Source organism: Paenibacillus sp. USHLN196 (assembly GCF_037144955.1).
GTDB lineage: Bacteria > Bacillota > Bacilli > Paenibacillales > Paenibacillaceae > Paenibacillus > Paenibacillus xylanexedens_C.
Genome location: NZ_JBBCYH010000008.1, coordinates 1 through 230,686, shown reverse-complemented (window position 1 = coordinate 230,686; position 230,686 = coordinate 1). Strand labels below are relative to the sequence as shown.

180 protein-coding genes and 3 pseudogenes (1 of these 183 cut by a window edge) are annotated in these 230,686 nt (G+C 45.4%); 31 read left to right on the top strand and 152 right to left on the bottom strand.

What is annotated here, in order from left to right:
- From WFI24_RS20350 to adhE, 6 genes are all read right to left on the bottom strand, one after another.
- Positions 1-462: the 5' portion of a carbohydrate ABC transporter permease gene (locus tag WFI24_RS20350; RefSeq protein ID WP_336763720.1), read on the bottom strand. It extends 369 nt beyond the left edge of the window; only the first 462 of its 831 coding nucleotides appear in the window; its start codon is at positions 460-462; its stop codon lies beyond the left edge, outside the window.
- A complete protein-coding gene (locus WFI24_RS20345; protein WP_336763718.1) occupies positions 462-1,346 on the bottom strand; it encodes a carbohydrate ABC transporter permease in 885 nt (294 codons plus the stop codon). The genes WFI24_RS20350 and WFI24_RS20345 overlap by 1 nt, the downstream gene beginning before the upstream one ends.
- A gap of 51 nt (positions 1,347-1,397) precedes the next feature.
- Complete coding sequence (locus WFI24_RS20340) at positions 1,398-2,765, bottom strand: extracellular solute-binding protein (protein WP_336763716.1); 1,368 nt, start codon at positions 2,763-2,765, stop codon at positions 1,398-1,400.
- A gap of 223 nt (positions 2,766-2,988) precedes the next feature.
- Complete coding sequence (gene pflA / locus WFI24_RS20335; protein WP_336763714.1) at positions 2,989-3,741, bottom strand: pyruvate formate-lyase-activating protein; 753 nt, start codon at positions 3,739-3,741, stop codon at positions 2,989-2,991.
- An 88-nt stretch (positions 3,742-3,829) separates the two neighbouring features.
- The gene (gene pflB / locus WFI24_RS20330; RefSeq protein WP_047843639.1) at positions 3,830-6,088 is read right to left on the bottom strand and encodes a formate C-acetyltransferase; all 2,259 of its coding nucleotides are present in this window, start codon (positions 6,086-6,088) and stop codon (positions 3,830-3,832) included.
- Positions 6,089-7,196: 1,108 nt separating this feature from the next.
- On the bottom strand, positions 7,197-9,809 hold the full coding sequence (gene adhE, locus WFI24_RS20325) for a bifunctional acetaldehyde-CoA/alcohol dehydrogenase (RefSeq protein ID WP_336763711.1): 2,613 nt from the start codon (positions 9,807-9,809) through the stop codon (positions 7,197-7,199).
- A gap of 430 nt (positions 9,810-10,239) precedes the next feature.
- Between adhE and WFI24_RS20320 the strand changes: the two genes are divergently transcribed.
- Positions 10,240-10,956, top strand: coding sequence for a Crp/Fnr family transcriptional regulator (locus WFI24_RS20320; protein ID WP_076333276.1), 717 nt, complete (start codon positions 10,240-10,242; stop codon positions 10,954-10,956).
- 92 nt (positions 10,957-11,048) lie between these two features.
- On the opposite strand, the gene WFI24_RS20315 is transcribed toward WFI24_RS20320, so the two are convergent.
- The 6 genes from WFI24_RS20315 to WFI24_RS20290 all read right to left on the bottom strand — a co-directional run bounded on the left by WFI24_RS20315 (position 11,049) and on the right by WFI24_RS20290 (position 16,740).
- Positions 11,049-11,762 (bottom strand): hypothetical protein, encoded by a 714-nt coding sequence (locus WFI24_RS20315; protein ID WP_145322691.1) that lies wholly within the window; start codon positions 11,760-11,762, stop codon positions 11,049-11,051.
- A 196-nt stretch (positions 11,763-11,958) separates the two neighbouring features.
- Positions 11,959-12,690 carry a hypothetical protein gene (locus WFI24_RS20310; protein ID WP_336763708.1) on the bottom strand — a complete coding sequence of 244 codons (732 nt, stop codon included), beginning with the start codon at positions 12,688-12,690 and terminating at the stop codon, positions 11,959-11,961.
- A gap of 193 nt (positions 12,691-12,883) precedes the next feature.
- Positions 12,884-13,180: a winged helix-turn-helix transcriptional regulator gene (locus WFI24_RS20305; RefSeq protein WP_074096966.1), complete on the bottom strand. Its 297-nt coding sequence runs from the start codon at positions 13,178-13,180 to the stop codon at positions 12,884-12,886.
- Positions 13,181-13,703: 523 nt separating this feature from the next.
- Entirely contained in the window at positions 13,704-14,432 is a 729-nt protein-coding gene (locus WFI24_RS20300) for a ThuA domain-containing protein (RefSeq protein ID WP_336763706.1), read from the bottom strand.
- A gap of 24 nt (positions 14,433-14,456) precedes the next feature.
- Complete coding sequence (locus tag WFI24_RS20295) at positions 14,457-15,425, bottom strand: sugar phosphate isomerase/epimerase family protein (protein WP_036674961.1); 969 nt, start codon at positions 15,423-15,425, stop codon at positions 14,457-14,459.
- Between the two features lie 202 nt (positions 15,426-15,627).
- The gene (locus WFI24_RS20290) at positions 15,628-16,740 is read right to left on the bottom strand and encodes a Gfo/Idh/MocA family protein (protein ID WP_336763702.1); all 1,113 of its coding nucleotides are present in this window, start codon (positions 16,738-16,740) and stop codon (positions 15,628-15,630) included.
- Positions 16,741-16,930: 190 nt separating this feature from the next.
- On the opposite strand from WFI24_RS20290, the gene WFI24_RS20285 reads away from it, so the two are divergent.
- Positions 16,931-17,749, top strand: coding sequence for an AraC family transcriptional regulator (locus WFI24_RS20285; protein ID WP_336763700.1), 819 nt, complete (start codon positions 16,931-16,933; stop codon positions 17,747-17,749).
- Positions 17,750-17,775: 26 nt separating this feature from the next.
- Here the strand turns inward: WFI24_RS20285 and WFI24_RS20280 are convergent, their stop codons facing one another.
- Positions 17,776-18,090, bottom strand: a complete 315-nt coding sequence (locus WFI24_RS20280; RefSeq protein ID WP_336763699.1) for a hypothetical protein — start codon at positions 18,088-18,090, stop codon at positions 17,776-17,778.
- 34 nt (positions 18,091-18,124) lie between these two features.
- Positions 18,125-19,063 (bottom strand): Gfo/Idh/MocA family protein, encoded by a 939-nt coding sequence (locus WFI24_RS20275; RefSeq protein ID WP_336763697.1) that lies wholly within the window; start codon positions 19,061-19,063, stop codon positions 18,125-18,127.
- Positions 19,064-19,263: 200 nt separating this feature from the next.
- On the opposite strand from WFI24_RS20275, the gene WFI24_RS20270 reads away from it, so the two are divergent.
- Both WFI24_RS20270 and msrA read left to right on the top strand, forming a co-directional pair.
- Positions 19,264-19,875, top strand: a complete 612-nt coding sequence (locus tag WFI24_RS20270; RefSeq protein WP_336763696.1) for a TVP38/TMEM64 family protein — start codon at positions 19,264-19,266, stop codon at positions 19,873-19,875.
- 180 nt (positions 19,876-20,055) lie between these two features.
- Positions 20,056-21,018, top strand: coding sequence for a peptide-methionine (S)-S-oxide reductase MsrA (msrA, locus tag WFI24_RS20265; protein ID WP_336763694.1), 963 nt, complete (start codon positions 20,056-20,058; stop codon positions 21,016-21,018).
- A gap of 212 nt (positions 21,019-21,230) precedes the next feature.
- Here the strand turns inward: msrA and WFI24_RS20260 are convergent, their stop codons facing one another.
- From WFI24_RS20260 to WFI24_RS20210, 11 genes are all read right to left on the bottom strand, one after another.
- The gene (locus WFI24_RS20260) at positions 21,231-21,941 is read right to left on the bottom strand and encodes a thioesterase II family protein (protein ID WP_336763692.1); all 711 of its coding nucleotides are present in this window, start codon (positions 21,939-21,941) and stop codon (positions 21,231-21,233) included.
- 17 nt (positions 21,942-21,958) lie between these two features.
- Entirely contained in the window at positions 21,959-23,197 is a 1,239-nt protein-coding gene (locus tag WFI24_RS20255; RefSeq protein WP_336763690.1) for an MFS transporter, read from the bottom strand.
- 72 nt (positions 23,198-23,269) lie between these two features.
- Positions 23,270-23,884 (bottom strand): TetR/AcrR family transcriptional regulator, encoded by a 615-nt coding sequence (locus WFI24_RS20250; RefSeq protein WP_100527643.1) that lies wholly within the window; start codon positions 23,882-23,884, stop codon positions 23,270-23,272.
- Between the two features lie 141 nt (positions 23,885-24,025).
- Positions 24,026-24,178 carry a hypothetical protein gene (locus WFI24_RS20245; RefSeq protein WP_186327814.1) on the bottom strand — a complete coding sequence of 51 codons (153 nt, stop codon included), beginning with the start codon at positions 24,176-24,178 and terminating at the stop codon, positions 24,026-24,028.
- Between the two features lie 28 nt (positions 24,179-24,206).
- On the bottom strand, positions 24,207-38,189 hold the full coding sequence (locus WFI24_RS20240) for a non-ribosomal peptide synthetase (protein ID WP_336763686.1): 13,983 nt from the start codon (positions 38,187-38,189) through the stop codon (positions 24,207-24,209).
- 83 nt (positions 38,190-38,272) lie between these two features.
- On the bottom strand, positions 38,273-51,787 hold the full coding sequence (locus WFI24_RS20235; RefSeq protein ID WP_336763685.1) for an amino acid adenylation domain-containing protein: 13,515 nt from the start codon (positions 51,785-51,787) through the stop codon (positions 38,273-38,275).
- Complete coding sequence (locus WFI24_RS20230) at positions 51,780-54,248, bottom strand: non-ribosomal peptide synthetase (protein ID WP_336763683.1); 2,469 nt, start codon at positions 54,246-54,248, stop codon at positions 51,780-51,782. The genes WFI24_RS20235 and WFI24_RS20230 overlap by 8 nt, the downstream gene beginning before the upstream one ends.
- The gene (locus WFI24_RS20225) at positions 54,238-58,008 is read right to left on the bottom strand and encodes a condensation domain-containing protein (RefSeq protein ID WP_336763681.1); all 3,771 of its coding nucleotides are present in this window, start codon (positions 58,006-58,008) and stop codon (positions 54,238-54,240) included. The genes WFI24_RS20230 and WFI24_RS20225 overlap by 11 nt, the downstream gene beginning before the upstream one ends.
- A 17-nt stretch (positions 58,009-58,025) precedes the next feature.
- Entirely contained in the window at positions 58,026-59,822 is a 1,797-nt protein-coding gene (gene pabB / locus WFI24_RS20220; RefSeq protein ID WP_336763680.1) for an aminodeoxychorismate synthase component I, read from the bottom strand.
- A gap of 27 nt (positions 59,823-59,849) precedes the next feature.
- Positions 59,850-60,455, bottom strand: coding sequence for an anthranilate synthase component II (locus WFI24_RS20215; RefSeq protein WP_336763679.1), 606 nt, complete (start codon positions 60,453-60,455; stop codon positions 59,850-59,852).
- Between the two features lie 581 nt (positions 60,456-61,036).
- Positions 61,037-61,837 (bottom strand): lipid II flippase Amj family protein, encoded by an 801-nt coding sequence (locus tag WFI24_RS20210; protein WP_145322725.1) that lies wholly within the window; start codon positions 61,835-61,837, stop codon positions 61,037-61,039.
- Positions 61,838-62,006: 169 nt separating this feature from the next.
- Here WFI24_RS20210 and WFI24_RS20205 point away from each other — a divergent pair, with 169 nt between their 5' ends.
- Positions 62,007-62,477 carry a DUF2188 domain-containing protein gene (locus tag WFI24_RS20205; RefSeq protein ID WP_336763678.1) on the top strand — a complete coding sequence of 157 codons (471 nt, stop codon included), beginning with the start codon at positions 62,007-62,009 and terminating at the stop codon, positions 62,475-62,477.
- A gap of 126 nt (positions 62,478-62,603) precedes the next feature.
- Here the strand turns inward: WFI24_RS20205 and WFI24_RS20200 are convergent, their stop codons facing one another.
- The gene (locus WFI24_RS20200; RefSeq protein ID WP_336763677.1) at positions 62,604-63,338 is read right to left on the bottom strand and encodes a YitT family protein; all 735 of its coding nucleotides are present in this window, start codon (positions 63,336-63,338) and stop codon (positions 62,604-62,606) included.
- Positions 63,339-64,256: 918 nt separating this feature from the next.
- Between WFI24_RS20200 and WFI24_RS20195 the strand changes: the two genes are divergently transcribed.
- The 4 genes from WFI24_RS20195 to cysK all read left to right on the top strand — a co-directional run bounded on the left by WFI24_RS20195 (position 64,257) and on the right by cysK (position 67,639).
- Positions 64,257-65,294 carry a nucleotide-binding protein gene (locus tag WFI24_RS20195; protein WP_145322731.1) on the top strand — a complete coding sequence of 346 codons (1,038 nt, stop codon included), beginning with the start codon at positions 64,257-64,259 and terminating at the stop codon, positions 65,292-65,294.
- A complete protein-coding gene (locus WFI24_RS20190) occupies positions 65,291-65,524 on the top strand; it encodes a hypothetical protein (protein WP_017687536.1) in 234 nt (77 codons plus the stop codon). Before WFI24_RS20195 ends, WFI24_RS20190 begins: the two co-directional genes overlap by 4 nt.
- Before the next feature lie 468 nt (positions 65,525-65,992).
- Entirely contained in the window at positions 65,993-66,376 is a 384-nt protein-coding gene (locus WFI24_RS20185; protein WP_336763676.1) for a hypothetical protein, read from the top strand.
- 306 nt (positions 66,377-66,682) lie between these two features.
- Positions 66,683-67,639, top strand: a complete 957-nt coding sequence (cysK, locus tag WFI24_RS20180; protein WP_336763675.1) for a cysteine synthase A — start codon at positions 66,683-66,685, stop codon at positions 67,637-67,639.
- Between the two features lie 190 nt (positions 67,640-67,829).
- On the opposite strand, the gene WFI24_RS20175 is transcribed toward cysK, so the two are convergent.
- The gene (locus tag WFI24_RS20175) at positions 67,830-69,812 is read right to left on the bottom strand and encodes an ATP-dependent DNA helicase (protein WP_336763674.1); all 1,983 of its coding nucleotides are present in this window, start codon (positions 69,810-69,812) and stop codon (positions 67,830-67,832) included.
- Between the two features lie 188 nt (positions 69,813-70,000).
- Between WFI24_RS20175 and WFI24_RS20170 the strand changes: the two genes are divergently transcribed.
- Complete coding sequence (locus tag WFI24_RS20170) at positions 70,001-71,593, top strand: catalase (RefSeq protein WP_442956243.1); 1,593 nt, start codon at positions 70,001-70,003, stop codon at positions 71,591-71,593.
- A gap of 556 nt (positions 71,594-72,149) precedes the next feature.
- The gene (locus WFI24_RS20165; RefSeq protein WP_336763673.1) at positions 72,150-73,511 is read left to right on the top strand and encodes a right-handed parallel beta-helix repeat-containing protein; all 1,362 of its coding nucleotides are present in this window, start codon (positions 72,150-72,152) and stop codon (positions 73,509-73,511) included.
- A gap of 185 nt (positions 73,512-73,696) precedes the next feature.
- On the opposite strand, the gene WFI24_RS20160 is transcribed toward WFI24_RS20165, so the two are convergent.
- The 20 genes and pseudogenes from WFI24_RS20160 to WFI24_RS20070 all read right to left on the bottom strand — a co-directional run bounded on the left by WFI24_RS20160 (position 73,697) and on the right by WFI24_RS20070 (position 87,947).
- The gene (locus WFI24_RS20160) at positions 73,697-73,978 is read right to left on the bottom strand and encodes a DUF6809 family protein (RefSeq protein ID WP_336763671.1); all 282 of its coding nucleotides are present in this window, start codon (positions 73,976-73,978) and stop codon (positions 73,697-73,699) included.
- A gap of 193 nt (positions 73,979-74,171) precedes the next feature.
- Positions 74,172-74,387 (bottom strand): hypothetical protein, encoded by a 216-nt coding sequence (locus tag WFI24_RS20155; protein WP_336763669.1) that lies wholly within the window; start codon positions 74,385-74,387, stop codon positions 74,172-74,174.
- Between the two features lie 173 nt (positions 74,388-74,560).
- A complete protein-coding gene (locus WFI24_RS20150) occupies positions 74,561-74,947 on the bottom strand; it encodes a hypothetical protein (RefSeq protein ID WP_336763667.1) in 387 nt (128 codons plus the stop codon).
- Positions 74,948-75,019: 72 nt separating this feature from the next.
- Positions 75,020-75,634 (bottom strand): pentapeptide repeat-containing protein, encoded by a 615-nt coding sequence (locus WFI24_RS20145; RefSeq protein ID WP_336763665.1) that lies wholly within the window; start codon positions 75,632-75,634, stop codon positions 75,020-75,022.
- Positions 75,635-75,769: 135 nt separating this feature from the next.
- Positions 75,770-76,012 carry a hypothetical protein gene (locus WFI24_RS20140; protein WP_336763663.1) on the bottom strand — a complete coding sequence of 81 codons (243 nt, stop codon included), beginning with the start codon at positions 76,010-76,012 and terminating at the stop codon, positions 75,770-75,772.
- A gap of 47 nt (positions 76,013-76,059) precedes the next feature.
- The gene (locus WFI24_RS20135) at positions 76,060-76,224 is read right to left on the bottom strand and encodes a hypothetical protein (protein WP_336763661.1); all 165 of its coding nucleotides are present in this window, start codon (positions 76,222-76,224) and stop codon (positions 76,060-76,062) included.
- Between the two features lie 19 nt (positions 76,225-76,243).
- A pseudogene (locus WFI24_RS20130) lies at positions 76,244-76,420 on the bottom strand (EndoU domain-containing protein); the annotation flags it as partial.
- A gap of 180 nt (positions 76,421-76,600) precedes the next feature.
- The gene (locus WFI24_RS20125; protein ID WP_336763870.1) at positions 76,601-76,981 is read right to left on the bottom strand and encodes a hypothetical protein; all 381 of its coding nucleotides are present in this window, start codon (positions 76,979-76,981) and stop codon (positions 76,601-76,603) included.
- Positions 76,982-77,007: 26 nt separating this feature from the next.
- Positions 77,008-77,421: pseudogene (locus tag WFI24_RS20120) on the bottom strand (hypothetical protein); the annotation flags it as partial.
- A 534-nt stretch (positions 77,422-77,955) separates the two neighbouring features.
- Positions 77,956-78,216 (bottom strand): annotated as a pseudogene (locus WFI24_RS20115) (WXG100 family type VII secretion target); the annotation flags it as partial.
- A gap of 252 nt (positions 78,217-78,468) precedes the next feature.
- Complete coding sequence (gene yaaA, locus WFI24_RS20110) at positions 78,469-79,221, bottom strand: peroxide stress protein YaaA (RefSeq protein ID WP_336763659.1); 753 nt, start codon at positions 79,219-79,221, stop codon at positions 78,469-78,471.
- Between the two features lie 215 nt (positions 79,222-79,436).
- Positions 79,437-80,315 carry a prohibitin family protein gene (locus tag WFI24_RS20105; RefSeq protein WP_336763657.1) on the bottom strand — a complete coding sequence of 293 codons (879 nt, stop codon included), beginning with the start codon at positions 80,313-80,315 and terminating at the stop codon, positions 79,437-79,439.
- Complete coding sequence (locus tag WFI24_RS20100) at positions 80,293-80,451, bottom strand: hypothetical protein (protein ID WP_336763656.1); 159 nt, start codon at positions 80,449-80,451, stop codon at positions 80,293-80,295. The genes WFI24_RS20105 and WFI24_RS20100 overlap by 23 nt, the downstream gene beginning before the upstream one ends.
- A gap of 319 nt (positions 80,452-80,770) precedes the next feature.
- The gene (locus tag WFI24_RS20095; RefSeq protein ID WP_062835327.1) at positions 80,771-81,286 is read right to left on the bottom strand and encodes a hypothetical protein; all 516 of its coding nucleotides are present in this window, start codon (positions 81,284-81,286) and stop codon (positions 80,771-80,773) included.
- A gap of 20 nt (positions 81,287-81,306) precedes the next feature.
- Positions 81,307-85,305 carry a polymorphic toxin-type HINT domain-containing protein gene (locus WFI24_RS20090; RefSeq protein ID WP_336763652.1) on the bottom strand — a complete coding sequence of 1,333 codons (3,999 nt, stop codon included), beginning with the start codon at positions 85,303-85,305 and terminating at the stop codon, positions 81,307-81,309.
- A 42-nt stretch (positions 85,306-85,347) separates the two neighbouring features.
- Positions 85,348-85,749: a DUF4279 domain-containing protein gene (locus WFI24_RS20085; RefSeq protein ID WP_336763650.1), complete on the bottom strand. Its 402-nt coding sequence runs from the start codon at positions 85,747-85,749 to the stop codon at positions 85,348-85,350.
- Between the two features lie 275 nt (positions 85,750-86,024).
- Positions 86,025-86,786 carry a hypothetical protein gene (locus WFI24_RS20080; protein ID WP_336763648.1) on the bottom strand — a complete coding sequence of 254 codons (762 nt, stop codon included), beginning with the start codon at positions 86,784-86,786 and terminating at the stop codon, positions 86,025-86,027.
- A 36-nt stretch (positions 86,787-86,822) separates the two neighbouring features.
- The gene (locus WFI24_RS20075) at positions 86,823-87,371 is read right to left on the bottom strand and encodes a glycoside hydrolase family 19 protein (protein ID WP_336763646.1); all 549 of its coding nucleotides are present in this window, start codon (positions 87,369-87,371) and stop codon (positions 86,823-86,825) included.
- Positions 87,372-87,375: 4 nt separating this feature from the next.
- The gene (locus WFI24_RS34550) at positions 87,376-87,498 is read right to left on the bottom strand and encodes a hypothetical protein (protein WP_442956246.1); all 123 of its coding nucleotides are present in this window, start codon (positions 87,496-87,498) and stop codon (positions 87,376-87,378) included.
- Between the two features lie 167 nt (positions 87,499-87,665).
- Entirely contained in the window at positions 87,666-87,947 is a 282-nt protein-coding gene (locus tag WFI24_RS20070) for a DUF3139 domain-containing protein (protein WP_336763644.1), read from the bottom strand.
- A gap of 392 nt (positions 87,948-88,339) precedes the next feature.
- On the opposite strand from WFI24_RS20070, the gene WFI24_RS20065 reads away from it, so the two are divergent.
- Entirely contained in the window at positions 88,340-89,104 is a 765-nt protein-coding gene (locus WFI24_RS20065; RefSeq protein WP_336763642.1) for a hypothetical protein, read from the top strand.
- Positions 89,105-89,333: 229 nt separating this feature from the next.
- Here the strand turns inward: WFI24_RS20065 and WFI24_RS20060 are convergent, their stop codons facing one another.
- The 8 genes from WFI24_RS20060 to WFI24_RS20025 all read right to left on the bottom strand — a co-directional run bounded on the left by WFI24_RS20060 (position 89,334) and on the right by WFI24_RS20025 (position 97,867).
- Complete coding sequence (locus tag WFI24_RS20060) at positions 89,334-90,095, bottom strand: DUF2935 domain-containing protein (RefSeq protein ID WP_307534545.1); 762 nt, start codon at positions 90,093-90,095, stop codon at positions 89,334-89,336.
- A gap of 351 nt (positions 90,096-90,446) precedes the next feature.
- A complete protein-coding gene (locus WFI24_RS20055) occupies positions 90,447-90,836 on the bottom strand; it encodes a DUF1259 domain-containing protein (protein ID WP_336763866.1) in 390 nt (129 codons plus the stop codon).
- Positions 90,837-90,957: 121 nt separating this feature from the next.
- A complete protein-coding gene (locus tag WFI24_RS20050; RefSeq protein WP_336763640.1) occupies positions 90,958-91,845 on the bottom strand; it encodes a cell wall hydrolase in 888 nt (295 codons plus the stop codon).
- 277 nt (positions 91,846-92,122) lie between these two features.
- Positions 92,123-93,340, bottom strand: coding sequence for an MFS transporter (locus WFI24_RS20045; protein WP_036614537.1), 1,218 nt, complete (start codon positions 93,338-93,340; stop codon positions 92,123-92,125).
- 113 nt (positions 93,341-93,453) lie between these two features.
- The gene (locus tag WFI24_RS20040) at positions 93,454-94,269 is read right to left on the bottom strand and encodes a carbohydrate ABC transporter permease (RefSeq protein ID WP_336763637.1); all 816 of its coding nucleotides are present in this window, start codon (positions 94,267-94,269) and stop codon (positions 93,454-93,456) included.
- A 49-nt stretch (positions 94,270-94,318) separates the two neighbouring features.
- The gene (locus tag WFI24_RS20035) at positions 94,319-95,191 is read right to left on the bottom strand and encodes a carbohydrate ABC transporter permease (RefSeq protein WP_336763635.1); all 873 of its coding nucleotides are present in this window, start codon (positions 95,189-95,191) and stop codon (positions 94,319-94,321) included.
- A 3-nt stretch (positions 95,192-95,194) separates the two neighbouring features.
- Entirely contained in the window at positions 95,195-96,469 is a 1,275-nt protein-coding gene (locus WFI24_RS20030) for an ABC transporter substrate-binding protein (RefSeq protein WP_336763633.1), read from the bottom strand.
- Positions 96,470-96,682: 213 nt separating this feature from the next.
- Positions 96,683-97,867 carry an LLM class flavin-dependent oxidoreductase gene (locus WFI24_RS20025; RefSeq protein WP_336763864.1) on the bottom strand — a complete coding sequence of 395 codons (1,185 nt, stop codon included), beginning with the start codon at positions 97,865-97,867 and terminating at the stop codon, positions 96,683-96,685.
- A gap of 645 nt (positions 97,868-98,512) precedes the next feature.
- Between WFI24_RS20025 and WFI24_RS20020 the strand changes: the two genes are divergently transcribed.
- Complete coding sequence (locus WFI24_RS20020) at positions 98,513-99,385, top strand: AraC family transcriptional regulator (RefSeq protein ID WP_336763631.1); 873 nt, start codon at positions 98,513-98,515, stop codon at positions 99,383-99,385.
- Positions 99,386-99,621: 236 nt separating this feature from the next.
- On the opposite strand, the gene WFI24_RS20015 is transcribed toward WFI24_RS20020, so the two are convergent.
- The 6 genes from WFI24_RS20015 to WFI24_RS19990 all read right to left on the bottom strand — a co-directional run bounded on the left by WFI24_RS20015 (position 99,622) and on the right by WFI24_RS19990 (position 107,755).
- A complete protein-coding gene (locus tag WFI24_RS20015) occupies positions 99,622-100,545 on the bottom strand; it encodes a hypothetical protein (protein ID WP_336763630.1) in 924 nt (307 codons plus the stop codon).
- An 8-nt stretch (positions 100,546-100,553) separates the two neighbouring features.
- Entirely contained in the window at positions 100,554-101,921 is a 1,368-nt protein-coding gene (locus WFI24_RS20010) for a nucleotide sugar dehydrogenase (RefSeq protein WP_336763629.1), read from the bottom strand.
- 80 nt (positions 101,922-102,001) lie between these two features.
- Entirely contained in the window at positions 102,002-102,805 is an 804-nt protein-coding gene (locus WFI24_RS20005; protein ID WP_336763628.1) for a response regulator transcription factor, read from the bottom strand.
- Between the two features lie 66 nt (positions 102,806-102,871).
- Positions 102,872-104,272: a glycosyltransferase family 2 protein gene (locus WFI24_RS20000; RefSeq protein ID WP_186327819.1), complete on the bottom strand. Its 1,401-nt coding sequence runs from the start codon at positions 104,270-104,272 to the stop codon at positions 102,872-102,874.
- Between the two features lie 22 nt (positions 104,273-104,294).
- Complete coding sequence (locus WFI24_RS19995; protein WP_145322791.1) at positions 104,295-105,503, bottom strand: HEAT repeat domain-containing protein; 1,209 nt, start codon at positions 105,501-105,503, stop codon at positions 104,295-104,297.
- Positions 105,504-105,529: 26 nt separating this feature from the next.
- Positions 105,530-107,755: a hypothetical protein gene (locus WFI24_RS19990; protein WP_336763626.1), complete on the bottom strand. Its 2,226-nt coding sequence runs from the start codon at positions 107,753-107,755 to the stop codon at positions 105,530-105,532.
- 172 nt (positions 107,756-107,927) lie between these two features.
- Here WFI24_RS19990 and WFI24_RS19985 point away from each other — a divergent pair, with 172 nt between their 5' ends.
- The 3 genes from WFI24_RS19985 (at position 107,928) to WFI24_RS19975 (ending at position 110,191) form a co-directional block, all read left to right on the top strand.
- Positions 107,928-108,068, top strand: a complete 141-nt coding sequence (locus WFI24_RS19985) for a hypothetical protein (RefSeq protein ID WP_336763624.1) — start codon at positions 107,928-107,930, stop codon at positions 108,066-108,068.
- A 540-nt stretch (positions 108,069-108,608) separates the two neighbouring features.
- Positions 108,609-109,853 (top strand): DNA polymerase IV, encoded by a 1,245-nt coding sequence (locus WFI24_RS19980; protein ID WP_336763622.1) that lies wholly within the window; start codon positions 108,609-108,611, stop codon positions 109,851-109,853.
- Positions 109,850-110,191 (top strand): YolD-like family protein, encoded by a 342-nt coding sequence (locus tag WFI24_RS19975; protein ID WP_336763620.1) that lies wholly within the window; start codon positions 109,850-109,852, stop codon positions 110,189-110,191. Before WFI24_RS19980 ends, WFI24_RS19975 begins: the two co-directional genes overlap by 4 nt.
- Before the next feature lie 210 nt (positions 110,192-110,401).
- On the opposite strand, the gene glsA is transcribed toward WFI24_RS19975, so the two are convergent.
- From glsA to WFI24_RS19930, 9 genes are all read right to left on the bottom strand, one after another.
- A complete protein-coding gene (glsA, locus tag WFI24_RS19970) occupies positions 110,402-111,343 on the bottom strand; it encodes a glutaminase A (RefSeq protein ID WP_336763618.1) in 942 nt (313 codons plus the stop codon).
- Positions 111,344-111,581: 238 nt separating this feature from the next.
- Entirely contained in the window at positions 111,582-112,064 is a 483-nt protein-coding gene (locus WFI24_RS19965; protein WP_336763616.1) for a GNAT family N-acetyltransferase, read from the bottom strand.
- A 249-nt stretch (positions 112,065-112,313) separates the two neighbouring features.
- Positions 112,314-113,549, bottom strand: coding sequence for an L-lactate MFS transporter (locus WFI24_RS19960; protein WP_062836113.1), 1,236 nt, complete (start codon positions 113,547-113,549; stop codon positions 112,314-112,316).
- A 180-nt stretch (positions 113,550-113,729) separates the two neighbouring features.
- A complete protein-coding gene (locus WFI24_RS19955) occupies positions 113,730-114,527 on the bottom strand; it encodes a LytR/AlgR family response regulator transcription factor (protein ID WP_336763614.1) in 798 nt (265 codons plus the stop codon).
- Between the two features lie 10 nt (positions 114,528-114,537).
- Positions 114,538-116,190: a LytS/YhcK type 5TM receptor domain-containing protein gene (locus WFI24_RS19950; protein ID WP_442956245.1), complete on the bottom strand. Its 1,653-nt coding sequence runs from the start codon at positions 116,188-116,190 to the stop codon at positions 114,538-114,540.
- Positions 116,191-116,823: 633 nt separating this feature from the next.
- Positions 116,824-118,377 (bottom strand): alpha-L-rhamnosidase-related protein, encoded by a 1,554-nt coding sequence (locus WFI24_RS19945; protein ID WP_336763612.1) that lies wholly within the window; start codon positions 118,375-118,377, stop codon positions 116,824-116,826.
- Positions 118,378-118,390: 13 nt separating this feature from the next.
- The gene (locus tag WFI24_RS19940; RefSeq protein ID WP_336763610.1) at positions 118,391-119,227 is read right to left on the bottom strand and encodes a carbohydrate ABC transporter permease; all 837 of its coding nucleotides are present in this window, start codon (positions 119,225-119,227) and stop codon (positions 118,391-118,393) included.
- Positions 119,224-120,102, bottom strand: coding sequence for a carbohydrate ABC transporter permease (locus WFI24_RS19935; RefSeq protein WP_145322808.1), 879 nt, complete (start codon positions 120,100-120,102; stop codon positions 119,224-119,226). The genes WFI24_RS19940 and WFI24_RS19935 overlap by 4 nt, the downstream gene beginning before the upstream one ends.
- Before the next feature lie 85 nt (positions 120,103-120,187).
- A complete protein-coding gene (locus WFI24_RS19930; protein ID WP_336763607.1) occupies positions 120,188-121,519 on the bottom strand; it encodes an ABC transporter substrate-binding protein in 1,332 nt (443 codons plus the stop codon).
- 131 nt (positions 121,520-121,650) lie between these two features.
- Between WFI24_RS19930 and WFI24_RS19925 the strand changes: the two genes are divergently transcribed.
- Together WFI24_RS19925 and WFI24_RS19920 are read left to right on the top strand one after the other, a co-directional pair.
- The gene (locus WFI24_RS19925) at positions 121,651-123,459 is read left to right on the top strand and encodes a sensor histidine kinase (RefSeq protein ID WP_336763605.1); all 1,809 of its coding nucleotides are present in this window, start codon (positions 121,651-121,653) and stop codon (positions 123,457-123,459) included.
- Between the two features lie 8 nt (positions 123,460-123,467).
- Entirely contained in the window at positions 123,468-125,048 is a 1,581-nt protein-coding gene (locus WFI24_RS19920; protein WP_336763603.1) for a response regulator transcription factor, read from the top strand.
- A 33-nt stretch (positions 125,049-125,081) separates the two neighbouring features.
- On the opposite strand, the gene WFI24_RS19915 is transcribed toward WFI24_RS19920, so the two are convergent.
- From WFI24_RS19915 to WFI24_RS19890, 6 genes are all read right to left on the bottom strand, one after another.
- Entirely contained in the window at positions 125,082-125,933 is an 852-nt protein-coding gene (locus WFI24_RS19915; RefSeq protein WP_336763601.1) for an S-layer homology domain-containing protein, read from the bottom strand.
- A complete protein-coding gene (locus WFI24_RS19910; protein ID WP_336763599.1) occupies positions 125,905-129,540 on the bottom strand; it encodes a glycoside hydrolase family 3 C-terminal domain-containing protein in 3,636 nt (1,211 codons plus the stop codon). The genes WFI24_RS19915 and WFI24_RS19910 overlap by 29 nt, the downstream gene beginning before the upstream one ends.
- Before the next feature lie 543 nt (positions 129,541-130,083).
- Entirely contained in the window at positions 130,084-130,371 is a 288-nt protein-coding gene (locus tag WFI24_RS19905; protein WP_062835347.1) for a stage VI sporulation protein F, read from the bottom strand.
- 116 nt (positions 130,372-130,487) lie between these two features.
- A complete protein-coding gene (gene recG, locus WFI24_RS19900; protein ID WP_076250891.1) occupies positions 130,488-132,533 on the bottom strand; it encodes an ATP-dependent DNA helicase RecG in 2,046 nt (681 codons plus the stop codon).
- Positions 132,534-132,543: 10 nt separating this feature from the next.
- Complete coding sequence (locus WFI24_RS19895; protein ID WP_336763595.1) at positions 132,544-133,407, bottom strand: DegV family protein; 864 nt, start codon at positions 133,405-133,407, stop codon at positions 132,544-132,546.
- A gap of 76 nt (positions 133,408-133,483) precedes the next feature.
- The gene (locus WFI24_RS19890) at positions 133,484-135,292 is read right to left on the bottom strand and encodes a DAK2 domain-containing protein (RefSeq protein ID WP_336763594.1); all 1,809 of its coding nucleotides are present in this window, start codon (positions 135,290-135,292) and stop codon (positions 133,484-133,486) included.
- Between the two features lie 637 nt (positions 135,293-135,929).
- Between WFI24_RS19890 and rpmB the strand changes: the two genes are divergently transcribed.
- Positions 135,930-136,118 (top strand): 50S ribosomal protein L28, encoded by a 189-nt coding sequence (rpmB, locus tag WFI24_RS19885; protein WP_017687459.1) that lies wholly within the window; start codon positions 135,930-135,932, stop codon positions 136,116-136,118.
- A 193-nt stretch (positions 136,119-136,311) separates the two neighbouring features.
- On the opposite strand, the gene spoVM is transcribed toward rpmB, so the two are convergent.
- The 19 genes from spoVM to WFI24_RS19790 all read right to left on the bottom strand — a co-directional run bounded on the left by spoVM (position 136,312) and on the right by WFI24_RS19790 (position 157,771).
- Complete coding sequence (spoVM, locus tag WFI24_RS19880) at positions 136,312-136,392, bottom strand: stage V sporulation protein SpoVM (protein WP_019424875.1); 81 nt, start codon at positions 136,390-136,392, stop codon at positions 136,312-136,314.
- 167 nt (positions 136,393-136,559) lie between these two features.
- Entirely contained in the window at positions 136,560-136,811 is a 252-nt protein-coding gene (locus tag WFI24_RS19875) for a hypothetical protein (protein WP_062835351.1), read from the bottom strand.
- A gap of 3 nt (positions 136,812-136,814) precedes the next feature.
- Positions 136,815-137,474, bottom strand: coding sequence for a ribulose-phosphate 3-epimerase (rpe, locus tag WFI24_RS19870; protein ID WP_336763589.1), 660 nt, complete (start codon positions 137,472-137,474; stop codon positions 136,815-136,817).
- A 1-nt stretch (position 137,475) separates the two neighbouring features.
- Positions 137,476-138,384 (bottom strand): ribosome small subunit-dependent GTPase A, encoded by a 909-nt coding sequence (gene rsgA, locus WFI24_RS19865; protein WP_145322826.1) that lies wholly within the window; start codon positions 138,382-138,384, stop codon positions 137,476-137,478.
- Positions 138,385-138,464: 80 nt separating this feature from the next.
- The gene (gene pknB / locus WFI24_RS19860; protein WP_336763587.1) at positions 138,465-140,657 is read right to left on the bottom strand and encodes a Stk1 family PASTA domain-containing Ser/Thr kinase; all 2,193 of its coding nucleotides are present in this window, start codon (positions 140,655-140,657) and stop codon (positions 138,465-138,467) included.
- Positions 140,654-141,430, bottom strand: a complete 777-nt coding sequence (locus WFI24_RS19855; protein ID WP_336763585.1) for a Stp1/IreP family PP2C-type Ser/Thr phosphatase — start codon at positions 141,428-141,430, stop codon at positions 140,654-140,656. The genes pknB and WFI24_RS19855 overlap by 4 nt, the downstream gene beginning before the upstream one ends.
- 7 nt (positions 141,431-141,437) lie before the next feature.
- Positions 141,438-142,478, bottom strand: coding sequence for a 23S rRNA (adenine(2503)-C(2))-methyltransferase RlmN (gene rlmN, locus WFI24_RS19850; RefSeq protein ID WP_036614609.1), 1,041 nt, complete (start codon positions 142,476-142,478; stop codon positions 141,438-141,440).
- Positions 142,479-142,731: 253 nt separating this feature from the next.
- Positions 142,732-144,189: a 16S rRNA (cytosine(967)-C(5))-methyltransferase RsmB gene (gene rsmB, locus WFI24_RS19845; protein WP_336763582.1), complete on the bottom strand. Its 1,458-nt coding sequence runs from the start codon at positions 144,187-144,189 to the stop codon at positions 142,732-142,734.
- Positions 144,186-145,139 (bottom strand): methionyl-tRNA formyltransferase, encoded by a 954-nt coding sequence (fmt, locus tag WFI24_RS19840; RefSeq protein WP_336763580.1) that lies wholly within the window; start codon positions 145,137-145,139, stop codon positions 144,186-144,188. The genes rsmB and fmt overlap by 4 nt, the downstream gene beginning before the upstream one ends.
- 12 nt (positions 145,140-145,151) lie before the next feature.
- Positions 145,152-145,640 carry a peptide deformylase gene (def, locus tag WFI24_RS19835; protein ID WP_145322836.1) on the bottom strand — a complete coding sequence of 163 codons (489 nt, stop codon included), beginning with the start codon at positions 145,638-145,640 and terminating at the stop codon, positions 145,152-145,154.
- 115 nt (positions 145,641-145,755) lie between these two features.
- Positions 145,756-148,305, bottom strand: coding sequence for a primosomal protein N' (gene priA / locus WFI24_RS19830; protein WP_336763578.1), 2,550 nt, complete (start codon positions 148,303-148,305; stop codon positions 145,756-145,758).
- Positions 148,306-148,308: 3 nt separating this feature from the next.
- On the bottom strand, positions 148,309-149,544 hold the full coding sequence (coaBC, locus tag WFI24_RS19825) for a bifunctional phosphopantothenoylcysteine decarboxylase/phosphopantothenate--cysteine ligase CoaBC (RefSeq protein WP_336763576.1): 1,236 nt from the start codon (positions 149,542-149,544) through the stop codon (positions 148,309-148,311).
- A gap of 138 nt (positions 149,545-149,682) precedes the next feature.
- Complete coding sequence (gene rpoZ, locus WFI24_RS19820) at positions 149,683-149,895, bottom strand: DNA-directed RNA polymerase subunit omega (RefSeq protein WP_036614619.1); 213 nt, start codon at positions 149,893-149,895, stop codon at positions 149,683-149,685.
- Positions 149,896-150,052: 157 nt separating this feature from the next.
- On the bottom strand, positions 150,053-150,625 hold the full coding sequence (gene gmk / locus WFI24_RS19815) for a guanylate kinase (protein ID WP_017687445.1): 573 nt from the start codon (positions 150,623-150,625) through the stop codon (positions 150,053-150,055).
- 13 nt (positions 150,626-150,638) lie between these two features.
- Positions 150,639-150,899, bottom strand: coding sequence for an extracellular matrix/biofilm regulator RemA (gene remA / locus WFI24_RS19810; protein WP_006209218.1), 261 nt, complete (start codon positions 150,897-150,899; stop codon positions 150,639-150,641).
- A gap of 51 nt (positions 150,900-150,950) precedes the next feature.
- Positions 150,951-151,850, bottom strand: a complete 900-nt coding sequence (locus WFI24_RS19805) for a YicC/YloC family endoribonuclease (RefSeq protein ID WP_336763573.1) — start codon at positions 151,848-151,850, stop codon at positions 150,951-150,953.
- 19 nt (positions 151,851-151,869) lie between these two features.
- Positions 151,870-153,759, bottom strand: a complete 1,890-nt coding sequence (locus WFI24_RS19800; protein ID WP_336763571.1) for a bifunctional homocysteine S-methyltransferase/methylenetetrahydrofolate reductase — start codon at positions 153,757-153,759, stop codon at positions 151,870-151,872.
- A gap of 139 nt (positions 153,760-153,898) precedes the next feature.
- On the bottom strand, positions 153,899-154,732 hold the full coding sequence (dapF, locus tag WFI24_RS19795; RefSeq protein ID WP_145322844.1) for a diaminopimelate epimerase: 834 nt from the start codon (positions 154,730-154,732) through the stop codon (positions 153,899-153,901).
- Positions 154,733-154,915: 183 nt separating this feature from the next.
- Positions 154,916-157,771, bottom strand: a complete 2,856-nt coding sequence (locus tag WFI24_RS19790; RefSeq protein WP_336763568.1) for a cation-translocating P-type ATPase — start codon at positions 157,769-157,771, stop codon at positions 154,916-154,918.
- A 359-nt stretch (positions 157,772-158,130) separates the two neighbouring features.
- Here WFI24_RS19790 and WFI24_RS19785 point away from each other — a divergent pair, with 359 nt between their 5' ends.
- Positions 158,131-159,903, top strand: coding sequence for an Rqc2 family fibronectin-binding protein (locus WFI24_RS19785; RefSeq protein ID WP_336763566.1), 1,773 nt, complete (start codon positions 158,131-158,133; stop codon positions 159,901-159,903).
- 418 nt (positions 159,904-160,321) lie between these two features.
- Entirely contained in the window at positions 160,322-160,768 is a 447-nt protein-coding gene (locus WFI24_RS19780; protein WP_336763564.1) for a GNAT family N-acetyltransferase, read from the top strand.
- A gap of 147 nt (positions 160,769-160,915) precedes the next feature.
- On the opposite strand, the gene WFI24_RS19775 is transcribed toward WFI24_RS19780, so the two are convergent.
- The 8 genes from WFI24_RS19775 to WFI24_RS19740 form a co-directional block, all read right to left on the bottom strand.
- Positions 160,916-161,779, bottom strand: coding sequence for a PHP domain-containing protein (locus WFI24_RS19775; RefSeq protein WP_336763562.1), 864 nt, complete (start codon positions 161,777-161,779; stop codon positions 160,916-160,918).
- Positions 161,780-161,848: 69 nt separating this feature from the next.
- Entirely contained in the window at positions 161,849-162,772 is a 924-nt protein-coding gene (locus WFI24_RS19770; protein ID WP_145322854.1) for a selenium metabolism-associated LysR family transcriptional regulator, read from the bottom strand.
- 133 nt (positions 162,773-162,905) lie between these two features.
- Positions 162,906-163,343, bottom strand: coding sequence for a hypothetical protein (locus tag WFI24_RS19765; RefSeq protein ID WP_017687436.1), 438 nt, complete (start codon positions 163,341-163,343; stop codon positions 162,906-162,908).
- Positions 163,344-163,508: 165 nt separating this feature from the next.
- Positions 163,509-163,772, bottom strand: a complete 264-nt coding sequence (locus WFI24_RS19760; protein WP_095290540.1) for a YlbG family protein — start codon at positions 163,770-163,772, stop codon at positions 163,509-163,511.
- Between the two features lie 173 nt (positions 163,773-163,945).
- A complete protein-coding gene (locus WFI24_RS19755; RefSeq protein ID WP_145322858.1) occupies positions 163,946-164,383 on the bottom strand; it encodes a YlbF family regulator in 438 nt (145 codons plus the stop codon).
- A 151-nt stretch (positions 164,384-164,534) separates the two neighbouring features.
- Positions 164,535-166,250, bottom strand: coding sequence for a helicase-associated domain-containing protein (locus WFI24_RS19750; RefSeq protein ID WP_336763559.1), 1,716 nt, complete (start codon positions 166,248-166,250; stop codon positions 164,535-164,537).
- Between the two features lie 36 nt (positions 166,251-166,286).
- The gene (locus tag WFI24_RS19745) at positions 166,287-167,981 is read right to left on the bottom strand and encodes a DNA repair helicase XPB (protein WP_336763558.1); all 1,695 of its coding nucleotides are present in this window, start codon (positions 167,979-167,981) and stop codon (positions 166,287-166,289) included.
- 347 nt (positions 167,982-168,328) lie between these two features.
- Complete coding sequence (locus WFI24_RS19740; RefSeq protein WP_336763556.1) at positions 168,329-169,498, bottom strand: M20 family metallopeptidase; 1,170 nt, start codon at positions 169,496-169,498, stop codon at positions 168,329-168,331.
- A gap of 210 nt (positions 169,499-169,708) precedes the next feature.
- On the opposite strand from WFI24_RS19740, the gene WFI24_RS19735 reads away from it, so the two are divergent.
- The gene (locus WFI24_RS19735) at positions 169,709-170,056 is read left to right on the top strand and encodes a YugN family protein (RefSeq protein ID WP_062835371.1); all 348 of its coding nucleotides are present in this window, start codon (positions 169,709-169,711) and stop codon (positions 170,054-170,056) included.
- A gap of 13 nt (positions 170,057-170,069) precedes the next feature.
- On the top strand, positions 170,070-171,359 hold the full coding sequence (ftsW, locus tag WFI24_RS19730) for a putative lipid II flippase FtsW (protein WP_336763554.1): 1,290 nt from the start codon (positions 170,070-170,072) through the stop codon (positions 171,357-171,359).
- Positions 171,360-171,534: 175 nt separating this feature from the next.
- Here ftsW and WFI24_RS19725 read toward each other — a convergent pair whose 3' ends face one another.
- Positions 171,535-171,897: an Asp23/Gls24 family envelope stress response protein gene (locus tag WFI24_RS19725; protein ID WP_017687428.1), complete on the bottom strand. Its 363-nt coding sequence runs from the start codon at positions 171,895-171,897 to the stop codon at positions 171,535-171,537.
- Positions 171,898-172,080: 183 nt separating this feature from the next.
- Between WFI24_RS19725 and cax the strand changes: the two genes are divergently transcribed.
- Positions 172,081-173,151 (top strand): calcium/proton exchanger, encoded by a 1,071-nt coding sequence (gene cax, locus WFI24_RS19720; protein WP_074095776.1) that lies wholly within the window; start codon positions 172,081-172,083, stop codon positions 173,149-173,151.
- Positions 173,152-173,345: 194 nt separating this feature from the next.
- On the opposite strand, the gene WFI24_RS19715 is transcribed toward cax, so the two are convergent.
- The 5 genes from WFI24_RS19715 to WFI24_RS19695 form a co-directional block, all read right to left on the bottom strand.
- Positions 173,346-173,639 carry a YlaN family protein gene (locus tag WFI24_RS19715; RefSeq protein ID WP_017687426.1) on the bottom strand — a complete coding sequence of 98 codons (294 nt, stop codon included), beginning with the start codon at positions 173,637-173,639 and terminating at the stop codon, positions 173,346-173,348.
- 224 nt (positions 173,640-173,863) lie between these two features.
- The gene (locus WFI24_RS19710; protein ID WP_145322869.1) at positions 173,864-174,109 is read right to left on the bottom strand and encodes an HPr family phosphocarrier protein; all 246 of its coding nucleotides are present in this window, start codon (positions 174,107-174,109) and stop codon (positions 173,864-173,866) included.
- A gap of 95 nt (positions 174,110-174,204) precedes the next feature.
- Positions 174,205-175,320 carry an aminopeptidase gene (locus tag WFI24_RS19705; protein WP_336763549.1) on the bottom strand — a complete coding sequence of 372 codons (1,116 nt, stop codon included), beginning with the start codon at positions 175,318-175,320 and terminating at the stop codon, positions 174,205-174,207.
- 110 nt (positions 175,321-175,430) lie between these two features.
- On the bottom strand, positions 175,431-176,327 hold the full coding sequence (locus WFI24_RS19700) for a hypothetical protein (protein ID WP_336763547.1): 897 nt from the start codon (positions 176,325-176,327) through the stop codon (positions 175,431-175,433).
- A 102-nt stretch (positions 176,328-176,429) separates the two neighbouring features.
- Entirely contained in the window at positions 176,430-178,421 is a 1,992-nt protein-coding gene (locus WFI24_RS19695; protein WP_336763545.1) for a sensor domain-containing diguanylate cyclase, read from the bottom strand.
- Between the two features lie 465 nt (positions 178,422-178,886).
- Here WFI24_RS19695 and rpsD point away from each other — a divergent pair, with 465 nt between their 5' ends.
- From rpsD to WFI24_RS19680, 3 genes are all read left to right on the top strand, one after another.
- On the top strand, positions 178,887-179,486 hold the full coding sequence (gene rpsD, locus WFI24_RS19690; RefSeq protein ID WP_336763543.1) for a 30S ribosomal protein S4: 600 nt from the start codon (positions 178,887-178,889) through the stop codon (positions 179,484-179,486).
- 187 nt (positions 179,487-179,673) lie between these two features.
- Complete coding sequence (locus WFI24_RS19685) at positions 179,674-181,779, top strand: methyl-accepting chemotaxis protein (RefSeq protein WP_336763541.1); 2,106 nt, start codon at positions 179,674-179,676, stop codon at positions 181,777-181,779.
- A gap of 230 nt (positions 181,780-182,009) precedes the next feature.
- Complete coding sequence (locus tag WFI24_RS19680) at positions 182,010-185,108, top strand: transglycosylase domain-containing protein (protein ID WP_336763540.1); 3,099 nt, start codon at positions 182,010-182,012, stop codon at positions 185,106-185,108.
- 242 nt (positions 185,109-185,350) lie between these two features.
- Here WFI24_RS19680 and acsA read toward each other — a convergent pair whose 3' ends face one another.
- Complete coding sequence (gene acsA / locus WFI24_RS19675; protein WP_336763538.1) at positions 185,351-187,075, bottom strand: acetate--CoA ligase; 1,725 nt, start codon at positions 187,073-187,075, stop codon at positions 185,351-185,353.
- A 295-nt stretch (positions 187,076-187,370) separates the two neighbouring features.
- Between acsA and WFI24_RS19670 the strand changes: the two genes are divergently transcribed.
- On the top strand, positions 187,371-188,003 hold the full coding sequence (locus tag WFI24_RS19670) for a GNAT family N-acetyltransferase (protein ID WP_336763535.1): 633 nt from the start codon (positions 187,371-187,373) through the stop codon (positions 188,001-188,003).
- Between the two features lie 109 nt (positions 188,004-188,112).
- On the opposite strand, the gene WFI24_RS19665 is transcribed toward WFI24_RS19670, so the two are convergent.
- From WFI24_RS19665 to WFI24_RS19650, 4 genes are all read right to left on the bottom strand, one after another.
- Positions 188,113-188,808 carry a 5'-methylthioadenosine/adenosylhomocysteine nucleosidase gene (locus WFI24_RS19665; protein WP_336763533.1) on the bottom strand — a complete coding sequence of 232 codons (696 nt, stop codon included), beginning with the start codon at positions 188,806-188,808 and terminating at the stop codon, positions 188,113-188,115.
- A gap of 117 nt (positions 188,809-188,925) precedes the next feature.
- A complete protein-coding gene (gene ccpA / locus WFI24_RS19660) occupies positions 188,926-189,939 on the bottom strand; it encodes a catabolite control protein A (protein ID WP_062835383.1) in 1,014 nt (337 codons plus the stop codon).
- A 92-nt stretch (positions 189,940-190,031) separates the two neighbouring features.
- Positions 190,032-190,379, bottom strand: coding sequence for a bacillithiol system redox-active protein YtxJ (gene ytxJ, locus WFI24_RS19655; protein WP_145322885.1), 348 nt, complete (start codon positions 190,377-190,379; stop codon positions 190,032-190,034).
- Between the two features lie 122 nt (positions 190,380-190,501).
- Positions 190,502-190,915 carry a hypothetical protein gene (locus WFI24_RS19650; protein WP_336763530.1) on the bottom strand — a complete coding sequence of 138 codons (414 nt, stop codon included), beginning with the start codon at positions 190,913-190,915 and terminating at the stop codon, positions 190,502-190,504.
- 276 nt (positions 190,916-191,191) lie between these two features.
- On the opposite strand from WFI24_RS19650, the gene WFI24_RS19645 reads away from it, so the two are divergent.
- Positions 191,192-191,716 (top strand): type 1 glutamine amidotransferase domain-containing protein, encoded by a 525-nt coding sequence (locus WFI24_RS19645; protein ID WP_336763528.1) that lies wholly within the window; start codon positions 191,192-191,194, stop codon positions 191,714-191,716.
- 124 nt (positions 191,717-191,840) lie between these two features.
- Here WFI24_RS19645 and ptsP read toward each other — a convergent pair whose 3' ends face one another.
- The 4 genes from ptsP to aroA form a co-directional block, all read right to left on the bottom strand.
- Entirely contained in the window at positions 191,841-193,601 is a 1,761-nt protein-coding gene (gene ptsP / locus WFI24_RS19640) for a phosphoenolpyruvate--protein phosphotransferase (RefSeq protein ID WP_336763527.1), read from the bottom strand.
- Positions 193,598-195,478 carry a glucose PTS transporter subunit IIA gene (locus WFI24_RS19635; RefSeq protein WP_221825358.1) on the bottom strand — a complete coding sequence of 627 codons (1,881 nt, stop codon included), beginning with the start codon at positions 195,476-195,478 and terminating at the stop codon, positions 193,598-193,600. The genes ptsP and WFI24_RS19635 overlap by 4 nt, the downstream gene beginning before the upstream one ends.
- A 197-nt stretch (positions 195,479-195,675) precedes the next feature.
- A complete protein-coding gene (locus WFI24_RS19630) occupies positions 195,676-196,110 on the bottom strand; it encodes a CoA-binding protein (RefSeq protein WP_336763523.1) in 435 nt (144 codons plus the stop codon).
- 59 nt (positions 196,111-196,169) lie between these two features.
- Positions 196,170-197,465: a 3-phosphoshikimate 1-carboxyvinyltransferase gene (gene aroA, locus WFI24_RS19625; protein WP_017687408.1), complete on the bottom strand. Its 1,296-nt coding sequence runs from the start codon at positions 197,463-197,465 to the stop codon at positions 196,170-196,172.
- Positions 197,466-197,570: 105 nt separating this feature from the next.
- Here aroA and WFI24_RS19620 point away from each other — a divergent pair, with 105 nt between their 5' ends.
- On the top strand, positions 197,571-197,876 hold the full coding sequence (locus tag WFI24_RS19620; protein WP_017687407.1) for a rhodanese-like domain-containing protein: 306 nt from the start codon (positions 197,571-197,573) through the stop codon (positions 197,874-197,876).
- A 123-nt stretch (positions 197,877-197,999) separates the two neighbouring features.
- Here the strand turns inward: WFI24_RS19620 and WFI24_RS19615 are convergent, their stop codons facing one another.
- The 4 genes from WFI24_RS19615 to WFI24_RS19600 form a co-directional block, all read right to left on the bottom strand.
- Positions 198,000-198,509 carry a shikimate kinase gene (locus tag WFI24_RS19615; RefSeq protein ID WP_223868845.1) on the bottom strand — a complete coding sequence of 170 codons (510 nt, stop codon included), beginning with the start codon at positions 198,507-198,509 and terminating at the stop codon, positions 198,000-198,002.
- A gap of 593 nt (positions 198,510-199,102) precedes the next feature.
- Complete coding sequence (gene gndA, locus WFI24_RS19610) at positions 199,103-200,512, bottom strand: NADP-dependent phosphogluconate dehydrogenase (RefSeq protein ID WP_336763516.1); 1,410 nt, start codon at positions 200,510-200,512, stop codon at positions 199,103-199,105.
- Positions 200,513-200,685: 173 nt separating this feature from the next.
- Entirely contained in the window at positions 200,686-201,285 is a 600-nt protein-coding gene (locus WFI24_RS19605) for a hypothetical protein (RefSeq protein WP_336763514.1), read from the bottom strand.
- A 254-nt stretch (positions 201,286-201,539) separates the two neighbouring features.
- Positions 201,540-202,832 carry an MFS transporter gene (locus tag WFI24_RS19600; protein ID WP_336763513.1) on the bottom strand — a complete coding sequence of 431 codons (1,293 nt, stop codon included), beginning with the start codon at positions 202,830-202,832 and terminating at the stop codon, positions 201,540-201,542.
- Positions 202,833-203,008: 176 nt separating this feature from the next.
- On the opposite strand from WFI24_RS19600, the gene WFI24_RS19595 reads away from it, so the two are divergent.
- Positions 203,009-204,484 (top strand): aminotransferase class I/II-fold pyridoxal phosphate-dependent enzyme, encoded by a 1,476-nt coding sequence (locus WFI24_RS19595; RefSeq protein ID WP_047844430.1) that lies wholly within the window; start codon positions 203,009-203,011, stop codon positions 204,482-204,484.
- 208 nt (positions 204,485-204,692) lie between these two features.
- Here the strand turns inward: WFI24_RS19595 and WFI24_RS19590 are convergent, their stop codons facing one another.
- The 30 genes from WFI24_RS19590 to WFI24_RS19445 form a co-directional block, all read right to left on the bottom strand.
- Positions 204,693-205,010, bottom strand: a complete 318-nt coding sequence (locus WFI24_RS19590; RefSeq protein WP_036614722.1) for a DUF1292 domain-containing protein — start codon at positions 205,008-205,010, stop codon at positions 204,693-204,695.
- Between the two features lie 98 nt (positions 205,011-205,108).
- The gene (locus WFI24_RS19585; RefSeq protein ID WP_145322909.1) at positions 205,109-205,663 is read right to left on the bottom strand and encodes a copper amine oxidase; all 555 of its coding nucleotides are present in this window, start codon (positions 205,661-205,663) and stop codon (positions 205,109-205,111) included.
- Between the two features lie 199 nt (positions 205,664-205,862).
- Complete coding sequence (locus tag WFI24_RS19580) at positions 205,863-206,063, bottom strand: hypothetical protein (protein ID WP_145322911.1); 201 nt, start codon at positions 206,061-206,063, stop codon at positions 205,863-205,865.
- A gap of 74 nt (positions 206,064-206,137) precedes the next feature.
- Positions 206,138-206,317 (bottom strand): hypothetical protein, encoded by a 180-nt coding sequence (locus tag WFI24_RS19575; RefSeq protein ID WP_145322913.1) that lies wholly within the window; start codon positions 206,315-206,317, stop codon positions 206,138-206,140.
- Between the two features lie 145 nt (positions 206,318-206,462).
- The gene (locus WFI24_RS19570) at positions 206,463-206,882 is read right to left on the bottom strand and encodes an organic hydroperoxide resistance protein (protein ID WP_307416785.1); all 420 of its coding nucleotides are present in this window, start codon (positions 206,880-206,882) and stop codon (positions 206,463-206,465) included.
- A 203-nt stretch (positions 206,883-207,085) separates the two neighbouring features.
- On the bottom strand, positions 207,086-207,490 hold the full coding sequence (locus tag WFI24_RS19565; protein WP_336763507.1) for a GNAT family N-acetyltransferase: 405 nt from the start codon (positions 207,488-207,490) through the stop codon (positions 207,086-207,088).
- A gap of 31 nt (positions 207,491-207,521) precedes the next feature.
- Positions 207,522-208,208 carry a hypothetical protein gene (locus WFI24_RS19560; RefSeq protein ID WP_336763505.1) on the bottom strand — a complete coding sequence of 229 codons (687 nt, stop codon included), beginning with the start codon at positions 208,206-208,208 and terminating at the stop codon, positions 207,522-207,524.
- Between the two features lie 2 nt (positions 208,209-208,210).
- Positions 208,211-209,209: a hypothetical protein gene (locus WFI24_RS19555; RefSeq protein ID WP_336763503.1), complete on the bottom strand. Its 999-nt coding sequence runs from the start codon at positions 209,207-209,209 to the stop codon at positions 208,211-208,213.
- A 1-nt stretch (position 209,210) separates the two neighbouring features.
- Positions 209,211-209,468, bottom strand: a complete 258-nt coding sequence (locus tag WFI24_RS19550; RefSeq protein ID WP_336763501.1) for a hypothetical protein — start codon at positions 209,466-209,468, stop codon at positions 209,211-209,213.
- Positions 209,469-209,807: 339 nt separating this feature from the next.
- Positions 209,808-212,027: a M1 family metallopeptidase gene (locus tag WFI24_RS19545; RefSeq protein WP_336763499.1), complete on the bottom strand. Its 2,220-nt coding sequence runs from the start codon at positions 212,025-212,027 to the stop codon at positions 209,808-209,810.
- 226 nt (positions 212,028-212,253) lie between these two features.
- Positions 212,254-213,888 carry a recombinase family protein gene (locus tag WFI24_RS19540; protein WP_336763497.1) on the bottom strand — a complete coding sequence of 545 codons (1,635 nt, stop codon included), beginning with the start codon at positions 213,886-213,888 and terminating at the stop codon, positions 212,254-212,256.
- Positions 213,889-214,036: 148 nt separating this feature from the next.
- The gene (locus WFI24_RS19535) at positions 214,037-214,267 is read right to left on the bottom strand and encodes a hypothetical protein (protein ID WP_336763495.1); all 231 of its coding nucleotides are present in this window, start codon (positions 214,265-214,267) and stop codon (positions 214,037-214,039) included.
- On the bottom strand, positions 214,254-215,933 hold the full coding sequence (locus tag WFI24_RS19530; protein WP_336763493.1) for a hypothetical protein: 1,680 nt from the start codon (positions 215,931-215,933) through the stop codon (positions 214,254-214,256). Before WFI24_RS19530 ends, WFI24_RS19535 begins: the two co-directional genes overlap by 14 nt.
- A gap of 60 nt (positions 215,934-215,993) precedes the next feature.
- The gene (locus tag WFI24_RS19525) at positions 215,994-216,200 is read right to left on the bottom strand and encodes a hypothetical protein (protein ID WP_336763491.1); all 207 of its coding nucleotides are present in this window, start codon (positions 216,198-216,200) and stop codon (positions 215,994-215,996) included.
- Positions 216,193-216,327: a hypothetical protein gene (locus WFI24_RS19520; RefSeq protein ID WP_336763489.1), complete on the bottom strand. Its 135-nt coding sequence runs from the start codon at positions 216,325-216,327 to the stop codon at positions 216,193-216,195. Before WFI24_RS19520 ends, WFI24_RS19525 begins: the two co-directional genes overlap by 8 nt.
- On the bottom strand, positions 216,328-219,471 hold the full coding sequence (gene dnaE, locus WFI24_RS19515; RefSeq protein ID WP_336763487.1) for a DNA polymerase III subunit alpha: 3,144 nt from the start codon (positions 219,469-219,471) through the stop codon (positions 216,328-216,330).
- Positions 219,472-219,645: 174 nt separating this feature from the next.
- Complete coding sequence (locus WFI24_RS19510; protein WP_442956242.1) at positions 219,646-220,629, bottom strand: AAA family ATPase; 984 nt, start codon at positions 220,627-220,629, stop codon at positions 219,646-219,648.
- Between the two features lie 94 nt (positions 220,630-220,723).
- Positions 220,724-220,960: a hypothetical protein gene (locus WFI24_RS19505; RefSeq protein ID WP_336763483.1), complete on the bottom strand. Its 237-nt coding sequence runs from the start codon at positions 220,958-220,960 to the stop codon at positions 220,724-220,726.
- Positions 220,961-220,992: 32 nt separating this feature from the next.
- A complete protein-coding gene (locus tag WFI24_RS19500) occupies positions 220,993-221,973 on the bottom strand; it encodes a ParM/StbA family protein (protein WP_336763481.1) in 981 nt (326 codons plus the stop codon).
- A 193-nt stretch (positions 221,974-222,166) separates the two neighbouring features.
- Positions 222,167-222,433, bottom strand: coding sequence for a hypothetical protein (locus WFI24_RS19495; RefSeq protein WP_336763479.1), 267 nt, complete (start codon positions 222,431-222,433; stop codon positions 222,167-222,169).
- Between the two features lie 408 nt (positions 222,434-222,841).
- Positions 222,842-223,399 carry a phosphoesterase gene (locus WFI24_RS19490; protein ID WP_336763477.1) on the bottom strand — a complete coding sequence of 186 codons (558 nt, stop codon included), beginning with the start codon at positions 223,397-223,399 and terminating at the stop codon, positions 222,842-222,844.
- Positions 223,400-223,920: 521 nt separating this feature from the next.
- On the bottom strand, positions 223,921-224,253 hold the full coding sequence (locus tag WFI24_RS19485) for an aminoacyl-tRNA hydrolase (RefSeq protein ID WP_336763475.1): 333 nt from the start codon (positions 224,251-224,253) through the stop codon (positions 223,921-223,923).
- On the bottom strand, positions 224,254-224,733 hold the full coding sequence (locus WFI24_RS19480) for a hypothetical protein (protein WP_336763473.1): 480 nt from the start codon (positions 224,731-224,733) through the stop codon (positions 224,254-224,256). It abuts the gene before it with no gap.
- 1 nt (position 224,734) lies between these two features.
- On the bottom strand, positions 224,735-225,115 hold the full coding sequence (locus WFI24_RS19475) for a hypothetical protein (RefSeq protein WP_336763471.1): 381 nt from the start codon (positions 225,113-225,115) through the stop codon (positions 224,735-224,737).
- Between the two features lie 58 nt (positions 225,116-225,173).
- Positions 225,174-225,815 (bottom strand): sigma-70 family RNA polymerase sigma factor, encoded by a 642-nt coding sequence (locus WFI24_RS19470; RefSeq protein WP_336763469.1) that lies wholly within the window; start codon positions 225,813-225,815, stop codon positions 225,174-225,176.
- Positions 225,799-226,524 carry a metallophosphoesterase gene (locus WFI24_RS19465; RefSeq protein ID WP_336763467.1) on the bottom strand — a complete coding sequence of 242 codons (726 nt, stop codon included), beginning with the start codon at positions 226,522-226,524 and terminating at the stop codon, positions 225,799-225,801. The genes WFI24_RS19470 and WFI24_RS19465 overlap by 17 nt, the downstream gene beginning before the upstream one ends.
- A gap of 165 nt (positions 226,525-226,689) precedes the next feature.
- Positions 226,690-227,298, bottom strand: coding sequence for a hypothetical protein (locus WFI24_RS19460; protein ID WP_336763465.1), 609 nt, complete (start codon positions 227,296-227,298; stop codon positions 226,690-226,692).
- A gap of 28 nt (positions 227,299-227,326) precedes the next feature.
- Positions 227,327-229,156 carry a hypothetical protein gene (locus WFI24_RS19455; RefSeq protein ID WP_336763463.1) on the bottom strand — a complete coding sequence of 610 codons (1,830 nt, stop codon included), beginning with the start codon at positions 229,154-229,156 and terminating at the stop codon, positions 227,327-227,329.
- A 27-nt stretch (positions 229,157-229,183) separates the two neighbouring features.
- Positions 229,184-229,372, bottom strand: a complete 189-nt coding sequence (locus WFI24_RS19450) for a hypothetical protein (protein WP_336763461.1) — start codon at positions 229,370-229,372, stop codon at positions 229,184-229,186.
- A 231-nt stretch (positions 229,373-229,603) separates the two neighbouring features.
- Positions 229,604-230,338 (bottom strand): hypothetical protein, encoded by a 735-nt coding sequence (locus WFI24_RS19445; RefSeq protein WP_336763460.1) that lies wholly within the window; start codon positions 230,336-230,338, stop codon positions 229,604-229,606.
- Between the last annotated feature and the right edge of the window lie 348 nt (positions 230,339-230,686).

Sequence of the window (230,686 nt, the reverse complement as noted above, 5' to 3'; positions counted from 1 at the left end):
TATTGTGAAAGGAATCGCATTCGCCACATAGGGCACGATCAACGCCAGATGCGTATCCAATATGCCCATTTTGCGAACAAGCAGATAGATCGGCAGCATAAGTGCATTGTTGGGTATAAGCATGCCGGCCAGAATCAGGCTGTACAGAAACAAACTCCATCTCCGATGTCTCATCCGGGTTACGGCAAAAGCAAACATGGCACCAAGCACAATCGTGCATGCCGACGACAGAACCGAAATGTACAGGCTGTTCCAAAAATACGTGCCAATCTTGGCATTCACCCAGGCCTCCACGTAATTATTAAACTCCCATGATGTAGGCAGACCGAACGGATTCAGGGCGATTTCATTGTTATCCTGCTTGAAGGAAGAGAAAATCACAAACAAAAAGGGAAACAAAATCGCGATTAAATAAAACATTAACAACACATGGGGTATACTGCTTTTTATGCTTTTCGCCATCAATATTCCACCCTCTCGCCCCGCCTCGCCACCAGCAGTTGATACACCGCAGTGAGCACAAGCGTCAGAGCAAAGATCAGCACTGCAATGGTATTGCCATAACCATATTTGAAGTTGGTTATCGCATATTTGATCATGTATGTCGCCAGAACCTCGGTGGACCCAGCGGGCCCACCTTTGGTCATGACAATCACGATATCGGCTGCTTTCATTGCACCTGCAATGGATAACATGATCACCACTGAAATGATCGGCCGGATCAGCGGCAACGTAATTCGCATGGCACGTTGAACCGCCGTTGCACCATCGATGGCAGCCGCTTCATCCAGATCACGGGGAATCGCCAGTATGGCCGCGAGCACCATGACAATGTAAAATCCCGTCCACTGCCAGGCGTTGGTCACCAAAATGGACAACATGGCGAATCGGTTATCTGATAACCAGTAGACTGGATCGATGCCCAGCACATGAAGCATTTTATTTAATAGTCCGATATTGGGTTCATAGATGAATCCCCATAAGATACCAATAACAGCTGTCGACATGATGGATGGTAGAAAAACAGCAGTTTTATACAGACCTTTTAGCCTTTTCACATTGGCAATAAGAAGTGAAAACAGGACGATCAGGGGTACTTGAATCAGCACCGAAAAACCGATAAAAAAGCCGTTATTCCGTGTGGAGATCCAAAACCGTTCATCGGTCAGTGCTTTCACATAGTTGGATAAGCCCACAAAACGCGGCTCAGCCGATACCCCATTCCAACTCGTCAGACTGTAATACAGGGAACTGCCAATAGGGTATAGAAAGAACATCACAAACAGAATTAGGGCCGGCATGACAAACAACGTATAAATTAACGGGCTGCGGAGTGAAGTATTCATGGTCAGCCTCCTTCGGTCACTTCAACGATCGCAGTTTCAACTTGAATTGGTCTATTCCACTGAGGCGTTTGCTTCCTCCTGCACCTTTTGCAGTTCTTCTGCCATTTTCTCTGGCGTAGTCTGGCCACCAATCAGCTTCTGAATCTGCAGATTGCTAATCTCTGTCGTCACATCGGCCTGAACGAGTGCATCAAATGCCGGGAACGACGTCTTGGACGCATTAAGCACGGCCACAATTTCTTTCATCAGATCATCCGTAATGCTATCGGTTAGCACTTTCTCATCCAGCTTCATAGCGGGCAACACACCGTCTTCCACAAGGCCACGGATCTGCATATCTTCATTGTAGAAATTTTGGATAAAAGCTTTCACTGCTTCCAGCTTCTGCGGATCGTCTGCCACGGATGCGGAGAAACCGTATCCATTGTTCACATCACGCATCAAAGACGTCTGATCACCTACTCCGTTCTCTACCGGAGGCATATTGAAGAATCCAACCTTGCCAATAAGCGATTCACCGCTCTGACCTTCCTTGAATACAGATGATTTCCACGTTCCGTCATACATCAACACCACTTCTCCGCTCGTAAATTGCGTGGTATATTCGGCATACTCGAAGCCCAGCTCACCTTTTTTGAAATAACCCTTATCCACCCATTCCTTATGTTTGGCAAAACCTTGCACAACACCCGGATCGGTCCACTTCGCTTCACCTGTTGCAAACTTTGCGGTAATCTCCGGCCCGGCATAACGGGACCACAGGTGGTTGGTTAACATAAGTGGTACCCAGCCCGCCTTGGATGCGGAAGCAAGTGGCACTTTGCCATCAGCCTTGATCTCGGCCAATATATTGTCCAGTTCAGCCATGGTGGTTGGGGCTTTCCATCCTTTTTGTTCAAAGTACTCTTTATTATAGAAAAAACCTTCGCCCGAACCGCCAATCGGCAGTCCATATACTTTGCCTTCATACGTAAACGGTTCAAGGGATGTGAACTGGTCTTGAATACCCAGCTCTTGCAGGATCGGAGTCAGATCAAGCAGCATACCTTCCTTGGCATAAACTTTGGAATCCGGGCTACCGAACAGTTCAAATATATCCGGCGGGTTACCTGCCGCCATCTCTCCGCGAAGCTTCTCCTTACGATTCACATCGGATTCGACACCATCCAGCGTAAAAGTCAGGTTGGGTATCTCACCCTCAACTTTGTCCACAACATCCTGCAGGATGGCCAGTCGTTTCTGTTTGTCAGCCCCTACTTGAGTGTGGCGGAGAAGCATCTCAATCGGTTCCTTACTTGTCTCCCCCGCAGGTGTATTGCCTGCGCCCTGCTGTGGCTCGGTACTTGAGCTTGCACATCCCGCCAAAGTCCATGAAGTGATAAGCAATAATGAAAGCAGCAACGTCATTCTTTTTTTCATCTGGTTGACCCTCCTCAAGATATTGAGCATTTGGCTTTACACTCTGATTATAAAAAGCCGGAGCTTACATCGTAAGGATGACAATTCATCAATGGAGGGATAAAATCCTTCACTGGACAAATAATCCATCTTGCCACATGTGGAGAAACAAAAAAAACAGCCCCTGCGAAGTATGTTCGCAGAGACTGCTTGGTTGATTGTTTTACCATATATAAAGGTTAGATCACTTACCTGAACAAGCCATGCCAGCCGTTTCCTGGCGACCTTGTTCGATCAGGCGATACGCCCGCTCCACTTCTTCTTCACTTGGCGAAGGAACACCATCCAGTGGATATACTTTGCCGAGCGCCTCCCATTTATAGATCCCCATCTGATGGTATGGGAGAATTTCGAACTTTTCGACGCCATTCAATGTTCCAATAAACCGTCCGAGGTTAAGCAGATCCTCTTCCTCGTTGTGAATACCAGGCACATACACGTGGCGTATCCACATTTTCCGTCCTTGCTCCGATAGCCATTTGGCCGTTTTCAACGTTCTCTCGTTGGATTTGCCTGTCAGCTTGATATGTTTCTCGTCATCCATATGCTTGAGGTCCAGCAGAACCAGGTCTGTGTTATCCAACAGATCGTGAATCCGCTCTGGTTCGTTAAACCCGTTGCTGTCCAGCGTCGTATGCAATCCCCAGCGCCGCTTTACTTCCTTGAAGACTTCGGCTACAAAGTGAGCCTGTAACGTTGGTTCTCCGCCAGATATCGTGAGCCCGCCTCCAGAGCTGCGGTAGTAGGATAGATACGGCTCAATTTCAGCCAATACCTCCTCTAGCGTCATTTCTTTTCCGCCATCCAGCGCCCATGTATCAGGGTTGTGGCAATATTGACACTTGAGTAGACATCCTTGCATAAAAAGCACGAAGCGGATGCCTGGGCCGTCAACCGTCCCGAAAGTTTCGAGTGAATGAATATGTCCTTTAACCATGCTGCCTCTTCCTTTCTGTATCCGCATCCGCTGTGCGTTTAATATGTTTGGAATGCCTTGCACTAGCGGTCCTCTACTTGCAAATTATTTACATCGAGCCATGGAACGTACGGTTGATTACATCCAACTGTTGTTCACGAGTCAGTTTAATGAAGTTAACCGCATATCCGGATACCCGGACAGTCAGTTGTGGATAGTTTTCCGGGTGATCCATCGCATCAATCAATTGTTGACGATCAAATACGTTTACGTTCAGGTGATGAGCGTTTTGACCGAAGTAACCGTCCATCATCGCAGTCAGGTTGGATTTACGTGTAGTCTCCTCTTTACCCAATGCTTTTGGCACGATGGAGAAGGTATTGGAAATACCGTCAAGACTGTGTTCATAAGGCAATTTGGCTACAGAGCCAAGGGACGCCAGTGCACCTTTTTTGTCACGACCATGCATTGGGTTCGCACCTGGAGCAAATGGTTCACCTGCTTTACGACCATCCGGTGTAGTCCCTGTTTTCTTACCATATACCACGTTGGAAGTGATCGTCAGCACGGATTGTGTTGGTACTGCGTTACGGTAAGCTTTGTGCTTGCGAATCATACCCATGAAGTTCTCGACCAGTTCAACAGCAATGCTGTCTACGCTGTCTTCATTGTTACCGTAACAAGGGAAGTCTCCTTCGATTTCGAAATCAACAGCGATGCCTTGTTCGTTACGAATTGGTTTAACTTTGGCATATTTGATCGCACTCAGTGAATCTGCTGTAACTGACAGACCCGCGATACCGCACGCCATCGTACGTACAATGTCACGGTCATGCAATGCCATCTCGATCCGCTCATAACTGTACTTGTCGTGCATGTAGTGAATGACGTTGAGAGTGTTCATATACAGCTTCGCCAGCCACTCCATCATTGGTTTGAAGCGCTTCATGACTTCATTGTAATCCAGCACTTCGCTTGTAATGGCAGGATACTCAGGTCCGACCTGTGCTCCGGATTTCTCATCACGACCACCGTTGATCGCATACAGGAGAGCTTTTGCCAGGTTGGCACGAGCGCCGAAGAATTGCATTTGTTTCCCGATCTTCATCGCTGATACACAGCAAGCAATACCGTAATCGTCGCCATAGATCGGACGCATCAGATCATCATTCTCATACTGAATTGAACTGGTTTCAATGGATACTTTGCTGCAATAATCTTTGAAAGCTTCCGGAAGTTTCGTGGACCAAAGTACAGTCAGGTTCGGCTCTGGTGCAGGACCCAAGTTGTGCAGCGTATGCAGGAAACGGAAGCTGTTTTTGGTTACGCGTGTTTCACCATTCACAGACATCCCACCGATGGACTCGGTTACCCATGTTGGATCTCCACTGAACAGTTCGTTATAATCCGGTGTACGCAAGAATTTGACAATCCGCAGTTTCATGACGAAATGATCAACCAATTCCTGAGCCTGTTCTTCAGACAGAATGCCTTCTTGCAGGTCACGTTCAATGTAGATATCCAGGAAGGAAGATACACGTCCCAGTGACATTGCAGCACCGTTCTGTTCTTTGATGGCAGCGAGATAACCGAAGTACAACCATTGGAACGCTTCTTTCGCTGTAGTCGCTGGCAAAGAAATATCGAATCCGTGCATATCGCCCAATTGCTTCAATTCTTGCAATGCACGAATCTGCTCAGACAATTCTTCCCGCAGACGAATGACATCTTCATCAATGACATCAACTTCGAGTGCATTCAATTCACCTTTTTTGTTACGAATCAGGAAGTCTACCCCGTACAAAGCTACACGACGATAGTCACCGATGATCCGGCCACGGCCGTAAGCATCTGGCAGGCCTGTAATAATCCCTGCTTTACGCGCTGCACGCATATCGGAAGTATAAGCATCGAATACACCTTGGTTATGTGTTTTGCGAATGTTCGTAAATATATCAATGACGCCTTGTGGCATCTCAAAGCCATATGCCTCACATGCGTCAATCATCATGCGGATTCCGCCTGTTGGTTGAATGGAACGTTTGAACGGAGCATCGGTCTGAACGCCGACAATCTGCTCTTTGGATTGATCCAGATAACCGGGTTGGTGAGAAATAATAGTACCTGGTGTGTTCACGTCAACATCAAGGACACCGCCGTTATCACGTTCTTTTTTGGTCAGATCAGATACGATCTCCCACAATTCTTTGGTATTCTGGGTTGCACCTGCGAGGAACGCTTCATCACCGTAATACGGAGACAAGTTGTGTGCCAGAAAATCATTCACATCTACGGATTTGGTCCATGTTCCTTTGGTAAAGTTTCTCCAGCCTGTTTGTTGTTTGACATCTTTTTCAATCACCGACATCGTAATCCCTCCACTAATTTGGATTTCTGGACACATAACATGTTGCTTCATTCGTATCATTGTGTGCCCAGAGCCGCGATTAATGTGAATTGTTTCACATAAACCGGATCATGTTCTCTCTACTTGGGAACCGGAACCGCGGGATGAATGTTTTTCTTACATTTTCAGTATACGACTTGGGGGTTTCATCATCTGTGATTTTTGTCACAAAGTCAGTGAACTAACTCACTCCACCTGCGCTGTGTCCCATTGAACCGAAACTTTACACAGGATCACTGCGTGGCAGAACAACCTTCCAATCGCTGTTATCCCCAGATTTTTTTGATTCCCTTTCGAAAAGGGAAAATCCGGGGATAAAGGCGAACGCTTCGCTTTTTCAGGTTATTTCTGCCCCTCCGTTGTCGTGTAAAGGGATTGTTCAAACAGCCACATCACGGATTCCGTGTAACCTCTATAGAACCGAACCATTGCTCCTCTATACTTGGAGCAAACCAAATCTTAGAATAACCCCCCTGAAAAACAGATGCTTTGCTCTTCTGTTTTTCTGCCCTCTCCGTTATTGTGTGAACATCTGGCTCAAACAGCCACATCACGAATTCCGTGTAACCTCTTTAGAACCGAACCATTGCTCCTCTATACTTGGAGCAAACCAAATCTTAGAATAACCCCTGAAAAACAGATGCTTTGCTCTTCTGTTTTTCTGCCCTCTTCGTTATTGGGTGTGTATCTGGCTCAAACAGCCACATCACGGATTCCGTGTAACCTCTCTAGAACCGAACCATTGCTCCTCTATACTTGGAGCAAACCACATCTTAAAATAACCACTTAAAAACAGATGCTTTGCTCTTCTGTTTTTCTGCCCTCTTCGTTATTGGGTGTGTATCTGGCTCAAACAGCCACATCACGGATTCCGTGTAATCTCTCTAGAACCGAACCATTGCTCCTCTATACTCGGAGCAAATCAAATCTTAGAATAAATCCTGAAAAACAGATGCTTCGCTCTTCTGTTTTTCTGCCCTCTCGTTATTGTGTGAAAGACGGCAATCGGGGCTCCCCTCTCGGGGAACCCTGATCTTCTTGCCATAAGGCACGCTTCGTTCTAAATTTATTATTCAAACTTTCCGTAGAAAGCGTTGCGGTATACATCAGCCAGTTCAGTTACCAGCGGCAACTTCGGATTGGCGGTTGTACATTGGTCTTCGAAGGCACGGTCTGCCAGATAATCCACATGTGCTTCAAAGTCTTTGGCATCAAATCCGATTTCCTGGAACGATTCTTCAATGCCCAATGTTCTGTTCAGTTTGCGAATGGCATTGATGAGACTGGTTACGCCTTCTTCTGTCGTACGGGCAGGCAATCCCAAGATGCGGGCAATTTCGGCATAACGCTCATCCGCTACAAAGTGCGAATATTTCGGGAACGATGCGAATTTGGTCGGTTTTTTCGCGTTGTAACGAATGACGTGCGGCATCAGGATTGCATTGGTGCGTCCGTGTGCGGTGTGGTACTGACCGCCCCATTTGTGCGCCAAGCTGTGGTTAATGCCCAGGAATGCGTTGGCAAACGCCATACCGGCAATCGTGGAAGCATTATGCATTTTCTCACGTGCCAGTTTATCTCCTTGCAGCGCAGATTGCTCCAGGTATTGGAACACCAGTTGAATGGCTTTGATCGCAAGTCCATCCGTGTAATCATTCGCCATGACAGACACATAAGCTTCAATCGCATGAGTCAGTACGTCCATACCTGTATCCGCTACAGCCGTTTTAGGCAGGGAGTATACGAATTCCGGGTCGACAATCGCTACGTCTGGAGTCAGCTCATAGTCGGCCAATGGATATTTGGTATTTCCTTGATTTTTATCTGTAATAACCGCGAACGATGTCACTTCAGAACCTGTACCGGATGTAGTTGGAATCGCTACAAATTTCGCTTTTACACCGAGACGTGGATATTTGTAGATCCGTTTGCGGATATCCATGAATTTCTGTTTCAGGTCGTTGAAGTCCGTATCTGGATATTCATAGAACAACCACATGGCTTTGGCAGCATCCATCGGTGATCCACCGCCGAGTGCAATAATACAGTCCGGTTGGAAGCGGCGCATCATTTCGGTTCCGCGATCTACCGTTGTTGTGGATGGATCTGGCTCTACATCGGAGAATACTTCGATCGCTACTGGCATTTGGCGTTGGCGCAGATAGTGTTCTACTTTTTCCACATATCCAAGTTTGACCATCATGGCATCGGTAATAATGGCAACACGTGTGATGTCAGGCATTTTGGCAAGATACTGCGTTGCCCCTTTTTCGAAGTAGACTTTGTTCGGCACTTTGAACCATTGCATATTCACGGTACGGCGAGCCACCCTTTTCACATTGATTAAGTTCACAGCGGTTACGTTGGAAGAAGTCGAGTTACGTCCGTATGATCCGCATCCCAGTGTCAATGACGGCATGTTCGTGTTGTAGATATCCCCGATGGCACCGTGTGTGGATGGTGAATTCACAATAATCCGTCCAGTTTGCAGACGATCTGCGAATTTGCCGATCACTTCTTCATTTGTGGAGTGGATAACCGAGGAGTGACCCATGCCGCCAAAAGCAACCACTTCTGCCGCACGTTCAATGCCCTCTGCTGCCGTTTTGACTTTGTAACAAGCGAGTACCGGACTTAATTTCTCAGCCGACAATGGGAATTTCGTACCTACCCCTTCAATCTCGGCCACGAGAATTTTGGTGCCTGCCGGAACTTCAATACCGCATAACTTCGCAATGCTCACCGCAGATTGACCAACAATCGCCGGGTTCACCGCACATTTCTCGGCATTAATCGCACCTGCTGTCAATTTCGCTGCTTCATCTTTGTTAACAAAGTAACAGCCATTTGCAATCATTTTTTTCTTCACTTGATCGAAGATCGGTTCTTCAATGATTACCGCTTGCTCGGAAGCACAGATCATGCCGTTATCGAAGGACTTCGACAGAATCAAATCCGTAACTGCCTGATTGATATCCGCGCTTTTCTCGATAAAGCAAGGTACGTTACCTGGTCCTACGCCCAGTGCAGGTTTACCACAGCTGTACGCTGCACGTACCATGCCTGATCCACCTGTTGCCAGAATGAGAGCCACATCATTGTGATTCATCAGTTCGTTCGTGCGATCCATGGAAGGATCATCAATCCACTGAATACAATCTGCTGGTGCACCATGTTTCACAGCCGCTTCCAGTAGGATTTTAGCAGCTTCCCGGCTACAATTCTGTGCAGATGGATGGAAACCGAAGATAATTGGGTTACGGGTCTTGATGGAGATCAGTGCTTTAAACATCGTCGTTGATGTTGGGTTCGTGACGGGTGTAATCCCCATAATAATACCGACCGGCTCCGCAATTTTCTGGAAGCTCTCATATTCGTTATCTTCGATCACACCTACGGTTTTGTCATACTTGATGCTGTGGTACACATATTCTGTTGCAAATATATTTTTGGTGATTTTATCCTCATACACTCCGCGGCCTGTTTCTTCTACGGCCATCTTGGCGAGCATCATGTGTTTATCCAGACCCGCAAGCGCCATGGCTTGCACAATCCGGTCAATCTGCTTCTGGTCCATCTTCATGAATGCGGCGTGTGCTTTATTCGCTTTGTCGATTAACGTTTGAATATACTGACCTGCTGTCGGTTCTTTTGCTGGGGCGACTTCGTTCTTTACAGCCATCTCCCTCATCCTCCTAAAGGTTCGTATTAGTTTGTCTCTCTCGTTTACATTCACATCGTAACATGACAATAAACTTAATTATGTGATTTTTTTCACAAAGTATAACAAATTTAATTTAAGTTTTGTAGTGTCCTTCATACGACCATTTTCACTTCTTATTTAAAATATAGGGCTGTAAAACTCATCCTCCCCATTAAAAGTGAATTTAATCACAATGTTTGAAATTTCGTCATTTTTGCCCCCTTTCCTTCCCCCTCAAACGGTAAGATTAGGTATATACTGAACTTAAAAATTGAACCACCGCAATTTGTACCGTCCTTCCTCCCGGCCGAGATGACCCTGATCAGGACGGCAACGGTTTGCGGCGAACCTCGGAGGCTACTGCTTACTACAGAAGGTCGTCCGATGGACATAAAGGGGAGATAGACTTATGAGAGAACTAACGACTGTACTGGAAAAGCGAGGTAATACCAACTGTTTCTCGGAAGCAAATTTCAACCATCTGCTGGTTACCATGAAAGATAGAACTTATCCGGAAGGTACACATCTGTACTGGGAAGGCGACATCTCTGACAAACTTTATTATATGAAACGGGGTCGTGCCCAGATCACCAAATCCACGGATGAAGGCAAGGAACTGATCATGTACATGTATCAGTCCGGTGATATGATCGGCCAGGCTGATCCCTTCTTTGGCTCCAAGCATAGCTTTTCAGCGGAAGTACTGGAAGACAGTGAGATTGGTGTACTGGAACACAAAGACCTGGAAATGCTGATCTGCCAGCATTGTGACTTCGCGATCGACTTTATGAAATGGATGGGCATCCACCACCGGTTGACACAGACCAAGTTCCGGGACCTCATGTTATATGGCAAACCTGGTGCGCTCTGCTCTACCCTCATTCGGTTGTCGAATTCGTATGGCGAGCCTCATGGAGAGCATGTCATTATTCACAAAAAAATTACCCACACGGATCTGTCCAATATGATTGGAGCCACTCGTGAAAGTGTTAACCGTATGTTAAGCGATCTGCGCAAGAAAGATGCGATTGAATATGACAATGGCATGATTGTCATCAAAGATCTGAAGATGCTGCAAGGGATCTGTCACTGTGAACTTTGCCCGAACGAGATCTGTCGTATTTAATCTTCGAGTATGCTATGCAGATGTTGGTTATAGAATAGATTTCAATAATAAAAGCCCATTTCTCTGCAGAGAGACTGGGCTTATTTGTATGCTTAGGATGCACTGGTCAATTCAAGCTTAACCGCATCACGTGGATTCAATTTCATGTCCAAACCATTTTCCATTAATTCCTTGTCGTTCACCATAATGACCCACCGCTGATTCATGCGGGGCGTAACATTCTCGACCGAAACTACAAATTTGTTGTTCTCCGACATTCTCACAATCCCACTGGACTTCAAGACATCGCGAACTGTGCATTCCTGAACATAGACGCCAGCATATTGACGATTGAGTGTTGGCATAATGTTTCCACCGCTCACCTTGAGTAACGTTGTCTGATATGCAACGCCATCCCCCCCACTGTCAGCGGCTTTCACGTAAATGATCACTTCATCTTTGGCATGAAGCTCCATGTCCCAATCTTCCTGTTCAATATCCTTGCCGTTCAATTTGACAGCCCAACTGAGCGAAGAATCCAGAGAAACTTCACCAACAGATTGAATCCGTTTGCCATCCGCTGTAAAATCAACCAGTCCGCTATTCAGTAATGCTTTTTTGAGCGTCAAACCCTCACTAAAATCTCGCTTAATGGACTTCGTTGCATCCGGCAAAAACGTACTGCCATCTACTGCCACTGTAATCGTATTTGCTGTTTCTGTCTCTTTGACAATTGGCTGCTCTGAAGGCTGAGTCTCACTACAACCAGCCAAGATCGCCAGTAGCAGCAAACATACACCTATGTAACCGGGGATTTTCTTCTTCATGTAGGTAACACCACCCTGCGTAAAATCACTCACCCTGTTGTCCATAACCTCTATTATGGCACATTATTCAACAAAAAAAAGTGTCAAAGCCGTTACTTTTATGAGCCATACAGTCACACAAGGCTTGTACAACAAAGAGAGCCTGCACACAGGCTCTCCGATCTAAATCATTTTTACGTTCTTATTGGATACGTTATCATTGGACACTAGCCTGCATGTATGTCCGTCCTCCATCGCCATCTTTCAGATATGGATTGAGTCCGAAAAACTGTTCCTCCGAAACATATACCCCTGTCAGCAATCGGCCTTCAAGCAATCCACCGTCCACCTGCACGCAGCATGAAGGTGCATCTACATACTCCTGATATAGCGGAATCTGACCATATTGTTGGTGTATCTTGAATACCTTGCCTTGTTCATGCAAAGGACGTTCCGAAAAATAAGTAGGCACAATATAGCGGGCAATGACATCCAGTTCCTGCACGCTATAAAAGGGTTCATCCCCAAGCCACGGGGCAAACATTCGAATCTTCTCATATTGAGACCAAACAACCGCCTGAATCAGCATTTCTGCCTGAACCAACCGACCTTCGCCTACATCCAGCATTAGCCGTTTTCCATGGGTGGCTTCCTCCATCTGGGACATTGTCGATTCAGGTTGCCTTAGTTCACAGCCGATACATTTCCAGCCCCTGGACGTTTGAATCCATTTCTGCAGCACCGCCGGAGCTGATTTCGGACCATCGCTGTTCATAGGATACATATTCACTTCGGCTAGATCATCCTTAACCGAACGGGAATATAGGGTACGCTTGAACAACTCTGCAGCTTTTTTGTAGATTAGATGGACCTGAATGGATGCGCTCTCAAGTTCTGCAATATCTTGCTTGCCGTAGCGTACTTCGCGGGATAAGCTTTCTTCTCTCATGACAAGTGGCCTCCTTCGCTCCGGCCGTCTGTGGCCATTTTCTATAGATTATACTACAACTCATGACAACATGTGCACAGCCCAAGAGAAAATCGCCAATCCACGTTATACTTAAGACAAAAACCCCTGATTTCTACAGAAATCAGGAGTTTATGTTCAGTCATGCACGGAAGTAGGTGATGCTGCTTATACGTTAGTCAACCCACTGCTCAGCCCAATCTTGAATTTGATTCATGACAGGCTGGAGCGCTCTACCCTTATCCGTCAGTTCATATTCAATACGAACCGGCGTCTCGGGATAGACGTGACGAACCAAGATACCTTCACTTTCAAGATCTTTCATCCGTTCAGATAACATCTTGTCACTCATAGACGGAATCAGATTGGAGATATCCTTGAATCGCTTTGAACCACTCATCAACGTTTGAATAATTAAACCATTCCAGCGCTTGCCCAAAAAGGAAAACGCCGTCTCAAAACGCGGACACATCCGCAAGTCTTGACCTTCCACATTAATCACCTCTTTAGAGATCACTCAACTTACATTTTGTTAGTATATTTCATAATAACATATTTAAGCTTCAAAGAAAACGTCTGCTACTAAAAAGTTTAAATTTTAGAAGCATATTACCCGGATCGGATGTTACATTCCAGTATACAGCACACCCTGTCCCATAACCATGGGAAATATCGTATAACTTCCCCATAGTACTATATTACCCAAAAAGAACCCAACTGCCACAGTCATCATTGACTTGGAGAAGGGTTCCTGGGTATATGCTTGCGTTTACGTTATCTATATCAGTTCAACTAAAGAATATTTACACTAGCACTCCGATGTCAGAACAACTTTCCGATCACTGTTATCCCCAGATTTTTTTGATTTCTTTCTAAAGGGAAAAAATCCGGGGATAAAGGCGCACGCTCCGCTTCTTCAAGTTATTTCTGCCCTCTCCGTTGATGTGTAAATGTTAGTTGAACTGATATATATCTTTCACGAAGCAAATTATGAATTAAACTAGCACGCCACCAAATGGTCTTACAGGTTCGCTCTTGCCGAATTCCGGCTTGAAACTGCGGGCAGGATATGCCCATTTCACAGCGTTACTGATCACTCTTAATATTTCCGGTTTGTAATAGGTCGGATACGTCTCATGACCTGGACGGAAATAAAAGATTTTACCTTCACCACGCCGGAACGTGCATCCGCTCCGGAATACTTCCCCACCCTGGAAGTTACTTACAAACACCAGTTCATCCGGTACTGGAATATCGAAGAACTCCCCGTACATTTCTTCTTTTTCCAATACAATCTTGCCTTCGATGCCTTCTGCAATCGGATGGGATGGATTCACACACCATACAATTTCCTGCTCGTCTGATACACGCCACTTCAGATCGCAACTTGTTCCCATCAGCGCTTTGAATGGTTTAGAGAAATGCCCTGAATGAAGCACAATCATCCCCATGCCGTTCAGTACCCGCTGCGCCACCTTCTGCGAGATCTCATCGCTTACGCGATCATGTGCCATATGTCCCCACCATATGAGCACATCCGTGGAATTCAGCACCTCATCACTTAATCCGTGTTCAGGCTGATCCAGTGTAGCCGTTCGAATAGCAAAGCCTTCGCCGCCAAGTCCGTCAGCCAGCGCTCGATGCAGACCATCCGGGTAGACTTCCCTTACTTCATCGTGAATTTTCTCATGGACAAATTCATTCCAAATGGTGACGTTGATCATATTCAATTTCCCCCTAGTGTAGCTCTAAACCCACCACATATCGCCCAGCGGCTCTTCGATCAATACTTGCTGGAGATTTTGCACGGCTTTAGAGAATCCTTCTTCAACCGACATCAGACCGTCTTCGTGCTCAATACTTACTACATAATCATATCCGACCAGACGCAAGGCACTCATAATATCTGCCCAAGTCTTGTTATCATGTCCATAACCGACCGAGCGGAACTGCCAAGCCCGATCCAGCATATTTGTATAATCTTGCATATCCGTTACACCGTGTTTGTTCACGTTTACCGGATCAATCGTTGTATCTTTCGCATGGAAGTGATGAATTGCTCCTTCACGTCCCAGGATGTGAATCGCCTGCACTGGATCAATGCCTTGCCACCACATGTGACTTGGGTCCAAGTTCGCTCCGATGACTTCACCCGCTGCTTCACGCAGTCTCAGCAAGGTTGCAGGTGTATGAACCGAGAATCCACCGTGCAGCTCCAGTCCAACTTTTACATTACGGTCTGCTGCAAATTTACCCCACTCCGTCCAATAAGGGATAACTTTGTTCTCCCACTGCCACTTCAGGATCTCCTGGAAGTCATTCGGCCATGGTGCAACAGGCCAGTTCGGATATTTCGCATCCTCATGGTCTCCTGGACAACCGGAGAATGTATTCACTACAGGCACTTCCAGCTTCTCAGCCAGTTCTACCGTTTTGACAAAATCATCATGGAATCCTTTAGCAATATCCTTTTGCGGATGCAACGGGTTACCGTGACAGCTGAGTGCGCTGATCGTCAAACCACGTGATTCCACTGCATTTTTGAAATTTTTCAGTGCTGTAGGATTGCTTAACAATTCATCCGGCTTACAGTGTGCATTGCCTGGATGTCCACCTGTTCCGATCTCTACTGCTTTTAATCCCTTGGATGCTACATAATCAAGAGCATCCTCCAATTTACGTCCTCCGAATAGTACCAAAAATACGCCGAGTTTCAAGTGCGATTCCTCCCTGGATTAGATATCGTATGATTGCTGAATTCATGAATATTGAACTGTATACAATTACCGTTCAGATCACATGCCTGTTTGATTAGTGTGGAAAATCGAGAGTGTTTCTATCCTGAAATTGAACGTAAGAATACTGGTTATTCTCTTCCACTCGAAAGAGCATCAAGCTTCGAACACCTGGTACTCCATTCTAGTGTGATTCCACGGTTTCAATCTCAGTTTGAACTGTGCGAGTTACTGCAAAAGAGTCATAGCTGCTCTCCAAATGGATGTGCTTGCCCTCAAGTGAAGAACGCTGGAATGAATGCATAGCTTCAAGTACGTGATAAGCAAGCTTGCCACTGGCTTTGTGTTCGCGTCCGGCACGAATGGATTCGACCATTTCGGTTACGCCGATGCCTCGTTCGTTTTGTCCGCTTTCGAAGACTGGTTTGATCGTTTCCCAAGTGTCTTGACCGTATCTGCGAACCTTCACTTCCCCGTTAAAATAATTGGGGTCCGGTACACTAAGCGTACCTTCTGTACCATAGATTTCAATACGTGGCAGATCCGAAGCTCCGCGAATATCGAAACTGGTAATCATTGTTGCAATGGCCCCTTCTGCAAAATCGATGGTTCCTGCCAAGTGGGTCGGCGTCTGTACTTGCAGCGATGTACCTTCCTTCGGTCCAGAGCCAATCTTGCGATCCGCAATCTGTATTCCAGCCGAGGCACTGATTCTGCGTATTGGTCCAAGCAGTGTTATCAGCGCGGTCAAGTAGTAAGGTCCCATATCAAACATCGGTCCACCACCTGCGACATAAAAGAATTCCGGATTAGGATGCCAAGCTTCTGGTCCTCCGCCCATGAAGAATGAAGTCGCTGCAATCGGCTTGCCAATCAGTCCATCCTCAATGGCTTTACGAGCGGTTTGAATTCCTGAGCCAAGGAAAGTATCTGGTGCAGAACCAACATACAATCCTTTTTCCTCAGCAAGCTCAACAACCTTGCGACCATCCTCAAGCGAAATCGCCAGCGGCTTCTCGGCATACACATGTTTGCCTGCTTCGAGTGCAGCCAGATCGGTCATGGCATGACTGCCTGGAACCGTAAGGTTCAGCACAAGTTCAATTTCGTTATTTTGCAGCAACTCATCTACATTGTAAACGTTTGCGATATTAAATTCATCTGCCCGTTCCTGAGCGCGTTCACGAATCAAATCCGCAACAGCCACGACTTCAATGACCGGGTTGTTTTTGAGATTTTCCAGGTAGATGGCACTGATGTTACCGCACCCGATGATGCCTGCTTTCATTTTCTCCACTGTGACGTTCATCTCCTTACGCATGGTGAAAATCCGCGTTTGAATGGTTGAGATACATATGTTTTGTTGGATGTTTCCTGTTCCTTAAATCTAATACTATGGTATTCCGTTTCCGCTTCAATTAAAATGAATAATATGATTGAAACATGAACTATCTGGTCATAATTTTCAAATTGCAAGGAGTATGCCCATGTCGACAGATCAATCCTGCCAAGTTCTTACAGCAGGCTTCTCATTTCATCGTAAACCTTACACTATGGTGCAGCCTGAAGGGGTGAAGAACTACCTTTTAAGACTGCAAACAGACGGACGTTGCCGTGCACGTATTGACGGGGACATGTCCCTGGTAGATGCGGGTGATTTGCTTCTTTTTGACCCTGACGAGCCCTATGAGCTTAGAATAGACAATGAAATTAATCCGATGGGAGAACGGCTGGTGGAGAGTGGAGACTATCACATCTTCTTTAATGGTTCCTGGGTAGATGAGTGGTGGAAACGTCATAAACGACCGACCCGAATCAAAGTCGAACTGACGGAAAGTCTGTTAGTCCTGTTTAGACAACTTGTGCTGGAACAGCGCCGCATCTCCAATCCTTACCCTGAAATTTCAAGTTATTATATGCGAATCTTATGTCTCGAAGTGGATCGTCTGCTCTCGGAGCATCCGACGGTAACCAACACCAATTATGTCGCTTATGAGATCAAGAACTACATTGAAGAAAACGCTTCCTCTTTGTTCAAGTTGGATGATGTGGCAACACATATTGGCATCAGTGTCTCAAGGGGTGTTCATCTCTTTAAAGAAGCGTTTGGCAAAAGCATCATGCAATACACGCTCGACGTACGACTGAACATGGCGAGGGAACGGATTATTTTCAGTCCAATGACCCTGGAGCAAGTGTCTGAGTCTTCCGGCTTTAACAACTACACCTATTTCCATCGGGTATTCCGTTCCCGGTTCGGCATGTCCCCGAAGGAATTCCGCGTTATTCACCGGGAACAGATGTAATCATATTTAGTATACGTAAGGTGAACTTATTTGCGCGCGGCTATAGCCTCGGATACAACCATCGCCAGATCTTCATTGCCAAACATGGACAACACACCAAGTACTGTATCATCCGGGATTTCACCGGCTTCCTCCTTGGATACAATCAGCTTCTGCACCTGCTGCAAACGCTCGTTGCTTTGCTGATTCGGGTAGGCTTGCCGGTACATCTCTTCCGGGTCCAATCCATGATTGACACACCACTGGGCAAAGACCAGGATCATCATCTCTTCTTCCTGTTTATAGGTTTCAATGACAGCTTCCTCGATCTGTTTATTACGATCTTTTTCATATTCATCCATAATGTGTATTCCTCCGTATGTGTGTATTCTGCAACTATTTGCGAATCAATTGTTCAGCCAGTTCATGGCTGTCCATGACATGACTTGCACTGATCAGGCAATCATCCGGTGTATCCAGACACGCCAGGAAATGATCGACGGCGCCGCTAAAACCTCTGCGTGCTAACACGGTATCCCAGCTCCCGAAGGTTTCTTTCGTTTCGAGACTCCCCTGTTCCAAGTAGCTGATTGTGTCCATGTTCACGACTTCGACAGATCGTCCACCACCATGCAGTTCCACTTTCTCCAGATCTGCCCCAGCTTCACGAACCATATCGAATCGACCGTAGGCTGTTCTGCCCAGCTTGGCCGTTCCGGTCGCATGCAGCAGTCTGTCCAGGTCATTCTTCCGAATCCATTGATGAAGCAGCTCCACATTGTGATCCGAGTACCACATCATTAGATCCAGTATATGAATGAGATCATCATAGATGGTTTCTGCCGCAGGACGATCTTGAATGCCTGTGCGATGTTTAGTCACTGTAAGGGACTCGAAGCCTTTTCCACCTTGCATCCATTCTTTCGCTTTTTGGTACATCGGTGCGAATCTGCGATTGAAGCCCACTGCCAGTAAAAGACCTTGTGCCTCGGCAAAAGCCGTCATCTCTTCCGATTCCCGAAGCGTATAGGATAACGGCTTATCTACATAAACGGCCAATCCCTGTTCCAAACATTGCATGACAATGTCAAAGTGCGCTTCCGTTGCTGTATGTACAAACACCGCATCCAGTTCCCAGGACAACAGTTCTTTCAAATCCGTTGTTCCCCGTTCTAATCTATACGCCTCCTGAACGGCTTTGACCGGCTCTGGAGAGCGGTTCATAATCCCCACTATTTCCACGTTCGGATGAGCAGTCAACAGCGGCAAATACACTTTGCGTGCAATACCTCCGAGGCCGATAATTGCAATTCGTTTACGTTGGGTTGTTTCCATGATGATCATTCCACCTTCAGTTCGGTTCTATATTTCCACGTCCTATAGTGTAACCCTTCGGACACCAACTTGCCAGTGATTGCAGCAGACTTCAACACGAATTGTTCAGACAATGAGCGAACGTGGTAAACTTAAGAGGAACAGCAGTACAGATCGGGACACGACTAGACCTGCCTGATCTGAAAGGAGCGTTTGGAATTTTGCGAAAATGGTTATGGCTCCTGTTGTATGTTTTACTTGCAGGAGTCACGTTTATTTACAGATATGAACTGCTGGCCTGGACCGATCTCCATCAGTCCATCCCGCTTTTACTCGCCATGGCAACATTGTTTGCTCTTGTGCCTGTAATTCCTTATAAGTTTGTTATTATTGCCTTTGGTTACAGTTACGGTACCACCACAGCAGCCTGGATATGCTGGCTTGGCACATCACTTGCTGCCATGCTCGTCTATGGCGGAGCAAGAACCATCTTCAGGCATCAGGCGAGATCGTACCTCGAACGAATTCGGGGTTTGAACCGTTTTACAACATGGATGGAAGCACATCCGTTCATGGGAGTCATGTCATTGCGGTTGCTTCCGGTCGTGCCTCAAATGGCCGTTAATATCTACGCAGGTATAACGTATACGCCATTCTGGGTCTTCATGGTCGCTACGGCCATTGGCAAAATGCCAGCGATTTTTGTTTTTGCCTATGCAGGTGCACAGGCTGAAAGCTCCATCTGGATGAGCCTGGGAATTCTTGCAGGATATCTGGTGCTTATGGCCATTGTATTGCTCTTATTTCGCTTTCGCTCACGCAACAAAGTCTGAATACGGATTTCAAAAGCTATTCAGATCCAGCTTGTTTTCAATGCGGCTTGGTTGGCTAGCCAATTCAGGATATAATAGAAGAGCAAGCCAATTGCTTGGGTTAGGCTTCAATAAAAACGGTAGATTGCTGGAGCTCGAACACGAGCACTAAATCTTCATCAGAAATGGAGTGACTATAGCATGGAACAACATTCAAGTGAGTTAGCAACTTTTGCAGGCGGATGCTTCTGGTGTATGGTATCCCCCTTTGAAGAACTGCCCGGTATTCATAAGATCGTATCGGGTTATACAGGAGGACATACCGAGAATCCAACATATGAAGAGGTCTGCTCGGAGACAACGGGACATGTAGAGGCTGTACAAATTACGTTCGACCCTGCCATCTTCCCTTATAAGAAACTGGTTGAACTGTTCTGGCAGCAGATTGATCCTACGGATACAGGCGGGCAATTCCATGACCGCGGATCTTCCTATCAGACGGCCATCTTCTATCATAGCGAAGAGCAGCGCCAGATTGCGGAAACTTCCAAAGCGGAGCTGGGACAAAGTGGACGTTTTGATAAACCGATCTTCACACCCATTTTGCCAGCAAAACCGTTCTATGAAGCGGAAGAACATCACCAAAATTATCACCGGAAGAACCCTGCCCATTACAAACGCTACAGCAAAGGTTCTGGACGCGTAGATTTCATCGAACGCAACTGGTCTGGCAATGTGGACAGAGACGGGCTGAAAGAGCGTCTGACGCCGCTGCAATATGAAGTTACGCAAAACAGCGCAACAGAGCCTGCATTCCATAACGAATTCTGGGATCACCACGGTGAAGGCATCTATGTGGACATCGTATCGGGCGAGCCATTGTTCAGTTCTACTGACAAATACGATTCCGGCTGCGGCTGGCCTAGCTTCACACGTCCATTACGTGACTACAACGTGAAGGAAAAAACCGATCTTAGCCACTTCATGATTCGTACCGAAGTGAGAAGTCGTGAGGGCGATTCCCATCTGGGCCACCTGTTCAACGATGGTCCTGCCGAAGCAGGTGGAATGCGTTATTGCATCAACTCTGCGGCACTTCGTTTTGTACCCAAAGAAGACATGCAAAAAGAAGGATACGGCGAGTACACCGTCCTTTTTCAATAAAATAAGATCTAACACCAGAGTAGCGGTTAATCCTGCTGCTCTTTTTATATCAGCATTTTGCATATTTCTAAATAAAAATGTAGAGTCCCCATAGTCAAAGACTCACGTTACAGGGACCCTACTTGAGCATGCTTTTTGTTATTTATAGAGATTGAATTAAGGTGCAAAATGATAATGCTTTAACTTGCTCAACCGATAAGCTTACGCTCTCGTCATGCATGATACTCGCTCAGTACACGGGCGATCTGCTCCGTGATTCGATTATACTGCTGATGAATGAAGAAGTGGTCACCCGGATAGACACTTAGCGTACAACTCCCTTTCGTTACTTGGTTCCATGCATGCATGTGTTCCATGGGAATCAGGTCATCAGCCCCCGCAAGAACAGTTATATCTGTATTTAATGGCGCTCTGGACGCGGCCCACTCGTAGCTCTCAACGATCTGCAGATCTGATCTGAGCAGGGGAACGAAGATCTCCGCTAATTCTTTATTCTCGAATACTTCTGGTGACATGCCGCCAAGTTGAAGCATTTCCTGTATAAACTTATCGTGAGGCAATGCATGTATCGCTTTTTTATGATTGGTTATATGTGGAGCCTTTCTCGCAGCCACAAAAAGATGCGCTGGATCTCTGCCCTGTTTATCCTTGATGTAATGAGCCAGTTCATAAGCAATAAGACTTCCCATGCTATATCCAAATAGAACAATCTTCTCCTCGAACAAGTGGGACGGAATAGATAAATAGGCATCCTCCACAGCCTGTTCCATGGATGTGTACAGAGGTTCGTTCATTCTTCGACCTCTTCCGGACAATTCAACCAGATGTAACTGAATATGAGAAGGGAGGTAATTACGCCAGCGATAATACACCATGGATGAACCCCCAGCATAAGGAAAGCAGATGAGATGTATGCAATTCATGAACTTCCTCCAATTTCCTAGTCTACAGCCTGATGAGCAACTTCCGGATTCAATGTGTTCACGGGAGCAGTCTGCTCATTGCGAAATTGAATTCTCATACCTGGAAGGATACTCAAGATCATCACGGTAACCGAGATGATATAGACGATAAATAAGGATGTGTTATTCATGAGTACACCTGCCATGGAAGATCCGATAAGCATCGCCCCCATGAATAATGGTGTAATGGTACCATTGACTCTCCCAATCAAGTGCTCATCAATCCGGGTAACTAAGTACGTGGAGATAATGACGTTGATAAAAGCCAGACTGATGGAGCTCAGGAAACTTATCACAAGAGTCAGCCAGAACCAACTGGATAATACTTCACCCATCGTGGTTACTGCCAGACACAGCACCCCTACCATTAGAGTCAACGTTTGATTCAACTTGCCACTCAAAGCAGCAGCGATTCCCCCACCGATCAACAGACCTAATCCAGATACACCAGACAGGAACTGTAATGACGTCTGCTCAAGTCCCAAACGTTCGGTGATCAGAAATATTTCAAGTGGGCTGATAAGACCTGAAGAGAGTCCTACACAGACGAATACCAAACTAAGCATTTTTAATGAACGGGATTGCCCGACATATTGCCACCCCTCCTTGATATCCGCCAGTAATGAGGTGTCCGTTTCTCGCTGGACGGAATCCTTCGGCAAAAAAGTAAGAAGAATAGCGGAGGTCATGAACAGAATAAGTAATGCATACATCGAAGTTTGAATCCCCATAACGGTATATATGAAAGTTCCGACGATAGGCCCGAGAATTAAGAAAAGAGATTGACCACTCTGTGTAATGGCAATTGCAGACTGCACATGCTCTTCCTCTACATTTCGCTTCACAATTTTCACGGATGATGGCTGTGAAAACTGACTAACGATAGAGGATACAAAAGTGGCGACATATAAAATCTGCCAATAACCAGAAGACAAGACGGCAATAATCATTACGATGGATAATGCACTGAGCATGTCGCCCAGTATCATGGTACGTTTGGGATTCCAGCGATCAGCAAGTGCACCGCCAATGATGGAGAAAACAAAAATCGGAGCGTACTCAAGGACCGTTATAAGCGAGACCGCTATGGGGTTGCCTTGGGTTTGATCCATCACATAATAGAGGATCGCCATATTCCGTATCCATATAGCCAGATTTTGCAGTAGATCAGACCCCGTGACGATAAGAAAAGCTTTGTTCCTGAACAATGTGCTCATTCTCCATCTCCCTTTAAACCGACTGTCCGGTTTATTAATTTTCAAAAGAAAAACTGATTATACATCAGCTTTTCATTGTTGAAGTTGTTGGATGCCCACTAGCATGCTGGCAATACCTTTTTTGTAGAGTCGTCTGATATCGGTCAGATCCTTCTCATAATAAAGTGTGCTTAATCCGTTAAAAAGACCGTTAATAATGTGCATTAAGTCTTGTGGATCTTCCGGTTTCAATTCGCCATCCTCAATCCCTTTCGAGATGATCCGCTCATAAGTCATATAAGGAATTCGGATCAGGGAAAGCATCTCATCCAGCATCTCTTGACTGACCACCTGACCTGAGACAAACTCGTTAATCGAATGATTGAGCGGATTCGCCAAATCGTCAACATAATGATCTGCAAGACCATACAATTTATCTACGGAAGTCTCGTACTGATGTTCCTTTTCCAGCCATGAATCCATCCACTCTTCGTTATTGAGTTTGATGAGATACATGAAGAGTTCTTCCTTACTTTTGAAATGATAATATATACTGCCTTTACTTCGATTGTTAATTGTACATATGTCCTCCATAGAGGTTGCACTATATCCCTTTTGGGCAAATAACTCTTTGGTATTACGAGCGATATCTTTCTTGATCTGAGCAACATCTTTTCTCCGTTTGACTTCGATTGAAGACCCCTCCATCAAAAGACTGACCATTCAGTCTAATAGTATCACACCCAAATTTTTCCGTCAATGTACTTTATGTATGTACCCTCTTACATATCTCATATTTTCCTGAGATTTGCAAGAGGGTACATTATGAAAACTTAGATTATTATCAATTTATTTATTTTTATCTTCATCTTCTTCTTTGAAAGCGTCGCTTAATTCCTGTCTAATCGTCTCAGGCAGTTTCTCTGTTTCTTCCACCAATTCATTGATCTCTTCGGGTACTTCCTCGTCCCTTACAACTCCGAATTTGAAAAATTTGCTCATGTTTTTCTCCTCCTATGAATGGTTTATATTAGTGTATCACAGAATCTTTCCAATGGTTCATCTGATTCAGATGATCAATAAGAATATGAGGCTCCTCCACAATATGTTCGAATAACCTCAGATACTGATTGGTAAACTGCTCCATATCCTCCCGGGTGAAACTTGCCACCCGATAGTCAAAGTGGATACTGAAATGTTCTCCAACTTTCTGAGCTGTAACATAGATCTCATACTCACTGAACTTCCATTCATACTTGAATGGAGTAATCTGAATTTCAGAAGTGTCTACAGAGCGCTGAGCAAAATTGTTGAGGTTAAACATGGTATCAAACAGCAAATCCCCATCGGGTGCAGAAGAGAAACCTGCATCTTCAATCATTTTTTCAAATGGATAATCCTGATGATCAAATGCATCTATTTGGTTAGCCTGGAGCTTAAGAAGATATTGGTGATACGTATCACCTGTTGTTATTATATTTCGCAAGGGAATTGAATTAATAAACAAACCAACCGTGTCCTGCAATTCAGGTCTTCTTCTGCCAAATGCATACGTTCCTACAATCAGGTCCGTTCTCTCCGTCTTCTGATGCAACGTAAGCAGATATACCGAAAATAAAATAGCGTAGTCCGTTAAGCTTGAATCATGGAGCTTTTCTCTAAGTTGTACGAGATGGCTTGCAGGTAGCTTCACAACTATCTGATCTCCCACATAAGAAGTGAGGTCCTTGTCCCTTACACGTTCGCTATTTACCGTAAAAGGTTGGTAGCCGCGAAGTACTTCCTTCCAGAAGATTTGGGATTCTGCATATCCTCCCCGATCAAGCCTGTCTTTTTGCCAAACAGCATAATCTTTATATTGTAACTGGACAAGCGGAAGCGTTATCCCCTGATAGAGCTGAATCAACTCGTGCATCAGAATGCCTACGGATGTACCATCCGATATGGCGTGATGCATATCCATCAGAAGCACATGATCCTCTTCTCCCATATGGAGAAGTTTCGCACGAAGAAGTGGTGGCCGTGCTGCATTGAACGGTTGAATAAAAGATTCCATGATACGTATTCTGTCAGACTCTGCCTCAACGTTCTCTTGAATCAGGTCAAAAGGAGTCCTTTGGTGAATACGCTGAACCACTTGTCCTCCCTCGTTGTGCAATGAGGTACGCAGAGCTTCATGGCGTTCAATTAGAGCCCTAAAACTATTCTCCAGCCGCTTCGCCTGAAGTCTTCCCTTGATATGGAATGCCATTGGCATATTCCAATGATTATTGTCCTCGCTTGCTTCGTAACCGTAAGCTTGATAAGGCGTTGCAGGATAGGTGCTCTGTTCAAGTGCAGGCTGAATAGGCTCATATTCATCATGATAAAGGGCTGCTCCTTGCTGCTGGATATAAGCGGCCAACAACTTTATCGTCGGATACTTAAATACATCCTGCAGATCTATCCGGATATGAAGCTGCTCTTGGATAAGTGTATTTAACATCATGGCTTTCAGTGAATGTCCACCGTGTTCAAAGAAATGATCCTCTGTACCTGCACGTTCGATGCCAAGTACCTCTGCCCAGATCAATGCCAAATCCTGTTCAAGCGCATTTTGGGGGGCACAATAGCCACTCGTCAGTTGATTGACTGGCTCTGGCAGGGCTCTTCGATCTATTTTTCCATTGGAGTTGCGCGGCAGATTATTCAGAAACTCAAATCTAGACGGGATCATATACTGTGGAAGCATTGAACTTAACTCTTGCCTGATATGAGCCAGTTGTTCCTGTGCAGCCTGTTCTTCCCATTGCAGTACAACATAGGCCACAAGATAGGAATGGCCTTGTTCATCCCGTTTGGGAACAACTACAGCCTCCCTCACTTCAGGTAGGGATATCAAGTGATCCTCGATTTCGGGAAGTTCAATGCGATTGCCACGAATTTTGACTTGCTGATCCAGGCGATCCAAATATTCCAGATTTCCATCAGGCAACCATCTGACCAAATCGCCAGTGCGATAAATGATCTCTCCAGGTGTAATAACACTTTCAATGAATCGTTCTGATGTCTGCGCAGGCTGATTGAGATATCCCAAGGCCAGGCCATCTCCACCAACATAGAGTTCCCCTGGAACACCAATCGGCTGTCTTTGTCCCCAACGGTTAAGCACGAAGACTTTGGTATTGTGAACCGGACGCCCAATAGGTACATTCCGTCTATCTCTCAGCGTTTCATCCACAGTATAGGTTGCAGCAAACACGGTCGTCTCTGTAGGTCCGTATCCGTTAGCCAATCGGTGTGGACCCAGATAATCCAGAGCCTTTAGAACATGACTTCGGGAGGCTGCTTCGCCGCCAAAAAACAGTTTGCGAACATGTGTCAGACTGGTCACATCATAATCCACAAGGGTATTGAACAGTGCAGCCGTCATAAAAGCAGAGGAAATCCGCTCTTCTTTCAGCGTTCTGGCAAGTTCAGCTGTGTGTACAACGTCCTCCCTGGGAATCAGCACCAGAACAGCCCCATTAAGCAATGCGCCAAATATTTCATAGGTTGATCCATCGAATGCATAGTTGGACAACTGCAAAACCCGATCTTCCGGCCCCATATCCATGAACCCATTATTCACACTTGTTCTCATGATATTCCGATGCGTAGTGACGACTCCTTTGGGTGCACCAGTCGATCCAGATGTGTACATGACATAGGCAGGTGAATCAGCCGTCCACGTTTGAACCCGGTCAGATACAACCTCTTCCTTGGCCACTTCACCCCATAAGCGTTCGTCTAGCAATATCGTTTGACCCTGAAAATCAGGTACGCCCAGATTAACTTCAGATATCAATAGTTGGGCTTGGCTATCTCTCAGCATGTAGGCTAACCTGTCTTCCGGGAAAGTCGGATCAAGCGGTACATATACAGCTCCCACCTTCAAAATACCCATAATGGATACGATCATGCCTATGGAGCGATTAGCCAGTAATCCTACCACTCCACCCGAGGCGATTCCCTTCAGTCGGAGTATCTCCGCAAGCTGATTGGCCCTCATCTCCAACTCTCCATAGGTTATCTCCTCCGTACCCATCACAACGGATGGACGATCCCCATATTGCAGCACTTGCTTTTCAAACCTCTGTGATATCGTTTCTTCCCTCGGGTAATCTACGATCTCTCCTTCGAGACTTGCCAGGTGCAGCCTTTCCTCCGGAGTACACATCTCAATCTTCATGATTTGCTCATAAGGGCGGATCACCATTTGCTGCAAAATATGTTCATAATGATGCATCATGCGCTCAATCGTTTCCGAAGAGAACAGATTTTCATTATATTCAACGGTTAGGCTCAGGCCTCCAGCGTGCTCAACACTTCCCCATGTCATATCGAACTTGGGCTCACTCGATCCAGAAGGCATCTGACGTATGGAGATCGAACTCGCTTCAGGTGATGAGTGCTCCATGTTCTGCAACACAAACATCGTATCAAATAGCGGATGGCGGTTCAGTTCTCTAGGCAATGCCAGCTGTTCAATTAACTCCTCAAGAGCATACATCCCATGTTCGTAGCCCTGCAGCAACTGGGTGTGAACCTGTTGAATGTATCTCTCTACTTCGATCTCTCCCTCGGGCCTCAATCTCAATGCCAAAGTATTCACGAACATGCCAACGACGGATGCAGTATCTGCATGTTCCCGCCCGGCTGTAGGTACACCGATGATGATATCCTCCTGTCCGGCATATTTGGACAACAGGATGGAATAGCCCGCCATCATTACCGTATACAACGTTGTTTTATTCTCTTCTGCCTGCATCTGCAGCTGTTCAGTCAGCTCTGCTCCAAGCTGCATCTCTACTCGTGCCCCAGTAGCTCTATCCGTTCTGCCATAGGAATTGTCATAAGGAAGATTCAGCACCGAGAGTTCACCTTGGAATTGATTCAGCCAGTATTCCCCACTGCTTCGATAGCTTTCCGCGTTCTTCTGTTCCTGTTCCCAGACAGCATATTCCTTGTACTGAACAGGAAGCGGCTCAAACTTTTGTTGTTCATACAACCGAAATAGTTCACTGAAGATAATACCGGTCGATGTACCATCAGAAACAATATGGTGAGTATCCACAACCAGAATATGCTTATTTGCTGAAGTACTTAACAAGCCTGCACGAATAAGCGACTTGTGATCTCTGAGATTGAAGGGGCGAATGAACGAATGAACGTACGTCTTTGTATCAGCTGTAGCTGTTTCCTTCCGTTCAGCTAATGCACGCTCCATCCTCCACTCCAAGTCTGCTGCAGGCCATATACGCTGTCTGAGATCCCCTTGAACAAGTTCAAAAGACGTACGCAAAGATTCATGTCTATGGATCAGGGAGATAAAAGCTTCCTCGAATCGCTCAGCAGAAAGTTCACCTTCAATTTCAAATATCATTGGCATATTGTAGCTGATACTCTGCTGATCCATATGCTGAAGGAAAAATAGCCTCTTCTGAGCCGACGAAGCAGGATAGGTATCCTGAACCGTCACAGGTTGCAGCGATGCATAACGATGGGTCCCTCTAGCTTTTTGAATAAACTTGGACTGATCCAGCACGGAAGTGTAGGTAAACACATCCTGTACCGTCAACTTTACATCAAAAGCTTTATGGATCTGGGCAATAAGAGACATAGCCTTGAGAGAATGTCCTCCCAGTTCAAAGAAATGGTCGTGAATGCCCACTCTTGATAACCCCAGAACATTGGTCCAAATTTCGGCCAGTTCAGCTTCGAGCGGATTGGTTGGTGCAACATAACTCTCGGTTAACAGGGGCTGTGGATTCGGAAGCATTCTCTTATCCACTTTGCCATTACTGGTGAGCGGAAAAGAGTCAAGCAAGGTGTATGTTGAAGGCACCATATAATCTGGAAGATCGTGAAGCAACTGTTCCCGAATAATACCCGCCAGCCTAGGCTCAGATGTCGAATGAGGAACGATATATGCTGAGAGAAAGGAGTGCCCTTGCTCATCTCGTCCAGATGTTACCATCGCCTCTTTAACCTCCGGCAATACAAGAAGCCTGCTTTCGACCTCTGTCAGCTCCACTCGATTGCCACGAATTTTGACCTGCTGATCCAAACGATCCAGGAATTCCAAGTTTCCATCAGGTAACCACTTCACCAAATCTCCTGTACGATAGAGTCTTGTTCCTGACTTCAGCGGATTCTTACCAAATCGCTCTTCCGTCAATGCTGGTTGATTCAAATAACCCAGTGCCAGTCCTTCTCCTCCGATATAGAGTTCTCCGGGTACCCCAATTGGCTGTCTCTTTCCCCACGGATTAAGCACATATACCTGTGTATTGTGAACTGGGCAGCCTATAGGCACATTGCTTCTGTCCCGCATACTCTCGTCCACAGAGAATGTTGTTGCAAAAACAGTCGTTTCCGTTGGGCCGTAACAATTAATAATGCGATGGGGACCAAGATAATCCAGTGCCTTCAGGACATGTTTTCTGGAACCGGGCTCCCCACCAAAAAACAGTCTTCGCACATGTTTCAGACAACTCAAGTCGAAATCTACCAGCGTATTAAACAGAGCCGTCGTCATGAAGACAGTAGTAATTCGCTGTTCATCCAATGTACGGGCCAGTTCTGTAATATGCAGCATGTCCTCTCTGGAAATCAAGATAAGCGCGGAACCATTCAGCAAAGCTCCGAAAATGTCATAAGTCGATCCGTCAAAAGCATAATTGGACAACTGCAGCACCCGATCCGTAGGCATCATGTCAATGAACCCATTCCGGATACTGGTTTTCATAATGTTACGATGTGTGGTTACGACTCCTTTTGGTTTCCCGGTTGAACCCGATGTATACATTACATAAGCTGCATGATCCGGTTGGAATTTTTGATCCGACTCGAACTCGTCATTAAAAGGTCCACTCCAGCACTGTTCATTTAACACCATCGTTTTCCCAGAAAAGCCGTGAACTGCTCGACCTTGTTCAGCAATGAGCAATTGTGCCTGGCTATCTTCAAGCATGAAGGCCATGCGCTCTTGTGGAAAACCCGGATCAAGTGGAACGTATGTGGCTCCGGATTTTAGAATGCCGAGAATGGACACGATCATTCCCATAGAACGATCCGTTAACAATCCGACTCTGTCTCCCGGACGAACCCCTTCCTGTTTTAACGTTTCAGCCATCCGTTTAACATTCATACCCAGCTCACTATAGGTCATGCTCAGGGAGCCCATGATCAACGCAGGACGATCTCCGTGCTGTCTCACTTGTTTTTCAAACCGCACTGGTATTGTTTCTTCTCTTGGATAATCAACAACTTGTCCTTCAATCTTCTCAAAGTACAGGCTTTCCTCCAATGTACACAATTCAATATCGTTGAGACTCAGATTGGGATCGTTGACCATCTGTTCAAGAATGTGCGCATAATGGGAAGACACTTGTTGGATCCTGGCATGGGAAAATAAGTCGGTATTATATTCAATCGTCATGGAGATGTCTTCTTTCAACTCATGTCCAGCCCAAGTCATCTCAAACTTGGATCGTCCTGTTGTTGTCTCCATCTGATCAATATTTAGCTGATCCGCCTTTAACTGAGCCATGTTCATGTTCTGTAGTACAAATAACGTTTCAAACAGGGGATGACGACTCGGCTCCCTGACCATTTGCAGATGATCCAGTAGTTCTTCAAGTGGGTACAGCGCATGATTAGAGCAATCCAGTACACGTTGCTTCAATGAAGCCATGTACCCTGCAACCGTAAGTTCCGGCTTGATTTCGCTGCGCAAAGGCAACGTTTTAACAAACATCCCCACCATGGAAGCCGTTTCGACATGATCTCTGCCTGCGATCGGTGTACCCACAATGATATCTTCCTGTCCGCTATATTTGGATAGCAGAATGTAATATGCGGCTAACAGCGGTACATACAAGGTTGTATCCTGGCTCGCCGCGAGATCGGTCAGGCGCTTGGCAAGAACGTCACCCAGCAGGAATGTATGCTGCGCTCCTTCATAGCGTTGTACTCGTGGACGCACATTCTCCAGAGGGAAGTCCAATATCGGCAGCTCTCCCTCATACAGTCGATGCCAATAATCACGAGCAGCACTGTAGGCTTCCGTTGATCGCTGTAGCTGCTCATAGGCAGCGTAATCTTTATACTGTTTTTGCAGAAGCGGCAGCTCTTCATCTTCATATATTCTGAATAACTCGTCATACATAATCGCTGTTGATATCCCATCCGAAACGATATGGTGAACATCCAGCAATAATAGATGCTGCGTATCCGATTGCTTGCGGACATAAGCTCTAAACAAGCTTGGAGCTGACAAATCAAAAGGAAAAATACATGATGTAACCCATGACGCCTCGTCATGATCTATAGACCCGTATTGTGATGTGCCATTATTTACTTCTGTTATAGCAAGTTTCCAGTCCAGTTCGTCCAGCGCGTGTACCTGTTGCCTAACCTCATCATCTTCCACCAAGAAAGAGGTTCGTAAGGACTCATGGCGCTCAATCAACTGAAGCAGAGCGTTTTCGAGTCGTTCAATATTCAGATGACCTTCGATTCGTAATACCATGGGCATATTATAACTGGTACCCATATTTTCATTTTGCTGAATGATATACAATCTTCTCTGAGCAGAAGTCACATTATAACTTGTATCCTGTTTCACAGTAGGAAGGGAGACATGCCTGTGAAGCTTGTCGTTCCCCTGGATAAGCATTGCCTGCTCCCGAATGGTAGGATGGCTGAAGATATCCTGAAGGCTTAGCTTTACATCAAACTTCTGGTGTATTTTGGCTACCATGGTCATCGCTTTAAGCGAGTGTCCTCCAAGATCAAGAAATGATTCCAACATGCCCGGAAAATCCTTCCCGAGAACTTCGGACCAGATATGCTGCAACTGCTCTTCATACGGGTTCTCAGGCTGTATGACCTCCGCCGTATTCCATTTAGCCGAAGGCTTGGGAAGAGCAGCATGATCCACCTTACCATTGGATGTCATCGGTATGGTGTCCACAATAAGAATAAATGCAGGAATCATATATTCCGGAAGTGACTGTCTCAATTCATCCTTCCACTTAGAAACCAGACCGGAGCTGTCCATTTGCTTCGTAGCAAGAACTTCGGGCACTACATATGCACAAAGAAGGGAACCCTCGCCACGCTCCTCTTTGCGCGCAATTAACACTGCTTCATTCACGGAGGGAATTTCTTTCAATCTGGTTTCAATCTCACCGAGTTCTATCCGGTTGCCCCGAATTTTGATCTGATTGTCCATTCTTGCCAAGTACTCCAGTTGACCATCCTCTCTCCAAACCACTAAATCTCCTGTCCGATATATCGTTTCTCCAGGGACAAATGGATCTGGAACAAAGCGCTCTTCCGTTAAACCGGGCTGGTTCAGATATCCTTTCGATACACCTTCCCCCCCGATGTACAGCTCACCAGGAACCCCTATAGGCTGGAGTTGGTTCCAGCGATTAAGCACATACAGTCGTGTATTGTGTATCGGCCTTCCGATGGGAACCCGAACATGTTGACGCAAACTGTTTTCAACCGAATATGTCGAAGCAAAAACAGTGGTTTCTGTAGGTCCGTACCCATTCACAACACGATGCTCACCCAAGTAATCCAGTGCTTTCAGTACATGTTTAAACGATGCGCTCTCTCCACCAAAGAATAGTTTTCTCACATGCTTGAAGCACGTAACGTCATAGTCGACCATCGTATTGAACAATGTCGTCGTCATAAAGGCCGACGTAATTCGTTGTTCATCCATCGTTCTGGCCAGTTCGGCAGCATCGAGTAACGTATGTTTGGCGATTAATAGGAGTGATGCACCATTTAATAGTGCCCCGAAAATCTCATAGGTTGAGCCATCGAATGCATAATTGGATACTTGAAGTACCCGATCGGCAGGGGATAGTTCACTGAAGCCATTGTGAAGGGCTGTCTTAATAATATTTCGATGACTGGTCATAACCCCTTTGGGCTTACCGGTCGAGCCCGAAGTGTACATCATATACGCTGATGCTTCCGGTGGGATTGCTGGCAACTTCCAATTTCTGATCTGTTGCTTCGTCCTTGCTGCCTCCTGAATTATTGCATCAAGTGACAGATGATGTGTTGTACATCCAGCCATAGTTAATTCATTGGCTGTGATCAGCCAATTGGCCTTGCTGTCTTCCATAATGAAACGCTTGCGTTCTTCGGGAAAGGAAGGATCAATAGGAATATACATAGCACCAGTCTTGAGAATCCCAAAAATAGCTATGATCATGCCCAGAGAACGATCTGTCAACAGACCTGCAACATCTCCTTGCTTCATTCCTTTTTCCATCAGTACGCGTGCAAATTGATCTGTCACTTCGTTGAATTCCCTGTATGTCAAGCTCTGATATTTATCCATGACCGCAATCTGATCAGGAGTTCGGGCAGCCTGCTCCTCAATTGCTGACGAAATACTGGATTGACGTGGATATTCTGCCTGAGTTTCATTGCAAGCAAGCATAGCGGATTGCTCATCGTTCGTTAACAAATGGATTTCCTTCAGCCTCATGAAGCGGGCATCACCCATTTGTACAAGTATGTTTTTGAAGTGATCAATCATCTTCAGAATGGTTGACTTTTTATAGATGGAGGAAGCATACTCCACTGTCCAGTTCAAGCCATGGCGATCCTCTTGGCATCCCCATGTCATATCAAATTTGGCATGATTCCAGTCCCACTCTGCTGCAGTAAATGTAGTCCCCGTCAGTTGGATTGGGTGAATATCCATATTTTGCAGTACAAAAAGGGTATCAAACAACGGATGCCGGCTAAGATCCCTTGACAGTTGAAGATGCCCAAGCAGGTCCTCCAGAGGGAACTCTCCATGCTCTTGCGCCTCAACAAAATTGGACTTCACCCGACCTATGAATTCATCCACTGTGAGTTCACCTGGCACCTGATTACGCAGGGCCAGCGTATTGACGAACATACCCACCATAGGCTGAACATCTTCGTGATATCTTCCGGCTGTGGGTGAACCGACCACAATATCCTCTTCTCCGGTATATTTGGATAACATGATATTATAGGCAGCCAGCAAGACAACATATAGTGTGGTTTTATGCTTAGCAGCAAGACTTTTTAGGCGATCCGTGAGCTCAGATTCAAGTTGAAATGAGATCGAATGCCCCTCATAAGATCGAACGGAAGGCCTGATATAATCAGGTACAATCTCTGTACTCGGGAGTTCACCTTCGAATTGAGCACACCAGTATTTCCGATTATCCTCATATCTCTGACTTGTTCGCTCATTCTGTTCGTATACGGAGTAGTCTTTATAGTGTAGGTTTACGGGTGACAACTCTTCGCCCTCGTATAATCGGGTCAGTTCTTTATAAATGATTCCGGTGGATACACCATCAGATACGATGTGATGAATATCAATGAACAAGAGACTTCGATCGGATGTTACTTCAGCAAGGGCTGCACGGATCAACGGACCGGTTGAAAGATCAAATGGCTGTACAAATGTCTCAAGATGTGAGGCAATCATCGTTTTCTTATCATCAACAGCATCCTTGCCGAGATACACCTCCACTTGTTGTTCTTGCATCTCATAGTTGATTAGACCCCAGCTTAGTTCCGCGGGTTCCAGAATATGTTGCCGCAAGTGTTCACCAGACCAGATGAAACGCGTCCTTAGAACCTCGTGCCGTTGTATAAGCTGTATGAAGGCCTTCTCAAGCTTATCGCGGTTAAGCTTACCTTCAATCTCCAGGACCATCGGCATATTGTAGCTGGTCTCCAATGGAGCCAGCTGTTGTGCAATGTAGACTCTTTTTTGCGATGCGGATACTGGGTACGATTCTTGTACTCCCGCGGCAGGAATAGCCTTATATACACTTTTGCGAGAATTTTCAATGCATACAGACATGTCCCGCAGTACTGCTGCACGGAACACTTCATGCAAGGAAAGTTTTACGTCCATCTCCTTATGTATTTTGGCTACCAGCATCATAGCTTTTAACGAGTGCCCCCCAAGTTCAAAAAAGTGATCCCCGGCACCTGGTTTAATGCCCAATACATCTTCCCAGATCTGAGCCAGCTTCTGTTCGGTATCTCCAGACAGTGGCTGATTTTTGGTTTGACCCATCACCTTTGGAATAGGAAGGTTTTTCCGATCGATTTTGCCATTCGAATTCAGCGGAAATGCACGAAGAATCTGGAATTCAGCAGGAATCATATATTCTGGTAAACGGGCTTTCAACGCCAACTTCCAATCCTGAATTTGCTGATTCTGCTCCACATCAGCATCTGCATATTGAACAGGGATGATATATGCACTTAAGTTGGAACTCCCCTGCGCATCTCGCCATGTTGTAACAAGAACATCTTCCACTCCGGAAAGAGCCCTCATCTTCTCCTGCACCTCTCCCAGCTCAATGCGGTGACCCCTGATTTTGACCTGATGATCCTTACGGTCTACAAACTCCAAATTTCCATCAGGCAGACGTTTAACCAAATCCCCAGTTTTATACATTTTCTCATTCGGAGCATATGGGTTATCCACAAAGCGTTCCAGCATCAATTCTGGAGCATTCAGGTAACTGGCCAACCCTTCACCGCCAATGTATAATTCTCCCGTCACACCAATAGGCATTGGATTACGTTTGGAGTTCATGACATAAGCAGTCGTGTTGTGGATTGGTTTGCCTATGGGTACGAGATCAGGCCGCGTAATCGGATAATATGTCGCATACACCGTCGTTTCTGTTGGCCCATACATGTGCAATAATCGTTCTGGTCCCAAGACAGCAAATGCTTTGTTCAGATGCCTGATTGAAGCTTTCTCACCGCCAAACAGAAGATGTCTTACCTTGCTGAAACAGCTCGGGTTCCAATCTACCATCGTGTTAAATAGCGCAGTTGTCATAAAAGCGACCGTAATCTTTTCCTTGGTGAACATATCGGCAAGCGAAGCTACACTCTGCATCTGTTCTTCAGTAGTCAGTACAAGCGTCGAGCCATTCAACAATGCCCCGTATATATCGAAGGTAGCCCCATCAAAAGCATAATTCGAAATTTGCAGAATCCGATCTTTGGAGTTCAGTTCCACATAACCATTATTTCGCACAGTCTTGATGATATTTTGATGAGTTGCAACCACACCCTTAGGTTTTCCAGTTGAACCTGAAGTATAGATAATGTACGCGGCATCCCGTGGACCCGAAAGGAATTCAATCTCTTGGTGATTGTTCGTGTTAAATGAACGTTCATGCATCATCAACATATCCAAGGTTAAGATATGTCCCTCATAGTTGGGCAATTCTAATTCAGTGAAACGAAGCAGGGATCGTGCACCACTATCGTGAAGCATATGGGTCAATCTTTCGGCCGGAAATGTGGGGTCAAGTGGAATATAGGCAGCGCCAGCCCGAATAATAGCCAACATGCCTGCGATCATCTCCATGGATTTCCGGGCAACCAGACCTACCTTGTCTCCTGGCTTTATGCCATGCCATTGTATAGCTTGGGCCCACTCTTCAATAAGAGCATGGAGTTCTGCATAAGTCCACGTCTGGTAAGCGAATTGAATCGCTGGATGATCAGGATATAACTCTACCTGTCGAATAAATAATTCTGAAATGGACTGGTCCCTCGGATAGTCTGCTGTAGTCTCGTTCCCTTTCGCCAACATATTGTTTTCTTCCGGGGTCAGGATTCGAATATCTGAAACACTTATCTCGGGTTCTTGCGCGATGATTAGACAGGCTTGCTTCAGGTGTACAAACAATCGCTCGATAAAAGAACCCGAATATACCTGCTGGTTATAATTGATCTTGACCCGAATCTCCTCACCTGGACCTATGGAAATGTTCAGATCATAATTGGTATGTTCATAGGCTTCAATGGAAGTAATATCAAATCCCAGTTCGAACTGTTTGGTATCAAACATGCTGGCACTGGACGGGTAGTTTTCATACACCATGATATGATTAAAAAGCTGACCATTCTGACCCGCTTCCGCCTGCACTTCAGCGAGAGACAGATAGCTATACTCCTCGGACAAAATGGCATTTTGGTGTGTCTCTTTCAGTAATTGGGCAAATGACTGTTTCTCATCCGACGTTATTCTTACAGGTACAGCGTTAATGAACAAACCTACAATTTTCTCCACATTCGGTATGGCAGCCGACCTTCCAGACACTACGGTTCCAAAAACCACATCGTCAGAATTGCTGTAGTATTGAAGCACTACTCCCCATAATGTCTGAAAAAGACTGCTCATCGTGACCTGATATTTACGGCTAACATCCATTAATTGATCTGTCAGCCCTTTGCCCAAATTAAACGTAATCTCCTGAATCGACGGTGGTTCCGCTGAATCCGAAGCTATTTCCGCAGGGAAGTCCGCTCCGATCTCATAACCAGCGAGATAATTCTTCCAATAGGTTCTGGCTTCCGTCTCCTGCTGTTCACCCAACCATTTAATATATCGTTTATAGGGAATAACACGATCAAGTTGTGCAGGTGTTCCGTGAATCTCCTGTTTGTAGAGGGAGAACCACTCCTGAAAAATGATACCCAGGCACCATCCATCAATTAGAATATGATGATTGCTCCAGATCAGCGTATATGCCGCCGGGCCGGTTTGGATCATTTGCAAGCGTAGCAGGATATCTTTGGACAAATCAAAAGACCGCTGGCGATCTTCTTCCACTATCTGCCGGATCATCTTCCGTTGCTCGATAGGATCAGGCTCAGTCAATTGAATATATTCCAATTTAACTTTTCTGTTTCGCAACACGATTTGTCTCGGCTTGTTGATTTTGTCGTGAATAAAGATCGTCCGCAGCGTATCATATCTCTCGATAACTTTGTTCATGGAGCGTTCCAATGCCTTAACATCGACGAACCCATCAATCGTAAAAGTCATTTGCTCGAAATATACGTCTCCCTGGTCGTAAAGCGAATGAAACAGCAGTGCTTCTTGCATTGGAGATAATGGATAAATATCAGCAATTTCCGGTTTGTTCATCATCCCTTATGTCCTCCCCTTAAATCTATAGATAGCCGAAGGAGCCCCGGAGATCCCCTGTTCATTCTCAGGAATCTCCGGAATGCTCACAGCTTGCCAATGATATCCGAGATATCATCAAGTTCATCCAACGTGAGATCTGCATCGCTAAAGTCGCTGGGTGTAAATTCCTCGGCTTCACGAGTCAGGCAGTGTGCAATCAATCTCTCCAGATTCGAGCCATAGCGGGTAACTTGCTCCATAGCCTCTCTCTCATCCATTCTTGAAGGATCATAGCGAAGGATCAATTGGAATTTCCCCTGATCGACAACACAGTTCCACTCTTCAAAATGGGACATTCGGTTAAGTGGACTGATCAATTCCCCCATAGGCATGGGTGACATGGCGAACGACTCGTCTTGTGTATCTCCTCCAAATTGCCCCAGATAATTAAAGACAATGTCGGGATCACACGCCCCCCCCTCAAAAGCGAACCCGGTGGTCAGATATTTCAGGATTGAATACCCGGTTCCCTTGCCAGGAATGCCACGAAGCATTTCTTTCGTATGACGCAGCGCTTCACCAAGTTCTTCATGAGTTGTACGGAGAAGCACAGGATAGATCGTGGTAAACCAGCCTACGGTCCTTGTGGTATCCACATGGTCCAGTATGCCTTCTCTCCCGTGTCCTTCAAGATCGATAACAATGTCTTTTGCATACGTCATGGAGAGGGCCGTCAACAGAATATCCATAACTTCGGTGTGATACGCACGATGAACTTCAGTCAATAGCTGTCGCGTTCTGTAAGGTTCCAGTTCCAAAGTCACTGTTTTGCTATGCTTGAGCAAACCAGGTTTATCGTGATGATCGTGAAGTTGTAGTGCTTTCTGATTTAGCTTGTCCCAGTATGCTTGTTGACGCTTCATCTCTTCCGCTGTGGCTACGTTCTGAAGTTCACGACTCCAGAAGGCATAAGAATCCGTCTTCTCGGGCAACTTCACCCTCTTGTCCCCCATGAGAATAGCCTGATACATGTAGTGGAAATCTTCCAGCAGAATTCGCCACGATACACCGTCAATAATAAGGTGATGCACAGCAATAAGCAGATGGTCACCTTCAGGTGTTCTGAACACACCAAGCTGAATTAAGTCATGTCCCAGGTTCACCCTGGATTGAATCGCTGTCGCAAGACGTTCAAGGTGGGCATGATCCCCGTCAGCTTCCACTTCATGTATTTCCACAGGGAAATCCTTATCCTTGTCTATTGGGGAAACACGCTGTACCACACCATCCGGCTGGATATCGAATCGGATACGTAGCGCATCGTGGTGCTCACAAAGTTTATGGAACACCTCATTTACCGTGGCCGTATCCCACCCTTCTCGGTTGTATAGCATCATGGATTGATTCCAATGATTCATGTTGCTGTACCCCTGTGCAAAGAACCATTGTTGAATTGGAGTGAGAGGGATGTCTCCTTCAATGATGTCTCGTTGCTCTTTCCTCGTTTCCATAGGTTCCAAAAACTCGGCACACTCCGCGATTGTCGGATACAACATCAAATGCTTGACCTGTAGTCTGAGCTGATGACGAGTGAGTCTTGAAGCAATCTGTATGGATTTAATGGAATCCCCACCGAGGACAAAGTAGTTGTCGTCGATTCCCACACGTTCCACACCCAGTACTTCTGACCAGACTTGGGCCAATATTTCTTCTTCTTGAGTTACAGGTGCACGATAATCCCCTTTTATGATGTTCAGTTCCGGTGCCGGGAGAGCTCCTCGATCCAGCTTGCCGTTACGCGTTACCGGGAGCTTGGCAATCGATACAAAATACGACGGCACCATGTATTCGGGCAAACTCTGCTGAACATACTGTCTGAGCTCTTGTTCTTGGAATCCTTCCGATGAAACGATATAAGCACACAGATAATGTCCTGTATTGTCCTGACGAGGAACAACGACCGCTTCCTGTACGTCAGAATGCTGTATCAGCCTAGACTCAATCTCTCCCGGTTCAATTCGGTGTCCGCGAATTTTGACCTGATGATCGATCCGTGTAAGAAATTCTATACAGCCATCAGAGATCCAGCGGACTCTGTCCCCTGTCCGGTACATTCGTTGACCAGGACAGAATGGATCTTCCAGAAACTTGTTCAGCGTCAGATCCGGATCCCCAACGTATTTCTCTGCTACACCCTCACCGGAAATGTACAGTTCACCGGCTACACCGACAGGTAAAAGATGGCCTTGCGCATTGAGTACATAGGCTTTCGTATTATGAATGGGTCTTCCAATAGGAACCGAACTTTGACCTGTCAAATTACGCCCAACATTATATGTCGTTGCAAAAACAGTTGTTTCGGTCGGACCATACCCATTCGCGATCCGGTCGTCTCCCAGATATTGATGAGCTTGCATGACATGAGATTTGGAAAGTGCCTCTCCTCCAACGAATAATCGATGCACATGTTGCAGACAGGTTACATCATGATCGACCAGCGCATTAAACAGTACACTAGTTACAAAGGCAGATGTGATCCGTTGCCCCTTCATAATTGAGGAAAGCTTGTTGATATCCAGCATGTCCTCTCTGCTGATCAGTACAAGCGTTGCCCCGTTCAATAATGAACCGAAGATCTCATAAGTTGATCCGTCAAAGGCATAGTTGGAGAGCTGTAACATCCGATCCTGTTCACGGATATCGATAAATCCATTATTCATCGCAGTCTTTATGACATTTCGGTGTGTAGTGACCACACCTTTCGGTAATCCGGTCGATCCCGAAGTATACATAATGTACGCTGGCATGGTCGCTTCATCCGATAATGTCGTTGGATTACCATCGTATTGAACAGATAATGTGTTTTTCTCTAATAGAGTTCGTCTGGACTCTTCCAGTGGAACCACGAACCCTTTGAACCCAGGGAGAGGTCTATCCGATGGAGCAACGAGAATTCTTGCATTACAGTGTTCCAGCATGTAGATCATTCTCTCTTGTGGATAGGATGGATCCAGCGGAACATATACGCCTCCTGCTCGCAAGATTCCCAAGATCGACACAATCATGTCAATCGAACGGTCTGCCAACAAGCCGACAGCATCTCCACGGCGTAAGCCGCTCTGCTCAAGATAGCTGGCAAGCTGACAAGCCTTCTTGTGAAGCTCCTGATAGGTTAGCGTCTCCCCATAAAAGTGCAACGCCGTATGATGGGGACGAAGCGACGCTTGGGTTTCAAACAGCTGGCTAATCGTACGATCACGCGGATACTCTGCGTAAGTGTCGTTGAACTGTCCCAGGATCTCCTGCTCTTCCGAAGGAGTGATCAGCCTGATCTCGTCCAGTAATATGTCCGGAGAGGTGGACATTTGTCTTAACACATGCTCATAATGAAGCGCCATATTTTCCATCTGAGAATGCTCGTAAAGGTCTGTCGCATATTCTATGGTCAGTTTAAGAGATTCCTGATTCTCGTGAACTACCCAAGTCATATCGAATTTAGAAGTGTTACTCGTCCAATCCAGAGGTTCAATATGCAACTCTTGCAGTTCTACCGTCCGGGGCTTGGCATCCTGTAGAACAAACATGGTGTCAAATAACGGATTGCGCTCTGGATCTCTTGCGATTTGCAGCTTCTCAATAAGTTCATTCAATGGGTACTCTCCATGTTCATAAGCCAGCAACGTGTCCCTGCGCACATGACCGATCCACTCGTGAATCCGGAGATCACCACACAATTCTTGTCTCAGCGCCAACGTGTTAACGAACATGCCTGCAACGGAAGATATATCCGTATGAGTCCTTCCCGCAAATGGAATGCCCACAACAATATCTTTTTCCCCCGTGTACTTGGACAGAAGAATGTTATACGCTGCCAACATCACCATGAAGAGTGTTGCATCTGTCTGTTGTGCTAACTGTTTCACTGCGCCACTCAGCTGAGGACTCAGTTCAAACGTATGGGAAGAACCTGTGAATTGTCGCCGGCTTGGGCGACGACCCTCTGTGAGGATGTCCAATACGGTGATGTCTTTCTCGTACCGCTTAAGCCAGTAATCTTCACTCGTCAGGTAGGCCGACTTGCTCTTCTGTTCACTCATCCACACTGTGTAATCCCTATATTGAACTGTCATCTCATCAAGAGGATGTCCCTGATAGAGTTGAATAAAATCCTGATACAGAATTCCGGTCGTCACTCCGTCCGAAACAATGTGATGCATGTCCAAGACCAACACATATTCTATGTCTGAAAGTACACATAACCCTGCTCTCATAAGCGGTGCACATCCCAGATCGAAGGGCCGGACAAATGTGCCAATATACCGAGCCAGCTGTTCATTCCTCTCAAGACCTGCAAGCGTTTCAGGTTCAGTTATAAGTTCCAGTTTCCAATGCATGTCCTTCAGGTCATGAATGTGCTGTCGCAGCTCACCATCAACCATTCTGAAGGAGGTTCTTAGTGATTCATGTCGATGAATAAGTCCTTTCAGCGCAAGCTCCAGACGGATCACATCGGGTTTCCCGTTCATCCTCAGTACCATGGGCATATTGTAACTTGTCCCGGTATCCTCGAACTGTTCCACCAGATATAATCTCTTCTGTGCCGACGACACCGGATAATCCTCTTGCTCTTTGACGCGCGGAATCCGAGTATGATTCTGCTTATCCCCTTGGTCAATCAAGGAGGCCATCTGTTGCAGCGTTGGAGCATTAAATAAATCAGGCATGCTTAATTTGATAGCCCATTTCTCCTGTACCTTCGCTATGAGAACCATTGCTTTCAGTGAATGCCCGCCCATTTCGAAGAAATGATCTTGCAAGCCCGCTTGTGCGAGGTCCAGAACTTCAGTCCATAATTGTGCCAGTTCCTTCTCCGTATGTGTTGAGGGAGCCACATAATTTGAAGACAGTCTAGCAAGGTCAGGTTTAGGCAGAGCTTTTCGGTCCAGCTTCCCGTTCTGTGTAAGCGGTAGGGATGAGAGCTCGATGAATACGGATGGAATCATATACTCAGGAAGTGTTTCTTTTAAGATTCTTCTCCAGTTCTCGGCTTGATGCTCGTTCTTCGTTTCATTCAAGGCAAGTACACTTGCAGGGTCAATTACAACATACGCCGCCAACATGGAATGTCCTTGGTCATCACGATGTGCGGTAACTACAGTTTCGTTGACCTCTTTTAGAGCAAGGATGCACTCCTCGATCTCTGCCAGCTCAATCCGATTTCCACGGATTTTCACTTGCTGATCCAGTCTACCCAAATATTCAATGGTGCCATCCTTTAACCATCTTACGAGGTCTCCTGTACGATAGACCCTATCTTCCCCTTCCATGTGCCAGGCCAGAAATCTCTCTTCCGTCAGCTCCGGTTGTCCCAAATATCCGGCAGCCAGCCCCTCGCCTCCGATGTACAATTCTCCAGGAACTCCCACAGGTTGGGGTTTGCCCCATGTATTCAATACATAGAGCCTTGTATTATGAATGGCTCGGCCAATGGGAACACGCCCGGTTTCCCTTACTCTCTCATCAATGGAATACGTTGCTGCAAAAACGGTCGTCTCGGTTGGGCCATAACCATTTACAATCCGATGTTCTCCCAGTACATCCAACGCTTTAATCACATGATTCACCGAGGCAGCTTCGCCGCCAATAAACAGTTTTCTCATACTACGCAGGCTGTGTACGTCATAATCAACTACCGTGTTGAACAGGGAAGTTGTCATGAAGAGGCTCGTGATCCTCTCTTGTCTCAATGTGCGTGTAAGATACGACACATCATGAACATGTTGATTAGGCATAAGCACGAGTGTTGCGCCATTAAGAAGTGCTCCAAAAATTTCATATGTGGCGCCATCAAATGCATAATTGGACAACTGTAACATTCGGTCCTCTCGCCCAATTTCAACGAATCCGTTATTGATACAGGTTTTCACTACATTGCGGTGACTGGTTATCACACCTTTGGGCATCCCTGTAGATCCTGAGGTATACATGACATAGACAGGCTGCTCTGCTGAATAGGAGATTGGTGTCTGTATTGAACTCCTCTCTGCATAAACTTGTGGTTCGAGCAGGGGGATGATTGTTCCCGTGTAGGAATCAAGGGTCTGATACTGCTCCATGATGAGCCACTGCGCTCCACTGTCCCGTAAAATGTATGTTAGTCGGTCTTCAGGGAATTTGGGATCGAGAGGGACATACGTTCCTCCTGCTTTTAATATCGCCAGGATGGCAATGATCATCTCCGGTGTACGATGTGTTAACAGTCCGACGTAGTCACCAGGCTTAATTCCACGTCGCTTGAGTAATGTCGTCATCCGGTTTACGCGTTCGTTCAGTTGTTCATAAGTCACACTCTCTGTACCGTACAGGAGTGCCTCGTGTTCTGGTTGTTCTGATACCATGGATTCAAATGCATCCGTAACAGTCCAGTCTCTTGGATATTCAGCATCGGTTTTATTAAGCTCTCTAAAATACTTTTGTTCTAGCGGGGTAAGCAGCTCCAGCTCCCGCAGTTTCGTATCCATGCTATTCAATAGTTGTTCCAGCAAATAAACATAATGACGAGTCATTTGTTCGATGGTAACCCGGTCCCATAAATCTGAACTGTATTCAACCTCAGCCACGAGTTCATCCCCATCTTCATGCCATACCCAGGACATATCGAATTTGGCCTGCTGTCCATGCCAGTCCAACTTGCGAACAGATATATCTTGAAGTGTTTTGACGGGAAGCGTCATATCCTGCAGTACAAACAGTGTGTCAAATAAGGGGTTTCGGTTCGGCTGAAAAGAAAAATGAAGTTTGTCTAATAGATCACTGAGAGAATACATACCACGTTCATGTACTGCCAGCATATATTTTTTGACATGCTGGATATATTCACCAACCGTCAGATCAGCAGCTGGATTAAGCTTCAAAGGCAGCGTGTTTACAAACATCCCCACAGTGGGCTCCACATCTACATGTTCTCGTCCGGCAATCGGTGCCCCTATGGTGATGTCCTCATCACCCGTATATTTAGACAACATCAGGCCATACACCGATAAAAGAAGGATGAATGGAGTAGCCCCGTAACCGGCAGCTGCTCTTTTCAATTCCTGTACCTTCTTACTTGGCAAACCAAATGTATAGGATGCCCCCCGGTACGATCTGATGGCAGGACGTGCACGATCCATTGGAAGTTCTGCGGAACTCTCAAATTCCGAGTACTGATCCAACCAGAACTGCTGTGCTTCCTCGTAGGTACGGCTCGTCTGCTGTTTCTGCTTCCACATCACATAATCCTTGTATTGAACACGTATCGGATCTAGTGCCCGTACCTGATAAAGATCAAACAGTTCATCATATATCAGATGAGTAGATACTCCGTCAGACACAATGTGATGTGTATCCAGCGCCAGTACATACCGTTCCCTATCGAATTCAATTACACTTGCCCTGATCAGCGGTGCTTCTGCCAAATCAAACGGCTTAACAAAAGTGGACATCACGCCAGACATTGGATCTGTTTCAGTTCCATCAGATTCCTGGATCGAGGATTCCAATGAATCCATAGTCCACCTTTCAAGCTTCCACTCCACTTCATCTATCGAATGAATGCGTTGAATTAATTCGCTATGTTCCATATTGAATGATGTCCGCAGGGCTTCATGACGTGCGATGACCCGTCTAAAACATGCTTCCAGACGAGCCGTGTCTAATGCTCCTGAGATTTCAAATAACATCGGCATGTTATAACTTGTTCCACTGTTTTCATATTGCTGGGCATAATAGATCTGTTTCTGAACTGATGTAACAGGATATGATTGCATCACCGGAGCCGGCTCAATGGCTCTATACTGATTCCGAGCGGCCTTCTGAATCCATCCAGCCATGTCCCGAAGAATTGGGGCCTGGAATACATCCAGCAGGGTAAGTCTGACATCAAGTTCCTGGTGAATCTTGCCTACTAGTAACATGGCCTTCAGAGAGTGCCCGCCCAATTCAAAGAAATGATCCTGTATTCCTATCTTCTTAATGCCTAGAACGCTTTCCCATATCTCAATCAAGCTCTGTTGGACCGGATTCTCTGCAGGAACATATTGCTGCCCTCGTACAATTGTCGGCTTCGGAAGCTTCTTCCGATCAATCTTTCCATTCGGAGTAAGCGGTACCTCATTCAAAATGGAAAAGACGGTTGGGACCATATATTCCGGCATTTGTTGTTTGAGTTCCTGCTTCCACATCGTTACCAGTTCTTGAAAAGACTGCTTGGCTTCTCCATCCTGAAGTAAAGTGTATGCACATAGATAGGAGTGACCCTGATCGTCACGATCCGCCATCACTATCGCTTCATGGATACCTGGCAGCATACGCAGGCGTCCCTCTACTTCCCCCAGTTCGATCCGATTGCCACGAATCTTCACTTGATGGTCTATTCGATCAATGAATTCCAGATTTCCATCCGGCAGCCATTTAACCAGATCTCCAGTCCGATATAGACGTTCTCCCGGAATAAATGGGCTAGCTATAAATTTGTCACGGGTGAGCTCCGGTTGTCCCAAATATCCTTGGGCAAGTCCTTGTCCACCTATATGCAACTCGCCGGGAATACCAACAGACAATTGCTTGCCTTCATGGTTCAGCACATACACTTTTGTGTTATTCGTTGGCTGACCAATTGGAATGTATTCACCAGAAACGATGGAGTAAAATGTGGCAAATACCGTCGTTTCTGTCGGGCCATATACATGTACAAGTCTATGCTTGCCAAGCAGATCAACGGCCTTTTTGACATGTGTCCCGGATACTTTCTCACCGCCAAATAGAATTTTCCTAGTCCCGTTCAGGCACGACGGATCCAGATCTACCAATGTGTTAAATAGTGCCGTTGTCATGAAAGCGATCGTGATATGTTGTTCGCGAATGGCCTTGGCGAGAGCACTCCCATCCAGCACCTCTTCCCGTTTCAACAGAACAAGTTCAGCACCGTGTAACAGGGCACCATAGATGTCGAAAGTCGATCCGTCAAAAGCATAATTAGATATCTGCAGCAGGCGGTCCTCAGGGGTGATATCCACGTAACCATTATGAATTACCGTCTTGATCACATTGCGGTGTGTCGTAATTACCCCTTTTGGGGTGCCGGTGGAACCAGAGGTGTACATGACATATAAGGGATCTTCCGGTCCAGGAGACTCGGCATATACGCTGTTATTCACATCATTTCGTGTGAAAACCGGATTCTGATTGGATTCGTGTGCCCAGACATTTTCATTAAAAATCAGAGCTTCACCCTCATAGTTGGGTATCTGATCAGGATGGTCTGCAATCAACCACCTTGCCCCGCTATCCATCAACATGAATGTCTTCCTGTCCGCCGGAAAGCTTGGATCAATAGGGACGTACGCCCCCCCGCTCTTGACAATGGCGAGCATTGCAACAATGACCTCAATGGAGCGGTCCATGATGATCCCGACACGTTGCCCAGGCTGAACGCCCTGTGAAATAAGGTATCGTGCAAGTCGATTCACGCGTTCATTTAACTCCTGATACGTAACAGGGTACCCGTCCATCACGACAGCCGGATTCGCGCTGCCGAGTTCAACCTGCTGCTCAAACAGCTCAGCCACGGAAACATTTTGAGGATAATCTGCATCGCTGTTATTCCATTCATCTATCTGTGCAATGTCAGATTCGGTTACAAGCTCCAGCTCACCTATTTTCAGTTCCGGGAAAGCCACGATCTGCTGCAGCAAATGTACATAATGTTGTAACATCCGTTTTACGGTATGTGACTCCCACAGATCCGTTCGATATTCAACAGATAACGTCATATCATCTTCGGAATATGTGCAGACCCATGTCATGTCAAATTTTGATGCATGATGATCCCACTCTGCATACTCGACCTCAAGTCCAGGTATATGCATCTGTGCTGTTGCCGAATCCTGTAACATAAACATCGTGTCGAACAATGGATGTCGACTTGAATCAAACGGGAGTGACAAGCGATCTATCAGGTCTTCCAGTGGATATCGACCGTATTGATAGGCTGCCAGCGTAATTTCTCTCATCTTCTCCAGATATACACTTACCGACAGTTCTGCCTTGGGTTCACTTCGAAGTGCCAGTGTGTTGGCGAACATGCCTACCATTTGTTCATGCTGGATGGTATCTCTGCATGTGAAAGGAGTGCCCACTATAACATCTTCTGCAGCTGAATATTTGGACAACAGAATCTGATAGGATGCCATCATAAGCATAAATAAGGTCTGTTGATTGGTCATTGCCGCATCTTTTAATTGACTCACGAGAGCAGGCTCTAACGTTAAGTTCACACGACTTCCCTCAAAACGGCGGATCGGCGAGCGTAGATGATCTGTTGGTATTTCAAGAACAGGGACTTCGATTTTGTACAAGGACAACCAGTACTCCTGACTTTTGTTATATGCCTCTTGTTGAAGATATCTCTCCTGTTCCCAGACAGCATAATCCTTGTACTGCACACTCAGGTCCGAAAGGTACTGCCCCTGATATAACCCAACCCAGTCGGATATCAGAATCTCTATCGATCGTCCATCCGAAATAATATGGTGCAGGTCAAGCAGTAGCACATGACACTCCTCGTTAATCCGAAGTAAACCTCTTCGGAACAAAGGAGCTTCTCCCAAATCAAATGGCTGGATAAATTGTTCAGCAAACGACTGGATAGCCGATTCCTCCGTATCTGCTAATGAAGCTTCTTCGAGGCGCAACGGTTCAAGAGATATCTGATCAGGTCCGTGAATACGCTGCCGCAGTTCACCATGGTGTAACTCGAATGAAGTTCTCAATGCCTCATGTCTCTGAATCAACATCTGCATTGATCTCTCCAAGGCATTCACATCCAGCTTGCCATTTAACCGAAGCAGAAAAGGCATATTGTAGCTTACACCTGCATTTTCCATTTGCTGAACAATGTACATCCGTTGTTGGATGGAAGACGCCGGGTACGTCTCCCTGTAGGGTACGGGTACAAGTTCTTCTCCAGGGTGGTCTGTCGAGCGTGCTGCCATGATCCACATGGCCATCTCCCGAATCGTAGGCATGATGAATACATCCTGTAGTGATACCTTTACGCCGGTTTCCTTCTGCACTCTGGCCACAAGCATCATAGCTTTAAGTGAATGCCCTCCAATTTCGAAGAAATGCTCCTCTACTCCGACGCTCTGTATATCCAGAATCTCTTCCCAGATACGTGCTAATTTCTCTTCAAACACATTAGCTGGAGCAACGAAATGGTTGGTCTGTCTTCTCGTGGGCTTGGGAAGCGCCTTCCGGTCGAGCTTACCGTTCAGTGTCATGGGGAAGGCTTCCAGTGTAACGAACGTATTGGGAACCATATATTCAGGCAGGGTCTGCCTCAGCTCTTTTTTCCAGTCCAACACAGGAGTTTTGTTATCACTCGGGACGATATACGCGCATAAATAGGTATGTCCCTGCTCATCCTTCTCTGTCATGACCACAGCATCCTGAATCGATTCAATCCTGGATAGCCTGCTCTCAATTTCGCCAAGTTCAATCCGGTTTCCACGAATTTTCACTTGCTGATCCAATCTTCCCATGTACTCGAGGTTTCCATCCGGGAGCCAGCGAACGAGGTCGCCTGTTCTGTACATTCTTTCTCCAGCAGAACCGATGACAAAACGTTCTTCGGTTAACTCAGCCTGATGCAGGTAACCTTGCGCAAGTCCATCTCCGGAAATATACAACTCGCCAGGTACTCCAACAGGTTGAAGTTGTCCTTTTCGATTCATTACATGAGCCTGGGTATTGTGAACAGGTCTTCCGATGGGAACTGTGCTATAATCCAGCAAACGTTGATTGACCAGATAAGTCGCTGCAAAAACGGTCGTTTCGGTCGGACCATATCCGTTAGCAATCCGATCATTCCCCAGAACCTGCAGAGCCTTCTCCACATGCTTTTTGGATCCAGCCTCTCCGCCAAAGAAAAGCCTTCTCACATGTTTCAAACATTGAACATCCCATTCAACAACAGCATTGAACAGTACAGCAGTCATAAAAGCCGAAGTGATTCGTTCACGCTCCAGCGTATCAGCAAGCTCCGACACGTTGAGGACGGTTTCCTTGGGAATCAGCACCAGCGTAGCTCCGTTGAGTAAAGCACCGAATATTTCATATGTTGAACCATCAAATGCATAGTTGGAGAGTTGCAACATCCGGTCCGTTTCATGAATATCCATAAAACCGTTATTGATTACGGTCTTCACAATGTTACGGTGTGTCGTTTGTACACCCTTCGGTTTACCTGTAGACCCCGATGTATACATGATATAGGCCACATCTTCAGCGGATCTGTGGCATTTCGTGAACATCTCCACAGCTTGCCGCTCGCAGTCACTCTGCAACTGTTCTTGCTTGAACAGATTGATCTGCTTGCCTTCATAGCCGCTGATGAACAGATCCTTCTCAGCAATAAGTACAGCCACATCACTATCTGCAAGTATGGTACGAATTCGCTCAGTTGGGAACTCCGGATCCAGCGGAATATAGGTACATCCTGCTTTCAAAATGGCGAAAATGGCCGTTATCATTTCTATGGACCGCCTTGAAATAAGTCCAATATTCTGTCCAGGTTCAACACCAGATTCGAGCAACTGAATTGCAAACTGATCAACTCGCACACCGAATTCTCGGTATGATAACTGCTCCTCCCCCATGACAATTGCGGTTTGCTCAGATTGCTGTATGACCTGCTGCTCGAGCAGTTCTACAACGGTTGCCTCATAAGGGTATTCGGCTGTTGTGTCATTGTAAGTTTCGAGTAACGCGTGTTCTTCCTCCGTGATAATATCGGCTGTATCGATCTTCTGTTCAGGTTTGGCAATCAAGCAACCAAGAACCTTCAGATATACGTCAAGCAGCCGATCTGTGAATGCTGTTGGATAAGATGACACCATCTTGACGGACAACTCACCGAGAGTTACTGAAATACTAAAATCAAGGAGAGTGTTTGTTTTCTCATAGCTGTAAGACTTAAATTCAAACATTCCTTTTTCCACAGACTCATACACATGAAAATCAATATAGTTAAAGGCGATATCAAATAGCGGATTTTCTCGGCTGCTTTGCTCCCCAATTGCATTTAGAATCTGAACAAGGGACAACCGGCCATACTTTTTGAGTGCGGCTTGTTTACGATATACATCTTGAGTAATGTCTCCCCAGTTCACCAGAGAGTCAAATTGTGTGCGCATAGGAACGGTATTTAGGAAACATCCCAATATGCGTGCTCCATCCTCATGGACAGGACGTCCATTCTCGACAAGCCCGATCAGGATATCATCCTCATAGGACAACACATATAATGAAGTGACGAATGCAGACAGACACAAGGATTTAACCGTAACACGCTGATTACGTGCCGCTTCTTTTAACTGGGTGTACAGTTCCGATGGAAGGAGAGTCACTGTTGAGTTGGCTACTGAATTGCCATGATGAATCTCGGACTGTTCCGGGAATGCATATTTTCGATAATCCACCAGTTCTTCACGCCAATACTCCATAATGGACGAATTTCTGGATTGGGCCATCTGATCTATAACATAATCTTTGTAGCTCGTTTTTAACGGATCAGGCACTGACTTCCCCTCCTTTGAGAGCACCGTACAAATTCAGTAATTCCGACATAAAGACGGCAACGCTCCATCCATCCAGAATGGCATGATGAAAGATCCACCCCACATATGACTCCTCCTGGGAGGTGAAAATCACCAGACGCCAGAGCGGAGCTCGCTGGATATCAAATGGCCGCTTCCGGTCAAGCTCCATATAATTCCGAATTTCCTGTTCTATCGATTCGCTATCCAGACTGTCCAGTAGAACCTCCTGAATATCAAAATGTATACGTTCACAACTATATTGGACAGGTACGGGAAAATCGGAAATATTGAAACCAGTACGCAGAATGGGATGCCTGATTATGAGTTCATTCATGACTGTTTGAAGATTCAGCGCCTGAATTCGATGCTCATGAATCTGATATATAAACTGATCGTGATATACACCCAGACCTTCATTTTTCATGTAATGGAACACCATTCCCTGCTGAATATCGCTCATGGGATACACGTCTTCCACATTGGAGGGTAACAAGGCTCGTAATGTCGGGTTCGCCAGCCACTCTGTACGCATCTGTAATAACTCCATCTCAATCTCGTTCCGGACGTTATCGGGTGCATGAAGGGAAGCACGATGTCTAGCCAGTTCTCGAATCGTTGGATAATCGTACATATCAGCAATTTGGATATGAAGTCCAAGCTCTCTGTTCATTCGACTGATCAGTTCAATTACACGAATAGAGTCTCCGCCAAGCTCAAAGTAATCACACTCTACCCCCATATTGCGGTTATCCAACATCTCCTGCCAAATGTTCAGCATCTGCCATTCCAGTTCATGGCTTGGCATAACCAAATCGGTAACATCCATTGGAGTCACACTGTCGCTAGGAGCGGGAAGTGCTCTGATATCGACTTTGTTGCTCAGTGTCATTGGCAAAGCCTTCATTTGAATATAATGAGCAGGCAGCATATACTGCGGCAGATGTTGAGACAGCCTTGTTCGCAAATCTTTGCTCTGCTGAAGTCGTTCAGAGACATAATATGCACAGAGAACGCTCTCTCCTGTGTCACCTTCTCTCACCGTAACAACTGCTTGCTGTATTCCATCTATCTCCAAAAGTCTGGTTTCGATCTCACCAAGCTCGATTCGGAAACCTCTGATCTTCACTTGGTGATCGATCCTTCCCAAATATTCAAGTTCACCGTTCATCTGCCAGCGGGCGAGATCTCCAGTTCGATATAACCGCTGCGAGGGTGCCAAGGGATGGGGAACAAACCGTTCGGCAGTCAGTTCTTCTCGGTTCAGGTATCCCCTAGCCAAGCCTTCACCGCCAACATAAATCTCCCCTTCCACACCGATCGGAACCAATTCCCGCTGTTCATCGAGAATATAAATTTGAAGCGTAGGAATGGGTTTCCCAATGTTGCTTGTTTTGCCTTGGATATCCTCCCATTTCATTTCCTTATATGTCACATGTACCGTTGTTTCCGTAATTCCATACATATTAATTAGTTGAGCTTGAGGATATTTCTTCTTCCATTCCAGTAGTTGTATAGGTTGAAGAGCTTCTCCACCGAAAATCACTTTTCGAACAGCCAACGGTGTGTCCAAGTCTGACTGTACTTCCAGTTTAGCGATTCGGTAAAAGGCAGTCGGCGTTTGGTTCAGAATGGTGACCTGTTCCTTCTGTAGTAATGATAAGAATTGTGCTGGCTCCCTTGTCACATCCAGAGGAACTATAATCAATCTGGCACCATACAATAACGCCCCATACATCTCCCATACCGAAAAATCAAAACAGAATGAATGGAACAGTGTCCACACATCTTCTTTGGTGAAGTCAAACAAGTTTCGGTCATTAAAAAGCAGCCTGACCACATTGGAATGTTCAATCATGACCCCTTTTGGTTTGCCCGTTGATCCTGATGTGTAGATGATGTATGCCAAATCTGATGGTCGATTCACTTGTTCCGGATTTGTTGCATAGTTGCCATCTATCCCATCGTCATCCAGCAGGTCTGGAACAATGGCCTTAATCGACATTTCTTCAGGCAGATACTCCTGCTCTTCCGTAATACAGAATTGCGCTTTGCTATCTTCAAGCATGTATTGAATACGTTCCTTCGGGTACTCGGGATCAATCGGCATATAAGCTCCACCAGCCTTAAGTACGGCAAGAATGCTGATAACCATTCCGGGTGAACGTGAAAACAAAATGCCTACAACCTGATTTGGTTTCACGCCTTGCTGTCGAAGATATAACGCCAAGCGGTTGGCCTTACTATTTAATGATGCATACGTCATCTCCGTATGTTCATAACGCAAGGCAACCCGATCACAGGATCGTTTCGCCTGTGCCTCAAACAAACTGATCAGTGTTGCTTCTCGCGGGTATGTGGTCTTCGTATCATTGAATTGCTCCAGAAGTATACGCCTCTCGGTATCAGGCAATCTATTCAGACTCGACAGCTTAATGCTCAACAACCCCTTCCAGCATGGTGATGTAGAATTGAAGAAGCCTTTCGATGGTTTCCATTCTGTACAAATCCGTGTTGTATTCCATACGCAGCCTAAGAATATCGGACTCTTCATATACATGTAGAATCAAGTCATACTTGGATGCACTTCCTGCTTCAATCATCAACTGCACTGATACGTCCTGAAGCTGATATTGGTGTGTAAATTCATTTTGCAGTGTAAACATGACTTGAAAACCCGGTGTTGATCCCGGTGCCGTATGATACGAAAGGTCAGGTAGCAGCATTTCTATAGGTACTTCCTGATGTTGATAGGCATCCAGAGACATTCCTTTAACTTGTTCCAGCAGATCATCAAACGTCATATCTTCACTAAACTCGACGGGTAAAATAACGGTATTCGCTACAAATCCAATGAGATTCTCCACCTCGGCACGGGTCCTGTTGGACATTACGGTACCAATGGGAATATAGGACTGTCTGCTAAAACGATGGATTAGGTAGCCATACACCGCGAATAAGAGCATAAAGAGCGTAGCCCCCGACCGGTTTGCCTTCACTAATGTCCTGGAGGTCAATTGGGAATCTACGATACGTTCGATCGTATTTCCTTTGTACGTTCTGGCCTCGGGATATGGAAAATCACATGGTACCTGTATGATGGGTAATGTTCGGTTTAGCTTATTGATCCAGTACTCTTTTAGTTCCCACAGAGGAGAATCACTGCCCTGCTCCATGGAGGATTGCCACAGCACATAATCCGAGTAGGAGACAGAAAGTGGGGACAACATTCGATGCGAATCTCCCAACTCCGAGTTATATAATTGCACCAATTCGTTGGTGAAAATCTCCACTGACCAGCCATCAGATATAATGTGATGCATGGACACAACCAGAATATGCTTGTCCGGGCTGCAATCAATCAGACACATACGAAGACATGCATCGTTCACAAGGTCAAACCGCAAGTTTGCTTCCCGATCAATCTCCATCCTGATTCCAACATGCCTTTCATTTTCCTGAAGCGGGGTAAGATCTATCCGTCTAATTTCTATTTCAGATCCTAGCTCCTTAACATATTGATAAGGTTCCCCATCTTGAATACCATAGCGAACACGCAAGGCCTCATGCCGCATAATCAGTGCTTGTACAGCATTCTGAAGTCTGTATATATGAAAAACACCGGTAAAGTGAATTGAAAAAGTATTGGTATAAAAGGCGCTCTCTGGAGCAATCATGTGCAGAACCCATTGGCTTTTTTGTTTCAATGTAAGCGGAAGTTTCTCTGTTCGTTGCTGCTGTACCGGGATAGGACTATGACTCTTCAACGGTTCCTCATTCTGCAACTCCTGAAGAATTCCATTGATGGTTGCTTGTCTGAAAAAACGCTGTACCGGAATACGCACCTTATACTCGGAAGCAATCATCGCGAGCAGACGAGTCATGCGAAGGGAGTCCCCGCCAAGAAGGAAAAAATCATCATGCTTGCTCACTTGGGTCAATCCCAAGACCGATAGAAATGCCTTTTCTAGAAATGCATAGTGCTCCGAAGAAGCCAATGCGCCTTCACCTATATGAGGTTGTCTGTACACTTCAATTCGGTCAAGAAGTACATTATGTTCCTGTACATATTCACGTACTTTGGTGTACACCAAAGCCTCATGGCAATGATCCTGCTCTGATGTGTAATGAATAATGCACAGCTTGCCCTGCTGGATCTTTGCTCCCGCGGAATCCTCTTCTTCCGCCTGTACCCAAGCAGCCTGTTCAACAGAGGTTGCTGCAACCTCTTCTTCCATCATCATCTGAGCCTGCTGACGTTCATGCAGCATACATTCTATTCGGTTGAGCGTTTCATCAAATTGGCCATCGAGTAGTAGATCTACAAGTTGTAGCCGCTGGATTTTACCTGTAGGTGTACGAGGGAATTCCCTTTTGCTTACTGGAACAATAAACCTCGGATTCACGCCAAATTGTCTCGATATGTTACCTCTCATCTCCTGAATGACAAACAGATTTAATCCTTCATCGTCATTCCAAGGTGTATAAAATAACAACAGCTGATCATTGCCAGACTCTCCACCAGATATTCCTGCCGCTGCCACATAGTCAGCATCAACACCGTATACTTGCTTCATCACGGCTTCAATCTCATAGTTGTATAGATTTTTGCCGTTCATGATCAGCACATCTTTTTCTCTGCCTGTTAATGTCAACATTCCACCTTTAACAAAACCGAGGTCCCCTGATTCGAACCATCCATCGTTCGTAATCACGTTGTTAGTTGCTTCCTCATTCTTGAAGTATTCCGTTATAATTGAATCTCCCTTGAGTTGAACTCTCCCCACATGAGCTTCGGGAAGCGGAACATTGCGATCATTTACTATACGCAGACTTATTCCGGGAATCACCTCTCCAATCTCGACAAAGGCTATTGTTTCGTCCGTATTGGGGGAGTCTGCAAAGATCAATTCGCTATCCAACGTCCCCTTAACAATATGCTGAATTCCACCTGTCTCGGAATGATCAAACGTTCTGCTGAAGCAGAGACTGCCCGAAAACTCAGTCATGCCATATGCAGGAACAACGCTATCAGCTCTAAGCCCAAACGGAACTAATTGATGAAGGAATTCTTTGCCTGTCCGAGCCGAGATCGGCTGACCTACATTCAATATGGTTCGAATAGATGACAAGTCCCATGGCCTGGCATGGACGGCTTTATGCCGATTTATCTGTGCATAGGCAAAATTAGGAGCCCAGGTGAATGTGACTTGATGTTCCTCTATATCTTCCAGCCACGAAGTGGGGGAATCCAAAAAACGCTCAACAGAACTTAGCACTTGCTCACTGCCCAACACAACTCCGAGGATATGATTGGTTAACAATCCACCAGCATGATAGAGCGGCATCCAATTCAAGGTAATCTCTTCAGAAGTCAGGCCCAGATGTTGTTTGATACCTATAATATTTGCAAGGATCTGGTGATTCTGATATCGGATACACTTCGGAGTACCTGTTGTCCCTGATGTAAAAAGGGTAAGGACAGGGGCATGGGGCTCACTACTGTGCCTTTCCTGGGAACAGTTATGCCGCAGCAGCTCATTTACCGAAATTACCGATTCTTCACGTTTGCCCTCCCCTTCGAAAGTACCCGCGGAATCTCCTACAATGAGTGGACAATTCAATAACTCCCACACCTGTTTCAGCTTATGATGATCCACGTGATCGGATGGCAAATGAAGAGCTGGCTTCAGTGGTGCTGGGTTCATACCGCCAAGTATACAAGCCCAGAGTGCAGCTACTAAGTGATCTATGCGTTCAATTTGCAAAATGACAGATTCCCCCGGCCGAACACCTTGTTGAATCAGTCCTTGAAGGATGCGTTCAGCATCCTGAGACAATTCCATATAATCTGATATTCGGACTTCCCCATTTTCTTTCTTATAATGCAATTTCTTCTTTGGATGATTCCTGACAGTCAGATCAAAAGCCTCAGCGAGTGTCTTAGGATGTCCTGAATAATCAAGTGGTTTGCCTATCAGAATTGCCGGCTCCCCAGCCGAAAGAGTTGGTTGTGAATCCCACAACCTCGGTCTCTGACCATATTGGAAATGTTCCTGCGTCTTCAATACGCTGGAAGCAGTCGGTTGTGTCCAATGTTCATCCCAAGCCCCGGAAGAGGTCTTTGCCCGCATGGATATTGAAAGCTGTTGGACCGGGAGCTCATGTCTTATATAACGTTGGAGGCTAGTATGAAATGACATTCGAACGCTTTCTCCTTTCACTGCCCTGAGGTAATGGTGAGTTCATGTAACGAATGGTCCAGACTTTCCTGTGAAACTTCAACAGGGATCCACCCACGGACACTATTGATGAGCCATATATTTGTTGCTTCGATTATGTCTCTGTATGTTAATACCTTTTCCTCAAGAGCTCCGTCATACAGGAGTTGATTTCGTAATGTGCCTGCTAATAATCCGCTATCTCTGGGTGGAGTATATTTTTTACCCTGTTGCTCAATGACAACATTTCCTGTTGTGAATTCAGTAAGTTCCTTATGCTCATTCCACAGCAGAACATCATAGCCATCTCCACACGCCATACGATGAACATCATACATGTTCCGATACGTGGTCTTGTGATACAAGAAGCGCTGACTGGAGAGAATTGGTGATTTCGCGAGAGCTACCGTTTGTGTTTCTTTTGTTTCAATAAGAGGCGTGCTCTCAACCGAAACTTGTCCTAATGGAGATAACAACACTCTGACCTTATGAAGGCCGGTTGAATGTTTGCTGGCATAAGCAGTCAGTTGGTTATGAATATCCTCTCTAATCACCTCAAAGTTAAAATAGGATGCAGAATCCATCATCCGGTCAAGGTGCCTATCCAAGAGGGAATACTGCCCGTTCTCCAATCGAAGCGATTCCAATAATTCAAAATATGGCTTTTGTTCCGTTAGCATTAACGCTTTTGTTTTGGCCTCTGCATATTCATCCGAAGCTGTCGAATCCCAGGTGATGCCTCCGCCCACACCGTATTCAGCCTGATTTCGCTGATGATCAATCCACACGGTACGAATCGCTACATTAAAAACGGATGAACCATCCGGACTCAACATGCCAATCGATCCGCAATAGATCTCCCTTGGTGTATCTTCCAATTCATAAATTAAGTCCATTGTGCTGATTTTCGGTGCCCCAGTGATGGAACCGCAGGGAAAGAGTGCTGAGAACATATCCTCCAACTGTATGTGAGACCTGACATTTGCTGTAACGGTAGAGGTCATTTGAAACAGAGTATAATATTTCTCAATATCAAAAAGTCTCGGGACATGCACACTTCCCGTCTCGGCTATAACACTAAGATCATTCCGGAGTAAATCCGTAATCATCACATTTTCAGCCCGATTTTTGGGGGATTGATACAGCCAGTCAGCCAATTCGTCGTCCTGTTCCTGATAGAATCCCCGTTTCACTGTTCCTTTCATCGGACGAGTCTCCAGCTGATTTCCATTCTTTTTGAAAAACAATTCAGGTGAAGCACTTAAAATACTAATATCACCGAGTTGCAGCATGGCTGAGTAATCGGCCTGTTGTGCATCACATAGCTTTGTATAAAAGGAGTAAGGGTCACCCTCATATTCCGACCGAAGACGCATCGTATAATTGACCTGATAGGTGTCTCCCCGCGCGATGGCCTCGTGAATTTTATGTATATTCTGATGATAGGTCTTCTCTGTAACCGTTGGTTCCCATCCTGAGATCCGATATTCATCAGATGAAGATGCATAACCTGTATCATACCCTTCAAAAATACCAAACCATATGAGCGGTAAAGCCGCATCTGAATGAACTCGAAAAGCGGGATCGAAAGCTGGCGCTGCCTCATAGGACACATAACCTACTGCATAATATCCCTTATCAACAGCGTCCTGAATCTGTCGCAACGCTGGTTTTACCTCTTCAATGGATGTCGCTTTAATGACTTCAACAGGATTCCTGAAGATTTTGCGCTGTTTACAACGATCCTCGCCTACAAAATCAAATAAGATATACGGATTGGCATCTGATTGATTCATTCAAGAATACCTCCTTGAGAAGTTAGTTTAGAGCGTAACGTAACTTGAGTCGGATTCCGTCTTTTGATAAGAACAGTTCTGCAGAAAGTTAGCCAGAATTTGTTTGCCGGATGGCGTAATAATGGATTCCGGATGGAACTGAACTCCTTCTATACTCCATTTCTTATGACGAAGTCCCATCACTTCCCCATCGCTGGACCATGCGGTGACTTCCAATTCTTCCGGGAGATCAGGATTGACAATAAGCGAGTGATATCTTGCCACGTTCAGAACGGCAGGCATACCTTGAAATAACGTTTTGCCATCATGCGAGATATCCGAGGTTTTGCCGTGCATAAGATGCCGGGCTGATTCCACTTTTCCTCCAAATGCCTGAGCAATAGCCTGATGGCCAAGACATACACCAAGAATTGGAATCTTTCCAGCAAAATATCGAATCACTTCAAGAGAAACTCCAGCGTTTGACGGATTAGATGGACCTGGAGAAATCACGATATAATTCGGCGATATCTCTTCCAATTCTTTTACCGTAATCGCATCATTACGATACACGTTTACGCTCTCACCCAGATCAGCGAAGTACTGCACAAGGTTATACGTGAAAGAATCAAAGTTATCAATCATGACGATCATAAGCAGGTATCCCTCCAATATTGAATTAAAATCCAGAAAAGGATGACTTACAAGCTAGGAGACTGACTATTCGGTCTAAAACGCCATGTAAATAGCCGTTCTGATCTTAGTTATGTTAAGGATACAGGTCCTGAAGACCCCAAAAAAACAGACTGTTCGGTTTAATGAAGTTCATTATTTTGTGTTATGCGCAAAATGATATTCACTACGATGTTAGTGAAATCTGATAAGAGGGTCGATTCTGGAAAAAGTGACTTGTAAAGGAGAAGCAAAGAGAACGACGTCTGGTTGCCTTTTTTTGTGGTAAAAACTGGAAGTTATCCGAATTGTTACATTGTGTATCATGTAATATTCTTATATGTTGGGAATTAAAGTGAAAACCAATGCCTATTTCATAATAACCCATATTAAACAAGTATACCACTGTTGTTTTAAATATTTTGCACTTTGATAACTTATTATGTAAATTTTCAATATAAAATGAGTTTTTTTGTCTTTTTTATGAATCACTTTGAGCCGAAATTCACAAAAAAACTGGCCCTCGGGATGTATGGATACATTCCTGATAAGGCCAGCCTTTATCACATCATACTTACAATCCAACCGATCCAATACGCAAATGGAATTAATAGCAACTGTGCTAGAACTGTACCGAACAGCCGGGATACGAGCATACAGCCGTAGATCTGATTCATGCGATCTAAACGGATCTCGCCACGTAATGACTTGTCACTGAGCAGGGAAATTCGTGGATCAATCAGGATGGTCAGCAAAATCGTTGCTATTCCGTTAATCAGCCCTGTTGATTGGGATGCAGCTACAGCCTGCGCTGGATAAAGGTAAGCTGCGTACAAGCTGGACAGGACACCCGTGGTGTAGATTGCGGTTACAGCTACATTCAGCAACATTAACCGTCTTGGCATCCCATGCCTTACCAATCGTTTGGCCATCTTCCAGGATGGCGGGGTGATGTAATACGTTGCATTTCTAATCTTGCTTCGCTTCAGCATACCGCGAACCATTGCAGGGATGGAACCGGCTGCTTCAAAATGCACAACCATTCTCGATGAGAGCTTCACCATGGTTGGGAAACACAATATGGCTAATGCCGTTCCTATCGTTGCCGCACCCATTAACCAATGCAGCTGTCCTGCAAAGTGTGGATTGGCCCCCCGTGTTGCGGTATCCACCAGATTACCTACCAACGGACCCTGGGCCATATTAGAGGTTCGAGAAACCAACAGCAAGATACCTGCCAGTGAAATGGCTAGAGCGATTCTGCGGGTGCGTAGTCCGCCAAGACGCAACGCATATGACAAGCTGTCTGCGGCATGAATCAGCATGGTGAACAGCATAGGGATTGCCAGGCTAAGACTAAACATATGTATGTACTCCTTTATCTTCCTTTTGTTGAACTTATTTCTTTCATGCACAGCATTATACTCCTCTGTCTTGTAAAAGTATAGGACCGAGATCCTTCTGGATCATCGTTTATCCCTTCCCTCACAGGGTAATATACAACTAATCCATTATTGTACAGGAGGGATTCATATGCCTTGGAACAAACAGGATTATCCGGTATCCATGAAGAACCTGGAACCACGTGTCAGACACAAAGCAATTGAAATTGCGAATGCTCTGCTCGATGACGGGTATGAGGAAGGACGCTCGATTGCCATCGCGACAGCTAAGGCGGAAGAATGGGATGAGAATCATCCCGTGCCGAAAAGTTCGAAATCGGAGTCCACATCTTCTTCCGAAAATTCCAACCATAAAAAGTCATCTTCTGGGGAGCATCGTCATTCCGAGCCGGTTTCTTCGTCCAAAAGTCATGACAACATCCATGTCGTGCCTACCGACTCCGGTTGGGCGATCAAGGAAGAAGGAAAGTCCAACTATCTATCCACATTTGATACTAAGGCAGAAGCTGTAGATCAGGCCAAAGAACTTAGCAGCAAACAAAATATTCGAGCGATTATCCATAATCAGGATGGTCAGATTGCTTCTTCGATCAAGCCCTGAATGAATCGGAAAACAATAAAATCCCCTTTTGCTGCTGAAGAGCAGACAAAGGGGATTTTATTTGAACTTTAACTATCAAGACCTGAATATGATGCATACAGGTTATGGTTGTTCTGAAACGTATGATCAATGGGATACCCCTCTAGCCACCGTAGTCCGTTGTGAAACAGCAGCAGCGTTAACTGCTTTGGCTGCAGCCGATGGCACCGGCAGTTTCACAGCCGAAGTCGTAACCACGGTTCCGCGAGCCGGAACACTAACGACGTACGTAATGACTTTGCTGGCGATCCATACGGCCAGAATCGTATATAAAGTTTCTTTTACCGGAAGAAAGAAAAGCGACAATCCCAATACAAAAGCATCACTGACAAAGAAAACTGTACCCAGCTTCCATCCCTTCCAGCGACTAACCAGCACGGCGAGAATATCGTCTCCGCCTGTCGCTCCACCGAATCGAAGCACGATCCCAGCACCTACCCCTGTCAATACACCGGATAGAACTGCCGGAATCCACAGATTTCCGTTAAACGACATCACGAGTGTGGAGTATCGTTCAAAGCCGTCATAGAATAGGGAAAATGCACCGACGCCAAGCAATGCCTGAATCATGAATTTCCAGCCTTTGATGAACCAAGCCAGGATCATGACCGGAATGTCCAGTAACAACATACCGATAGCAGGTGATAAGCCTGTTGCGTATTTTCCGAGCAGGGCCAGACCGACAAATCCGCCCTCCGATAAATGATTCTGAAAGTTAATGTGATAGTAGGCAAAAGCTAAAATAAATGTACCGAGCAGCATAATGGCGAACTTGATCGCCTCTGTTTTAACGTGTTGTAAGGTTAACGATGTTCTCTTCATTCAGGTTCCCTCGCAGTTTGTAGGTTGGTTTTTTAGACCGACCGTACCCTGCAAAAGGCAAGCCTGGAAGAAATCATCGTGTACGTCCTTCGAATATTCATTCCAATCCCCTCTTTCGCAGAGTCAGCCGTTTTTTTGAACCGGTTGGTGTACTCTACAAGGGGCGCTATGTGTATGAGAGATCGTAACGTTTCCAGATCGTCCTTGGGGAGATTGTCCTTCGGGAACTCATGGTATCCTGATCCTTTCTGTTCTGTTGTGGTTAGCTGTGCTTGGTTAAACGAATTTATTACACTATGCACAAAGTCGAACATCTGATATCACACTTAACCCACTTCGATTGCAGTACCCTCTTTCGATCGCTGTTATCACCGGATTTTTTGAATTCCATTTTCCCTTTTGGGAAAATCCTGTGTTAAAGGCGAGCGCTTCGCTTCTACAGATGGGTTCTGCACTCTTCGTTCCTGTGTGAATGTAAGTTCAACATGATTCATAACGTGTAATTGTTCATTCTGCTTAAACACCAAAGCTAACTTGCTTGTTCTTCTATTATATAACACCAACGTGACCGGGTCTAAACAGCAGACCCGTCAAAAACGCGCATAAAGCAGCCTTTGGACTGCTCCAGCAGTCATACGGCGACACCAGGATAAGCAATGCTTGCTAATGGTGCAACCTGCTCCTTTATTCTATGACCAAAGCTTCCAAAAATAACTGTCAGTCACCCAACTGTGACAAATTGGGGCCTTTTTTTTATTTTCTGGGGAGTTGTAAAGGAATCATTATCCTTTTGAACATACACTATAGCAAGCGTAATCGGCTTATTCTTGGTTCCGCTCAAACGTTTCCATACTTACTCTGCTGTTTATGGTATAATATAACAATTGAATCCCACTACCGTTTAAGCGAGGCGGATTGATGAAAACGTTAAAGCCAAGAGTCTTTATTGGCTGCTCGCTGGAAGCCAAGCCGATTGCAGCCGCAGTACACGAAAACTTACGTTTCTCAGCTGAAGTTACCCCTTGGTACTCCGGAGTTTTTAATCCAAGCAGCTATACCATGGACGACCTGGAAGCAGAAGTCCGTACAACAGACTTTGCCATTTTTATTTTTCATCCGGATGATATATCCAAAATTCGCGGGAAGTACTACGCGTCGGTCCGGGATAATACAATGCTTGAAATGGGTCTGTTTATGGGCCGTCTGGGACGAAAGCGTATTTTTTTCATTCTTCCTGAAGATATTACAGACATCAAGGACACAACCAAGGTCGAGGGATTGCGTATGCCTACAGATTTGCTGGGGTTAAATCCACTCGTATATGAAATTCGTTCTGACGGAAAGTGGGCGCCAGCTGTCTCGGTGGCATGTTCCAAAATCGCAGACAGTATTGAGGAACAAGGACGCTGGAGTGATCCAGAATTGGAGAATATCATTGAGAAGCATAAGCGTACTGAGGGAGAAGCAAGGTTACAACTGCTCAAGTTGCTGCGGTTCTTTAGGGAATTGCTGCGTACCCGCAAAGCAGATGCCAAAATGCTGGAGCGAATGAGCGATGCCCTGCGTACCGCCTTTGTCTCTCACCCTCCATTTGCTGTACGTGGCACTGCCATATACCGTACAGATGACAGTGGTTATATTGAGCAATTATGTGGTAATGTTGGAGAACCGGGGAGAAAGTATGACTTGTCCGCTAATGACGACAAACAACCGGATGATCCCAAGCGCATCCTGGTGATTGACTCTTACCGGGAAAACAAGATCAAGATCAATCTGTATGACGATTACCTTGAGAAAGAATATCTGCTATGCTATCCTGTAGCCAAGAGGTATGTAATCACCGTTCACATTATTGGACATATTGAAGCGGATGAGGCGGTATTTCAGCAGATTGACCTACAGAATCGTCAACTGTTCAACGCCATCAACGATTTGTTAGGAGGCGAACCGGAATGAAACCGGAAACGAAAAAAATAAGCAAGCGCTGGGGCAGCGAAAAAAAGGTACGCCTCAGTTCTGCGCCCGAATCATCACGACCGGTTCCGGAACCCAAGGAAGAAGATCGTTTCCACAAGCCGGCCGTACCGCTAACTACCATTGGGCCCTCCCTGAAGGGCAAGGAAAGACCCTATAAGGTCATCCTTGAAAAAGAGGCGTTCTACGAAAAGCCTCAATATCTTGCTTAAATTCTGCACACATCATCAAGCCTGCCGCTGAATCGGCAGTATTCCATAGGCCCCGCCGCCCAAGGCAGGGGCTTTTTTGTTGCTCATTTTCGTCAAAATACAACTGCTCTTTCTCGTTGACCTGGCATCATCGGGGTTGCGGCAAGTTATCCTGAAATTCTTATTGTAATTCATTGCTATAATTTATTTCTTGTAATCACTTCTGTAGCAGACTGCATTGCATAAAGTTCATTTGGTTTATGGCCTTAGGTTTCCTGTAAAATCCATAAATTATACCTAATTTTGGAGTAGGCTTGTCCTTAAAGCCATAGCCTCATTCACTATCTGTATCTACAGGAAAATGCGTTAGTGCTTGCTTCCAATATTTCTCGGTTGTATTGTGTATCTCCATTACATATATTGATTATAATATAAGAACACATGTTCTGTAAATGAAAAATTCCAATTAAAGGTTAAGGAAGTGAACATATGACATCCTCTACTTCCGCCCCATCCCCTGCGGATGAAGACCACCGCCTGATTAAAGGCCTGGTTGTGCGCACGCTATTGCTGGATGTACTTGAACGAGATATTCGAACTTTGGATACGCTGCTGCTGAAGATGCCTGAAGTCTACATTCTGTCGCTGACCCGCATTCAGAACAATGTGCTCAAGGAGATGCTGGGTCTTCGCAAACAAATGAGAACTCGTGGTGTCAAAGTTTTGGAGGAGAAACGTGAAGCAGATGGAATCGAAACCTTGTACATGTGCAGGGGGTATTGGCAACGTTTTTACATGTTATGGACGTTCGCACGAAACGAAGTCAAAAAAGAACTCAGTCGGCAACTGCAGATGGACCTGGCGCAGAGTTGATGCAACCCTGACAACATTGACACCGGGCATACGCCCCCCCCTTCTATTAACAAGATGGATATGATCAACCTGCTCACCATCCAAGGTTACGTTTGGTCTATTGCAAAACGTCACTACACTAATTGTTGATGTTCATTGCTGTTTTAAGTGTCAGCCTCAAAATATCCATCTCCAGCAAAACAAGTTGACCAAGGAAGGTTACGTTCATTAAGATGGAATAGAGATATCCAACCATTCCAATAAGGCATGAATTGATTTCAATCCGGATATGCTCTCAACGTCTTATCAATCAAGGAGCTGTACTTCATGGATATGAACCCAAATTCGATTAAGCTAACACCTGCACATACAGGCATTGCCGCAGATGTGACCGAACTGATCGGCCAGACACCTGCCGTTAAACTAAACCGACTCACAGGCAGCGACTCCGCTGATGTATACGTGAAACTGGAATACTTCAACCCAAGCGGTAGTGTCAAAGACCGAGCCGCCTATAACCTGATCGTTCAGGCTGAACGGGCAGGTCTGCTGACCCCCGGAGCAACCATTATCGAACCAACCAGCGGCAATACCGGCATCGGTCTGGCCATGAACGCCGCTGCCAAAGGATATAAAGCCATTTTGATCATGCCGGACAACATGTCCAAGGAACGCATCAATATCCTGAAAGCCTATGGCGCAGATGTGGTGCTCACCCCTGCTGCCGAGCGGATGCCAGGTGCGATTCGCAAAGCGAAAGAGCTTCAGGCAGATATTCCTGGCAGCTTCATTCCGCAGCAGTTCGAGAATCAGGCGAACCCAGATATTCACCGGATCACTACGGCTCCCGAAATTATGCAGCAGATGGATGGCTCGTTGGATGCTTTTATTGCCACCGCTGGAACCGGCGGCACCATCACCGGGACGGGGGAAGAACTGCGCAAGCAGCTACCCGATATCCGCATCTATGCGGTGGAGCCAAAAGGTTCCCCGGTGTTGTCCGGTGGCGAGCCCGGACCACACAAACTCGTCGGTACAAGTCCGGGGTTCATTCCGGATATCCTGAATACCGACGTATGGGATGCCATTATCCAGGTGTCCGATGAGGATGCACTGGATACAATGCGGCAGCTTGCTGCCCGGGAAGGGCTGCTGCTTGGCCCTTCCTCTGGCGCTTCGGTGTGGGCCTCCCTTCGCATCGCGAAGGAACTGGGGCCGGGACACCGTGTGCTCTGCATTGCGCCGGATACCGGGGAACGGTATCTGAGCATGGGTATTTTTTAACAAAGAGGCATTAGGAATTCAACAAAACGAAACATGTAAAAGAACAAAAAAGCCTGAAGAACGCAAAAAAGCCCTTGCTCCCCTACGAATGTTTAATCCGCAGAGAACAAGGACTTTATGAAGGCAAATATCACTTTTAACAAAATGTGAAGACATTAAAAAGTATATTTTCTGTACCATTTATCAGTAATTAGTGTGTCAAAGTTGTCCATTCTACACCTTCGGGAAGCAGAGCCGCAATGCGGTCTTTGGCTTCCTTTTTGGTATACAGCGATTCATCGAGAATGACTGCGGAACCTGAATCACTGCTCGTCCGAATCAGACGTCCAAGACCTTGCTTCACACGCAGAAGCATGTATGGAAGATCGATCTCTTCGTAAGGTGCTGCCGATGCACTTCGTTTCGCATTAAAGACAGGGTCCTGTGGTGGATAAGGAAGCGACCAGATCATGACATTGGATAATGACGGTCCTGGAACGTCCAGACCTTCCCACAGATTGACGGAGCACAGCACACTCTCCTCATCCTGCTGGAACGCTGCAATCAGGTCACTGATCTCCCGGTCACCCTCGTACATAAAGCGCAACCCTTCTGCTTCAGGGACATGAACAATGTCCTGCTTGAACGCACGCAATTCCTCCATCGTACGGAACAAGATCAGTGCACGGCCCCCACTCTCCTGAAGCAAAGACACTGCATCCCGCAACCGATTTTCGTTCTCCGGGTGACCTGGTATGGCTTCATCTGTAATTTTCATCTTCATTTTGTCCGCATAATCATATGGGGAAGCCACCGAGAATGATACAAAATCGTCAATGCCTAGGCTGTCCGCCACATAACGGAATGAGCTATCCACAGATAACGTGGCGGAGGAGAACACGATTGGAATACCTGTATTGAACACACGCTCGTTCAGCATTTCCTTCACGGTACGCGGCATGATCGATAATGTCGTCTCGTCTTCACTTTCTTCCGCCCAGCAGATATAGCCGTCTTCCTTACGGAACAATGCAAGTGCAGACTGAATCATGTCCAAATGTTCTTCAACGACACGCATCTGGTACCCATCCAGCGAGAACAATCCGCTCTCAAATACCAATTCTTCGCCGATCGCATCCAGCACACTGGTCAGACGTTCAATCTCACGTAGCAGTGGCGGTTCTACCCGAACTTCCTTCCGTTCCGATCCCGGAATCGCCACCGTATACGTATCCAGCAACGCAAACAGTCGCTCACTGCTCTCAATCGCTTCATCCACACGCTCCGCGAGGGATTCACGAATCTCTCCTTCAAGCAGACGAGTCACGAGTTCCTCGAAGATACGGTGTTTCAATTTGTAACTTAGTGCGTTCAGGGCTGCTTCTTCCAGCAAATGACCTTCATCAAATACAACTGAGCTGTGATCTGGCAGCAGTGGCAATTGTCCCTCGCGTTTGCGCGCATCGTAGGTCCACACATGCTCCATGTAGTAATCATGGGAACAGATGATGATGTCCTTGGAACGACGGTAATGGTCACGCGACAGCGTTAGGCCGCAGCGTTGACGTTTTGGGCAAACAAAGCAATCCTGGAACGGGTCCCAGTTAATTTTGTTCCACTGGCGATCATTCAGATGCGGATACTGTTTGCGGTCACCATACGGATGGAAAGCCTGAAGTGTACCCGGCGTATTTACAAAATCCGGAAGGCTCTCATGCACTTCTTCGATAACAGGGGCATCCTCATCCGCAAATCGCACCGCACTTAATTTGTTCAGACAGACGTATTGGTCCGGTGACTTACCCAGACGTGCATCCACTTCCAAGTCCAGATGTGCAGCCAGCTTCGCGATATCTCCGCCGGGCTTCACAAGTTGTTCAATCAAAGACTCATCGGCACAGGCGATCACTGCCGGTTTGCCCGTATAACGTGCATAACAGACCGCGTAGAGCAGATAGACTAACGTCTTGCCTGTTCCGACACCGGCCTCAGCCATAATGGTCTTTTTATCTCCATAGGCCCGTTCGAGCTGGTACGCCATAAAAATCTGTTCATCCCGTACCTCGAAGCCGAACTCTGGCAAAATATCGTAAAAAACATCAGCAACCCACTCTCCCAGACGGGATACAAAAGGTTCAGCCGGATCATATGCAAAAGGATAACGTTGTGTAGACAATCCTAGGTCAGCCTCCATTCTTAGACGCGGTCCTCTTTCATTTTTCCGTTCAAAAAAGGCCGCAGGGCAAAAGTTAATTATCTCACGTGATGAAGCGGGTGACAAGCTTTTTTTGCTAGGTTATTTGCTAGGTTTAATGTATAGAACTAATTTTCAGGGGAAATATATACAGGAATCCACTTTAAGGAAAGGCGGTGCTCCACTCCATGAATCATCAGTCTTCACAATCAGAGCATTCCTCAGACAAATCAGCTGACACATTAACAGATCGACAAGGTCATCCGATCACGGACAATCAGAATGTACGAACTGTTGGTAGCCGCGGACCGACTACGCTGGAGAACTATCATTTTCTCGAAAAGATTACTCACTTCGACCGCGAACGTATTCCAGAACGGGTGGTTCATGCCCGTGGCGCTGGTGCTCATGGCGTATTTGAAGCGTATGGAACGGCCGGGGATGAACCTGTATCGAAGTACACACGTGCACGTCTGTTTCAGGAGAAAGGCAAACAAACGCCCGTATTTGTGCGCTTCTCCACCGTTATTCACGGCGGGCACTCACCGGAGACCCTTCGGGACCCGCGCGGGTTTGCTGTAAAATTCTATACCGAAGACGGCAACTGGGATCTGGTGGGTAACAATCTGAAAATCTTTTTCATTCGCGACCCGCTCAAATTCCCGGATATGGTACACGCCTTTAAGCCCGACCCTCTGACCAATGCACAGGATATGGAACGGTTTTTCGATTTTGTCTCGCTAAGTCCTGAAGCTACCCATATGGTGACATTCCTCTTCTCTCCTTGGGGCATTCCAGCGAATTATCGGCAGATGCAGGGCTCGGGTGTTAATACATATAAATGGGTCAATCAGGAAGGCACGGGCGTGCTCATCAAATACCACTGGGAACCGCTCAATCAAGGGATACGCAACCTGCTGCAAAAAGACGCGAGCGAGATTCAGGGACAGAATTTCAATCATGCGACATTGGATCTGTATCACGCCATTGAACAAGGAGACTATCCCGAATGGGAGCTGTGCGTTCAAGTGATGGAGGACGGCGAGCATCCAGAGTTGGACTTCGACCCGCTGGACCCAACCAAGCTATGGCCGCAGGAGCAGTTCCCTTTTCTACCAGTGGGCAAAATGACGCTGAATCGTAATCCCGAAGATTATTTCAATGAAGTGGAGCAAGCTGCGTTCGGTACGGGCGTTCTGGTGGACGGGCTCGATTTCTCAGATGACAAACTGCTGCAAGGACGGACCTTCTCCTATTCGGATACCCAGCGTCACCGGGTGGGTGCCAATTATCTGCAACTGCCAGTGAATGCACCGAAGAACCGGGTAGCCACGAATCAGAGCGGCGGACAGATGCAGTATCAGGTGGATCGTGCACCGGGTCAGAATCCGCATGTGAACTACGAACCTTCGTCGCTCGGTGGCTTAAAGGAAGCAACCCCACGTGGTAAGGAACATGAACCACTGGTGGAAGGCCGACTTGTCCGCGAGAAGATTGAGCGTTCGAATGACTTTGGTCAGGCGGGAGATACGTACCGGGCGTTCGAGGATTGGGAACGGGATGAGCTGATCAGCAACATGGTTGGTGCGTTGGCTCAATGCAAACCGGATATCCGTGAGCGTATGATCTCTTATTTTACCCAAGCGGATGCGGATTACGGTCGGCGCGTCTCCGAAGGACTATCCTCTGTGCCAACCGATGATAGTGCGACGGTCCAACCGAAACATGAACCAAGTGTTGAGCAAGCAGAGAAACGCAGTCGTGAGACCGACGGATATTAAAGCAGCTGGACAGCGTTTAGACTGACAAGTCTGACACTGTTAGTACATTCGAGTATTTTGAGTAAGCAGATTACGTTCTGAATTAAACATAGCCCTGATCGTCAAGTTGCCAGTTGCAGCTGCTATCAGGGCTTTTTCATGACTAGCTTGAGTGTAATCTCCACTTCAGGATGCATGCTGCTATTTATTTTAAATTAAATGAAGTTCATATGAGTGGATCAAAGGTAAGACTTGTGCTCTGGGGATGGAAAAGCGTACTTCTCTATGTTCATTTCAGATGATCCTTCGTTAAATGAGAGCTATCACCCAATGGAAAGATTACATAAACCCCGTGAGATTACAGGCATTGGAAGCTTCCAGGCTTGACCTGCCTGCATGTACCTCCATCTGATCAGATGATTATTGATGATAACGCTTACAACATTTACCATAAAGCTGTGTCCTAGAGATTGCATCTAACCAGCCGGCATGACTTATTTCATTTTTGATAACAGTCTGGTACACGGCTACCACATGCTCTTCATTCTATTCCCAATTAACCAAGGAGGTTTGCGTAATGAAATTATTCCCATCTACATCCACTCATGCATCTGTACGATCCGAACGTTCTCTGAAATCGAAAATGGCCCAGATCTGTCTGAGTGCCGCGTTCCCTCTATTATTGATTGGTGGTGGATCGGCTGGTGCTGAAGAGCTGATCGAGAGCAGTTTGCAAAATCCCTCTGAATCGGTAGCTACTTCGAATATCGCGCTTGCTGCGGGTGATCTGTATGTGTCTCCTGGCGGCTCAGCCAACAATCCGGGAACACTGAACAGCCCTACGTCACTCGCTAACGCATTGACCCAGATCGCACCGGGTAAAACGATCTATCTACGCGGCGGAACTTACAGTTTCTCCGAAACCATTACCATTGAGCGTGGCAATAGCGGTACATCCGGACAACGTAAAAATCTGGTGGCATATGGATCGGAAAAACCGGTCTTTGATTTCTCCGCTCAAGCCTTCGCTTCTACCAATCGCGGGCTGCAAATGTTTGGAGACTACTGGCTCGTCAAAGGGCTTGAGGTTAAGGGTGCGGGCGACAACGGAATTTTCATCGGGGGTAGCTATAACCGTCTGGAGCAGATCGAAGCTCATCATAACCGGGATACGGGTATTCAAATGGGGCGTTATGCTTCCACCGCAGCGAAGAGTGAGTGGCCTGCCTATAACGAAGTCATTCGCTCGTACTCCCATGACAACTACGACCCGGATAATGGAGAAGATGCGGACGGTTTTGCCGCAAAACTGACTGTTGGCCCCGGCAACCTTTTCGACGGTTGTATCGCTGCCTTTAATGTTGATGATGGTTGGGATCTGTACAGTAAAACAGACACGGGTGCCATTGGTGCAGTAACCATTCGTAACAGCATTGCGTACAACAATGGGCAGACTTCGGACGGAACATCAACCTCGGATAGTGATGGTAACGGCTTCAAGCTCGGAGGCGAGAAAATCGCCGTGAATCATATTGTGGAGAACAGTATTGCCTTTAATAACAAAAAGCATGGCTTCACCTACAACAGCAATCCCGGTTCGATCCAGATGAAAAATAACACCTCCTGGAACAACGGGCAAAGCAACTTTGCCTTCGATATAGGCACCCATATCTTCACCAACAACCTGTCCTTCCAAGGTGGCGCCAGCGACAAAACGAGCGGAACCGACGTCAGCAGCACCAACGTCTGGTGGAAGAACAAGAAAAGCGTCAATGCCAAAGGATTGCTTGCCAGCGCAGCCGACTTTGTCTCCCTCGTACCTTCGGTAACGCGTAGTGCGGATGGAACGCCTGTCTTGGGTAATTTCCTGAAGCTTGCAAACGGCAGTGATCTGGTTGGATCGGGTACGCCTACGGGTACGAATATTGGTGGGCGGTAGGTTAGTGAGATGAAATTCGGAGTTAACATTTTTGAAAATAAACCTAGATGACGTGGCACACATAACTGTGTAACCGACAAAAAGTAATTAGAAATCCCCTTCCCATACCAGCTAATTTCTGGTAATGGAGAAGGGGATTTTTGAGTTGCTGTGCATACTCTGCTGACTTATGGATTGATAGATATTCACGGTTTGCATAAAACCTCAATGATGAGTTTACCGCCTGTACGAAAACCTTGCTCAAACGCTGCTTCAACATACATAGATGTGGATTGTCCGATCAGGTCTACCAGTTGTTCCAAAGCATCGTATTCGTTCTCGGTAAGCTGTGTTTTGTAGTCTTGCATCAAGTCCGATATCTGGCGATTAATCTCCTGATACTCGGCTTGCTCAGGATGAATCGACTCGTCCAACCGCAGGTTTCCGTGAAACAAATCTTCGATCAGGTTTGACATGTTATCCTTCATGATAAGGTCACCTCAGGAAGATTGTAATTTAAGTGATGAGGTGAGATGGGAATTTAGCGGAAAATCCGCTAAGTAAAGATTAAAAACAGAATTTCCTTGGCGAGGCACAACGATTGAGAGATGAATTAAAGTTTAGTTACAGAGAAGGTTGGATTCTTCCATTAAATGAAATATAAAATCTTTAAAAATCATATTATAGCTCTCCAATAAAACACACTTTCTGGTCACCAATATACTCTTCCTCTTCTGGCATATGATAGGATGAAAATTGTACCTCCAGTGGACCTGAACCATAACCATGTCTTTCATGATCTCCAAAGTATTTTAATGCTCTGGGAAAGTAAATAGTCCAGAAATAAGATTCGACTAATCTATCTATTTCAGTTTTTGTTGTCAGTATTTTGTACATCAATTATCTCTTCCTTAATATTAATCCGAAATGCAGAATCAACATTCTTTATTATTTTTATGATCATTCGAAAGTTAGTCTCGGGGATTCTTATAACACCAATCCGGGTCATACGGTAAAGATTTCAGTCTTTGTATGTCCTCCCAGCTGTATACCCAATCATTGTCTGCAATTCAGAAATAATCATCAGGATTCAGCTTGAGATATTCATATATAAAATGAAGTATTAACTCTCGATTACCATAGATATCCTCAATGTGCCCGAATTGGCATAGTGATACATTAGGATCTAAACCTAAATCTTCGTGATAATAAAATTCAGTACTTGGGCTACTAATGCTGTGAATATGGAAAATTAATGAGGATTTATTGTCCCCTGTAAATGACTTATGATTAATAATCAGCGTTGTATACAGGAACTCTCCTTCATTTGTATACGTCTTATTGTTATAAAAATAGAGAGCTGCGTCCGAATGGAAAGCTGCAACTATAGTATCAGCTAAAAGCTGCTCTGGAGAATATCTATCTTTTTTTGTTAAAATAACCGCTGAAGTTCCCATTTTCATTTCTCCCTATTCCGAAGTGCGGTTTATCTGGTGAGACCGCATTACAGCCAAGTTCGAGCATAGAATCTATTCCTTACTCAGACTTTTGTCCTGCAACCACTTTATAGCTTCTCCACCCACCAGAATATTTGGTTGTTCTGGCGTTCCGGTATTGATGCTTTTTATAAAGGCATCTTCTATTCCCCTAAGCCCTGTTAAGTTAGCTCCGTGCAACAAAGTTCCTTCAAACGATGCTGAACTGACATCTGCATAATTCATATTAGCATTGCGAAAATCCGTAAAGTACAGGGAACTGGAAATTAGCATGGCGTTTGTCAAGTTTGTATTTGTACAAACGGCTTCAGAGAGATCTGCTTTGGCAAACCTTGCACCTCGGGAATCTGCATTTGTAAAATTGACATAAGACAAATCTGCCTTATAGAAATCAGTGTTTACTACGTTGGTGTTAGTAAAGCTGGACGAACATAACAACGATGAAGACATGTCCATATGTTCCAAATTCATGCCATCAAATGCACATTCGGTCAAATAGGCTTGATCCAAGGGATATCCCGATAAATCGATATGACGAAAATCTATTTCATCTACACCTAATTTTTCACCTTTTTCTCCAATGGTTTCAATCCACATTCGATGTGAATTTAATTTCTCTATCAGTTCTTGTTGGTTAGTTGTTTTCATTGCTGCATCACATTTAGTCACCCTGACATTTTACTACTTTTCTGGAATCTTGAAAACAACACGACAGAAAGAATCTTGAAACTCAACATTAATCGTTTCTAATAAACAATCAGCATGGTCAACGATCTTTTGCAATTATTGGCTCTCAATCTCACAGACCTCAATATATTTTTTATTTATCCACTCTAATACTAATTCCGCTTCTTCTTTCAAGATAACGCCTCGCTGGCTTTTATACTGAAAGTTCTCTTTTGCCCATAACAATAGTAGCTTTACATATTCTAATGTCTCAATTTCACATGTACTGTCCTCTTCATCTTCTTCTGCAAAAATATCGTCAAACGTTGTAAAAGACTTGTCAGATTTTATTAAGTTCACATTTCCTCCTCCCTCGTATAACGTTATTTCCCCTTTCAGTAATTCGATTAAGTTTCCGATTTCTTCCTGGATCGTGGCGAAGTCTCCAAATAATCCGATCCCAAAGAATTACTAATCAGATAACCATTCTTTAACGATGTATCAATGCCTAAGTCCACGATAACTTCGTTGAAATCTTCTTTATATTCAATGGTATACCTATATTTAATCATGTTCGTATCTCCAATCTTCTTAATACAACGGATAAGCGGATGTGATTTTCTCATTTTTTATAACAAATTCAATAGTCACTCCTGTACTGGAAGTTCCCCTATATCTATTATTTTTGAAAAGAATTTTGTTCTCGAAAGCTATATTTATTTCATCAATTACTTGTTGTGGTGTCCAATCTTTCGAAAAAAACGTGGTCTTCGCTTTTTTAGTATTTCATCTATATTATTTTGATAAAAAGAAAAAAAAGAACAGGTCACTCATGGTGGTATCCGACCATAATCAACCTGCTGTTATTCGTTAATTGATGAACTCGTTCCGCACTGGATAGCCCCATTGAGTTTCTGTAAAGAGATCACACAACAATCTTTACATACCTTATACAATCGCGTTAAAAGGTGCATGACCTGTTTCAGCATTTCTTAATAAGGTTGGTTTTCTAAAACGTAAACTAGTTTCCAATCTGAATATAGCGGTATCTCCTTCGATTTCCACAAAAGATACGTTAATCCATATGGGGGCTTTTGGGAAAAGCCCTCCTAAAACTCCAACAACATCTTCTAACAATAGTTTTTTACCACCAATATTCTCTTTAGATAACACAAGACGTTTCATCATTTCATCACCACCATCTAACATTTTCCCACGTTCCTCAACAGGATCTATGACAAATTTAACTATATCGCTCGAAATGTTTCTAGCCTTTTTTATCTTATCAACTGCTTTAGATAAATTTGTCGAAAAAATTTCCTCATTCATTTGAGTAGTCAAAATATCTCCTCCCACTATTTCAATTTAGTTGACTGTACTTTCTTTAATTTCCCTAAATCAACATAACCGTTGCTCGTTACTTCTAATTGATATATCTCTAACCAAGCGTTTTCTGTCTTTATTCCAGCACTATTAAATATTTGTTCATATTTTTTGGCTTGCTCAGTTGTTGGAGTATAGTGTCCTGATTCATTTGTTATTCTTCTAATATTTCCATTTGCATCGACTTTTAGTTTTCCAGCAGCTTGGACATCAGCTCCATTAGCTAAATGAGAATGTCCTCGTCCAACCTTTAAGTTACCATTTACATCTATGACGAAGTCAACTTCTCTAATTCCATCTCGAATCTTAACTTGACCATTCCCCAAAACATATTCGAAACTCTTTCCTTGCTGAATCTCATTTGGATATCTGTTTTCAATTATTTGGGCAGGTCTAACATCTTCCGTCCCCTTAATACTCCTAGTTTTCCTCAATTCAGCCGCTTCCAAATTCTTTTTAATCTTCGCCACAGCTGGATGGGATGAAGGCAACCGAAAAGGCCCTTTGCCACCCGGCATACTCCCGCGAACCATCTGAAATGCCATAAATAGCTGGCTGAACTTCAGTGAAGTTAGCATCATCTGAGCATACTTATCAGATACAGGTTCACCTGTCATCGGATGAATGCCCATCTCAAACGCCTTGATCTGCATCGCATAGATATCTTCCCCAGGGGGTTCTACCTTCACTGCTTGCATGCGATTGATATCCAGATGCCCCTGATCCCTCTGATAAGCCTGAAGAGCAGCTTGATCCGCAACACCCTCCTCATTGACAGGCATCCACATTAACTTTCCAAACATATTGACTTGTGCCATTCGATAGCCCTTATCATTCAAACCTGTGTTACTTACCGAATTTCTCATCATCGCTGCCGCACCCACGGCCCCAATAGCACCGCCCAGACTCACCTGCTCAGCATCTGCATTCTCAAAACGCGTGGCGATATCCTTCAATTCCTTGGAAGTCTCCACCATACTCTCCAACGCTTTATCCAGTATAGGGCGTGACCGTTCAAACTCATAGAAAAATCGCTCCTGCGTTGCCCCCATCCACAATGTCTGAATAAACATGATCTGTCTTGTCAGATTCCCCCGTATACTCTCCATCTGTTGTCTTGCCTGGTCCACCTGATTCGACACGTGATGTAGTTGCTCTGGGGTAACTTTAATTGTACTCATCCATTTTCACCGCTCATCTGAAATATGATAAGACTATGTTAGCAGAAGTTAGATGGCAATTACATCCGGCTAACCTCCTGATTTCACTTTATGAACCCACTTACAATATGTTATTGTTTCATACTACGGTCCTAACTCACTTCTCAACTCTGTGAAGGATACTAAAACACAATATCTAATTAAAAACCAGCCCACAAGATGAGCTGGCTTGCTAACTAGCACATTTTTTTAATAGCAAAGTTGGAATTTTCGCTATTTCTCCTCTGAATATATAAATACATAATTACTCTCATCCGACTTCTCTTCTGAGAAAACAAAACCTAACCGATCAAAATTTCTGATATCCTTCACATCTGTAATCTTACGCTCTGCCATATATCGCACCATCTCACCTCTGGCCATCTTGGCCCGCGTGGCCTTTTCAACCAGCTTCCCATCGACCATTTGTCCAAATACACAAGTGATAAAACGGGTCTCCTCATTCAGAAAAGGGGTGATATTTTTGCTATACTCTTTGGAAGCCAAATTTAGAATACAATTGCTGTCCGCTTGAAGCTGATCTGCCAATTTGCTGCCCCAGAATTGATAGAGCGATTTGAAACCTGGACCTTGCAACTTGCCCTGCATCTCCAATCGATAAGGGGTAACCCCATCTAGAGGCCGTAACATGCCATAAAAACCGGATAATATGCGTAAATGCTTCTGAAGATACTCTAGTTCCTCATTTTGAAAAACACCTGGCGCCATATATTGATACTGAATGCCCTCATAGGCATAGATGGCTGGCGTAAGATCTGCTTTTATATTCATATTCCGAATCCGCTCCAAGTTCTGTTCGGCGATTGCATCGTTACACTTCCACATCGCTTTGAGTTCGTCATAGGATAACTCTTGAAGCAGACTCAATAGCTGTTCTGACTCGTTTATAAAATGCGGCATCTGCGCGATAGCCATAAGATCGGTATCGATCTTCATCTTTTTAGCTGGTGATATGATAATTCTCATCGTGCTGATCCATCCTTAATCTACCGTTGTTTTTGTCGTTATCCATTGTACAGGATTGGACAGGCGAATCCAATGCCAAGGCTTAACTAAATCCCTTATTGTACCTTTGAAAAGACTCAAAATGAACAAGTCGGCCCACAATTGGACCGGCTTGTTCATTAGAATCAATAAATTCAATTGGATGAGAAAGTATTAAGTGCATTTTCAAGCGCTAATTAGGGAGATACACTCCCCGCGCCGCTATTTTGCTCTGTTTTTGTAGTTGGCAATTGAATCATTGGCGTGTTTGATCCACTCACATATGGAAGGGCTCCATCCCATTTCTTGATTGTTTCATATTCAACGAGTTGACTTGTTAATGATTGCTGAAGCTCTTTATTTGCTTTAGCTTGACCTTCTGCTTCGATCAATAGTTTGTCTGCATTACCCTGTGCTTCCACACGCTTACGATCTGCTTCTTTCTTGGCGATCTCAAGTTCAGTCGTTTTACGTTCCAGTTCTTGAGAAGCTTCGACACGCTTATCAATTGCTTCCTGAGTCTTAGCATCAGGTTGAGGAACACCTACAGTAACGTTTGATACAATAAAGCCTAACTCTTTAACATCATCAGAAAAACGTTGTTCGACGTCTACGCCTGCTTCGGATGACTTTTCACCATAAACATCAATGACTGTAAACTTGGAAATACCTTTACGAGCTGCATCACGGAAACGTGTTTTGAGATATGTATCCTCAATTTCTTGAATGCTAATTGGCCCAAATGTATTAAAGATCGAAGATACTTTACTTGGTTCTACTTGGTAGTTGTAAGCAAAGTCGATTGTGATGTTTTTCCCGTCAGAAGTGGCAATCTGAATATCTCTGTATTCAACCGTTTGAATTCGGATAGGATATTTCGTCACTTTATCAAACGCTCCAACGAGTTTCCATCCTTGACTCAGTGTACTATCTTTCACGCCTCCATTTGGTGAATACACGACCCCAACATATCCATTAGGAATTCGTGTTACAAAGAAGGTCACCAGTAATACTCCCACAATAATAACTAATGCAACCGTAATTGCCCCTACTCTAAATGTCTTTGAATTTTTCATCACCATTCTCCTCTTGTTTGAATTTATTGTATTTCTTCAAAATTCTACTACCTATTTTATTGAATAGCGGGAACATTAATGACCATAGAATAAATGCTAGGATAAAAATTAAAATGATTCCCCCAATAAATGGCATATCCGTCCTCCCCTCTATGGATGTAACCGAGTACAAATTTATAAATGGTAACTAATTATATCCTCCTTTATATATACTTTGTAAATTTGTATTAGGTTTCAATGATATCCAGCACCGCTTCTTATAGCTCTAGAATTTCTACATCGAAAAGGGATATGCGATCCGGCTTGTTTTAAGGCTGTGAGACTCTTAAGATCGAACCACTATTGAGAGTTAAGTTCTTTTGGGAGATGCCCCTAGACTCATTAGGCTCTGGGTGGGACAATAGAAAGACCTTGAGGATTACCGCCCCAAGGTCAATGAACTTACATTTGATCATTTAAAATTCAATAATCGTTGATATTGATTTGTATTCTTCCAATTGATTGTACTTCCATAATTCTTCTACACCAAATCCTCCTATATTTATACCGAAAAATTGAGGATCTAAAAATAATTCCTGTTTGTTAGTGTTATTTGTTATTGATAATTTTAGAGCGTCGCAAATAATCTCATTGCTTTTTACTTCCATATTAAGTAACTCAATTTGGCTAACCTTGTTGTCTATCAAGCTATTATCCAAAATAATGTCGCTAATATTGGATTTAGCCGGAATAACATCCTCTACCTCAACCCTTACAATAAAAGTTGGAGTTAACGCAATTGAAATTTTTGAATACTGCTCAATCGCTTCAATTTTTACAAGTTGATCACCAAATTCAAAAAACAGATAACTTCTATAAGGTACGAACTCAGCAAGTTCATTTTCTCTTTCTGATGATAGAACAATACCTGTTACATAAACACTACTTAATAAGTTATTTTGAACTATGTTTTTAAGTTCTTCTAAATACATATGTGTCCCCCGTCTCTATATTATTTAAATATGAATTTCCCATCCATCCCTTTTCCGGACTCCAAAAGAGTATGCCATTCACCATTTTGTTTTGTAGTCATTGTCAAACCATTACCTCGATAAACCTTATATACGTCTCCACCTTTTTGTAAAGTAGCGTCCCCTACAAATTTGACTGTACCATTATCAATCAGACTTCCAAGATCACTTAAAAATCTTGCAGTTGTTTCGTCATCATACTTTTTATATTTAGTTCCAAGTGCGTTTTCGAGTAATTTTTTATGATCGAGATAATGCTTTTTGAAATTTTTACCTGCTGAAAGAATTGTACAGTTATGAACCCATATGCCAAGGTTAGATACAAAATAAGAATGATAATCAGCAACCATGAAATTGTAAACAGTGGTTTGTCGTGGCGCTATTTCAATCCTATCTATTGCTAGTTTAGTACCATCACTTGAAACAAGCAAATCTCCAACCTTTAGGTCTTGTACAAGAGTCCAACCTTTTCCATCCAACCAAAAAGGATGTAATCCAGTTGTCTCAATGACTTCATCACCTATACGGACGTAATAAATTTCATCAGCCTGTTTTTGGAATAGCTTTATAACCTCTTTGTATCCAACTTCTCCGGTTTCATCAGACTTGGCGAGCACCTTATCCCCTACCTCGATTTCCTCGATAGGTTTCTCCCCTTCTTCTGTTTGAACTTTAGTACCCCCTGTAAAACAATTACATGCTTTACTAATAGCATTGTCTACGAATTTTCCACCTTTTTTAGAAAGCTTTGCTGTAGCCTTTCCATAAGGATTCAGCTCCATAACCAAATAACCCGCTGTGAAAAATTGTTGCAATGACCAGGGGTTCTCCATGGACACCCGGTAATATTCATTTAATGAGCTGACGGTTCCCATCGTCCAGAAGTCGATTGCTCCGGACCAACTGGAGTGTGCTCCCTTGAACGCATTCCATTCTTTTTGCCAGAAACCGAAATCATTGCCTCCACTTCCTCCTGAACCTGACTCGTGTCTATGCCCGCTTGGGTCTACATACTTAAGGGGGTTGTTACTTACATACGAATACAAATTTAAAGTTAACGGATCGTTCAGTTCACCTTCATAAGTGTCTTCACCAATAAACCTTGCCATGCCTGGGTCGTACCAACGTGCTCGCAAATATTGAAGTCCGACTGTCTGATCCCAATACTCACCCGAATAGCGAAGTACATTCGGCACGGTTTCTTTCGTTGTGAGTGGTCCGCCCCAGATGTCATACGTATACTCGTTCAACACTTTACCAGCGTCGTCCACAAGTCCGACTACATCGCCATGACCATTAAACTGGTAATATTCCAATTTTCCAGTTTGTTTGGCTTGACGTGCCCACAGTTGACCATACATGTCATAGATATACACATAGGTCAGTTCTGCTTTTCCAGACGTAACTAGTGCTTCCGCCATGAGTTTGGCTTCTTCATCGTAGTAATAACGGAAAGTTTGTTCGCCTTCGGTCCGTTCATACAGCAGTCCATCCCCGTTGTAGTTATACGTAATGGTCTTGCCTTCCCCCGTCGCTTTGACCAATCGATTCTGACTGTCATACGTATACTCCGCATCTTTCAGTCCATATATCTTACCACTGCCGGTACTATACCGGTTGCCATTGGAATCGTACGTATATGTCTCCTGCTGCGTGCCTGATTCCGTTTGAATACGGCTGAGTTCATCATACGTAAACTGATCGGTTGACCCATTTTGAGTTCGAGACATGATGTTTTTATTTCCATCATACTCATAGTTAAACTGATGAACTGCAGTCGTTCCTTGGGAAACGGTGATTCCCGACAGATCATAACCGTCGAACTGATAACTTGTGCTGAGGCCTTTGCCAAACGATACGTTTTCTAGCAAACTATTCGACGCGTAGCTAAAAGTCATCCGGTCTACAGGCGTCTGAGCCGATACTGCGAGTGTCGAAGCACCTCCCACTCCTGAGATGATATCCATGGAAGTAACTCGGTTCATCGTATCCAGTTCACCATGTATCCGCAAAGATTGTCCTTGTGCATCGGTCAGTGTATATCCCAACCGCTGCTGGGTATTGTTTTCATATCCCAACTGGGTTCCATCCGGGAAGGTCAATCCATTGAGCATACCGTCCGTATCACGGTAAGAATAAGTCGTTTTGCCGTGATTATCTGTCATTGACGTTCTACGTCCCATTTCGTCGTATGTATACGATACGGACGTATCCGGACCTTTGAAGCCTGTAAGCATGTTGTCGCTGTTATATGTGTATTCCGTGATTTTTCCGAGCCGATCCTGCTTTCTGATCAGATTGCTCTTTTTATCATAATAAAAGGTTGTCGCAGATCCATCCAGCATCGGAGGTATCTGTTTAATAATGCGGCCCAATTCATCAAACTGCTTGGTAACTGTTTGTCCGTTGGCAGATACAATTCGGGTTACCTGGCCCTGATAACTATAGAAATAACGGCTGGTTTCTTGTTTTGGCGTTGTTGCAGTTGCGATTTGACCAAGCGCATCATACGTATACGTCGTCCGCCCCCCATTCCCATCAATGGATGCAGTCACGTTTCCGCTTAGGTCATACTCGCTTTGTTGCAATGGTACAAAGGCTCCCTCTCGGTATTCTTCTAGCGCCGTCGTACGTCCCAGCAAGTCCACTTTCACACGAGTTTTGTAATTGGAAGCATCCTGATACGTCACGGTTTTTCCGACAGGATCAACGGTTGTTTTATCTGTAGTTCCATCCGGATATTGAGACTCCGTGGCTTGCCCAAACGCATTGACCACATATCTCGTCACATTACCTTCGGCATCTTCCGAAGCCTTCACGTTTCCTTCGCCATCATAGGCATATTTATATGTCGCGTACGCAGTTTGTTCTTCCATGAGCAAACCTAACGGATTGTACCGCTGTGTAGTCACAATGCCGTCTGGCGATGTGCTTGTAATGATGTTTTTTTTGTCATCATATGCTGTCGTTGAATGTGTTCCATCTGCATGTTTGGTCTGAAGAAGACGCCCTGCAAGGTCATATCGATTCGCTTCTTGTTCTCCGGCAGCGTTTGTCGTTGTCTCCAGTTCACCTTCAGGCGTATAACTATAAGACTCCTCAAGAGATTCTGCTTTACCAGCAGCATCATGCACAACCATTGATGTCGTTTCCAATAAATGCCCTGCATTTGGTTGATAGCTGAATGTAACAATACGATCTTTGGCCAGCGTACCGCCTTTGTCGGTTGAGCTGATGATACGTCCTTTATCATCAAGTTTCACTTCCGAATCAGAGAGCAATTGTCCGCCATATCCATTTTTGGTGGAGGTCTGCAACATATCACCTTGATTGTTGTATGTTGTTTCAGCGTACCTTTCCAACGTGCTGTTAACTTTGGTTGTAGATCGAATAGGCTTGATCCAGTGATATGGAGTTTTGCCCGTTTCGTATGCGCCACTCTCGCTTACCCACTCCGTCATTTGAGTCGGAAGGTTTCGCTTCGTTTGACTGTCGTACTGGAACTCCGTGGAAAAAGTTACGTCATCTCCAGTTAACGTGTGCTTATCTGCGCGAACCAAATCTGGATGAGCTGCAGCGCTAAACGTTTTGGAGAACGTCCAAGTATCTGCAGTGTTCTCTGCTTTCACTTTCGTTGTCCATGAAGCGGATTGACCGTAAGAGTCCAGATCTTCTCCAGAGTACTCAAAGTTAACCTTGTCCAGAACGCCTTCGCCTTCTGTTGTGCTAAACTGGCTCTTGCGCTCCCTTACTTTGAATACGAAATGGGAGGAAGCTTCGCCAATCTGCTTCAGCGCCGGAATATATGCATAATCCGTTATAGCTGATGAAGGGCTTGTAATACGCGATAGTAACGCTGTATGCATCACACCTTGAGCATTTTGGTTGCTTTGCAACTCAGGTAAAAAGTTGAATTTGGATTCCAGATAATAATACGTATACGTCGTTGTCCGATCGAGAGCATCCGTGTATTCTCGCAAAATGTATACGTTTGTATTTATACAAATAACTTGTTCCTATTGCTATAGAATATACAAATCAAAATCAAACTCTGCGTTCAAGTCATAGGCTATACTGATTGCCTTTTGCTCAATAGATATCGCAAGCGTCTCGTTATTCATAATCCTGATCGAGAAGCTAAAAAGTAAATTCAAATCATGCTTCATTCTCAAGGTTTTCAACTTCTCATTATGTGGTTCCAAAAGATTGAGTATGTGGTTCAATTGCTGATTAATATCGAAAGATTCCTGATAGTCCGTCTCCAAGAACCAACAGGTTTCTTTTCGATACAAATCTCTATCATCAATCTTTTCTCCTTTTATATAGGTTCCTGATGGTTCGATTCCAATCTGTTCTGTGATTAACTTCGGTTCGAAATGACTTCCTGTAATGATAAATTCAGCCATGATATTCGTTTTTTCCATTAAGATCTCCCAACTTATTCATATTCAGAAATCACTCGAAAATTTTCAAGTAATAATAATGAGTGTCTACTAACACAATTATAGTTTATCTGGTGGTAATATCATTTCTCAATAAGAAAAACCTTAGATCGGTTGAGTACCGACCTAAGGTTTCCTAAGTCTGCTATTTAAGGTTATCTATTGGGAAGGGGGAAGTTCATAATATCGACTTTAGAAGAAAGCTTACTTTCCCCTTGACACCCTCCTCCCAAATAGACAAACTTATATCTTACTTTCTATTTTTCTGCCATGATTCCCAATAAAACTTTATTTCCCTCCTTAATGTTATCTATTAAATTCGAAAAACTAATTTCCATTTCTAAATGATCACCTAGCGCATGCGGAACTGAAATACTTACTCCAATGGCATCTTGAGTGATATAACTAAATGTACCTGAATCATTTACTTGGCCTACTTCATCTGAGTGTTTAAAATAACTTATTAAATCTATACTATTATATCCACTCAAGATTTCTGTTATGACTCCATTATCTAACAAATCCAAATCCTCATTATAACTTTTGTAATCTCCTTCTTTAAATTCTTCTACGAATGCTTCATTAACATCAATTAAATCAATTAATTTAACTCTCGATCCTTTATTTATATCAATATTCGATGTGTAAAAAACATTTAAAGGATAGGATGCTCCTTCAGTAAATGCTGACCCAAAGTATTGAATACTTATTAAATCGTTACTTTTAAGCATAATCTGATAATTTATATCAAGACTATCTTTCTCTAGTGAATAGAAATTAATTATTCTTGTCGCTTCCTCTTTAATCAGTGCATTTATTTTGTCACCATTTTTAATATTAACTATCTTTGGATATATAATGTTAATATTATTTTTAGAGTAATTACTACTTTCAACTTTGTAACTATTTTTTATACTCGTGTCATTACTACTTTTTGCTTGATCCGAGTGCACCTCAGCTTTCGCATTACAGGACATTAATAGTAAACCTGGTATTATAATCAATAGCCAATGTTTCATATCGTTTCATCTCCAGTTCAAGTAATAAGTCTCTCACTAGCGTAGAGTTTTCTTAACAAGTGCATAATATTTTTTTCTATTAACAAGATGATTTGTTCCACCGTTAACTCGCTTAGTCACTTGGGTAACTGAAGCGCCTGAATCTACTAGCTTATTCAGCTTGTTATCATCCCACCAAAATCCTGCTGCTCTCCATGCATAATTTTCAGCAACGTATTCAGCACCTATTTTCGTTATTTTTGGGTCCCCCATAGCGTCCGCAAAACGTTGGTAGTTATATCTACCTGTCATTTGTATATATCCTGCGCCTCTAAATTTATAACCATCGCCCTTTTTAGTATTACCAAGTTGTTTACCTAATTTGGTTCCAGGCTCATATTTAGAAAAATACTTTTTGCCACCCAGTTCAGTAGTCCATCTTCCCAATTCCGATTCTTGTATAACCTGTGATAGGAAATGACTAATTCTCTCTTTAGTTGTTATATCAAATGTCCCTAACGTAACATTTAAGTCTTTCACCATGTTATTTGTTATATTTTGAAATACGTATTTGTCATCAAGCTTTACTTCGGAATCGGAGGACATCTGGCTACTGTCCCACTAAATATATAAATACATAATTACTCTCATTCGACTTCTCTTCTGAGAAAACAAAACCTAACCGGTCAAAGCTACCGATGTCCTTCACATCTGTAATCTTATGCTCTGCCATATAACGTACCATTTCGCCTCCGGCCATCTTAACTGGGGTTGCCTTTTAAAGACCTTCCCTCTACCAATTGTCCGTATTCACGAGTAATAACCCGAGCTTCCTTGCTCAGAAAAGGAGTAATGTTTTTGCTATAAAACCGGATAATATCCGCACATGCCGTTGAAGAATTATGGATCAGGCCATAGTTGCACCCATTGCTCTTCTCTCTGGGTGTAGACATATTCCTGCGGATTGTCCTTAAATTTGACGACTACAGGATACTGTGGCATTTTACTGCGACGAGCCGTGATACTAATAATATCATGTTCATCCATACCTTTTTCAACGGTTAAATACGTTCTTAAACCATCTTCAAGTTCCTTCATATCCTTTTTATAGGAGCCATACCACGTGACAGAAGCTATGACCACTAGTGCAATTACAATCAATGATCCTTTTAGAAACTTCATTTTATTCACCTCCATTACCAGTTTCTATCAATATAGATTTAATAATTTTATCTGATATTTCTCTATGTACAATCTCTATTCATTGATATTTATCCTAATAAGGTTCTATTTATCCAATTATATCGGACCCTGGTCCTTGCGGAACAGACAATCTTACTTTGTCGTCTAGGTCGTTATATCTAAGTTACTTTATCCACTCGACAATCTTCTATTACCTGAAGTTAGGTCGTTATTCTCATTATCTCAATGCTCCATTTTGCTATGATTATTATTACTTTGGACTTAAGTTCATTCCACCAATACCATATCAGGTCATATTATTTTCAGATAACAACCAGGTGGGGTTGATGTTCTTATTTAATTATATTTTAGAGAGAAAGGGTGTCCCTCACATGTTTATTGTTCAATTACTACTCGCTATCGCACTTCTGGGCAGCTCAGGGAGCTCAAATTATGCGACTTCTACACAACTAGAAATCAACCAATCACAGCCTATGGATGCTTCTCCTGAACAAGTCATGGAAACTGGTTTAGAACCTTTCCGATCCGAACGCAATTATAATGGATGGGAGCCAGAACTCGATGAATTCGAGCAGGCCGCCAGCAATCTTCAAAACAAGCTATTTGATAGTACTGTATCACCGATCCTATCCAAACCTGGCGATACAGGAACTTTCGATTACGGCGGATATCTGAAATTGCTAAAGTCTGTACCTCTGGATGCACGTTTTGAACGTGGGCCACTAACCATTCATGTTGTTCATGCTCAATTATTAGAGGCCAGCGATATTCCTGAGGATTCACAGAAAAACATTTCCATTCTGAATCGAGAAGATATCGGTTCTAAGATCACTTATATCAATATCCTCTACACTGTGGAAAATACAACCGATCAGAATATCGGTTTTTACGGCTTAAACTCCGTTCATCCAAACACGGGCAAGCCGATCTCCGCCGATCGCAATTTTATGAGAAAATCATATGTCTATAATCAGTATGATGGCGTAGTCGTTGATAATACGAGTTATGGTTTGGTATATACCGATGACCCGAATGAGCTGGAATCCATTGAACTTGTGTTCAATAAAATCTATGACTACGACACTGGAAAAACCATTGTAGAACCCACTTCGTTGAACATTCCTTTTAACTTTTAAGAGTAGTGCCCCCGACGTCTCAGCCCTTTTTTAAATAAGTAATATTCAGCAGTTTCACTCATATAAACAAACCCCCGGCAACGCTTCTGCATTCAGCAGCGTACAGCCGGAGGTTCATGGTTATATTCACCTTTTTCTATGGTTTACATACTATCACGGTAAAACCATCATGTGGTGTGTAACTTCGGGTCAGATGACTATCACTTTATGGCCTGCCATCCACTGTATTTTAATGCATAATTTCTTTCTTGTTTACCTTCATGCCAGACAATGACTGATCAAACATGTCGAGAACAAATAAGAATCGTTCGGCTTCACGAAAAACGTGATCTGCTAATAAAGGGTGAATGATGCTTTTGATTCGACACTCCTCAATTAAGTCGCGCGCAGTCTTCTTAAAATCTCGTAACGATTGAACTGAAACGCGGTTTTCATCAACAAATTGACTTAGTAAGGGATGAGTTTGCGATTGTGGACGCATGGAACTTAGATCGATGGCTTGGAACATCAGCGTATCAAAATCTTGACTAAATTCCCTTGCTTGTTCCACTAATTTTCGCTCGGATGGATCAAGAAGATGACCTATAAATTTCGCATGATCTGCCATGATTTTGAGGAAAAATACATTTTCATCGATAATCGCATCAGGTAATGGCTCAAGTCTCCCGCTATTGAGTTCCTCTAACCGATTTCTAAAGTAATTGGCTTCTCGGCTAACATGATCCACAAGCAAAGGGAAATTGGTTCCCCCTGGAAGTTGACACCGTAGTATAAGCCCAAGCACTTTTCTTTTAAATGCCCATATGTGTGCAGCCGCATTGTGAACTTCTAAATTAAACTGTCTAATGGTTTGCGGATCCGTATCTGCTTGAAAAGAATGTGATCTTCTTTCGATATCCTCAAAGATTGCATGGAATTGATTGGCCTCATTAATTAACTGCGTATCTTCACACCTAAATCCTAGTCGAAGAAAAAAGGAATGTTCTTTCATAATGCGTGACCAAAAACGTATTTCGTCTAATGATTTGACAACAAAAGGATCCGACAAACCTTATCCCACCTTTCAGCACACTTAATAAGTAGACCATTTAAATATGCCATGATAGCAGAGTATATGGGGACGCCTTGTTTCAATATGCTACCGAAAAATAAAAATCATGATTAATAAGGTGTGAATTTAAATACTTTTTACAATTGCCTTCTGAGTGAGGAAAATATACGGGTATAGTTCACAAACCCACCTACAGGGATCGGATTTCACACTAAACACGAAAAAGGACGAGTCCCAATGGATCCGCCTTTTTGCGTGTTTAACAGATTTATAGCTAAAACTGCCTTCTATTTACTTTTTAGTCTTTTTGGTCTTATTCGGAAGTATTCCTACAGCCCGTGCAGCAGCCGCGCTCTTTTCTACAAACGCAACTGGATTATCAATTGACTCCCAGTGGATATATTTGAATTGAATATTTTGGAATATCCAGTGGTTATGAATTGCACTAACTTTGATCCCTCGCTTGCGTAATTCTGAGACAAAAGGATTGATTTCACTTTCTAGTATGACTGTTTCCCCAAAGTTTAGAGTACGCCCACGGGAGTCCCGAGATTCTACAGATAATGCAAATGGTAATGTTAAAGGGGATCTACTGCGCCGACCTAGAATCTTAACATTTAAATTCCGTAAAGTTTGAACAACGCAAGCTTGTTTATTTGTCGCTACCTGTCCGCCAATAATCTTAGCTAAACGTGCACAGCTGTCAAACTAACAAACCCCCGGCAACGCGTCTGCATTCTGCAGCGCATAGCCGGGGGTAATTTAATATTTACAATTATTTTTCTTAATTCCTCTACCTAATTTAACGTGTAAAATCATGCTGACCAATCGTCAACAGCGTCGGCCTGCTCTTGCTCCACACCGAAGTGGCAATCTTCGGATTGTAATAATACAGCGCTCCGTTCGTCGGATCAGCCCCATTCAAAGCCTTGCGAGCAGCCCTGTAAGAGGTCTGGGTTGGCTTGGTATTAAACTGGCCATCGTCTATAGCCGTGAATTGTCCTTTCTGGAAAATAACCTTCGAAATAGACGACGGGAATTCACTCGAATGTACCCGATTCAACACAACCGCTCCTACAGCGACTTGCCCTTCAAAAGATTCTCCGCGCGCTTCACCATGGATCAGCTTCGCCAACTGGCGTAACGTCTCGCCTTCGGCTTTGGCCTTTTTGTTCAGCCTATTCAGCGTCGCTGGACCTGCAACGCCGTCTGCACTCAGTCCCTGCGCCTGCTGGAACTTGCGGACAGCACCTTTGGTGATGGTACCGTAATATCCAGTCATTCCGGCGTCAAAGTACCCCAGATCGCTTAATTGCTCCTGCAATTGCAGTACATGCTCGCTGCGAACGCCCTGTTCCAGCTTCTGTGCTCCCGCTGAAGGAGCTGCCACGGTTAATCCCAGAGTCAATGCGCAGGCACCGAGAAGCATGCTGACCCTCCCTGCTCTTTTGCCAGCCGTGTTCCCCTTCCCATGAGTGACTTTCCGACTGACAGTGATAGGTTCCATGTTGTCAGCAAACGTTAATTGATCCAACCCCTCATTTGTGCTATCAACTGTAGTCCGTTCATTACTGTTCATATGGCTTCCCACCTTCATCTCTTTCATCTCACTCACGCTATCTAATTCACTTATCATATTCTTTTCATTGATTTCATTCGCTTGATCCATTTCAATGTTGTTCTTCATCATTCCATTAACCTCCACTTTTCTGAATCCAGATCCCACTTCTTTCCCCGAATCCTCACGGTTGGACATCCCGAGTGTCATTATAGGATATAGAAAAAATGAAGTCTATCGGACCGATGACGCAGTGAAAAAACGACGCTGAACATAACAAAAAGAGGCATGAGCCCATGGTCACACCATGGTCATACCCCTTCTTGTATCAACCAAATACCGCTTGTCCAACCCGTTATTTCCGTAGGCAGGCAGACCCGTACAAAAGTTGCGTTGTATTTATTGACAATTACTCGGCCAGTTCCTGACCCTTCGTTTCCCGGCCCCAGAACAGTACAGCCGCTGCGCCAATGAGGATTGTCACGAAGAAAATCGTGAAAATCAGGCTGATTGCCACTTCGCGCTGAACCAGCATACCGACCATTAATGGAGCAAGTACACCACCGATTCGGCCAACCGATGTGGCAAGTCCAACACCTGTCGAACGAACGGAAGTCGGATACAATTCGGGGCTGTAGGCGTACAGACCACCCCAGGCTCCCAGATTGAAGAAGGAAAGACAGATCCCCGCAGTCAGGATTGTCGCTTCCGTTGTTGCCAGTCCAAACGCAATCGCACTGAATGCAGTTAAGGTAAGATACACAACCAGTACGAACTTGCGACCGTAACGTTCAATGAAGTACGCCGCGGTGAAGTAACCTGGCAGCTGTGCGATCGTCATGATCAGCACGTATTGGAAGCTTTTAACCAACGTGAATCCTTTTGCCATCACAACCGAAGGTAACCACAGGAACATACCATAATAAGAGAAAATGACGGTAAACCACAAAATCCAGAGCATCAACGTTGTACGGCGATGTGGTGCTGACCAGACGGTAGCCACTTTTTCGCGGAACGTGATTTTATGAAGTTTGGTATGATTCTTGTACCGCGGCGGGTCCTGAATGGCACGACGCAGATACAGTGCATAGAACGCCGGAAGTGCACCAATGGCAAAAGCAATTCTCCATCCGTACTCCGGGATAACAAAGTTTGCAATCAGCGCGGATACAATCCAGCCCCCTGCCCAGAAACTTTCCAATAATACAACGGCACGTCCCCGTTCCGCTGTAGGCATCGACTCCGATACCAGTGTGGATGCAACGGGCAGCTCTCCGCCAAGTCCGATACCTGCAACCAGACGTAGTGCACACAATACAGCAAATCCGGTCGCAAGTGCAGATAGACCGCTTGCAATCGTAAAGATTAGCAAGGTCCACATCAGAATAGCTTTCCGTCCAAATCGGTCCGCAAGTGCACCTGCAAGCAAAGCACCTAGCGCCATACCGATGGAGTTAATACTCGTAAGCACGCCGACTTGTCCGGGACTGAGACTCCATTCCTTGGCGAGTGCAGCCACGATAAAGGAGATCATACCAACTTCCATCGCATCAAACAGCCAGCTCATGCCGGCACTGAACAGCAGCTTGCGCTGCTTGGGATTCCGCAATACTTCCAGTTTGCTCATCACTTATAGCTCCCTTGATCTCTATGTAGTCATTCTGACACTAAATCATTATTATGCAGAATGCTCCAGAAATCAATGCAAAATAAGCTTTTCCTTCCGATTTCTGCGATACCTCACCCCTTGAGTGAACCCGCTGTCAGACCTGCTACAAAGTAACGCTGGAGTATAAGGAACAGCGCAATCATCGGAATGGTCGTTACCAGTACACCCGTAAGCATCATCGGATAGTTCGTCACGTATTCTCCGCGGAACTGCATAAGCGCGAGTGGTAACGTTAGCTTGGACTTACTGCTGAGCATTAACATCGGAATAAGCAAGTCATTCCAGACCATGACGAGCAGGAACGTAGCCGTTGCCGCCAGTGAAGGTGCAGCGAGTGGCAGTGCAATCCGGGTATAGAGTCTCCATTCACTTGCTCCATCCATACTACCCGCTTCCAGAATCTCCGAATTGAGCATGCGCATGAAACCTGTCAGCATAAATACAGAGACAGGCATCAGCATCGCGGCAGATACCACAATCAATCCCGTGAGACTGTCCGACCACCCGAGTGTACGTGTGAGAGAATAGATCGGCAGCATACTCACTTGAGAAGGAACGATCAACCCTGCTACGAACAGAGCAAACACGATTTTTCCTACACTTCCACCCCAGCGGACAATGGCGTAAGCAATCATGCTACTCAGCAACAACTCAATGGCAACCGTACCAAGCGTCACGACCAGACTGTTCCCGAAATATTGCCACATCGGCTGATTGCGGAACATGCCAGTGATGTTATCCCACGTAAACGGGTCCGGCCAGCTGAATGGACTGGTGAAGAAGTTGCTGCTTGTTTTGAACGAGGATACAAATACAAAGTACAGCGGCACCAGAATCAGCAGCGCGTACACTAATAGGATCAGGCGATTGAACCATTTTAAAAACATGTGAACTCCCTTCTGCCTCGGTTGCAGGATGAATGCTCCAACATCAACCTCAATAACTTACCCGGTCGGCACGCAGTGCCTTGAACTGCAACAGCGTCAAGAGCGCGAGCAACACCAGGAAGATCATGGAACCGGCAGAAGCCAGACCAAATGAATAGCTGCCAAAGGCGGTATGATAGATATATGTTGTCAAAATTTCAGTTGCGTAGTTCGGGCCTCCGTCCGTCATTGTGAAAATGAGGTCAAATGCCTTGAACGACTGAATGGTCGTATAGGCCACAACAATCGTTGCCGAAGGTGCCAGCAGTGGCCAGGTCACGGTACGAAATACCTGCCATTTGCTGCCGCCGTCCATACGAGCCGCTTCATACAGTTCTGCCGGAATACCTTGCAGACCTGCGATGAATACAATCATCATCTGTCCGGCATGGGCCCATACCTGTACCGCAGCGATGGAATAGATGGCGATCTTGGGATCTCCAATCCAGTTACGAGCAATGCTGCTCATCCCAGCTTCATTCAGTCCATAGTTGATCAATCCAATGGATGGATCATACATAAATGCCCAGATCAGTCCAACCGATACGGAGGACAGAATCGCAGGCAGGAAATACAATGCCCGAAGCACAATGCGTGTCTTGGTATTACGTACCAAGAGCAGAGCCAGGACAAGTGAAATAAAGGTTTGTGCAATAACAACCGTTAACATGAACTCCACGTTGTTACCAAAGGCTTTGCGGAATACGATGCTGCTGAGACTGTCCTTGTAATTATCCAGCCCTACAAATGCATACGACGGGGATACCCCATCCCAGTCCGTAAAGGAATAGAACAGCCCCGTCAATGTAGGAAGTACGAACAATCCAACGTACAGCAGCAATCCGGGGATCAGAAACAGGGATAGCTGAAGACGGTTTTTCATCGTTTATTTCCCGATATGCTGATCAATGATCGCTTGTGCCTGCTGTGCTGCTTCTTCCGGAGAAGTGCCGCTTAGTACAGCCTGGATGGAGTTAGTTACTGCTTTTTGATTATCTCCGTTCAGGATGGTGAACCGTGGCTGGAACACGGTCTTTTTGGTTGCCCATTCTCCGGCTACCTGAAGCTCAGGCGTATCGTACTTCACACCATTCACCGTTACATTCTGTCCCGTTTGGTTGGCATAGTTACTCGCTACATCGGGATTGCTAAGGAATTCGAGGAACTTCTTCGCTTCTTCTGGATGTTTTGATTTGCTGTTCACGGCGAGCATGAATGTGGTCGTATGCACTCCTTCATACTTCGCTTGATCGGCACTTACGGTAATCGGTGCAAGTAGTTTTTGCTCCAGATTTGGATTCTGCTGCTTATTCTGAGCCAATTGATATGATCCACTTGCCAGCATCGCTGCTTTCTCTTGAATAAACAGTGCGCCCGCCGCAGGGTCTTTGGTACCCAGTGCATCCTGCTGGAAGTAACCTTTATCGTTCAGTTCCTTGATTTGAGTCAACGTTTTCACCCAGAACTCATCCGTCAGTTTGGCTTCGCCCGCTTCTACTTTGGTAAAAATGTCGTCACTCGGTGCATTGTTCATCACCATTGTATTCATGAATTGTCCTGGACCAATGTCCGCTCCGGCAAAGGCAATCGGAATGATGCCATTGTCTTTCAGCTTCTGGCAAAGTGCCAGGAAGCCTTCCCAATCGGTCGGCGGCGTCAAGCCATATTGTTCAAACAGTTTTACGTTAAAGATTGGATCGTTATATACGAGTTGATACGGGATCGCATATTGCTTGCCATCGTGCTGTCCTGATTCAATCAGCTTTGAATTGTAGGCAGTCAGAAACGATGATCCGGTCAGATCCGTGAACAAGCCGGCTTTGGTGAATGCTTCAAACTGTGCACCTGGGAAGGATGCAAATACATCCCCTACCGAACCGTCGCTGATTTTGGATTGAACGGTGGATTGGTATTGATCGGAGGGCAGCGTCTGCATCTCCACGTTGATGTTCGGATTTGCTGTCTCAAATGCGTCAATGCTCTTATTCAGTGCTTCCACATCTTCTCCACGCCAGTGCATGAAGCTGAGGGTCACTTTGCCTGAACCTGAGGAGCCGTTCTCTCCAGATGACGCGTTATCCCCACCGCCGCAAGCTGACAGTAGGATGGACATGACCAGCATACTGACGAGCGGCAGGATTAATTTTTTATTTTTTTTCATGAAAAGGTGACCTCCTGAGAATGATTAATGTAAGTTGCACGAAAGTTTTTACACGGGGCACTCCGAGTGCAGTACCATCTTCCGATCGCTGTTATCCCCGGATTTTTTGAATCATTTTTCTCAATGGTTAAAATCCGGGGATAAAGGCGAACGCTTCGCTTCTTCAGATCGGTTCTGCCCTCTCCGTTAAAGTGTAAAAAAAGGGGCACTTACTTAGTTGGTAGTAACGGAATGCTGCTTCTGTCTTGTTTTCCATTTCTCGCGAATGATCGGCATCACGGTCCGGCCGAAGATTTCGGCCTCTTCCAGATGCGGGTAACCGGACAGAATGAAAGTCGTAACGCCGAGATCTCCATATTCCATCAAACGCTCTGCGACCTGTTCGGCTGTACCTACAATGAGAATCGCACCGCCGGAACGTACAACGGACAAGCCCGTCCACAGGTTGGGACCTACGACAAACTGCTGCTTCTCGGACAGTTCCCGTAACTCATTCTGTCTGCGTTGGTTGGTTGCATCCGTCTCGGCAAAAGTGGCTTTGGCTTTTTCAATCGCTTCTGGTGGTACTTTGCTAATAATCTCCCAAGCTGCTGCCCATGCTTCTTCTTCGGTATCCCGAATGAGTACCTGAGCACGCATGCCGTAACGGAGCTGACGATCTTGTCCGGTTTCCTCTTTCACCTGCTGTCGGATGACCTCAATCTCTTCGATCTGCTCCTGAATCCAGTTATGAGGCTCGCCCCACATCAGGAACGTATCTGCATGTTCAACAGCGACCTTCTTCGCAATTGGTGAACTTCCTCCCAGATAGAATGGTGGATGCGGATTTTGCACCGTCTCCGGCATGCCTACCGGTCCTTTGAAATTGTAATACTGGCCGTTGAATTCAGGATCGGGATTGCTGGGTGCGTCTGCACCAGATTTTGAACCACTTCCGGCAAACTCCGTCAGATTCAATCCTTTCGATTGAGTCCATGAACGTTTCATGACTTCCATATATTCGCTCGCCCGCACATATCGTTCATCATGCGCATGTGCCAGTGGATCGCCGAGTTCCTCCAGATCTCGAACAGAACTGCCTGTCACCACATTGATCATGGCCCGACCACCAGAGAGCTGATCCAGTGCCGCTCCCATGCGTGCAGCGAGTACTGGAGTAACCAAACCCGGGCGAATGGCGACAAGTGGACGCAATGTCTTAGTGTGACTCATCACAGCCGAGCCAACCACCCATGCGTCCAGACAGGCTCCCCCAGTTGGAATCAGTACAAATTCGAATCCTGCCTTCTCCGCCGTCTGTGCCACATCGATCAGATAATCCAGACTCGGCTCCCGCTCCGGGGCAACCCCTACATACTTACCATCCCCTGCTGTAGGCAAAAACCATCCAAACTTCATTTCTTCCTGTTCGCTCACAAAAGTCAATCCCTTCTATGATAAATTGCTCTAAAAGTGTTTCACTCAAGCACTTCGGTTACAGAAAACCTTTCGAGCACTCTTGTCCCCAGATTTCTTCTCATTCCCCTTACATGGGGAAATCCGGTGACAAAGGCGCACGCTTCGCTTCTTCAGGTCCTTTCTGTCCCCTCCGTTGTCGTGTCATTCTATAAATTGATTTATTAGGCAAAACCAAACTCAAATGCCGATTAATTAACTTGGTTTAATAGGTATGGACATCATATCAATTGATTTGTCTGTGAGCAATGTCATTTCGCGGCAATTTTATTTTGTCATTTTGTGGTCTTTTCTCAGATTTAGGTCTTCCTGATCTTGAATATATATAAAACCCACCTGTATAATAGGTTTAAGTACATATTCAAAAAGTCTGGTTTTCAGTACCGAGAAGATGGAATGAAGATAGAAATGGAGTAGCGGAGCGTAGGAAAACTACGTGAGCAACGGACATTTCGGCTGAATTTCAGCTTCGATGTTGATGATGCCACTAGGCATGATTCGTAATCAAAAGTGGAGTTTTTGAACTACATCTATGAGCGAAACTTTTAGATTATATAAACGATACTTGATAATAAAGAGGTGTTCCTGATGACCGAGAGCATGAAGGAGGACCACCATGAGTTTTTGGAACTTATTTTCTTCACGCCATCTGAATTCGAGAAAGCTGGTGGCGCCTGGCCGATTCGCATCGGACGAAATATAGCCAAGACCAACTATCATATTGGCCCGCGTACTACGCCTTATCATTATTTGCTATTTGTGCTGGAGGGGGAAGGTACATTCATACAAAACGGACAGCGTCATGCGCTTCGAGCCAGGGATGCATTCTGTCTGTTTCCACATGTTCCCCATGAGTACTGGACTGATCCAGAGAACACGTTGCAGAAAATATTTATTGCATTTGACGGTGCACATGCAGCCGAACTGCTGTCTCGAATTGGACTTACACCCGACTCACCGTACCGTTCAGGTGTACTGACCCCCGAGACTGCAAGCGCCATGCGCTCATTCATGGAGGATGTTCGCAAACCTCAGGATGGAGCGAGCGATCTGGGACGACTAACCCGGTTTCTAAACCTCTTTGACCGGATAGCCCGTTCCCCCGCAACCAAAGGATTGCAACCGGATTCAACCACGCCTTGGCTTCAGAAAGGCAAGGATTACATGGACATTCATTTTGCAGGCGGCATCTCCGTGGAAGGTGTGTCCGCTCATGCTGGTGTGGATCGAACCCATTTTGCCAAACAGTTCCGCAAAGCGTATGGTCTGTCTCCCGTGCAATATATCCAGCAATTAAAAATGAATCAGGCCAAACGCCTGCTGGTGCAGACTCCGCTAAGCTTAACAGAGGTCGCTCATTCCGTAGGTTACCCGGACTTGTTTTCCTTCTCCAAAGCATTTAAAAAGCACGTTGGTCTGCCTCCCAATCGCTATCGCACAGCGGAGAGTACTAAAGAGTAAAGGAATGGCCTTTCGCTCCCCAGCCTATGATCCGTATCTCGTGCACGCTTGCCGCCTCTATAGAATTGCCGTGGACTCCTGAGTTTCATATCCTGCATATCATGACGATGCAAAATCTTAACCTAAATCCACCACCAAAAAAGGCAAGCCCCTTCAACCCGGGACTTGCCTTCTTTCTATACTATAGTCTTGACGCACGTACTCGAAACTAGGAACTTTTTTATGTTGACGTAACGCTATTCCTTCTCCTCATTCTTGCGCGCAAGCGGAATACCGTTCTCCTTCGCATACCATGCTTCATAATGATGCACAGCTACACCTGTAAATGAAGAATGAGAGGTACCCAGATCGAACACCTTCGCCATTTCTTCATTCATATTGCTAACCGGTTTACGGAAAAAGGTCAGGTGATCCCCCTCGTGTGTGTCCGCGAGCTCCGCTCCGATCCAGACTTTCTTACCGAGATCATCCGCTTCGTCCAGCTCTTCCTTGGACAGATCATACATCTGCTGCCCACTATCCCGGTAAGCCATAATGGCCACCGCATCGAAGTGGGAGATCACCCAGCGACTGAATGTACCATCACCTTCAGCCGACTGACGGGCATCAAGCCAGAACGGAATGGCAGCACTCATATACAGTCCGGCATCCTCTCCTGCTTTTGTCCAGGACTTCATGTTGTTCTGCCACTCTGCAATGACGCTGCTCTCCTCGTTCTCCCATCGCTTCAGCTGATAAGGCTCTACATCCAGTTGAATGCCTTGGAAGCGTTCATTCTTGGCGGAAGCTTCATTGTATGCTCGTACTCGCTCAATAAAAGCAAGCCCTTCATTCCGTTTCTCCTCATAGGCCCAGTCTGCATGACCGTTAAGTCCATGCACTTCAATCTCAGCCTCCCGAGCAGCCGCAATGAATTTGCGGTATGTTGCGTCAGACACCTCATCCTGGATTTGCAGGAAGATGGTATCCACACCCTGTTCTTTGGAGAAAGCAATAATCTCAGGTGTCTGTTCTGCAATAATGGACGCGTCCCACAGCCAGGTCGCTTTGTGTTCCTCTGCCGAGAACCATTTGAACATCCAGGACAGAAGCAGCAGGCACAACACCACAGCCAGAATGGCCCATTTCGCCATACCCACCAGCTTGCCCCGTTGCCTCATATATTTCCTCAGACGAGCAACGCTTCACTTGGCTCAAGCACAGGATGCTGTACCGAGTGACCAATCTTGTAGATATGCGGATGTGTGTATGAACGGAATGCATTACGTGTATCCAGAATGGGTACACCCATCTCGGCAATATCAAAGTAAGGCAAATCGCTGTGGTTGGTGATCAGCACGATGCAATCGTACTTCTTGAACTGCTCCAGATTGAACACTTCGCTGTGTACGGTCTCGCCATGCTTGTCCTGGAAGGAATCCGCATGTGGGTCGTAGTAGCTTACGTTAGCTCCACTTTCCTTGAACAGTTCATATACTTCCAGTCCTGGTGATTCACGCAGGTCGGCAATATTTGGTTTGTACGACATGCCGAGGAGCAGAATATTGGATTTACGTACGGATTTAGCGTATTCGTTCAGAATCGTTGACGTTTTGTTCAACACATAATATGGCATGTTGTCATTGGTGGATTGCGCCAGCTCAATGAATTTGCTATAGAAACGGAAGCCTTTGGCTTTCCATGACAGGTACATCGGATCCAGCGGGATGCAGTGTCCACCGATACCTGGGCCTGGATAGAATGGCATGAAACCAAATGGTTTCGTCGCCGCCGCGTCAATAACTTCCCAGATATCAATGCCCATGCGGTCGCACATCATCGCCATTTCATTCACAAAGGCAATGTTCACGCTGCGGAATGTGTTCTCCAGCAATTTGGACATCTCAGCCACTTTCGGCGAAGATACCGGCACTACGGTTTCAACATACTTGCTATACAGTGCTGTTCCGAGCTTCAAGCAAGCTTCGGTCGTGCCCCCGATTACTTTCGGAGTATTATATGTCGTGAAGCGTCCGTTCGACGGGTCCACACGTTCAGGCGAGAAGCAGAGGAAGTAGTCTTTACCCGCTTCATGTCCGATCTTGTCCAGCTTCTGCTGAATCAATTCTTCGGTTGTACCTGGATAAGTGGTGCTCTCCAAGGTAATCAGCATGCCTGGTTTCATATGCAGTTTGATCTGATCCACAACGGTCTCGATGTAAGACGTATCCGGGTCCTGATTCTCACTGAGCGGTGTAGGTACGCAGATACTGAGTGCGTCGATCACACGCAGCATGCTGTAATCCGTCGTTGGCTGGAAACGGCCGCTTTGCATTACTTTTTTCAATTCATCAGACGAAATATCGTGAATATAGGAATCTCCTTGATAGATACTCTCTACTTTGGACGCATCCAGATCAATTCCGATTACCGTGAAACCTTGATTGACCATTTCCACGGCAAGTGGAAGTCCTACGTAACCGAGCCCGACGACGCCGAGTACAGCTTCTTTATTTTCAATCGCATTCAGTAATGTGTGGAATTGTTGATTCTCCATGATATTCCCTCCGGACAATGTATTTGGTGGTGCTTAAAATCCATGTAAATAGATGGTTGTCTGTTCATTTAAGCTATCTTCTAATGAAGGCAGCGTCTAATTCGGGCATCCAGTTCTACAGGTGAGAACGGTTTGGTCATGTAATCATCGACTCCGCTGCGGAAGCACTGACTGATCGTCTCCTCGACACGCTGTTCGGTCAATACAACGATTTTGGGTGGCTGCTCCATCTCTAGATTCTGGATATGATGAATGAACGGCAGACCGTCGATGCCATACAGATTCAGTTCGGTGAGCACTAGATCAGGTGTGACTTTCTCAATCAACTCCAGTGCAGCCAGTCCATCAACAGCTTCATAGGTTTCATATCCCTGCATTTTCAGACGCAGCTGCAGGAATTCGCGTACCGTCGGATCGTTGTCCACAATCAAAATACGTTCCGGCTCGTCCGCCGTCGTGTCCAGCGTGTAGATATGAATCTCCGATGAATCTATAAGCTTCGAGGATTCAGCCATATGCTGAATGGTTGCCTTCGAAGGGCGCTCCCCCTCTGGGAAACTGGCCAGTGTAATCTGTGGATCGGCACCGGGGACGGTCTCTTGCAGCTCATGTTTGATCCGAAGCCCTTCATAGTGAACCTCATCCAGTGACAACCCTGGCAGCAGGACAGCAATCGCCTGGGTCGCCCCATCCGTCCACACCTGGAAAGCAGACTTGCTTGTCTGCTCCAGATGTGTCCTGACCTGCTGCTCAGGTTGAGAGTTTCCTGCACAATGGATGAACATTAAGCCGCATGTTTCGGCACCCGTTTCTTTCAATCCCTGTTCTACACTTCGGTACACATTAACGGCAGCCTCACGCTGCAATGTCGCCGTATTTGGCATGTTCTTTTCCACCCTTCTCCTCGATTATCTATACAAGTTGTTGCAATATTTCCATGATCTCTTTACTCAAGCGGCTTCGCTTGTTTTCTTCTCATCCTCGGACCAGCTCTGACGTGTCATAGTACCCCATGAATTGTTGTTTTGCATGAACTGCACATGTCCCTGCAATCTCCACAGTACGCCAAGCTGATGGTAACCGACGAACTTCAGCGCGGAGTAGACCAGCATTTTGACCAGATCGGAGAGCTTGTTGTAACGCTTGAATGCAATCTCCTCCAGGATAAGTGCGCCTACACTCAGCAGGTAACCACACACGAAGTTCAGTAATCCGAACAGAACCAGGATCGGCCACTGGGTCATATCCAGAAGTACATATCCGGCGAGTGCCAGAAGTCCGGTAATTCGGAAATACGGATTCAGCGCTTCAAAAATAACGTTATATGGCATGGTCACCATACCCATAACCTTATATTTCGGATTGAACAACATGCCACGATTCTCGATCATGTTCTTCAGGTTTCCGCGGCCCCAACGCTTGCGCTGACTGGACAAGATCCGGTAGGAATCCGGTGCCTGCGTCCAGCATACAGCCTCAGGACAGAAGGCGACGCGGTACTTCAATTTGTTTTCCAGCATATAACGGTGGAGCTTGATGATGATGTTCATGTCTTCCCCAGGATAACCATCCCGGTATCCACCCACGGCGATAACAGCGTCCTTACGGAACATACCGAAGGCACCGGAGACAATGATTAGACCGTTCATGTGACTCCAGCCAATCCGTCCGCCCAGGAAGGCTTTGAGATATTCGATCGACTGGAACATGGGCCAGATCTTACGCGGCAGCGATACGTCTTGCACTGCCCCGTTTTCAATTTTGCAACCATTGGCTATCCTTACATCTCCACCGATGGCCACCGTCTCTTCCGGATTCTCCATATACATGCGAGCCATGCGGATCAGGGCATCCTTCTCCAGCAACGAATCAGCATCGATGGAAGAGATTAACGGATAATGGGACAGGTTGATTCCTGCATTGAGAGAATCGGCCTTCCCGCCATTTTCCTTGTCAATGACATACAGATCCGGGAACTCCGGATTATGATAGATCCCGCGAATTTTCTGACAGGCGATCTTGCCCCGAATCTTCGTATTGGGTACCGGCTTCAGGCGATATTCTTCCAACAGGATCTTCAGCGTGGCATCGCTGGAGCCATCATTCACGACGATGACTTCATACGTTGGATAATTCAGCGTCATCAGGCAATTCACATTTTCAATAATCGTCAGTTCCTCGTTGTACGCTGGTACCAGCAGGGAAACCGAGGGCACCAGTTCCGAGCCTGACAATGTATTGTATTTGGAATAATGCGACCGCCGGAAGATCGTCCAGATGTTACGGAATGATAAAGCCAGAATGGAAAAGTAGAGCGTATTGACGAAAACAACATAGTAGATTGCGACCATGCCGTAGATTAATAGTAGATCCCTAAGCAGTGTAATCCCCTCCTACCGTAGCCACACCTGTACGTTTCTTGCTGGTTCTGTTCTCTCGTACAGGGCCAAAATAACGATCGTAGAGCAGTCTTTTTTTGTTATGTGCAATCATCTGCTCTACAGCTCTGTCCTCAGTTCTTGTGTGCTGCATGGTACTCTCGATCTGCTGCATCGCAATCTCGCGCTCAGCACCTGTACCTTGCACCGCAGCCTGACACAGCGCTTCGAATCCCGGTTCGCCCAGCTTGCTCAGACTCTCCGCACTGTTATAGCGAACTCTCCAGTCCTCATCCCGCAGCGCTTTGCGCAGCAATGGAATGCTGCCAGATGCATGTTTCGAACCGAGCGCTTGCACCACCTCGGCGCGAACTTCCGGATCGGGGTCCTGGATCAGCTTCAGAATCGTCTCATCCCGGAGTGCCGGACTTGCGCTAAGATACAGCTTCACCGCCTCGGCACGTACATCCTGATGTTCGGCGCCTACGAGTCTGTCGAGGGCAGGCATCACTTCAGGTACAGCCTGTCCCCACATCGCAACGAGTCCGACTTTGACAAAATCAGGATTCCGGTCTTCCAGCAATTCGATTAGAATTCTGCTCGTATCCAGACTCGTCTCAAGCAGAATATCTGCTGCCAGATGGTGAATCGACTTGCCTTTGGTTAACAGTAACGCCAGCATGTCTTTCAGTTCATCTTGTCGAGTCGTACATCTGGAGATGGAACGACCAATCATAATGGCCATCGGGCCTGGCTTCTCATCCTTCAGCAATTCCATCAAACCCGGAACGGCTTCGGGACAACGCATGCCACCCAAGCGATAAGCCGCTTCAATCTGGCGACCGTAACGCAGACGACCCAGTTCCTTCAAGTCGTGCTCTACGAATCCCGCTTCACGGCACAGTGCAATTAATTTGTCGCGGTACTCCCCTTTGAACTGGTCAATCCATTCAATAAGCCTGTCCTGGATGACCCGGCGTTCGAGCGGAGCCAGCTTGCCTGGTGGCAGTCTGAGCGGACTATTCTCGGTCAAGGCCGTTTGCAGATAAGTGAAGTAGTCACGCTGTTTCAATTCATAGAACGCAATCTTGCGTCGTTTGCCGTTGTGGGACATTTTCATGGCAAACAATACGATGACGCCTACAACAACAAGTGCGATACAGATGTACAAAAACAGATAGGCCAAAGCCAAACTTGAAAACATGTGAAAAGGTCCTCCTTTATACTCATTTATTCGATCTGAAAACTAGGAATTTTTGCGTAGCTCTTCTTCATTTTCTCGTAGCTTAGTTTCAACCGCTCGCTATACTGGACTTGTTCCCACGGCTGCCAGCTATACACCGGCAACGTCTTCAGGTCCAAGGTCGTCTGTTCGCCCCCAGGCCAGGACACCTTTTCCGTGGCACGGTCCATTAGCCATGGAATGAGGGTAACACCTTCCACAGCAACTGTGGAGAACTCCCGGCCATTCTTGAGCGGTTCATAGTCAATCGCTTGCAGCGAACTCGGATCACCGAACCCGAGCAGCATCCAGGGAATTCGCATCTCCACCTGATTGCCGTTATACTGCCATGTCGTTAACGAATCCGTATCGGACTGACCGGGTGCTGTTGTTCCCCGCTTCAATGTCCCGACCTTTGCATTCATGAACGGGTGGGCAGATCGAGTATCCGGCGGTGTCATTCTCAGACTGACTGCCAGATTCCATGGATGGAACGGATCTGTTGAAACAGACTGATTGTCTGGTAACATGTCATATCCATCCTTGCCGTACAGACGCTGATTAAAGTCATAGTCCTTGGCGATCTCCACCTGTGACTCCTTATCCTGCCCCAGTGTAATCACCGTCTCAAGACCATCACTGAGCGTACGGCCCGGGAGTAACTTATCAGGCTGACTGCCTCCGGCAAGTGTATCGGTCCCAATCCGCAGCACCGTCTGATCCGGGTCAAAAGGTTGATCCAGGGTCAGCCCAATATACAGATAGGCTTCATCATGGGTCATCTTCATCTCCTGAATGCCGTCCACTTGGCCCTGCCAGGTGGTGACTTCTTCATCCTTCAGATCATCCCAATCATCCAGTGACCCATCCATGGTCAACTGTTCCTGTTTACCCGGGTCCATGGCAAGCAGACCAAACATCTTCTCGTTCGTCAGTACGTTCAGCCAGTATGCCCGGCGATCAGCCGGGATTTCCAGTGGCATCGTGTTCCATGTTTTTTTGAACCACTCATCCTGCCACATGAACACAATTGCTCCCGAGTACCCTTCATCATAGATATCCTGCGTCAATGACGCGTCAATATCTCCCTGCTCCACCTCGTTATGTCCACCCTGGTTCCGGCCTCCCATACCCAGATGGGAAATACCCAAAGAAGAAGGTACACCATACTCTGTTATCATTACAGGCATATCGGAAAACTCGGCTTTAAGCTTACGCAGATAACTTTTGTACGTGTTGTACTCACCGTTCTCATCTTTGATCGTTTGGAGTGTTTTATCGACATGGAACAGATCCGGGTAATACGGGTACACATGGTAGGCTGCAAAATATCCACCATCCCACGCCTCCGGCTGAATATGACGGGCATCCACACTCACGAGATCCTCTTCATACAGCGGCTCCCCGGGATGATCCAGCACATCGGTGGTTACCCAGTTGGTGAAGGTCATCGGATGCTCCCATCCATATTTCTTCTCCAGGACAGCAGTATGATCCAGCAGTTCTGCGAGCCAGTTCTCGAACGGTGACGCTTCTGGACTCGCGGAGAAATGAACTCCCTTGTATTGCGGCACGTCCGCATGTTTCGCGTTCGTATTGTCTACCATCGCCGGGTCCCATTCCGTACCCACATGCCAGGCCATCAGATATTTTCCAGCATTTGTCTTGTATTTGCCGCTGGACTCTCCCTGCTTGGCAGGAATGTCCGCATCGCCATAGACAGCAGATACTGCCTTTTCAATCTCCTGCTTGAACGTCTGCTCAATATGGGCAGCATAGGCATCCTGCTTCTCAATCAACACTTCTTCAGGTGACCATATGCCCTGTATAAAATATAACGGTTGCTCCCGGCCACGATTGTATTCGACCAATGCAGAGTAAAAAATCGGTTCGTGAACCGTGTATACCCGGATCACATTGGCTCCCAGATCCTCGATCTGCTGGAACCACCGCAAGTAATCCTCTTTGGTCAGCGGGAATTCTCCCGGGTAATGCCCCGGTGAAGTTGCGCCCAGGTTGACACCTTTGACGAACATCTCCCTCCACGTTCCATCCGGCCCGTATTCCATGAACCGGTCTCCTTCGGTCTTGAATTTCATCTCCGTGCCGTTCTCCGCTGTGTACGTAACGAGCTTGGGTTGCATATAGTGCCATCCGGCAAATATCCCGCCAGTCACCACCACTGCTCCTGTCAACACCGTTAATAACCAGCGTCTTCGTCTTTGTCTGCTCATGTCTTTAGATTGCTCACCTCTCTATTATGCATCCTGCTTCAACACCGAATGGTCCAACATGAAGCATAGGAATCATTCCGCTTCGGATGTCCGCTTGGTAGAGATGTCAGCGGTGTAGTTCTCACTATAGCGCTAAGACTCTGCATTTGTAACTAGGCTGATGGAAGCAAACATGAAATGGAACATTCTGCCCATGATTCGTAAAAAAGTCCATCAACTACCACTCGGAAGCCTCTGGGATACCGCTGATTCCCGAACACTAATATTTGCTGGAATTGATGGATTAGATGCCCTGCTAATCTTGCAATTCTGAAACCTTTATTGTTATGTGCAACGCGGGTACAGGCATCGTTTTCCGTTTGAACACATACCCCATTAAACGCGAGTCATATGTTAAAGTTGCGGACCTTTTTACAGTATTAACCATAAAGATTACAAAATTGATACTATAGTCCGATAACGCATCAGCGATATTCCGCGTCACATCAAGGTTTTCTGAAAAATGCAGAAAACCAAAAAAGGACGTCAGTCCCCCCCTATAGGACTGTACCCATTTATAAACCTTTTACAAAAACCTAAATGAACGCCCGGTCATCACCCAGAGGTCACAGATCTCTCACATTAAATGTAAAAAAGCACAACTTATTTCCTAATTTATGTCTCTAATATAGCTAATCCATAATTGTGTCCAATTTGCAAAATAATTCCGGTTGCCGCATTTTGAATTGTCAGATATGCTTATAAAACAGGAACACTTGTTCCATACTGTAAATAAACTGTTAAATATCGATGTTCAAATGAAGATAATGGATGCTTAACAGAGCCCAGCATCACGGATAAGGAGAGAAGTCTTATGCCCCGCCAAGACAGACGTGTCATCATGCTGGCCGACTGCCAGTCATTCTATGCCAGTGTGGAGAAGTCTGCACACCCCGAATACAAGGATCGCCCCCTCGTTGTCGCGGGAGATCCGGCGCGCCGTTCGGGTATTATTCTTGCGGCCTGTCCACTCGCCAAGTCCTATGGAATCACAACAGCAGAACGACTGGGTGAAGCGCTCGCCAAATGTCCGGATGTTGTGGTCGTTCGCCCCCGGATGGCCGAGTACATTCGGGTGTCCCTTCATATTACGCGTATCCTTCAGTCTTACACGGACCTGGTAGAACCCTATAGTATTGATGAGCAGTTCCTCGATGTCACCGGAAGCCTGGATCTGTTTGGCAGTCCCGAGACGATTGCACGCAGCATTCAATCCAGAGTGATGGATGAGACGGGTGTATACATTCGGATCGGCATCAGTGATACCAAAGTCGTCAGCAAGATGGCTTGTGATCTGTATGCCAAAAAAGTCCCTGGAGGCATCTGCACGTTGCCTCGTAAAGATCTGCCGTCCACCATCTGGGAGAAGCCTGTGCGAGACATGTTCATGGTTGGTTCCCGCATGGCGCAGCATCTCTACAAGATGGGCATTCATACCATTGGTGATCTGGCCCAGACTCCGCTGTCTCGGCTGAGAGAACGTTGGGGTGTGAATGGCGAGGTACTGTGGCGTATTGCCCGCGGTATCGATGATTCTCCGGTCAAACCCGGGACATATGCTCATCAGCAGCAGGGTATTGGACATCAGATGACCCTCCCCCGGGACTATGACTCCTGGGAAGATATCAAAGTGGTACTGCTTGAGCTAGCGGAGCTCGTCAGTCGACGTTCCCGGGACAAATCGCTCATGGGCCATGTCGTCTCGGTTGGATGTCGCGGACAGGATTATGATCGACCTACCGGTTTCTCCCGCCAGATGAAGGTGAATGAACCGACTAACATTACGGATGAAGTATACGATGCGGCAGCAGCTCTGTTCCTGCGCCATTGGGACGGATTACCCATCCGCCGCATCAGCGTGTCACTGACCGGACTAGTGCCTGATTCCGAAGTGCAGCTGTCCTGGTTCGATGACCGCGAACGCAAAAGAGAACTGGAACGTGCCACGGATGATATCAAGCGCAGGTACGGAGATACCGCCATCATGCGGGCATCCTCCCTCTGCTCGTCCGCGCAGGCACAGGAACGTTCTCATAAAATTGGAGGTCATTATAAATGAGTAAAAAATTGCAGCAAAACGGTATCTTCGAGTCCTCACGCATGATGCTTCCTGAACATCGGGAAGCCTATATTCTTCATCAGGAACAACTCGCTCCTCGTACCCGCCCATCCCTGGATGCCCAGGCCGCAGAAGAAATGTCCCGTCTGCTCAGCAACTCGATGATGCTTGGAGATATCGTTACCATTACGTTGTTTCACGAACATGACGATATCCGTTACACCGGGCAGGTGCTTCGGCTGGACCGTCCTGCCCGTACCCTCCGATTGCTGATGGAAGGTGGGTCCCGGGATATTCAGATGAATCTCATTACGGATGTGGCGCTTGCCAATGAATGAAGGGGTATACCCCCACCCCGATGTTGTGGATATCCCATGATAGATGCAGCATTGCCGTTGCCATGCAGGACTGTCTTCCTACACTTCCTGGTGAATACCAAAAGTAGCCGACGAGACATATCCAGACCATTCACTTCGTTCTAAAGAAGCAAAATATCAGATACGTGATTCATCGGCTACATATAAGGGTATTCTTTTTCAGTAAATTTCTTAGAAAAAGCTCCAGTCGAATTCCTTGGACAGACGCTCCAGCAGATGCACGCCGGCAATACTGTTGCCTTTGCGATTCAGAGCCGGGCCGACAAGACCTATGCCGAATTGTCCCGGTACAAGGGTCAGAATCCCACCGGATACTCCACTTTTGGCGGGCAAGCCGACCTCGATAGCAAATTCGCCTGATGCATTATACATACCACAGGTGGTCATAAAGGTTTTGGCAATCTGAACATAGCGACGAGGGATGAGTTCTTCTCCCGTAATTGGATCTGTTCCATTGTAGGCCAGAACGAGTGACATTCGGGACAGATCTGCACACGTCACTTCAATGGAGCAATGACGGAAATACACGGCAAGCACGTCTTCAACGTCATCCTTAATGACTCCGTTATGCTTCAAAAAGTAGCCAAGTGAACGATTCATATGACCACTCTCCGATTCGGACTGAAACACCTCTTCGTTATAGCCCAGGCGATCATTGTGGGCCAGCTTGCGGAAAAACTCCAGAATGCGCCGTGATTTCTCTTCCTTACAGTCTCCTCCAACAAGCGAGGACACCGTAATTGCACCTGCATTAATCAATGGATTAAATGGAATACCGGGTTCGACTAGTTCAAGCTTAACCATTGAATCGTAATCGTCGCCTGTAGGTTCTTTTCCTACATTAAAGAAGACTGCTTCTTCTCCATGATCCATTAAGGCCAGAATTAGGGTAAATACTTTGGAGATACTTTGCATCGTAAATGGAACACCGCAATCCCCTGCCGACACATGGTTACCTTCGGCGTCCATGATATGTATACCGAGCTCATCCTGTGAGGCTTTGATAAGCTCTGGAATATAAGAAGCCACTTTACCTTGCCCGGTGTGCAAACGACTGGTCTCCAGCCACTCCGGCAGTAATGCATTCAGACGTTCCATGGTCGAATTGCTCATATGTCATCTCCTCCACATCTCTATATGTGCCTCTTCAAAAAGTCAGGTTTTCAGTACCGAGAAGATGGAATAAAGCTAGAAATGGAGTAGCGGAGCGTAGGGTACCTACGTGAGCAACGGACATTTCGGCTGAATTTCATCTTCGATGCTGATGATGCTGCAGGCATGATTCGTAATCAAAAGTGGACTTTTTGAACTACCTTTATATAAGCATCTGATTACCCTCAGACAGTTCCTTTTACCGCTTCCTTTGAAGATTTAACTCCAAGATCTCACCAGGAAGACCTTCGTAATCGCCAGTCCAGGTGGACACAAAGTTCTGTCTGGTTAAGATCTGACGGGAAGCGATGTTAGACGGATCAATAACTGCATAGAGTGATCCAATCCCTGCGGCTTGTGCTTGTATAATCAGCCGTGACGCTATGGATGTACCCTGTCCTTTGCCCCAATGTTCAGGCAGGATCATGTAGCCTATTTCAGCACGGGTCGGGTCCTCCTGATCCGGAATCAATTTGGCATACGCCACACCGGCACCATCTTCACTAAATACCCGGTAATGTCCACAAGTGGAACGCTCATTAAAATCCAGCATGGACTCAAATTGTGATCTCGCCTCTTGCTTCGGTAGTGCACGTTCTGTAATCTGTTTCATTACTTCCATATTGGAAACCAATGCATAATAGTCATCAAAATCAGGTTGTGTGTATTTAATGAAGTTCATGATATGCCTCCTCTGGGGTACATAACTTGGTCTTAATCTTCTTGGATTCACCTAGAGTATAACAGAAGCGAATGACGGAATGCACACAAGGCACCACGCTCGCAATCAGCCAGATAGTTCAACAGGCCAACAGGCTGGCAATCTGGCAACAGTAGATACCAAAAAGCGGCCTCATCTGGAGACCGCTCTGTTTATTTTACTTTTTACAATGAAGAAATATACTCATTCCGTACTCACAGCTCATGTTGCTTAGCTTGCCCGTGATGAAGGGTTAAGGTTCATCTGTTTTTCACGTTGACGTGCACGACGACCTTGACCTGGAGGGGTAATGATCAGTGCGAGCAACAGCGAGACAGCGCAGAGTACAGCAATCACGATAAAGGTTAGATGGAATCCGCCCAGCAGGGCACTGATGAATGATCCAGCCAAAGCACCAAATCCAAATCCCTGATAGATCACGCCATAGTTTTTACTCTGATTCTTCAGTCCGAAGTAATCGGCCACAATCGCCGGGAATACCGTAATGTTACCACCGAAGCAGAATGCAACGGCCGCCACACAGGCGAAGAAAATCCCAAAGGTTAGTGGAACCAGACTAAGTGTCATAACAGCTACGGCTGTAACCAGCAATGCACCAGCGATGACCTTCATTCGTCCTACTTTATCCGACAGCGCACCAAGAATAATACGTCCTGCCGTGTTGAAGATCGCAACCATAGCTACTGCATTCGCAGCTGTAGCTACATCAAGTCCAGCGAGCTGTACACCGATATCTTTGACAATACCGATCAGATACAGTCCGCTCATACACGCCGTGAAGAAAATAACGAACAGCATGTACGCTTCTTTCGTACGCAGCATCTCTTTTACCGTATAGTCATGACGTGCCACGACTTGTTTCGTTCCTTCCTTGCTTGCCGGAGCCTGTTCACGAACAACCGCTTCACGAATTAGGAATGATCCCGCAACGACCAGAACCAGAACGATAATACCCCAATACATAAATGCCTGAGCAGGACCAACGGCACCAATCAATGCCGAGTTCACATATTTGAACAATAGACTACCGGTACCGAAGGCTCCGACCGAGATCCCCGAGATCAGGCCTTTACGTTCCGGGAACCATTTGATCAGATTAGACAGCGACGTAATATACGCCGTACCATCTGCAAAACCAACGACAAATCCAGCCAAAATGTACAGCAGTGTTAGCGAAGTAACTTGGGAACTCAGAATCAGACCCAGTCCAAGCACAACCCCGGCTACACGGATCAGACGCTGAAGACCCCAACGTTCCTGCAACCGTCCTGCAAACAATGTGGCAAAAGCCAATGCAAAACTCGTAATTGAAAATGTTATCGCGACCGAGCTGACGTCCCATCCGAAACGATCAGACAGCGGTTGATTAAATAAACTCCAAGTATAGATGGTTCCAAGACCCATTTGGACAATGATAGTCCCCAAAACAATAAGCCAGCGGTTCATTTTTGTAGGTGCAAATGTTGATTCAGGTGTTGATGAAACTGATGAAATTGCTGCTTTCATCGTGATCTCCCCTTTGCCGATGTCATATACATGAATGCGTTCACAAGCTAATCATACATGAAAGGGGATTCATTACACCGGTTTGAGCATGAGTTGCATTAGATGCGGAATGAAATGCTTCTAGATGCGCATGAGTTGCCTGAATTCTTTGACCTTCCCACGACTCACGGGCACTTCAGCTTCCAAATCGCGCAGACGGAGCAGATACGTATTGTTGAACCAAGGCACTATTTCACGGATTTGCGACAGGTTTACGACGTACGAACGGTGGCAGCGAAAGAACGTGTCCTGTGGCAGACGGCTGTGAAAATCCGATATGCTCACTGGCATGGTGAACTCACCATTTTTGGTATATACCTTCGTCACCTTCTCTTGCGCTTCCGCATAGTAGATGTCTGCCGTATCCGTAACAATAATATTGTCATTCCGCAGCAGATTAATTCTTCTGTCCGTATGGGAATTCGTATCTCGTAACAATTCCCCATGCGCAGCAGGTCCGTCCGCCGTGGTAGGAGCTGGTCCATCCTCAACATGTTGCTCCACCGGCGCATGATCACGCTTGAAAGCCAACTCCAACTTATGGAGCATCGCAGCGATTCGCTTCTCGTCATAAGGCTTCAGAATATAATCGAACGCCTCCAACTCAAAGGCTTCTGCTGCATGTTCCTTATACGCCGTAGTAAATACAATATAAGGTTTAGTTGCAAACTTCCCGATATGATGGGCCAGCATCATGCCGTCCAGTGAGGGAATATTGATATCGAGGAAAATCACGTCAACTTCTTGTTCCTGCAAAAACTTCAGTACATCCAGCCCGTCTTCAAGGCGATCCACCACCTCAATCTGGCTATGTTCCTGGATTAAATAATTCAATTCTTCACTTGCCAGAATTTCGTCTTCCACAATAAGAGCTCTCATTGATCTATCATCACCTTGTTACGACATCTCCTTTGGGCACATCAAATAAAATATCGGTTCCTTGTTCCAGCCTTGTAATGGTTACACCTTGTCCGTAGATGAGCTTAACCCGGCGATGCACATTATATAGCCCGATCTGGTTACCCGGCATGCGGTCATGGTAGACCCGTTCAATAATATCTGCACTGATGCCTGCCCCTGTATCACTGACACTGATTCGCACAAACTCCGGATAATCCTGTACCCGAATTCGAACGGTCCCGGGTCCTTTTACCTTTAGAATGCCATGAATAATTGCATTTTCGACGAGCGGCTGGATGACAAGACTCGGAATATGCACCGCGACCTCATCAATCTCATAGATCACGTTAAGTCGACTGCCGAAGCGGGCTTTCTCAATCTCCACATAATTGCGGACCTGCTCCAGCTCCTTGTGAATATCGATTAATTCATCCGACAGCTCCAGATTGTAGCGCATGTACCCGGATAGATTCACAATCAGCTCCCGCGCACGATCCGGTTTGGTTCGGATGGACGAAGCAATCGCATTCAGCGCATTAAACAGAAAATGAGGATGAATGGTTGTCTGTAATGCACGCAGCTCTGCTTTGTTGGCAGCAGCCTTGATCTCCTCTACCCGCGATACCTCCATCTGGGTCGAGATGATCTGCGATAGACCTACAGCCATCGTTTGCAATGGATACGTAATTTTGTACGCTTTGCGATAATAGATTTTGAGCGCACCTGTGATGTCTCCTCGTTCTTTGAGCGGAATGATTAACAGCGAATGGATATCCGGTGTTTTTTCATCAATCACATCATTGCTGATCGTAATCTCCCCGCTGGATATCGTCTTCTTCGTCATCTCACTAATAATCTCATTACCAATATGATATCGTTCCTCACCAAATCCTACGTAAGCCAGTACATTCCGGGTATCCGTAATCGCAACCGCATCAGCCTGAATATCCTCCTGAATAATTCGGCAGATCTTGCGCAGAGAATCCTCATCAATCGAACGGAAATACGGCAAAGTCTTGTTCGCAATCTCCAATGCAAGCTTCGCCTGACGAGCCGCAATCATCTCCTTTTCCCCTTCGACACTCTGCACCAAGAGTACAATCAATCCAATGTTGACTTCACCCAGAATCATAGGCAAGGCAATCTGCGAAACAATATCAGCACCCAATGGATCAGGATAGGAAAATAGCAGGATCAGTAACATCGTCAGCGCTTCACAGATCATTCCGGCACCAATACCGATGATCCATCGCTTGGGCTTGGGCGTATACTTATGTATATATCCAGAGACCAGACCTGCAAGGATACTCGTGATCAGACACGGTATAGCTGTGACTCCATCCATATCAATCAGATACCGATGCACCCCGGAGACAATACCCGTAATAATACCCACAGGCGCTCCGAACAAAATACCACCCGATAACACGGCGATGATCCGCACGTTCACCAGTGAACCTTCAACATTAATGCCCGTATACGTGCCGAAGATGGCAAAAGCACAGAATAACAAGGTAACCGCAATATACTCTTGCCACCTTAATTTCCCTTTTTGCAGAATCTGCCTAAATCTCGGCACCCTCGACAGAAAGAATAAAAATATAATCAGCAGCGCCGCCCGTTCAAATAAACCCAGCAGCATCGTAAACATCTCCAATCGTACTTCCTCCACATCTGTTCAAAATAAAAACATGTCTCATTGTAACGCAATTTCCTTCATCTCGTATGCAACAGTTTACCGCTCCCCCCGGAGGAAAGCAAAGTCCATCCTGTGAAAATGCATCAACCATACTGCACCATTCACACCATATTTCATCCCTTAACTTCTATGAAAATCTGCGTTTCCAGAAAAACCTATGTTATAATGAGTTGTCATGTTATTCCAATTGGTCAATGAAATTAATACAGAAAGGTGTTCATGCATGCTTGCAATTCTAATCTTAGGTTCACTTCTGCTTTTTAGTCTTCTATGGTACACCCTATCCTTTCTCTCCAAACGAAGTCAGAATCCCGATCGCTCATCGGCGATTGTCCTGCGAATAATCTTAAGCATCTCAACTCTGGTACTCATCGTTCAAGTCTACATACTTAAAGGAAACCCATATAACTTTATTTTAATATTAGTATTTATCGCTTCATTAATAGCCACTCGTTCTTTAACGGTACGAACAAAAAGAAATAAATAAAAAATAATAGGCCTTGGCCCTATACTGTAATCCTGCAACTAATCCAAAAAGGCCAACCAGACGTTCCTGGTTGACCTCAAGTCCAAGATTCATGAAAAATTTCGCCTGATAAAATAACTTGGTGTGCAGCTCCAAGCATGACAATAACTGTTGACCACATTGCTGCCATAAGGAGAATACGTTTTGTCGTCCGGGTCGTAGAGCTCCCAGAAAGTGTCCGCTCCATCCTTTAACATACCGCCCCAATACCTTCGGATCTGGTCCAATGCCTTCTCCTCTTCCCCGCACATAAGCAATGCATCAACATAATGATGAACCATGTACGGCGTGGTCATGCCAATAGCTTCTCCGTTACTCGTTAACCGATCAAGTAATTGCCGGGCCGCTGGAGCATCCATGATCTCAGCCAGAACCATCCACACTTGCGAAGCCCAGGATACCTGTCTTTTTTCACCACTGACGAAAAAGCCCTGTTCACCATCCCACAGATATGTGAGAGCTGCTTGCTCAGCGTCTTTGATGTGTGCGTTAATCCATTCCTCATACTCCGGCAGCCCTAGTTCTTTGGCAATCAACCTTCCCCTTTTCATACTATAGATGAGAACTGCCTGAGCACCCGCCTGTTTATTTAATTCTTCATGCCAGTCCAGAAAACAATACCACGTATCGTCATCCCGTACGATGCCCCGCTGATCGAGCCGCTTAAGCCCAACTTCAACCTGTTCTCGAGCCACCGGCCAAAGTTCTTCCAGCGTTTCCCTGTCGTTGGTAGCTTCAAAATAGTCCCATAATGTTGCAATAAAGAACAACGCATAGTCGTATAGGTAAATATCATCCACGTACGGTTCCGATTGTTCGTACAAACAGGCTCCTACCTGGCCGCCTTCCAATCTCGTTCCGGCAAAGAGATACAGGCAACGCTTGACGAGATCATTACAGCCGAATGTTTCATAATTGACTAGGGCCTGAAGGCGAAGATCCCCGATCCATAAACGTCGATCGCGCTTCGGCCCATCTTCGAATACCGTCTGCATGCAATCCCGGAGCGTCTTCATTGCCACGCGATCCATTTCCACCAGCTCTTTGTCGATACCTTCAGGCAATCGAGGTACTGACTCCATGTCTGCTGAGGTCACCGTCATGCAATACACATCGTTCATTCGAATATCGTAACGGATCGACGTTTCTACCACCTCGATTGTCAGATACCGAAAGGCATACCGACGGTCCAGTGTTAGCGTGCCGGGTAACACGTCTACAGTCACTATCTCATCCTGAAGCCACGAACGGCTAAGCCAACCCGAATATCCTGCAAAATCCTCACCGACCTCACAGGGCATTTCTCCGAATGTAAGCTTCAACCTGAGAGGTGCATCTGCATTACTGCGCTCGTTAAGAAGCGACAAGGTTAGATAACCGACGAGATGCTCCCCGAAATCCAGCGTAACACGTTCTCCCTTGCACAGCACTTGATCGGACAAGTGCTCCGCTGGGCCAAGCGGCACGATACGCCATCCCTGAAAAGCCGCCGCATCCGGAACTACGCTCACGATATGTTCCGGATAGACCTTTTGCTGGCGAAGCTCCGGCATCAGACACTGCGCTTTTTCCAGCCAGACTGTGTTTATCACTTTTTCACTCATTGCAGTGTCCTCCTTATCCTTTGACCGCCCCAACGGTCATACCACCGATAAAATATTTTTGCAGGAACAGAAACGCCAGCAGCAACGGTAGCGCGCACAGAAAGCACGCTGCAAACAGGACATTCCACTGCGTGGGGTTTTGCTGATCGCCCAAAAATCCGAGCATGGCCAGTGGTAACGGTGAATCTCCTGCGCTGGAAATAAAGATCATATTGAAGAAATAATCGTTCCAGATCCAGACACCTTGCGTAATAATGACCGAAACCGTTACAGGAATAAGTAAGGGAAACACGACGGTCCAGAACCGTTGGAATACTCCCGCCCCATCGATGTGCGCCGCTTCTTCTACCTCCTCAGGCACACCGCTTCGAATGAAGCCCGTGTACAGGAAAGTTGAAAACGGCAGACTGCACGTAATGAACATGAAAATAGGCGTATATTGATTCGTTGGGATATACAGCGCATTAATCATTTGCACGATCGGTATCAATACCATTTGGGCAGGAACCACGAGTCCGGACAAAAAAAACAAATACATAAACTTACTTAACTTTGTCTTCAAACGAGCCATCGGGTAGGACGCCATCGCCGCAAGCAGGACAACGAACACGACCGATACGCCGGTTAACACCATGCTGTTCCACAGCGCTTCCGGAAAGTGCATGCGGTCGAAGGCAGCCTTGTAACTTGCAAAAGACATATCCCGGAACAGGACCAGCGGATTCGTGTTGTTGCTTGGATCTCGGAGTGATGTCGAGAAGGCAATAATTAACGGAATCAGGTTTAATGCCATCACTAACAACACGACGACCTGAACGGACCCTTTCCCCAAAACTTTACGAAGCGTCATGCCGACACCTCCCGTTTGTTCATTTTCAGTACAAAAACAGCGGTAATGACGATAATCACGGCAAAGGAGATGACGCCCAGAGCCGAAGCTTTACCAAAGAGCTGTTCGGTAAATGCCATCTTGTATATGGTATAAATCAGCGTGTTGGTAGCCGTACCGGGACCGCCATTCGTCATGATAAACGGGAAGTCGAACGCTTTGAGTCCATTGATCAAACTTAACGTCACGTTGATTGTAATCGCTGTTGCCAGTAATGGAATCTTCACATGTCGCAGCAATCTCCAGGAACCGCAGCCATCAATCCGTCCGGCTTCCAACAAGTCGCTCGGAACAGTCTGTAGTCCTGCAAGGAAGATAATCATTGTCGTTCCGATCGTCTTCCAGATTTCCACGAAGATAATAGAATACAGCGCGGTCGAGTAATCACCCAGGAAATTTAGTTCATTTGCGATACCCAGTTTATCGAGAAAGGAAGAAATCAGCCCGTAATCCGGCATATAGACGTAGCTCCACAAAAATCCGACGACGATCGCACTGAACAATGTGGGAATATACGCCAGGGAACGGTAAATCCCAGTTCCTCTTATTTTCATGTTTAACAGCAAAGCCATTGCTAAACCGATGATATTGCCAGCTATGACGGTGACGAACGTATAGATCAGTGTATTTTTCAATGAAATGCCAAGGATGTCGCTGCGGAACAATTCCTTGTAGTTGTCGAGACCGATATAGTTATAGGCTTGGGCGTACCCGTTATAGTCCGTTATGCTGTACTGGAACAACCGCAGGATCGGGAAGATCCAGAAGGTCAGGTAGAAGATCAATGCCGGCAAGGCAAACCAGTACATGGACTTTTTCATTACAGTAGAGCTCATACTGCTCCGTCCTTTCCAAGAGGGCCTGCGGCAAGGGAAGAAGGACAGGCACTCTCCCCTTTACAGCAGACAGCATCGTTTTGTTCTAATTTTTCCACAGTTCTCTGAACTTGGTTTCCATGGCGTTTGCCACATCTTCTGGCGTTGTTTTCTGTCCAGCGATAATCTCGGCAAACTTTGCCTGCATGACATCCGATACTCCGGCTGGCCACATCTGGTTGCTGAAGTAGACGGAATTTCCAGTTTGTTGATAGTTGTCATTCACTTCCTTAAATAATTCATTTTCAAGCTCTACGTCCTTATATACGCTGATGGAACTGTTGGCTTCCACAAATGCCTTGAACAGATCTGATTCACCATCGAACAGGTAGTTCAGTACTTCCTTGGCTGCATCCAGGTTTGCCGATTTGGCGTTCAAAGCGTATCCGGCAGATGTTGCAGCAGATACAAACACCGGGTGTTCCGGCTCGTTACCTGGCAATGAGGCGAATCCGCGAGTAAATTCGGCAGCGCCTTTGGACGTCATGGAGGCATAATCCCATGTTCCCGTAAAGGTCATTGCTGCTTTTCCGTCGATAAACAACTGCGCAGATTGGGCACTACCAATGCCAAGCGAGTTTTTGACCACGTAGTTCTTATCATAGAGCTCTTTGTATTTGGATATGGTTTGAACCCACTTGGGATCGGTCAGCGATTTTTCGCCGTTTTGCAGTTTGACATCAAAATCCAGTTCATTCGGATACACGACATTGGCTGCAATCGGATACATCCCGAATTGGATCATCCAAGGGTCCTTGTCACCCATCGCAATTGGTGTTACGCCTGCTGCCTGCAACTTTTGACACAACTCCAGAAATGAAGGCCAATCCTTCGGAAACTCGGAATATCCTGCCTGCTGTAACAACTCCTTATTGTAATACACGCCCAGGAAGTCCAGTCCCTCAGCAACCCCGTAAGGTTTACCCTCATAGGACATATCGTCCTTCGCTCCTTGGCTGATGCTGTCCCAGAACTTCAGATCTGAGAGATCTGCAGCAAAGCCAGCCTTTGCAAAATCAATAACACCCCCAGCCGCATTCTTCGGGAAAATCCAGAAAATGTCTGGTCCCTGTCCAGCCGCAAGCTTGGTTCGAACAGATGTATTGTATTGATCATCAGGCAACTTTTGTACTTCCAAGTTAATGTTCGGGAACTTCTCTTTGACTAGACGCGGCAAGGTCTCCAACTCGAAATCCTCTCCCTCGGACGCCTTGTTTCCCGAAAGCATCATCGTCAACGTAATTGGCTTTTCTGACTCATCTGTACTTCCGTTGTTGGTATCCGTACCGCTCCCCTCTTGGCTACTGGAGCTGCATGCGCTCAGAAACATCATGAGGAGTACCAAAGTTAGGGACCACAGTCGTTTTCTTTTTTTCATCTTGTCATTCCCCCAATTCATGTTTATTCTTGCTTTGTGCACATTCTCATCATACGGTGGGCAAAAGTGCATTTGCTTTGGCTCGTATGGTGCACTATTTTTAGAATTGACAAATGGCGGGAGGAGCACGTATGATTCTGTTCAATATCAAAACTAAACTTTTTCTGGTCCTCGTCCTCGTATCGATCGTGCCAATTATCGTCGTTTCTGTCAGTTCCTATCGCAGTTACACGAAGCTGGTGAATGAGCAGACCTCTCTCGTGACGTCGACAACTATAGGTAATTCGGTCAAGAGTATGGAGGAAATATTACAGAATATCGACCGGATCTCCGTCACACTCCTTCAGCAGTCTTCCAATGCAACCGCTTACAGTACTGTGAGTGATGAACTAATCAAGTTGAACGGTACCAACGACCAATATGAAATCTTCATGATCCGCAGCAAATTGAAATTGATTTTCGAAAATATTCTGCTTGGTTACAATTACATCAATGGTTTGTACCTTTTCACACCAGATGGCAAATGGATAAGCTACGGCAGTAGCGGGACAGACCTACGTCTCGATTATGTCGCCCTTCGCGATGAGTGGTATCTGGATACGATCCAGCGTAAAGGCGATTTGTACATTGGTGAAGTTGGCGTCAAACCTTACATCATTAACGCCAAGGAATCTATTGGCTTCTCCAGAGCCCTCTACGATCCCAACAACAACGAGTTCCTTGGCGTGTTTATGTTGGATTGCAGCATGAACATTTTTGACGGTCTAAAACGTAACCCGGCACCAAGCTTATCCAATCTATATCTGGCGAACGACGATGGCGAGATCCTGTACTCCACCGACGGAAGTAGAGTTGGCACGCCTCTCTCCGATTCTCTGGCTGCGGCAACGCATCAAGTCGACAACAGTTCACAGTACAAATCAATCCAAGATAACATGATGACGGTAATCCAGAAGGTTCCCGGCCGCAATTGGAACGTGATTGCCAATATCTCTATGGATCGGCTGTATGAGGAGTACAACATCTCGCAAAAGTTGCTGTTATACGTGGCCGTAAGCTGTGCCGTCATTTTCCTTTTACTTTCCTTTTTCTTGTCCAACCTGATCACCAAACCCATCATTGAATTGACCAAACTGATGCGCAAAACCAAATCTCATCGTTTTGTGACCATCAAGCCTCAAGTAACGAGGCAAGTCGACGAGATTGGAATCCTTTACCATGAGTTCAACAAAATGATGAAAGACATCGATACGCATATCCGAGAAAGTTACCAGAATAAAATCCTCATGCTGGACTCCCAGATGAAGGCATTGGAAGCACAGATCAACTCCCATTTCCTCTACAATACGCTGGAGTCGATTAATAGCATTGCCGAGATCGAAGAAGTCGAGAGTATTGTGGTGATGACCAAGTCACTTGGGGACATGTTCCGCTACAGCATCAAAACGGACAGTGAGCTGGTCGCGGTCAGCGAAGAACTCCAGCATGTAGAAAACTACATGGCCATCCAGCAGATTCGGTACGGTGACAAGTTCGCGTTCAACCTCAATGTGGACCCGGAGATTCGGAGTCGTCGCATGCTGAAACTTCTGTTGCAACCACTCGTGGAAAATGCCATCTATCACGGGTTGGAGAACAAACGTGGAAAGGGTTCCGTCACCATTACCGGTTTGTTTCAGGGGGACAGCATCGTGTTCGAAATCTGGGACGATGGCGTTGGCATGTCCTCAACACAAGCGGAGGAACTGCGACAATTGCTCCAGCAGCCACCTGAATTCGTCGCCGTTGGTCAAAGGCATAAACAAAGCATCGGGATCAAAAACGTGCATTCACGAATTGCTTTGTATTACGGGGAGGGTTACGGCCTTTCGTTTCATAGCGATTTGAATACAGGAACCCGAATTACACTCGAAATTCCGGCCAATTGGGAAAAGAGGTGACCAAAGAGATGTACACGTATATCGTTGTGGACGATGAACCCTTGATCCGCAAAGGTTTGTTGAAAAAAATTGGGTCTTTCGAGCACTCGCTTGAACTCTTAGGCGAAGCAGATAACGGCGCAGATGCCCTAGCTTTGATTGAATCGTTCAAGCCGGACATTATCTTTACGGACATGCGCATGCCTGAGGTCGACGGCAAGCTGCTGATCAGGACAGTATGCCAGCAGTATCCGCGCATCAAGTTAATTGTCATTAGCGGGCATACCGATTTTGATTATATGCAGGAGGCAATCGCTGCGAAAGTTGTAAATTACCTGCTGAAGCCTTTTAGCCGGGACGAGATCCACGGTACACTCCACCAAGCCATCCATGCCATCGAACAGGAGCGCTCTCTTCAGCGGGAAGTCGTTCTAAGAGAAGTAGAAACGGAGCAGATGAAAAGGGATGCCGACATGCAAGCCTTCCTGAATTATGTGCTGGCTCCCCATTCATCCATCAAAACACCTGTGTTCCGCTCTGCGGTATTTGCCGACATCATGGCATCTGACCAGTTCATTTTATTGACGATTTATGGTCCTCAACCGCTTAGAGCACAGCAACTACCTACCTTTTCGAATGGCCTGTACATTCCTCATCCACAAACGGATCAGCTACTGTTTTTCCTGATGCATGATCTGGGTTGCACAGGCCACCTGGATTTGCAGAAAATGGCGGTACAAACAGCGAGTATGATTTTGTCCAAATCCGAAACTACGGATTGTTGTGTGGGGATCAGCTTGCCGCATACAGGCATTGGTGGTGTCCGAGAAGCTCACCATCAAACGATCCTTGCGCTGGACGAACGAGCCATTACCGATTTCGGCAAATGTTACGTATTTTCACAGGAGCAAATTCCTTTACATCAACTGAAGTGGGCTCGAACGTATGAACTGTTATTTTTTATAGAGAGCGGGAATGTGCCGAAGGTGGAAGAGCTCCTCACCGATTTCTTTGCCTTCTACATACGCCAGCCTGACGCCTTGCTTGCCCACCTGAAAGAGCAGTGCAGAGACATCATTACGGAAACCAAACGGCTGCTGAGTAACTATATCCAGAACGGAGGTAACAGTAGCGCCTCCTCCAGCTTGGAGGCCGTCCTGAACGTCTCGTTCGATATGGAGTGCATTAGGCATTACATGGTAAAGGTGCTGACGGGAACAGCCCTTCTGCTTAAGGAAGATAACCCCTACGCATCAGATCAAGTAATCGACAACGTCAGGACATATATCGATAATCACTATACCAAGGATTTAACGTTGGAATGGGTATCGTCCCTGTTCTACCTTAACCCGAGTTACCTCAGTTATTTATTTAAAGAAAAGACATCCGAGAACTTCACTGATTACGTAAACCGACTACGGATTAAGCAAGCCAAGCAGCTCTTAACGAGCACAGACGATAAAATCTACCGGGTTGCCAAACAGTTGGGTTACGACAATCCAAAATATTTTTTTCGGGTGTTTAAAAAATTGACCGGTTGGACCCCAGAGGAATACCGAAAGCAACACAAATCCTTCACCGCAAACAACAAGGAACCAGGCCATGCATGATGGCCCAGTTCCTTGTTTTCGTTGTTGTGGTTCTTAGTGGTGCAGCTGTTCTACTATCCGGTCATGCACACGGACAATGACTGTTGCTAGTTGTGCCCGTGTCAGGGTGCTCTGTGGTTGTAGCAGTTTATCCGGCGTACCTTGGAATATACCAAGCTGAATAGCCGTTGCCATGGCTGCCCGGTTATTTGGTCTCAGCTGGGCCTGATCCTTAAAATCTTCCAGCCATGATTCAACCTCTGCTTCCGGCAGTTTCGTATCCACCCCAGATAAGTTCAGCGCACGAACGAGCACCATTGCCATGTCCTCACGTGACATAGGGGCATTCGGCAGGTACTGCCCTTCTTCCATTAGGCCATATTCCTTGGAGGCTCGCAAAATCGGATCAAACCATTTCTCGTTTGCTGCCGCTCCTCCCGGCTCCATTCCTAACGCATTCAAGGCAGTCATCAACGTTTGGGCTGATGTTGTCGTTCCCTGGGGTTGCATGCGGCGTTCCGATACGCCATTGATCAACAGCAAGCTGTTGGATTTGGCTATGTCTTTGGCATACCAGGCTGAAGGCTTAACGTCAACAAATTCGCGGTGCGAGTGAATCGCTACGTACGTGCCTCCTTGATTTAGCAGTACTTTCCATACCTTGTTTCCGTTGGTGTCTTTGGTCAACACGCCGGGCACCGGCGTAAGTTGGCCTCCTTCCCCAACGTACGCGATTGTTGTGGAGTTTGCAGCTACGACATCGTTAACAGGCAGCGTTGCAATGACATACGTGTTCTGCTTATCTTTGATGGATACGTTCCATGGATCACCAATGACCCGAATGCCAGATGAGCGGATACGTGCTGCCTTAGCTTGATCAGCAACATCTCCCGTTTGCACGGTCACGACAGCAGAAACATTGCCCTCCGAATCCGTATTCGCCTTCAGTCTCGGACCCGGATGCTGGTGGCTTAACAGGAATTCCAACACTACCTGATCCAGGCGTGCTTGGCGAATCAGGATTTGTTCCTGGATTTGTACCTGGACTTCCTGGATTCGTTCCCGGCTCTTTCAACGTAAATGACAAACTGTCAATCCGAAGATCCGGTTCATGAAACACCAGATACAGATCATGTACGCCGCTCACGGCAGCAGAAATATCTGCCTCTACGTCAACGTATCCTAATTCCTTGACCATCACGTTAGCATTGCTAATCTTGTAGGAGACAGGTTCTGTCACCGGTACGTTCCATACAGCAAGCGGTGTTGTATCGAGCGCATCCGCATGCAATGAGATCGTGCCACCCTGCACATTAGATGCGACAGTTGCCTTCACCTTCTGCACACCTGTCAAGTCAGCCTTAGGCAACGCGATCCACGATCCATTTTGTTTGGACCGAACTGCGTAATAGCCTCCAACAATCGCTTTGGCTTTTAATTGGGCTGCCGTGCGTTCCTTGGATACTTCGTGGTAAACGACTTCGTTCGAAGCAAACGCATGATCAAATACATTTAAGGACTGGGTAAGGGGTAAGGCCGCAATCGACTTCCCACCAATGCTTAATGCCCTCGATACTTGCACATCTGCATCACCAGCTGACGTTCCGATCATGAATTCATAATTGCCCTGTTCAACAATCCATTCGCTCCGATTCACATCCCATAATGCCAGGGTTTGCGGATCGACCTGCAACAGGACTTCTTTTGTTTCATCCGGAGTGAGATGGATCTTCTCAAATGACACCAGTTTCTTTTTGGGCGCATGTGCGCCGTATGCAGAGTTGCTGTTACGGGCGTACAGCTGCACAACCTCGGAAGTGGCTACGTCTCCTGTATTGGTTACGCGGACCGACATCGTGAATGGTTCATCTCCCGTAACAGAAGACGGTACAGTCAGGGAATCGTACGTAAAATCAGCATACGATAATCCGTAACCAAACGGATAGGTCACCGTGGCATCTGTATACATATAAGTCAACTCAGATTCAATAGGATCTGCATTCGTCATATCAACCGTAAATCGCGGGTCGATGTCCTCAAGGCCAGAAATGTTACCTTCTGGTATAACATATGGACTAATGGAAGGGAATGCATCCATCCCCGTATACCATGTGGACGTCAGGCGTCCTGTCGGCGCGTAATCTCCGTACAACACCTGGGCCAGAGCATACGAATCGTATTGACCGCCATATGGCTGGTAAACGATCGCTGAGATGTTAGGGTTGTTCTGAATGCGCTCCAGGTTTACAGGGAAGCTCGATTTAACCACGACAACGGTTTTCTTACCCTGGACTGCAAAGGCAGCAGATACTTTGTCGACCAATTCATAATCAGCCTCGCCCATATCGAGGGTAGACCGGTCGTTCCCTTCTCCTGCGCTATGACGTGGAATTGCTCCGACAAAGACGATGGCGTAATCGTCTTCCGTGGCTCTTGCTACTGCCTCTTCGCCCACGTTCTTCACAACGGCCTTCTCAAACTTCACCTCATCCGGACGATTCGCAGCATTATCCTTGCTTCCCAGTGGAGATGATGTTGTCACGAGCTTACCAGCATCATCTACCTTGATAAAGCGTCCGTTGGCATAATACCAGTTGGTAAAGTCACCAGAGAATCCTGTACGGTACCCATTGGTAACAATAGACATTGACCCATCCTCGTTCGTTTCCATTCGTAATGTTGGGGGTATGGCACTCGTATCACCCATCATCTCAGGAAGGTTCCAATCATTGTTCGTCAGATTGAGGCTGGTACGATCCGTATTGCCAACTGCTGCATGATTTGTCGCAGGGGAAGTCACCCAACGCTGATTATACAGCGACAATAAACTTGAACCCGCTTGACCCCAATCGTACACTCGGAACAAGTGGGAGAAACTGGCCTCATCTGGGGCATCCGAAGTTGTGATGAGCTGTGCTCCCTCCGTGCCTGCATTCGGGCTGTACACGTCTGCCGTGACCGTTTGTTGATTCGCTTTAGAGGTTAGTGCAATGACTTCATTTCCTGGGGCATAGTTTACGTTACTGCTGCCATTCATTTTAATGATGGAGAGCAGTGGAGATTCACCGGAGTTTTCCAGCGCAGGTGTCGTGCCCACTGAATACGTCGTCTTGAAGCGCGCGTCAGCATACACCCCAGAAACAGCAGCGTTATTTCCTTTTTCCAGCGGAAGTGTGCCGTCATTTTTCAACAAAACAACGCTCTCCTGTGCCGCTTGAAGTGCTATTTCCTGATGGTCCACTTGGTTATAATCGGAAGGCGGAGACGTCCTGACGTCCCTTGCTTCCTGGGCAAAAGGATAGTTTTTCGGTATGCCCTGCTCATCAGTTTCATTAAAAATCCCCAAACGCACCAGCTGGTTTACATGTGGTCTGGCTGCTTCTATAAGCTCTTCCTCGGTAATTCCATATTCCCCCTGCTCCACGAGCGCCACCAGATCGGTCACATCCGCAGGTGTCGTCCCTGACGGCCGACCCGCATTCGCCTGGGCAAGCGCCATGAGAACCGTTGCATGACCGCGGTCCACGGCATAGCGGTCGTCATATCCATTTCCGAGTTGGTTCGCGTTGGATACAATCGCATCTCCATTGAAATCGGGCGAGCTGTATACGCCATATTTCGCGTCCAAATTGGCCAATAATTGTAGCGGGGAAAGGATGTTTGGAATGCCGTTTGTCCGGCCATAAGATGTCATTGTGCCCGCCAGCGCACCTGATTCAAATCCAGGGAGCGCGGCTCTGGTTTGGTATTCAAACAATGAACGCGCGCTTGCGCTGTTACTCGCGGTCTGCCGGAACCACTGTGCGTTATATACGGAATAATGCTTTGTCCCCACCGCGGCCCTCATCCAGAATCCATCTTCGCTGGTGGACTGGTCAATTCCACTAAGACCCGAAGCCATCTTGTCGATCAAGACTCCGGCCATATTCGGATCTTCAGAGAATCCTTCATCGAAGCGACCGCTAAGCGGGTTGATACGCATATCACTGACAACACTGAACGCCACGCTTAGGGAAGGATCATTGCCCCCATGAATGTTGGATTCGCCCTGCTTGACCTTTAATTTGCTGATTTTCTCATTCCCCATCACTTCCCCGATATCGGACAAAAGCTCTTTGTTCCAACTCTGTCCCATGCCAATCAGAGCAGGAAAATCAGTCGAGACACCCTGAACATTATCTGCAGCGGATAACGCTCCGGGAATGACTTTGCCCGCATGTTTTCCCAGCTTCAATGTGTAATGGTTTCGCGAACCCGTCACATAAACGGCTGGACCTTCGAGGCCAGTGTATTCGAAATAGGTGTCTACGTATGCATCCAGATGCTCTGGCACGCCATCGAATAATGGCATCCCATCAAAGACACCTCCCTGCTGAGTTTGGAACTTTAACGTACTTGTCGTAGATGCTGATAGTGGCATGGCTCCCCAGGACCCCCATGTCAGACTGACCACGGTGATGACGGCGATCACGTTGCCGCCGATCTTCTGCTTGAAACCTCTAGTCAAAGTCAATGTTAACCCTCCTCTTTTTTTGTAATCGCTTACAATTTGGTGCTCACTCATTATAGTTGGAGGAATGGTACATTTTGTTTATGGGTTGAGGTACAGTATTTTTAGATATTATGGTGCTCGATTTAACCAACATAACTACTCAATGAAAACTATGTTTTTGCGGTAACACAAGCAAGGTCATAGGTCATTTCGATAACTACAACGAATATTCAACCGAGCAATGCCACAAGGCTTGTCCCTAGTTATAACAATCAAAAGGGCGGTTCATAAGTCATCTTCCTGACTTATGAACCGCCCTTACCTTAAATTACTTCATACACATTCATGTAATTTGGTCTTTCTAAAGTACTTTCGTTTACACAACAACGGAGAGGACAGAAATAACCTAAAGAAGCGAAGCGTGCGCCTTTATCCTCGGATTTTACCCTTTAGAAAAGGGAATCCAAAAAATCTGGGGATAACAGCGATCGAAAGATGGTACTGCACTCGTAGTGCCCCCGTGTAAACAACGCTCTTTATCCCACCCAACATTACATCGAATCCCTACCTAAACATCCCCCACAGCTTAATCAGATGAAACGTATTGTTCGGATCAATCTTTTGTGCAAGCACAAAAGCAACGAACTGCTCCTCCTGCGCCGTAGAGAAATTCTCATTCATAATGACTGCCGAAGACTTGACCAACCTTCTGACCTTGGCCTTATCTTGCAAATCAGACTTGGTCACGCCATCAATCAACTTTTTGATACGCTCTTTGACAGCAGGATTTTTCATCTTTAATTTGATCCGCTCCACCAGCTGCGGACTAATTCCATATTGTTGGTAACCCAAAACGTACAGCACCTCCCAAAGAATAAACTCACTTCTTATTCATATGTCAGGAGGGCTTGTACACTTGTCTGTTTTTACAAAGGTAATATGAAAAATTCAGTCGGTGTCAGCAAATCTTAGTCAATGAGATCGCCTTTGAACACTTGCTGTTGCTGCAGGAAATCACGCAAAGGTGCGTAGTCCATAGACGTCCAGAAGGTCGCATCCTCAATCAAGTGGGTTACGTCATCTCTGGCTTGTTCCAGCACAGCAAAATCGGCAACCATGTCGGCAAGACGGAATTCAGGCAATCCGCTTTGTTTTGTACCAAAGAAATCACCCGGGCCCCGGAGATCCAGATCCCGACGAGATACCTCGAATCCATCCTCGGTTTCCGTCATCACCTTCATGCGCTCCTGCCCAACCTCCGTCTTCGGATCAGCAATGAGTACACAATAGGATGCATGGGCCCCACGACCAACCCGACCACGCAGCTGATGCAGCTGGGACAGCCCGAAGCGGTCTGCATCCATGATAACCATCAACGTTGCATTTGGCACATCGACCCCAACCTCCACAACGGTAGTCGAGACGAGAAGCTGAATATCATTGCTGTAGAAGTCACGCATCATCTCTTCTTTCTCCGCTGCCGTCATCCGGCCATGCAGCAGACCCACGCGATATTTCGGAAAGTTCTGCTGCATCTGTACATGCAGATCAATGGCATTCTGGACATCCAGCTTCTCAGACTCTTCAATGAGTGGACAGATCAGATAGGCCTGACGTCCCTGATCCACTTCTCTGGAGATAAACCCGAGTACTCGCTCCATCATGTCATGTTTGACCCAATACGTAGAGATGGGAATCCGTCCCTTCGGACGTTCCGAGATCGTGGATACTTCAATATCACCAAAAGCTGTAATCGCCAATGTCCGCGGTATAGGCGTTGCCGTCATCGTTAACACGTCCGGATTATATCCTTTACGACGTAAAACGCTGCGCTGATTCACACCGAAGCGATGCTGCTCGTCCGTCACCACAAGACCTAGATCACGGAAGAAAACATCTTCCTGAATCAGGGCGTGTGTACCCACCACGATATCAATCATGCCCATTTGCAACGATGCGATCAGATCTTTACGCTTACGCCCATTTACACTGCCCGTTAACAGCCCTACAGTCACCCCAAACGGTTCAAACAGCTTTTGCAGTGACCGCATATGCTGCTCTGCCAAAATCTCTGTAGGCACCATCAGAGCCCCCTGAAAACCGGATCGAACCGTTGTATATAGGGCAATCGCGGCAATCACCGTTTTACCCGAACCTACATCACCCTGCAGTAATCGGTTCATTGCATACGGTGAGCGCATATCGTGCAGGATCTCAAGCTCCACCTTTTTCTGGGCATCTGTCAATTCAAAAGGCAGACTGCGCACAAACTCGCGAATCGTTGTATTGTCCGTAGTATGTACCACGCCATCCATGCGATTCCGGTTCAACGCACGATACGCCTGCATTTTCAACTGGAACAGAAACAGTTCTTCGTACACCATCCGCTGTCTGGCCTGTTGACCTTCCCGGTTATCTTGCGGACGATGGATTCCAGCAATCGCCTGCTTGCGTGGCATCAAACTATATTTCTTCATCAACGATTGGGGCAGAATCTCGGGAATCATATCTCCGAATTGGATTAATCCCTGATTGATCGTTTTGCGCATCCATTGTTGCGTGAGCTTGCCGGTTACCGAGTATACAGGTTGCAGTGTGCCTGAACGCCCATCCCCTTTATCGGGGAACTCCGAGTCAGTGACCGTCATCTGCATACGTTTTTGTTCCCATTTCCCTGTAATCACAATCTCCCGATTGGGCGTAAGCTGTTCTTTGAGGAAATGGCGATTGAACCACGTTGCTGTAATCATCCACTCTTCCGTCATGATCTTACAGGTCAGACGGGACTTTTTGCCGTATCGTTGTAATACAGGAATACCCATCACCTGTCCCTGGACCGTGATCTTGTCTCCATCCTTCACTTCACTAAGGGAACGCAGACGGTAATCCTCATAACGGAACGGATAATATTCTAGCAAGTCTTTAACAGTAGAGATGCCAAAGGCGTGAAGCTCTCCCTCTTTGAGAGCACTCACGCCGTTAATTTGCTTAACTGATATTTCTTCCAATTTCATGTCTAATCCCTCATTCCGGAACAGGCCACATAAAGATCGCAATGACACCAGGTCCAACATGACTGCCTATTACGGCACCAATATTGGTATAGATCACTTCATTCAGTGTAAAATGACCACGCAGCTGCTCTGCACAAGCGATCGCTGATCCCGGGTCAGCGGTATGACCTACCGCCAGGTTAACCCGTTTGCCTGCAAGATCCTTCTGAAACAGCTCAATTATACGTGCCATTGCTTTTTTATGACCTCTGACTTTCTCAACTGCGTAGATAACGCCTTCTTCATCAATAGACAGGATCGGCTTAATGTTAAGCAGCGTTCCCAAGATGGCTGAAGCTTTGCCAATCCGGCCACCCTTTTGCAGATACTCCAGAGTATCTACGAGAAAGAACAACTTGCGAGATTGTTGCATCCCTTCAATAGCCGCAGCAATTTCGACTGCTGGCTTGCCCAGTTCGGCAAGTTCAGCAGCCTGTACCACCATCAGACCGTATCCATAAGACGCTGACTTCGAATCCAGCACGGTGATGTCACCCTCACGCTCCAGCAAAGACTTGCCGAGCATGGCCGATTGATAGGTACCACTCATGCCGGATGACAGGTGGATGGATACTATCGGGCGTTCCGGATTCTCATCCAGCAGTGCTTGATACACATTCATGAAATCGGTTGGAGATGGCTGTGAAGTTGTAGGCAACACAGATACCTTCTTCAATTTTTCATAGAACTGTTCCGAAGTCAGATCAACGCCATCTGCATATGTTTCTTCCCCGAACACTACACGCAGCGGAACAATGTGAATCCCGTATTTGCGAATGAGTTCTTCGGGAATATCTGCCGTACTATCCGTGACAATCGCAACCTTGTGGCTCATGACTCTCCTCCTATTCACTAGAGCGCTATAAGTACATGTTCAAAAAGTCAACTAGAGACTTTTTGAACAACCTTTATTAGGACTCTACGGAGAACAAATAATAATACACAGGCTGTCCTCCAAGATGTACCTCTACCTCGGCATCAGGATACTGTTCTTCAAGCCATGCAGCGAGGGCAGCGGTAACCTCAGGGTCAGCTTCGTCCCCTTCAAGGATCGTCACCACTTCATCTCCACTCTCCATCATCTGTTTGAGCAGACCTTCACATGCTTGAAGCATGGTTTCATCCGTCGCTACAATTTTGGAGTTATGAATACCGATATAGTGCCCCGCCTTGATATCCAGTTCATCATATTGCGTATCACGAACCGCATGAGTCACTTGACCGGACTGCACCCGGCTGATTGCCTCCAGCATCTGGTCACGGTTCGTTTCAGCAGACTCGTCTTCCTGGAAAGCAAACGCAGCTGCCATTCCCTGTGGGATGGTCTTACTTGGAATAACCGTAATCCGGCGCTCATCTTCAAGCAGTTCACGCGCCTGCTCAGCAGCCAGAACAATATTCGAGTTATTCGGAAGTATAAATACCTGCTGCGCAGCAATTGAACGAACGGCTTTCACAAAATCCTCCGTACTTGGATTCATCGTCTGTCCACCGGACAGAACGACATCGACGCCAAGACTTTGGAAGATCTCTGCAATACCGTCACCGGAGGATACCGCAATAAAACCATACGGTGCCATCTCATCTGCAGGAAGCACAGCCTCTTCCAGGCTTCGCGCTGCCTCAGGTGGAATCTCTGCAAACAACTCAGGTGAAGGCGCAATGTCCATTCCTGCCGTCAGCAGATCCCGATGCTGTTCACGCATATTGAGAATATGAATCTGTGTGATTTCACCATATTGCAGTGCCAGATTTAAAACATCACCTGGTGTCTTGGAATGGACATGAACTTTGATTACTTCATCATCGGCAATGATGATGATCGAATCCCCATTAACTGACAACGCTTTCCGGAACGCTTCGTCATCGAATGCCACTCCTGCGTTCTCTCCAAGCTCACGATTAATGAAAAACTCCATATCATACAGGAACTCAATGTCTTCCGTTTCCAATCTCGCCTGAGCAGACAACGGCATCTCCGGTGAGATTACCTGCTGTGCAGGCTTCGTGACAACCAGTTCTGCCAGTGCAGCCGGTTTCAAAGCAGATGCTGCCACGCCTGGAGTCGCTTCTTTCTTCAAGGAAGTACGATTTCCTCCGTCACTTTGCAGCAACACTTCCATAAAGCCTTCGTAGATATATACAAGCCCCTGACCACCTGAATCCACAACACCAACCTGTTTCAGTACAGGCAGTAATTCCGGAGTCATTGCCAGTGCTTCTTTTGCTTTTAACAAAACTTCATTCATTAATTCAGTAATATCATTCGTCCGTCTTGCGTAGTAGTTGGCATGTTTGGCCGCTTCCTTGGCTACGGTAAGAATGGTCCCTTCAACGGGCTTTACGACAGCTTTGTAAGCTGCATCAACACCGTTCTGCAGGGCTGCTGCAAATTGGAGCGTATTCAGTTCCTCATAGGGAGCAGCTGAACGACTAAATCCACGGAACAATTGCGATAAAATAACTCCCGAATTCCCCCGTGCGCCCATAAGCAAGCCTTTCGATAGAATACCGGCAGCTTCGCCGATGGAGGCAGAACTTTTTCTTTTAATCTCTGCAACTCCTGCACTCATTGTCAAATTCATGTTCGTTCCCGTGTCACCATCCGGCACAGGGAAAACATTCAGGGAATTGACGTGCTCTGCATGCTGTCCAAGTTGTTCCGCTCCGGCAAGTACCATTGCGGTGAAATCTGTTCCATTTAAAGAACGTATACTCAAGTGAGAATTCCCCTTCCTAGCTTGATACACGAACACCTTGCACCAAGATGTGTCTGGTCTGTTCATGCGCTAACGCGGACTGCGTTATTCTTCGTCCATACCTTGTCCGGCACAGGCATACAATACATAATGTCAGCCGGATTAACGGTCTGGGCGGCCGGGCTACCAATATCCTGCACTCTCTGCACCCCTAACTTCGGGGCATACGGATATGCACCGGTATCAAGAGCCGGCATGAATGCCGCATGGAGACTGGTGCCAATTGATGGAATGCCGCAGCTCACAGCGTTGCCAAAAAGCAGACCACCGACCTCTAAGTACGGTTTATTCTCCGACTTCCTCGCGGCAACAGCCTGTTCACCACTGTATTATGGACTATTCAACATTGTACTATATTAGACAGGAGAAATAAATAAAGTTTTTGGATCAGTTGACGAAGCTTTTTTGATTATGATATTATATTCAAGTATTGTTTTATGCAGGTTAAGTAATGGAAATGATCCGGTCATGCCGGCTTAAACAACACCATTAGCTACTGAAACCTGATCTTGATGATCAGGAAGAACAATTTAGTCCTTATGGAATGATCTCTCGTTTCCGAAGGCAACTGGTTATTTTAGGATAGGAGGTGTAATCTATGTCTCGCAAATGTTATGTGACAGGTAAGAAACCGGGCACCGGTAACCACGTATCCCACGCTAACAACCGTAACCGTCGTACTTGGGGCGTAAACGTTCAGAAGGTCCGCATTCTCGTTGACGGCAAACCAAAACGTGTATACGTAAGCACCCGTGCACTGAAAGCCGGTAAAGTGACTCGCGTATAATCACGCAAAGCTACTATAAATCGGGTAAGCAAAAAGCACCTTGTTCCTTGCAGGTGCTTTTTTGGTATTCAGAAAAGCGATCTTGAATACGCTCATTAACATGTGGATGGCCGCCGCATGGCGCTTCGCAGGTACGAATTCCAGATAAGCCTGAGCCAAAGCGGCGGTATTCCCTGTTACCTTATCAATCTGATCAGTTCTTTTGAAACGTATTAAGAATCGCCTTTACAAACCCTCCCAAAAACTTCGGCAGTTTGAATGTGTAAAATTTCATAATTCACCCTCCCCATCATGCTCATGCGTCCGCCGTATCCTATGCTCCAGGCCTTCTTTACCTCAAACACGACAAAAAAGGCTACATGAGAAACCTGCTCATGTAACCATATTTATGCGGAACCTTCGATCCCTATTCCACAATGACAAGCCCGAAGATCAGGTCATTTACGTTTGGGAAGGAATATATTGATAGACAGCGATCATGAAAACACTCAGTAAATAATACAGTATGCTGAATATAACAAAAGTAACCCGATGTCCCGTACGATCAAATTTGCGGAAATACATAATAACAACGCCCACCCCGATCAATGACGTAATGGCATTATACGGGGATTGAATAACCGCAAACAAAGCAAGCACGAGTCCCGTCGCAAGACTCGCAGCCATCGTCCACAGCGTTTCCTTAAGGGTCATAGATTAGTCCTCGTAGCTACGGCGAATTTCAGTAATCGCAGCAGCACGATCCTCACGGCCAAATACAGCACTTCCGGCAACGAGTACATCTGCTCCAGCTTCCACTACGAGCGGGGCAGTGTCGGCAGCAATTCCGCCGTCTACTTCGATATGTACATCATGGCGTCCCTTTTCATTCAACCAGGTACGAATCTGCTTGATTTTGTTCATGGTACCCGAGATAAATGCCTGTCCGCCAAAACCAGGATTTACTGTCATGACAAGAACCATGTCAACATCATCAAGAACTTCCAGAATGGCACTAGCTGGCGTTCCCGGATTAAGGGCTACTCCTGCTTTTACTCCCTGCTCCTTGATCAGATGAATAACGCGGTGCAGATGTACACAAGCCTCAGCATGAACGGTAATTACCGCTGCGCCCGCTTTGGCAAATTCCTCAACATAACGCTCCGGATTCTCAATCATCAAATGCACATCGAGCGGCAAGCTTGTATGTGGAGCGATCGCCTTTACAATCGCAGGTCCAAGCGTAATATTAGGGACGAAATGACCGTCCATAACGTCAACATGAATCCAGTCTCCTCCTGCAGCTTGGGCTTCTGCTACTTCCGCACCAAGTCGGGCAAAATCAGCTGATAATATCGATGGGGCAATTTTAATCATGTTAATACCTCCGCTTCTTATCTTTCATTTCGGTAAGGAACAGCACATAGTGCTGATATCGGCTTTCGGAGATTAGACCTTCCTCCTTGGCCGCAAGCACACGACAGCCTGGTTCATGTGTATGGGTACAGCCTCGGAACTTGCACTGATCTGCAAACTGGGCAAATTCCCGGAAACAAGTAGAGAGTTCCTCCACACCGATCTCCAGGAAGTCCAGTTGGCTGAATCCCGGCGTATCTGCGACGAACCCGCCATTATCCAGGGGTATAAGTTCCACGTGTCTGGTGGTATGTTTCCCTCGTCCGAGACGCATGCTGATCGCATTTGTCTCCAGCGTCAGGCCCGGCATCAATGCATTTAACATCGAAGACTTGCCTACACCGGATTGTCCGGAGAATACGCTGATCTTACCAGCCAGACGGTCTCTAAGCAATTCACTGCCTTCACCGGTACGTGAACTTGTGGAGATCACTTCGTAACCCACCTGTTCATACAATGCCTTCACTTCAGCAATAGTATCTTTGGCTGGATCTGCCAAATCCAGTTTGGTCAACACAATGAGTGCATCCAGCCCCGCCTGCTCGATGTGAACAAGGAACTTGTCCAACAGATTCAGGTTCATATCCGGTTCCTTCACAGAGAACACGAGAACAGCCAAACTTACATTGGCTACAGGAGGACGGATAAGTTCCGTCTCACGCTTCCGAATTTCATCTACCGTTCCTTCTCCGTTCTCAGTCAACATGTAGCTGACGCGATCACCTACAAGCGGTGATGTTCCCCGCTTTCTGAAGATACCTCTGGCTCTGCATTGAACGGCGGAACCTTCAACCGAAGGAACCCCGTTGTCTTCCACTGGCATGACATAATAGTAACCGCTTAGCGCTTTAACGATGATACCTTCTGGCATAGCTCCGTCGCCCTCCTTTAGATGGTGGTACATTTACTCCAGACGCCAGCATAAGCCGCCCTTATGGACGGCTTGATGCGTTAACGACTTCCGTTTTCTTTTTCTTTTCCTTTGCCATGACCTTTATCGTTATTCAGGGCAGAGGTATCTTCCTCTTCATTGTCACCCTCACCATCTGCCGGTGTAGACTCAGGCTCACCCTCCTGGTTCGGGTCAACACTGCCTTCTTCACCACTACCTGCACCCGGATCAGGCTCATTCTCTGGCGGTGGCTGTGTGCTTTGTTCCGGGTCAATGGAAGGTACAATCACTGTTCCGTTTTTGGCTTCACTGTAGGAGACAAGATACGTGTCCAGGAACTGTCCATCTCGATACACGGACACAGCCCCATTTTCATTTGGAGCGAGCACAAGGGGAATAGTCAGCATCTGGGTTGAATTGACGGTGCGAGTTCCCCATTCCTGATTCTTGCCGCGTGCGTCTTCATATGTGATACGGATTTTACTGTTTTTGCCCTCTTCTTTGGGTGATACATTGATATCAAAAGGATATTGCAGCGCTTCAGGCGGATACCCTGTACTGATAAAGATCGTAATCTTATCGCCAGGACGTACGTCTGTGCCCGCTTCCACAGGCCATTGCTGCGTCACTTTGCCCTTTTCCACCGTATAACTTAGTTCTTCCTGCACCTGAGCAAGTTCCAGTCCAGCAGATTTAATTTTTTCTTCGGCTTCACTGCGGGTAAGGTTTTTCAGATCAGGCATTTTGATCGTTTCAGCGCCTTTACTTACGGTTAACTCAATCTGAACCACCTCTGGATCGAATTCCTCATTGACGCCAGGTGTCTGGGAAATAACAATACCTGAAGCCACATCATTGGAGAAATCATCTTTCCGCTGAATCTGATCTTCCTTAATACCAAGCTTAGTCAATTTCTTGACAGCTTCATCATAAGTCTCTTGTTTGACATCAATCATCTTCACAAGTTCTTTTTCTGCACCAACACTGATCTGGACCTCGGAACCTTCTTTGACGACATCGCCTTCTTTTCTGCTCTGGTCAAAGACAATACCGGGTTCGACACCTTCCTGATACAGACGAATGATCTCGTCACTGACGACGAGTCCTTTCTCCTCAAGTATTTCCCGAGCCTTTTCTTCCGTCTGGGTGATCACGTTAGGCACGGTAACTTCAGGTACAACCAGCATACCCTTGACATACCATACAACGCCCACCATGGCGATTAGAATAAGAACGGTTAATGAAATGAGTAATGCTGGCTTCTTCCAACTCTTAGCTTTCGCCTTACCCTTGCCAGTTTCTTCGTCAGACTCCATCACTGGCACTGCACCGGTCGATGTAACTCCGCGCGGTTCAGGCTTGATAGCTGGCATGACGCGAGTCTGGTCTATATCATCCTCATCCGGAAAATCAATCTTCGTTTCATTGCGTCTCTCCGGCATCAGGCAAGTTTCCAGATCGGTCTGCATTTCTTTGGCTGACTGATAACGTTCCTGCGGATTTTTGCGCATCGATTTCAGAATGACATTTTCCACACTTTGCGGAATCAAAGGATTGAATTTGCGTGGTTCATCGAACTCTTCCTGCAAATGCTTCAACGCTACACTGATTGGACTTTCCCCCAAAAACGGAAGTTGCCCAGTCAGCATTTGGTACAGTACGATCCCAAGAGAATATAAGTCCGATTTTTCGCCCGTAACGATGCCTTTGGCATGCTCCGGTGAGAAGTAATGCACAGAACCGACTACGGAACCTGTCTGCGTAATCGTTGTAGATGTAACAGCACGAGCGATCCCGAAATCCGTTACTTTCACACGGCCATTCCGGCCAATTAATATATTATGGGGTTTGATATCCCGATGAATGATTTGATTATGATGTGCATGATCAAGCGCATCTGCGATCTGGGAAGCAATTCTTACCGACTCGTCCACCTGCAGAGGCGCACGTTCTTTAATGATTTCATTCAGGTTTTTGCCTTCCACATACTCCATGACAATATAATGAACGTCATCTTCCTGTCCCACGTCGTAAATACTGACTACATTGGGATGAGAAAGTGAGGCTGCCGATTGTGCTTCCCTGCGGAAACGGCGAATAAACTCTTCGTCATGCACAAATTGCTGTCTAAGGACTTTGATCGCCACATTCCGGTTCAGCAGAAGATCCTGGGCTTTGTACACGAGAGCCATGCCGCCACCGCCGACACGCTCAATCACTTCATAACGTCCGCCTAGCTGGTGCCCAATCATGACTCACACCCCGTTTCCGTATCCACGGAACCTTCCTTCTGCAACTCGAACAATGCAACCGTGATGTTATCGTCTCCACCAGCAAGTAAAGCCAACTGAAGCAGTCGGTCTGCACGATCTTCCAATGCCAGTTCCAGATTGCCGGCAACCTGAATAATCTGCTCATTGCTGACCAGGTTACTGAGACCGTCACTGCACAGGAGAAGAACTTCGCCTTCCCCCAGCTTAACGGTATCCAGATCCACTTTCACTTCGGCATCTGTTCCAAGCGCACGAGTCAGCACGTTGCGACGTGGGTGATGTGACACATCCTCTTTACTGATCTGGCCGTTTTTGAACAATTCATTCACCAGTGTATGGTCCTCGGTCAGCTGGATCACAGCTTTGTTCGCAATTTTGTAAGCTCTGCTATCACCGATGTGTCCAATCACACCTTCCGTATCGTTCAATAACGCTGCAACCACCGTTGTTCCCATGTTGTGGTACTTGTCATCTGTAGATGCCGTGCGGAATATAACTTCGTTGGCATGCAAAATAGCATCGCTGAGAGCTGCAGACAGAGACGCATGCGACAGACCTGGTTCCAGCGTTCCCAGATCGTGCACCAACGTCTCCACTGCCAAGCGGCTTGCCGTATCCCCTGCGAGATGTCCACCCATGCCATCGGCAACAATACCCAGAATATATCCTGTATCGAGATTACGAATCCAGGCTGAATCTTCATTCACCGAACGCACCCGTCCGATATGGCTCACATGAACTGTTTTGATCAAAACGTTCTCACCTCAACTCCATATGCTTTGCACGAAGCTGACCGCAAGCGGCAGCAATATCATGTCCCTGTTCACGACGAATGGTTACATTAACACCCTGTTCCGAGAGAATCTTCTGAAAATTGAAAATGTCGCTTCTCGATGTTCTTACATACTTGCGTTCAGGAACATGGTTAACCGGAATCAGATTCACGTGGCACAACATGTTCTTAAGCACGCTTGCCAGTTCTGCTGCATGCTCTGGCTGGTCGTTTACCCCACCAATGAGTGCATACTCAAACGTAATTCTCCGACCTGTTTTGGCCAGATAATAACGAAGGGACTCCATCACGTCTTCGAAAGGAAAACGACGGTTAACCGGCATCAATTTCGAACGCAATGCATCATTCGGTGCATGGATCGAAATGGCGAGGTTGATCTGTGTATCTTCATCTGCAAACTTGTAGATGTTCGGAACGATCCCGCTCGTTGAAACTGTGATATGACGCTGACCGATATTCAATCCTTTTTCATGAATCATAATACGCAAGAAAGTCATCGTTGCTTCATAGTTTTCGAACGGTTCACCCGAACCCATGATTACAATGCTGCTGACACGCTCGCCGCGTTCATCCAAAATCTTCTGAGCCTGCACAACCTGGGCAACAATCTCCCCAGCTGTAAGGTTACGCTTGAGACCACCCAATGTGGATGCACAGAACGTACAACCAATACGACAACCAACCTGTGTGGTTACACAGATGCTGTTCCCGTAGTTATGCTTCATGATTACTGTCTCAATGGCATGATCATCATGAAGACCAAAGAGGAATTTAACCGTTCCATCCTTGGATTCAAACTTGGTAATTTCCTTAAGCGTTACGAATTCAAATTGCTCTGTCAGTTTTTCACGCAATGGCTTGGACAGATTCGTCATTTCACTGAAATCATTCACGCGTTTTACATAAATCCAGTCAAAGATTTGGCCACCGCGAAACGCCGGCTCTCCATTCTCCACAGCCCATTGCTGCAGTTGTTCCAGAGAATAATCATATATAAAAGGTTTCATTTTGTTGTCAACACCTATTCCTTCTTTTCTTTTCGTTGGCTTCCTTCTTTTCGTTCCATTCGTCCTATTCTATCACAAAGACCACTTTACATCCATGTATACCCTTGATGTCTGTACTTCATGCATTATAACACCTCAATGCCACCATCGCACCCTGTCATCCCTTTTGTCTGACCAAAATTTCGATGTCCTATCACAAAGAAATCCGCCGAAGTTCCCCTCGGCGGCCATCCTTCCGTGCTCTATTAAACTGTTATTCCACTGTTTTTGTCAACCGTGCGATGAAAAATCCGTCGCTGTGAGCGTATTGTGGCAAAATCTGAACGCCACCGTTGACGACCTTCAAGTTCTCTGTCTCCGCTTCGGACCAAACAGACGTTTCCACAGGACTATATTCCGGATGTCGCTTCAAAAAGTCTGCAACCATATCCTCATTCTCAGCAGGCTCAATCGTACAAGTGCTATAAACCAGAATACCGCCTGGTTTTAACAACGGGGCAACCCGATCAAGCAGTTCACGCTGCAGGCCTGCGATATCTTCGATATCTTCTACGGATTTGGTCCATTTCACATCTGGCTTGCGACGAATAACACCGAGACCGGAACATGGTGCATCCAGCAAAATACGGTCAAACGACGCTTCCGGGTACCGCTCATTCAGATCGAGAGCATCCCCTGATACAGCATCGATGCAACTTAGACCGAGACGCTCCGCCTGTTCCAGGATCAGCTGGCGCTTGTGGGCATGTACATCGTTAGCGATAATACGACCGCGATCGTGCATTTTTTCCGCCATGTGAGCTGTTTTACCCCCTGGCGCTGCGCAGCAATCCAATACGAGCTGGTCTTCTTCAGGCGAAACCGCTTCAGCGACGAGCATGGAACTTTCGTCCTGTACAGAGAACAATCCGTCCCGATACCAGGACGTTAGAGCCATGTTTCCACCACTACGTACAAGAATACCATCGGAACTCAGCCGAGAAGCTTCAACAACTGCACCTGTGCTGCTCATCTCATGCATCAGTTTCTCCCGTGTGGTCATCGTAGTGTTGACCCGAACACTCACCGCTGGCGGCTCGTTATTCGCACGACAGATCGCTTCCGCCGTCTCCTCGCCGTACTGGGCAATCCAGCGTTCAACCATCCATAACGGGTGGGAATGCTCAAGTGAAATACGTTCAGCAGGGGGCAGATGTTCTGGAATACGAAGTTCATCCCGATTGCGGATCATATTGCGGAGCACTCCATTCACCATGCCCGAGATTCCCTGATGGCCCAGTTTCTTGGCCAGATTGACCGCTTCGCTCACCACGGCATGTTCCGGAATACGATCCAGGTATATCATCTGATATACACTAATCCGCAGCAGGCTGCGAACCCAAGGTTGCAGTTTGGATACCCCTTTGGCAACGTAACGTTCCAAGAAGTAATCAAGTGTATTCAATCTAGCGATTGTTCCGTACACCAATTCGGTAGCTAGTCCGGCATCCGCGGGGCTTAAATCCGCCTCTTTCAGACGACGGTTCAACTCCAGATTACTGTATGCTCCATCTTGCTCAACTGCACTGAGCACCTTCACTGCCAAGGCACGAGCAGATGTTTTGGGTTTCTGGGAGCGAGATGCACCATTAGCGGAAGCATTTCCTGCGCCACCCAATTTACCCGAATTCGGACGACGGTTTCCTTCACGCCCCGATGTATTACCGCTCATCGCAGCACCATTCCAGGTTTCAGTGTACCACCGCGAGCAAAGTCAGCGGCTTGCATCACCTTTTTGCCTGCAGGCTGCACCTCAGTTAACCAAAGTGAGCCATTACCTGTACGAACTTCAATCCCTGCTTTGTTCAATTGCAACACTGTTCCCGGCTCTGCTTGTCCAGCATCCGAAGAAGTTGCCAGATCCACCTGATCGGGGTTAGCCGCAGCCCAGATCTTGAAGACCTGATCATCCCACATCGTAAATGCACCCGAAAATGGCACAAGGCCGCGGATCTGATTGAACAATTCACGTGAAGTACGACTCCAGTCCATTTTCTCGTCTTCCCGAGTCAGATTACGAGCATACGAAGCCTCGGCATCATCCTGAGGGACAGCCGTTGTCTCGCCCGCAATTAATCGTGGCATTTCTGCCTGAAGCAGTTTGGAACCAGCCTCACTTAATTTATCAAACATCGATCCTGATGTATCTTCATCCGTAATCGGCAGTTCCACACGCGAGATCATATCTCCGGTATCCAGGCCTTCAGCCATATACATCAATGTGACTCCTGTCACGGATTCTCCGTTAATAATGGAACGTTGGATCGGGGCTCCTCCACGATATTTCGGCAAAAGAGAGCCATGCACGTTCACACAACCGCGAACAGGCATATCCAGCACGGCTTTGGGCAGAATCTGTCCAAAGGCCGCGGTCACGATCAGATCCGGCTTCCATTCAGCCAAGCGGGCTACGGCTTCCGGATCACGCAATTTAACAGGTTGAAACACCTGCAGACCGTGGCGTTCTGCCGCGGCCTTAACCGGTGTTGGCGTAAGTACTTTTTTGCGCCCCTGTGGTTTATCTGGCTGAGTCACCACACCCACCACATTGTACCCCTCTGCAATCAACATATCGAGAGAAGGAACTGCAAATTCAGGTGTTCCCATAAAAACAATATTCAAATCGATCACTCCTTAATTACGACGCGGTCCCGTTTGATCTGCTGCAATTTCGTACACTTTCTCGGCGATATCCGTAAAGAGTACGCCATCCAGATGATCAATTTCATGCTGGAATGCGCGGGACAGCAGGCCACTACCCGTAATAATCAACTCTTTACCTTCACGATCCAGACCTTTGACTGTCACAGTCTCAAAACGGCGAACGTCACCATTAATTCCAGGGATACTCAGACAACCTTCCGGTCCGAATTGCTCTCCCTCACTTGCAATAATCTCCGGGTTAATCATCTTGATCAGCCCTTGCTCATCACCTGCGTCAATTACGATCAGACGTTTCAAAATGCCGACCTGTGGTGCCGCAAGACCCACACCTTCCGCATCGTACATGGTGTCAGCCATATCATCCAGCAATTTTTGTACGTTTGGTGTAATTTTGGTTACTTCTTTGGCTCTCTTGTGGAGCACCTCATCTGGTTCTTGCACGATAATGCGAATCGACATGTTGTAAGCACCTTCCTAATCCTCATCATAATTTCAGGACGATATCTGTATTTTTGGGGTATTCATTTAATCTATGTTTATACCGCTTGTTTACATCCGCATTGCTGCAGAATGCTTACATTAACATTTGCGGGTCTACATCCAGACTAATAAGCAATTTCTGCGCCTGAACATCATCGTCCATGCGCCGGGCCGTTGCCAGAGCAAGTCCTATGGCGTCTACATCCCCCCGCCATTTTATCATACATTGGAATCTGTATCTATTCTTGATCCGAGGAATCGGGGACGCTACCGGCCCTAGCACATCAAAGGCATCATTGCTGAAACGATCCAGACTGCCGAGCCATCCGGCCGCATTAGCCTTCTCTTTCAGTATCCGCGTATAGTTCTCGGCAAGACGAATCAATACCGGAAGTTGCTCATGCGAAAAGGTCACCAGAATCAGGCGACAGTAAGGCGGATATTGCAAATTGCGGCGGTGCAATAGTTCCTCACGGACAAACGATACATAGTCATGCTGACTCGCATGCCCAATGGAGTAATGCTCCGGCGTGTAGGACTGGACAAACACTTCACCAGGCAATTGGTGCCGACCAGCTCGGCCAGCTACCTGTGTTAGCAACTGAAACGTTTTTTCGGCAGCACGAAAATCAGGTAAATTCAGTGCTGAATCCGCTGTTATCACGCCAACCAGGGTTACATCCGGGAAATCAAGTCCCTTCGCAACCATCTGGGTGCCCAGTAATACATCTGCCTTTTTCTCACGAAACTGTTTCAACAGCTTCTCGTGCGCCCCTTTTTCTGTTGTCGTATCCACATCCATTCGAATGACCCGAATACCTGGAAAGAGCTTCGCGAGCTCTTCCTCGACTCGCTGCGTACCTGTACCAAAATATCGAATATGCTCACTTCCACAATCCGGGCACACTTCCGGAGCCGCTTCCGCATACCCGCAGTAATGACAACGGAGATTATTGGAGCGCTGATGGTACGTTAATGAAATATCACATTCGGGACAGCCCGCCACATATCCACAACTTCGGCACATGACAAAGGTCGAATATCCACGGCGATTCAGCAGAAGCACCGTCTGTTCACCACGTTCCAAACGCTCCTCCAGCCCTTTATGCAAAGCCCTGCTGAACATGGAGCGGTTGCCATCCTTCAACTCTTCACGCATGTCAACGATCCGCACTTCAGGCAGCTTGTTCCCCAGTGCCCGAGTTGGCATCTCCAACAAGAGTGGTGCAAAATCATCATTACTCTGCGACCGTGCAGCGTAATAACTTTCCAGCGAAGGTGTCGCTGAACCCAGAACGACCACGGCCTGATGCTGCTGTGCTCTTTTTACCGCAACATCACGGGCATGATATTTCGGAGTTTCCTCCTGTTTGTAGGAAGTCTCGTGTTCTTCATCCATAATGATCAGTCCAAGCCGACTGAACGGAGCAAATACCGCTGAACGTGCCCCAATCGCAACCTTCACCTGGCCCTCACGAATCTTGCGCCATTCATCATAACGTTCACCGCCAGACAGACGACTGTGCATGACAGCAACCTGGTCACCGAAGCGCCCTTTGAAACGCTCTACCATCTGTGGTGTCAATGCAATCTCGGGCACCAGTACGATGGCCTGTCGATCCTGCTCGATGCATTGTTGAATGGTTTGAAGATAGACTTCTGTCTTGCCGCTACCCGTGACACCATGCAGCAAAAATACCCCATGGCGCTGTTCCTGCAATCGGCCATTGATATTGTCGTAGACATGTTTTTGTTCATCGGTCAGTACCAGCGGTTCAGTCGCTTTGAACTTTCTGCCTTGATAAGGGTCACGAAAAACCTCGACGTCCTCGGTTACAATCAGTCCCTTTTCCTCCAGACCCTTGATCGTTGCTGCCGATACCTGCAATGTAGATAACACTTCTTTCATCGGCATGGGCAGAAGCTCTTTCATTTCCAGCAAAAAAGCCAGAATCTCCTTCTGCCGCTGTGCTTTCGCCGGGAATGAAGCAAGTGCTTCCTGAGCAGCAGCAATATCTACAGCCAGATCAACGGACTTCATCGTTTTTTTATTCAACTTGTCCTTGATGGCCTGACTTTCCAGCAGCACACCACCAAGCAATAATTTCTTGATTAGCGCAGCATGATTCGGATATTTCCGACTGAGCTGTTGCAGGGGTACCTGACCCCGACTTTTGACAAAACGGATGATATCCTGCTGCACCTTCTCGGTCGTAGACTCTTGTCCCCAAACAAATAACACCTCATCATCCGGTTGTGGACTGGCGATCTCTCCGTCCAGTGCATCTCCCAATGAGATGTATCGTTCTGCTTTCCCTTTCAATGCCGTCGGTACCATCACCTGCAACGACAAAATCCGATTACTGGCATAACGTCCACTCATCCATTCGGCCAGTTCAACCAAATCTTTTGACAATGGGGGAACAATGTCCAGCAACTCCTGAATTTGCTTCAGTTTGAATGATTCCTCCCCGGTACGTGGCACAAGATCAATCACGAATCCCTGCACCGTCCGATGGCCAAAAGGTACACCCACTCGGCTGCCAATCTCGATCCATTCCCTCATCGATTCAGGTACCAAGTAATCAAACGGCCGGTCTGTTTCCTTCACAGGAACATCGACAATGACCTTGGCAATCTCCATATCCTAATTCCTCCCGGCAATGCGCTCCGCCGCAATCCGGAGCAACCGATGAGCCACATCGTGCTTGGCCATCACTTGAAGCTCCTCCACCAAACCCTCCCGGTCATAGATATGTACCGCGTTGGTGTCTGTTCCAAATCCTGCACCCGTTCGGGTTACATCATTGGCTACGATCAGATCACAGTTTTTCCGTTCCAGTTTCTCACGTGCATACATCTCAACCGACTGAGTTTCCGCAGCAAAACCAATCAAAAACTGATGGGTCTTCTGTTTGCCCAGCGTTTCAAGAATATCTATATTTTTAACAAGTTCGAGCGACAGCGTGTCGCCTTTCTTCTTGATCTTCTCAGTGTAAACTTCCTTTAGACGATAATCGGCAACTGCCGCCGCCTTAACCACGATATCTGCATCATCCCACTCGTGTGTTACTGCTTCATACATATCCTGTGCAGACTGTACTGGGATCAACTCAACGCTCTCCGGTGGCTTCTCTTGGGTATTGCCCATAACCAATTTCACATCTGCCCCCAGTTCACGCGCAGCTGCGGCTATGGCAAATCCCATTTTACCAGACGAATCGTTCGTAATGTAGCGTACTGGGTCAATACGCTCAATCGTGCCCCCAGCCGTAACAACAACCTTCTTGCCTTGTAACAGTAAATCTTGTCCCTTCTGAACTCGAGCTGCAGATCCACGCTGTTCAAAGAAACGCTCTACCACATCAACAATGGTCTCCGGTTCTTCCAGACGTCCCTTGCCCACATAACCACATGCAAGCTGTCCTTCACCCGGCTCAATCATTAAGGTTCCCCGTTCAGCAAGCAGATTCATATTATGCTGTACAGCCGGATGATCATACATATGTACATTCATGGCTGGGGCAATCATGACAGGAGCAGTCGTGGCAAGAAGAGTTGTTGAGAGCATATCATCTGCCATGCCATGCGCCATCTTCGCAATCACATTCGCAGTAGCCGGGGCAACCAGAACAAGATCCGCCAGATCGGCCAGATGAATATGAGATACGACTGCTGGTTCACGTTCATCAAATGTATCGGTATATACGGTGTTTCGGGTCAACGTTTGCAGCGTTAATTCGGTAATAAACTGTGTAGCGGAAGCTGTCATAATCACATGAACATCCGCTCCCTTTTGCACCAGTCTGCTGCATAATGTTGCCGCTTTGTAAGCGGCTATGCCGCCAGTCACACCAAGCACGATTTTTTTACCGTTCAACATGTTTATTTCCCCCGATATTTATACGACGTCTAAAGAAGATTCCGTTAAAATATGCTTATTCGTAAAAAAATAACAACCTCGCGGTTGTCAATTAATCCGGCTTACGCCGTATGCAGTTGAAGAGTAGCCGCAAGCGGCTTACTCTTCTTCTTCGTCCTGTCCTTTGATGACAACGAGCAGGTCTCCATAGATTTCTTCCAGTGCAACGCCAACTTGTTTATGCGATCTCGCACCTCTTAAATCCGTTTTTTCACCTTCACGTAGCTGTCTAGCCCGGCGGGAAGCAGCAACAACAAGGGAATACTTGCTGTCGACTTTGTTCATCATTTCATCAATAGAAGGATACAGCATATTAACAAACACCTCTTCGCATTAGTATAATCGCAAGTTGCCGCCTGACAGAACTTGTGTGGCATGTCTTCATATTTGGACAGTCCAAGATGGACTGCTTCAATACATGATATGACAACTGCCCCACTTATATCGCATTCTGCAGCGGCAAAAGGGATTATTTATTGATCTTACAATGTTCGGCGATTATGATGCTTTCTATTCTCTTGCACGCCAAATCAATTTCATCATTAACAACAGCGTAATCATACTGCTCCAGCAGACTGATCTCATCGACCGCCACAGACATCCGGTGATCAATGGTCGCTTGGCTTTCGGTACCACGGCCCTGAATGCGATCTTTCAGCTCGTCCAATGAAGGAGGAAGCAGGAAAACAAAGATCCCTTCCGGGAATTTCTCTTTCACTTTTAACGCGCCTTGAACCTCAATCTCCAGAATGATGTCGCGGCCTTCGTTAATCGTTTTCTCTACAAAATCACGCGGTGTTCCGTAATAATTACCGACATACTCCGCATGTTCCAACAATTGATCTTCAGCAATCATGTTCTGGAACTCCTCATGACTTCTGAAGAAATAGTTCACACCATGTTCTTCACCCAGACGAGGCTGACGGGTTGTCGCCGATACGGAATAGATCAATTCCGGCACCCGTTTGCGCAATGCGCTGCATACAGTACCCTTCCCGACCCCTGATGGGCCGGACAACACTACCAGTAATCCCTTAGACATATTACACTCCATTTTATTCGTCGTTGTCATCATCTTTCGAAGAAAGACGATGGGCGACCGTCTCAGGCTGAACTGCAGACAAAATGACATGATCGCTATCCGTAATAATTACGGCACGAGTACGTCTTCCGTACGTTGCATCAATCAGCATGTGACGATCTCTAGCCTCTTGTATGATTCTCTTGATCGGCGCCGATTCCGGACTCACGATGGATATAATCCGGTTCGCCGATACGATGTTACCGAATCCAATGTTAATGAGTTTGATTGCCATAATCAGGTTCTTCCCCCTATACATGCGACTCTTATGCCGAAATATGGCTGTTCATTCGATATTCGCCGCTTGCTCACGAATCTTCTCCAGCTCCGCCTTCATCTCGACAACACGATTCACCAGAGCCAAATGGTTGGCTTTTGATCCAATCGTATTGACTTCCCGATTCATCTCTTGAATTAGAAAGTCCAACTTACGCCCTACCGGCTCATCACTCTTCAGCAGTTCCCTGCTCTGTCCAAAGTGACTGAGTAGACGTGTAAGCTCCTCTTCTATGTTAGAACGATCGGCAAACATTGCAATTTCCATACCCAATTTATGCTCATCAAAAGGGAAAGAGCCTTCTTCCTGCATTTCCGTAAGCCGTTGCCTTAACTTGTTACGGTAATCACTTACCACAGTCGGAGCAAGATCAAGCATCTCGGTATGCAGCGACTCCAGACGGGTAATCCGCCGTTCCAGATCACTGGCCAGATGAAGACCCTCGCGAGCGCGCATCTGCTCAAGGCTGGACAAAGCCTCTTTCAATCCTTCCTGCAGCACTCGCTCCCATTCGTCCTTCTGCTCTTCCGGAATGGAACTTGTCCCATCCGAATGAACCATGACGTCTGGCAGCCCAAGCATATCCACAATACTTGGTTTGCCCTGCATTCCATACTGAGTCTCCAGTTGCTCTGCAGCCTGCAGATAGGCCCTGACCGTCTGTTCATTCAGAACAGCGGGAAGAGCCTGGTCTTCCTCTTTTTCTTTCATTACATAAACATCAATCCGCCCACGTTTCAAACGGCCCTGTACGATCTTCCTCAAACCGTCTTCATAATACGTCCACTCTCTTGGCAGACGCATCATCACTTCGCAATAACGATGATTAACAGATTTGATCTCTAATTGTACCTTATAGCCGCCAAAATGAAAGGCGGATTGACCGTATCCGGTCATACTGAATGACATCGGCATCACATCCGTTTTACTATTGTAATTGATTATTAGGGTTGAAACAAGTAGGACATTGATGCTCCGACTTCTCCCATACATATTGAGTCAGTTCGGCCGTCATGCCATAGAACATAAACGGTGTCATGAGATAGATGCCTTTGAAATGGGCTGTTGCTACATCCAGCAGTTCTTTGGCAATTTTTACCCCCATAGCACGGCCTTCTTCCCCTTCCAGACCTGCCATCCGGGAACGCACTTCATCCGAGAGCTGAATCCCCGGAACCTCGTTGTGCAGATACTCTGCATTCCGTCCACTCGCCAGCGGCATTACACCTACAAAAATGGGCACATCCAGATGTTTGGTCGCTTCGTGCATTGCTACAATCAACTCAGGATCATAGATCGGTTGTGTCATGATGTAATCTGCACCAGAGGCAATTTTCTTCTCCAGACGTTGTACAGCTTTCTCCAAATATTTCACATTGGGATTAAATGCCGCTCCGATGACAAAACCAGCCTTCTGCTTCAGCGGTTTACCTGAGAAAGCCACTCCATCGTTCAACTGCTTGATCATGCGTATGATTTCAAAAGAAGTCAGATCGTATACCGAGCTTGAACCTGGCAGATCTCCAAACCTTGCAGGATCTCCTGTTACAGCCAGTACATGATTAATCCCCAAAGCATCAAAACCCATCATGTGTGACTGTGTTCCAATCAGATTCCGGTCACGGCAGGCAATATGCACAAGTGGACGAAGGCCCGTGCGATCCTGAACGAGGTGACCCAACGCCATGTTGCTCATCCGTGTAACCGCTAGTGAATTATCCGCCAGGGTCAGGGCGTCTGCTCCTGCTGCTTTCAGTGTCTCGGCGCCCTTCATGAACTTGGCAATGTCCAAGTCACGTGGCGGGTCAAGTTCAACAATGACCGTGTGACGCTGCTTGACCAGATCAACGATCGTAGGCTGTCCTCCACGTCCGGAACGCTCATCCACATTTTCATGCAACACAATACGCGGTTTGGATTCTGACGGATCAGGCTCCAAAATAGGAGAAGGTATATAGTCAGCAAGCGCCTCTTTCATTGCGGTAATATGATCAGGTGTAGTCCCGCAGCAACCGCCGATAATACGAGCGCCCAGTTCAGCAAACTGCACTGCCGTCTGACCAAAGTACTCCGGAGTCGCACCATAACGGAACTGACCATCTACATAATCCGCGGCACCCGCGTTCGGATAGACGGACATCGGAACGCCGATACGTCCAGAGACGGTTTCCATGGCACGCATAATCCCGTTTGGACCGGAGCGACAGTTAAAACCGATCACATCCGCGCCCTGCTCCCGCATAATCCGGAATGCTTCAGGCATCGTATATCCGTCCAGTGTATGCCCTACATCCTCTACAGCGAACTGTCCAATTACAGGCAGATCACTCAGCTTGCGCGCTTGCAAAAGGGCAATATCCATCTCTTCAATATCATAAAAGGTCTCAAGCAGAATGCCATCTACACCTTCATCGAGCAGAGCAGAGATCTGTTGTTGATAGAAGCGTTTTAGTTCACTTGTGGACACGTTCGTCCGCTTGCCGCCACGAATAGAGCCTACTGCACCAAGTACGTAACCGTCAGCTCCAGCCACCTCTTTGGCAATACGCACGCCGGCACGGTTCACATCTTCTACCTTGGACTCCAGACCGAACTTGGACAACTTGTCGTAATTGGCAGAATACGTATTCGTTTCAAATATTTCTGTACCTGCATCCCGATAACGGCGATGTACATCCGCCACCACTTCAGGTGAAATCAAGTTCAATTCTTCATATGAAATCCCTACCGGGAACCCCATTTGGTACAGAAATGTTCCCATGGCCCCATCTCCAACGAGAACCCGTTCCTGCATAACTTTGCGCAAATCCGCCTTCATCCCTTTTCCCCCCGCCTAGCTGTGATCATTTTCATACTAATGTAACACAAAAAACGCTAAAAAACGAAGAAAAACACAGGTTTTTGATGCAGATTAAAAAAAGAGGCCCGCAGGCCCCTTTGGTTAAACCTTCCAATTTTTATGAGGTGATTCCCTTAAAAACAACTTCAGCAGGTCCCGTCATGTACACATGATTGTCAGCTTCGTTCCACTCAATGTGAAGATCCCCACCCTTGAGGCTGATAATTGCCGTACGATCTGTATGACCATTCAGGACAGAGGATACCAGCGTTGCACATGCCCCGGTTCCACAAGCAAGTGTTGGACCAGCTCCACGTTCCCATACACGCATGTCCACATATCCACGGTCACGAACTGTTGCGAATTCCACATTGATTTTTTTGGGGAACATCGGATGCACTTCAAGAAGTGGTCCCCAAGTCGTGAGGTCAAAATTCACAGCGTCATCTACATAGATGACCGCATGCGGGTTACCCATGGATACGGCAGTGAATTTGAACGCATGTCCATTGGCTTCAATGTAATGATCGACCACGGGATTCGCATCCACCGTTGTAGGTACCTGTAGGCCATTCAGGATCGGCTCACCCATATCCACACGAACCGTTTCCACTTTACCATCACGAATGTTGAGACTTACCGGTTGTACGCCTGCACCAATCGTTTCAATGGTGATCTGCTCCTGGCTAACGTGACCATGATCGTATACATATTTGGACACACAGCGAATGGCATTACCGCACTGCTCTGCTTCGGAACCGTCCGAATTCATGATGCGCATCTGAAAGTCCGCCTTCTCCGAAGGCAGTATATAAACCAGGCCGTCCGCACCGATGCCGAAGAAACGGTTACACCATTTCACAGCCAATTCTGCAGCATCTGCCGGAAGCTCCTTTTCTCCAAATACAACGATAAAATCATTACCAAGTCCATGCATTTTCGTAAATTCCATAACCTTGCCCACTCCTTTTGACAGTCTGCTGCCAAAGCTATATTCTTGCTCTTCTACAGGATCACCATAGAAATTCATATTCAACAGTTACACCAAAAAAGCTATCCTGCAAAATGCCAAAGCTGCCGCTTCGAATCATTTTGAGGATAGCATAACGAAATGGGTAAGGAAAAGGTATTGATTTTATGCCGAAAACTTTGTACTTTTCGGTACGAAGCGGCCAGCCCCCCCCATGCGACGGCGGTTACGACGACCACCCCACACGCTGCCTGCGCCCATAAGGAACGTTGGAATGCCTGCAGCAACAATACAGATCGCCCACTCACGCAAGCCTAGAGGTACGGTTTTGAAGATCGGTTGCAGCGGCTCAACGTACATGACAATTAACATCAGTACAACCGATGAAATAACGGCAAGAACCAGATATTTGTTCTGTAGTGGATTCCGGTGGAAGATGGATCGTGAACTACGGCAATCAAAGACATGAATAAGCTGCGCCAAAACGAGTGTAGCGAAAGCCACAGACTGTGCTTTGATCAGTTGACCCGGGTTATCCGGTGCAGCCTGAAGAGTGAGCCAGAACGCGCCGAGAGTACATAATCCAATCAATACACCCCGACTGACGATTTTCCAACCCAGTCTCCGCGCAAAAATATTCTCCTTGGCTCCACGGGGTTTGTGTTCCATCAAATCTTTCTCAGGCTGATCTACCCCCAGCGCCATTGCAGGCAAGCCATCTGTCACCAAGTTAACCCACAGAATCTGAATAGGCACGAGGGGTAGCGGCAGGCCCATCATCATTGCAAAGAACATAGTCAAAATCTCGCCCACGTTCGATGCCAGCAAATAACGGATAAACTTGCGAATGTTCTCATAAATATTACGGCCTTCTTCAATGGCTGCCACAATGGTCGAGAAGTTATCATCACTCAAAATGAGCGCCGAAGCTTCCTTCGTCACATCTGTGCCTGTAATGCCCATCGCTATGCCGATATCTGCTGCCTTGATCGCCGGAGCATCATTTACCCCATCCCCCGTCATCGCGACGACATGCCCTTTGCGCTGCAACGATTTTACGATGCGAAGCTTATGTTCAGGAGACACTCTGGAGAACACATAGATGCCTTCTACCTGTTTATCCAGTTGATCGTCTGTCATGCCTGCCAGTTGCTGACCACTTAACGAAGCGCCTCCTCGTGGAAGAATACCCAGCTGATGAGCAATGGCTTCTGCCGTTGTTCCATGATCACCTGTGATCATGACGGTACGAATACCCGCTTTGCGGCATGTGGCAATCGCATCTCTCACTTCACGACGCGGTGGATCAATCATACCTGCAAGTCCTACGAAGACAAGTTGACTTTCGGCAGCGTGTTCGTCAGCCACTTTTTCTTCCGGCCGTACTTCACGATAGGCCATTCCGAGGACACGCAGTGCCGCTCCAGCCATGCTCTCGTTGGCTGCCATGACTTTCTGTCGCAGTGTTCCAGTGAAAGGCACGACCTTTCCTTCCCACAAAATATAACTGCAGTGTCCGATTAACACATCCGGTGCACCTTTGGTGTAGATCATTCGGCCTCCCTGGTGATGAACCAGGACCGACATGCGTTTTCGCTCCGAATCAAATGGAAATTCCTGCTGACGGGCATACAACTCTTTCAGTCCGGCAGGAGTAAGCCCCATTTTGGAGGCAAGTGTGACGAGTGCCCCTTCCGTCGGATCGCCTTTCAGCTCCCAGAATACATTGTCTCGTTGAACTGTTTCTTCTTTGAAATCATCTTTTTTCGTTTTTTTGCCGTCCTTTTTGTTATCCTTGCCCTTTTTCTTGCTCCCCACCTCGCTAGCAACGCTCTCGACAATACTGGCATTGTTGCAAAGCGCGCTAATCTGGAGCATTCTGCGTAGGGACTGGTCACTCTTCAGTTCCACCGTTCGACCGTTCTCCAGCATCTGTCCTTCAGGTGCATACCCATCCCCGGTAACCTTGATGTTACGTCCCTCCAGCCACACATCCGTTACCGTCATCTTGTTCTGGGTGAGTGTGCCTGTTTTATCCGAGCAGATTACGGACGCGCAGCCCAGAGTTTCGACAGAAGGCAGCTTACGTACAATAGCTTTACGCTTGATCATCCGCTGCACGCCAAGGGCAAGTGCAATGGTTACAATGGCCGGCAGACCCTCAGGTATGGCAGCCACCGCGAGACTAACCCCTGCCAGAAACATGCCGACAGCTGGTTGTCCGTGCAATATACCTGCAACGACGACCATGACGGTTAATCCCAACGCGACAAAAATCAGAATTTTGCCCAGTTGTTCCAGCCTGTGCTGTAGCGGTGTTTCTTGCTCCTCCGTATTCTGGATCAGATCGGCAATCTTGCCCATCTCAGTCTCCATTCCCGTACGGATAACCACACCTTTGGCTGTGCCACGAGTAACCATGGTCCCCATAAAACCAATATTCTTCTGATCGCCAAGTGGAACATCCTCGTCGGCAATCGGAAGGCAATGTTTGCTTACGGGGACAGATTCCCCGGTAAGTGCCGACTCCTCGACATCCAGACTGTTCGTTTCCAGCCAGCGTACATCAGCAGGAATTCGGTCACCACTCTCCACCATGACAATATCCCCGGGTACGAGTTGTTTGGCGGCAAGATGTACTTCCTGGCCCGATCGAAGCACTTTGGCGAGAGGTGCGGACAACTGTTTTAATGCACGAAGAGATCGTTCTGCCCGGAATTCCTGCACAAACCCCAGAATGGCATTCAGCACAATAATGGCCACGATCGTTACTGCATCCAGATACTCACCCAGCAATCCGGATACCAACGTTGCTCCCATCAATACCAGCACCATAAAATCTTTGAACTGATTCAAGAGCAACGTAATTGGAGAAATACGTTTCCCCTCGCTCAGCTCATTCGAACCGATAGCTTTCCTCTTCTCTGCTGCAGCTTCATCCGTCAATCCTTCCTGCGGGCTGACGCCAAGAGTGTTGCGAAGCTCTTCATCACTTAGTTGATGCCACTTGGTATGTTCCATGCTTCAAGGTTCCCTCCCAGTCTGTATTTCATCTGCAAAATAAGCTCACATGACTCACCGGCGCGCTGGTCGACAGGCTGTACACTATGCCGGACAAACTACCTGCTCTATATGTATTCGGACAGGTCTGTGATTAGCACCCGCAAGGTGAATCCTTTCCCTGATGGACATAATAGGCTAAAATAAAAGTCTGTGATGTTCTGCGCAGTACTGATTCCAGCGTTTAACAGGCAAGCAACGAAAAATCTGCAGCCAGTCCTCTTTTTTTTACATACTTGGTTGCTCGTTTCAGTTATATAGATGAAGCATTTGGCATGATGATAAAATGCAGATGCTCGATAGAGAGAGGAAGTGGAAAAATGGCATTGGACGGCATTGTAACACGGGCCATTGTTCATGAATTGCAAGGCTGCATTGGTGGACGTATCAGCAAAATCCATCAGCCGAATGGCCATGATGTAGTTCTCACCCTGCGTGCTCAGCGCGGTAATAGTAAATTGCTTGTTTCGGCAAGCCCGACATATCCACGTGTGCATTTTACGGAAAAGACATTCCTTAATCCGACTGAAGCACCCATGTTCTGCATGCTGCTCCGCAAGCACTGTGAAGGTGCAATCATTGAGGAGATCCGTCAGATTGGCATGGAACGTATTATCCACATCAATGTGCGTCAGCGCGACGAACTGGGGGATGTTTCGGTTAAACGCATCATCATTGAATTAATGGGTCGTCACAGTAACATTATTTTGCTTGATCCTGTAACTGGAACGATTCTGGATGGCATTCATCATGTGACTCCGTCCATCAGCAGCTACCGGGTAATCATGCCTGGATTCTCGTATACCGCTCCACCCGAACAACATAAAAGTAATCCGCTCGAAGTGAGTCGCGCAGCATTCGAGGAGAGCTATCATGCCGCTGAAGAAGAGGCATCACGCTGGCTTGTGAACTCCTTTAGCGGTCTTAGTCCGCTGATTGCAGGAGAAATTGCTACCCGTGGCATTGCTGCTGAAGGCACAGTGAACACTCAGGCTGTTGTTGAGGGTGAGAGTCGAATGGAGTCTGGAGCACTCTGGAACGCTTTTGAAGCCGTGATGGGACCTGTCAGAGATCATCTCTACACGCCTGTAACCGGAATGAACGCCAAAGGCAAAATGATTTTCTCGGCCGTTCATCTTCAGAGCATTCAAGATTTGGAGAAAACCTATGACACGATGAGCAAGTGCATGGAAGATTATTACGGAGACAAGGCTGAACGGGACACGGTTAAACAGAGAGTAAGTGATCTGCTCCGTTTTCTACAGAATGAGCGAAGCAAGAACATCAAAAAGCTGGATAACCTGAACAAGGATTTGCTCGAAGCCGACGATGCGGACAAGTTCAGACTATGGGGCGAGTTGCTATTCGCCTCCCTGCATCAGGTCCACAAAGGGGACAAGAGCGTGGAGCTTGTGAACTTCTATGATGAAGACCAAGCCAACATTACCATTCAGCTTGATCCGCTGCTTACACCGTCTGACAACGCACAACGCTATTTCAAGCGATATAACAAATACAAGAACAGTCTGGCTGTCATTCATGAGCAACTCGGCAAAACCAAAGACGAGATTGACTATCTCGATAACCTGTTGCAACAGCTGTCCATTGCATCCATGAACGATATTGAGGAAATACGGGATGAGCTTGTGCAACAGGGATACCTTCGTGACCGTAACAAGAAGGGTAAAAAGAAGAAGAAAAGCGACCGTCCGACCGTACACCAATTCACCTCCTCCGAGGGGATTGATATTCTTGTGGGCAAAAACAACCTGCAAAATGAGTATGTGACCAACCGTCTCGCTTCTTCCAACGACACTTGGCTGCATACCAAAGACATTCCAGGTTCACATGTGGTCATTCGCAGTACTGACTTTGGTGAAGCTACATTGGAAGAAGCGGCACAGCTTGCTGCGTATTTCAGCCAAGCCAAGGAATCAAGCAGTGTGCCTGTGGATTACACGTTTATCCGTCATGTACGCAAACCAAGTGGTGCGAAGCCGGGTTTTGTCATCTATGATCACCAGAAGACCTTGTTTGTCACGCCAAATGATGAATTGATCAAGAGTCTGCCATCCACCATTAAAAATGGATAGTATATATAAGTTGAACTAAAGATTATTTACACTGACACTACGATGACAGAACAACCTTCCAATCGCTGTTATCCCCAGATTTTTTTGATCTCCTTTTTCAAGGGAAAATCCGGGGATAAAGGCACAGCGTATGCTTCCGAAGCAGCTTTCTTGCAGAAAGCTTTTAGCTCCGCTTTTTCAGGTTTTTTCTGTCCTCTCCGTTATCGTGTAAATGATTAGTTCAACTTATATAGTTGTAAAAGTAACAAAGACAGAATCCCCTGACCATTAAATGGTTCAGGGGATTTTTGTATTTGCATTACTTGTTTGAATGATATGTGAAGCTCAGCTTATTTATCATTCGTATTGAATATTAATTCATTCATACGTATAATAATTCAATTGCAATAAATAAAAACTAATGTTAAGGATGTGTACCATGACTATACATATTAGAGAGACGCAACCTCATGATCTGAAACCACTGACTGCCTTGATGCATGACTATGTGGTGGGATTCTACAACAACCCATGGCCTGGAGATCAATCCATCCACCTTTTGATTAACAACCTGCTTAATCAGCAGATCGGTGCTCAATTCGTGGCAGTAGAGGACGGAAATCTTATCGGATTCTCCACCTTGTTCTTTACTTACAGTACGATGAAAGCAGAGCGTGTAGCCATTATGAATGACCTTTTTGTTACGGAAGCATTCAGAGAAGGTGAAGCGGAAGCCCAACTATTTGCACACTGCCAGCAATATACGCGTGAACATGGATGTGCTTATATGTCCTGGATCACTGCCGTGACCAATGAGCGTGCACAGCAATTATTTGAACGTCTGGGGGCTACACGTGGCGATTGGGTAAACTATTCGATCACATAGACTCTTTTTAACAAAAAAAGGACATGAATACATGTAGGTTTAGCCTACTATGTTTCCATGTCCTATGCTCTTCCGACCTTAGGATGTATCTCTATAAACAACAAAAAAACTCATAACCCGATAAAGTGTTAACCTGTCTAGATTAGACTACCTCTTGCTATGTGCAGCCGTCTGCAGTCTTTTCAACACATCAACCGCTACTGTCTTGCTACCGAGATCCCCGTGGAAAACAACACCTTGTCGTTCCCCATGGTAATCCGATCCACCTGTTTCAATAAGATCATATTCCCTAGCCATCTCCGCATACCTGTGTTCCTCTTCCGGGCCATGGTCCGAATGAAATACTTCGATACCGTCCGGACGGGAGTCTGCGATAATTCGACGCACCAATTCATCATCATTATAGAGACCCGGATGGGCAATAACAGCAGCTCCCCCTGCGGCTCTGATCCACTCGCACGCATCCTTCGGCGCAACTCGGGGGACAGATACGAAGCCAGGCTTGCCTTCAGCAAGATATCGATCGAATGCATCCCGCATGTCGACAGCATATCCCTTCTTCACCAACACATCAGCCATATGTGGTCTGCCGATACTCTCATCGGGCTCTAGCGGGCGTCCCAGTTCATCCAGTACCTCCTGCCAGCTTATATCAAGTCCAAGTTCCTGGAGCTTGCCAATAATCAGATGATTGCGCTCATCTCGCGCTTCTCTTAATCCACGCAACCGTTGCAGGAACTGCTCATCCTCCGTATTCACGTAATAACCCAGCACATGAATATCTTTGCCGCCAGCCCGAGTGCTGATCTCAACACCTGCTACGACATCAATATCATACTCTTTCCCCGCTCGCTGCGCTTCTGCTATACCGGCTACTGTATCATGGTCCGTTAGGGCAACCGCAGATAGTCCTTTTTGCTTGGCAAGCTTCACATTATCAGCCGGTGGCTGCATTCCATCGGAGGCCTGACTATGGGTATGAAGATCACACCGTCCTAGGTATTGATTCATGCTCAACAACTCCTTTCTTTCAATAGTGGATTGTGATTAAATCTTATCTATTATTGATAGTGCCTGCTATTATGCCTTACCTGTTTGGTGTTTGGGCTTATGTTGCTCCTGTTGACGCAGATAGTTCAGGAAGGCGACAGCTGACAGGGGCAACAAGGACGATTTTAGATGGATGGCATAGAACTGCCGTTTGAATTCAAGTCCACGGATATCCACAATATGTACAAGTCCCAGGGCCAGCTCATGCTGCACGGAAGAGGGGGATAACATCGTAATGCCTACTCCTGCCTCAACAGCCGATTTTACCGCTCCTGTACTGCCAAGTTCCATCACAACATTCATATCCTGTGGATCAATCTTTTTCTTTTGCAATTGATCTTCCATCACCTGACGTGTACCCGAACCCTTCTCACGCAGCACAAAGGGATAATTCATTACATCTTCAAGATTCACTTTGCTACGCTTAGCCAGATCATGCCCGGCAGGTACAATCAGTTTCAGCTCGTCCTGCATGACAGGCTCTACAATCATGTCCGGGTGGTGCACTGGCGCTTCAATCAGACCAAAATTAAGCTGGTGCTTCAATATATCATCCATAATTTGCGTTGTATTCATCACTTTCATGACAATGGAAATATCGGGATATTGAAGCGCAAACGGTCCAAGCATGCGCGGGAGTACATATTCTCCGATCGTTAAACTGGCTCCAAGCTGGAGTCGGCCTTGTAACATCTGGGTAAACGCAGACATCGCCTCATCCGTCTGTCTGACCAGCTCCACACTCCGTTTCGCATGAGGCAATAACGTCCGGCCAGCCTCGGATAACTCTATTTTTTTGGTGGAACGATGTAATAGCTTGGTTCCAAAATAATCCTCCAGTGATTGAATCTGCATTGTTACTGCAGGTTGAGTCATATGTAATGCTTGTGCAGCAGCCGAGAAACTGCCTTTCTCTGCTACCGTATAAAAAATATGCAATTGGTGAAAATTCATATCTTCGCCCCTCTTCGATTACACTCTCTACATTGTAGCCGATTTCCCGCTTGGCAACAAAAAAAGCATGCAGCTTGTCTGCATGCGATGATACTTGAATGTCTATGATTTCAACATATTAAATCTACTCAACTTACTTATGCTTGCGACTATTTTTGACCAGCGTCATTCTTCTTGAATGTCTTAACCATGAGTAATAAGATTTCAGGTCCCTCAACTCAATGGTCTCCGACATACGTCCCAGAAACGTAACTACAATCATCTTGTGCAGCGGGTTGCCCGCAATATCATATTCTCCTTCAAGTTCGGAAAATTCGGCGACCACGACCAGATCCTCATCAATCAGGTAGACGTCCTGTTCATTACGGTAGTATGGTGTTATACGGTCCTGCTTCAGACACTCCCATAACCACGCTGCAATATGGTCATCATCACTACGTGCAGGCTCAATACGGTCTGCATACCGCATCTTGGCATGATGGGTAATGACGATGTCGGCCACTTTCTTGTCTCCAAGAGCCACGAAAAACGGCTCGTAGGTGCTCCAACGTTGCATCACCTTATCACGCATGGGAATCACTCTCCACCAGATAGGACTTTCTATCTATTTATTACCAAATATATTACAACATAAGTCCCGTAACCTCAAGGCGTAAGTTTAACTTTTTTTCATAAAAGTCCATTTGTGCATAATTCAAGAAAAGAGCGACCCCACAGGGTCCCTCCAGTATCTCGACTATATTCCGTAAAAGCTCGTTTTATCCATGGTTTTGCTGGCATACTCGGTTTTGATCTCGTTTCGATACGAACGTTCAATCTTGCGCACATAGGAAAGTCGCTTCACATTTTTCATCGTATCTTCTGCCCGTTCTGCATTAACATACATGACCACATAATGCATACGGCGGGAGATATAATGCACGGTGCCATATTTTTCGAGATTACGGGCAGCCTTCAAATCACTGACCCAAATAATGAATCCTGTCCTTTCCGCAAACATCATCGTTCCCCGCCCTTCTATAATGGAGACCGGCGCCTAGGATGATCGGTCACATGAACCGAGCAGGCATTCATCCCCGGATGATTGTTGATCGGTCACTTGAACCGAACAAGCATTCATCCCTAAAGGTCCGGTCTGTCATGAGTCTGAATTAATTACTATATCCTGATTGCTTAACTGCAACCACACTTGCCGCCACTACCGCAGCCGCCCTTCGGATTCGGATCATTACTTGGTACCTTGATGGTCGTTGACACTGCGAATGCAATAGTCTCTGACATCTGGAATAACATATCATCCAGGGACTTCTCTGCCTGTTTGAAGCGGGCTACCGCCTCGAAATTTTCTAACTCCTGTTCCAGCGCCTTCACCTGGTCTTTCGCTGCATGGTAATCCGGGTGAAAATGACCAAATCGCTGTGTTTCTTCAAACAATTCCTTCTTGGCATTCAGCTTCCGAATCCCCATCTGAATCTCAGGGGTAGTCTCGACTTGCTGCTTCCAATATAAATAATCCGATACTTCGGCAGATTGGTTAATCATGTCGCCCAGTTCATATGCGCCCGTTAACACTTGGGCCATATCGACCGTGTTCATTTCCGCTACGCTCATGAATATTCATCCTATCTATATATAAAGTTCTACTTAACGTAGACTACCTCATCATAGCATATCCATGAATAGTTAAGAAGAGTTTTTCCTGCAATTAGAAATAAGGGAAACTTGGAAATTCGTCTTTTAACCTGATACTCACTTCAAATAATCAGGTTATGACATCATCTGGCAGGATAAGACGCATTGTATCCCAATCCGACGGGGAGAATGTACGCCATTCTGTCTCTGATGAGCATTCACTTGAATCCAGAATACACCATCCGCTTAATGTCCATTTTTCATGCCCCTCTACCTGATGTGGAATGAGGTATTGCGTACAATGATTCTGTTGGATCCCCAACTTGGTCTGCCACTCAATGGCTTTGGCAGCAATCTGTCTTGCTGTTGAACTGTGATATCGTCGCCACTCCCTGTACCAGGTCTCAGGTATCTCCTCAACCCCTAACAGAGAGAATGCCTTCTCGACTACAGTATGATCACGCTCCATCCCATGCAAAAATGCAGGGACAATAACCATACCTTGATTATCGGGTGTGCGGAAAGAAAATACACCGGTCAAGACATCTTTCTCTAATGTCTCTTGATCCTCTGTGGAGCCTATACTGGCCTCTCTTACCTCCATGTAATGGTCCACAGTCAATGGTGTAATATCCGTCTCCTTCCCCCAATCCGCTAACGCAGAACTTACATTCTCCGGCACGCCTGTCAGAGCATATTGATTCAGAAACCCCATTAATTCGTGTAATGCATGCCCTTTGGCAATGGCCGAAATGACTCGCTCTTTCGTCATTCGATAAATGGTCATCCGATCACGCGTAACCCGTTCGGCACATTGCTCCAGCAACCAGATCACACCAGGCCCTGCTTCCGGTGGTACCAACATTTCGAAATCAGGCTGCACGTAAAATCCACACGGCTCCATCTCATATACCGTCTCATGCCCTCGATATAGCAAGCTCTGCGGGTCGATCAGCCAGCGGAATGCCAGCTCTCCTGACGGATCTTCTCCAACTTCACCATAACCCCAGCCAGCCAATGCGTATAGCCAGTCCCTAATCTTTGGTTCCAACTTCGAATTTACTATACGGCACCATACGTTCTTCTCCGGAGCAAGCACTGCCAATTGATAACGAAAGTGTTGCAATGTAGGTTCAGCAGCCCCGTATCTTTCTACACAAGCTTGATATATTTCCCGATACATCTGTTGCCACGAGAGCTTCAACCACTCTTGTAATTGACGATCTATAATCCGAATCCGACCCTCTGCCTTCTGAACCAGATTCAGACTGAGCAATAGGTCGAGAAGGATTGCAACGTGAACCGGGTATAGATCTGAATGTTCATATCGAATGCCCAAACTTTCAAAGTCTGCAGCGGATAGTACTGTTATTGCACTTAATTTTTGAACCGTTTTCCTATGTATCGTCCCTTTACCTGTCAAGGGAAGCCCTTCTCTTCCGATCCAGGTGATCAGATGAATCAGCTCTGCAGCGATATCCGGCTTTCCCTCCTGTACTACATGAGCACGCATCGTCATTTTTTCAACGGCTAGGCCCACTCTTTGCACACAAGCAATCGTCAATGTCTCCATTCGGGAAGCAGGAATATAGAATAAACGTTCTCCCCAACTCTTATGAACAGATTCAATCCATCCTTGCTGCCTGAGGCTGGCAAATGAAGTCTTGGCCTCTGCACCACTTAATCCTTCGATGGCCCACTGTTCTCTCGGGGGGAGAGAGGTAAAAGGCTGCCCAGCATGTTTGTGAAAAATTGCACCCAGTACTTTTTGCTCCATTGAAGTGAGCTTTGACCAAGAATCAAAATCCACTACCTCAGGTTCATCTAATGGTTCAAATGAAGACATTTCCTCTTCCCTCCTCTTTTCCCGAGTATAAATGACCTAGTCCGTTTCATGAACGATGTCATACTCATATCCCTGCTCTACCAAGAACATCTGACGGTTTAATGCAAAATCCTGTTCCTTACTATCTTCTGAAACTAGCGCATAGAAGTAAGCTTTGTTTTCTCCTGTTTTCGGTCTCAGGATTCGTCCCAACCGCTGTGCTTCTTCCTGCCTTGAACCGAAGCTACCCGATATTTCAAGCGCAACAGCAGCATCTGGCAGATCCACGGCAAAATTGGCCACCTTGGACACAACAATCGTTTTAATCTCTCCACGCCGAAATGCTTCAAACCATTTGATTCGCTCTTGCTGTGACATTGTCCCAGAGATCAGAGGTGCTTCAATTTCCCGGGCAATCAACTCTAGTTGGTCCAGATATTGTCCAATCACTAGCGCAGGCAAATCCCGATGACGTTCCAGCAAACGCTTGACTACACGTACCTTTGCCGGATTCTCGGCAGCCAATCGAAATTGGTGCTTCACCTCGGCTTGAAGATAATTCGATCTTAGTTCCGAGGAGAACGGGATGCGTATCTCCTGACATTGTACATTGGCAATCCACCCTTGCTGCTCCAGTTGTTTCCATGGCATATCATAGAGCTTCGGACCAATCAGCGAAAATACATCCTCTTCACAGCCATCCTCTCGAACCAACGTTGCCGTTAATCCCAGCCTTCGAGTAGCTTGAATATCTGCAGTTGCACGAAACACCGGCGCTGGCAGCAAATGCACTTCATCATAAATGATCAGCCCCCATTGTCTCTCGCTGAGCAATTTGATGTGGGTAAAATCAGCATCCTTTGATTTCCGGTGTGTAAGAATCTGATATGTAGCTACAGTCACAGGTTTCACCTGTTTCTTCTGACCTGAATACTCACCAATCTGTTCACTGGTAATCGTTGTTTTGTCTTGAATCTCCTGAATCCACTGTCGCACAGACGTCGTATTGGACGTCAAAATAAGGCATTCACATTGAAGCCGTTCCAGAACGGCCATGCCAATGACCGTTTTGCCTGCCCCGCAAGGTAGCACAAGCAAGCCACTTCCTCCCATGCCTTCACTGCCTTCAAATGCATCCACGGCCTCTTTTTGATAGGAACGCAACGCGAAGTGCTCTGAGTTGTCCTCTGAATCATTGGTTCGCCATCCAAATGTAAGTTTGGTGCCCTCCCGATATCCCACGTAATCAAGCACCGGGTAACCCAGTCTGGTTAATTCCCTTTTTAATAATCCTCGCTGCTCCCCAGATAGCATAAGCTCATGTGCGTCCGTGCGTTCCATGCGAAAGGCAGCTATCGTTTTCAATCCACTTAACTCATCCAGCAGCCGTTCATCCTCACTGTAAAGGCGCATTCTGGCGTGGTCTGCTTGGGAATGCAGCTTTAATTTGCCGTACTGATCCATAATCCTGCAGACATCCTGTATGAGTGCAGCAGGCACGTTCCAGCGGGATACCAACTCCAGACTTGCGATGACCTGATCTGCACTCCATCCCAGTGCTGCCGCATTCCAGAGCGATAACGGAGTGATTCGATAGGTATGAAACATCGCCGGTGTCTTGACCAGTTCTGAATACTTTCCAAGTTGCTCTCTCGCTCTGTCGAATCCGGGGTGGCCGACTTCCAGCAAAACCGTAAAATCCCGTTGAACGATACACGCATCCGTTCTTTCCGTATGTTCTGTTCCTCCCATTCGAGCCTTCCTCCTATCAAAAAAAGTCCAGTTCCGGCAGCGACCGAAAATGAACCGCTTTAAGTGCACGTTCAAAAAGTCTGGTTTTCAGTACCGAGAAGATGGAATGAAGCTAGAAATGGAGTAGCGGAACGTAGGAAACCTACGTGAGCAACTATAATGTTTCCGAAGGAAACATACTTCGAAAGCGTCTACTTATTTCGGCTGAATTTCAACTTCGATGCTGATGATGCTGCTAGGCATGATTCGTAATCAAAAGCGGACTTTTTGAACCCCCTCTATAAAAATCCACAAAAAGCATCCTGCCCATACCTCGGTATGAACAGGATGCCCAACTGGCTATAAAGTCATTCGGCTGTGTAACCCTTGGCCATGGCGATAAACAATCTCACGGCTGTCTGCATCGCGTCTTCATCAAAATCAAACATCGGATGATGATGCGGATAGATCGCATTTTTATCCGGGTTGCCTGCACCAACAAACATAAAGCACCCTGGAACCTTCTGCAGATAATACGCGAAATCTTCCGCCGGCATCAGCATCGGGGACGCTTGTACACGTTCTGCTCCAAATACTTCGGTTGCTTCCCTGAAGAAACGCGCTGTTTCCTCTTCATCATTCACCACAGGCGGGTATCCCATAATATATTTCACTTGAGTCTTCGCACCATACGCTGCCCCTGTCTGGGCTACCATGGTAAGTACTCGCTCTTTCATTGCATTTCGTGTCTCTTCATCGAACGTTCGCACTGTGCCGCTCATTTTGCACTGCTCTGCAATCACGTTTTGAGCGGAGCCAGCCTGCATTGTACCAATAGTCAGCACTGCTGGTTGCAATGGATCAACCGAACGGCTGACAACCGTCTGAAGCTGCATCACGAGCGCAGAACCCGCAATAAGACTGTCGATGGTGGATTGCGGCATCCCGCCATGTCCGCCTTTGCCTTTGATCTCAATGTAAAAGTCGTCTGCAGCCGCCATCATCGGCCCTGCTTTACTGGCAACAACACCTACAGGCAGCGGGGTCCACAGATGAATGCCGTATATGACATCCACACCTTCAAGCGCCCCATCCGCAATGACCTGGACTGCACCGCCCGGAAGCAGTTCTTCTGCCGGCTGGAACAAAAACCGAATTTCGCCTCGGATCTCCTGCTTGTGACGGCTGAAATACAATGCCGTACCCAGCAAGATCGAAATATGACCATCGTGGCCGCATGCATGCATCGCTCCTGCTTGTTGTGACGCATATTCTATATCCTTTTCATCCTGAATCGGCAGTGCATCCATATCGGCCCGCAGCATGACGACAGGCCCCGGCTTGTCCCCACGAATTGTACCGATGACCCCGTGACCGCCAACATGACGCCTCACTTCAACGCCAAAGCTCTCCAACATATCCGCTACAAAAGAGGATGTCTTCTCCTCATGAAAGGAAATCTCAGGATTGCGATGAAGGTGACGCCGCCATTCCACCATGTGGATCTGCAGATCTTCCCACCATATATTATTAGTCATATCTCTCCACCCTTTCAATCTTGAACGGGACTTGAATCAAGCCCGAACCTTCCTCTTCAAACCTATTGCTGTATATTGTAGCAGAATTGGAAGAAAACCGATACGAAACACCCCTGGAAAGCTTGCACGGGAAGGGGAAACATACTATCATGAACTAGAGAAATGCACGAGAAATTACACTCGGAAGCTTATGAGGAGGATCAAACGCTTATGATTTTTGAGAATACAGGCTTGGATGGCTTGAAGAGCGACTTGGCATACCTGGATGAGAGCGCCGAGAAAGTCGGATTTGTCCGGTGGCAATGGGAATATTACCGTGCTACATATGACTACAAAATTGAAGATGAACAAACCAAATCAGAATACTTTGTACGCATTAATACCCGCGCAGTGGAAGGCAAATTGGAAAAACCGGATACCGTTCTTGCTGTTGAAGCCGTTTATCTTGGCAAAGCCACCTTCCCTCACGGTCTGGATTATGACTCTTCCGTTCCGCAGCCAGTCGTGAAGCTGGCAGCCGAAAAATTACAGCAGCTTAAAGAACTGCTGGAAGCATAGGCTGGGCCAAACGATGAAACAACAAACGGCCCAAACGAAAACGAAGAGAGGCACGCCGGATTTTCAACTGCTAATCCTCACTTTATTGTTGGTGGGCTTCGGACTGGTGATGGTATTCAGCTCCAGTTCCAGCATTGCAATAGCAAGCGAAAGATTTAACAATGATGCCCTTTACTTCACGAAAAAACAACTTATGTGGGCGATTATCGGTCTATTTGGCATGTTTTTCGCCATGAATATCCGTTTCAACAAGTATAAAAAGCTCTATGCACCATTTTTTCTGTTCACTACGGTTATGCTGGTGATTGTTTTGATCTCAGGTGCGGTATTAAACGGTGCACGAAGCTGGATTCACATTTTTGGTTTCAGTCTTCAGCCTGCGGAGTTCGCCAAAATTGCGATCATTCTCTATCTCTCTGCTCTTATTACCAAAAAAGGCGAGAAATTCAGAGTTTTCAAGACAGGGTATTTTCCCGTCTTGTTCATCGTTGGATTCATCGCCGGACTGATCATGTTGCAACCAGACTTCGGTACTACCTTCATCCTGGTGTCCACCTGTGGTCTCTTGATCTATGCCGGTGGCGCCAGTATGAAACATATCCTGGGTTCGATTCTCCTGGTTGTACTCGGCGGAGCACTGGCTTTCGGAGCAAACTCCCTGTTTTCTTCCATGTCTCCTTCAGACACGACGACTGCTGCAACAGCAGTCACTGCGGAGCAGAACTACAAGATCGGACGTATTCAGGCTTTCCTGAATCCATTATCCGACATTAATGGCGGAAGTCTTAACCTCTACCGTTCCCTTGTTGCCATTGGAGATGGCGGCATGACGGGTTCCGGGATTGGACAAGGTACGATGAAGCTGCACTATTTGCCAAATGCGTACAATGACTTTATCTTCTCTGTGATCGGGGAAGAACTCGGATTCATCGGTAGTACCTTATTCCTTCTGGTTTATCTGTACTTTATCTGGCGAGGAATTATTGTTTCTCTTCGTTGTCCAGATCCATTCGGAACATTGGTCGGCATCGGAATTATGGGACTCATCGCAATACAGGCATTCATTAATATCGGCGGCGTAACTCAAACCATCCCGGTAACGGGGGTCACACTTCCGTTTATCAGTTATGGAGGTACCTCACTCTTTGTGATGATGGTTGCCATGGGCATTCTGCTCAGTATCTCGCGTACCAATAATCTGGACGTGATCAAGGAAGAGAAAACCAAGTCCGTGACTGTACAGACACAGACTCGCACCTCTCCTGCTCTTCGTTCACGGGAGTCCATCCGTCGGATTCGGTAACGGGACTGTTCCTACAGAAACGGAGCTTGAGCCATTCAATTGAAAAGCAAAACAAAAAAAGGCTGTGCACCCGAATTGGATGCACAGCCTTTTTGCGTGTACTGGGTATACTCTGTCTATCAAGATGAAGAACAAAGCCAATCTGCCTCTGTACTCCATTGCGGATTGCGAAATTTTACAGATCGTCGCCTTTGAAAGATACGCCTTCTACCTTAACATTGACTTCAACCACGCGTAATCCGGTCATGGTCTCTACCGCTTCTCTTACATTCTGCTGAAGCATACGGGAAACTTCATGAATCGGGGTTTCGTACAGGACGATGATGCGCAGGTCAATGGCTGCTTCCAGCTGGCCGACCTCAACGCTCACGCCTTTCTGTACGTTTTTACCGCTGAGTCGCTTCGCCCAGCCCTCTGACAATCCTCCAGACATTGCGGCAATTCCGGGCGTTTCCATTGCAGCCATTCCGGCAATTTTCGCAACCACGTCATCGGCAATCCGGATGTTTCCGCTCTCCAGTTGAAGTTGTTCTGCCATGCCACATCCTCCTTCACTTCGTTACTCGTATTTTAAATCCTTTCCACCCCAAAAAGCAAATTAAACTCAAAAAGATGCGTTTACAACCTACCACCATTTGGTTATATTGAAATATGAAAATAATCTCATAAGGTTTTAGATTGCAATTCAAAACAAAATATTTTATAACCGAGGTGTTTAGTTGTGAGAAACCGGATTTCATCCATTTTGCTGATTGCTTTCTTTGCACTCAGTGCCATCGCCCACTACATGAAATGGGATTCGATTCTACAGTTCGTGATATCAGCCATTTCGGTTATTTTTGTGGCCGGTTTTTTAGGTAAAGCGACCGAAAATGTGGCCCACTATGCCGGACAGCGGCTAGGTGGATTCCTGAATGCAACTTTCGGCAATGCAGCCGAATTGATCATCGCCATTTTCCTCGTCAAAGAGGGACTGTTCGACATGGTCAAAGCAAGTCTGACAGGCTCCATCATCGGAAACCTGCTGTTAGTGCTTGGGTTAAGTATTTTTGCCGGAGGACTTAAGTTCAAAATCCAGAATTATAATGTCTCACTTGCAGGTCTGAATGGTTCCCTGATGATTGTCGCCATCATTGCCCTGTTTATTCCGGCAGTCTTTCTCAATACACATTCCATTACACAGAAAGACACCAATACACTTAGTCTCATCGTGGCCGGGTTGCTCATTCTTGCGTATATCGCCTGGTTACTATTCTCCATGGTGACGCACAAGAACTACCTTGCAGACGTTACTGAGGATCGTGATGAAGAGCTACCACATGAGCATGCTCCGGCATGGTCCAAGAAAAAATCAATTCTCTACCTGGTGCTCGCAACGGTCATGGTTGCCTTCGTCAGTGAATGGCTGGTCGGGACACTCGAAGTATTCACTTCGGAATTTGGACTTAGTGAGCTGTTTGTCGGTGCATTCCTTGTCGCCATCATCGGTAATGCAGCGGAACACAGTGCAGCCATCATGCTTGCCATGAAAAATAAAATCGGAGCAGCCGTCGAGATTGCTGTCGGCAGCAGCTTGCAGATTGCGCTCTTTGTTGCCCCTGTGCTGATTTTTGTCAGCTACTTCACAGGTAGAACCATGGATATCGTATTTACAACGATTGAGCTGGTCGCCATCGGCGTATCTGTATTTATTGCAAAGTCCATCACCCAAGATGGTTCAACGAATTGGTATGAAGGGCTACTCCTGCTCGTGGTATATATCATACTCGGTGTATCCTTCTTCCTGGTGTAACCCGTTCAAGTCATCACCAAGCCATCTTTTTAAAAATAAACAAGCTACAAGAGGCAGCTCGAATATCCATGTCGAGCTGTCTCTTTGCTTATATACGTCTTCTGGGTGACTTACTTCTCAGTCCCGTTCGGACGTACAAAAAAAGCATGCATAAACGCCTGCATGCCTTCTATTCTGACCCGCGCGATTGCAGGCTATTGCTCATTCTTTTTGTTCAAGGCTTCATATAAAATTGCCAAATTCCGCTCAAGCGCGCTAACCAGCTGCTTACCTGCACCTTCTGGAAGGAGCCCTGCACGAACAGCAAAGTCAACTTCCTTGGAGAACCCATACATCTGTGTATCCAATACTTCCTCATAGAGAGGGCAGTAGCGGGTAGCCAGATTCTCCATCTGTACTTCAATAAGCTTCTGTATTTTATCTGCATCTTCTTGAAGAAGACTGATCGCTTTCAAATTCAGCTGGTCCTGCAGATCAGATGAAGTCATGCATTTTTCCCCCCTATGTCCCAAAAATCGCGTAAAGACGTTCTACCTCTAATATTAGACGAAATGAAGAGCTAATACAAGAACCTGACCAAAATAAGCCCACAAAGTGAAGCCTTCTATTTCAGCTTATTCCCGCTGTTCCAGGGATGTCCAGAACAGTATTCAAGTCATGCAATGCCAAAAAACACCCCTGCCAAAAACGCAGAGGTGCTTCTTGAGAGCTATTACTCAGATGCCATGCTTACATTCAGTCCATGCTTAGCAAACACTTCTGACATGGCTGCTTTCGCTTCAACTGCATCTGGACCATGAACATGCAGTTCATAGCTGTGCGTGCTGATCAGCGTTGTAAACAATCCGAGAATGCTTTTCACATCGATATACTTGTTCTCCGAATGAAGCACGATTGAAGAAGTAAACTTGCCTGCTGTTTGAGCAATTTCTACTACAGCCGCGTTATTACTCGACATAGGAATCCCTCCGTCTTTTTACTTTGGTATCATCTATTAATTACCACTACATGATACCGTGAATCCGCTTTCCTAGCAACAGCAAAATCCTGCTCTTACTTCAAACGTTCCGGATTGAGGCATTCCAGCTCAGGAATAACAAAGATACCGTCTTTACGAATCAACACATCATCAAAATAAATCTCTCCGCCACCATAATCCGGACGTTGGATCAACACCAGATCCCAGTGGATGGACGAGCGATTGCCATTGTCCGTTTCTTCATAAGCCTGACCCGGCGTAAAGTGCAAGCTGCCTGCGATTTTCTCATCAAACAGAATGTCCTTCATTGGGTGCAGGATATGCGGGTTGAATCCAATCGCGAATTCACCGATATGACGGGCACCCTCATCCGAATTCAGGATTTCATTCAAGCGCTCTGTATCGTTGCTTGTCGCTTCGACGATTTTGCCATCCTTGAAGGTGAACTTGATATTTTCAAAAGTAACTCCATTGTACAGGGTTGGCGAGTTATAACTAATCGTTCCGTTCACGGAGTTACGTACAGGGGCACTGTACACTTCGCCATCCGGAATATTTTTTTGGCCAGAGCATTTCTCTGCACCGATATCTTTAATGGAGAAACTCAGTTCTGTTCCTGGTCCCGTGATGCGAACTTTGTCCGTCCGTTTCATCAGGTTAGCCAGTGAGTCCTGTGCTTTGTCCATTTTGGCATAATCCAGGTTACATACGTCGAAGTAGAAATCTTCAAACGCTTCTGTACTTGTATTTGCGAGTTGCGCCATACTTGCGTTAGGGTAACGAAGTACAACCCATTTCGTATGTTTGACACGCTGTTCACTATGTACCGGGTGGGAGTACAAGGAATTGTACATTTTCATTTTTTCTTCCGGCACATCGGACAGATCATTCACATTTTCTCCCGCACGAATGCCAATATAACAATCCATCTGTTTCATACGGTTCAGATCAATCTCTGCCCACGTTTTCATCATTTCTTCTGTCGCATTTTTCAGCATAGCGCGCTGTACGGTCTTATCCGTCAACTGTACAAAGACGTTACCGCCTTTTTTGCCTACTTCTTCAATAATCGCGTTAATCAGATCACGTTCCGATCCAATCATCTCAACCAACACATTTTCACCAGGCTGTACATCTACAGAATAGCCCACCAGGTTTGCTGCAAGCTTTTGAATTCTAGGGTCTTTCATCTTGGTAAAATCCTCCTGTCATCTGCCATACTTGAATTGAACAACGGTAAATTACGATACTATTGTAGCACGCGAACAGTCATCCCGTCAGCAGGCAGTCCTTCACTTCATTATTGATATGACTTGAAGTTTATATCCGTGACAAGGGCTTCTTTATTGTTTTTATGCTTATTGTCCGTGTAACTTACCTGGCTTTCAGAGGATAAGCGAAGAGGCAGACTGCTCTTCCGATCAACTGTGAGGTGATATACCGTCTGCACGCTGGCTTGTTTCATCATCTGTTGCATCGTTGTTTCACCCTGTTCCCATACTTTCTCCAGATCCTTCTCAAGCTTCTCCTTACGCGCTCCTTTCACCGTAGCTGCCTTATGCATATATTCTGACCGGATGGCGTTCATCTCGTCGTTTAGCTGGGCTACAGCCCATGCTTTGGCGTCTTCCGGTGCAAGTTCAATCCGTAATGTTCTGGTTCGACGACCGGACCCATACTCGGATTGAATCGTTTTGTGCATCCCATCAATCTTCTCCAATTGAGCAATTGGATTAAAGCGGGACAGAGAACCACGCAGCGGCTCATGCTGCGCTGACAACGCCATCCATTGCCCTTGTTTCCGTTCAAAAGAGGCACTAAAACCACGAGGCTGTCCGTTATTGTTTACAGCAGTCGTATGAATGCCCGTGCCCACAGCGGTTACCTCTCCAGGCAATCGGGTCTGCAGGGTAAGACGATCATGATTCTCCAGCTTCCCTTCAAATTTGAACTGATTCTCGAACAGTCCACTGTTCTCCCGTCGCAGTCCAGCTTCTCCTTCAAAACTTAACTTTTCTTTACCCGCTATTCCGGATAAAGCCAGAGAAAAAACTTCTTCAGGCGTTTGATCACGCTGGATTAATCCACAAGCCGGAACGCCAGTAATCACGATAATCACGAGTAACCATAAAGTACGTACCGACCGGTGGTTAAGCATGTTCATATCCATCTTCACCTTTCCGTCAACTTTCTCCATAGATTGCCCTGCCCGTATTTGCTTATACCCCCCTCTATAAACGACTTGATCTCCAATACATAAAAAAAGAGAGAACGACTCCGCAATCGGAATGGTTCTCTCTTAACGTGTTACTTCCTGTTCTTCTACAACGATTCTGTTCCGACCGCCATTCTTGGCGCTGTACAAAGCCATGTCAGCCCGATAAAACAAGGACTCCACACTAACCTTCTCATCCATCCAATTCCACTCGGCGATGCCACTGGATACCGTGACTAGAGGTCTGGTTTCCTCCGCGACTCTCCTTCGAATCACTTCCGCGTATTCTAACGCCTGATGGACACTTACCTGCGGCATATAGATGGCCAATTCTTCTCCACCCCATCTGGCGCAGACATCTACAGGGCGAACAGAACTGGTAACTATTTCACTTACTTGCTTCAGCACTTGATCGCCCGTCTGGTGTCCGAATGTATCATTCACCTGCTTGAACTGATCAATATCCACCACAATGAGCGAGCCACAGAATTCGTGAGCCTGACGCTCGTGAATTACACTATCCAAGTAATGCCTGACGTACAACCCTGTCAGCATATCCAGATTAGCCAAACGCCGAACCTCGGCATGTAGCGTGGCATTCGACAGGGCAAGTCCGATATGAATGGACAGCATCTGCAAGAGCCGATAATTATCATATGAAAAATATTGCTCTCTACTGTGTCCCAACAAAATGGCACCCTTCACTTCACCATTGACTCTGATCGGTGATGCAATCAATGACATGGAGCCGGTATCTTCCATGAAAAAGGACGACACTTTATCATATTGCGCATAATTGGATATAATAAGTGGTTCCTCTGTTCGATACAGCAAGCCTGCGATACCGTAGTCTACAGAAAAAGATTGGTGAAAAACATCTTTCACATTAGACGACATGACTTCAAAGTCATTCGTACTATCATTGAGTTGAAGAATGCAGCACGTTTCAGCCTGAAATATTTCCTTTAACTCTTGCTCGCATAATTGATAGATCTCCGAAAGATGCAGGCTTTTGTTCAAGCGCTGGGTAAGATCATTAATCAAACGAAGCTCCTGAATCAACATATTGGATTGTTCGTGCAACTTGGCGTTTTCAAAAGCCGTGCCTGCGGTGTCTACCATCATCGTAATCAATTGCAGATCTGATTCTTCCATGATCTCCTCATTCATTTCGATATGGAACACACCGTATATGCCTTGTTTTCCTTTCAGAGGAAGACCCACTTCTATGATGCGATTCTCTCCAACATCTGAGCGAGAAATGATCCGTTTGCCTTCCATAAATGAGCGCACACATATATCTTCCCCTCGTTCGTGTACCAGCAACGGTTTAATCCGGGGATTAAAGTTGCTCTGATCCTGAGACATATAGAGTTTGATATACGTAGCTGGGTACAGATAGTCCATACTGTCAAATACTTCATCCAATATGGCGTCGACATCCATTTTGTCATGCATTCGCTGAACAATCTGAAAGAGGATAGACCTCCGGTGTTCTTCACGCGCTGTTTGTTCATGAGCATGTAACAGGTCCGTCATAAATATGTATTCAAATCTTCGGTAAAAGCAGGTGCGGTAATGCAATGCCTCAGATCGAACCACAGCTTCAGACGTTTCATATCGATTGGATTCATAGATTACAGCAGTGAATACGGCAAACATATCCTTGTTCGTTCTAGAGAACAAAGGATGTGTTATTAGAAGATATTCTCCGCGTTCGCTTGTTCCTCTGAAGGACAGGATCTGTCTTTTATCGATACATTCCAATACAAGACTTCGTATATCCACACCCGAATCAACTTCGTGATTGCTGTCGTACCCTATGCAATTACCATCCGTGTTCCATACGCTGTACAATGTTGATGTTCTGGTCAGCCCTGAATCTACTTTGGAGTTCCAGTCACGGTAAGCCTGCTCGAGCAAGCTGCCCAAATATGAAAAATCAAAAGGTGTGATATCCATTTTTTGCATCCACAACACATGCTCTTCATGAGGATCAGGAGCGGCAAAAGATGCGGAATAGCCCGAACTTCGTGAATTCAAGCTGGCAGGTAAACTTCTTAGATGTTCTAACATGTCAGGCGCTCCTTTGCACCGTTTTTGCATCCATCAGGATGCATTAATCTGCACACGTTATCGCAAACCTGCAAATTCGTTGCGATAACCTTGTTACATAAAGATGATTTAAAGTTAAGATACAATCTATTTTACTCTGTTTAAAGCTTTTTTGCATCCATATTTCAGAAAATTGTCCCATTATTTTAGGCCCAATGACCTATCGACAAATTTAGACGTTTTTTTGCTTTTATTCTACGCTTGACTTTGGTTCTCTTAAACTGTAATATAAATTGTTGATGAAGACTACTAATGGGTCTTTAAATTTGGGCATTACCGGTTGTGTCACCCTCATTCTTTTTGTTGCTTTCAGGACAGCGGCTGAACTTTCCTGATCGTTCTATGCGAGGCCAAGCCCGCATCAACAAATTGGAGCGCAAACAGAGCCCTAATATGAACTTTAACTAAAAAGGAGCTACTTTAAACATGGCACGTTACACTGGTCCTAAATTTAAATTGAGCCGTCGCCTCGGCATTTCCCTGAGCGGAACAGGCAAAGAATTGAAACGTCCTTTCCCTCCAGGTCAGCACGGAGCTAACCAACGCAGAAAAATGAGCAACTACGGTATGCAATTGCAAGAAAAACAAAAATTGCGCCACATGTACGGTTTGGGCGAGAAGCAATTCCGCACACTGTTCTCTAGAGCTCAAAAAATGCAAGGTATCGCCGGCGAAAACTTCATGTTCTTGCTTGAGTGCCGCCTTGACAACCTCGTTTACCGCCTTGGGTTTGCTAACTCCCGCGCTGGAGCGCGTCAGTTGGTAGCACACGGTCACGTAACTGTAAACGGCAAAAAAGTCGATATCGCTTCTTACCAAGTAAGCACTGGCGATGTAATCGGCTTGCGTGAGAAGAGCCGCGCTCTTTCTTCCGTTAAGGAAGCTTTGGAAGGCCGTTCGCATCTTCCAGCATACGTTGAATACAACGAAGCAGCTGTAGAAGGTAAATTCATCCGCTTGCCTGAGCGTGCTGAATTGTCCCAAGACATCGATGAAAAACAAATCGTCGAGTTCTACAACCGTTAATCGTTGCAATCACATTAAAGTTTCAATCCAAACAGCTGTCGAGATTTTCTCGGCAGCTGTTTTTCTATGCATTTTTCTATTTATCTTCATTATAAGACCTTAAATAACGATATAAAGTATAGACTCCCTTTTGGAGAAGCACACATCATTATAATCATCACAAGAGTGACATCGAGGGGGATTAAACATGCATTTTTTTCGCAATCGCAAGCTTGCTGTTAAGCTTGGACTTTTACTCGGAATCGTGCTACTTTGCTGTATTGGAGCCCTGATTGCATTTAATACAAAATCCATTTACGACAAAAGCCTGCAGTATGGTGAAACCGTTGCTGGACAAGCAGCAAACCGGGCTACGAATGAATTCATGACTGACATTAATCAAGTCAAAAACACATTGGACACCATGAGTACCACTTTATTGGATGCCGCTCAGAACGGGTCTCTCAACCGCGAAGAAATCGTTAGACTCCTTGAACAATATCTGAAAAAGGATCAGAAAGTTTTTGGCTTTTATACGGGCTGGGAACCGAATGCCTTTGATGGAAACGATGCGGATCATGTGAATAAAAATGAATATGATGATGCTACGGGCCGATTCGTTCCATACGTTATACGGGATGGCAACTCCCTGCATTTTGAGCCGATGCCTACTTATGAGGGAAACGATGAAACCAGTACATATTATCAGCAGCCGAAGAAAACCAAATCCATCTATTGGTCCGAGCCAGTTACCTATACGGTTGGCGGAAAAGAAACACTGCTCGTGTCGATTGTCCTCCCTCTATTAGATGAAAACAAGACTTTCTTGGGCATTGTCGGAGCCGACTTTACCATTGATCGTTTTCAGCAAAATATAGCTTCGCTAAATCCGGATCAGGGTTATGCCATGCTGATTACTAGCGAAGGGCAGATTGCTGCACATGGCTCCAAACCGGAACTAGCCAATGAAGGTGCCGTAATTCCATCTGAGATGAAGACGGTCATTCAACGTATCCAGTCTGGCGAATCCCAGTTTTACGCTACGGACCCTGAAGTAGGTGAAGAACTATTTATTGCCGAGCCCGCCAGATTACAAGGAACGGATTCGAACTGGTATCTTGTCTCCGCTCTGCCAAAAAGCCATATCCTTCAACCCTTCTATGACAGCCTGAACTGGTCCATACTGATAGCAGCGCTGGCTGTGCTTCTGCTTGCAGGCGTAGTCACCTACACCATCATCTCCATTGTGAGACAGTTGAATCAAGTCAATATCGTCGCTGGACAGCTGGCTGGCGGAGATTTGACACAAAAGTTACCCGTACGATCCAAAGATGAATTCGGTGTCATGGCCGGTCATATGAATCAGATGATGGATACATTGCGTCATACGATATCCGTTATATCCGAACATGCCTTATCCGTGGGCTCTACCTCTCAACAATTAACCGCCGGAGCCGAAGAAACAGGTAAAGCCGCAGAACTGATAGCATTAACAGGAGTCGAAGTTGCAGAAAAAGCAGGTAGACAGGTGCAGGAACTCCAAGAGTCCTCCCGTTCCATGAATGAAATATCTGTAGGGATCGGAAGAATTGCAAAGGCTGCCTCCGATGTATCCGATTCATCACGAGCTGTGGCTGAACGAACAACCGTTGGAACCGATAAGATTCAATCGGCCATGCGTATGGTCGATAGCGCCACTTCTTCTGTGCAGACGTCCATGACCGCACTGGAGAATTTCCGGCAACGTTCTGTAGAGATTGGTCATATCACAGGCATGATTACAGAAGTTAGCCGTCAAACCAATCTGCTCGCACTTAATGCTTCCATTGAAGCATCACGAGCCGGTGAGCACGGACGCGGGTTTGGTGTTGTTGCAACCGAGATTCGTAATCTGGCTGAACAATCCAGAATATCAGCAGCGCAGATTGCAGAGTTAATTCATAGCGTTCAGCAAGAGGTTCTTTCTCTCGTTGAAAATATGGAACATGGGAATTCCGAAGTTAGTCATATTGCGGAAGTGATTAATGAGAGTGGTGAACTCTTCCTCTCCATCTCATCACAAATTTCAGAGGTTAATGAGCAGATTGAGCATGTCTCAGCCATTGCGCAGCAGATGTCAGCAGGATCACAGCAGGTTGATGCCACCTTGGTGCAACTCAAAACCATTGGTCATGAGACAGCAGATCACGCAACTCGTGTTGCATCTGCCTCTGAGGAACAACTCGCATCTATGGAAGAGATTACAGCAGCATCTGCATCGCTGGCTAATCTAACCCAAGAACTTTTAGAACTGATTCAACGCTTCAGAACCTGATGTAGAAGAACTCTAATATAACACATCATTCAGGCCACCCTATGCACCTCAGCATGGAGGTGGCCTGCTTATTTTTGGCTTACAACTCATGAAATGTGCTTCAATATCGCATGATATATAGCATAATCCATGGCAGAATGGCAAATTTCGACCATTACTTGTATTTCTCAGGCATGCAAACCCGCCTTTTTATGCTATAATAAGTGCTGTTAAAAGGAGGAAGACACTGAATGGTTGATGTTAATAAGAAAAAGCCCGATGAACAGCCTGTACGCAAGCGCAGCTTTGCCCGCAGACTGGGAAGTTTCGTCAAATGGATGGTTGTCCTTGGATTTATGGGGGCACTATTTGCAGGCGGTGCTTTGATGGGATACGTCAGTTCCATTGTGAAAGACGAGCCTGTACGTTCAAGGGCCCTGATTGAACAAAAAGTCAGCGAAAACTCCATCACAGGCTTTGCTTACTTTGCCGACGGCAGTCCGATCGGTCAATTACGTACGGAAGAAGACAGGCGTCCGGTCACTACGGACCAGATCCCACAAAAGGTTATTGATGCTGTCATTTCGATTGAAGACAATCATTTTTACGAACATAAAGGTGTAGACATGAGCGGAACGCTCCGTGCCGTGAAACAAAAAGTGCTGAAAGAATCAGTACAAACCGGCGGTAGTACACTGACTCAGCAATTAGCGCGTCGTGTATTTCTAAATCTGGATCGTACGGAAGATCGGAAAGTGAAAGAAATTTTGCTTTCACTCCGACTTGAACGTTTCCTGACCAAAGACGAGATCATGACAGCCTATTTGAACAAGGTTCCTTTTGGTAATGGTTCCAGCGGATACAACGTTTACGGAATTAAGGCGGCTGCCAAAGGACTGTTCAACATTAATGATCTTGAAAAAGTCAATATTGCTCAGGCTGCCTATCTTGCTGGATTGCCACAACTACCCTCCTCATACTCTGCCTTTAACGGTAAAGGCGATTTTGTAGAGGAAAATTTTGACCGCGCAATCAATCGTCAACATCTGGTATTACGCCGTATGCTTGAGTTAGGCAAAATCAATCAATCCCAGTACGATGAAGCACTTGCATTTGATATCAAAAGTTCACTCGCTCCGAAGACCATCAAGGCTTACAATACTTATCCATATCTTATGATGGAAACGGAACGACAAGCTGCACAGATTTTGATGAAACAATTGAATTCAGACACAGCTGAATCCGGCAGTGAAGCTACAGATGAAGAAACACCTCAAAAGGAAAGCAGTGAACTATTGGAAGAAGCCCAGACGCAATTGCGTACAGGCGGATATCGCATCTACACAACCATCAACAAAAGCATATACAAAACGATGCGTACCATTGCCGAAGATGACAGCAATTTCTCAGCAGATGATCCTGTCAAAGGAAAAGAACAAACTGCTGCCATGCTGATTAATCACAAAACCGGTGCTATTCTAGGTATGATTGAGGGTCGGGATTTCCAGGACGAACAGATGAATTATGCAACACAGATGGTGCGTCAGCCAGGTTCAACGATGAAACCTATTGCAGCCTATCTGCCAGCTCTGGATGCAGGTCTTGTCCAACCCGCTTCTATTATTGATGACTCACCGATCATCCTCAAAAATGGTCCGAGCGGCTACCACATTGCCAAGAATGCCAACAACCGCTATCAGGGACTGGTCACTGCCCGCAGAGCACTGAATTATTCTCTGAATATACCGGCTCTGAAGTTGTTTAATGAAGAAGTAGGGATCGAGAAGGCTTGGACCTTCGCCAAGAAACTGGGGATTACCACCATTCAGAAGCAAGACTATCAGGCTCAGACAGGTGTTCTCGGAGGTCTCCAATACGGTGTAACCGTTGAAGAACTGACCAGTGCCTATGGTGCCATCGCCAATAATGGTGTGTATAACGACTCTTACATGATTAGCAAAATTGTAGATTCCAAAGGAAACATCGTCTATAAACACGATACTGAACCTGTGCAAGCCTTCTCGGAGCAGACAGCATACCTGATGACCGATATGCTGCGGACCGTTATTACGGAAGGTACGGCAGATAAAGTACGGGAGAATTACAAATATTCCAAGAGTGTACCGATCGTAGGTAAAACGGGTTCCACTCAAAACTATGCGGATGTTTGGTTTGAAGGCTACACACCAGATGTCACCCTTGGCGTGTGGGTTGGATACAAACAGCCAGTGAATACACTGGAAAGCAAATCACAGAGAAAACGTGCGCAGCAACTGTGGTCGAAAATCCTGAATGAAGTGATCGATACGCAAAAAGATCTGTTCGTCACGGATTCGTTCAAAAAGCCATCTGGTATTGAAACGCGGACGGTATCGGCCTACAGCGGCAAGTTGCCAACATCCATGACTGACAAATTTGTTACGGATATTTTCAACAGCAAGTTTGTTCCGAAGGATAGTGATGACGGTGTCGCCAGAGCCAAATACATCACTTACAATGGTGTAAACTATATTCCGCGTGACGGAACACCTTCGGACATGTTGAAGGAAAAAACGGTAATTAAGCGTAAAAAACCAATCTCAGATCTCATTAAAGAATTGCAAAATGCATTCTCACGTATGAGTCGACATGAGTCACTTGCTTATTACCTCCCTGAAGATGCGGATGCAGACATGCCAACACAGATTGATCCAAGAACAGATAACGGCAAAGCTCCTGATGCACCAGGTAACGTAAGAATCTCGACCTCGGGTGACCGAGCTGTAATTACATTCAATGCCACACCTGAAAATGATGTCGTGGGGTATCGTCTGTACCGGTCTGTAAACGGTGGAGGATTCCAGAACCAGGGTCAGGTTGTCCTGACGGGTGAATCCAGATCATTCTCGGCATATGCCGCGCAAGGTGGCAGCTTCGCCTTCTATGTGACCGCAGTGGATGTTGCAGGCAGAGAGTCTGCTCCAAGCGCTACAGTCAATAGCACGGGAAGTGTAGTCCCTCCTGTGGAAGAAGAGATCAATGAGCCGATTGAAGTTCCGGGTACAGTCATCACTCCGGGAGAAACGCAGAACGATAATACCACAACGACAGCCCCAGGCACACCTGGTCAAGTCAGCGTATCTGCTCTCACTCAAGGCCTGCGCATTCAATGGGCGTCCAATCCGAACACGGATAGTTACTCTGTATATTACAGTGAAACAGGCTCAGCTCCTTATACCAAAATTGGAACAACGTCGGGAACTACCATGGATTATGGAGTGCCTGCGTCTACCAGTGGATGGTTCAAGGTATCTGCCAGCAACAGCGCGGGTGAATCCGAGCCTTCTGCAGCCGTACATTTTCAACCCTGATTCAACTTAGCGATCCACAAAAAGCCGCATCCTCAGACCTTATCTGAGGGTGCGGCTTTTTCATATGCTTGTGCAGCAAAAAGCCCACTTCATGCCGTGGGCATAAAGCAGGCTTCTACAACCGATTTTAATATAGAGTGTCGCCGGTTGGGATTCGTTTAGTAATGACTTCTTCCCTGGATCATAAGAGTCCAAATCGACATCGCCTTCGACACTTATGATCCGATTCTGGCACTGGTTCGTTAGTCTTCAATGGTAGATAGATCTCCTGCTGGCAGATCAAGCTCCCAGGCCTTCAGTACACGGCGCATGATCTTCCCGGAACGAGTCTTAGGAAGTTTATCCTTGAACTCAATCTCACGCGGAGCAGCGTGGGCAGACAGGCCCTCTTTGACAAAACGATAAATCTCTTCTTTTAGCTCCGGGGTCGGCTCATATCCTTCACGAAGCGCTACAAAGGCCTTGATAATCTCCCCACGTGTCACATCCGGCTTGCCGATTACACCCGCCTCCGCTACCGCAGGATGCTCCACGAGCTTGCTCTCCACCTCAAAGGGCCCGATACGTTCTCCTGACGAATTAATCACATCATCAATCCGTCCCTGGAACCAGAAATACCCTTCTTCATCCATATAAGCAGAGTCACCGGATACATACCATCCCGTAAGTCTGAAATACTCCTCGTATTTCGCAGGATTATTCCAGATCTTCGCCATCATCGATGGCCAAGGTGTACGTATGGCCAGATTGCCCATACTGTACGGCGGCAATTCCTGCCCGCGATCATCAACAATAGCTGCCTCAATTCCAGGCAATGGACGTCCCATGGAGCCAGGCTTGATCGGCATTCCGGGATAGTTACAGATCAGCTGAGCGCCTGTTTCGGTCATCCACCATGTATCATGAATTCGCTGACCATACGCCTTCCATCCCCAACGAACAACCTCCGGATTGAGCGGTTCACCGACAGACATCACGTGACGCAAGCTGCTCAGATCATGCTGCGCAATGGTCTCTTCCCCCGCTCCCATCAGCATACGGAAGGCCGTTGGTGCACTGTACCAGATGGTGACTTTGTTCTTCTGGATGGTATTGTACCAATCTTGAGGACTGAAACGACCGCCACGTATCACATTGGTCACTCCATTGAGCCACGGAGCAAAGATCCCATAAGAGGTTCCAGTCACCCAACCAGGGTCAGCTGTGCACCAGTACACGTCATCCTCACGTAAATCCAGAACAACCTTACCTGTATAATAGTGTTGAATCATGGCATTCTGAACATGGTACACCCCTTTGGGTTTACCCGTAGAGCCTGAGGTATAGTGAATAAGTAAACCATCCTCACGGTTCAGCCACTCCACTTCCATCTCATCCGAAGCGGCAGACATCTCTGCATCAAAATCAATGAGTCCTTCTTCCGTCTGTGCGCCGCCACCCACAATAAATATATGTTTGAGTTCGGGTAATTCGGAACGTTTGATTCGCCCCAATAATTCCGGGGTCGTGACGAGTGCTACAGCTCCGCTATCCTCCAACCGATCCTTCACTGCCGTTTCCATAAACGCTTCGAACAAGGGTCCCGCGATGGCTCCAGCCTTCAATATACCCAGAAGACTAAAATACAGCTCCGGACTGCGCGGCATAAAAATAAACACACGCTCCCCTTTGGCTATGCCATATTTGCGGAGAACATTCCCGAACCGACTCGACTGTTCACTTAGATCAGCAAAAGTATAGGCCTCTTCGCGCGAAGCATCACTATACAATAAAGCGGTTCTTCCGCCCCTTCCTTCCAGGACATGACGGTCAATCGCTTCATGCGCCATATTCACTTTTCCGCTGGCGTGCCACGTAAAGTGCCTTTCCACCGATTCCCAATCGAACCGGCTTCTCGCCTCCGTGTAATCGCCCAGGTTAGATTCGGACACAACCGTTTGCAGCATCTCACCATGTGCTTGACTCATGCTTGCCAGCCTCCTTCAACTCGACATTTCGATTCCCGTTGTGGGTTAATTCTCATTGCCTTTGTGTTGACTGAACTTCCAGTTAGCGCTTACATTAGTAGAGAGAACATCTCATCATGTACTTGCTCGGCCAAACAGATGTTATCCATACTGCGTTGAATTGTGAACATTTTTTGTCTAAGCAATTATAGCAAATCTTTTCAATCGTCGTCTATGGCTTTTCAATTTTTTGGATTTTTGCTATAGCGTTCTTTTTGAACAACCTCTATACGTAGGAGAGAGAGGAGCATGAACCATGGAACATATCAAGGAACATCACATGCGTTCCATCTTCAAGTCCGGCCATCGCATTACGATTGAAGGCCCCGTGCAGGCCAAGGAGATCACCAATCTTGCCTTTCATTCCGATCTGGATGCCTTTCGGCGCCCAGCTGAACAGCAGGAAGCATTGGCCGAGATTGCAGCATTGCCAGAAGGACGAATCATCATCGCACACGAAAATGAAACGATTATCGGCTATGTAACTTTTCACTATGCGGATGAATGCGAACGCTGGTCCGAGGGCAACATGACTGATCTGATTGAGCTTGGGGCAATCGAGGTTGCGGACGACTACCGCTCGCTTGGCGTTGGCCGTGAAATGTTGCTCACAGCTTTGGATGATAAATACATGGAGAACTATATTATTTTCACCACCGAATATTATTGGCATTGGGATCTGAAGGGTAGCGGACTAAACGTATGGGATTATCGCAAAATGATGGAGAGACTGATGCAGACGATCGATATGACCTGGTATGCAACGGATGATCCCGAAATCTGTTCACATCCAGCGAACTGTTTGATGGTGCGAATCGGAAGTCAGGTGTCCATAACATCGGAAGAACAGTTTGATCGTGTACGCTTCCGCCATCGGTTCATGTACTAATTGATGATCTGTTCGAAAAACGATATACATAACAAAAACCGCCCCTCGCAGCGTTGCTCCATACTTCATGGAACAGCTAATCGAAAGACGGTTTTTCAAGTTACTGCCATTACATATTTTCTAACATGTGCTCCACAATACGGTGTGAACGCTGCGAAGATTCCACGGTAAATTCAGCAAAGTTAACATGCGCCGAACCATCCGCTTTATCTGACATCCCACGCAGGACAACAAATGGTACTCGATTCATGTAACAGACCTGAGCAACTGCTGCCCCTTCCATCTCGGCACATGCACCGTCCATTTCGGTATATAACATGTTAACCGTATCTTTATTCGCAATAAATTGGTCTCCAGATAACACTTTACCGATCAGGTAATTGGCTCCCTGAGCTTTACATGCTTCTTCAGCCAGTGTAATAAGTGAAGCGTCGGCAGGGAATGCAGATGTCTCCTGGTAAGGAATAACCCCGCGTGCGAACCCCAGCGGCGTTACATCCATGTCGTGCTGAACACATACAGACGATATAACCATATCTCCGATGTTCAGCTCAGGATTAACTGCACCCGCAACACCTGTGAAGATAATCCGATTAACCTGAAAACGATCAATCAAGATCTGCGTCGTAACCGCTGCATTTACTTTACCTACACCGGATTTGCACACGACAATTTGCTTGCCCAGCCACTCGCCTGCAACGTATGTTATGCCGGTTTGTTTGACCGTCTCAAGCTGCTTCATACCTGCCAGCAAAAGTTCTACTTCCTCGTCCATTGCTCCGATAATACCGATCGTTTCACGCATCTTCGGATTCCCCCTGTTTCATTTTAATCTCATTCAGCACAAAAGCTCCGTCTCCGGAGCTTTCGCATATCCATTATGTAGAGAGAATAGCTTCTCCCTTTCTAAATAACATTCCGCTTAAACTACATCTGCGTGACTTACTGACAGACGAAGAATCGTTTCATGCGGCAAAATAACCCGTGGGTTCTCTACATTTTCCTTCTTCATCAGCTTTGTCAGCAAACGCATCGCTACTGCGCCAAGATCGTACATCGGCTGAGCCACTGTCGTCAACTGAGGACGCACCATGGAAGCCATACGAATGTTATCCACACTAATAATGGAGAAATCATCCGGTACTTTCAGGCCTTCATCCTGAATACTGTGAATGGCACCAATCGCCATTTCATCTGTTGCAGCAAAGATTGCCGAAGGCTTTTTCTTCAATCCGAGGAAATATTTCATTGCTTCCACACCGGATTCATAACGATAGTTACCAATACGAACCAGGTCCTCCTGGTATTCCATGCCTGCTGCTTCCAACGCTTTCTTGTAACCTTGGAAACGCGCATAACCATTCGCAGGATCTTGCAGTGTACCACTGATCATCGCGATTTCCTTGTGTCCATGACGAATCAAGGTGTTTACTGCGTCAAACGCAGCTGCCTCATGGTCAATATCCACAGAAGGGAATGTTCCCTTCTCATCACTCGTTGCACAAAGTACGATCGGCACAGCCGCAGACTGGAACGCCTGAATGTGTTCGTCCGTTACTGTTCCGCCCATAAAGAGCAGTCCATCTACTTGTTTTTCGAGCAAGGTGTTAATAACACGAATTTCTTTTTCTTTCTTCTTATCCGCATTACACAAAATAATATTGTAGTGATACATATTCGCAATATCTTCAATTCCGCGGGCAATCTCCGCGAAGGTTGAGTTCGAAATATCCGGAATAACGACCCCGACCGTGGTTGTCTTCTTGCTTGCCAGACCTCTGGCTACCGCATTCGGACGATATCCCAACCGTTCGATGGCTTCATATACTTTTTTCCGCGTTTGCGGTTTGACATTAGGGTTATTATTAACTACCCGTGATACCGTTGCCATAGACACTCCAGCTTCACGTGCCACATCATAAATGGTTACCGTCACAGTACTTCTCTCCATTACCAGTAAATTTTCATACCATTTTCATTAAGATTTATATTACGACAAATTTTTGCATTAATCAATTAAAATAGGCTTTAGGACTCACTCAAAACATTCGTAAGAGTAGTGCTAGTAATATCTGAATGGGAAGTATGCCATACAGGAATTCCCTTTTTGATCAGGATCGCCTGTGGAGATTCGTGCTTAACACCCAGCTTTTCTGCTGCTTCATTGGATACCGGGCGATCTTCCACGACATAAATGATGCCATATTTCACTTGTTCATTGGGATTGTTATGCAAATAATCGTTCATCTCCTGATAAGCATTCGAGCTGATCGGACAGCGTGTGCTGTGCTTAAACAGAAGCAAGGGTTGATCCTTGGTAGCCTCCACCGCGGAGTTTAGCTGTTCAATACTTGTCATTTTAGTCATGTCAGCCATTAGATATACATCCCCCTTTACCAGGAATACCGCTATGTTGAGCGTTTTCACTCTTCGATATCTTAACAAAAAGTGCGAGAAAAAGCCAATTTTCATGAAAACAAGCATTTTACACGTCAAAATTAGACAGCATTCGAGAAGTACTCCTGCCACACAAATCCGGATAATTGACTTAATCTGCGCTCCGTGGTCTCAATCCACGCTGCATCTCCAGACTTCGTTGCGTAACCCATAATGTCCAACAGCAGATTAACACGCTCCTCCACCGCTTGCTGCATGCGATATTCCATCTCCCGATCGGTCGCATCAGGCCATGCCAACAGTTGCTCATGAAACAAGTCTGCCAGTTCATTGCGTTCACCAAAAGATACGTCCTGCTTCACGGGTTTTTCGCCCAGTGTGCTTATGCATTCTGTCAAATCCGGCTTGACCGGCTGAAGCACTTCGTATGATACACAGTCTGTACACGCAAATACAGGTACGTTTCGAATCTCCACCTTTTTGGCGTATACTACTGTTCTTAATTCCAATTCCATAACATGTCCACATCTGCACGACTTGCGCACAACCATCACCTCATTCGTTCTATACTCTTATATAAGTACCATTCGACCTATTTCGGCTCAAATCCTGCTGTAATTGAGAGGTTGCACAAATTACCACTCACACCAGATCAAGGTTGTCGAATGCAGGCAGTCATTGACTTGTAATCGCTTCCTCAAAAGTGAATATGCACTTCCATGAAGTCCTGCGGAGAATCTGTTACAATTAAAGACGCGACATCCCTAATTACCGCAAAAGGAGAGAAGAATATGAGATTAACCGGTAAGAAAGTCATTGCTCTGGTCGATGAAGAATTCGAGGATCTGGAATTGTGGTATCCTGTGCATCGTGTACGTGAAGAAGGTGCAGAGGTACATCTGGCTGGAGAGAAAAAAGGGAAAACCTATATTGGCAAATATGGCGTCCCGGCTGAAGCTGAATACAGTTTTGATGAACTCGACAGTTCACACTATGATGGAATTCTCGTACCAGGCGGCTGGGCACCGGACAAGCTACGTCGTTATCCCAAAGTACTCGAACTTGTAAAGGAAATGAATGCAGACCGGAAACCGATCGGACAGATCTGTCATGCAGGTTGGGTCCTGATCTCCGCCAAAATTCTGGACGGGGTTACGGTAACCTCTACACCAGGTATTCGGGATGACATGGAAAATGCAGGTGCCATCTGGAAAGATGAAGCGGTTGTTGTCGATGGGCATATCATCTCAGCACGTCGTCCACCCGACCTTCCGCCTTACGGTAAGGCATTTTGCGATGCACTCGCTGACAAATAAAAATAACCCCACTGTGCTAATCTCATGCACAGTGGGGTTATTTTGCTAACACAAGTTTACCGATAAATAATTATCACAAATGTAAATATATTAACTTAAAGGTATTTATATCCAATTATCCATTTCACGATGCATTTGATCCACTCTGTTCGTCCGAATTCCCCGTAGAGTCATTAAAAACTTGCAGACGCTCCTCAATATCCCCGCTGGTCCGTAGGGCGAAGCACTTACGAGCTTCTTCCTTGGCTGCTGATGCCGTTGTGTTCAACACTCTGTGCTTCACACGCAACAGGGATTGTGGAGACATACTTAAATGACGAATGCCAAGCTCCAGCCAAAGCGGAATGGCACGTTCGTCCCCCGCCATCTCCCCGCATACACTCACATCAATGCCGGCTGTGTGAGCCGCATCTGCTGTGGCACGAAGCATCCGCAGAACAGCCGGATGATAAGGATGATACATATGAGCAATCTGTTCGTTCATTCGATCTACTGCCAGTACATACTGAACCAGATCATTCGTACCGATGCTGAAGAAGTCCGCTTCCTCAGCCAGCAGATCTGCAATCATCACTGCTGCTGGAACTTCAATCATGATCCCCACCTGAATGTGAGGATCGTATGATAATCCCCGCTCGTCCAGATCGGCCATCGCCTCACGAAGAATCTCATTGGCCTGCTGAAGCTCTTCCACCGAAGAGATCATCGGATACATGATTTTGACATTACCGGCAGCACTGGCACGCAGAATGGCTGTCAGCTGTGTTTTGAACAGATCCTTGCGGTCCAAACTAATCCGAATGGCACGGTATCCCAGAAACGGATTGTCTTCCTCTGGAAGCTCAAAATAATCAAGCTGCTTGTCACCCCCGATATCCAGTGTACGAATGACAACGGATTGGCCTGCTGTTTTCTCTGCCACAAGGCGGTATACCTCATATTGTTCTTGCTCTCCCGGGAATGTAGCCCGGTCCATATACAGGAACTCTGTTCGGAACAAGCCTACACCCTTGGCTCCATGTTTCAAAGCCATGTCCAGTTCCTTCACGGAACTGATATTGGAAGCAAGATGTAATACAGCCCCGTCTTTGGTTACAGCATCCACCGTTGCAAGCACCTGTAGCTGTTCCTTTTTCTTCAACTGTTTGCTGCGAAGCATCGTATAGCGTTCTATCGTCTTGCGGTCCGGATCGGTAAATACCAAGCCATTGTCACCATCTACCACAAGCATATCACCTGTCTCTACCGGCATGCCAAGACTCGCTTCCAGACCGGAAACGAGAGGAATACCAAGTGCACGAGCCATAATCGCGGAATGTGATGTTTTCCCGCCAATCAAGGTTACTATGCCTAGCACATGGGTGGGATTCAGATGTGCCAGTTGCGAGGGCGACAGCTCTTTCGCAACAAGTACATAAGGCTGGGTATCCGAAGGAAGTGTAATCTCCGGTGCGCCGAGCAGATGCTTGAGCAGACGGTTACCCACATCCTTGATGTCAATCGCCCGCTCCTTCATATATTCGTCCTCCAGCAGGTCAAACATCGTAACAAAGTGGTCAATGGCTTCTTTCACCGCCACTTCTGCCGCCTTGTACTGACGCTCGATAATGCCGCGGATTTCGTTCATGAATACCGGATCTTCGAGGATGGCCAGATGTGCATCAAAAATACTGGACTCCTCGGGACCAACGACTTCCTTGAACTCATTCTTGATATATTCGATCTCATCCTTTGATGTCCGTATGCCCTCATACAGCCGTTCGAACTCCTGGGCGAGATCTACCGAATCCATCTTTTGATCCGGCAGATCCCATTCCCAACTGGGCAGGACAAATGCTTTGCCGATGGCTATGCCTGCAGCTCCGTTGATGCCTTGTATCTTCATTCTACCCCTCCAACGTTCCTGTCATAGAGCACCACGGACATAACGGATGCCTGACCTTTCTTAACTTGCTTAAATGGAGCAAAACTCCATGATTTTACACGATCCGGATTCGTAATTACCATGGGTGTTGTTAGTGATGCCGCTTGCTCGCGGAGTACTGCCAGATCAAACTTGATCAACAACTGCCCTGGCTCCACCGTATCGCCCTCCTGAACAAAAGCTTCAAAATGGCCTTTCAACTGAGAGGTATCGATGCCGATATGCAGTAATACCTCAAGCCCCTCACGGGTAGAAATACCCAAGGCATGCATGGTCGGGTACAAGTGCATAATCGTTCCGTACACGGGTGAGACCAGCTCTCCCTTTTCCGGAACAAAGGCTACACCATCACCGACAAGCTTGGCTGCAAAAATCTGATCCGGTACCTCTTCAATCGGGAGCATTTTGCCCTGAACGGGGGCACAGAACAGAACCTGTTGCAGATCTCTTTCCAGCAGCTTCGCGATTTCTTCCCGAATCAATTCCGAGTAGGTCCCGAATACCACCTGTACGTTACCGCCACCCAGCTTGATCAGTCCTGCGGACCCCATACTCTTCATGGCACCCGTGTCGATCAGCCGGTCATCATGCACAGTGAGGCGAAGACGTGTAATACATGCTTCAACCTGTACAATGTTACTCTTCCCACCCAATGCTTCGAGGATTAAAGGTGCCTGATAAGGAATGTTACCTACCCAATCTTCCAGCATGGAGCCCTCTTCACGTCCTGGTGTTGGAATCTTGAACGTACGAATCGCCCATCGGAACAGGAAGTAGTAAAGCAGCCCATATAGTATGCCAATCGGAATGAGCTTCCACGCATTCTCCGATAGATGGAAATTGAGTATGTAGTCAATAATACCTGCGGAGTAAGAGAATCCATGCCGGATATCCAGCCAGTAACTAATCCACATGGCAACGCCGGACATCACTGCATGCACGATGAACAGATAAGGAGCCGCGAACAAAAAAGCAAACTCAATCTGTTCCGATACCCCGGTTAGAAAACAAACGAGTGCCGATGTCAGAAAAGTTTTCTTGATTTTCGGTTTCAGATCTTCCCTGGCTTCCTGAATAATAGCAAAGGCTATCGCCGGAATGGCAAACATCATGATGGGAAACAAACCTGCCATAAAGAATCCTGCTGTTGGATCACCTGCAAAAAATCGGGGCAAATCCCCTTGCACAATGTTACCATCAGGCGTTTCAAACGTCCCTAACTGGAACCAAAACACATTGTTAAGCAGGTGATGAAGCCCAAAAGCGACCAGCACCCTGTATAACACCCCGTAAATGAACAGTCCAAAACCCCCGAGACTGTATTCCCAAGTAGCAATGCCGTTCAATCCATGCTGTAGGATCGGAGCGAGCCATAACATAAAACAGGAGAACAATGCCGAACAGAGTCCAACGATGAGCAAAACAAACCTTGAACCTCCAAAAAACTGTAAAATTTCAGGCAGTTTAATGCTTTTAAACCGATTATGCATCCCACCGGCAAGCGCGCCGAGTATGATTCCGATTAAGGAAGCGGGCTGAACGGTGCCATCCCCGAAGTTCCGAGTCACCTGATCATATATCACGATACCAGCCAGAGCAGCAAGTCCCGCTTGTCCGGCCTGGTTGGAGAGTCCCAGTGCTACACCGACAGCGAACAAATACGGTAAGAAATAAAAAATACCGTGTCCGGCCACGGTAGACACTTCACCGACAATATCCAATCCCCAGGCGTCCCAAGGCAGACTGCCAACACTGAGCAAAATTGCGGCGGCGGGCAGGACCATTGTAGGCAGCATTACCGCTCGTCCGAGCTGCTGCAAGGATCCGAGCCAATTCATGGCGACCTCTCCTTTCTATCCTAGATGGTAAGCTTTACGCAACGTTTTGTCAAAGCAAAACAGTAACCAATTGGTAATTAATAACGGCGAAAATAGAACAGAAAAAATCCCGTCAACTTCAAGTTAACGGGATTCATCCTATGTTCATTCAATTGGGACAGATCAGGAGATCATTCGATCACAAGTGAACGAGCCTCTCAGCCGCGTCCAGCGCCGCGCAGAACGATGGAATCCTCTACCTTGATACAACGATTCGTTACCGCTGTCATGCCGTTCTCTGCAGCAATCTGGACCGCTTCATCACTATGGATGCCAAGCTGCAGCCACAGTACATTGGCTTTGATGGCAGCGGCGTCACGAGCGACATCCGCGCAAAACTCTTCGCGACGAAACACATTGACAATGTCTACCGGCTCTGGAATATCCGCGAGTGTGGCATATACCGTCTCGCCCAAGATTTCACCTTGCGCCTGTGGATTAACCGGGATAATGCGATAACCTCTGCTCTGCATGGCTTCTGCCACCATATAGGAAGTACGATCTGATTTGTCTGATAAGCCGACGACTGCGATGTTGCCTGCCTTGCGCAAAAGTTGTCCAATTTCTTCACGAGTAGGGTTGTTAAATTCCATGTTCAAGCACCATCCTTTTCTGATTAAAGTGCGTGTTCAAAAGACAGGTTTCAGTTATTTTACTCTTTTACCCATTGAACCGAGGCGCCAAGCGCCTGCAAATGATCGAAATATTGCGGATAAGACTTCGCTACATGGTGTGCATCCCGAATACGAAGCGGCTCCTTGGAACGCAGACCCACAACAGTGAGCGCCATAATTACGCGATGATCGTAGTGAGCGTTAATCTCAACGCCGCCTTCAACGCCTTCCGGACGTCCGTGTACGATAATCTCAGCTTGACGCTCTTCAACATTCGCTCCTGCCTTCCGCAGTTCGTTCAAGTAATCGGTGATTCTGTCACATTCCTTGTAACGCAGGTTCTCTACATTATAGAACCGTGACGTTCCTTCCGCAAACACAGCTGCGGCTACCATAGCCAAAACGGCGTCCGTCGCGGCATCCCCGTCGAATTCGATCGCTTTCAGTCTGCCATTACCTTGAACGTGTACAACATCGTTCTCATGTGTCAATGGCACTTCCATCATGCGCAGAACGTCAACAATGGCACGTTCTCCCTGTTTGCTCTGCTCCATCAGGCGCAGAATTTTCACATCAGACTGTGTAACCGCTGCTGCGGCAAGAACGGCTGCCGAGCCCGGGTAGTCCCCTTGAACCGTGTAGGTCGTTGGCTGGTAAGCCTGTCCACCTGGTACACGGAAGGACATGTAATCATCGCTTGCATGGATAACGATGCCTGCCTGCTCCAGCACTTCCAGTGTCTGTCCGATAACGACCTTGGACTTCAGGTCATTCAGCACTTCAATGGTGCTGTCTTCTGCAAGCAACGGCGTAACAAACAACAATGCGCTCAGATATTGGGAGCTGACGGAGCCGGATACACGAATGTGTCCACCCTTGGCATTGCCACCCTTGATTGTAATCGGTAAGCGTCCTTGTTCATGCTGAACATCTACACCCAATTGGCCCAGCGCATCGATCAGGTCATCATGGGGGCGTTTGCCCAGTGAATCCGGGTACGTATTCACAAATGTAACTTCAGGGCAGAGCGCTGTAACGCCCATCAGGAAACGAAGTACAGCACCCGCATTCCCAACATTCAATTCACGCACATCACGGGGATGACTGCCAAAGCCCTGGATCACAATCTTGCTGTCGTCTTCTTCAAGCACTGCCCCCAGATCGCGAATACATCTGCGCATGGCGTCACTGTCTTCACTGTGTGCCGGGAAATGAATGGTACTTGTGCCTTCTGCCAGTGCAGCAGCCAGCAAATAGCGGGTAGTGTAGTTTTTGGAGGACAGAGCCCCGATTTCCCCGTTCAGAGTGGGGGTTGGTTTAACAATAACGTCCATGGATGAAATTCTCCTTCGTTGATTATATTGTGGCCAAATTGACATTCCGTGCATCGCTTGGGTATCATTATAGCGTTAAGTCCATACAGAAAAGAGGACCTGAATATGACACAAATAGCTGAAATTGAAACGTCTGAGCTGCGCCGCCGTTTACAGGCGGGAGAGAAGCTGCAGATGATAGACGTCCGCGAGGACGATGAAGTCGCGCAAGGCATGATCGAAGGAGCCAAGCATATTCCGCTTGGACAGATTCCGGACCGACTGTCTGAGATTGAGAAATCAGGCGAGATCGTGATTATCTGTCGTAGCGGTTACCGCAGTGAGCGTGCCTGTGAATATCTGCAACAACTGGGATATGAAGGCTGTACAAACATGGTCGGCGGTATGCTTCAGTGGCAACAGGAAGACTAGAGAAACCCGGAGAGAAGCGAAGTCATTTGTAACCTTGTGAATTCGCTCCACTCCTAGAAACGGGCCTATATGGCCCGTTTTGTTATATCTGCCACCACCTATCAAACTTCGATGATAACAAGCTTAGACGCGGTAATGCGCTAAAATTAAACGAGTCACTTCGGCAGCGGATAACTCGGTTGTATCCACCGTATAATGTGCGAACCGATATGCGTCTTTCCGTTCTTCCATAATTGCCTGAATGCGTTCCTCTGCATTGCCTGCGAGAAGTGGACGGTTGTCACAGCCACTAACACGCTCTACAATCACTGCCGGATCAGCAGTCAAGGCAACAACCCAACCATTTTTCAACATCACGTCACAATTATCCGAACGCAGCACCACACCGCCACCGGTCGCTATGACCTGTGACTTCTTCTCCAGCATCGAGCACAACATGCGGCTCTCGGCATCACGGAAATACGTCTCTCCCTTGCCAGTGAACAGTTCTGGAATCGTACAGCCTTCCTCTTTTTCCACCGCGGCGTCTACATCAATCAATCGATAACCAAGCTCGCGTGCAAGCATGTCAGCGACGGTTGATTTGCCGGTTCCCATCATACCAATGAGAATAATATTGTTAGACTTGCTCAAGGTGTACACTCCTTTTAATTCAAGCAATTCGTGAGCACTTTTGTCCTATCATAACACAGCCCTGCGGACTGGGAAAGACCATCTCCTGACCGACTTCTTTTCGACCTTCCGCAACCTTCCAAGACAGATCAAGTAACTTCCGGCATCTAAGCCTACGTCAGATCACCCTCAAGCAGTTTTGAGCCCCCAAACGTCTCAATCAGTGACCAACTATTAACCTAACGAACTCCAATGAGCTTATTTACGGTAAATAGGCGCAGTTAAACTTCTAAAGAATCTGAGTAAACTTATTTCAAAAAATCACCGTCAAAACCTCGACATCTCGCTGCGAATTATCGAAATAGTACCTTCTGAGTTCGTTAAAAAATAGAACCGGCTCATTTTGCCAAAATAGAGTGTCTCCTGTTCATTAGGTCTAGAATCAGCTACATATCTTCTCCATCAACATTATTACTGTATAACACAGTAAAAAAAGAGGCCCAGCGTTGACCGGCAATCACCGGAACGCCAAACCTCTTTTGAGCCCCTTAGCAGGCCAAACCTGCCACTTAAAGGGGCACTAGCCAAATCTAATAGACCTTGTATATGTGGTACTACTCCATCCAGTTGTGGTGGAAGCTGCCTTCTTTGTCCACACGTTTGAACGTGTGAGCACCGAAGTAGTCACGTTGTGCTTGCAGCAAGTTGGCTGGCAGACGCTCTGTACGGTAGCTGTCGTAGTAAGAAAGAGCGCTGGAGAAGCCAGGTACCGGAACACCTTGTTTTACAGCAGCCGCTACAACTTCACGCCATGCGTCTTGATAAGACTCAACGATGTTTTGGAAGTACGGATCCAAGAGCAGGTTTTTCAGTGCTGCGTCTTTATCATAAGCTTCCTTGATGTTTTGCAGGAACTGTGAACGGATGATGCAGCCGCCACGGAAGATCATGGCAATGTTACCGTATTTCAGATCCCAGCCATACTCATCGGAAGCTGCACGCATTTGTGCAAATCCTTGTGCGTAGGATACGATTTTACTTGCGAAGAGGGCATTACGCACGCTCTCGATGAATGCCTTTTTGTCGCCCGAGAAGGCTTCCGTCGCTGGTCCACTCAGGATTTTGCTAGCTGCTACACGCTCGTCCTTCATCGCAGACAAGAACCGGGAGAATACAGATTCTGTGATCATGGACAATGGTACGCCGAGATCCAGCGCGCTTTGGCTTGTCCATTTACCTGTTCCTTTTTGTCCAGCAGCGTCCAGAATAACGTCAACCATTGGTTTGCCAGTTTCAGGATCGTATTTGGAGAAGATATCTGCCGTGATTTCGATCAGGTAGCTATCCAGCTCCCCTTGGTTCCATTCCGTAAAGATTGCATGAAGCTCTTCAACGGAAACGTTCAATACGGATTTGAGCAAGTGGTACGCTTCACCAATCAACTGCATGTCCCCGTACTCGATACCGTTATGTACCATTTTCACATAGTGTCCGGCACCATCAGGTCCAATATATGTACAACATGGATCGTCACCGACTTTGGCCGAGATCGCCGTCAGAATCGGTTCAACCAGTTTATAAGCACTTTCCTGTCCACCCGGCATAATGGAAGGGCCTTTCAATGCGCCTTCTTCACCACCGGATACACCTGTACCGATAAAGCGAATGCCTTTGTCTTCCAACTCTTTGCTGCGACGTTGCGTGTCAGGGAAGTATGCGTTCCCTCCATCAATGATGATGTCGCCCTCATCCAGGTGAGGAAGCAGTTGTTCAATGGTTGCGTCGGTCGCTTTGCCGGCTTGTACCATGATCAAAATTTTGCGCGGGGATTCCAGGGATGCTACGAACTCTTCAATGGAGAATGAGCCTGTCAGGTTTTTACCTTCAGCTTCTTTCAGAAGATCATTGGTTTTCTCCGGGGAACGGTTATATACCGATACCGAGAAACCTCTGCTTTCAATGTTAAGGGCCAAATTTTTGCCCATGACAGCCAGGCCAATTACGCCAATTTGTTGTTTTGTCATCTGGTCCTCCATCCTTTGCTCCAATTAATTTTATTGAAATAAATTCTCAACAATACTCCCATTTTAACGGTTTTATGTATAGAAGTGAACCCCGTGGCACAGTTACACAACGAGAAAACACCCCAATCTGCTGAGGTGTTCATCGTATTTTCATAAATACGGCTTTCTCTTGATCAGCCTTCCAGCATTAGCAGATGTCTAGACAGCTGTTTTAAGACTTCACGACAAGCATTTGCTTTTTCGATATTATCCATCTGCATGGCCGTGTACAGGCGCTCCAGCTCATCGTCCACTTCCATGCGCAACAACATCAGTCGCTCCTCGCCTTCGCGCGAGAGGAACATTTCTTCCATCTCTTCTGCCGTTGGCGCAGGTTCCTTTTGAAAAATGACACGCTGTTTGAACCCGGACACTTCAACGAGACGAATGACTTCACCGAACAAAATGTTCTCCACAGTCATCTGCTGATCCTTGAACCTCTTCACAACCGCATGCCCGCGTGTATCTCCAATCAGCTTCTCCAGCCACTCTGCCAGCTTCGCGTCCTTGATAATATAATCGCCTGTCATCTTATAGTTCCCACTGCGTGTCTGTTGAAAACGGAGCTTTACCAGCTTGCGGCCGGTACGGACAGACAGGATAAAAAAGGATTCGTCCTCGCTCCAATATAGTGAATACCCCTCACGAATAAGGTCTTTGATCAAATTTTGGATATGCCGACGGTTGAACCGCAGCTCCAGATTGCAATATTCAACTTCATAACTCTTATTCACGGCACTCCCTCCATCTGTACCGGATTTGCTCCGGCCCTCGTCTTCAATCGCTTCTACTCAATCGGCTTACCCTATTTTATACTTCATTTTATGTAAGGGTACTTGGTTATTTGACTATTTTTCACCGAAAGGACCTCTGGATTGCAGCTTTCCGCAGGAGCACAGGGGCAAGCCCCCGATTTTCATGATATAATGGACGCGAAAAAGGGAGTTCCAGTAACCACGACGGTTAACGGAACTCCCTTTTCTTTTGCTTATTTGGCTGGAGCGGTGCGAAACGGATTGCGGGATAACACAAAGTGCACTACGGCAAGTCCTGCCATGACGATGGCACTGCCAATGAATGGAGCCGGATGGCTAACGTGGTCCCACAGCAGTCCGGAAACAATAGGGCCGACAACCATGCCTGATCCCTGCAATGTAAGGAAGAATCCCCAGATCGCTCCCCGCTCTCCTTTGGGAATCAGCGTAGCTACAAAAGCATTCCAAGCGGGCAAAATCATGGCATAACTGATGCCCACCAGCATGACAATACCAAACACCACCGGAATGGATGTTATGGAGGAGAATGCGAACAGACTCGCTGCCGCCATCAAAAAACCAACGTTCAGGAACGGTTTCGTGCCGAACCTGTCTACCATTTTACCTACAGGCAGTAAGGCAATAACCGTTATTCCACCACCCGCAATCAGCAACAAACTGTAAAGGTTCGGTGAAATGTGCAGGTCTGTGCGTGTATATAGCGTAATTACCGGACTGAGCAGCCCGATGACAAACGACTGCATGAACAAGGCAGGATACACGAGCGGATTAACATTAAGCGTGCTGCGTACCCGTTGCAGTGTGCCCTTTACACTCTTTTGCAGCCGTATGAACGGCGTGAGCAGATTCGGTTTGGCTGGATATTTCACATCACTATTCTTCGCTGCTTGCACGGCATGCTCTCCTTCAACAATGACACGTCCAGGAAGAATCATGGCCACCAGAATAACGAGAATGGCACAACCCATCAGCACGAGGAATATAGTTCGATAATCATGATGCGTGCGCTCCAGCAGCCAGTTCATGCCTATAGGTCCAAGCCCCGTTCCGCCGAGAGCAGCCATCTCCAGCGCCCCCATTGCTGTACCATTCTTGTTCTGCGGGCCTGACATCGCAGTCACCCCTGTCATGGCGCAAGGCCAGAGTGGTGACGTACCAATGCCAAGAATGAGACAGGCCATGGCCAGGCCAAAGGCACTTTTGAGAAAAAGGATCATAATAACAGCGATTAAGGTACAGATTAATGCTGTAACCATCGTTGCGCGGAACCCGATCCGTTCTGCTGCCCAGCCGGAAGGCGCCCGGAACAGATTATCACCCAGATATTGAAGAGCAAATGCCACACCAATGACGCCTGCAGACAGACCCAGTATATTGTCCATATACACGGGCAGAACAGCTACCAACAGGGCCCCTTTGATAATTTCAACTAGAAAAAGTGTCAGCCACATTGCGATAAAAAATGGTGATCGCAAAATTTTGGCTGGTTTCGTGTCGGTTTGCATTCTTTTTCCCCTTTCGGTGTTCATTTGCCTATTCCCTATCCTTAGTGTAACCGTGGGGAATGTGCCCAAATCTCGGCAATTTAAAAAATTGTCGATTATACTGTTGCATTCGGTTCTTAATTTGCTATACTCATCTTTGTTTACCAATTTTATTAGGAAGGGTTGTGACAGCACTGATGAATCACCACCGTACGCCGCTGTTTACCGCTTTAAAAAATCATGCGGCACTCAATCCGGTACAGTTTCATATTCCGGGCCATAAAAAAGGATTGGGAGCGGATACCGAATTCCGTGAATTTATTGGCGATAATGCCTTCTCCATAGATTTGATTAACATCGCACCGTTGGATGACCTGCATCAGCCAACCGGTGTCATTCAGGAAGCACAGATTTTGGCAGCAGATGCCTTCGGAGCCGATTATACCTATTTTAGTGTACAAGGCACAAGCAGTGCCATTATGACCATGATTCTGTCTGTATGTTCACCTGGTGACAAAATTATTGTGCCCCGTAATGTGCATAAATCGGTTCTGTCCGCCATTATTTTCTCAGGCGCCAAACCCGTATTTGTTTCTCCTTCACAAGATGCCAATCTGGGCATTGACCACGGAGTGACTACACAGTCTATCCGTCGCGCACTTGAGCGTCATCCAGATGCCAAGGCATTGCTGGTGATTAACCCGACCTATTACGGCGTGGTTACCGATCTAAAAGAGATTGTTGAGCTTGCACACAGCTATCAAGTCCCTGTCCTCGTTGATGAAGCACACGGTGTACTCATTCATTTCCATGAGGATCTGCCGTTGTCTGCGATGGCAGCAGGTGCCGATATGGCTGCAACCAGTGTTCACAAGCTTGGTGGCTCCATGACACAGAGTTCCGTACTCAACCTGAACACGAAGAATGGGTTCGTGAATCCACAGCGTGTACAGACGATCCTGAGTCTGCTCACCTCAACATCAACTTCATACATTTTGCTTGCTTCACTCGATACATCCAGACGTAACCTGGCACTCCACGGTCGTGAGATTGCACAGAAGGCGATTGAACTAGCTGAGTTTGCCAGACGTTCGATTAACGATATGGATGGCCTGTACTGCTTCGGTAGAGAGCTGCTGGGTACAGAAGCGACCTTCAACTATGATCCAACCAAAGTAACGATCCATGTCCGCCATCTGGGCATCACAGGATATGAGACAGAGAACTGGCTGCGCGAACATTACAACATTGAGGTCGAACTTAGTGATATGTACAATATTCTGTGTCTCATCACGCCAGGAGATACGGATGACAGCGTGGATATCTTGCTGAACGCTTTGCAGGATCTCTCCCGTACCTATTATCAAGTCAACCCGGCCCATGAACTGGTAGTAAAAGTTCCGGATATTCCACAGTTGATGCTGACTCCCCGTGATGCATTCTATGGTGATACTGAAGTGATTCCATTCAAGGAATCTGCAGGACGTATTATTTCGGAATTCATCTATGTCTATCCGCCAGGAATTCCAATCCTGTTACCGGGTGAGGTTATTACCCAAGAGAACATCGATTATATCATCGATCATGTCGAAGTTGGATTACCTGTCAAAGGGCCGGAAGATCGTAGCGTAACCAACGTTAAAGTGATCGTGGAAGCCGATGCGATTTTCTAAAACAACTCCATCACCCTGTGAATGGAATGAACTTGAAGGACCAAGCCTTAAGCTTGGTCCTATTTTTATTTTTATGAGACAAGCAAGTTTGCATTTTTCCGTCTATTTTTCTTACAATACAGTCTTGATAATGCTCGCATACCTCTTGAAAACAAACAAAAGGCCCCTTGAAATCAAGGAGCCTTCATGTTATGTTCCAAAAGATTGACTACTCTTGTGATGCAACGAGTTCGTTGTAAGCCGCTTCAACGCGGTTCCACTCTTCTTCGTCTTCAATATTGTAGAGCACCATTTCCTCGTCTTCTTCTTCCATACGCAGGATGATGCCGTCAGCTTCAGGATTGTTACGTTCCAGCAGGAGCGCATAAACATGCTTCTCCACGTCAAACGTCTCCACCAAAACCATTTCCACGTCTTGGCCGTTCTCGTCTGTTAATGTGAGAAGGACTTCTTCATGCTCGTGGTCGTGGTCGTGGTCTTGCCCGCATCCGCAGCCATCGCCGTGTTCATGTGTGTGATCGCTCATTGAAATACCTCGCTTTATAAATAGAAATTGTGTAACCTTGCATATCGTAACATGTTCATTGAGCTAGGTCAATTTAAAAGGGCAACGTTACATTCGCTTCAATCGTTCAGCGCTGTAATGATTTTCTCCGCTACCAGGACGTAGTTGCTGTTTGCATTTTCTTTAATATGAAAACCGACTTGGTACTTGCCAGCACGACTGAAATCGTACGTAAAATCATACGTGCGGAACCAGAAGTTATCCTTCTGTGTTGTAAGCTCCTGTGACTGGATATCCTTCACCTGACCGCTTGGATTGGTGATTGTTACTTTCACGGCAGCTACATCTGCTGTTAAACTGTCCACTTGTGAAAATACATTGAATTTCAGTTTGCCCACGTTAACGTTACCAAATACAGTGTCTCCCTTGAAGAGAAAAATATGTACATTCGGTTTGATCACCGTTACTCTCTTGTTACTGCTATCCCATTTGACGACGCCTCCGGCTTCCCTTACAGGTACATAGGTCGTTCCATCAATGAGATAACCTCCGTCAGCTGCTTCCTTGCCGTTAATGAGAACTCGAATCTTCTCGTTCACTGAATCCGCAAACAATAAAGACCCGCCGAGCAAGGAGAATACCATGACACAAAGCAATATTCGTTTCCATTTCATCCCGTCAATATTCCCTCCCCTGCTGCTAGCTGTTGTACATTTATACTGCAGATTCATCCACAAAGTTGCGCTGTTTTTCATCATTTTTCATTTTTTATCCAACATTTTTTCCACCCCTTGGAATACGCAAAAAGAGGCAATCCTCATTAAAGGATGCCCCTATCCTATTATTGTTATATATACGGAATTACATGAAGAGTTACGAAGAAGTATGGCGGGTCAGTATACAGGGGACACCTTTGCCTACAGCCCCTTCAATTCTCATCCGTGCAGCGTACTCCATTCCTCGTGAACAGGGTGTTTTACATCTCTCGCATACATCCGAAGTGACCAACTTCATGGACACACGAATTTTGTCACTCTTCAACGCGGGAGCTTTCTTTCCTTTTGCCTTTGCCATCCCGGATTCCCCATTTCCCCAAGTGCTTACTGATGTAATGCATCATATGGGGATTCGCCCGGTTGTGTGTCTATTTAGAATACGTATTTAAATAATAAGAAAATGACCAAGAGGATGCCTCCGAGAATGAGCCAATTGCTAATCTCATACCAGATGCTCTTTCCTCCGGACAGGTATTTCTGTTCATCTTCCTGATGACGCTGACGGTGGGTATCAGTCTCAGAGCCATGGGGTGGTTTGCTAAAATCCATCATACGTACATTCCCCTTTCAGCAACTTTGTTTAGTCCTCATACCATTATAACCCATATTAGAGGGAAAATTTGATTCTTCTGTATAAAACACCAAAAAACCTCCGATTTCTCGGAGGTTTCTACTCAACTATACATAGTATCAATGATTACGCCAGTTCCACGTTAACATTCACGTTCCCTTTGATTCCTTTGGAATATGGGCAGTAGTCATGGGCAAGTTTCACAAATTTATTAGCCGTTTCCTCATCCAGACCGAGAATTTTAACTTCCAAATCTACTTGAAGCTTCACGCCGTTATCCTCAGAGTCCGTTACCAACATTACGGTTGCAGCTACGGTACTTCTTTCAATTTCAACTTTGTGTTTCTTCAATTGGAACTCCAGCGCGGAGTTAAAACAAGCACTATACCCTGCTGCAAATAACTGCTCCGGATTGGTAGCTGTCGTCACTTGTCCTCCAAGTTCAGGCGGTGCAGCGACATCCAACATAAACACGTTATCTGGGGATTGTACGATTCCTTGACGTCCGCCTGTATTAATTACTGTAGTTTCATATAATGTTTTCATGTGAAAACTCCTCTTCGAATTTAATTTTATTGGTGCAAACATGATTACTTGTTTTTGATTTGCTAACAATTTGATTGTACACAATTTAATTGTGTTTGTAAATGATTATTTATAACAAAAAAAGAAGCCGCTTATATTGCGACTTCTAAAAATACTTTTTATCGTTAGGACAGATCATACATGTTTATCCTCACGAACAGCTTTTATCGCTTTATTCTCTTCGTCATTCCGATCGTAAATCTCTCAAATCCGAGTTTTTCGTAGTAGGTTGCCAAACCTTCGGTGCACATCAATTGTGGAATCACCTTATTTTTCTCACAATGTTCAATGATTCGTGTTAACAACTCCTTACCGATTCCTCGGGATTGGTAGTCAGGCAGAATACCTACTCCACATATGATGCCTGTGATGACCCCATCGGATATTACGCGCCCCATACCGACCAAGCGCTGTTGGTCATACGCATATAATGCATACCAGCTCTGTCTGCACATGCGCTCCAACTCATCAAGGGTTAGGTTCAGCGAGTTCCATCCCAAAGCTTCATATAAAGTTAGTAACTGATCCACATTTTCAAGTGATTCTGCTGAATAATGTATCGTGTTCATCGTCAAATGCCTCCCCAACCTGTCTAACCAATCAGTTACTCCAGATATCCACTTTCATCTGTGCACATTTGAAATACTTGGCCTCTGCCTTACTTGTAGTCAGTTTCATAAGACACTGCAATTCTCCATGTTGGAACACCCCCCCGCTAAGATCAGCAGCAACACCGCCATATTGGTCATCTGCACCAAGCCATACAGACGGTCTCTCGAACCCAGCTGAGAACTGTAATCCGGTACAGAGCAGCACAGTGAGATTTTTACGGTTCTGTGCCTCATCTCCTGCTACGCCATGTGTGGTGAAGAACACCATGTTTTGCTTGAAATCGGTGTACGTTCCGTCTGCTTTATAGGCACGAACCATACCATACTTCTGATTGACGTTCTGAAAAAAGGTGATTCCTGCTTTGCTATCCTTTGATTTAATGCCGACCTGAACCGAGATACCAATATTCCCGTTCAATTGTAGCGATTCCAATGTGAACGCAATAGCGGTTACTTTCGAGCTATCAATCAGATGCTTCATTTTCAACTCTGCGGATGCTCCTGCCGTTGCCGCTGTTGTGACTGTAATGGTTCCTCTATCTGGCAAAGGCTCAAACGTTGGTGTACCCACCACCTCAAGCCAGTCCGGTAACGTTCCGTGAAGAAAATCGGCCACAAGCTGTTTGTGGACCTTGCCGAAGGGTACGATCTGACCCGCCGCATCACGTATAACCATCTCTACACCCCCACCGAATAGGCTACACCGATATTATGATCGGTATTGTAATACACGTACACTACGCCGTCCATAACGGACACCATCAAGGATTGCATGTTGGTCGTTTCCCAATTCAATGCCGGAAAATATATATCTGTAGGTTTGTCCAGCAGTTGACGAAAGTCTGCGCTGATCTTGGCAATGGCTGGCCGAGCTACAGTCGTAACCCCACCGGATGCATAAGCCGACAACATGCCTATCCACCACATGCTCCCTTTGTACATAAATACACCAGCATTGGGTCTCGAAATGTTTTCTCCTGCACTTAAAGTGGCATCATTACCACCCAATAATGGTCTGGGATCAGCTAACCAGCAGCGCCCGTCATGAGAATGCCAGATACATTTACGGCCAAAGTCACCCCCGCCCATAACCGAGAAACCGATCCATTTACCGCCATTTCTGAAGCATGAGAAGTATCCCGTATGCCCATCACCCGGAAAACCGGGAGGTTTATCCAAAATCAAACCCACTCTTGTCCAATTGATCATGTCCACAGATGTCGCAAGTGCGGTTGATTGATTAATCCCCAGCCCGTTTTGTTGATAATACATGAAGAATAATTGTTCAACATCGTTCCAGATTACAAATGGAGTTTCCGTCGAATTCCCAACCACAGTATCCAGATATACCTGTCCGTGTTTCGTCCATGGTCCTGTCGGGCTGTTTGAGTAGGCTAGTCCAATTCCTCCGATGTGATTATGATTGGTAGAATACGTGGCATAATAATCTGCCATGGCATCGGGGATAAGCCCCTTTACCTTGATCGCCCGAAACCAATAGATCGATTGAAGTCCTGCCATTGCAGCGGTATACATAGGATTGTCCATTTTTTTATCAAATTGAGGTGTGTGCATCCGTCGGGATTCTGCATCGCAATAATCGTAAGGTGAAGTGAAACTGTTGGCTGTGACATTAGCAGTCTGTTCTGCCTGGATATTTTTTTCAACCATTGACATGTTACACAACCTCCTTAGCGTTCAGGGTGACAATGTCCAATGGAGAGAAGTATACTAATTCCGATGTGCCCTTTAGTAGATTTGAGAGATCAACAACATTACCCATATTCGCAGCCGGCCCCTGAATAACACGAATGATAGAGCGAATGCCTGCATTATATGAATACGCTTTCATTTTGTTAATTCCTTTGCTTTCCTTACCGTTGTGACCAGTGACTGTCTCTTTCCATGGCATGCCCGGATAATGTTGATCCTTCATATTAATCCCTCCTATTGTTTTCTCACGATAAGTATATTCATGAAGTTACCTTTCTGTTAAAGCATCATGCCCATTTTAAGGCCTAATATTCCAAGACTGGTTTGCAAAACAACATAAAATTTTATCCCCTTTTAGACTTTTTGAAGGTTATATCTTTCCTTTGGAGGGGAGTGAGTTGTGCAACCATCGGTTTGCTTTTGTTAAAATGACTAAACAGGCTAACCAATAACAATTGGCTAACCTGTTTAGAGGAAGAAACTGCAATATAGATGTTCTCTTAAACAAGTATTTTCGTGGTGTTACAAGGGATGCTTTCTTCACTTTTCTAAAGCCAATGACTTATTGCTCCGCAAAAAATGAAGATATGGGATTCGCTATTTTTTTATTGGATTTCTCCTTGCCTTGGTGATCCAATAGATAGTATTGGTAAAAATCGTTAGTGAATCCGATAGACTCCTGTATTTTCAGCTTAAAAGGTTCATATGCCGCATCACTCAGATGATCCTCATTCCAGAAGTAGTGAAGCATCAATCGATTCTGGTTATAAGGATGTTTGATCACATATGCACCAGCAGCGAGAGGTTCATTCATAGTATTCTTCCAAGGAAAACCTGTCTGTTTCGCCCGATCGATCATGCTGGATTTTAAAGCCTGCACCAGACCGTTTGACTTGGCATTGCCAATGACAATAAGGTTGCTGTTGCCGATCTCTTTTTTCATCTTTTGCTTCAGTTCCTTGCGATCCCGTATAACGTCGTATTTCACACCGCTCATATCAAGGAATCCAGTCAACTGATGAACCATATCTTCCTGCTGTTTCGCTGCAAGCTTGCTCACCTGATCGCTGAGCACAATGGTTAATTCCTCGCCCTGAAGGATTTTGTCCATCAATCGATTCATCACTTCATAAGGCAGATCAGGGATCATCCCCATAACAGTCTGATATTGTAGGTGTAAGATGTCATGCACATAGGCGGCGGTTTCTTCTTGTGATAATTGATATTCCTGCTTTAAGACAAAGTTAGGCTGATATAGGGCCATCTGCATTTCTGAACGTACTTCTTTACCGAGCACATCTTCAATGGTATGAAGCAGCCCCTCTACCGTTGCATCTTGGTACACGTAGCGTTTGAAATATGTCCTCATGAACTCGTCAAATTTCTCTTCACCGACGGAACGGTAAAGCTGATAGATGGCTTGTCTTCCCTTCTGATAATACACCAAACCTGCCAAATCCCCAGCTTCATCGTTTGTTGACGCAATCGCCAAATCTACGGGCGCAGTATCAAACTGTATGGATCTGAACCCATTTAGCTTGTCTCCCTGTTTCTCGGCAAAATACACCATGGAGAAATCAGCAAAGCCTTCATCCAGGAAGGATTCTGTCTCCGAGTTATTACCGATCAATGCATGGAACCACTGATGCGCTATTTCATGAACAAATGTTGTGTCTTCTTCTGGAACAGCACCATTTTGAATCTGTCCCATCTGAATGAGCCTCGCATACTCCACGGCAACGCCTTGTACATACGTCTCGACAATGCGGAACTCTGGATAGGGATACTTGCCATATTTTTCACTATAAAAATCAATGACCTTGAATGCCTGATTAATGTACCGGTCAACTATCTTTTTCTTGGATGGATCATCGTTGTAATAATAGTATTCCACCGTTAGACCGTTACGGGTAGCACGTTCCACTTGAAGATTAGGACTTGCAAAGAAAACAAACTCCCTCGTATTCTCGGCTACAGCAGACACTATCTTACGATCATGTTCTGTACTGTCTTGAGTGGTGATCGTGCCCGGCATGGCTACCTGATACTCATCAGGAACATTTAATTGAACATCGAAGTCTGATGAGGTGTAATAATCGCTCTCAAAGGTTCGACTATACGGTGCCTTGTTCCACTGATGCTTAACTTCGTCGTAGACAGACATCACCGGAAACCAGTGTGCACCATTAATCATATCCTTGTAGTAGGAAATTCGCTGCGACCCGTATGGAATGTTCAGCTGGAATTTTAGTTGGATCGCTACAGATTCGCCTGGTTGAACGGGCTCTTTCAACTGTACGGTCAACGCTTGGTTTTCCTTGTGGAAATCCAACGATTGGTCATTTGTTGTTATTCCCTGAATATCCATCCCTCCAAGGAAATCTTCGGGTTTCTTATCTGGATTATTTGTGCTGATCATTTCATTGTCTTGTTGAAACATGGTCGCCTGTGTAGACTTCGTCAGGTTCGCATCAGCATAAGTATGGAGGACCAACTGCTGAAGTGTATCCTTGCTTGTGTTGCGATACGTTATCTTTTCGCTACCCTGCAGGGTCATGTCCTTCTCATTGATCCGAGCCTGGATCTGGTATTGAATCGGGGTCTGCTCTAGGGTATCTTTCTGTGTGTTATGTACAGCAGATTCTACAGTTCCAGATGTGGGCGCTGCCTGAGCCGCAGTATAATTCATGTTCACAAGTGGACTTGTTGCCAGCAATAAGGCCAATGTACCCGCGATCCCTACTCTAGCTAACTTTGCTGTAAATGGACTTGAATAATTCATAAGTTCTCTCCTCTTCGTATTCTAGGTTGATCTCAGAACCAAGTATAGAAGACGAACCTTACGTTGAATTTATGTTCTATTTAAATTTTGTTTAAAAAAGAGGAGAGAATAATAAAACTAATGCAAATCGTATTCATGCCTGTATGTAAGAAAAAAAAGAAGCCTTACATCGTAAGGCTTCTCGTGTATGATCTGTAGTGGGCTCGAACCACTGACCCCTACCCTGTCAAGATAGTGCTCTCCCAGCATACTTACTTTCACTGGATAAATGTCCTAAGAATTCTTTGAGTCTAACCTTGATTTCTACCGATATTTTCTCTTTACTGACATAAACAACATCGATAAGTGTACTTAACATCATTTTCTTCTTTTCCGTGGACGCTTTATCGAAAACATCTTGCCAAACCGGGATATATTCTTTTAATGTTTCCATCTCAGATAATTCAATTTTCTTAGAGGAAAGTATTCTTTCAATTTCGTTGATTTCATTGGTAGTTTGTGAGATTTCTAGTTCTTTCTTTTCAATGAGTTCATTAAGCATTTCCGGTTTGAATGCACTTTTACCCATTATTGATTTTGGGACTTCGGCGTTTAGCACAGATAGTTCATTATAATGTTCTTCAAGTGCTGATTGCAGTTTCTTAATTTTTTTCTCTTCTTCATTGGATGTTTTCTTTTTGATTGAATCAATTTTTGAGCTGAAATCTATGGCTTTGAGTTGATTTAAGTAAATATTCACTTGCTTCATTACTTGTCTCTCAACCTTCTTAGAGGAGAAAGTCGCTTGACCATCACAGTCGGTTTTACCTTGTAGTTTTCCGGTGCATCGATAACTCTTATTTTGATTGTATCTGAGTATTTCTCCATTCGCAGCTTTATATTTATTCACAAATGTTGTTGAAGTTAATCTTGAATTACAACATCCACATCGCGCTATACCAGTTAGTAGTAAACTACCTTTTGTACTCATCGGCACAGAGTTGTCATTGTTTTGTTTAGTTTTAGGATTCTTTTTTTCTCTGATATCTTGAGCAGAATTCCACTCTACTTCGGATATTATTATTAACTCAGGAATAGGCTTGGAGAACGTGTCGTTTCCTGACTCTTTCCTGTATCTCATTACTCCTTTGTAGATAGGATTTTTAAGTATAACATTTACAGTTGCAGCTCCCCACTGTTTAGCCTTTCTTGTGGGAATATTCTCTTCGTTCAACAATTTAGCTATCCTTAGTTGTCCATATCCTTCATCTAGTACCAGTCGGAATATTCTATGTACCACCAAAGACTCTTCTTCGTGTTTTACTAATTTAAGCAACACCTTACCCTTTTTATTAACATTGCCTGAATCAACACCTTTATATCCGTAAGGGATGCCTCCCCCTCTAAAAATCCCATCCTCAACCATTTGCATATGTTTTTCATTGACCCGATCTGAAGTCTTTCTACTTTCTCCGCTTGACTGCCAGAATCTAAGGTAATTGACCAGTCTGTCTGTATGTGCTTCAATTTTTTGCTGACCTTCTATGACTGACCACATTTCAATTCCTTTATTTACAAACCACTCAAGTACAAATGGAGTCTCATCATCCTTCCTTCCCAACCTATCGAACATAAATACCAACAATACATCGAACAAGCCATTTTCTGCATCCTCTTTAGCCTGCTGGATCACGTCTCGATTAGAAGCGGATACTTTGAAGCCAGAGACACCTTTTTCAGTATATTCTTTTACTAGTTTCCAACCATCCTGCTTATCGATCATTCCTCTACACGATCGTTGTTGCATTGGTATATCATTTCCATCCAACTGTCCTTTTGTTGATACACGATACAGAGTTGCTATCCGTTTAATTTGTGTCAATTTTTCCACCACCATATCTTTTTTCTGTTATTAATTCAACATATCTCTATTACTACTTTTACTATTAAATTTTATCTAAATTACACCAATGAGTCAATAAGATATAACGAAGACTACCCACATAATTTATTGCAGGTAGTCTCATAGTTTATACCATATTCATTTGTTGTTCTAGGTATTCATTTGAAAGCATACTTGTAAGTCTTTGTTCAACACCCATATCTAATCTAGAGAACTTTAATTCAATCCACATTTTATCTTTTTCATCAAATGTTTTTAAGATATCATTACCATACTCATCTGTGTCTTGAAAATATTTTTCACCCTCTATCAATATCTCTTTCAATCCTTTATTCATACAATCTTTAATAGTCTCCATATGTATTAATTGCCTCCACTATAAAATCTTTTAAGTGATAATGCCATCTTGTACGTGGCTTATACCCTTTAATCTCAATCCCTATTTCTTCACAGATGGCTAGTGAAATACTACTTTTATTTACTCTGCTTCTATATGTATGTTCCTTAATTTGGTTTTGAGCTATGTATTGATACTTCAAGAACTCTTCTATATGTATAAAGTACACCTTGTTCTCTGGTTCACGAAAATTCATAATGAAACCTGATATGACACCTTCATATGCATTTGCTTCATTCAGTTTATCGATCTGATGTTGCTTGATTACACTTTCTTGAAAGCTAATTGACTTATCCTTTGTTGATTTAAGTTCTAATGTGAATAAATGATGATTTGCAAACATCATACAGTCATAATCATTCTTTGTTACTCTAACCGTTGCCCTGAATGATGCGGGTATACTCGTATCTTTAATTCTGTAAAAAAACACCTTATTTGATTTTGCACTTGTTTCTACATCTTTCTCAAATTGTTTGCCCGCGTTGATTTTTGTCAAGTTTACCTCCTTGTTTATATTAAAGAAATACAACATATTATCAATTTCTAAATGTAAGTAATCCTCAATGCAATCTGTCCAGTATGGAATCCTGATCATGTAAATATCGTTTTCTCTGCAATAGTCATCTTTCTTTTTGTCGTTCGCCCGTTGTCTAATTAGAGCTTGTTCGCCTCCGATGTGCATCATCGGTTGAAAATGCTGAATACCATCGTACTCAATAGCACCAACTAATACATTCTCCATGTACAGCAGAAAATCAAATCGTAGCCTTCCTAATTCCTTCAATGTTTTCTCGCTTTTAAAAGTAATTATATCTTGGTAGTGCCCCAAAACCCTTTCAACTTCCCTTTCACCTTTTGACTGTTGACAGAAGGGACACCTTCCTCCAGCCACAAAATCGTTTTTTCTAACACTAAATGTTTTCATACATTTATTGTGCCTTATATCAATTTTTGTTTGAGAGTCTACATACTCCGATTTCAAGGTATACTCATCGCCAACTAAATCATATATTTTTTTCTCCAAACTCATAGTTGTGGTTGATTGCCCAAAACATACGGGACAGTGCTTCTTTAAATGAAGAAGCTTATAGGGAACCATTTTAAATTGATGTCCGCATTCATGTTCAATTGTTAGTGGAACATCAGAACCAAGATACTCTTCCAAGACGATATACTCATCACCAAAGATATTCTTAACTTCTAATTTGAAAGTTTCATTGTCTTTCCGCAACAGCCCTAAACATTTTCTACACTTTGTCCTAAGTAAATTGACAGCTACGGTCTCGTATTCGTAATTGCAATTACAGCACAGAACTTTAACCCTTCCGTTTTTTCCATTGTAATCGGATAATAATCTCAAATTGTTCTTACTGATAATAGGATCGAGCTCTTTGTAGAATTCATCTTTGTTATATGATTGATGTATAAAAACAGAGCAGTTAAAACAATAATAGACTCCGAAACCAAACTCCTTTACGGTCTTAGATCGGTTGTAGTTACTAAATACAACTGTTTTAATCTTCGAGCATCTGTCACATTTAACTCTTATCTTCGCCTTACTGCCACTCGATAAATCTTCTAGCTTCACAGTATAGAATCCATCTTTATTTATGTATTTCTTTCCCAAAGTCCGTAGGTTTCCATTTACAGCTTTAATTTTGGTATGATGATCCAGTATCGTTTCCTATCATTCCTCTCCTGTAATTAATCTTTTAGCATCTACCGCTTTGAATAAACAATCATATGTATCATGCACACATACTCCATACACATCTAATACTTCTTCGCCAACATTGATAGTTTCCCCACATCCAAAACAAGTTGAGTATAGAATTGTATTTTCTTGTGGATCAGGAAAGTGTACATAGTAATAATCACTATCGAATCTATCCATTTGTCTTCTCATTTTTCTCACTCAACAATTGATTAAGAACTGTTCCTACTACTTCTGTGCATTCATCCTCAGTCAACTTACGTCCAATAATCTGCTCTATCTTTGACTTGCTAAACTTGTTTCCCATCTATGTATTCTCCTTATTCTTGTACTTGTTATAACCTGTGATCCAAACATCTGTCTGATCTGTAGCTCTGAAACCGCCATTGCCGTCCGGGACTTGTCTTGGCTTTTTCTTATGACTTGTTATTTCAATTAAATCTCCTTTTTCAATTTTCAACGCTTTATCTTTGACGTTAAATGTTTTCTTGTCCATTTTAAAAACACGTTCATCGCCATCACGAAGATTGTATAATGTGAGCTTGGGACTATATTTAACATCTAAATCGGTAACTACACACCAACCCGATTCTATATCGGGAAATACAGCTTCGGAGTACCCTAGCATTTCTTTTTGGAACATCACTTCTTCGTTTGGCATAACTTTGGAGTAGTCATTTTCAGTGCGTATCCTATGTTCTTCATCAACTAGATCCGCAATCCTCTTAAGTTTAGTCTTCTCAACGTATGTTTTTTTATATTGAGACTTTCCACTTGAGAACTCTTTGTACAACGTCACTAATAAACTATTGTTACCAAATTCTCTAAAAAAGCCAAGGCGAATCAATATATCAGTTTGACGACTGTTGACCGATGTTTTTTCGTTTAAATCCACCAACAGTTCAACAAATGATTTATATGTATTTTTACTTAAAACTAATAACTCTTCTGCAATCTTTTCGTTAAGGTATTTAATAGATTTTAAACCTTTGTAAATTGTATTATCGCCCTCATTAAATGAGTAATCAGCATTAGACTTACCAAATTTAATTGGTGACACCTCAATACCTCTTGTTTTAGCATAGTTAATTATTTGACCCGTCTTTTCTATGTTGTCATTATTTATATTTAACATCACAGTAAGAAAGGCTAGTGGGTAGTAGTGTCTTAGATACCCATTTCCATAGCCGATGTGAGAGTAAGGATTTGAGTGGTTATCGGAGAATCCATAACGCTGTGCATCATCTATGACCTGCAAAAAAGGCTCTAAGACAGCAAGCGCATCTTCTTCTGTCTCTCCGTAATCCATATTCATTTTTTGCACAAAACGTTTCCTTATCTCTGGCAGAAACTTTTCTGTTCCTTCTTTTTTACTCAAACCCCTTCGAACACTATCGCTTTCTGCCATTGTAAACTCACAGAATTCTACTAGAAAGTTCATGATTTGTTCTTGATATACTAAGTATCCAATAGTACTCTTCAGAAAATTATTCAATGCTTCATGACCGTGATCTTTGAATATGCCATTTGCCAAAGCTTGTCTGTATGAGTCTCCTGATGGTCTAATTGCTCCATTGCCAATTGAGAATAACTCAATATAACTAAACATATCATTTTGTTCTTCTATCTTATGTATTGTTTCTTCGCTCAGTAGATCTTTTAGATATGCTTGAGCAGAATTACTTTCCCATTGGAATATTCCTAAACCAGACTCTCGTATGGAATTCCAGACATCTTTATCATCAACATCCATATTGTCCGGTGTAAGTCGTTCAATTCCAGCCAGCTTACATGTCTCATTGATAATTTCATTGTTGTCCAAACCCAAAATATCCAACTTTACATAATTGAGTCCATCAAGTTCTTTCATATTGATCTGACTTACTGGATACTTACTTTCTTTTGTATAACAGAGCCCAATGTTGTCTTCGAGACTTACTGGAGAAACAATATAACCAGAAGGATGAGACCCTATACTTACTATAACTCCTTGTACCAACTCAACATATTTGAATAGTTCGGGATACATTTCGAGATACTTTGGATCTACTCTATCTACCTTCTTATCGTCTTTGAATACTGACTTAGCAATAGCGTCTACTGTAGCAAGATCCATACCTAAAGCCCTTCCAACTTCTCTAACCGCTCCTTTTAGCGCCACAGTGTTAAAGGTAATAATCTCTGAGAAGTGAATACCGGGAATTTTTGCTACGTAATCAATAACGTCTTGCCTTTTAGATGGAGGCCAATCCAAGTCAATATCAGCAAGCGAGATACGTTCTGGATTCAAGAATCGGAAAAAGTTTAGTTTATGTTTGATACTATCCATCTCAGTAATTTTCAATAAATACGCAATCAAGCTTCCGTTAACTGATCCACGACCATATCCTTGATAAATATCATTGCTATGCGCCCAATCGACTACGTCTTTTTGGAGGAGCATATAATCAATTGCTCCAACCTTTTTATATGTATCAAACTCTTCTCTAATTCGTTTAAAGTAAGCATCTTTTTTTACTTTGTCAAACTTGTTAATTCCTCGTTCGATTACACCGACATTTATCTTTTCTTTAAACACTTTTTCTGAGTCGTCGTGCAGCTTAGGATACTTTGGCGACGAATCAATCTTAAATTCTTCAATCATATCAGCCATAACGTTTGTATTATGTATAGCTTCTAGATAAACATTTCTAGGTAGCGTCGATTGCTCCTCAAACATTTTGACAACTTCGGGATATGTTTTAAATGTTAGATCGAATGCATCTTCATCTCCATATGTCGCACCCTTAGCCTTCATTAAAATCTTACGTGCATCAGCATGAGATCTGTTTAAGGCGTGAGTGTCTGTCCCTGCAATAAGCGGTATGCCTGTTTCAAGTGATAGACTGTGTAGATGTTGGTTAAATAGCTTTTGCTCTGGGTGAGTGTGATATTGAATCTCAAAAAACATTCTATGCTTATTTTTAACAAAGAAATCCATAAATCTGTTCATCATTTGCTTGTTGTCATTTTTAATTGCCCTCCATAGCGGAGATGCAAGGCAAGCAGATGTCATGATAATATTATCTGAGGTATTGAATAGCTCTTCAAAAGTAATCCTTGGATTATAATAATAGTGTCCGTCATCTTTATTGTTCGAAAGTGAAGTTAGTTTGTTTAATTCCTGTGCTCCCTCAAGATTCTTTGCGATAAGCATGTAGTGGTAGTTATCGCGAATCAAACCACTTTCTTTGTCATTATGTTCAGTAAGGTATACCTCATTAGCATGAATGTACTTCATACCCTTCTCTTCGATCGAATGTTTCTTCTTGACCCAATTAAATACATTTCCATGCTCAGAGAAACAGATTGTTTGCATATTAGCTTTTTCTGCTTCATCAATATACTGTTGATACTTAGTCACAGAATCTATAGCCATTGAAGTTGATGGATTGCTAGTGTCTGAATGCAAATGATAAATTACATAGTTATCCGTATGATCATCTCCTTACTTGCACATTCAATTAAAATATTGATTTCATATATTATATTTGTCTATTTAAGCTACATTACAATCACCCCCTCAAATTCTCCTATAAAGAGCTAATTATCCTTAATCTCATACTCTCTATAGGAGAACATTCATCTATAAGTTATAGACACCTTCAGCCTTCTTTGCTTCAGTTAGCTGAGATTCAATATCTCGTGCAGTAATTTCCATTAAGTTTTGACGTGACATCTTCTCGCGTCTCTTCATTAATCGAACCGCCTGATGTCTGATTGCCTTCTCGATAACATTTCTTACATATCTGGCATTACTAAAATGAATCCTCAAGTCTTTTTCATCTTGTATGATCTGTTTAAGTTTTAATCCTGCTTCATTTGTAAAGCTATAATCTTTCTCTGAAGACATCTTTAAAGCTATCAGCATTAATTCGTCTGTGGAATAATCATCAAAGTTAATCTGAATAGGAAATCTTGAGGGCAATCCAGTATTAATCTGAAGGAAATCATCCATCTCGATAGGATATCCAGCCAATATGATGATTAGATCGTCACTCTTATCTTCCATAACTTTTACAAGTGTATCTATAGCCTCTTTACCAAAATCTTTTTCTCCTCCACGAGCAAGACTATATGCTTCATCGATGAAAAGTATCCCGCCCATAGCTTTTTTAACAAGGTCACGAGTCTTCAAAGCTGTATGACCAATGTACTCCCCAACTAAATCAGCACGTTCAACCTCAATCAAATGGCCTTTGCTTAGTACACCCATTTTGTTGAGCATTTTGGATATTATTCTTGCTACTGTAGTTTTACCAGTGCCGGGATTACCTTTGAATATCATATGGTAAACCTGTTTGCTGTTCTTCAGTCCCTCTTCACTACGATACTTGTTGATTTGGATCAATGAATAAATCTCATATATCAGATCCTTAACTTTATCAAGCCCAATCATTTCTTCCATCTCATTAAAAATGTCTGCTGCGGATTCATTATTGTGATTACTTGTTAATGATAAGTCCTCGTTTTGCTCTAACGGCGCTCTAAGCCCACCATCAGCGTTGAATATAATATTGATCCTTGAATCATTAACAGTAATTTTCCTTAAACTTTCGTCCACAGTCATCACCTCGTTAGGACAGTATATGCTCCTGTGTTGGTGCAAAATGCTTATCTGATCTTATTGATTATAATCTATGTATAGTAGGCCGAAGCCTACATTAAGAAGTAAGAAAGTTATTCAGTTTTGCATCCAAGTCATCATTTTCTTCGAATTCAACCACATCTGCTTCATTAATGGTTGCATCCTCTTGAGTATCCGTACTAACGTACGAAGCCTCTTTAAATACTTGAATACCCTTAATCATTGGTTCTCGACCCGTATGACCGAACAAGAACTGTCTCAGTGCTTCTCTTACTATGTCGGCTTCGTCGTAATATACTGGTAGCTTGGACATTGCAGATCGTATATCGTCATCTTTTACTGGTCTTAGGCGCGCAATAACGTGTTGCTTCCCCATAATCGCACACCTACCTTCTCATTACCTTCAACTTGATCAAGCTGTCCGTAAAGTGACTTATTATTAAGTCGAAGGTATTCAAATATGTAACGGGCTGCCCCTCCACCGATCATATACATTTCAAAATTTATGTTTAAACCTTCTATTTCATTTTGTATCTGCATTGCCAATGCTTTAAATGCTTTTGACACCAGATGTCGTATATCGTGTCCTTCATATGTACCGCTCAAAACATACTTATCTAATTCGTATATTGCTGGGGCTGTCCCAACCAAATCTTGTAGGTACTTTCTAAGTAGTTTATAGGCTTTTTCTACTCCCAAGAACAGACTTGTCGATTCCTTCATAATTTCTAAGCCATCTAACCCAAGCAGGTTTAACGTGTAGAATCCTAAATCCACTACCAATATCTTTTTCTTTGCATCTGCTTTGTTCTGAATCTTGCCGGACTTATTTAATAGATGATTCATAGCAATGCCATAACCTTGTGGAACTATTTTGTATTTATCAATGTTGAGCTTAACTTTGCTAAAATTGCTACGACCCTTTTTTATCTCATATGGATCTGATTCGGCTAGTCTATTGATCATATCTTCCATCTCAGACATCTGCTTAAAATAAAAGAGAATCGGAAGACCTGTAACAAGATTGAACTTTTTACTTCCATTGAGATATCCTAAGCCAGTTTTGAGGATAACCTCCGATGTCATTGCTTCGCTCTTCTGTTTATTTAAAGTAAAGTATTTAATCTCACTTTGTCTCAGAGCTAAATCACCAACGAACATGGTATCTTCAAAGAAAAAATCATTGGGCTTAATGTTTGTATCAAACATGGGCTGCGATTCACCTGCAATAGATGGTTGAATAAATAGTTTATTGTTCTTTTTCCCTTTGGCCCAACTAAATCCTAGATCAAACACGCTTATATCCTCGGTCAAAATTGACGACATGGTACAACCTCCCATTCAATTCGACTACATCGCATTAGACTTGTATGTAATAGTCTCGTTTCTCCTACAATGTAACACAAAACTTATAGATTGATTGTACCATGTGGAATTAGCTATGTACAGTATTATCTTTGTGTTTTAAATATCCGCTATACATTTGTCTCGCCTATGATCCTGTAAAATTGATGTTTCATCAGGAATTGCCCTTTATAAAAGCCTTATGTTTCAAGGATAATTCAGTTAGCCATTCTTCATTATTGCATCTTTCTGTTCGTGTATCCAAGGCTAGGTCAATCATTGAACGTATTTGTTCCCCATTGAGTTTCACTTCGTTAATGTCTACGTCACAATAAAAATTGACTATCTCATGAAATCTATTTACATCACTAATACTGTTGAACTTATTTTCTATGTGTATCTCTAAATTCACTTTAGCTTCAGGATATTCTCTTTTAATCATTTTAACTGCTTCCTGATATGTGATTTTCCTTTGACTGTCGCCTTCGAACTGAAAATACAGAATGTGGTTGTTGAAGTGTAGTTTTCTTTCCACATAATTATAGTACGCATAATTTAAGTCGAACAAATACTTTAAGGTTAATGGTTTGTGATTGAAAGCAGGATAGAATACTCGTAGCTGTTTCTCGAAAAGCTTAAATAGATCTTTATCATTTAGTCTTATCATATGTATTTACCCTTTCTATTAATATGGATCACTCTCAGTCTGGTAGTACTCTAAACCGTAATTCATTTGCCACTCGATCAGCTTTGCTATGTATTTGTCGTATTTCACTTTTTCGATCAAACCCTTTTCTAATCTACTGTTCAATGCTTTAGTATAATTTTGAATCTGAATAACAAAACACCCCTATTCTCTATTTGAACGTAATTCTAGAACTTGCTTTTTCCTAATCTTTAGCTCTTCCAAAATTAACTCTTCGGGTATAAGATTGCCGAATCCCACAGAGCCCTTTGTAAATGGACTATCAATACCTACATTGATCTGATTAATATGATTTGATGGCCTATTATGAATATGTCCGTGAATGGAGTATGCATTTGGAGTCAGCCCAATCTCAATCGGATAATGGAACAGGAATAGATGCTGCTTATCAATTTTTCTAACAATCATATTCTCAACTTCTTCAAAATGATGATCCATTTTCTTTACAGCATTAGCATTGTCATGGTTGCCAACTGCAAGATGAATCTTACCCTTTAGTCTTGGGATGATATTCTCCCATTTAGTGATCCCACCAAATACAAAGTCCCCGAGATGGTATACTGTATCGTTGCTATTAACTGTTTGATTCCATCGTTCAATGAGATATTCATCCATCTCTTCGGCTGTATTAAATGGCCTGTTCTCATGTTGAATGATGTTCCTGTGTGAGAAGTGTGTGTCTGAGGTGTACCAAACTGACATATTATCTTTCATCCTTTACTTTTAGTGGTGTGTAGCAATCTGAGCAAATAATCCAATCACATGTTTCCAAACAATTTGAAAATTGATACCATTTTGTGGGTTTAAAGTACTCCTTAGTTGATGTGAATTGAGGTATGCTCTTGCAGTTATCACAATACAGTGACTCGGTGTTACTATGTATTCTTGCTGACGGCTTGTATCCATATATGCCTAAATGTTTTTTTATAATTTTCCCCATCAAAGATGTATCTCCGCTTCTAGTATGATATGTCTATTATTTAAACTATTTTATAACTTTGAGGAATTCTTCGATTTCATTATAATAGTACCCTCTTAATTCACCGTCATTGAAATATATCGTGTACATCAATCGTCCGTCTGGATGCCTAAAAGTATCAATCAGTTCGCCAACCATGCCATACTTTATATCAGTTTCTCGTACAACTATGTATTTCATTTCTCTTGCTATTTGAAACAACTCCTCACAATTACTTCTTATTAAAATGCATCTTTCACTTAAATTACAATAACTGAAATCGTTTAAGTTTATCTCTCATTTCCGACTTATGGCATGGTGCAAATCCCACACATGTTAGAGATCCTTCAGGAATTTCAGTTCTGCCATTGTCTCTGATATAATAAGCACCATCTTCTATCAATTTCAATAGATCCTTCTCTTTGCCTCGTAACACAATCTTTGGTTGGTTGTTTTCATGCCACTCATCCCATACTTCAGTTCCATTCTCATTAACAGTTATATTGGTTGCTACATGGCCCACCTGAGCTGCAATCTTTCCTGCTGACATGTTTAGATCTTTATTTACGATAAAGTACTGTACAAGCTCATCTTTCATTTAAACAATCCCTTTTAATTGGTCAATTACATCGCACATATACCAATACAGTTCACTAATCTCCTCGGACTTGTATTCATCAAGAAAAATCCAATAACATTCATTTTCATATGAGACATTAACAGCTCTAGTACTATAAATTTTATGCCATCCAATATGCTTTTCTTTTAATCCACCATTTTGTTCTATGTATGCTTTAAATGACTCATTAAAAAGTTGATAACATTCAATAGCTTGAGCGACATCCTCAAACCCCATGTATCCTTCGACTCCGATGTGATATTGATCTTTGTTGGAGTGCCAAATCCTATCCTTCCAAACGCTAAAGTCTTCGTCCTGCCAACTGAAGACTTCCTTGGCTTGTCCCTTTTCTAGTGCTTCATCAAACTTGCCGCGCTTATAGGCATTATCGTAATGCGATTGTCTAATGGAGTCCATCTCTTCTGAGTAGAAAAACTTCTTAAGCTCTTTATCATCCATATTAATTCACTCTCCCAATGCTAAATCCTTGCATCTGTGACATCTTATATGAACCGCTAAGTGAAACTAAAGTACTCAAATCTTTGAATATTTTGATCTGCTGAATCATTACCTCTGAAAATGGAATAATTCCATCATGTAATTGTTTACTTTTCCAACTAACCATGCCTACAGGATCATACACATGTAATTGAAAGAATAGGGCATCATTATATCCGTTTAATTCACCATTAGTTTCATATGTGTCTTTGACTGGATATAGGTGGATGATGGGATTCTCAACTACATTCGGCAATGTTTCAATTTCCTTATACTGCATAAATACTCGCTTCATATAATTCACACTGTTTTCATGTATCTTAATTTCATTTTTAACTATCATATTGTCTCCTTTGGTAGAACCATTCTATGTAAAATATAAGTTTCATTTAAACTATGTATTATGTAAATGCTGGAGCCAATTTCCGTACACTATTCTTAAAATGCTGATGAGCTCTTTGTCTTGTGACATTCATATCCCTGCCAATATCGGACACACTCATTCCTTCAAAGAAGTACTTACGAGCGAAAATTTTCTCATTAGAAGTCAATTTTCGTTCAATGTATCCATTTAATACACCATCAAAAATAGAATCTTCTACAGCGACTAAATCAAGGTGACTTTCATCTGACAATACCTCAGACAATAATTTTTCGCTATCTCCGCTGTTGTCCTTGTAGAGATTGTTGTCCATGCTGATGCTAGTGTATTTACTACGGCATTTCATTCCTTTGGATCTAGCGTTAGCAGAAAATTCTCTGTTTACTACTTTAGCCATGTAAGTAGTGAATTTAATATTTTTAGTGTGATCGTAAGTATCATACGCTTTTAAAAGTCCAATCATTCCCATACTAACTAGTTCATCAGGCTCTTCAGGAGACCCGTTTGATAATGTTTTGTTAGCCAATTTCACTACAAAGCGCATGTTGTTTTTGATGATCTTATCCTTTAAGTCCTTGTCGCCTGTTTCTTTAGCAAGTTTGATCATTTCCTCATTATTAAAATTGGGAATGCGTTTCTCTAACTTAATACTGATTTTCATCTAATTCACCTTTTTGCACACTATGTTGAATGTACAATCCCTCTTCTGTAATTTCTAACAAGTTAAGTTGCTTACCGTATGCGCATGCTCCATCAATACCTATTTTGTCTTCTTTGGAGTCGAACCAGATATCAGCAGATCCATGTAAATGAATTGCTGGAGTATGTCCAAAAATCACTTTCTTACCTAACCCTGTGTTGTTTCTGAAAAACTGTTCTCTGATCCAAATAAAATCATCATTCGATGTGTTCTTCCAATTATTGAGCAATGGATTGATACCAGCATATATATGATGGTCGTCTTCGTAGTACAGTGGAAGTGAATCTAGGAAATCTATGTGATGCTGATAATGTTTACGTATATACTCTTTTACTTCTATGTATTTATCCCATTCAAATCCTTCTTCAAAATAATCTCCACCAATGTAACTAATCAGTGTTGTAAATCCACCATTATTTAGCCATTGAGCGTCATATGCTTCATCGTCATGCTTAAGTGCTGCCACCATCATGTCATCATGATTTCCTTTTAGTACAATAGTGTTGTGTATATTTTTAAAACCCATAACCTGCTCAATAACATGCTTGCTTTTCAATCCTCTATCTACATAATCTCCAATTAGTATCAGTTGGTCTGATGTGGGATCGTATTTAGACTTACTGAGAATACAATTGAATTCATCGTGACAACCATGAATATCGCTAACCACGAGTTTTCTGATGTGTATGGCCTCATTTCTATTGATTTATTGTGTATGTGCTATTAAAATTATTGTATTGCAGGGGTGCAATAGACGCAGGTTTAACCGAGAGCTGTCATTACCTTCATTGGTGTGGCAGCTCTTTTTTTTGATGAAGCAAGTGCAACATCAAGACTATGTATTTGTGGGTTCTTCTAACTGTTTAGTTGCCATTTGAATTCCCAATAGATATGCATAGAATACCCTCGGCAATTCTTTTCCGAAATCCTGAATCATTTGAAAGTCTTCACTGTCAAAGTAATTTCCATTTGCTCTTTCATAAACACTCCAGATCAAGTGTTTAAAGTATGAGGAACTACTTCCTTCACATATTGCCGATTCAATGTCCTCACACAATTCATTCATTGCATTTGTAAATTTGCTATCATCTTCAGCATCATATAGTCGCTCATCTCGCCATTCTTCAAGTTCTCTCTGGGCTTTCTCCTCATTAAAGTCCCATCTATCACGTGAGCAGCATGATAATTTGCCCATCAGATACCCTAAATTAATATTTCTAAAACTTTCAGGAGTTGCCTTCCAAGTTAGATCAAAAATTGCATCTCCAATATCTCCACTTATGTATAATCGATAACCACTAAATATGTATCTTACTGAGTAGAAGCTACTTCCGGGTTCTCGCCAATCGATAATCGTAACATTGTCATATGTATATTTAGTTGCCTTGTGATTTTCAAACCACTGAGTCTTAATTTCTTCAATTACTTTCTCTGCTCTTGTCAATTAAACATCTCCCACTCATATTAGTTATTTAGGCAATCGCTAATCCGTCAATCAGACAGTCATATAGGTCTTTCGGTCTTTCTACTTCGTCAAAATTCATAAGATTAACTGCTCGAACAATCTCTTTCAAGTTCCGTAAGAGGAACTTATAGTCACTAATATCTAGATTCTCTTCGTTACTTTCCCTAAGCTTACTATCATCGATTACTGATCTATCTATGTATACCTTGTTGTTAATGTAGTCATGCACAGCTACAAATTCTTCTTCAATCTTTTCAATTGTATGGTTTAATACCTCAATTTGAGTTTGCTTTAGCACCATTACGTCGCCTATAGAGAACACATTCCTGCTAAACCCGATCATTCGACTAATCATGTCCAGTAACATTAGGGCTCGGCTCTCTTTTTTACTTAGCTCAGTATTTGAGATAGATGCTTTAATCAACGTGTTCTCAGTTAGTTCTGAGATATGTACAATGTTTTGATCCTTACCCAATGTCTCTAATATTCCGCTTTCTATTTTGTTCCTCGATACAATCACTTTTAATTTGTAATGCTCTGCAATATTAAATTTCTTTTCATGTTCGACAATTTGATCAAACGATAACCAAAATACTGGCTCAGAGCTAAAGTCGATCTGTTGTCCTTTTCTTTCTTCGATTTTATCCTCATCAATTTCGGGTTCACTTCGTCCACCAGATGATCCTTCACTTCCATACCAAGTAGAAATACCTTCTGCTTCTGGGGCTTTGTTATTAACCTCTTGAGTAAATTCAATCTCTTTATGATTTGATTCAGATTGTTTAGCTGCTTCTGATTTAATAAAAACCTCATATTGATTGACGCTTCTGATTTCTGGATTCTTTCTTTTAGCTAAAGCAATGCTATTAAGATATTTCGAATCATCCTTATTCTCAGTATCAAACACTAGGAACGATATCTCATTTTTCAATTTTCCCTTGTCTGCATTCCATGAGATAGCATCAATATGATTCTCAATGTGTCTCTGTTCACCATGTAGAAAACTGTTATTGGCAAGTTCTTTGGTATACCTCGATACTTCCTTTAAGAATGCAAAGTATTTATCATCTCTAATGATGTCTTTGCGATCTGGAGAGGTAAGATTTAAGGTTTTATCATTGATGTGTAGATCGCCTTTAACGTAATAGTAGTTATCAAGTTTCGTCACCAACCTACCTTTATAAAACACTTTTAATTCTTGACTGAATCCTGAGTTCAATGCAATCCAACCTTGAATATTATCTGATTCAATCACACTAGAAAACACGCTGCCATCTGTGTCTGTTAAATTCTTTTTTGGTTGAAGCTTGTCATCACAATAGATATCTAACTCATGTATGTATTTTCCCAACAACTCGATTCTTTCACGAATCAATGATGGTTGAACTTCTGTAAAGTCAAAATTATTCAGTATCAATTTGAAGCCTTCATGTGTATTATCTGTCTCAGTTACATCTATATCAGTTTTATTATTCTGAATCATCTCACCAACATTGAAGATAATATGCTTACTTCCCGTAAACACTTCGATGTGGTCACTCACCGTAATGTTGCTGAAGAATCCCATTCCAAAAGGTGATTCTGATTTTTGCACATCTTCGTCCCACTCAGACTCTGCGATAGAGAATAAAGCTTGTGGGTTTGATAGTATCTGACCATTGTTTTCAATTGTAACTTTATTGCTGTAGTAATCAATCGTCACTCTAACCGCAGTAGCTTTGGCTCGCTGAGCATTCTGAATATCTTCATCAAGGAATGACAGTTTGTCCTTAAATGTGCTCTGTCGTAGCAGTTTCAATTGGTTAATCACGTTAACCTTTACCTGAACATTATTCATTAGTTTCCTCCCTCAAAATTGACTATTTTAAACTTTCTTACCTAAATTCATAAACATGTGATCCTCAAATTCTTTGTTGAGAGTATCTTTAGCCTCAATAATATTGTTTTCACTGATAAGGTCATAAGCATATTCCATCTCATTTAGCAGCCATTTAATTTGTAGTACTAGCGTTTCCCTATCTTTGGAAAAATCGGTGAGTCCAAGGTGTGGCAATCTTTTCACTCCTTTCTGTGTAAAACAGGTATTTCATAAGGAATCCAATACCCAATCACTACTTATTTAGCAATTTTCGTTTTGATGAATCCATCTGTTGTTTTAAACTTTCTCCCACCCAAACCGACATAAAGTAAAAGTTAAGTATGGGCGTTTCAATACAATTGGATTTACGTAGAATCTCCAATATCATGCTTTTATCTAATCTAGACATCTGAACCTCCATATCGATTAATTATCCCAAGGGATTCTAATTGCATAATTGTTTTCACCATAATATGTAGTTGTCCATTTTTGTTTTGAGCACCACTCATCCAGAAACTTTTGTAATTCATCTTTTCCTTCAATATTATCTAATGCATCCTCATGTAAATCTTCAGACTCTCGATCTAAGATATCATCCGCATTCAGTGATAAACTAATTGAACGAGTACCCCATACATAGATGGGTTTCGGATCATCTGGTTCATGACTATCTTCCCAAGCCTCAATGAACTCATCGAAACTTGCAAAGTAACCATCGTTATAAGGGTAGTCGTCTGATTGATACATGCCCATCTTCTTAGCAATATCATCGGATGACTCTAACTTGATTGCTTTATCCCACAATTCTTGTTCTCTTGCTGCTCTTTGAATATCTTTTTCATGCAATGCATCGGGACAATCACAATCATTAAACCGTGATAGTTTTTCATTGCAAAATTCACACAAATTCACTACTCCTGAATGGCAGTGTCTACAGCTAATTATGTATTGATTATCGTAAGGAAAGAGTTTGCTTTTGTCTGGATCATCAGACATTCCGTATATTTGATTTGTAATTTCTAATCCAGTACCTTTACAGTCATCACATGGTTTCTGGTGTTTTTGTAAGTCCTTTTTTAGTCCATTTTTTAAAACTTCTGATAAATATGATAGTGCGTCAATTATGACCGTAACTGGTTTTTCAAACGTCGATTCTGTCAAATTGCTTCCTCCTCAGTTACTTTACTTAGCAAGTTTTTATATGATTCAATTGTTCTTTTCATTTCCTCTTTTAGTTCACCGATATCATAAATCTCATACTCATCACCATAGTCGTAATCATATTTTGTTTGTATGCCAATCCAGCAGGGAAGAGTATAAGTTTCAATATAGTGTAATTTAAGTTTTATGAATTTTTCATTTGTTAGTACTTTCAAATCATCTAAATTTTTTATGTAATGACAGATTGTAATATGAAGTGCGACACCCGCTGGAAATAAATAAAAAATGGCCCATGGCCGGATTCGTGTAGAATGAAGTCACCACAACAACCATTCACACAAGGAGAAT

Bases quoted from the DNA above. Each gene is read 5' to 3' on its own strand.
- WFI24_RS20345 (WP_336763718.1), bottom strand. From the start codon at position 1,346: ATGAATACTTCACTCCGCAGCCCGTTAATTTATACGTTGTTTGTCATG.
- WFI24_RS20340 (WP_336763716.1), bottom strand. From the start codon at position 2,765: ATGAAAAAAAGAATGACGTTGCTGCTTTCATTATTGCTTATCACTTCA.
- pflA (WP_336763714.1), bottom strand. From the start codon at position 3,741: ATGGTTAAAGGACATATTCATTCACTCGAAACTTTCGGGACGGTTGAC.
- pflB (WP_047843639.1), bottom strand. From the start codon at position 6,088: ATGTCGGTGATTGAAAAAGATGTCAAACAACAAACAGGCTGGAGAAAC.
- adhE (WP_336763711.1), bottom strand. From the start codon at position 9,809: ATGGCTGTAAAGAACGAAGTCGCCCCAGCAAAAGAACCGACAGCAGGT.
- WFI24_RS20320 (WP_076333276.1), top strand. From the start codon at position 10,240: ATGAGAGAACTAACGACTGTACTGGAAAAGCGAGGTAATACCAACTGT.
- WFI24_RS20315 (WP_145322691.1), bottom strand. From the start codon at position 11,762: ATGAAGAAGAAAATCCCCGGTTACATAGGTGTATGTTTGCTGCTACTG.
- WFI24_RS20310 (WP_336763708.1), bottom strand. From the start codon at position 12,690: ATGAGAGAAGAAAGCTTATCCCGCGAAGTACGCTACGGCAAGCAAGAT.
- WFI24_RS20305 (WP_074096966.1), bottom strand. From the start codon at position 13,180: ATGTGTCCGCGTTTTGAGACGGCGTTTTCCTTTTTGGGCAAGCGCTGG.
- WFI24_RS20300 (WP_336763706.1), bottom strand. From the start codon at position 14,432: ATGATCAACGTCACCATTTGGAATGAATTTGTCCATGAGAAAATTCAC.
- WFI24_RS20285 (WP_336763700.1), top strand. From the start codon at position 16,931: ATGTCGACAGATCAATCCTGCCAAGTTCTTACAGCAGGCTTCTCATTT.
- WFI24_RS20280 (WP_336763699.1), bottom strand. From the start codon at position 18,090: ATGGATGAATATGAAAAAGATCGTAATAAACAGATCGAGGAAGCTGTC.
- WFI24_RS20275 (WP_336763697.1), bottom strand. From the start codon at position 19,063: ATGGAAACAACCCAACGTAAACGAATTGCAATTATCGGCCTCGGAGGT.
- msrA (WP_336763694.1), top strand. From the start codon at position 20,056: ATGGAACAACATTCAAGTGAGTTAGCAACTTTTGCAGGCGGATGCTTC.
- WFI24_RS20260 (WP_336763692.1), bottom strand. From the start codon at position 21,941: ATGAATTGCATACATCTCATCTGCTTTCCTTATGCTGGGGGTTCATCC.
- WFI24_RS20255 (WP_336763690.1), bottom strand. From the start codon at position 23,197: ATGAGCACATTGTTCAGGAACAAAGCTTTTCTTATCGTCACGGGGTCT.
- WFI24_RS20250 (WP_100527643.1), bottom strand. From the start codon at position 23,884: ATGGAGGGGTCTTCAATCGAAGTCAAACGGAGAAAAGATGTTGCTCAG.
- WFI24_RS20245 (WP_186327814.1), bottom strand. From the start codon at position 24,178: ATGAGCAAATTTTTCAAATTCGGAGTTGTAAGGGACGAGGAAGTACCC.
- WFI24_RS20240 (WP_336763686.1), bottom strand. From the start codon at position 38,189: ATGATGAACAAACCGGAAATTGCTGATATTTATCCATTATCTCCAATG.
- WFI24_RS20225 (WP_336763681.1), bottom strand. From the start codon at position 58,008: ATGTCATTTCATACTAGCCTCCAACGTTATATAAGACATGAGCTCCCG.
- pabB (WP_336763680.1), bottom strand. From the start codon at position 59,822: ATGAATCAATCAGATGCCAATCCGTATATCTTATTTGATTTTGTAGGC.
- WFI24_RS20215 (WP_336763679.1), bottom strand. From the start codon at position 60,455: ATGATCGTCATGATTGATAACTTTGATTCTTTCACGTATAACCTTGTG.
- WFI24_RS20210 (WP_145322725.1), bottom strand. From the start codon at position 61,837: ATGTTTAGTCTTAGCCTGGCAATCCCTATGCTGTTCACCATGCTGATT.
- WFI24_RS20205 (WP_336763678.1), top strand. From the start codon at position 62,007: ATGCCTTGGAACAAACAGGATTATCCGGTATCCATGAAGAACCTGGAA.
- WFI24_RS20200 (WP_336763677.1), bottom strand. From the start codon at position 63,338: ATGAAGAGAACATCGTTAACCTTACAACACGTTAAAACAGAGGCGATC.
- WFI24_RS20195 (WP_145322731.1), top strand. From the start codon at position 64,257: ATGAAAACGTTAAAGCCAAGAGTCTTTATTGGCTGCTCGCTGGAAGCC.
- WFI24_RS20190 (WP_017687536.1), top strand. From the start codon at position 65,291: ATGAAACCGGAAACGAAAAAAATAAGCAAGCGCTGGGGCAGCGAAAAA.
- WFI24_RS20185 (WP_336763676.1), top strand. From the start codon at position 65,993: ATGACATCCTCTACTTCCGCCCCATCCCCTGCGGATGAAGACCACCGC.
- cysK (WP_336763675.1), top strand. From the start codon at position 66,683: ATGGATATGAACCCAAATTCGATTAAGCTAACACCTGCACATACAGGC.
- WFI24_RS20175 (WP_336763674.1), bottom strand. From the start codon at position 69,812: ATGGAGGCTGACCTAGGATTGTCTACACAACGTTATCCTTTTGCATAT.
- WFI24_RS20170 (WP_442956243.1), top strand. From the start codon at position 70,001: ATGAATCATCAGTCTTCACAATCAGAGCATTCCTCAGACAAATCAGCT.
- WFI24_RS20165 (WP_336763673.1), top strand. From the start codon at position 72,150: ATGAAATTATTCCCATCTACATCCACTCATGCATCTGTACGATCCGAA.
- WFI24_RS20160 (WP_336763671.1), bottom strand. From the start codon at position 73,978: ATGAAGGATAACATGTCAAACCTGATCGAAGATTTGTTTCACGGAAAC.
- WFI24_RS20155 (WP_336763669.1), bottom strand. From the start codon at position 74,387: ATGTACAAAATACTGACAACAAAAACTGAAATAGATAGATTAGTCGAA.
- WFI24_RS20150 (WP_336763667.1), bottom strand. From the start codon at position 74,947: ATGGGAACTTCAGCGGTTATTTTAACAAAAAAAGATAGATATTCTCCA.
- WFI24_RS20145 (WP_336763665.1), bottom strand. From the start codon at position 75,634: ATGAAAACAACTAACCAACAAGAACTGATAGAGAAATTAAATTCACAT.
- WFI24_RS20135 (WP_336763661.1), bottom strand. From the start codon at position 76,224: ATGATTAAATATAGGTATACCATTGAATATAAAGAAGATTTCAACGAA.
- WFI24_RS20125 (WP_336763870.1), bottom strand. From the start codon at position 76,981: ATGAATGAGGAAATTTTTTCGACAAATTTATCTAAAGCAGTTGATAAG.
- yaaA (WP_336763659.1), bottom strand. From the start codon at position 79,221: ATGAGAATTATCATATCACCAGCTAAAAAGATGAAGATCGATACCGAT.
- WFI24_RS20105 (WP_336763657.1), bottom strand. From the start codon at position 80,315: ATGAAAAATTCAAAGACATTTAGAGTAGGGGCAATTACGGTTGCATTA.
- WFI24_RS20100 (WP_336763656.1), bottom strand. From the start codon at position 80,451: ATGCCATTTATTGGGGGAATCATTTTAATTTTTATCCTAGCATTTATT.
- WFI24_RS20095 (WP_062835327.1), bottom strand. From the start codon at position 81,286: ATGTATTTAGAAGAACTTAAAAACATAGTTCAAAATAACTTATTAAGT.
- WFI24_RS20085 (WP_336763650.1), bottom strand. From the start codon at position 85,749: ATGGAAAAAACGAATATCATGGCTGAATTTATCATTACAGGAAGTCAT.
- WFI24_RS20080 (WP_336763648.1), bottom strand. From the start codon at position 86,786: ATGAAACATTGGCTATTGATTATAATACCAGGTTTACTATTAATGTCC.
- WFI24_RS20075 (WP_336763646.1), bottom strand. From the start codon at position 87,371: ATGTCCTCCGATTCCGAAGTAAAGCTTGATGACAAATACGTATTTCAA.
- WFI24_RS34550 (WP_442956246.1), bottom strand. From the start codon at position 87,498: ATGGCAGAGCATAAGATTACAGATGTGAAGGACATCGGTAGCTTTGAC.
- WFI24_RS20070 (WP_336763644.1), bottom strand. From the start codon at position 87,947: ATGAAGTTTCTAAAAGGATCATTGATTGTAATTGCACTAGTGGTCATA.
- WFI24_RS20065 (WP_336763642.1), top strand. From the start codon at position 88,340: ATGTTTATTGTTCAATTACTACTCGCTATCGCACTTCTGGGCAGCTCA.
- WFI24_RS20060 (WP_307534545.1), bottom strand. From the start codon at position 90,095: ATGAAAGAACATTCCTTTTTTCTTCGACTAGGATTTAGGTGTGAAGAT.
- WFI24_RS20050 (WP_336763640.1), bottom strand. From the start codon at position 91,845: ATGATGAAGAACAACATTGAAATGGATCAAGCGAATGAAATCAATGAA.
- WFI24_RS20045 (WP_036614537.1), bottom strand. From the start codon at position 93,340: ATGAGCAAACTGGAAGTATTGCGGAATCCCAAGCAGCGCAAGCTGCTG.
- WFI24_RS20040 (WP_336763637.1), bottom strand. From the start codon at position 94,269: ATGTTTTTAAAATGGTTCAATCGCCTGATCCTATTAGTGTACGCGCTG.
- WFI24_RS20035 (WP_336763635.1), bottom strand. From the start codon at position 95,191: ATGAAAAACCGTCTTCAGCTATCCCTGTTTCTGATCCCCGGATTGCTG.
- WFI24_RS20030 (WP_336763633.1), bottom strand. From the start codon at position 96,469: ATGAAAAAAAATAAAAAATTAATCCTGCCGCTCGTCAGTATGCTGGTC.
- WFI24_RS20025 (WP_336763864.1), bottom strand. From the start codon at position 97,867: ATGAAGTTTGGATGGTTTTTGCCTACAGCAGGGGATGGTAAGTATGTA.
- WFI24_RS20020 (WP_336763631.1), top strand. From the start codon at position 98,513: ATGACCGAGAGCATGAAGGAGGACCACCATGAGTTTTTGGAACTTATT.
- WFI24_RS20015 (WP_336763630.1), bottom strand. From the start codon at position 100,545: ATGAGGCAACGGGGCAAGCTGGTGGGTATGGCGAAATGGGCCATTCTG.
- WFI24_RS20010 (WP_336763629.1), bottom strand. From the start codon at position 101,921: ATGGAGAATCAACAATTCCACACATTACTGAATGCGATTGAAAATAAA.
- WFI24_RS20005 (WP_336763628.1), bottom strand. From the start codon at position 102,805: ATGCCAAATACGGCGACATTGCAGCGTGAGGCTGCCGTTAATGTGTAC.
- WFI24_RS20000 (WP_186327819.1), bottom strand. From the start codon at position 104,272: ATGGTCGCAATCTACTATGTTGTTTTCGTCAATACGCTCTACTTTTCC.
- WFI24_RS19995 (WP_145322791.1), bottom strand. From the start codon at position 105,503: ATGTTTTCAAGTTTGGCTTTGGCCTATCTGTTTTTGTACATCTGTATC.
- WFI24_RS19990 (WP_336763626.1), bottom strand. From the start codon at position 107,755: ATGAGCAGACAAAGACGAAGACGCTGGTTATTAACGGTGTTGACAGGA.
- WFI24_RS19985 (WP_336763624.1), top strand. From the start codon at position 107,928: ATGAAATGGAACATTCTGCCCATGATTCGTAAAAAAGTCCATCAACTA.
- WFI24_RS19980 (WP_336763622.1), top strand. From the start codon at position 108,609: ATGCCCCGCCAAGACAGACGTGTCATCATGCTGGCCGACTGCCAGTCA.
- WFI24_RS19975 (WP_336763620.1), top strand. From the start codon at position 109,850: ATGAGTAAAAAATTGCAGCAAAACGGTATCTTCGAGTCCTCACGCATG.
- glsA (WP_336763618.1), bottom strand. From the start codon at position 111,343: ATGAGCAATTCGACCATGGAACGTCTGAATGCATTACTGCCGGAGTGG.
- WFI24_RS19965 (WP_336763616.1), bottom strand. From the start codon at position 112,064: ATGAACTTCATTAAATACACACAACCTGATTTTGATGACTATTATGCA.
- WFI24_RS19960 (WP_062836113.1), bottom strand. From the start codon at position 113,549: ATGAACCGCTGGCTTATTGTTTTGGGGACTATCATTGTCCAAATGGGT.
- WFI24_RS19955 (WP_336763614.1), bottom strand. From the start codon at position 114,527: ATGAGAGCTCTTATTGTGGAAGACGAAATTCTGGCAAGTGAAGAATTG.
- WFI24_RS19950 (WP_442956245.1), bottom strand. From the start codon at position 116,190: ATGCTGCTGGGTTTATTTGAACGGGCGGCGCTGCTGATTATATTTTTA.
- WFI24_RS19945 (WP_336763612.1), bottom strand. From the start codon at position 118,377: ATGAGTGAAAAAGTGATAAACACAGTCTGGCTGGAAAAAGCGCAGTGT.
- WFI24_RS19940 (WP_336763610.1), bottom strand. From the start codon at position 119,227: ATGACGCTTCGTAAAGTTTTGGGGAAAGGGTCCGTTCAGGTCGTCGTG.
- WFI24_RS19935 (WP_145322808.1), bottom strand. From the start codon at position 120,102: ATGAGCTCTACTGTAATGAAAAAGTCCATGTACTGGTTTGCCTTGCCG.
- WFI24_RS19930 (WP_336763607.1), bottom strand. From the start codon at position 121,519: ATGAAAAAAAGAAAACGACTGTGGTCCCTAACTTTGGTACTCCTCATG.
- WFI24_RS19925 (WP_336763605.1), top strand. From the start codon at position 121,651: ATGATTCTGTTCAATATCAAAACTAAACTTTTTCTGGTCCTCGTCCTC.
- WFI24_RS19920 (WP_336763603.1), top strand. From the start codon at position 123,468: ATGTACACGTATATCGTTGTGGACGATGAACCCTTGATCCGCAAAGGT.
- recG (WP_076250891.1), bottom strand. From the start codon at position 132,533: ATGAAATTGGAAGAAATATCAGTTAAGCAAATTAACGGCGTGAGTGCT.
- WFI24_RS19895 (WP_336763595.1), bottom strand. From the start codon at position 133,407: ATGAGCCACAAGGTTGCGATTGTCACGGATAGTACGGCAGATATTCCC.
- rpmB (WP_017687459.1), top strand. From the start codon at position 135,930: ATGTCTCGCAAATGTTATGTGACAGGTAAGAAACCGGGCACCGGTAAC.
- spoVM (WP_019424875.1), bottom strand. From the start codon at position 136,392: ATGAAATTTTACACATTCAAACTGCCGAAGTTTTTGGGAGGGTTTGTA.
- WFI24_RS19875 (WP_062835351.1), bottom strand. From the start codon at position 136,811: ATGACCCTTAAGGAAACGCTGTGGACGATGGCTGCGAGTCTTGCGACG.
- rpe (WP_336763589.1), bottom strand. From the start codon at position 137,474: ATGATTAAAATTGCCCCATCGATATTATCAGCTGATTTTGCCCGACTT.
- rsgA (WP_145322826.1), bottom strand. From the start codon at position 138,384: ATGCCAGAAGGTATCATCGTTAAAGCGCTAAGCGGTTACTATTATGTC.
- pknB (WP_336763587.1), bottom strand. From the start codon at position 140,657: ATGATTGGGCACCAGCTAGGCGGACGTTATGAAGTGATTGAGCGTGTC.
- rlmN (WP_036614609.1), bottom strand. From the start codon at position 142,478: ATGAAACCTTTTATATATGATTATTCTCTGGAACAACTGCAGCAATGG.
- rsmB (WP_336763582.1), bottom strand. From the start codon at position 144,189: ATGAGCGGTAATACATCGGGGCGTGAAGGAAACCGTCGTCCGAATTCG.
- def (WP_145322836.1), bottom strand. From the start codon at position 145,640: ATGTCGATTCGCATTATCGTGCAAGAACCAGATGAGGTGCTCCACAAG.
- priA (WP_336763578.1), bottom strand. From the start codon at position 148,305: ATGGAGATTGCCAAGGTCATTGTCGATGTTCCTGTGAAGGAAACAGAC.
- coaBC (WP_336763576.1), bottom strand. From the start codon at position 149,544: ATGTTGAACGGTAAAAAAATCGTGCTTGGTGTGACTGGCGGCATAGCC.
- rpoZ (WP_036614619.1), bottom strand. From the start codon at position 149,895: ATGCTGTATCCTTCTATTGATGAAATGATGAACAAAGTCGACAGCAAG.
- gmk (WP_017687445.1), bottom strand. From the start codon at position 150,625: ATGTCTAAGGGATTACTGGTAGTGTTGTCCGGCCCATCAGGGGTCGGG.
- remA (WP_006209218.1), bottom strand. From the start codon at position 150,899: ATGGCAATCAAACTCATTAACATTGGATTCGGTAACATCGTATCGGCG.
- WFI24_RS19805 (WP_336763573.1), bottom strand. From the start codon at position 151,850: ATGTCATTCAGTATGACCGGATACGGTCAATCCGCCTTTCATTTTGGC.
- WFI24_RS19800 (WP_336763571.1), bottom strand. From the start codon at position 153,759: ATGAAGGCGGATTTGCGCAAAGTTATGCAGGAACGGGTTCTCGTTGGA.
- dapF (WP_145322844.1), bottom strand. From the start codon at position 154,732: ATGGAATTTACGAAAATGCATGGACTTGGTAATGATTTTATCGTTGTA.
- WFI24_RS19790 (WP_336763568.1), bottom strand. From the start codon at position 157,771: ATGGAACATACCAAGTGGCATCAACTAAGTGATGAAGAGCTTCGCAAC.
- WFI24_RS19785 (WP_336763566.1), top strand. From the start codon at position 158,131: ATGGCATTGGACGGCATTGTAACACGGGCCATTGTTCATGAATTGCAA.
- WFI24_RS19780 (WP_336763564.1), top strand. From the start codon at position 160,322: ATGACTATACATATTAGAGAGACGCAACCTCATGATCTGAAACCACTG.
- WFI24_RS19775 (WP_336763562.1), bottom strand. From the start codon at position 161,779: ATGAATCAATACCTAGGACGGTGTGATCTTCATACCCATAGTCAGGCC.
- WFI24_RS19770 (WP_145322854.1), bottom strand. From the start codon at position 162,772: ATGAATTTTCACCAATTGCATATTTTTTATACGGTAGCAGAGAAAGGC.
- WFI24_RS19765 (WP_017687436.1), bottom strand. From the start codon at position 163,343: ATGCGTGATAAGGTGATGCAACGTTGGAGCACCTACGAGCCGTTTTTC.
- WFI24_RS19760 (WP_095290540.1), bottom strand. From the start codon at position 163,772: ATGTTTGCGGAAAGGACAGGATTCATTATTTGGGTCAGTGATTTGAAG.
- WFI24_RS19755 (WP_145322858.1), bottom strand. From the start codon at position 164,383: ATGAGCGTAGCGGAAATGAACACGGTCGATATGGCCCAAGTGTTAACG.
- WFI24_RS19750 (WP_336763559.1), bottom strand. From the start codon at position 166,250: ATGTCTTCATTTGAACCATTAGATGAACCTGAGGTAGTGGATTTTGAT.
- WFI24_RS19745 (WP_336763558.1), bottom strand. From the start codon at position 167,981: ATGGGAGGAACAGAACATACGGAAAGAACGGATGCGTGTATCGTTCAA.
- WFI24_RS19740 (WP_336763556.1), bottom strand. From the start codon at position 169,498: ATGACTAATAATATATGGTGGGAAGATCTGCAGATCCACATGGTGGAA.
- WFI24_RS19735 (WP_062835371.1), top strand. From the start codon at position 169,709: ATGATTTTTGAGAATACAGGCTTGGATGGCTTGAAGAGCGACTTGGCA.
- ftsW (WP_336763554.1), top strand. From the start codon at position 170,070: ATGAAACAACAAACGGCCCAAACGAAAACGAAGAGAGGCACGCCGGAT.
- WFI24_RS19725 (WP_017687428.1), bottom strand. From the start codon at position 171,897: ATGGCAGAACAACTTCAACTGGAGAGCGGAAACATCCGGATTGCCGAT.
- WFI24_RS19715 (WP_017687426.1), bottom strand. From the start codon at position 173,639: ATGACTTCATCTGATCTGCAGGACCAGCTGAATTTGAAAGCGATCAGT.
- WFI24_RS19710 (WP_145322869.1), bottom strand. From the start codon at position 174,109: ATGTCGAGTAATAACGCGGCTGTAGTAGAAATTGCTCAAACAGCAGGC.
- WFI24_RS19705 (WP_336763549.1), bottom strand. From the start codon at position 175,320: ATGAAAGACCCTAGAATTCAAAAGCTTGCAGCAAACCTGGTGGGCTAT.
- WFI24_RS19700 (WP_336763547.1), bottom strand. From the start codon at position 176,327: ATGGAGAAAGTTGACGGAAAGGTGAAGATGGATATGAACATGCTTAAC.
- WFI24_RS19695 (WP_336763545.1), bottom strand. From the start codon at position 178,421: ATGTTAGAACATCTAAGAAGTTTACCTGCCAGCTTGAATTCACGAAGT.
- rpsD (WP_336763543.1), top strand. From the start codon at position 178,887: ATGGCACGTTACACTGGTCCTAAATTTAAATTGAGCCGTCGCCTCGGC.
- WFI24_RS19685 (WP_336763541.1), top strand. From the start codon at position 179,674: ATGCATTTTTTTCGCAATCGCAAGCTTGCTGTTAAGCTTGGACTTTTA.
- WFI24_RS19680 (WP_336763540.1), top strand. From the start codon at position 182,010: ATGGTTGATGTTAATAAGAAAAAGCCCGATGAACAGCCTGTACGCAAG.
- acsA (WP_336763538.1), bottom strand. From the start codon at position 187,075: ATGAGTCAAGCACATGGTGAGATGCTGCAAACGGTTGTGTCCGAATCT.
- WFI24_RS19670 (WP_336763535.1), top strand. From the start codon at position 187,371: ATGGAACATATCAAGGAACATCACATGCGTTCCATCTTCAAGTCCGGC.
- WFI24_RS19665 (WP_336763533.1), bottom strand. From the start codon at position 188,808: ATGCGTGAAACGATCGGTATTATCGGAGCAATGGACGAGGAAGTAGAA.
- ytxJ (WP_145322885.1), bottom strand. From the start codon at position 190,379: ATGGCTGACATGACTAAAATGACAAGTATTGAACAGCTAAACTCCGCG.
- WFI24_RS19650 (WP_336763530.1), bottom strand. From the start codon at position 190,915: ATGGAATTGGAATTAAGAACAGTAGTATACGCCAAAAAGGTGGAGATT.
- WFI24_RS19645 (WP_336763528.1), top strand. From the start codon at position 191,192: ATGAGATTAACCGGTAAGAAAGTCATTGCTCTGGTCGATGAAGAATTC.
- ptsP (WP_336763527.1), bottom strand. From the start codon at position 193,601: ATGAAGATACAAGGCATCAACGGAGCTGCAGGCATAGCCATCGGCAAA.
- WFI24_RS19635 (WP_221825358.1), bottom strand. From the start codon at position 195,478: ATGAATTGGCTCGGATCCTTGCAGCAGCTCGGACGAGCGGTAATGCTG.
- WFI24_RS19630 (WP_336763523.1), bottom strand. From the start codon at position 196,110: ATGGAATTTAACAACCCTACTCGTGAAGAAATTGGACAACTTTTGCGC.
- aroA (WP_017687408.1), bottom strand. From the start codon at position 197,465: ATGGACGTTATTGTTAAACCAACCCCCACTCTGAACGGGGAAATCGGG.
- WFI24_RS19620 (WP_017687407.1), top strand. From the start codon at position 197,571: ATGACACAAATAGCTGAAATTGAAACGTCTGAGCTGCGCCGCCGTTTA.
- gndA (WP_336763516.1), bottom strand. From the start codon at position 200,512: ATGACAAAACAACAAATTGGCGTAATTGGCCTGGCTGTCATGGGCAAA.
- WFI24_RS19600 (WP_336763513.1), bottom strand. From the start codon at position 202,832: ATGCAAACCGACACGAAACCAGCCAAAATTTTGCGATCACCATTTTTT.
- WFI24_RS19595 (WP_047844430.1), top strand. From the start codon at position 203,009: ATGAATCACCACCGTACGCCGCTGTTTACCGCTTTAAAAAATCATGCG.
- WFI24_RS19590 (WP_036614722.1), bottom strand. From the start codon at position 205,010: ATGAGCGATCACACACATGAACACGGCGATGGCTGCGGATGCGGGCAA.
- WFI24_RS19585 (WP_145322909.1), bottom strand. From the start codon at position 205,663: ATGAAATGGAAACGAATATTGCTTTGTGTCATGGTATTCTCCTTGCTC.
- WFI24_RS19580 (WP_145322911.1), bottom strand. From the start codon at position 206,063: ATGGCAAAGGCAAAAGGAAAGAAAGCTCCCGCGTTGAAGAGTGACAAA.
- WFI24_RS19575 (WP_145322913.1), bottom strand. From the start codon at position 206,317: ATGATGGATTTTAGCAAACCACCCCATGGCTCTGAGACTGATACCCAC.
- WFI24_RS19570 (WP_307416785.1), bottom strand. From the start codon at position 206,882: ATGAAAACATTATATGAAACTACAGTAATTAATACAGGCGGACGTCAA.
- WFI24_RS19565 (WP_336763507.1), bottom strand. From the start codon at position 207,490: ATGAACACGATACATTATTCAGCAGAATCACTTGAAAATGTGGATCAG.
- WFI24_RS19560 (WP_336763505.1), bottom strand. From the start codon at position 208,208: ATGGTTATACGTGATGCGGCGGGTCAGATCGTACCCTTCGGCAAGGTC.
- WFI24_RS19555 (WP_336763503.1), bottom strand. From the start codon at position 209,209: ATGTCAATGGTTGAAAAAAATATCCAGGCAGAACAGACTGCTAATGTC.
- WFI24_RS19550 (WP_336763501.1), bottom strand. From the start codon at position 209,468: ATGAAGGATCAACATTATCCGGGCATGCCATGGAAAGAGACAGTCACT.
- WFI24_RS19545 (WP_336763499.1), bottom strand. From the start codon at position 212,027: ATGAATTATTCAAGTCCATTTACAGCAAAGTTAGCTAGAGTAGGGATC.
- WFI24_RS19535 (WP_336763495.1), bottom strand. From the start codon at position 214,267: ATGGAGACTATTAAAGATTGTATGAATAAAGGATTGAAAGAGATATTG.
- WFI24_RS19525 (WP_336763491.1), bottom strand. From the start codon at position 216,200: ATGGATAGATTCGATAGTGATTATTACTATGTACACTTTCCTGATCCA.
- WFI24_RS19520 (WP_336763489.1), bottom strand. From the start codon at position 216,327: ATGGGAAACAAGTTTAGCAAGTCAAAGATAGAGCAGATTATTGGACGT.
- WFI24_RS19510 (WP_442956242.1), bottom strand. From the start codon at position 220,629: ATGACTGTGGACGAAAGTTTAAGGAAAATTACTGTTAATGATTCAAGG.
- WFI24_RS19505 (WP_336763483.1), bottom strand. From the start codon at position 220,960: ATGTCCAAGCTACCAGTATATTACGACGAAGCCGACATAGTAAGAGAA.
- WFI24_RS19500 (WP_336763481.1), bottom strand. From the start codon at position 221,973: ATGTCGTCAATTTTGACCGAGGATATAAGCGTGTTTGATCTAGGATTT.
- WFI24_RS19495 (WP_336763479.1), bottom strand. From the start codon at position 222,433: ATGATTAAAAGAGAATATCCTGAAGCTAAAGTGAATTTAGAGATACAC.
- WFI24_RS19490 (WP_336763477.1), bottom strand. From the start codon at position 223,399: ATGTCAGTTTGGTACACCTCAGACACACACTTCTCACACAGGAACATC.
- WFI24_RS19485 (WP_336763475.1), bottom strand. From the start codon at position 224,253: ATGAAAGATGAGCTTGTACAGTACTTTATCGTAAATAAAGATCTAAAC.
- WFI24_RS19480 (WP_336763473.1), bottom strand. From the start codon at position 224,733: ATGGATGATAAAGAGCTTAAGAAGTTTTTCTACTCAGAAGAGATGGAC.
- WFI24_RS19475 (WP_336763471.1), bottom strand. From the start codon at position 225,115: ATGATAGTTAAAAATGAAATTAAGATACATGAAAACAGTGTGAATTAT.
- WFI24_RS19470 (WP_336763469.1), bottom strand. From the start codon at position 225,815: ATGAAAATCAGTATTAAGTTAGAGAAACGCATTCCCAATTTTAATAAT.
- WFI24_RS19455 (WP_336763463.1), bottom strand. From the start codon at position 229,156: ATGAATAATGTTCAGGTAAAGGTTAACGTGATTAACCAATTGAAACTG.